Below are 230686 nucleotides of genomic sequence, written 5' to 3' on the forward strand. Positions count from 1 at the left end.
AGTTCAGTTCGGACGCGTTGGACGCGATCGCGGAGCAGGCGATCATTCGGGGTACGGGTGCGCGGGGGTTGCGGGCGATCATTGAGGAGGTGTTGTTGTCGGTGATGTACGAGGTCCCCAGCCGCGAAGACGTCGGCCAGGTGATCATCACCCGCGAGGCCGTGCTGGAGCACGTCAACCCCACGATCGTCCCCCGCACCAACCCCGGCAGCGAGCGCCAGGAGAAGAGCGCCTGATCCCCTGCGGGCCGGCCGTCGGTCCGCCCCGTGGGTAGCGCCGTTCTGTGCTTTCGGTCGCGCTCGCTTTCCTCCGCCGCGACGCGGATCGGCCTACGGCAATCGGCGTCGACGGCTCCGAACGCTCGGCGCCTCGCCGCTCCGTAGTCAGGCGTCCACCGGTCCGCCGAGCAGTAGGGTGATCCGCGCCCCCGCTGGGGACTCCGCGGTGAGTGAGCCTCCCGTCGTCTCAGCGGCCCGGCGGGCGATGTCCAGGCCCAGTCCGCTGGAGCCCGCGCCGCTGGTGCCGCGTTCGGTCGCCGACTCCGGCAGCCCCGGCCCCTCGTCCTCGACGACCAGGATCGCGCCGCCGCCGTCCGCGTCCCGCCGCTCCCGCAGGCGCACAGCGAACCCGGTCCCGTCCGGAGTGTGCGCGAACACGTTCCCGAGCAGAGCGTCGACCGCCGGCTCCAGCTCGTCCTCCGGCAGTCCGACCAGCAGCGGATGCTCCGGGAGTTCCACCGTCATCGGGCGCTCCTGGTCCTCGGCCAGCACCGACCAGAACTCCACCCGCTCGCGCACGACCCGCGCCGCGTCGCAGCGGCCACCGTCCCGCGCCGGTCGCCGGGCGTCGTTGATGGTGCGGGTCACCGCGCGCTCCAGCGCGACCACCGAGTTCTCCAGCCGCTCACGCTCGGCGGGGTCACGCAGCGACTCCGCGTCCAGACGCAGCGCGGTCAGCGGTGTGCGCACCCGGTGCGACAGGTCGGCCACCCGCTCCCGTTCCCGCACCAGCAGGTCGGAGATCCTGGTTGCCAGGGTGTTCAGCGTCCCCGCCACCGCGCTGATCTCCGGCGGACCGCCCAGCCGGGCGCGCGCGGTGAGGTCGCCCTCGGCCAGCCGACGGGACGTGAGCGCGAGCTCGTCGATGGAGCGCACGAGGGACCGGGCCAGCCGGTTGGCCACCAGGAGGCTGAACCCGAGCAGCGCGACACCGAGCAGCGCCAGGATCAGCCAGGCACGGTAGACCCCGGCGCGCAACTGCTCCGGGCTGACGTACACCCGGATCACCGAGGTGCCCTCGGCGGCTCCGACGCTGAACAGCACCTCGATGCCGCCGTCGGGAAGCTCGGCGTTCAGGGTGCGGCCGGTGCGGGCCAGCCGCACCGCCGGCGTCTCCTCGGCGGGTTCGCCGATAACCGTGCCGTCCGGCCGGAACACCGTGACGGGGAACGGCTCGCCCGCGTTCGCGCGCTGCACGGCGGTGTTCAGGGCGGCCTTGTCCCCGGTGGCCACGGCGCTGAGCGCCCGCGCCTCGATGGCGGCGGAGCTGACGGCGCGGTCGTGCGCCACCGTGTGCACGAGCAGGGCGAGCGGAACCAGGAAGGCGACCAGCACCAGCGAGGTGGTGGCCCCGACCAGCAGGGTGAGCCGGCCTCTCACCGGCCGCTCTCCGGAGCCGTGTCGGCATCGTCGGCACGCGGGGCGGACAGCTTCACGCCGACGCCGCGGACCGTCTGCAGGTAGCGAGGCCGCTGCGCCGTCTCGCCGAGCTTGCGACGCAACCAGGACAGATGGACGTCCACCGACTTGTCGGCGCCGCCGTAGGGGACCTGCCACACCTCGGTGAGCAGTTCCTTCTTCGAGATGACCTGTCCGGCCCGCGCGGCGAGGTAGTGCAGCAGGTCGAACTCCTTGGGGGAGAGGTCGAGCATCCGGCCGTCCAGCACCGCCTCGCGCGCGCTCGGATCGACCCGCAGCCCGCCGACCCGGACGGCGGAGTCGCCATCGGCCTCCGACCCCAGGCGGCGCAGCACCGCCCGGACCCGGGCGTCCAGCTGTGCCGCGCTGAACGGCTTGACGACGTAGTCGTCGGCGCCCGCGTCGAGCACGCGCACGATCTCGCGTTCGTCGTCGCGGGCGGTGGCCACGATCACCGGCACCCGGGAGACGGCGCGCAGCATCCGCAGCATCTCCACGCCGTCGAGATCGGGGAGCCCGAGGTCGAGCACGACGAGGTCGGGCCGGTTCTCCACGGCTTCGCGCAGTCCGCCCATGGCGGTGCCCGCCGAGGCGACCGCGTGCCCGCGGTCGCCGAGGGCGCGGACCAGCCCGCTGCGGATGGTGGGGTCGTCTTCGATGAGGAGTAGCTGGGGCACTCTTGCACGTTAACCAATGGCCGGCCCCGGAACCCGGACGGTGATGGAGGGATAGTCGCGGGTTAAGGTCGTCTTAGTGTTGCGGTTGACAGAGTTGGGACCATGAAGCGGCAATCCCTCCTGGCCGTGGGCGGTTGGGTCGCGGCGGCGGCCCTCGCGGTGGGCGTGGGCGTCACGGCGGTCAGCCTGCTCGGTACCGGTATCACCTCCGGCGCGGTGCAGCCGGTGTCGCAGGACGACGCGCTGGAGCTGCTGTCCTCCGCGCACGAGAGCCCGTCACCGTCTCCCGGAGTCTCCGCGGGCGCCTCGGTGGAGCCGAGCCCGTCGGCCGGAACCGGCGGCTCCGGCCCGAGCCCCGATACGGCCGAGGCCGAGGTGCTGCAGAGCGTGGCGGGTTCGGTGGCGGCGCGCTGCGTCGGCGACGAGGCGGTGCTGGACTGGTGGGCGCCCGCGCAGGGCTACACCCTCGACGATGTGGACGCGGGACCGGACGACGACGCGTCGGTCGAGTTCGAGAGCGAGCAGGACGCGCCCGACGTGGAGATGAAGGTCGTCTGCGTGGCGGGACAGCCGCGGCTGGGACTGGACGGCGACGACTGAGCACGAACTGCGGGCCGCTGAGCGCGAGCCGCTGAGCGTCCGGAGGCGTCAATGCCCTCGCGCGTAGCGCCATCTGTGTTGGCGGTGGAGGGGAGCGAGGCGGTGAGCGCGAGCAGAGGTGCTGAGCGCGAGCCGCTGAGCGTCCGGAGGCGTCAATGCCCTCGCGCGTAGCGCCATTTGTGTTGGCGGTGGAGGGGAGCGAGGCGGTGAGCGTGACCAGAGGCACGGACGCGTTCGGGCGGTGCCGGCCGCCGCTCAGCCGTCCAGCGCGGTGCGCATCCGCTCGATCTCGACACGCTGCTCGGATAGGACGTCGCTCGCGAGCTGGTTCACCGTGACGTTCTCGCCTTCGGCGATGACCTCCTCGGCCATGGTGATCGCGCCCTCGTGGTGGGTGGTCATCAGCTCCACGAACAGTTCGTCGAACTCGGCGCCTTCCGCCGCCTCCAGCTCCGCCAGCTGCTCCTCCGTGGCCATGCCGGGCATGTCGGAGTGGTCGACCGGGACGCAGTCGCCGCCGTGGTGCGACTCCTCGTCCTGCAGCCCGCAGTAATTCTGGTGGTTGGGGTTCTCCCGGGCGGGGCCGAAGACGTTGGTCTCCAGCCAGCTCTCCATGACCTCGATCTCTGGGCCCTGGGCGGTGGTGATCCGTTCGGCGATCAGCTCTATGTCGCCGCTGTCCACTCGGTCGGGGACGAGTTCGGTCATCTCCAGTGCCTGGTTGTGGTGCTCGATCATCTTGAGCACGTACTCGACGTCTGCCTCGTTGTGCCGCATGCTCGCGGTGGCCGCCGCGAGCTGCTCCTCCGTCGCCGGTGACGCCGACTCTCCGGGGGCGCCGGGCGCCAGGACGGGCGGGCCGTCGGCGGACTCGGACTCGGACTGGGCGCAGCCGGCGGCGCCCGCCAGCAGCACGGCGACTCCCGCCGCGACGAGCCATCGACCCACAGGAGATCCTTCCAGCGCGTGTCCCGGTCCGGCGGCATGGAGAGCCGCCCCAAGGTGACTGTCTACTCAGTGCGGGCGGGCTTTGTCCAGCTCGGGAGGGTCACCTGGGCGTTCGCCGGACGGCTACCCAGCGTATTTCTCGATGTTGACCTGCGAAAATGTCGGCCACCTCGGTTCTTGTGGTTTCTGCCTCTAGGCAAGTTCTGGACGTCCTATGTATTTTCGTGGTGTTTTATGCGCTTTACGGAGTGCATCGGAATAGGAGTCCCCATGCCGATATCCCCCAAGCCGTCCGGAAGACGGACGGCCCTACAGCGTCTGCGGCGCTCTGGCGTCGCCGTGCTCGGAGCGGCCGCCGTGCTGCTGGGCACGGCGTTCACGTCAGCCGCGCAGGCCGACGAGATCCCCGGGGTGGACGAGGTCGTCACCAGCGACAACATCACCCACGTCGCCAACCTGCCGAAGCCGGCCGGTTTCGACACCAACTCCGACCTCGCGTTCACCGGTGACTACGCGATCGGCGGAAACTACAACGGCTTCGTCATCTACGACATCTCCGACCCCACCGAGCCGGAGATCGTCAGCCAGGTGCTGTGCCAGGGCGGCCAGGGCGACGTCTCCGTCAGCGGGGACCTGCTCTACTTCTCGGTCGACTACCCGCGGGCCAACTCCGACTGCGGCAGCCCGGCGAGCACCCCCGCCGACGCCAACGCCTTCGAGGGCATCCGGATCTTCGACATCTCGGACAAGGCCAACCCGCAGTACGTGTCGGCCGTCGACACCGACTGCGGTTCGCACACCAACACCCTGGTGCCGTCGAAGGACGGGGAGAGCGACTACATCTACGTCTCCTCCTACGCCCCCTCGGCCAACTTCCCGAACTGCCAGCCCCCGCACGACAAGATCTCCATCATCGAGGTGCCGCTCGACGACCCGGCCTCGGCCGCGATCGTCAACGAGCCGGTGCTCTTCCCCGACGGCGGCAACGAGGGTCAGGACGGCCTGCTCCGGCCGACCGAGGGCTGCCACGACATCACCGCCTACCCCGAGCGGGACATCGCCGCGGGCGCCTGCATGGGTGACGGCGTGCTGATGGACATCAGCGACCGGGAGAACCCGGTCGTCGTCGAGCAGGTCCAGGACGAGAACTTCGCGTTCTGGCACTCCGCGACGTTCACCGACAACGGCCGGACGGTGCTCTTCACCGACGAGCTCGGCGGCGGCGGCGCGGCCACCTGCAACGACGAGATCGGCCCGCACCGCGGTGCCGACGCGATCTACACCATCAGCGGCAAACTCGGCAAGGGCGACGGCCCCGAGCTGAACTTCGCCAGCTACTACAAGATCCCCCGCGATCAGGCCGACACCGAGAACTGCGTCGCCCACAACGGATCCCTGATCCCGGTCCAGGGTGGCAACTTCTTCGTCCAGTCGTGGTACCAGGGCGGAGTCTCCATCATCGACTTCCGCAACCCCCGCAAGCCGCAGGAGATCGGCTACTTCGAGCGTGGCCCCCTCTCCGACACCAACCTGGTGACGGGCGGTAGCTGGTCCGCGTACTACTACAACGGCTACATCTACTCGTCCGACATCGCGAAGGGCTTCGACGTCCTCAAGGTCGACGACCCCCGCCTGAACCGGGCGGAGAACGTGCGCTACGACGAGTTCAACCCGCAGAGCCAGCCCCGCTACGGACGCTGACGACGCCGGTGAACCGAGCCGGGGACGGCCCACCATGGACAGTGGTGGGCCGTCGCCGTGCCGGGCGCCGCGCGGCCCCCACGGCGGTACGGTCGCGGGGCCGGGCGATCAGACGGTGAACAGGCGCTCGGTGTCGGCGCCGACGAGCTCCAGGACGCGGCCGGTGAAGTAGACGGTGCCCAGGACGAGCACGCGCGTGCCGAGCGAGGCGATGCCCTCCGCGGTGAGCTCCGCCATGGTGATCCGCCGCCACGCCGGGGGCAGCGGACGCTCGAACTTCAGGTGCTCGTCCGGCAGCACCACGGTGGTGACCGGAAACGCGCCCAGTTCCAGGACCGCGCCGTCGACGTCCTTGTGGTCGGGCAGGCAGAGCAGCACGTGGTCGATGTCGGACCACTGCTGGCGGGCGTGGGCGACCGCCGCGCTGATCCCCGCGCGGTCGATCGCGGAGTCGATGACGACCTCCGTCTCCGTGCCCTCGACCCGGTGGTGCGACAGCCGGGCCGGCAGGGTCACGGTCTCCAGCACGGCGCGCAGCCGCAGCGGCGCGGGCGCGCCGCGGTGCAGCGCCGTGAGCAGCCGGGCCGCCGCCAGGCAGCCCAGCTCGGCGGAGAGCCGGGGCAGGCCGCGCGGGAACAGGCTGGCGGGCAGCCCGGTGGACTGCGGCCGGACGCGCTCCGGATCGACCCGGCCGGAGGTCCGCTCGCGCACGGCCCGGCGTGCGATAGCGCCGAGTTCCCCGCGCAGCGGCAGGTGGACGAAGATCTCGGTGGCCGGGCCGGCCACCGAAGCCTTCTCCCACGCGATCTCCTCGACCGTGTCGCCGAGGACGCCGATGTGTTCGGCGAACACGGTGGTCAGCGCGACCACCCGCGGCGCGAACAGCGAGAGCTCGTCGCCGCGGCCGCCCATTCCGGCCTCCAGGACGAGCACGTCGGCGCCCCTGGCGCGGGCCAGCAGCGCTCCGGCGGCGAGGAAGAGGCCGCTGGGCGAGAGGTAGCCGTCCTCCGGGGCGGGCAGGCGCGCGATGGCCGCGGCGAGTTCGTCGGCGAGCTTGGCCAGGGTCCCCTCGTCGACGGCCGCCCCATTGATCCGGAGCCGGTCGCGGTTGCCGCGCAGCCCGGGGCTGGTGACCGTCACGACGTCGAGGCCGGCGGCCGAGAGGTAGGCGGAGGCATAGGTGGCGGCGGTGCCCTTGCCCTTGGAGCCGACGACGCCCAGCACCGGGCGCTCGTCCGCGGCGATTCCGAGCTCCCGCAGCAGGGCGGCACACCGCCCGAGGTCCCGGCGCTGGCCTGGCGCTCGTTGGTTCCACTCGGTGAAGAAGACGTCGGTGTTCACAGTGGCAGCCTTCCCTTTGGGGGTCGGCGGACGCGTAGCGGAGCGACCAGCAACCCCAGGATGATGATGCAGGCGAACAGCAACTGCCAGGGGCTGAACCGGAGGTCGGCGGCCAGCGCCACGAACAGCGCCGTAACCGGCACGATCAGTTCGTTGAGGTGCACCATGAGCAGGGGCAGTACTCGTCGCCGTACCGTGACCACGGTAGCGCGCGGTATTCCCAGTGCGGCACGGGAGGCCGCCCCGATCTGGATGCGGGCGAAGTCCGGGGGCCGGGTGAGGTGGTCGAGGCGGTGGCCGACGATGGACGGCGGGGTGTAGGAGGGCTCCTGGTGGTCGGGGTCGGCGGCCAGCGCCGTGGCGACGGCCCGGTTTCCGGGCCCCCAGGAGAGGTACACCTCCTTGCCGGGTTCGGTGCCGAGGAGCGGGAAGACCTCCTCCGGTAGGCGGACGGTGCCGATCGTGTCCTCGCCGGGAGTGGCCTCCAGGGTCCGGAAGGTGATCGAGGGGGAGCGCAGCGCGGGCACGAGGGCGGCCTCCAGCAGCGCGGCGGGGCGCAGCAGGTTCCACCGCGAGGCGCCGTGGCCGGTGCCGCGCTGGTGCCAGTGGGGCTCCGGCACCAGGAGCGGCCGGCCGTCCCGGGTGCGCGGTAGCGGGCCGACGAGCACCTCGGGGTAGAGCCCGGCCGGGGCGCGCGGCAGGTCCAGCAGCAGGCGGGTCTGGAAGGAGAGCCGGGCGAAGCCGCGGTCGCGGTCGTCGCTGGAGAGCCGCACCCGCAGAGCCGCCGGGATCCCGTCGTTGTTCACGAACGCCCAGCCGCGCACGCCGAGGCGGCGGGCGTCGTCGGGGTGCAGTCCGATCTCGTCCCCCGCCAGGAGGTTGCCGATCACGGCCGGACGCACCGGGATCCGCTGGTGGGGGAACCGCAGCAGGAGGTCGTCGGGCGGCAGGCCGGGTCCGTCGGCGCGCAGGGCGCGGCGGCAGTCGTCGGAGAGGTGGACGGTGGACGCCCACGGCCGGTGGGAGGAGTCCCAGACGTCACGCTCGTCGCCGACCAGCCACGCGGCCACGGAGCGGCCGGTGGCGGCGTGCCGGACGGCGACCAGGGTGAAGTCGGGGAGCCCGAGCGCGGTCATGGCGGTGAAGTGCATCCGGACGGTCGGGATCTGGGCCTGGAACCGGATGGCGGGATCGGCGAGAACGCGGATTTCGCCCGGGTTCGGCGATGGGGGAACGAGTTCGGCCATATTCGCCGGATTTTACGGTGAATCCCTATAGGACCGGACGATTTCCGCCAGAGCCCGCACGATCCGGGCGGCCCTCCGGGGAGCGCCCACCGGATCACGCAACCGGCCGGCGATCTCGACCTGCAGACCGGCTCGGCCGGATGCGGCCACCTCGGTGAGCACGGTGTGCGGCGCCGCGCCCGGAAAGGGATCGTCGACCGTGACCGTGAAGCCGCGCAGCGCGCGCAGCGCGGCGTCGCGCAGCCGGGCGGTCGCCGGATCGCGGCGCAGCGCGGTGCCGAGGCAGACGTCCATGCCGTGGACGTCGCGCATGCCGTGCAGGTCCAGGACCACGGCGCCGTCGGCGAGTTCGGCGCGCAGCGCCGCAGCGAAGGGATCCCGGCGGTCCGCCCAGTCCCGGTCCGGTACCGGGCTCAGCGCGGCGAGCGCCCGCGCGCCGGTCAGCTCGGCCACGAGCAGGGCCAGCCCCCCGGTGCCGAGGTCGGCCAGTTTTGTCCGGCCCTCGCGTGGATGGTTGACCGCATGCGGGGCGGACAGCAGCACCGGCACCCGGCCGCGGACCCGGCGCAGCGCGGTGTGCGCCCCCTGTTCGGAGACGCCCTCGTAGGACGTGTCGGCGAAGGGGGCTTCGAGCGCGGCCCAGCGCTCGGCGAGGTGCCGCTCGTCGGTGGTGCTCATCCGGCTCTGCCTCAGACCTCGGTCCGGTGCCGACCGGACCGCGCGGAGGGGTGAGTAGGCTGGCGGTGTGTGCAGACCAACCCATCGTATGCCGTGAGTGACGTCGGCGCCCATGAGCGCTACTCGCAGGTGGTGGAGGAGATCCGGGCCCGGCGCGTCGAGACCGATATCGACCCGTCGCTCGACCGGATCCGCGCCGCCATGGACCTGCTCGGTGAGCCGCAGCGCAACTACCGGGTCGTCCACATCACCGGCACCAACGGCAAGACCTCGACCGCGCGCATGATCGACGCGCTGCTGCGGGAGCGGCGGCTGCGGGTCGGGCGGTACACCAGCCCGCACCTGGTGACCATGCGGGAGCGCATCGTCCTCGACGGCGAACCCATCTCCGAGGAGGCGTTCGTCGCGACCTACCGTGACGTGCTGCCCTACGTCGAGATGGTGGACGCCCGCGGTGGCGTGCCCATGTCGTTCTTCGAGGTGCTCACCGTCATGGCCTACGCGGCGTTCGCGGACGCGCCGGTGGACGTCGCCGTCGTCGAGGTCGGCATGGGGGGCGCCTGGGACGCCACCAACGTGGTGGACGCCGACGTGGCGGTCGTGACGCCGGTCGCGATCGACCACACCGACTTCCTGCCGGACACGGTCGAGGGGATCGCCGAGGAGAAGGCCGGCATCATCAAGCCGGGGTCGGTCGCCGTGCTCGCGCAACAGCAGGTGGCCGCGGCCGAGGTACTGCTGCGGCGGGCCGCCGAGGTCGGGGCCCGGGTGGCGCGGGAGGGGCTGGAGTTCGGCGTCGTGCACCGCGACGTCGCGGTCGGTGGGCAGCAGCTCACGCTCAAGGGGTTGCGCGGCGGGTACGACGGCGTGTTCCTGCCGCTGTTCGGCGCCCACCAGGCGGGCAACGCGGCGGTGGCGGTCGCCGCCGTCGAGGCGTTCGCCGCGCCGGGCGAGGGGGACGACCAGCTCGACCCCGAACTGGTGCGCGCGGCACTGGCCGGGGTCAGCTCACCGGGCCGTATGGAGGTCGTCCGGCGCAGCCCGACCGTTCTCGTGGACGCCGCGCACAACCCCGCGGGCATGGCCGCGACCGTGGCGGCCGTGCAGGACGCATTCACCTTCAGCCGGCTCGTCGGCGTGGTGTCCGTCATGGCGGACAAGGACGTCGAGGGCGTCCTGGAGCCGCTGGAGCCGCTGCTCACCGAGATCGTCGTGACCCGCAACTCCTCCCCGCGCGCCATGGCGGTGCCGGAGCTGGCGGAGATCGCCGAGGAGATCTTCGGACCCGACCGGGTCCACACGGCCCAACGGCTGGACGACGCCATCGACCAGGCCGTCACGCTCGCCGAGGAGACCGGCGAGTTCGGCGGCGCCGGGGTGCTCGTGACCGGGTCCGTGGTGACCGCCGGAGACGCGCGGCACCTGCTGAAGGGGGCATGAGACATGCGGACGATGTGCGCGGTGGTCCTGGCGTTCGAGGCCGTGGTGATCGCGCTGGCGGTGCCGGTGGCGATCCAGCTGGGCGGTTACTCCCCGGCGGTGGCCGGCGGCACCTGGGGCGGGCTCGCCGCCGTCGCGCTGGTGCTGGCCGCCCTGCAGCGGTTCGCCTGGGCGCGCTACGCCGGATGGGCGTTGCAGGCGGCGTTCGTCGCCAGTGGCGTGCTGGTCCCCGGGCTGTTCGTGCTCGGGGTGGTCTTCGCCGGTCTGTGGGTCGCCGGCTGGCTGCTGGGCCGCCGCACCGACGCGCTCCGGGCGGCGGGCGCGGCGCAGCAGCCAGCCGGCTCCGGCCCGGCCCCGGCCGGCGCCGACGCACGCGGCGACGGCTGACCCTCGCGCGCGGCGCGCGGGGCGGACCCGCACGGTCACGCGCGTGGCCGCCCCGGCGGCCGTTCCGGCCCAGGTGACCGGTGGGGAACCGGTAGGGTTGCGCTCGGCCGGGGTGGCGGTTCCCAGGGCCGGCCACGTTGAAACCACCCGGTTCCCCGATCAACATCCAGGTGTCGAGGAGACAACCACCGTGGAGCGCACTCTTGTCCTGATCAAGCCCGATGGCGTGCGGCGCAACATCATCGGCGAGGTCATCTCCCGCATCGAGCGCAAGGGCCTGAAGATCGTGGCTCTGGACCTGCGCACGCTCGACGCGGAGACCGCGAAGACGCACTACGAGGAGCACGCCGCCCGGCCGTTCTTCGAGTCGCTGGTGGAGTTCATCACCGGCGGGCCGCTCGTCGCCATGGTGGTCGAGGGCGAGCGCGCCGTCGAGGCGTTCCGCGCGCTGGCCGGCGCCACCGACCCGGTGCAGGCCGCCCCGGGCACCATCCGCGGCGACTTCGCGCTGGAGGTCCAGCAGAACATCGTGCACGGCTCGGACTCCACCTACTCGGCGGACCGCGAGATCAAGCTGTTCTTCCCGGACCTCGCCTGATCCGCGGCGGGCCCCGGCCCGCCGCCCGTGCCTCCGGCCGGGGGAGACCCATCGGGTTTCGCCCGGCCGTATTCGTTCTCGCAGCTGACAAAGATTCGGTGTGTTTGCGTAACGGCGTGACTGCCGAGCGTTACGATACGGGTAACTCGGTCCGCTTCCGTGTTGGATCGAGGCCGTAATGACCGCCCTGTGCAGTAAACCGCCCCGTGTACGCCGCACCCGATTGGTGTCGCCGAGGACGTTTCATGACCAACAATCTCGCATTTCTCGGCCGCGACATGGCGGTCGATCTCGGGACCGCCAACACGCTGGTGTACGTGCGGGGGCGTGGAATCGTCCTCAACGAGCCCTCGGTGGTGGCCCTCAACACGTCGACCGGGAAGATCGTGGCGGTCGGCATCGAAGCCAAGCAGATGATCGGCCGCACGCCGAGCAACATCACCGCCGTGCGCCCGCTCAAGGACGGCGTCATCGCCGACTTCGAGATCACCGAGCGCATGCTGCGGTACTTCATCCAGAAGATCCACCGGCGTCGGCACTTCGCCAAACCCCGCATCATCGTCGCGGTGCCGAGCGGCATCACGTCCGTGGAGCACCGCGCGGTCAAGGAGGCCGGCTACCAGGCCGGCGCGCGCCGCGTCTACATCATCGAGGAGCCCATGGCCGCCGCGATCGGCGCCGGGCTCCCGGTGCACGAACCCACCGGCAACATGGTCGTCGACATCGGCGGCGGCACCACCGAGGTCGCGGTCATCTCCATGGGAGGCATCGTCACCTCCCAGTCGATCCGGGTCGGCGGTGACGAGCTCGACCAGGCGATCATGACCTTCATCAAGAAGGAGTTCTCCCTGATGATCGGGGAGCGCACCGCCGAGGAGATCAAGGTCGCCGTCGGCTCCGCCTACCCCACCTCCGCCGAGGAGCCGCACGCCGAGGTGCGCGGCCGCGACCTCATCAGCGGACTTCCCAAGACCGTGGTCATGTCGGCCGCCGATGTCCGCCAGGCCATCGAGGAGCCGGTCACCGCCATCATCGACGCCGTACGCACCACCCTGGACAAGTGCCCGCCCGAGCTGTCGGGCGACATCATGGACCGCGGCATCGCCGTGACCGGCGGCGGGGGCCTGCTGCGCGGACTCGACGAACGGCTCCGGCACGAGACCGGCATGCCCATCCACGTCGCGGAGAACGCCCTCGACTCCGTCGCCATCGGATCGGGGACCTGCGTGGAGAACTACGAACGTCTCAGCCAGGTGCTGATCCCGGAGCGGCGCCGCTGATGTCGGCGGCATCCGGTCCCGCGGCGCAGGAGGGAGCCTGACCATGCTGCGCGACTCCGTCCGCTCGCGGTTCGTCCTGGGCGTCCTGCTGGCGCTCTCGCTGGTCCTGCTGGTGCTGGACGAGCGCGACGACGGCAACCCACTGTCCGGCGCCGTCCGCGCCGCCGGGACCGCGGTGTTCGAGCCGGTCTCCGCGGCCGTCACCGCCGCCGTCCGGCCGGTCGGCGACGGCTACCGCGCCCTGCTGGCGGCACCCGGAGCCCAGCGCCGCATCGAGGAACTGGAGGCGCGCAACGCCGAGCTGACCCGGGAGCTGGAGCGCGTCGACGCCGACGACGCCCGGTCGCGGGAGCTGGCCGACCTGCTGCACCTCGCCGGGCTCGGCAGGTACGAGGTCGTGGCGGCGCACGCCGTCACCCAGATGACCGCTCAGGGCTTCGTCGACACCGTCACCCTGGACGTCGGCCGCCGGGACGGCGTCACCGCCGACATGACGGTCGTCAGCGGCGAGGGCCTGGTGGGCCGCGTCGTGCGCGCCGGCGAGCGCACTTCCACGGTCCGGCTCATCACCGACGGCGCCTCCTCGGTCGGCGCGCGGCTGGAAGGGTCCAAGGAGATCGGGGTCATCAGCGGCGGCACGCACGGCGCCACCGAGACGGCGCCGCTGCGCTTCGAACTGCTCGACGGCACGGCGACCGTCCGCAAGGGCGAGCGCATCGTCACCCTCGGCTCGCACGGCGGCGCCCCGTACGTGCCCGGCGTGCCGATCGGCACCGTGCGGGAGGTCGAGGACACCCCCGGCGCGCTCACCCGTACCGCCAAGGTGGTGCCCGCCGTGGACCTCAGCCGGCTGGACGTGGTCGGCGTGGTCGTGGCGCCGCCCGCCACGGATCCGCGCGACTCCGTCCTGCCGCCCAAGCCCGACCCGCGGCAGCACGAGCAGCGGCACGACGGCCGGACCGACCGCGGCCGCAAGACCACGCCGGAGCGCGAAGGAGCGGATGAACCGGATCCGGCCGACCCCCGGCGCCCCGAGGGCGCGGTGGCGCGCGGCAAGGCGAGCACGAGCAACGGGCAGGTGGCTCCCGCCCCGCCGGACGATCCGGCGCCCGCCCCGGCCGGCGGAGGCGGCCAGGGCGGCGCGCACGCCGGTGGAGCGCCGAGCCGGCCGCCCGCACAGGCCGACCCGCCCGAGCCGCGGCAGCCGGCCGAACCGGCGGACACCGGCGGCGCCGCACCGGCCGCGGCCGGGCCCGCCGACCGGGCCGGACCGCCGTACCCGGAGCGCACATGATGGCGCCCGCCGACCGGCCACGCCCCGCCCGTTCGCGGCCCCGAGGGGCCCGGAACGCGCCGTCGCGCGGGGCCCGGCACGCAGTCCCCCGCCTCCCCGTGGCGGCGGGGGCGTCCACGGAGGAAGCCCGATGATGCGAAGGACGCTGGCCGCGCTGCTGGTGGTGGCGGCCGTGCTGATCCAGACGGTGCTGGTCAACCGGCTGCCCGTGCCGTGGGGCGCCGGGCCCGACCTCGTGGTGCTGACCGTGGTCGCGGTCGCGATGCGCACGACGGCGGTCACCGGCGCGGTCGCCGGGTTCCTGGGCGGCCTGGCCGTCGACACCCTGCCACCCGCCGACCACGAACTCGGCCGCTACGCCATGGTGCTGAGCCTGGCCGGCTACCTCGCCGGTGCGCTGCGCGACCCGCTCGCCCGGGTCGGCGGGCTCTGGCCGTTCGGGGTCGCCGCGCTGGCCGCGACCGGCGTCTCCCTCGGGTTCGCCGCCATCGGCGCCGTCCTCGGCGATCCGCGGGTGACCCTGACCGGCGTGCTCGGCGTGCTGCCGCCGCACCTGATCCTGACCATGGTGGCGAGCCCGTTCGTGCTGTACCCGGTCTTCTGGCTGCTGCGCCGGACCGACCGGGACGATTTCACGGCGGTCGGCGCCACCCTGTGGGCGAACGGGGGCCTCATCAGATGAGGAAGTACCGCCGGACCGCGCTCGCCGAGCCGCCCCGGCGCCCGGGCCGGCGCGGGCTGATCATGGCGCAGGTCCTGGTGCTCAGCCTGCTGGCGGTGCTCACCGGCCGGCTGTGGTACCTCCAGGTGCCGATGGGCGACCACTACCAGCGGCTCGCCGCGGCCAACCACAGTCAGGACCTGATCGTGCCCGCCACCCGGGGCCACATCCTGGACGGAGCGGGCCGTCCCCTCGTCCGCAACCGCACCGAGCTCGTGGTCTCCGCCGACTACCACGCGCTGGCGCGGCAGGAGGACGGCGGCGAGGCGGTGCTGCGCGGGGTCGCTGAGGTGCTCGGCGCGCCCTACGAGGAGCTGCGGCAGCGGACCCGGCTGTGCGGGCCCGGCGTCAGCCGGCCGTGCTGGCCGGGCTCGCCCTACCAGCCCGTCACGCTGGCCGAGGGCGTCGAACCGCGGCTGGCCCTGCAGATCATGGAGCGCCAGGAGGAGTTCCCCGGCATCTCCGCCCAGCAGACCGCGGTCCGTGAACACCCCGGCGGGGCGAGCGCGGTCCAGGTGCTCGGCTACCTGCAGCCCGCCACCGAGGAGGAGCTCGCCGAGCGCGAGGAACTGCGCGCGCAGTTCACCGGCGTCACCCAGGTCGGCCGCGACGGGCTGGAGGCGTCCTACGACGAGCGGCTGCGCGGAGTGGCCGGCGTCCGCACGCTCGCCGTCGACAGCCGGGGCAACGTCACCGGCCTGGTCACCGAGCGCGACGCCGAGCCCGGCCAGCACCTCGTCACCAGCCTCGACGCCCGGGTGCAGCGGGTGGTCGAGGAGGCGCTGAAGCGCGGGATCGAGCGTTCCCGGGGCGCCGGCTACCCCGCCGACTCCGCCGCCAGCGTCGTCATGGACGTGCGCACCGGCCGGGTGATCGCCATGGCCAGCGTGCCCACCTACGATCCGGAGGTCTGGGACGGCGGCATCGACCAGAAGACCTACGACCGGCTGCTCAGCAAGGACGCCGGCGAGCCGCTCATCTCGCGGGTGCTCCAGGGCCAGTACCCGCCGGCCTCGACCTTCAAGGTGTCCTCGCTCGCGGCCGCGGTGCAGAACGGCTCCCCGCTGCGCGGCAGCTACGCCTGCCCCAGCTCCATCAACGTGGGCGACCGCGCGTTCCACAACTACGAGAGCAGGCCGCACGGCAGCCTCAGCCTGCACCAGGCCATCGTCGTCTCCTGCAACACCGTCTTCTACCAGCTCGCCTACGACATGTGGCGGCAGGACGGCGGCATGCGGCCGGTCGAGAACCCGCGCGACGCCATGTCGGCCATGGCGAAGGGATTCGGCTTCGGCCGGCCCACCGGCATCGACCTGCCGAACGAGTCCGTCGGCCGCATCCCCGACCGCGACTGGAAGCGGGAGTACTGGGAGAGCACCCGCGAGGAGAACTGCCGGCGCGGCGAGTCGGGGTACCCCGAGGTCGCCCGCGAGGACCCGGGGCACGCCGCCTACCTGCAGGCGGTGGCCAAGGAACAGTGCGTCGACGGCTACGTGTGGCGGGCCGGTGACGCCGCCAACTTCGCCATCGGCCAGGGCGACGTGCTCGTCACCCCGCTCCAGCTCGCCCGCGCCTACGCGGCCATCGCCAACGGCGGCACGCTGTACGCCCCCCGCGTGGGCAAGGCGTTCATCTCGGCCGACGGCCAGCAGGTCGAGGAGATCCCGCCGCAGCCCACCGGTCGGCTGCCGGTCGACGAGGAGACGCTGGCCTACCTGCGCGACGCCCTGGCCGACGTGCCCAAGGAGGGCACCGCCGCCGGGGCCTTCCACGGGTTCCCGCAGGACCGGGTGTCCATTGCCGGCAAGACCGGTTCGGCCACGGTGACCGGCAAGCGGGAGTCCGCCTGGTTCGCCTCCTACGCGCCGGCCGACGACCCGCAGCTCGCCGTGGTGGTGTTCATCTCCCAGGGCGGCACCGGCGGTGCCGCCGCGGCGCCGGTCGCCCGCGAGATCTACGACGGCATCTACGGGTTCGAGCCGCCCGCCGACCTTCCCGAAGCACAGCAGGCCGCCGGCCAGCAGCAGCCGGCCCCACGCCCCGGCGAGGAACGCGAGGGCCGCCCACGCCGGGCGCCGCGTCCGGCGCTGCCGGGTGGGGTACCGCCGAGCGAGCTCCCGGTGGTCCGGCCGGACGGCACGGTGGCGCCCCCCGAGGGCTACGAGTAGCGGAGGAGCGAGAACCCCGCGTGTCCGTCCCCGCGGCGCCCCGGTCCGGCGCCGCCCAACCGGAACTGGTCGAACGCCATGTCGTTGCATCCGAGTACGCGCGTCCCGTCGCGATCGTGGCGGGGGCGCGCCGGCAGGCTGGTGGCCGCCGAGGTGCGCCGCCGGCTCGACCTGCCGCTGGTGTCCGCCGTCGCCGGCCTGTGCGTCATCGGCCTGCTGCTGGTCTGGGCCTCCACGGTCGACGACGGCGATCCCGTCGCCTCCCTGGGTTTCGTCCGGCGGCATCTCATGCACCTCGCGATCGGTGCCGTGGTCTGCGCCGCCGTGGCCGCCGTGGACTACCGCGTGCCGCGGGCGTACGCGCCGGTCATCTTCGTGCTGGCCGCGGTCGGGCTGGCGCTGGTGCTCACTCCGCTCGGTGCGGTGATCAACGGGTCACGGTCCTGGATCGTGATCGGCGGTTTCCAGGCCCAGCCCGGCGAGGTCGCCAAGATCGCGCTGATCCTGGGCGTGGCGATGCTGCTCGGCGAACCGCGCGACGGCGAGCACGCGCCCACCACTCGCGACGTGCTGGGCAGCCTGGCGGCGCTGGCGGTGCCGATGGGGCTCATCCTGCTGCAGCCGGACCTCGGAACCGCCATGGTGCTCGGCGCGATCTACCTGGGGATGCTGGCGCTGTCCGGAGCCCCGATCCGGTGGGTGCTGGGGCTGATCGGCTGCGGGCTGCTCGGTGTACTGGCGGTCTGGTGGTTCGGGCTGCTCAAGGACTATCAGCTCGCCCGTTTCGCGACCTTCGTCGATCCCACGGCCGACCCGCAGGGCGCCGGGTACAACGCCAACCAGGCGCTCATCGCCATCGGCTCCGGCGGACTCAGCGGCAGCGGCCTGTTCCGCGGCGAGCAGACCGCCGGCCGCTTCGTCCCCGAACAGCACACCGACTTCATTTTCACCGTCGCCGGTGAGGAACTCGGCTTCTTCGGCAGCGCGCTGATCATCGGGCTGATCGGCGTCGTCATCTGGCGCACCCTGCGGATCGCGGCCGGGTGCGACGAGCCCTACGGCCGCCTGGTGTGCGTCGGCGTCGCGTCCTGGCTGACCTTTCAGAGCTTCATCAACATCGGGATGACGCTCGGCATCATGCCCATCACCGGCCTGCCGCTGCCGTTCGTCTCCTACGGCGGTACCGCGAGCATCGCGCACCTGACCGCCATCGGCCTGGTGCTCGGCATCTACGGACGGTACCGGGCGTTCCGCTGACGCACCCCCGGGCGGGCGCCGGAACGCGGGCGCCCGCCCGGGCGCGGGTGGGACCGAACCTCCGCGCGGCCCCGTAGGCTGGGAAGCCGACCACGAGAACAACGACTGCGACGGCACCGACGCGGTGGTCCGGCACCGCGGTGACCGGGCAACGCAGTCGGCCGAGCCGTCATCTCCGCGGAGGCGTCCCACCATGCCGATCGAGTCCGTCTTCCCACGACTGGAGGCGCTGCTGCCGCAGGTGCAGAAGCCGATTCAGTACGTGGGCGGTGAGCTGAACTCCGTCGTCAAGGAGTGGGACGAGACGGAGGTGCGCTGGGCGCTGATGTACCCGGACGCCTACGAGGTCGGCGTGCCGAACCAGGGGATCCAGATCCTGTACGAGGTGCTGAACGAGCGCGACGGCGTGCTCGCCGAGCGCTGCTACGCGGTGTGGCCCGACCTGGAACGGCTCATGCGCGAGCACGGAGTGCCGCACTTCACCGTGGACGCGCACCGGCCGCTCGGCGCGTTCGACGTCATGGGCGTCAGCTTCGCCAGCGAGATGGGCTACACCAACATGCTCACCGCGCTGGACCTCGCGGGCGTCCCGCTGCACGCGGCCGACCGCCGCGAGGAGGACCCCATCGTGCTGGCGGGCGGCCACTCCGCCTTCAACCCCGAGCCCATCGCCGACTTCCTCGACGCCGCGGTGCTCGGCGACGGCGAGGAGATCGCGCTGGCCATCACCGAGGTCATCCGCGAGTGGAAGCGTGAGGGCCGCCCCGGCGGGCGCGACGGGGTCCTGCTGCGGCTGGCGGCCACCGGCGGGGTGTACATCCCCCGGTTCTACGACGTCGAGTACCTGCCCGACGGCCGAATCGGACGGTACCGGCCCAACCGGCCGGGCGTGCCGTGGAGCGTGCACAAGCACACCGTCATGGACCTCGACAAGTGGCCCTACCCGAAGAACCCGATCGTGCCGCTCGCCGAGTCGGTGCACGAGCGCTTCAGCGTCGAGATCTTCCGCGGCTGCACGCGCGGCTGCCGCTTCTGCCAGGCCGGCATGATCACCCGGCCGGTGCGCGAGCGCAGCAAGGCCGTCGTCGCCGACATGGTAGAGCAGGGCGTGCGGTCGTCCGGCTTCCAGGAGGTCGGCCTGCTCTCGCTGTCCAGCGCCGACCACAGCGAGATCGGCGAGATCACCAAGGGGCTCGCCGACCGCTACGAGGGCACCAACACCGGGCTGTCGCTGCCCTCGACCCGCGTCGACGCGTTCAACATCGACCTGGCGAACGAACTCACCCGCAACGGGCGTCGCTCCGGGCTCACCTTCGCGCCCGAGGGCGGCAGCGAACGCATGCGCCGGGTCATCAACAAGATGGTGACCGAGGCCGACCTCATCCGCACCGTCACCGCCGCCTACGCGGCCGGGTGGCGCCAGGTCAAGCTGTACTTCATGTGCGGGCTGCCCACCGAGACCGACGAGGACGTGCTGGCCATCGCCGACCTCGCCCGCGAGGTGATCCGGGCCGGGCGCGAGGTCACCGGGCGCAAGGACATCCGGTGCACGGTCTCCATCGGCGGGTTCGTTCCCAAGCCGCAGACCCCCTTCCAGTGGGCCGGCCAGACCCCGCACGAGGTGGTCGACGCCCGGCTGCACACCCTGCGCGACGTGCTCCGCCGCGATCGCGCCTACGGCCGGTCGGTGGGGCTGCGCTACCACGAGGGGCGGCCCTCGATCATCGAAGGACTCCTCTCCCGCGGCGACCGCCGGGTCGGCCGGGTCATCGAGGAGGTCTGGCGGGCCGGCGGGCGGTTCGATGGCTGGAGCGAGCACTTCTCCTACGAACGCTGGACCGAGTCCGCCGCTCGGGCGCTCGCCGGCGAACCGGTGGACCTGGACTGGTACACGGTGCGCGAGCGGGAACGGGACGAAGTGCTGCCCTGGGATCACCTCGACGCCGGGCTGGACCGTGACTGGCTGTGGCAGGACTGGCAGGACGCGCTGCACGGCGAGGAGTCGGTGGAGGTCGACGACTGCCGCTGGAACCCGTGCTACGACTGCGGGGTCTGCCCCACCATGGGGACCGAGATCCAGATCGGGCCCACCGACCGGTCCAAGCTACTGCCGCTGACCGTCGTCTGACCGGATGGGGAGCGGGCGCCAGCCCGAGCGGCTGCGGAGCGAGAAAAGGGCCCGAACGGGCCCCGGAACGAATCGAGGTACGGCCCGGCGCCCCGCTCGCGCCGGGCCGTACGTGTACTAGACGAGCGACCCCGCACGGTGGTTGGCACGGAATTGCGATTTGCCCAGAAATTTTTTCGGGCCGTCCGTCCTTGCACTTCAATGAGGGGTCGACCTCGCCCGACGGCGGCCCGGCGGCCCGCCGGACCGGGGGCTGTGGCCGACACAACTGCACCGGGGCTTTTCAACCGTCACCGGGGTGGGAACAGCACAGTGGTGTGTGATGCGTCACGGAGCGCGGTGGGGTCCGCTCGACCGTCGACCCGCCGCCCGGCGTCCCGACCAGGCCAGCCGGCCCGGGGCGATGGCGCGAGGCAACCGGAGCGCACCGTACGCTAATGAGGACGTGCATCTCCCGGCCCGGCCCGCTCCGGACCACCGGACACGGCGGCCGGGAGACATCGACGAAAGGAGCAGCACTGCCCCCCGCACCAGAGGGCACCATCTCGCCCTCCACCGGAACCCAGGGCCACCGACTGCGCGTGCGTTACGCCAAGCGCGGCCGGATGCGGTTCGCGAGTCATCGCGACATCGCCCGCGCGCTGGAGCGCGCGCTGCGCCGGGCCCGGATACCGGTCGCCTTCTCGGCGGGGTTCACGCCTCACCCCAAGATCTCCTACACCGGAGCGGCCCCCACGGGGGTGGCCAGTGAGGCGGAGTACTTCGAACTCACGCTGACCGAGCCGTCCGAACCCGAACAGGTGCGTGTTCGGCTCGACGCCGCGATGCCCACCGGCATCGACGTCGTCGAGGTCGTGACGGCCGCGGCGGGCGGTCTCGCCGACCGCCTGGAGGCATCGGAGTGGCGGGTCGAGCTGCCGGGAGTCGCCCCCGACGACGCCCGGGCAGCGGTGGCCGCGTTCCTAGCGGCCGGCACCGTCGAGGTGGAGCGGCTCACCAAGAAGGGACGCCGCCGCTTCGACACCCGCGGGGCCGTGCTCCGTCTGTACGTGGACGGGACCGGCACAGCGGAGCAGGACGAGACATATGTCATACTTCGAATGGTCGTCCGGCACACGACACCTGCCGTTCGGCCAGACGACGTGGTGAGCGGCCTCCGTCAGGTGGCCGGCCTCGCGCCGCCGGCATCACCGTTGATGACCAGGCTGGCGCAGGGGCCGCTGGACGGGGCCTCCGGCGAGATCGCCGACCCGTTCGCGGCGGACGGCGCGTCCGCCCGCGACAGCGGACGGCACGACTCCGGCACCGGGGCGCCGCATACCGCCGCCCCCGCCGGGACGACGCAGGACCCACCACCGACGTCGTCAGCGCCCACGCGGAGCTCGGCACATGGCTGACCTCCGACGGGGAACGTGGGCGCGATCCAAGGACTTTGTCCCGGTACCGCCGACCGCGCTACCGGGGCCGACACAGTGACGACAGTTCTCGCGCGCCGCGGCCGCTGCGAACGCGCCGCGCCCGAGAACTCTGACGGGAGACCGCCCGGATGCTCGAAAACGAGCCCAACAGCGGTGCCGAGGGCACCGTGGGACGTACAACAGAAACGACTGACAGCGCCGAGACGACACGGTCCGGCGTGACCGCGGGCGCCGACGACGGCGCGCCCGGCACGGAAAAGCCGAAGACGGCGCGACGCCGCCGGAGCGTGGCGACCCGCCCGGCCGGGCCGCCGCCGGAGCCCGAGCCGATCGCCCCCGTGGCGGCGAGCCGCACCACGAGCGCGGCCGAGGCCACGGTGGAGGCGGTGCCGGCCGAGGACGCACCCGCCACCGAGCCGAGCGCCGCGAGCGGCGGCGCGGAGCCCGAGGAGACGACCGCGCCGCGGACCCGCACCCGCCGCCGGACACGGGCCACCCGGCCCGCGGGCGAACCGGAACCGGCCGCCGGGAAGGCCGAAGCGGCGGCGTCCGATACCGAGGAGACCGGCGATCCGGCCACCGGAGTGGCCTCCGTCGCCTTCCAGCCGCCCATGGTGGTCTTCCAGCCGCCGGTGCCGCAGGGCCCGGCCAACGGGGTGCACCCCGTCGGCCCCACCGACACGCCCGACACCGAGGAGACCGCCGAGGCGGCGGAGTCCGCGGACTACTTCCAGGACGACCACGCCGACGGCGACGACGGTGACGACGACGAGGGCCGCCCGTCCCGCCGGCGCCGCCGCAGGGGCGGCCGCGGGCGCGGCCGGTCGCGGACCGGAGAGGACGGCTCGGCCGACACCGCATCCGACACCGACGTCACCGCCACCGGCCGGCCGGTGGACACCGGGGCCGGGGAAGACACCGCGCGCACCCGTCGCGCCGAGCCGGCCGCGGACGAGGACGCCGCCGACTCCGCCGGTACCGAGCAGGAGCCCGCCGACGAGGACCGGCCGGACGAGGCCGGGGGCACCAGCCGCCGCCGTCGGCGCCGCCGCCGCAGGGGCGGCGGCGAGACGGCCGAGGAGACGCCGAGCCCCGACGACCCGCCCAACACGGTGGTCCGGGTGCGCGAGCCGCGCAGCGCCGCGCCGATCGAGGACGAGGTGCAGGCCGTCCGCGGTTCCACCCGCCTGGAGGCCAAGAAGCAGCGCCGCCGCGAGGGCCGCGAGCAGGGCCGCCGCCGCGCGCCGATCATCACCGAGTCGGAGTTTCTCGCCCGCCGCGAGTCGGTCAAGCGCGACCTCGTCATCCGGCGCACCGGGGAGCGCACCCAGATCGCGGTGCTCGAAGACGACGTGCTGGTCGAGCACTACGTCGACCGGGTCACCCACAAGTCCTACGTGGGCAACGTCTACCTGGGGCGGGTGCAGAACGTGCTGCCCTCCATGGAGGCGGCGTTCGTCGACATCGGCAAGGGCCGCAACGCCGTGCTCTACGCCGGAGAGGTCAACTGGGACGCCTCCGGCCTGGAGGGCCAGCCCAAGCGCATCGAGTCGGCGCTGAAGTCGGGGCAGTCGGTGCTGGTGCAGGTCACCAAGGACCCGCTCGGCCACAAGGGCGCCCGTCTCACCAGCCAGATCAGCCTGCCCGGCCGCTACCTGGTGTACGTCCCCGATGGCACCATGACCGGCATCAGCCGCAAGCTCCCGGACAAGGAGCGCGCCCGGCTCAAGCAGATCCTCAAGAAGGTCATGCCGGAGAACGCCGGTGTGATCGTGCGGACCGCCGCCGAAGGCGCCAGCGAGGAGGAGCTGGAGCGCGACATCTCGCGGCTGGCCGCGCAGTGGGAGTCCATCAAGCGCAAGTCGAAGTCGGCGACCGCCCCGGCGCTGCTGTACAGCGAGCCCGACCTCACCGTGCGCGTGGTGCGCGACGTCTTCAACGAGGACTTCTCCAGCCTGGTCGTCTCGGGCGACGAGGCGTGGCGCACGGTCGAGGAGTACGTGAACTACGTCGCCCCGCACCTGGCCGAGCGGCTGTCGCACTGGGCCAAGGAGCGCGACGTCTTCGACGCCTACCGGGTGGACGAGCAGATCGCCAAGGCGCTGGAGCGCAAGGTGTGGCTGCCCAGCGGCGGGTCGCTGATCATCGACCGCACCGAGGCCATGACCGTCGTGGACGTCAACACCGGCAAGTTCACCGGCCAGGGCGGCAACCTGGAGGAGACGGTCACCAAGAACAACCTGGAGGCGGCCGAGGAGATCGTCCGCCAGCTGCGGCTGCGCGACATCGGCGGCATCATCGTCATCGACTTCATCGACATGGTGCTGGAGAGCAACCGCGATCTCGTGCTGCGGCGCATGCTGGAGTGCCTGTCGCGTGACCGCACCAAGCACCAGGTCGCGGAGGTCACCTCGCTGGGGCTGGTGCAGATGACCCGTAAGCGGGTCGGGCAGGGGCTGCTGGAGGCGTTCTCCACCACCTGCGACTGCTGCAACGGCCGGGGCCTCATCCTGTCCACCGAACCGGTGGAGGCCAAGGCGGCGACCGGCGGAAACGGCTCCTCGGGCGGCCGCAAGAAGAAGGGCAAGGGCGGCACCGCCGAGAAGGCCGCCGCCGAGAAGCCGGTGGCCGAGGCCGCCGAAGAGCCGGCCGAGTCCGCCGCCGAGGCGGAGCCGACCACCGAGCAGCCGGCGGAGAAGGCGGAGAAGGCCGGGAAGCCGGAGAAGAAGACCGCGCGCCGGTCGTCCCGCCGGGTCAAGCGCGACAAGGCCGCCGAGACCCCGGCCGCCCCGGAGGAGGGCGCCCCTGAGGCGGCGCCCGCCGCGGTGCCGGAGCCGGCCGCCCAAGAGCCGGCCGAGCCCGCCGCCGAGGCCCCCGCGAACGCCGATTCCGACACCGCCGCCGAGCCCGCCGAGCGCCCACGGCGCCGGCGCACCCGGCGGACCAAGACGGCCACCGCGGCCGCGGAGACCGCGGTGGTCGAGGCGGGCAGCACCCCGTGACGTCGTCCGGTCGGGCCGGGCCGCCCGGTCCGACCGGTATGGACGGTGCTTGACGTGCTCGCCCCCAACGGGCGGATGGTAATCTAAAGGCTGGTGCGTCGGCGCGCCCCAATCGTTCGCGCGCCCGAGACCTACTTTCGATTCCCACGCCCCCGTTGCGGAGGCGAGTGGGTTGAGACCGCGGTCGATTTAGAGCGCATTTTTTCTGAAGCGAGCAGGAAGTGAGTTTCCCGGTGTACGCAGTCGTGCGGGCGGGCGGCCGACAGGAGAAGGTGTCTGTCGATGACGTCTTGAACATCGACAAGGTGGCCGACGAGGTCGGCGCCACGCTGACGTGGCAGCCGCTGCTGGTCGTCGATGAGGGCAAGGTCATCAGCGACGCCGCCGAGCTCGGCGGCTACCAGGTCACCGCCGAGGTCCTGGGCGAGGCCAAGGGCCCGAAGATCAACATCCTCAAGTACAAGAACAAGACCGGTTACAAGAAGCGCCTGGGGCACCGGCAGAAGTACACCCGCGTGCGCGTCACCGGCATCGCCGCGAAGTAGCAGGAGGAGCGCGAGATGGCACACAAGAAGGGCGCGTCGTCCAGCCGGAACGGCCGCGACTCCAACGCCAAGCGGCTCGGCGTCAAGCGCTTCGGCGGGCAGAGCGTCAAGGCCGGCGAGATCCTGGTCCGCCAGCGTGGCACGCACTTCCACCCGGGCGACAACGTGGGCCGCGGTGGCGACGACACCCTGTTCGCGCTCGTCGCGGGTCAGGTGCAGTTCGGTACCCGGCGCGGCCGCAAGGCCGTGAACATCGTCCCGACCCCGGCCCCCGCGGAATAGGGCCGGCGCGACGCGACGTCACCGACTGAAGAGCGCGTAGGGCGGGCCAGCACGACTGGCCCGCCCTACGCGCGTTCGCACTCCGGCCGCCCCGTGTCAGGGCACCCGGACACCACGCAACGGAAACGAACGACCGAACCGCGGGAACCGAGCGGATCGGAAGACCCCAGGGAGAGCCATGCCGGACTTCGTCGACGAAGCGGTCTTGCACATCAAGGCCGGTGACGGCGGGCACGGCTGTGCCTCCGTGCACCGGGAGAAGTTCAAGCCGCTGGGCGGACCCGACGGCGGCAACGGGGGCAGCGGCGGCGACGTCGTCCTGGAGGTCGACCCCAACACGTCCACCCTGCTGGAGTACCAGCGCCGGCCGCACCGCAAGGCGGGCAACGGCGCGCCGGGGCAGGGGCACCACCGCGCCGGTGCCAACGGCGACGAACTGGTGCTCCCGGTACCCGACGGCACCGTGGTCACCACGCCCGACGGTGAGCTCATCGCCGACCTGGTGGGGCCCGGCACGCGGCTGGTCGCGGCCAGGGGCGGCAGCGGCGGCCTGGGCAATGCCGCGCTCGCCTCGCCGCGGCGCAAGGCGCCCGGCTTCGCGCTCAAAGGCGAGCCGGGCGAGCAGCTCGACATCCGGCTGGAGATCAAGACGATCGCCGACGTCGGCCTGGTGGGCTTCCCCAGCGCCGGAAAGTCGTCGCTGGTCGCCGCGCTGTCGGCCGCCCGGCCCAAGATCGCCGACTACCCGTTCACCACCCTGGTGCCCAACCTCGGCGTGGTCGAGGCGGGGACGACCCAGTACGTGGTCGCCGACGTGCCGGGGCTCATCCCCGGCGCGAGCGAGGGCCGGGGGCTCGGCCTGGCGTTCCTCCGGCACGTCGAGCGGTGCTCCACACTGGTGCACGTGCTCGACTGCGCCACCTACGAGCAGGGCCGGGACCCGGTCACCGACCTGGAGGTCATCGAGGCCGAGCTGGCCGCCTACGGCGAGCTGACCGACGTCGACCTCAGCGACCGGCCCCGGCTGGTGGTGCTCAACAAGGCGGACGTCCCCGACGCCCGCGAACTCGCCGAGCTCGTCACGCCGATCCTGCGCGAGCGCGGGCTGCAGGTGCACACGATTTCGGCGGCGACCCGTGAGGGGCTCCGGGAGCTGTCCTTCGCCATGGCCGAGCAGGTGGCCGCGGCGCGCGCGGCCCGCCCGGTGCCCGAGCCCACCCGCATCGTGCTGCGGCCCCGCGAAATCGGAGAGGTGCCGTTCGAGGTCGTGCCGCTCGGCGACAACACGTTCCGGGTCCGCGGCGACCGCCCCGCACGCTGGGTGCGCCAGACCGACTTCGCCAACGACGAGGCGGTCGGCTACCTCGCCGACCGGCTCAACCGCCTCGGCATCGAGGAGGCGCTCGCCAAGGCGGGCGCGGTCACCGGTGCCGAGGTGTACATCGGGGACGAGGACGACTCCGTGGTCTTCGACTGGGACCCGACCATCGACGCCGAACGCGCCCCGATCGGCCCGCGCGGCACCGACTCCCGGCTGGGCTGACGTCGCGCGGGGACCTCGCACGGTGTGCCGGCCGGACGGCCGGCACACCGCAGGCTCGGCCGAGCAGAGGTGAACACGCAGATGGGAACGGAACGTGCGGACCACGCACACTGACCGGCAACGGTCTCACGACGGGACGGCGGCGGCCGCGCCGCGGCCCGCGGAGCGGCGCGCCGACATCACGGCGGCGCGCCGGGTGGTCGTCAAGGTCGGGTCGTCGTCGCTGACGACCCCCGACGGCCACATCGAGGGCGAACGCATCCGGCAACTCGCCGACGTCCTGGCCGAGCGCCGGGCCGGCGGGATCGAAGTCGTCCTGGTGTCCTCCGGGGCGGTCGCGGCGGGCATGACCCCGCTCGGCCTGAACCGGCGCCCGCGCGACCTCGCCACCCAGCAGGCGGCGGCGAGCGTCGGCCAGGGGCTGCTGGTGGCCCACTACAGCGCCGCGCTCGCGCGGCACGGCCTGACCGCGGCGCAGGTGCTGCTCACCGCCGACGACCTGATGCGCCGGACCCAGTACCGCAACGCCCAGCGCACCCTCGGCCGGTTGCTGGAGATCGGCGCGCTGCCGATCGTGAACGAGAACGACACGGTGGCCACGGACGAGATCCGGTTCGGCGACAACGACCGGCTGGCCGCCCTCGTGGCCCACCTGCTGCGCGCCGAGGCGCTGGTGCTGCTCTCCGACGTCGACGCGCTGTACGACGGCGACCCGAGCCGTCCCGAGGCGCGCCGCATCCCCGTGGTGCGCGGCCCGGCCGACCTGGACGGTGTCGACATCGGCACCGCCGGACGCCGTGGGGTCGGCACCGGCGGGATGGTGACCAAGGTGGACTCCGCCCGGATCGCCACCGAGGCGGGGGTCCCCACCGTGCTGACGTCGGCCGCGAACGTTCGGGCCGCTCTGGCCGGCGAGCCGGTCGGCACCTACTTCACCCCGAGCCGGCGGCGCCGCCCGTCGACCCGGCAGCTGTGGCTGGCGCACGCCACGGCCGGCCGCGGCAGCGTGGTGCTCGACCCGGGCGCGGTCCGCGCCGTGGTGCGCGAGCACGCCTCGCTGCTCCCCGCCGGCGTGGTGCAGGTGGAGGGCGAGTTCGCGGCGGGCGACCCGGTCGACCTGCGCGACGAGGACGGGGTGATCGTGGCGCGCGGGCTGGTCAACTACGACTCCGTGGAGATCCCCGACCTCATGGGCCGTTCGACCCGCTGGCTCGCCCGCGAGCTGGGGCCGGAGTACGAGCGTGAGATCGTGCACCGGGACGACCTGGTCCTGCTGCCCCGGCCGCACCGCTAGCCCAGGCGCGCCGCGCTCCCTCCCGGAACGAGGGCCCGATCGTGCGGCGCGCCGCACTTCCGGTCCGCCGCCCCGGCGCCGGGACCGGCCGGACGCGTAGGCTCAGGAAACGGCGGCGAAGGCACCGGCCGGCCGCTGACGCCGCCGACGAACGAGAGTGGAGAAGACACGATGAGTGACATCGAGCGGGAGGTCCGCGCCGTCGCGGAGCGCGCCAGGGAGGCCGCCGCGGGCCTCGCCCCGCTCAGCAGGGCGGCCAAGGACGAGGCGCTGCAGGCGATGGCCGACGCCCTGGTCAAGCACGCCGACCGGATCGTCGAGGCCAACGCCGAGGATGTCGAGCGCGCCCGGGCCGCCGGGCAGAGCGCGGCGATGATCGACCGCCTGACGCTCACCGCCCCCCGGATCGAGTCGATCGCCGACGCCGTGCGGGAGATCGTCGACCTTCCGGACCCGGTCGGCGAGGTGCTGCGCGGTTCCACCCTGCCCAACGGCCTGGAACTGCGGCAGCTCCGGGTCCCGCTGGGCGTGATCGGCATCATCTACGAGGGGCGGCCGAACGTGACCGTGGACGCGGCCGCGCTCTGCCTGAAGAGCGGGAACGCCGCGCTGCTGCGCGGCTCCTCCTCGGCCTACGCGTCCAATACCCGCATCGTGGAGGTGCTGCGCGGCGCGCTGGAGGGCACCGAGGTCCCGGTGGACGCGGTCCAGCTGGTGCCGGGCGTCGAACGCGACTCCGTCCACCACCTGATGCGGGCGCGCGGGCTGGTCGATGTGCTGATCCCGCGCGGTGGCGCGTCGCTGATCCAGACCGTCGTGCGGGAGTCCGCCGTGCCGGTCATCGAGACCGGGGTGGGCAACTGCCACGTCTACGTCGACGCGCACGCCGACCTGGACAAGGCGCTGGCGATCACCGTCAACAGCAAGGCGCAGCGGGTGTCGGTGTGCAACGCGGCCGAGACCCTTCTCGTGCACGCCCGGGTCGCCGAGCGCTTCCTGCCCCGGGTCCTCGGCGCCCTGCACGACGCCGGAGTGACGGTGCACGGCGACGACCGGGTCCGCGCCTTCGACGACGCGGTGGTGCCGGCCACCGAGGCCGACTGGACCACCGAGTACCTGTCCCACGACATCGCGGTACGGATCGTCGACTCCCTGGACGAGGCGGTGGCGCACATCCGGGAGTACTCCTCGGCGCACACCGAGGCCATCGTGACCGACTCCCAGGCGGCGGCGCGCCGCTTCGTGGCGCGGGTCGACTCGGCCGCGGTGATGGTGAACGCCTCGACCCGCTTCACCGACGGCGGCGAGTTCGGTTTCGGCGCCGAGATCGGCATCTCCACCCAGAAGCTGCACGCCCGCGGCCCGATGGGACTGCCCGAGATGACCTCGACCAAGTACGTGGTCACCGGCGACGGGCACGTCCGGGAGTAGCGGTCAGGGGAGTGCGTGCGCGGCGGGCCGGAACCGGCCCGCCGCGCACGTGTGTGGGGCGCCGGTTCCGCGGGCCGAGCGGCGGGTGCGGCGCGCGCATGGTCACCGTGGGTGCCGCGTTGGCCGCGATTCGGTGAACTCCTGGCACGGCCGGTGCCGCTTCCAGCAATCTGGGAAGCCCGGGCCAGAAGGAGAAGGCACGTGAAGCTGCGCATGCTCGGATCGACCTCGCAGGGCGGGGGCTGCCCCACGCTGTACGAGACCGACTCCGGTGAGATCGTCGTTCAGGGGCGCCGGCTCACCGACCCCGAGGCCCTGGCCCAGATCCGCGACGTCCTCGACGGCGAGGAGTTCGTCGTGGTGCCCAGGGAGCTGCTGGTCCGCTTCGCGCCGTGCCGCGCCGCCGGCCGCCGGATCTCGCGGACCGTGCGGTGGCGGGGGAGAACCACCGCGCTGCGCCGTGCGTTCAGCTGGGCCGCGCAGCACAGCGCCGGGACGCGCCCGGCTCGGTGGCCCGCCGGGCGGGGGACCGGGCCGGCGCGCGTGGCGTGCCCGGAGCCGGGCGGGGCGCGGGTGCTGCCGGCTCCGCCGCGACCGTTCCCCGTCCTGCGCGGCGACGCCGGGCAGCGGGCCCCGGGCGGCGCACCGTGACGGCATCCGTGGCGGGCCGATGAGCACCGACTACCAGACGGCACGGGAGACGCTCGGGGCCCGGCTGCGGGAGCTCCGGCTGGCGGCCGGGCTGAGCGGGCGTGGGCTCGCGGAGCTGCTGGGCTGGTCGCCCAGCAAGATCAGCAAGCTGGAGCACGGGCGGCAGACCGCCGTGGGCGGCGACGTCCAGGCGTGGACCCGCGCGTGCGGCGCGGCCGAGGTCGCCGACGAGCTGCTCGTGCAGTTGCGCACGCTGGAGACCCACTACACGAGCTGGCGGCGGCAGCTGGCCACCGGCACCCAGGCCCGGCAGCGAGCCTTTCACGAGCTGGAGAAGCGCAGCCGCGCGGTGCGCAACTTCGAGTCCGCGTGCGTGCCCGGCCTGCTGCAGACGCCGGACTACGCCCGGCACATCCTGCGGCGCACGGTGGAACTGCACGGCACGCCGAACGACGTCGAGGAGGGGGTCCGCGCCCGGCTGCGCCGCCAGCGGCTGCTCGCCGAACCGCACCGCAGGTTCGAGTTCCTGCTGTGGGAGCCGGCGCTGCGGCTGCTCATCTGCCCCGCCGAGACCATGGCCGGCCAGCTCGACCGGATCGCCGGCCTCATCGGTGCGGGGCATGTCCGGATCGGCATCGTGCCGACGAACATCGAGGTGACGGCGGTGCCCACGCACGGCTTCTGGCTCTTCGACGACGAGCTGGTCCTGGTCGAGACGATCGGCGCCGAGCTTCGGCTGGCCGACGCCGACGCCATCACGCCCTACCGGAGGGTCTTCACCGAGCTCGGACGGGTGGCCGCCCACGGCCACGCGGCGCGGCGGGTCCTGGCCCGGATCCGCCGGGAACTGCCGTGAGCGCGTTCCCGCCGGGACGCCGCCCGGGCGGTGGCGTGCGGCCTCGGGCGGCTCTCGGAGAAATTTCGAGAAATCCGGCTGAGCGCCGAAAACGCGGCTTCTAGCGTTGACCTGTGCGTTTCCGTGGCGAGGTGACGGTGATGGTGACGTTTCCCGAGGTCGGCGACGGCCGAGAACGACTGCTCCAGGAGATCCGGGAACGCTACCCCGACTGGCGGATCGTCCGCGCGGACGGCCGTCTCGTGGCCACCCACCGCACCGAGCGGCCGGACCCGGAGCGGGAGCGCGCGCTGGTGGTGACCCGAGTCATGGCCGACCACCCGGAGCAGCTGGCCGCCCGGCTGTACGTGCAGGAGGCGCTGCGGGCCGGGCTGCGCCGTGGCGGCCACCGGCCCTCCCGCGCGTGAGCGGGCGCCGCAGGGGCGGCGCCTCCGGCGTGACCGGGGAGTCGGGGGCTTACCGGCCGGCCCGGCCGACCGTCGCGTCGTGGCCGTCCGGGGCGGCCTGCGGGCTCCCGGCCCGGTGCGCGCGGCCGGTGTGCACCAGGATCAGGCCGATCCCCGCGATCAGGACGTTGCGCACGGCGGGGTCGGTGCCGTTCCACTCCGCGGACTGCCACATCTGGAACCACTCTCCACCGACGGCGAGGAAGCCGCCGCCGAAGAGCAGGATCTGCAACACCCAGCCGAGCGAGGCCAGCCGGCGCGCCGACTCCGGCCGGCGGAACCACACGGCCAGCGCCGCGGTCAGCACCAGCGCGATGGCCGCCTCCCAGGCGACGATCCCCACGAACACCACGGTGACCGCGGCGGGGTGCGTGATGGCCCGCCACGCGGCGGGGGGCTGGTCGAACGTGGTGTCCATGGCCAGGACATGCCGCACGTAGGCCGTGTTGGCGTCCGGATCGGTGATGTTGCCCAGCACCACCAGCGCCATGTACAGGGCGGTGACCGCGGTCAGCGCGGCGATCGCGGTGTCGGTGCCCCCGAGCCTGGCCAGTAGACGCATGGCCCGACCCTACGCCCCACCGCGCGGCGCCCACGAGGGGGGAGCGGCGGGCCGGAGCAGCGCCGCGGACCCACGGACGCCGGCCGCTCAGGTTCCGCTGCCGTCCTGGCCGCGGCCGGCGTTGCGCACCCGGTGCGCGACCGAGTCGAACAGCTTGCCGCCCGCGCTGGCCGCGCTGCCCGCGACGTCGCGCAGCGTGCCGAACAGCGGGTCGGAGGTGCGTTCCCAGGACTCGCGGTAGGAGTTGGCGGCGTTGCGCGCCTCCTCGGCGATCGAGGTGTTGCCGTCGGTGTCGCGCCGCGGGTAGTCGCCGTTCAGGATGCGCTGGTAGGAGCCGTCCTTGACCCAGCGGTCGAGTTCGGCGAGCCGGACCACCGCGAAGGGGTGGGTGTGGCCCATGAGGTTGAGCAGTTTGAGCAGGCTGTCCCGGGCGTCGCCGCCCCGGTCGTACTCCGCGGCCTGCTCCAGGAAGGCGTCGGAGTTCATCTCGGCGAGCCGCGACCCGCCGGCCAGCTTCATCAGCGCCCGCTTGGCCGCGTCGGGGTCCTGACCGGCGAGCAGACCGGCGCGGTCACAGGACAGCTCGGACTTGCGGTACCACTCCTCCAGCGCGGTGACGATCGCGCGCAGGCCGATGTAGCCGAGCGGGATCCAGGCCACCCGGGTGGCGAGCCGGATCAGCGCGAGCAGCATCGTCCGGTACACGGCGTGGCCGGACAGGATGTGCCCCACCTCGTGGCCGACGACGAAACGCTGCTCCTCGGCGGTGAGCAGGTCGAACAGGCCGGTGGTCATGACGATGAACGGCTTGTTGCTGCCGATGGCCATGGCGTTGGGCTGCGGGTTGAGCTGGATGTACAGCTCGGGAACCTCGTCGAGGTCGAGCACGTAGGCGGCGTCGCGCACGTAGTCGTACACATCGGGGAACTGCCGCTCACTCACCCGGACCGAGCTGGACAGGTACATCAGGCGCAGCGCCCGCTCGTTGAACAGGCCGGACAGGCGCTTGAACACCTCGTCGAAACCCCGCAGCGACCGCAGGGCGACCAGCGCGCCGCGGTCGGCCGGGTGCTCGTAGGCACGGGAACTGATGTCGGCGAGGCGGACGCGGGTGCGATCGGGCGTGTTGGACATGTCGGCATGCTATGCGTCGGGCATCCCGGCGCGCCACGGTTTCGGGCATCAAGATATGACGCGTTTCCCGGCGGAGTGGTGGGTAGGTCGGGGAATAACCGGTGCGATGGCCCGAGTTAGTCTCGGCGTTGGACAAGCAACCCGACATCGGGTCGGAAACCGAGCGAAAGCAAAGCCGTGCCGAACGAATCGACCAGTCCTCTCGACGCGCTCGTGCCGGGCCGGCCGCGGCCGCGGCGGGTGGGCATCATGGGGGGCACCTTCGACCCGATCCACCACGGACACCTGGTCGCGGGGAGCGAGGTGGCCCATCTCTTCCACCTGGACGAGGTGGTGTTCGTGCCGACGGGGCAGCCCTGGCAGAAGGACTGCTCCAAGGTCACTCCCGCCGAGCACCGGTACCTCATGACCGTCATCGCCACCGCGGAGAACCCCCAGTTCCGGGTCAGCCGGATCGAGGTGGACCGTGCCGGTCCCACCTACACGATCGACACCCTGCGCGAGATGCGGTCGATCTATGGTCCGGACGTCGAACTCTTCTTCATCACCGGAGCCGACGCGCTGGGCGCTATCCTGAGCTGGCGCAACGTGGATGAACTCTTCGAACTCGCGCATTTCGTAGGCTGTAACCGTCCAGGTCATCGGCTCACCGATACCGGGCTGCCCGACGGCAAGGTCAGTCTCGTGGAGATCCCGGCGTTGGCCATCTCCTCGACCGAGTGTCGGGAACGCGTCCGCAAGGGCGAGCCCATCTGGTACCTGGTGCCCGATGGCATCGTCCGTTACATCAACAAGACCGGGCTCTACCTCGACGACGGAATGGCCTTCGGCGCCGACTGAGCGCTGCCGGACCCATCCGCCGGCGGGGCAGGACCCCAGGGAGGCAGCTGCTACATCGTGACCGCCACGGACAGGGCCGTCGAGCTGGTGAACATCGCCGCTGAGGCGGCGGCCGACAAACTCGCGCAGGAGATCGTCGCCTACGACGTCAGTGAGCAACTCGTGATCACTGACGCCTTCGTGCTGTGCTCCGCGCCCAACGACCGCCAGGTGCGGTCGGTCGTCGACGAGATCGAGGAGCGGCTTCGCGCCGCCGGTGCCAAGCCGGTCCGCCGCGAGGGCGAACGCGACGGGCGCTGGGTGCTGCTCGACTACGTGGACCTCGTCGTGCACGTTCAGCACGAGGAGGAGCGTGGCTTCTACGGGCTGGAGCGGTTGTGGAAGGACTGCCCGGTGATCCCGCTCCCCGAAGACGCCAGGGGCCTCGCGCGCGCGGCGAGCTCCGGCGAACTCTGAGCCGTCCACCGGCCCCGCCCGGCCGTCCGCCCCGCCGGAACGACCCGTGCGGGCGGGCGATGCCGCCCTGCCCCCACGGGCGGCCGCGGCCGCGCGCCCGGGACGGCTCCCGACCGTCGATCCGCAGTGGTCAGGAGTGAACCTGTGACCCAACCCCGCCGCGTGGTCTGCTGGCGCCATGGGCAGACCGACTGGAACGCCGAGAAGCGGTTCCAGGGCCATACCGACATCCCCCTCAACGACACGGGCCGGGCCCAGGCCGAGCACGCCGCGCGGCTGCTCAGCGCCCTGCGCCCGGACGCCATCGTCGCCTCCGACCTGCGCCGCGCCGCCGACACCGCCGCCGCGCTGTCCCGCCGCACCGGCCTTCCCGTGGAGCACGACAAGGGCCTCCGGGAGCGCTCCGGCGGACTGTGGGAAGGTCTCACCGGCGCCGAGATCCGCGAACGCTGGCCCGAGGAGCACGCCCGCTGGGAGATCCCGGAGGGCGAGGACCTGGCCGCCGTGGCCGAGCGCGTCGCCGAGGCCGTCCTGCGCCACCTGGCCGCCGTCCCCGAGGGCGGCGTCCTGGTGGTCGCCAGCCACGGCGCGGCCCTGCGCGCCGGCATCGCCCACTTGCTGGGCCTGCCAGCCGAACACCGCGACGCCCTGGGCCCGCTGGACAACTGCGCCTGGTCCGTCCTGGGCCCCCGCCGCCACGACGGGGACGGCTGGCGGCTGCTGGAGCACAACGCCGGCACCCTGCCGGCCGAGCCCCAGCTCAGCGACGACCGCTGAGCGGCGGCGCGGCAACCGTTTCGACTAACCGCCGCGACTCCGCTATTGTTCTGGGAGTCGGCCGGGGAAACCCGGGCCGTCTCCCACCAGGGGCTATAGCTCAGTTGGTAGAGCGCTTGCATGGCATGCAAGAGGTCAGGGGTTCGAATCCCCTTAGCTCCACATAAGTTGAGCGCATCGAAACGCGCCCCGTCTGATGGCGGGGCACGTTTCGTTTTCGCGCGCGGGCCGGTCGGCGCGTCGGTGGCGACGTGGGCGAGGAGGCCGGCGACGGGCTCATCCGGGTGCGGGTGCGGTACGCGTACCGGTCGCCTCGCTTGTCGCCGACCAGGGCGCCGGACCTGATCGCCGTCGCCGCGGGTTCACGGTGCGGCCCCCTTCAGGAACTGGTTCACCGCCGTATCGGTCAGCTCGTCCAACCGGCCACCGTCGATCAGGCCGGTGTTGACCAAGGTGGCCAGGCCGTTGATCGCGTGACGGATGCTCTCACCGAGGCGCCTGAATCCCGCCTCCGCCAGAGCGTCCAGCAGGTCCCGGCGTTCAGGGAAGTGCCGGCGCGGGGCCGCGTGGCTGACGCCTACTTCTCTGGCGAGGTCGCGCAGCGAGAGCCGTCCCACGCCGCGCGTGCGCAGACTGTGCTCCCTGGGGATGAGAGGCGCCCCCGCGCCCGCTAGACGCTCGGCCAAGACCCGCGACGCGAAGGTCGCGCGGCGCTTGTGGGAGGAGTCGGAGAGGCTCACCGGCACGACCTTCCCTCTCGGGAGCGGCCAGTCCAGCGAAGCCGCGGGGTGGTGACCGGGATGCGAGAAGTACACCTCCGACCAGGCGGGCCGCCGGTCCGGTGGGAGGTTCAGCTTCCGAGGACATGCGCCGCGGGCCGGTGCGGGTCGTACGCGCTCCAGCCTGGATTTCCGGTGCCGGCGAACGTGACCCACGCGGTGTGCGTGCGGGTCGCGAGGCCGGCCGGGGCGGGGTCGGGCCCGAGCAGGCCCGTGTCACCGTGCAGCCACGGCTTATCGGCGATGTCGAAGACGAAGGGCAGCTCGACGGTGTGAGCGGCGCCCAGTTGTCCGTTCAGGGCCGTCGAGCGATACCCGAACGAGTAGACGTGTGTGCGGCCGCCGGAGATCTGTGCGTGGGCTTGCGCCATGCGGGCCGTCCCGGCCCCGAACAGGGCCTCCCCGAGTACGGCAGAGCGCAACCGGCCCGGTGTCGCGTTCGGTTCTGCCGCGCGGTGCGCGGTGATCGCGGCCGTTGGGTCCGCGTGCACCCGGGCGGCGATGGCGAGCACGTCTGCTTCTGTGGAGGACTCCAGGTCGCCCTGCGGCACGAGGTAGAGGTGTCCCTCTTCGGTGTTGGTGCCGATGAGCAGGTCGACGTCGCGGGCCGGGCCGGCTGCGAGACCGTCGGCGGGCTGGACCGGGAGGACCAGGCTGAACGGGCTGAGGCCGGCCAGCGGGTCCGTCGCGGTGCTGGTGCGCAGGTCGAGCCCGGCCAGTGCGGGCAGGATCTCCAGGAAGCGCTCGTCCGGGATCGCGGCGAACGCTTCGGCGGTCGGTTCGACGCCCAGCGCGGCGGCCACCGTGCTGGTGACCCGTTGCGCCTGTTCCGGGGTGAAGGCGCCGGTGCCGCTGCCACTCTGGATGATCGCCCGCCGGAACAGGCCGTTGGCCTCCGGCGTCGCGAGGAGCGCTCCGACGAGCGTGGCGCCTGCGGACTGGCCGAAGATCGTGACGTTGTCCGGGTCGCCGCCGAACGCCGCGATGGTGGCGCGTACCCAGCCGAGCGCGGCGAGCACGTCGAGCATCCCGCGGTTGGCCGGAGCGCCTTTCAGGTCGAGGAAACCGGGAACACCGAGGCGGTAGTTCACCGTCACGAGGACGATGCCGTCGCGGGCGAACGCGCTGCCGTCGTAGAGCGCGGCGCGGTTCGAGCCGGTGACGAATCCGCCGCCGTGCACGAAGACCATGACGGGGCGGCTGCCGCCGTCGGCTGCGGGCGTGCGGACGTCGACGGTCAGGTACTCCTCACCCCGGACCCAGCCCGGCCCGAAGTAGGGGGCCATGTCGAGCCGGCCGAAGTCGCGGACCGGTTGGGGCGCTGTGGGGGAGGGGCGCGTGCCGTCGCGGACGCCGGACCAGCCCGGGTGCGGCGCAGGCGAGGTGAAACGGCGGGCACCGATCGGTGCCGCCGCATAGGGGATGGCGCGGTAGAACTCGCCGAAGTCGTCGCGGACGCCGCGCACGGCGCCGGCCGAGGTTCGGACGATCGGGTCCGCGTACTGGCTCACGGGAAACGTTTCCTTTCCGGGGGGTTCAGGAGATGCGGGAGAAGGCCGCCCACTCCTTGATCGCGAACTTCGACCCGTTGCGCTCGACTTCGGCGGCGCCTCGGCCGGCGAAGTGCGCGGGGAAGACGAGCGCGTTGTTCTCGGCGGCGTGACCGAGCAGCTTGTGACGGGTGGTCCGGGACTCGGCCGGGTCCTCGCAGAAGCAGGAATTGGTCCCCGGCTCCACGATCTGCAGCGGGCTGTGCACCAGGTCCCCGACGAACAGGGCCCGGTCGCCGCCGGACTCCAGGGTGAGCACGGACGATCCGGGCGTGTGCCCGGGAGCGAGATCGAGCCGCAGGTTCCTGTCGATCCGGTAGGAGCCCTCCCACAGGTGCGTCAGCCCCGCCTGGTGAACCGGCGTGACGCTGTCCTCGAAGACGTTCTGGTTCCCGCGGCCCAGCACCGTCTCGTGCTCGTTGGCCGGGTCCCAGAATTCGAAGTCCCGCCGCGTCATCAGGTATGTGGCGTTCGGGAAGGTCGGCACCCAGGTACGGCCGTCGAGGCGGGTGTTCCAGCCGACGTGGTCGATGTGCAGGTGTGTGTTGATCACGATGTCGACGTCCTCGGGCGCCACCCCGGCAGCGGCGAGATTGTCGAGGTAGCCGGTGTCCCGGCGGCTCCACACCTGTGCGTAGGGCCGGTCCTTGTGGTTGCCCACGCCGGTGTCGACGAGGATCGTGCGGCCCTCGCTCCGCAGTAGCCAGGACTGGATCGCCGAGTGGCACTCGTCCGTCTCCGGGTTCCAGAAATCGGGCGCCAGCCAGCCGCGGTGCTCCTCCCACGAGCCGTCGGGACTGCCCGGGAAGAACCGGCCCGGGGTCATCTCGACCGAGCCGTAGTACTCCTTGATGCGGGTGACGGTGACTTCACCCAGGGTGATCTGGTCCATGTGGTCCGTCCTCGATTCGGGTGAGACCGAGCCTGGACACGTGGGCGCGCATGAACCACTCCCGCGTTGTCCTACCACTCGCAGGGTGTGGCGGGGGCCGGGCCGTGACCCGCATACTGGCGGCATGGACGGACCTGGCCCACTCGGCGACTTCCTGCAGGCCCGACGGGCGCGGCTACGACCGGAAGACGTCGGCCTGCGCGACTTCGGCCCCCGGAGGCGGGTCGCCGGGCTCCGGCGCGAGGAACTGGCCCAGCTGGCGGGCGTCAGCGTCTCCTACTACACGCGGCTGGAGCAGGGCCTGTCCCGCGGGGCCTCGGCCGAGGTGCTCGACGCGATCGCCCGCGCGCTGCTGCTCGACGACCACGAACGCGAGCACCTCACCCGGCTCGCCGACGCCGCCCGCCGCACTCCCCGCGCGCGCCGTCCTCGGCCCGAGAAGCTCGCCGACGAGACGCGAGACCTCCTGCGCGCCGTGGACGGCGTCCCGGCGCTGGTGCTCGGCCGGCGTACGGACGTGCTGGCGTGGAACACCCTCGGGCACGCGCTGCTGGCCGGGCACCTGGACTTCCACAGCCCGGACGACCTGACGGGGCGGCCGAACATGAGCCGGCTGCTGTTCCTCGATCCGCACTGCCGGGAGCTGTACACGGACTGGAAGCGCAAGGCCCGCGCGGTGGTCGGCAACCTGCGCATCGCCGTCGGCAGGCATCCGGAGGACCCGCTGCTCGCGGAGCTGATCGGCGAACTGACGATGAAATGCCCGGAGTTCGTCGCGCTCTGGGGCGACCACCGCGTGGCACCCTGCGACGCCGCGTCCTACGAACTGCACCATCCCGTCGTCGGCACGGTGACCGTGACTCAGCAGACCTTGTCGATCGCCCGCTCACCGGACCAGGTACTGGTCGTATGCACGACCCCCACCGGCTCCCCCTCCGAGGAAGCCCTTGCACTACTCCGACAGACGAGCAGCGGCCAGGCGCCGTACGCGGAGAACGTCGATGCGCTCGGGCGGACCCCGGCCGCGTCGTCACCGTCCCGGACTTCGCTGCCAGGTGCCCGCGGGCCGGTCCCGGGCGGCGACCCTCGGGTGGACGCGTGACGAAGGCCGGGTGGAGCGCCGTGGGCCGAGGCACCCCTCCAGGTCAGGTAAAGTTGAGGATGCCGCGAGGGGCTATAGCTCAGTTGGTAGAGCGCTTGCATGGCATGCAAGAGGTCAGGGGTTCGAATCCCCTTAGCTCCACAGACACTTTGGACACGTCACACCGGATCGAGCCGGTTTCGATACTCGGACCGTTCGATCGGTGCTTGACCAGGGTGAAAACGCCCAACAACGAATGTCCTTCCCTGCCGCTGGTCGCGTGCGGCGGACGTCCGCCTCTGCCGAGTCCAGTGCGTTGCTTGGTCCAATAACGACATTCCGTGTCGTACCAGGATTCTGGCGACCTCGGGCCGCGTCCTTGCGATGCGGGTGGCCAGCCGGGCCGATTGGGCGAACGCGGCGGCGGGGTCGGCCTCCTCGCGCAGCGATCAGGCGTCAAGACCGTGGTCCTGACGCGCAACCCGCTCAACGACGCCAATATCGCGACCGCGCGCGCCACCATCGCCTCGTACTTCAGCGGTCCCGTCGCCTTCGCCGACGACCTCGACAACTACTGATCCGGCGGGTCCGGCGGTCACATCAGCTTGTCCAGCGTCAGCGGCAGGTCACGGACGCGCCTGCCGGTGGCGTTGAAGATCGCGTTCGCCACGGCCGCGCCGGCTCCGGTGATGCCGAGTTCGCCGATACCGCGTGCGCCCACGGGCGCGTACGGGTCGGGGATGTCGGTCCAGATCACGTCGATCTCGGGTACGTCCAGGTGCACGGGCACGTGGTACTCGGCGAGTCCGGCGTTGAGGATGCGGCCGTAGCGCTCGTCGAACTGGGTCTCCTCCATCAGCGCGAGCCCGAGTCCCATGATGATCCCGCCGCGGATCTGGCTCGCGGCGGTCCGGGCGTTGAGGACGCGTCCACAGTCGATCGAACCGAGGAAGCGGCTGACGCGCGTCTCGCCGGTGATCGCGTTGACGCGAACCTCGCAGAACATCGCGCCGAACGAGTGCATCGACAGGTTCGTCATTTCGAGCGGCGGGGGAGCGGCGGCCTCGACGGAGATCTCGTCGCGCCCGGCACGGGAGAGGATGGCGGCGTAGCTCTCGTGCCGCCCGGGCTCGCCGAGCCGGGCCAGGCCGCCGTTCATGGCGCCGATCTCGTTCGCGTCGAGTCCGGCGAGCGGCGAGTCGTCGCCGACGAGCTTGAGCAACTCGGCCACGAGGGCGTGCTGGGCGGCGACCACGGCCGCGCCGATCGACGCGCTCTGCTGTGATCCGGCGGCCGGCACCAGCCCGGGCATCGCGGAGTCGCCGAACGCGAACGACACCCGGTCCGGCGGCAATCCCAGCCGCTCGGCGATGATCCGTGTCTGTGCGGTGCCGGTTCCCATGCCCATGTCGTGCGCGGCGACCTCCACGCGGGCACGGCCCGTGGCGGTGAGCGTGATCCGCGCCGCTCCGCCGGGCATCCGGAGGTAGGGGTGCGACGCGGTCGCGCAGCCCATGCCCACCAGCCATTCGCCGTCGCGGACCGCGCCGGGCGCAGGGTTCCGTCTCGCCCACCCGAACCGCTCGGCGCCCGCGCGCCAGGCTTCGACGATGTGGCGTGAGGAGAACGGCCGGCCGTCGGTCGGGCCGCTACGGGGTTCGTTGCGGACGCGCAGCTCGACGGGGTCCATGCCCAGTTTCACCGCGAGTTCGTCCACCGCGCATTCGAGGGCGTAGACGCCGACGGCGCCTCCCGGTGCGCGCATGCTGCCGTTGGCGAGCATGTCGAGGTAGGCCATCCGCAGGTCCAGCTTGAAGCTGCCCGCCGCGTAGTGGCTGTGCGTCGCCAGCATGAACGGTTCCGGCCACGCGTTGTTCCGGGTCGTCGCGTGCGTACCGGTGTGGATGAGCGCCGTGAACCGTCCGTCGGCGTCGGCGCCGATGGCCACGCGCTGTTCGGTGCGGGCGCGGCCGCCGATCAGGCGGTACACGCCTTCGCGGGAGAGCACGATCCGTACCGGACGGCCCGCGAGCCTCGCGGCCGCCGCCGCGAGCACCTGGTGCTGGCCCAGGAGTTTCCCGCCGAAGCCGCCGCCCACGTAGGGGGACGTGACATGCACCTGCGACTCTTCGATCCCGAGGATGTAGGCCAGTGACCACGCGGTGTGCGACACCACTTGGGACGCGTCGTGCACCACGAGTTCGTCCCCGTACCAAGCCACGGTCGCGGCGTGCGGCTCGATGGCGTTGTGGTTGTGCGGCGGCGTGCGGTACGTGGCGTCCACCGCGACGGCCGACGCCGTCAGCGCCTCCTCCGCGTCGCCGATCTCCAGATGCAGCGGACCGTGGAAATGACCCGGATCCGTGCCGGCGGCCTTCGCCTGCGCGAAGGCCGTGACGGCGCGCTCGGTCTCGTATGCGGCGGTGACCAGCGTGGCCGCGTGGTCGGCCTGTTCCTGTGTCCCGGCCAGGACGACGGCGATCGGCTGCCCGTTCCAGTGGACGCGCTCGTCCTGCATGATCGGCAGGGTGTCGGCGCCCGCCGCCTTCTCACTGGTTTCGAACAACGGCATCGGCCGCATGCGCGGCGCGTTCCGGTGGGTCATGACGAGGACCACGCCCGGTGCGGCCTCCGCGGCGGCCGTGTCGAGCGTGGTGATCCGCCCCTTGGCGATCGTGCTGAAGACGAGCGCGGCGTAGACCATGCCGTCGAGCGGGAACTCGGCGGCGAAGGGCGCAGCGCCCCGCACCTTCTGCGGGCCGTCGATGCGCGGCATCGGCGCACCGACCCGCTCGTGGCCGTCCCGGGCCAGCGGGTCGGGTATCGCGTGGGGCCCCCACTCCTCCGGCCCCAGCGCGAGGGGGCTCGGTACGGTCGGTTCGTTGGTCACGTTTCCGTCCCTCATGCTGCTCGTGTCCCGTTCCCCGCGAGCTCGCCGAGCACAGCGGTGATGGCGCGTTTCGCGAGTTCCACCTTGAACGCGTTGCCGTTCAGCGGTTTCGCGTCGGCGAGCTCGGCCTCGGCCGCGTCGCGGAACGCCTGCATCGTGGCGGGTCCGCCCGTGAGCGCGTGCTCCGCCGTTCGGGCGCGCCACGGCTTGTGGGCGACGCCGCCGAGTGCCAGCCGTACCTCCGAGACGCGCCCGTCCTCGATACCGAGCACCGCGGCGACCGAGACGAGAGCGAACGCGTAACTCGCCCGGTCACGGACCTTGCGGTACGTGGAGCGGATCCCCGGTGCCGGTGCGGGGACCTCGACCGCGGTGATCAGTTCGCCGTGTTCGAGAACCGTGTCGATGTCCGGACGGTCCCCCGGCAGCCGGTGGAGTTCGGTCAGCGGCACCGTCCGCGCGCCTGTGGCGCTCTGGAGGTGCACCCGGGCATCGAGGGCGGCGAGCGCCACGCACATGTCCGACGGATGGACGGCGACGCAGGCGGACGACGCTCCCAGGATCGCGTGCGAGCGGTTGAACCCGTGCACCGCGTCACAGCCCTGGCCGGGACTCCGCTTGTTGCAGCGGAATCCGGCGCCGTCATAGAAGTAGGGGCAGCGCGTCCGCTGGAGGATATTGCCTCCGACGGTCGCCATGTTGCGGATCTGCGCGGACGCACCGGCGAGGATCGCGCGGGAGAGCACCGGGTACCGGGTGCGGACGGCGCGATGCTCGGCGACCGCGGTGTTGCGCGCCGCCGCGCCGATCAGCAGACCGCCCGCGCGCTCCTCGATGGCCGCTGACAGGCCGGTCACGTCGACCAGTGTGTTCGGGCGCTCGACGGTCTCGCGCATCAGATCGACCAGGTTGGTGCCGCCGCCGAGGTACTTCGCGCCGGCCGCCGCGCCGAGCCGGACGGCGTCGGCCGCGTCGCCGGCGCGGGTGTAGGCGAAGGGATTCATCGGGGCGTCTCCTCGTAGGTCTCGGCGATCGCGGCGACGATGCCGTTGTGCGCGCCGCACCGGCACAGGTTGCCGCTCATCCGCTCGCGCAGCTCGTCGCGACTGAGCGCGATCTGCTCGGCCGTGAGCTCGGCGGTGATGTAGCTCGGCACCCCGCGTTCCAGCTCGGCCGCCATGCCCACCGCCGAGCAGATCTGGCCGGGCGTGCAGTAGCCGCACTGCAGGCCGTCGTGCTCGATGAACGCCCGCTGCAGCGGATGCGGGCCGTGCTCATCGGCCAGTCCCTCGATGGTCACGACGTCCCGCCCGGCGTACTGCGCGGCCAGCGCCAAGCAGGACACGATGCGTTCGCCGTCCACCAGCACCGTGCAGGCGCCGCACGCTCCCTGGTCGCAGCCCTTCTTCGTACCGTGCAGTTCGAGCCGCTCCCGCAATAGGTCGAGTAGGGAGACGCGCGGGTCGTCCGGGGGGTCGACCGCCGTTCCGTTGATCCGTATCGATTGGGCGCTGTCGGTCACGGGAACTCCTTCGAGGGGGATGGCGCGGTCGGCACGGGGCCGGGCAGTGGCTCGTCCGGGGGCGCGGGCGCGGCGCGGAGCCCAGCTAACTGGAACAGTGATCCGATTATATGGATCCGTGTTCCACTTCGCAATGGGGTGAGTACCGCCGCCGTAGCTCGCGGCGCCCGGTGGTCCCGCTGCGTGCCGTCCGTCCGCCCGGCGGGCCGACCGTGCCCTTCACCGTGCGCCCGGCCCCGGCCCGGTGGCCTATCATCGGTCGAACAGGACTTTCGGCCGTGTGCGCCGCATATGGTTCGGTGAGCCACCAGGGGAGCGCTGTGGGGCGAGAACGGATCGAGCCCGGTGGCCGGCCCGCCGCCGCGGCGGCGGGCGGCGCGGCAGGGGGGCGGGAGACGTCCGCCCGGCCGCTGCGGGCCGACGCGCGGCGCAACGTCGACGCGCTGCTCACAGCGGCGAAGGCGGTGTTCGCCACCTCGGGAGTGGACGCCCCGGTACGCGAGATCGCGGCGAAGGCCGGCGTCGGCCTCGGCACCCTGTACCGCCACTTCCCCCACCGCTCCGACCTCATCACCGCCGTCTTCCGCCACGAGGTGGACGCCTGCGCCGACGAGGCCCCCGTCCTCGCGGCCGAGTACGGACCGGGCGAGGCGCTGGAGCGGTGGCTCTACCGGTACGCCGACTTCATCGCCACCAAGCGCGGTCTCGCCGCCGCCCTGTACTCGGGCGACCCGGCCTTCGACGCCCTGCCCGCCTACTTCGACGCCCGTTTCCGGCCCGCCCTCGGATCGCTGCTCGCGTCCGCGGCGGCGGCCGGGGAGATCCGCGGCGACCTTGAGGCCATGGAACTTCTGCAGGCGGTCGCCAACCTGTGCCTGCCCACGGACGCCGACCGCCCCGGCCACCCGCGGCGCGTGATCGCCCTGCTCATCGACGGACTCCGCTACGGCGCGGGGGACCGGCGGCACAGCGGGCACCGGCGGTAACGCGGACCCGCCCGCGCGGGCGTCCCGGGCCGGGCACGCGAGACCGACGTTCCCGGCCGGGGGTGGGGACGGCACGCGCCGGATGGGTAGGGCACCAGCTACCAGGACCGGCCGTGACGCACCGCAGGAGGCACACCATGTCGCTGACGTTCGGGGGAGGCCCGCTGGCGGGCGACGCGCCCACCACCGTGAACTACCGGATCGACGGCCCGGCCCACGACCTGTTCATGCATCCGTTCCCGCGCCGGGTCCGCGCCGAGGTGGGCGGGCAGACCGTGCTCGACACGGAGCAGGGGCACCTGCTGCACGAGACCGGCCTGACGCCGGTGCTCTACGTGCCGTGGGAGGACATCAAACGGTCGACGCTCACCCGCACCGACCACACCACGCACTGCCCCTTCAAGGGCGACGCCGCCTACTGGACGCTGTCGGTGGGCAGCCACACCGCGGAGAACGCCGTGTGGGCCTACCCGGAACCGAAGCCCGCGGCGTCGTGGCTGCGTGGGCTGGCGGCCATGTACTGGGACGCCGCCGACGCCTGGTACGACGAAGAGGAGCGGGTGCACGGGCACCTGCGGGACCCTTTCCACCGGGTGGACACCCGGCAGTCCAGCCGGCTGGTGCGGGTGTCCCTCGGCGACGAGACGATCGCGGCCACCGGGAACACCAAGGTGCTGTCCGAGACCGGGCTGCCCAACCGTTACTACCTGCCGCCCGAGGACGTCCGGCGCGACCTGCTGGTCCCGAGCCGGACCCGGGCCTACTGCCCGTACAAGGGCCTGGCGACGTACTGGAACGTGCGGGTCGGCGATCGCGAGGTCGCCGACGCGGTGTGGAGTTACCAGCACCCCCTGAAGGACGCGCAGGACGTGCGCGGCTACTACTGCTTCCTGCACGACGACCTGACCACCAAGGTCGAGCACCAGCCGGAACCGGTGTCGCCGCACCACCCGCTCGGCTGAACTCCGGACGCGCGGGCGGCCGCCCGGCGGTGCGCGCGGCGCAGCCGCCTGTGCACGACGTGTCCCGGCGGTCGGTGCGGAGCGGTACTGTCACATGCGTGGCAGAGCTTCCCCAGGTCGATGTCCTGCTGGCCGCCGCCGTGCGCGCGCTCGGCGGTGCCCGCCGATCCGGGCAGGTCCAGATGGCCGAGGCCGTCTGCGCGGCCATCGACTCCCAGGAGCACCTCGTGGTGCAGGCCGGCACCGGGACCGGCAAGTCGCTGGCCTATCTGGTGCCCGCCGTCCGGTACGCGATGGCCAACGACACCACCGTGGTCGTCTCCACCGCCACCCTCGCGCTGCAGCGGCAGCTCATCGAGCGCGACCTGCCCCGCCTGGCCGCCGCCCTGGCACCGCTGCTGCCGCGCGAGCCCACCTTCGCCATCCTCAAGGGCCGCCGCAACTACCTGTGCCGGCACCGGCTCCAGACGGCCTCGGACTCCGACACCGAGGAGACCGAGCTGTTCGACCCGCGCGCGCTGTCGTCGCTGGGCCGCCAGGTCAAGCGCCTGCACGAGTGGGCCGAGGAGACCATCACCGGCGACCGCGACGAGCTCGTGCCGGGAGTCAGCGACCTCGCGTGGCGGCAGGTGTCGGTGGCGGCCAACGAGTGCATCGGCGCGGCGGCCTGCCCGTTCGGCGGAGAATGCTTCGCCGAGCAGGCCCGTACCGAGGCGGGGGCGGTCGACGTCGTCGTCACCAACCACGCCCTGCTGGCCATCGACGCCATGCAGGGCTACCACATCCTGCCGGAGCACCGGGTGCTCATGGTCGACGAGGCGCACGAACTCGTCGACCGCGTCACCTCGGTCGCCACCGGGGCACTGTCCGAGCGGTCGGTGAGCACCGCGGCCAAGCGCGCCGCGCGGGTCTGCGACACCGGACTCACCGAACGGCTCACCGAGGCGGCCGAGGGGCTGGGACTGCTGCTCACCGATGGCGAGCCGGGCCGCCTCGACCACCTGCCCGACGCTCTCGCCGCCGCGGTCGCGGCGGTCCGCGACGCCGCGCACGCCTGTGTGTCCGGCCTCGCGCCCGAGGACAAGAACGACCCCGAGGCGGCCGCCGCCCGCAAGCGCGCCCAGGCGGCGCTGGGAGAGGTGCACGACACCGCGGTGCGGCTGCTGGAGTCCTTCGAGCCGCCGCTGCGCGAGCGCCGTGACGTCGTGTGGGTGACCAAGACCCCGCAGCAGCCGCCCGGGTTGCACGTGGCGCCGCTCGCGGTGGGCGGACTGCTGCGGGAGAAGCTTTTCGGCGACCGCACCACGGTCCTGACGTCGGCCACGCTGGCGCTGGGCGGCTCGTTCGGCGCGCTCGCCGTGCAATGGGGGCTCGGCCGGGAGCGCGGCGACGACTCCGCGCCGCCGGCCGACGCCGCCTCCGGCACCCCTGCCGCCGGGGACGGGGCCGCCGATCCGGCCGCCGCGGACCGGCCCGCCGCACGCGACGACACCGGCGCGGACACGAGCGCGGCCGGTGAACCGCGCTGGCGCGCCCTCGACGTCGGTTCCCCGTTCGACCACGCCCGCAGCGGCATCCTCTACGTGGCCCGGCATCTGCCCCCGCCGGGGCGCGACGGTCTCGACCAGCGCTACCTCGACGAGATCGCCGGCCTGATCGAGGCGGCCGGCGGGCGGGCGCTCGGCCTGTTCTCCTCCATGCGCGCCGCCGGCCAGGCCGCCGAGGCGCTCCGGGACCGGCTCGACTTCCCCATCCTGTGCCAGGGCGACGACTCCACCGGCCGCCTGGTCGAGGAGTTCGCCGCCGACGAGCGGTGCTGCCTGTTCGGCACCCTCTCCCTGTGGCAGGGGGTCGACGTCCCCGGGCCGTCCCTGCAGCTCGTCATCGTGGACCGCATCCCGTTTCCCCGGCCCGACGACCCGCTGTCCTCGGCCCGGCAGCGCGCGGTCGGCGCCCAGGGCGGCAACGGGTTCATGGCCGTGGCCGCCACGCACGCGGCGCTGCTGCTCGCGCAGGGCACCGGCCGGCTCCTGCGGTCGATGTCGGACCGGGGCGTGGTGGCGGTGCTGGACCCGCGGCTGGCCACGGCGCGCTACGGGGCGTTCCTGCGCGCGTCGCTGCCACCGTACTGGGGGACCACCGACCCGGAGGTCGCCCGCGCCGCGCTGCGCCGCCTGGACGCCGCCGCGCGGGAGCCGGTGGAGAGCGGCGCGTGAGGCCGGCCGGTCAGCGGCGCAGCCGGTAGCCGAAGAGCCGGACCGCGTAGCCGGGGGATTCGTCGTCGGAGGGCTGGATGTACCACCGGTCGTCGTGATCGCCGATGGAGAGTTCGTTCCACATGAGGTCGATGAGCTTGAGGCGGGCGACGACGGAGGCGTTGGGGTCGAGCACGATGGCGTAGGCGTGATCGGTGAGCCGCTGAGTCACCATGCCCACCGGCTGGCTGTCCCAGATGGCGGGCACCGGGGCGTGCCCGATATCGACCCCGCACAGCCGCAGCTGCTCGATCTCCTCGTCGAGCGCCTCGGCGGCGAGGGCGTCGTCCAGCTTGAGCGCGTCCTCCAGTTCGTCGCGATCGGTGTCGTCGCGCAGATAAGCGTGGTAGGTGCGCTGCCCGCAGACGCCGCACATGCACCGCACCACACAACGGGCGACCCCGTAGGCGGACTGGGCCTCGCCGACCCCGCGCCGGGCGCTCACCTCGCGGATCGCGCCGCATTCGCAGCACAGGGCGGTCAGCTCCTGTTTCATCCCTGAGTTCCCCCTCCCACGCCGAGTATGCGATGCCGACCCCGCGTTAGGGAACCGGTTGGGTGAAGGAGTTCCTACAAACTGTCGTCATCAACGGCCAAAAAACGGCGTCCCCAGACCGGCGGGCGGCCGGGCCGCGGCGGGCGCTGCACCGGCCCCGGCGCGCCGCCCGGTGCGCCCGGGCCCGGCCACGCCGCGCGTCACGCCGAGCCGCCGGCGTCCGCGCCGCCGCCCGTCGGCCGGGGCTCCGCCTCCACGGTCACCGGGGCCGTGGACTCCTGGTACGCGCCGGTCCGCACCCCAACGGCCGGCCCGCCAGCGGATTTCGCGCTGTCCGGATCCTGGACCTTCAGCAGCGGATGCTCTTCGACCTGGTACCTGCGGATATAGAGGCTGATGAACGTCTGCAGGCTCGCCCCGACCGGCAGCGCGAGGAGCGCGCCCGGCACGTCCAGGATGGCGGCTCCGGCCAGCACCGAGCCGAACGCCACCGCCGGGTGCATGTCGAGCGTCCGCGCCGTGATGCGCGGCTGCAGCACGTAGTTCTCGAACTGCTGGTACACCGTGATGAACACCAGGATCCACAGCGCCTGCCACGGCCCTTCCAGGAGAGCGACCAGCACCGGCACCGCACCGCCGATGTAGGTGCCGACCGTGGGGATGAACTGCGAGAGCACCCCGATCCACAGCGCGAGCGCGAAAGCGAACGGGACGTCCAGCAGCGCCAGGACCAGGTAGTGCGCCGCGCCGCACACCAGCGCCAGCAGCGCCCGGGAGTAGAGGTACCCGCCGGTCTTGTCGATCGCGATCTCCCAGGCGCGCAGCACCTCGCGCTGGGTGCGCGGCGGCAGCACCGAGCAGATGGCACGGCGGAACCGCGGGCCGTCGGCGCACAGGTAGAAGGTGAACAGCAGGACCGCCAGCGAGTTGAAGAGCACCGCCAGGATGGTGCTGCCGGCGCCGAGCACGTTGCCGAAGACGCTCGACGCGTACTGCTCGACCAGTCCGCTGACGCTGGAGATCTCGCTGAGCAGGTTGGTGGGGGAGAAGTCGGTGTTGAAGGTGGCGTTGACCCACCGCAGCACCGCCCGGGTCATGGCGGGCAGTTCGTCGACGAACGCCAGGACCTGCCCGACCAGCATCGAGCCGAGCACGGTGAAGAACGCGCCGACGAGGGCCAGCACCGCCAGGATGACCGCCCCGGTCGCCAGCCCGCGCGGCCAGCGGTGCGCGTGCAGCCAGTTCACCGCCGGCTCCAGCGCCAGTGCCAGGAACAGCGAGACCAGGAGCAGCACCAGAAGGCTCTGCAACTGGACGAACAGCCACCACGCGATGCCGAAGGCGACGATGGTCCACAGGGCGAGTGCCATGGCCTTGGGCAGCCACGGGGGCATGCCGCTCTTGGGCGCGTTCGGCGGTCCGGCCGGTGCTGCGGCCTTGGGGGCGCTCATGGGCGCTGCGTCTTCCTTCTGCCTCGGAGTTCGGCGTCGGGGCCCGCGCACCCGGGGGAGCGCCGCGGCGCGCCGTCCGGACCGGCCACCGGAAGGTGGCCGGCACCGGGGCGGCCGCGGAGCGTACGCTCTCCCTAGTCGTCCAGTGAGAGGCCGCGCTTGTTGCGAGCCGTCCATTCGCGCATGCGTTTTGGGTATCCGACGATCTGCACATCGTAGGCCGGGAGTGCCAGATCACGGGCGACCTTGCGGATGACACCCGGTGAACCCACCCGGCGCCGGATCCACTCACCGTCGGTGGCCACCGCGACGGCGGTGGTGCCGGTGGCGAAGGTCTCGGGTTCGACGTAGAACTCGACCCCGACCCGGCTCTTGGCGAACTCGATGAGCGAGGCGATGTCGGAATCCTCTGCCGGCCGGTCGAAGCGGCTCTTACCGCCGCGCCGCGCTCTGCGAAGTCCGAACCGGTCCCACCATCCCATGCCCACAGCTCCCTGAGCGGATCGGAACGTCCCCATGAGTGGGAGACGCCTGTGACGCCCCCGGTCCGTCCCGAGTCTAACCGCCCCGCCGCACGGGACTTTTCGCGATCCCGGTCCGTTCCGGTAGCCGCGCTGCTACGTTCGGTGTCGCCGCAGGTGAAGGGGGACGTTCATGACGCTGTGGGCATGGGTCGGGGAGACCGCCGAAAGACTCCGGTCCGACGGCCACCTGGTGCTGGCCGACACGGTCGCCGGCATGCCACAGCTCGCCGCCGCGGGCGACGTGGCGCGGCTGAAGGCGGAGCTGCCGTCGGCCCTGCGCGCCGCGCGGGAGGTCACCGGTGCGCCCTGGCTGGCGAGCTACCTGCGGTACTGGCCGCTCGCCGCCCGGGTGCGCCACGGCCGCGAGGGCGCGGGCGCGCTCGCCGACGCCGAGGCACTGCTGCGCGCCGCGCACCCCGCCGGCGCCGGCCACACGGCGGAGCACTGCTGCGCCGCCGCCTGCGCCGCGGAGAACGTGCTCGGGTGCTACGCCAACATTGACGGCCCCGGCCACGTGGTGGACCGCGCCGCGCTGCTCACCGACCTGCGGACGCAGGTCCAGCCGGGGCAGCCCGCCTTCGAGTCGCTCGCCCTGGCGCACGCCGACATGCTCGTGGACGATGAGCGGCCCGACGAGGCCGTGCGCCACCTCGACGAGCAGGCGGCGCGGGTCCGGGCCGCCGGCGCCGAGGTCGGGCTGCACTACGGGTTCGGCTACGTGCGCGCGCTGCGGCACCAGGACCGGTACGGCGACGCGCTGGCGGTCCTGGACCACCTCGCGCGCAACGGGCTGCCGCGCTGGCCGCGCGGCGTGCCCCGGGCCGACGCCGACCGGCGGATCCGGTTCGAACGCGCCCGGCTGCTGGCCTGGCTGGCTCGTACGGGCGCGGGGGCCGCGCAGGACGCCGTCGCGGCGCTGCCCGACGTCCGCGAGGCCGACGCGCACCCGCACCTGCGCCTGGCCTGGACCGAGGCGGCCGAGCACCTGGTGGAGCACGGAGCCGTGCGCAACGACTGGCGGCTCGGCGTCACCCTCACCACCTGGGCCCGCCACCTGGAGCGGGTCGGCGCGCACCGGCCGTGCCTGGAGCTGTCCCTGAGCGCCACCCGCCTGGCCGCCGCCCGCGGCGCCCGCTGGGTGGCCCACGGCGCGCTGCGCCGGGCCCAGCGCGCGCTGGGCGCGATCCGCCGCGGCGACGACCTGCGTGAGGATCTGGCGGAGGCGCGGGGCTACGTCGAACGGATCCCCGCGGCCGAGCCGCCGGTACCCGCCGAGCACCTGCTCGGCCACCTCCGCGACGAGGAACCCGACCGCGTCGACCCGGAGCGGCAGGCCGACCTGGTGCTGGCCGCCCTGGCCCATCTCCCCGAGGACACCGCCCTCCTCAACGCTCTCGGCCAGGTGGGCCGGACGCTGATGCTCACCGACGTCGCCGTCGGCCCCCAGTGGGAACAGGTCCGCCGGGCCCCCGGCGACCAGACCGCCGCCCTCGCCCTGCTGGAGTCGCTGCTGCACGACGACGACACGGCGGGCGTGCGCACGCTGATCCGCACCCTCTCCGGCGCCGTGGCGGAGCAGCGCGCGCCGGTGTGACACCGGGCCGCCCGCGCCTTGCGCCGGGCGGGAACGGCGCGGCGCCGTCAGCCGGCAGCCGCGCAAGAACGGAGCGAGAACGGAGACGGCGGCGGACGATCGGCCGATGCGGCCGGTTTCAACCGGCGGCGGGCGCCGCGGCGAGCAGCGCGCCGGCCGGGTAACGGAGCGCGGCGGCCGGGAGCTCGCCGGGGCGCCCACTGGCCAGCACGCGCAGCGTCCCGGTGTGCGGCGCGTCCGGCCGGGCCGTGGTGCCGAGCCTGCGCAGCGTCTGCGCGGCGACCGCGGCGGCGGCGGTGAACATGACGGGACGGTGGCCGAGCGCCGCGGCGATCCGCCCGCCGACCAGGTCGTAGTGGGTGCAGCCCAGCACCACGCCGCGCACCTCCGCAGGCGTCAGCCGGGCGGCGCGGGCCACGGCCGCGTCGACGGCCGCCTCATCCGCCGCTTCGATCGCGTCGGCCAGGCCGTCGCACGGCACCGGAGTGACCGGCACGCCCCTGGCGAACCGGTCGATGAGGTCGCGCTGGTACGGGCTGCCGGTCGTGGCGGGGGTGGCCCAGATGGCGACCGGTCCGCCGCGGTCGGCGGCCGGTTTCACCGCCGGAACGGTGCCGATCACCGGGACGCCGGGTTCGAGCTCGGCGCGCAGCGCGGACAGCGCGTGCACCGAAGCGGTGTTGCAGGCGACCACGACGGCGTCCGGCCGCTCGGCCAGCGCCGCCCGCGCACCGGCGAGCGCGCGGTCGACGATCTCCTCGGCCGTGCGCGGACCCCACGGCATGTGGTCGGGGTCCATGGACAGGACGAGATCGGCGTCCGGCCGGGCCTGCCGAAGCGCGGCGGCGGTGGAGAGCAGCCCGATTCCGGAGTCGACGAGAACGATGCGCACGTCAGCCGATGATATGCCCGGCCCGGCCTCCGCCGGACGGCCGTCAGCCCCCGGGGCGGACGGTGCGTTCGGGGACGCCTCCCGCTCCCGGCGAGACGGTGGACCCCGGGACGGAGCCGACGAGGTAGGCGGGGCTCCCGGAACACGACCCGCACGGTGGGCGGACGTGTCCCCCAGGCGTCTTCGGGCCGGACGCGTCCGTGCGCGGGTTCCGAACGCCCTCGGCGACCGTCGCGGAGCACTCCCGGGGCTCGGCGTCGGGGAACCAGGGCGGTGGCGGGCCGCGACTCGGGCGTGCGGTTCAGCGCCGTTCCCCGAGGGCCGCGATCACAACGGTGGCCCCGAACCTCAGGACGGGCTTACCAAGGCGGGCGGCCACCGCCCGGTCGTGTTCGGGCCGGTCGGTCAGGCGTTCCGCCGCCGGGTGCCACGGCCGGCCCGGTCGCCGTGCGGCGCCACCCGGATCCGCTGCCTGCCGTCCCGGACACGGTGGGTCGCCGGGCGTCCGGTGCCCGGACCGGCAGAAGGGGATCAAGCGCAGCTCCCGCCCCGCACCCGTATTACGCCTCCCGGCAGGCGCATGCCGCCGGCGCGCAGCGGGGTCTTCTTGGCCGTCGGCTCCTCCGGTACCGGAGGCGTCATACAGGTCCGGGGCGGCACGCGTCGATTCCGTCGATTCCACACCGAGGCGAGGTTTTCGAACACGCCCCGGCCCGCCGGGTCGGCGAACCCCGAACCCGAGCATCCCGTGCGGGAGCGGTTCGCAGCCCGCCACGAATGCGCGCGGTTCCGCCCCGACGGCTCGGCCGGGGCGCCCCCCGGCGTGGAACGCGCTCACGGGGTACGGGCGAGACGTCGGCGTGCCGCCGATCGCCGCCAGCGGGGACCGGGGCGGCAGCGCGTGGCCGCCTCCAGCGCCGCGCCCGCCTCCGGCGCCGCCGCGATGGCCGACCCCGGCCGAACCGGGGCCTCGCCGGACGCCTACCAGTGAGTAGGAATAGGCTGCGCTGCATGCCGTGTCGGCTGTCCCGCAGCGCGGCCGGTTACGTACGATGTCGCCTTGTGGCCAAGCAGGTGAACATGACCCGTCCGACCGCCCAACGGGACCTTGCCGATCACGTCGAGGCCGTCCAGCGCCTGCGACGCGACTACGCCCGGCTGCCCGCCGACGCTCCCGTCCGGCTCGCCAAGCCGACCTCCAACCTGTTCCGGTTCGGCCGGTCCGCTCCGGCGGCCCGGCTGGACGTGCGCGCGTTCTCCTCCGTGCTGGCCGTGGACCCCGACGCCCGGGAGGCCGAGGTCGGCGGCATGACCACCTACGAGGACCTTGTCGCCGCAACGCTGCCGCACGGCCTCATGCCGCTCGTGGTCCCGCAGTTGCGCACCATCACCCTCGGCGGCGCCGTCACCGGTCTCGGTATCGAATCCTCCTCGTTCCGCAACGGCCTGCCGCACGAGTCCGTGACCGAGATCGAGATCCTCACCGGCTCCGGCGACGTCGTCACGGCCCGGCGCGACAACGAGCACCGCGACCTCTTCCACGGCTTCCCCAACTCCTACGGCACCCTGGGCTACAGCCTGCGGCTGCGGATCGAACTGGAGCCCGTCAAGCCCTACGTGCACCTGCGCCACCTGCGGTTCGACTCCGCCGAGGCGGCCATGGACGCGCTCGGCCGGATCTGCGCGGACGCCGCGCACGACGGACTGCCGGTGGACTTCGTCGACGGCGTGGCCTTCGCGCGCGACGAGCTGTACCTCACCCTCGCCCGCTTCACCGACCACGCACCCTGGCGGAGCGACTACACGGGCGCCGGCATCTACTACCGCTCCATCCCCCGCCACTCCGGCACCGGCCCCGGTGACTACCTGACCGTCCACGACTACCTGTGGCGGTGGGACACCGACTGGTTCTGGTGCTCCCGGGCCTTCGGTGTGCAGCACCCCGTGCTGCGCCGGATGTGGCCGCGCTCGCTGAAGCGCTCCGACGTCTACCGCCGTCTGGTCGCCCTGGACCGCCGCACCGACTTCAGCCGCCTGCTGGCGCACTACCGCGGGCGGCCGCAGTCCGAACCGGTGATCCAGGACATCGAGGTGCCCGTCGACCGCGGCGCGGACTTCCTCGACTTCTTCCACACCGAGATCGGGATGACCCCGGTGTGGATGTGCCCGCTGCGGCTGCGCGAGAAGCCGGCGCCCGGCGCGGAGGACCGGCACGTCTGGCCGCTCTACCCGCTGCAACAGGACCGGCTCTACGTCAACTTCGGCTTCTGGGGCATGGTCCCCATGCGGCCCGGGCAGCGCGGACCGCTGCACAACCGCCTGATCGAGGCCGAGGTCACCCGCCTCGGTGGGCACAAGTCGCTGTACTCCGACGCGTTCTACACCGAGGACGAGTTCTGGCGGCTGTACAACGGCGACGCCTACCGGAGCCTGAAGCGGACCTACGACCCCCAGGGGCGGCTGCTCGATCTCCACGCCAAGTGCGTGGGCAACAGGTGACACGCCGGCCCCCGCGAGGGGAGGGGGCGACGTGCGGCGAGAAGGGAAGGCTATGCGGCTTGCGGAGATCTTCGAACGTGTGGTCGGGCCGAACGCCCCCGTGCGGTTCCGGGCCTATGACGGCAGTGTCGCGGGGGATCCGGAGAGCGACGTCACGCTGATCGTGCGGACGCCGGTCGCCATCAACTACCTGGCGCAGGCGCCCGGCGCTCTCGGCCTGACCCGCGCCTACGTCTCCGGCCACATCGACCTCGAAGGCGACATGTACACGGCGCTGAAGCGCATGTCGGAGGTCGCCTTCGAAGAGGGGCGGCGCCTGACGCCGCTCCAGATGGCCGGTCTGGTCAAGGACGTCGGCTGGGTGAAGCTGGTCAACCGGGTGCCGCCGCCCCCGCAGGAGATGCGCCGCTCGACCCTGCTGGAACGCGGCGGCCTCCGGCACTCCAAGGGGCGCGACGCCGAAGCGATCCACCACCACTACGACGTCTCCAACGCGTTCTACGAACTGGTCCTTGGCCCGTCCATGACCTACACCTGCGCCGTCTACCCGACGGAACAGGCCACCCTGGAGCAGGCCCAGGCCCACAAGTACGAACTCGTCTCCCGCAAGCTCGGCCTGCGGGAGGGCATGCGGCTGCTCGACGTGGGGTGCGGCTGGGGCGGGATGGTCATGCACGCCGCCCGGGAGCACGGCGTGAAGGCGCTCGGAGTGACCCTGTCCAAGGAACAGGCGGAGTGGGCGCAGAAGCGCATCGCCCAGGAGGGGCTCGGCGGCCTCGCCGAGGTGCGGCACATGGACTACCGCGACGTGCCCGACGGGGTGTACGACCGGATCAGCTCGATCGGTCTCACCGAGCACATCGGCAAGAAGAACGTCCCCGGCTACTTCGCGTCGCTGTACGCCAAACTGCGCCCCGGCGGCCGGCTGCTGAACCACTGCATCACCCGCCCGCGCAACGACCTGCCGCCCATGAACCCGCGCGGGGTGATCAACCGCTACGTGTTCCCCGACGGAGAGCTGGAGGGGCCCGGCTGGCTGCAGAGCGCCATGAACGACGCGGGCTTCGAGATCCGGCACCAGGAGAACCTGCGGGAGCACTACGCCCGCACCCTGCGGCACTGGTGCGACAACCTCGACCGCAACTGGGACGCCGCCGTCCAGGAGGTCGGCGAGGGGACCGCCCGCGTGTGGCGGCTGTACATGGCGGGCTGCATCCTGGGGTTCGAGAAGAACGTCGTGCAGCTGCACCAGATCCTCGGCGTCAAGCTCGACGGCACCGAGGCGCACATGCCGCTGCGCCCGGATTTCGAGCCCGACGCCCCCTAGGCGGCGCGCCGCCGCGACGCGGCCCGGGCCGGCCGGCGCATCCGGCCGGCCCCAGCGGGCATCATGGGGACATGGCCCCGACTGACGACGCCCATGACCGCGCCAACGCGGTGAAGCACCTCGCGATCGCCCTCATCGACGCCTACGTGCGCCGGGAGCCCGCGGATCTCGCCGCGGCGGTCAAGGGCATCACCGACGCCGACGCCGTGGCGGCCGCCACGTCCGAGCTCAAGGTGTACGCCTCGTTCCTCACCCGCCGCGTGCAGGAGACCGGCGTGGTGTGGAAGCCCGCCGACGCGCGGGAGGCCGTGGCCCGGGCCGTCGCCGACCTGCTGGAGCCCGAACTGGAGTTCGCCGTCATCAACACGTGGGAGGCCTACTCCGTCGGCGAGGAGGAGATCGCCCAGCGCTTCACCCGCGGCGACCCGCTGGTCTTCCTGCACATGCTCGCGGCCTTCTCCGCCGCCATCGGGCGCGCCGTGTACAGCCCGGCCGAACTCGTCTCCACGCTGCGCATCGCCTCGGGCATCTCCGAATAACCGGCGGCGCTACCCGCCGCTCGTCGCGGTGGCGCTTGCCCGGAGCCCCGGCGGACACGCCGGGCTCGCGCTCCGTCACCCCGCCGCTGCGCACCGTCGTTGCACGTCACAGCCGGTTCGGCCACGATGACCGTGTGCCGTGACGTGTCGCTTACTGTTGTTTACTTCACAGCGGTCCTTATTTTGCGTAGGTTTCTTGCAAGTTCCCAGGGGCGTGCGGAGACGGCCGCAACGGGGGTGCCCCGCGGCAACACGGACGGGAGATCGTCAATGGGCCGAAAGCATGTCCTGCCGGTCGTCGCGCTGGGGGTGAGCGTGGCGCTCACCGCCACCGCCTGCGGCACCGGCGGCCCCTCGGGCCAGAGCCTGGACGTCTGGATCATGGAGGGCACCCACCCCGACGCGAGCGCCTTCTTCGACGAGGTCGCCGCCGACTTCCAGGCCGAGACCGGCGTCCAGGTCAACGTCGAGTTCGTGCCCTGGGGGGACGCCCACGACAAGTTCGTCACGGCGATGGCCGGCGGCACCCTGCCCGACGTCGCCGAGGTCGGCACCACCTGGACCCCCGAGTTCGCCGACGCCGGTGCGCTGGTCGACGTCACCGACCTCGCCGGCAGCACCGACGACTACGTCCCCGAACTGCTGGAGGCCGGCACCATCGACGGCCGGCTGTACGGGATCCCGTGGTTCGCCGGTGTGCGCACGGTGGTCTACCGCACCGACGTCTTCGAGGAACTGGGGCTGGAGGAGCCCACCAACTGGGACGAACTGCGCGAGGCCGCCGCCACCATCGAGGAGGAGCGCGACGACATCGCCGCCTTCCCCGTGCCCGGCGGCGCCATGTTCTCCCTGCTGCCGTTCGTCTGGGGCGCGGGGGGCGACATCGCCGTGCGGGGCGACGACGGCACCTGGCAGGCCGAGATCGACAGCCCCGAGTCGCGGGAGGGCATCGCGTTCTTCACCGACCTCGCCCTGGAGGACGGGTTCTCCACGAGCGGGGCCACCACCTGGCTGGAGACCGACATGCAGGACGCCTTCATCCGGGGCGACAGCGCCATGATGATCGCCGGGAGCTGGGCGCCCGAAGCCATCACGCAGACCGACCCGGAACTCGAAGGCCGTGTCGGCGCCTTCCCCATCCCCGGCCGCGACGGCGGGTACAGCCCGTCCTTCCTCGGCGGCTCGCACCTGTCGGTGTTCAGCGACACCGAGGACGAGGACCTCGCCTGGCAGTACGTCCAGTTGCTGACCAGCGACGACTACGCCCGGCGCTGGACCGAGGAGACCAGTTACTTCCCCGGCCGGCAGTCCCAGCTCGAACCGTTCTCCGAGTCCGAGGACCCGCTGGTGCGCCCGTTCGCCGTCCAGATGAGCGAGGCCGGCCACGGTGTCCCGGTCAGCCCCGCCTGGGGCCAGATCGAGGGGCAGCGGGTCCTGCAGACGATGGTCCAGGCGATCCTGTCCGGCGAGGCCTCCGTGGAGGACGCCTCGGCCACCGCCGCCGAGACCATCGAGGAGACCCTCAACGGCGGGGGCGCCTGACCCGTGAGCGAACCCGTTCTCGTCCGCCCGGCCGCCGGCACTGCGCCGGCGGCCGGGCCTCCGGCACCGGCCCGCCCGCGACGGCGCCGCCGGCCGCCGTTGCGCCCGTGGCTGCTGCTCGCGCCCGCTCTGGCGGTGATCGGTGTCCTGCTGCTCTACCCGCTCGGGCGGGTCGTCTGGCTGTCCTTCCAGGACTACGGCCTGCGGAACGTGGTCAGTGGCGAGCCCAACTACAACGGGATCGACAACTACGTCAGCCTGCTCACCGACCCCTACCTGTGGCGCGTCGTCCTGCCCAACACCGTCGTCTTCGCCGTGGTGGCCGTCGGCGGGACCGTGGTGCTGGGCACCCTGGTGGCGCTGCTGCTGCGCTCGCTCGGCCCCTGGTGGCGCACGATCGTCATCAGTTGCGTGATGCTCGCGTGGGCCATGCCCGCGGTGACGGGCACCTACGTCTGGATCTGGATCTTCGACGTGGACCGCGGGCTGGTCCGCCAACTGCTGCAGGCGGTCGGCCTCGTGGGGCCGGAAGGCGTCAACTGGTTCACGGAGCGGCTGAGCTTCTACGCCATCGTGACGCTCAACATCATCCACCACGGCTTCCCGTTCGTGGCCGTGACCGTGCTCGCCGGGCTGCTGACGATCCCGCGCGAGCTCACCGAGGCGGCGATGCTGGACGGCGCGAACGCCTGGCAGCGGTTCTGGCGGGTCACGGTGCCCACGATCCGGCCGGTCTTCGCCGTGGTCACCATCCTGTCCACCATCTGGGACTTCAAGGTGTTCGCGCAGGTGTACCTGATGCCCGGTGGGGGCGGCACCAACCCCGAGGTGCTCAACCTCGGCGTCTGGTCCTACGTGCGCTCCTTCGCCCAGCAGAGCTACGGCCTCGGCTCGGCCGTGGCCGTGCTGCTCACCTTCATGCTGCTCGCCATCACCATCGGCTACCTGCGGGTCGTGTTCCGCGACGAGGAGCTGCGTTGAGGACCATGACGATGACCACGACTTCGACGAGCGCCGCGCCCGCGGGCGCCGTCCGCCGTGGGCGGCGCCCGGTGCGGCGGATCGTCCGCCAGGCCGGCAAAGGGGCGGCGGTCGCCGTCCTTCTCGCCTTCACCCTGTTCCCGGCCTACACCATGCTGTCCACCGCCCTCGCGCCACGGGCCACCTCGGGCACCGACGCGCTGCTGCCCACCGAGCTGACGCTCCGGCACTTCGACAACGTGCTCACCCGCGCAGGCTTCCTTACCTACCTCGGCAACTCGGTGGTGGTCGCGCTCATCACCGTGCTGGGCAGCAGCCTGCTCGCGCTGTTCGCCGCGGTCGCGGTGGCCCGCTTCCGGTTCCGGCTGCGCACCACCGTGCTCGTCCTGATCCTGGTCGTGCAGATGGTGCCGCTGGAGGCGCTGGTCATCTCGCTGTTCCTGCTGGCGCGCGACCTGCAGATGCTCAACTCGCTGCTGGGCCTCGGCGTCGTCTATATCGCGCTGTCGCTGCCGTTCGCGGTGTGGATGCTGCGCGGGTTCGTGGCCGCGGTGCCCAGGGAGGTCGAGGAGGCCGCCTACATCGACGGCGCCTCCTGGAACCGGATGTTCTGGTCGGTGCTCTTCCCACTGGTGGCGCCCGGCCTGGTGGCCACCGGCATCTTCTCCTTCATCACCGCGTGGAACGAGTTCGTGCTCGCCCTCACCTTCATGAACAGCAGCGACAACTACACGGTCGCGGTGGGCCTGCGCCAGTTCTTCGGGCAGTACACCACCGACTGGGGCGCGGTCATGGCGGCCTCCACGATCATCACCCTGCCGGTGATGGTCTTCTTCCTGTTCGTCCAGCGGGGCCTCGTCTCCGGGCTGGTCGCCGGGGCGGTGAAGGGATGAGCCCGGCCGGCCCGCACCGCGACCCGGCGCTGCTGCGCATGGCGCACGCCGTGCTCATGCCGGGGTTCGAGTCCGTTCCCGGCTATGGAGGGGGCGCCCGCACGCCCGATTGGCTGGCCCGCGCCATCGACGCCGGGCTCGGCGCGGTCTGCTGCTTCGCCCCCAACCTCGCCGCCGACCCTGCCGCGCTCACCCGCGAGCTGCACGGGCGCCGCGCGGACCTGCTGGTGACCAGCGACGAGGAGGGCGGCCGGGTCACCCGGCTGCACGCCGCCGCCGGCTCGCCCTACCCCGGCCACGGCGAGCTCGGCACCGCGGACGACGTCGACCGCACCCGGTCCGTCGCCGAGGCGATGGGGCGGGAATTGCGCGACGTCGGCATCGACGCGGCGCTCGCCCCGGTCCTGGACGTCAACGTCGACCCGCGCAACCCGGTGATCGGCGACCGCGCCTTCGGGGCCGACGCCGCACTCGTGGCGCGGCACGGCGTGGCCTTCGCCCAGGGGCTGGCGGCGGCCGGGACGCTGGCCGCCGGCAAGCACTTCCCCGGGCACGGCGACACCGCGGTCGACTCCCACACGGCACTCCCGGTCATCGACGTCGACCTGCCCACCCTGCACCGCCGGGAACTGGTCCCGTTCGGCGCCGCGGTCGATGCGGGCGTCCCCATGGTGATGTCCGGCCACATCGTGATCCCGGCGCTCGACGACGCGCCGGCCAGCCTCTCCCCACGTTGCTACGCGCTGCTGCGCACCGAGCTGGGGTTCACCGGGGCCGCCGTCACCGACGCCCTCGACATGCGCGCGGTCACCGGGTTCCTGGCCGCACCCGGGACGGTCGCGGGGGTGGCGCGCGGCGCGGTGGCCGCCCTGCGGGCGGGGGCCGACCTGCTCTGCCTGGGGAACCCGTACAACGGGCCGGAGAAGGACGAGGAGATCTTCCGTGCCGCCCTGGAGGCGGTGCTGACCGCGGTCGCCGACGGCACCGTGCCACCGGGCCGCCTGGCGGAGGCGGCCGACCGGGTCGCGCGGCTGCCGGCGGCGGTTCCGCACCGCGGAGGCGGCCACTGACCGTCCACGCCCCGTCCAGCGCTTGACCACCGCACCGGTGTCGTGGATCGTTGCAGCGACAACCGGGTTCCGCCAGGTTCGCGGACCGGCAGGGGCTGCGCCGGGCAGGACGCCGCCGCGCCGCGTGCACCACCCGCACGGAGCCCGCCCGGCCGTGGGGAGGGCGCGAGCGTGGAATTGGACGGTCATCCCATCGAACCGGACTACCCCTGGCCGAAGAGCCCGACGAACGTCCTCATCCGGTGCAACGTCTGCATGAGCCTGCGCCACTTCGCGGACCGCCACGCCGGCCACCTCGACGACTACAGCCCCGGCCCGCACTGCAAGACCTGCGGCAAGCGGATCGAGTTCCGGTGCACCGCGTGCGACACCCCGTGGCAGCCGCTGTCCTGACCGGCGCCCGGGGCTACTCGGCCCGGGTCAGCGTGGTGGATCCGGGCATCGACGCGGACTCGCTGACCCCGATCTCCGACACCTGCCAGGTCTCCCCGGCGATGTCGATGGTGTCGCCGAGCTTGAGGGTGTGCGAGGTCGCCTCGCCCTCCCCCTCGCGGGAGCTGATCACCACGGACGGCTCGTCGCCGTCCTCGTATCCGGTGATCTGCAGCGAGGTGGTCCGGTCGTCCCCGGAATCGACGGTGAAGGGCACCCCTTCGGTGAGCTGGATGCGGTCGTTGTTCTGTCCCAGCACCGGTGCCGGGCTGCTCGTGGCCGCGTCGTCGCTCTGCCCGCCCCCGCCGCACGCCGCGGCGCCGAAGGTCATGCCCAGGCCGAGGGCGGTGATGGCGGCGAGGCGGCCGATCCGGCGGACGCGATCGAAGACGGTCATCTCTCCAGGTCTCCCAGTGCTTCGTACGCCGACGTCGAAGGACGCCGGCGGGGCCGCGCCGCCGGTGCGGCCCCGCCGGAGAGCGGGGCGCGAGGGGGCACGCGGCGGCACACGGTGGCCGGGCGCCGGCCACGCGCCGGTATTCTCCCACCGGCCGGAGCCCGGTCGGCGCCGTGTCCCCGCGAGCGCCGGGGGCCGACGCGTCGATGGGCGCGTGCCGGGCGCGCTAACCTTGAGGCTCAGACACCCGGCCGGGGGCGACGGCGCTGACCAGGTCGGCGGCAAGCTCGTCCGAGGGCCCCGCGGACGGACGGCGCGCCGGTGCGTGTTCTTCGAGACGCGGCCGTGATCCCGGACGCGAGGAACGCGGCACAGGCGGTCGGACCGGCCGCGACGTGCCCGCGCGTGAACCGTAGAGGATAGTAACCAGCGATGACAGCGGTAGGCGGAGACCAGGTCGCGGGCGACACGTACGACGCCCGCGCGCTCCAGGACAAGTGGCAGGCCCGGTGGGCGAAGGAGAACACCTTCGCGGCCAGCGAGGACCCGGCCGACGACCGTCCTCGCCGCTACGTGCTCGACATGTTCCCCTATCCGTCGGGTGACCTTCACATGGGGCACGCCGAGGCGTTCGCCATGGGCGACGTCGTGGCGCGCTACCGGTTCCAGCTCGGCGAGAACGTCCTGCACCCCATCGGGTGGGACTCCTTCGGCCTGCCGGCCGAGAACGCCGCCATCAAGCGCGACTCCCATCCGGCGGAGTGGACCTACGCCAACATCGAGACGCAGGCGGAGTCGTTCAAGCGTTACGGCACCGCGCTGGACTGGTCGCGGCGGCTGCACACCAGCGACCCCGAGTACTACCGCTGGAACCAGTGGCTCTTCCTGCGCTTCTACGAACGGGACCTGGCCTACCGCAAGGACGGGCTGGTCAACTGGTGCCCCAACGACCAGACGGTGCTCGCCAACGAGCAGGTCGTCCAGGGGCGCTGCGAGCGCTGCGGCACCGAGGTGGTGCGGCGCAGCCTCAACCAGTGGTACTTCCGCATCACCGAGTACGCCGACCGGCTGCTCGACGACATGGCCGGGCTCGAAGGCAAATGGCCCGAGCGGGTGCTGCTCATGCAGCGCAACTGGATCGGCCGGTCGCGGGGCGCCGACGTTCGGTTCCACATCGAGGGGCGCGACGAGCCAGTCACGGTCTTCACCACCCGGCCGGACACCCTGTACGGGGCCACCTTCTTCGTGGTCGCCGCCGACGCCGCACTGGCCGACGAGCTGTGCACGCCGGAGCACCGCGCCGAGTTCGAGGCCTACCGCGACAGCGTGGCCAAGCTCAGCGACATCGAGCGCCAGTCCACCGAGCGCACCAAGACCGGTGTCTTCCTCGGCCGGTACGCCACCAACCCGGTGAACGGGGAGCGGATCCCGGTCTGGGCCGCCGACTACGTCCTGGCCGACTACGGGCACGGCGCCATCATGGCGGTCCCCGCGCACGACCAGCGCGACCTCGACTTCGCCAAGGCGTTCGACCTGCCGGTGCGCGTGGTCGTCGAGACCGGCGAGGAGGACCCGAACATCACCGGGGTGGCCACGCCCGGCGAGGGGCGCCTGGTCAACTCCGGCCCGCTGGACGGGCTGACCAAGACCGAGGCCATCCCGCGGATCATCGAGATCCTGGCCGAGCGCGGCACCGGCGCCGCCGCCGTGAACTACCGGCTGCGCGACTGGCTGCTGTCGCGCCAGCGGTTCTGGGGCACCCCGATCCCGATCGTCCACTGCCCCGACTGCGGCGAGGTGCCGGTCCCCGACGACCAGCTGCCGGTGCGGCTGCCCGAGAACCTCCGGGGCGCCGACCTCGCGCCCAAGGGCGTCTCGCCGCTGGCGGCGGCCAGCGACTGGGTCAACGTCGACTGCCCGCGGTGCGGCGGCGCCGCCCGGCGCGACACCGACACCATGGACACCTTCGTCGACTCCTCCTGGTACTACCTGCGGTACTGCTCGCCGCACGCCGACACCGCGCCGTTCGACGCGGACAAGGTGCGGCGGTGGGGGCCGATCGACCAGTACGTGGGCGGGGTCGAGCACGCCATCCTGCACCTGCTGTACAGCCGGTTCTTCACCAAGGTGCTCTACGACATGGGCATGGTGGACTTCACCGAGCCCTTCACCCGGCTGCTCAACCAGGGCCAGGTCATCAACCAGGGCAAGGCCATGTCGAAGTCGCTGGGCAACGGCGTCGACCTGGGCGAGGAGATCGACCTCTACGGCGTCGACGCCGTGCGGCTGACCGTGGTGTTCGCCGGCCCGCCCGAGGACGACATCGACTGGGCCGACGTCTCGCCCGCGGCCTCGCTGCGGTTCCTGAACCGCGCCTACCGGCTGATGACGCAGGCCGGCGCCGCCTCGGCGCCCGGGACCGACCCCGCCACCGGTGACCTCGCGCTGCGCAAGGTCACCCACCAGACGCTGGACAAGGTCACCGCGGCCATCGAAGCGCAGCGCTTCAACGTCGCCATCGCCCGCGTCATGGAACTGGTCACCGCGGCCCGGCGCGCCATCGACTCCGGCCCGGGCGCCGCCGACCCGGCCGTACGCGAGGCCGCCGAGGTCGTGGCGATCACCCTGTCGCTGTTCGCGCCCTACGTGGCCGAGGAGGGCTGGGAACGGCTCGGGCACAGCGGGTCGGTGGCCATCGGCAACTGGCGGACCCCCGACCCCGCGCTGCTCGTCCAGGAATCGGTGACCTGCGTGGTGCAGGTGGCCAGCAAGGTCCGGGACAAGCTTCAGGTGCCGCCGGACATCAGCGCCGAGGAGCTGGAGCGCCTGGCGCTGGCCTCGGAGAAGGTTCAGGGGTTCATCGGCGACCGGACGATCCGCAAGGTCGTCGTCCGCGAGCCCAAGCTGGTCAACATCGTGGTGGCCTGAGCGCCGGTGCGCGGGGCCGGGACCGGTACGGTCCCGGCCCTTCGGCGCTCCGGTCCCGGAGAACGGCGAGGAACATATGACCCAGACGTTCGGGGAATGGCGGCTGGACCGGCGCGCGCGGATCGCGGTCGCGGCCGGCGGGGTCGTCGTGCTCTCCGCGGCCGCGATCACGGCCGGAGTCCTGTGGGGCGCCCGTGGTCCGGCCACCGGCGCCGGGCCGGACGACGCCTACGCCACCGCGCCCGCGTGTGAGGTGGTCGCGGACGAGCTGCTCGCGTCGGTGGCCCCGTCCGCCACCCTGGAGGCCGCGGAGCGGGGACCGCTCGTCGACGCCGGCGGCAACTCCTGCGTGTGGACGTCGGTGGACCACGCCGCGGCCGACGGCGTGCCGCCGCGTTCGGTCCAGATCGCCTTCCAGGCGCACTTCACCGACAAGGCCGGCGACATCACGGGAGCACAGGCGGCCGCCACCCGGCTGGCGGAGCTGGCGCCGGTGAACGAACTGGACGGGGCGGCCCCGGTGCCGGCCTTGGGCGAGGACGCGCTGGTGTGGCACTCCACGGCCGACGCCGACGCCGCCGAACTGGCCTTCCGCCGCGACAACCTGGTGGTGCGCGTCTGGTACGGCGGCGCGGACCTGGTCTTCGACGACGCCCGGGCCGGAGCCGTGGCGGTGGCGGAGGGCGTGGCCGCCGCCATCTGACCGCGCGGGGCGGCCCGGACCCCGGTCGCGTCGCGGTGCGCCCGTCACCGGTTCGTTACGGCCTCGTGGGAACGTACCGCACCCGGGGGACGTCCTACCGGGCGTGAACCTGTGACCGTCCGTGACAGCGCACCCGTGCGGAGCGGCGGTTCCGGCGGTCCGCCCGCACCCGTCCGGGCGGGCCGGCGGCCCTTCCCGGACGTGCGCCCGGCACGCCTGTGACCTCTGCTACGGGTGCGGCGGGCACGGTGTCAATCAGGTAACCGACGCCCGTTTTGGGGCGAGATGAGATGTGCGGACTAGTAACGTAGCTCTGCTGGTCAGCCTGAAGTTTGCTTGGCAGGAAAGGGGACTCGCTGATGGCCCAGCCACCTTACGGTGGTCCTCCTCCGGGGCCACCTGGGGGACCGTCCGGACCGTCGGGGCCGTACGGCGGACCGCCGACCGGGCCGCAGCCCGGTCAGCCGACCGGACCCCAGGGACCTTACGGTCCGCCACAGCCCGGCCCCTATGGTCCCCCTGGGTACGGTCCGCAGCCGGGTCCGGGCATGCCGGGCCCGGGTGCCCCCTACGGAGAGAACCCCTACCTCGGTCAGACCCCTCCGAAGAGCAACCGCGGCTGCGCGGTCGGCGCGATCGTCGGCGTCGTCGTGCTGGTGGTGCTGCTCATCGCCGGAGGCATCGGCGCCTACCTGTGGCTGGGCAGCGGTGAGGACTACACCGCGACCCCCGACTGCTCGGTCGCGGAGAACGAGGCGCTGAACGCCCTGCTGCCCGGGTACCAGACGCAGGCCGCGCAGGCCATCGACACCGGCGGCCAGGACTGGTGGGACGGCTACCAGTGCTCCTGGATCACCTCCAGCGACTCCTCCGGCATGCCGGCGACCGCCTCGATGCTGCTGATGCGCAACCAGAACCGGCCCGGCACCACGGGGGCGGAGGAGACCGCCTCCGACCTCGCCACCCAGTCCGAGGGGTACACCACCACCCCCGTCGAGAATCTCGGCGACGAGGCCGCCTCCTGGTACGACACCGAGTACGAGCTCGGCTGCGTCGGCGTCCGGCTGTCGAACATCTTCCTGTCGACCTGCTACGACGCCGCGACCGACTACTCCTACTCGTCGTCGATCTCGGAATCCGAGGCGATCGCGGGCGCCGAGCAGCTGGCGCGCGCCACCGTCGCGCAGATCGAGGGCACCCGGAGCTGACCCGGCGGCGGGCGGTCGTCGGACCACCCGCGCCCTGACGGCGAACCGGTGCGATGGCGCCCTCCCCCCTAGGGGGAGGGCGCCATCGCCGTTCCCGGGCACCGGCGCCGGGCCGCGTACGGCGGGCGCGGCCCGGTCACCACACGGTGCCGAGGAACTCTTCGAGGGCGGGCGCCGCGTCCGGCGCGAATGGGCGCTCGGCGTCGAGCGCGGTGGCGCCGGGGGAGTCGTCGTACCGGCGGAACACGTGGTCGGCTCCGGGCAGGTCCACGCGTTCGCCGTCGGGGAGCCCGGTCATCAGCCGGTCGACCTCCGCCGCGGTGACCTGGGCGTCGGCCGTGCCCCACAGCACGAGCGTGCGGGTGCCGTCGGGGAGGTCGCGCGCCAGGTCCACCGGGTCCATGGCGTCGATCCGGCGCAGGAACGCCGAGGTGGCCGGCCCGAACAGCGGAGCGAGTTCCGGCGCGAGATCGTCGGGCAGCGGCCGGCCGGCGCGCAGCCGGGCGATGGCGAGCCGGGTGTCGGACAGCACGGTGGTGGCCGCGGCGGCGTCGAGTGCGCCGGAACCCTCGCCGTCGCGTACCTGCTCGGTGACCTGCCGGTCCAGCAGGTCCAGGTAGCGGGCGCCCACGGGGGCGGCGAGAACGAGCGCGGCGGGAGGGGGACCGGAGACCACCTGTGGCGCGCGCAGGGCGAACAGGCTGCCCTCGCTGTGCCCGAGGACCAGGATCCGCTCGGGATCCACCTCCGGCTGGTCCAGGAGTTCGGCGTATGCGGCGGCCATCTGGTCCTCGAAGACGTCGTAGCCGACGGGCTCGGCCGCCTCACGGCCGCCGAGGCCGGTCTCGCCGGACCCGAGCTTGTCGTACCGCAGGGAGGCGACACCGGCCGCGGCGAGCACCCGGGCGAAGTTGGCGTTGGTGTCGGCGTCCGGCCGTGCGGGGCTGTTGCCGTCGCGGTCGGTGGGGCCGCTGCCCGAGATGATGAGTGCGCCCGGCACCGGTCCGCTCGTTCCCGGTGGCAGGGCGACGGTGCCGTGCACGGTGTCACCGGCGCCGTCGAAGGTGACGGAGCGTTCCACGGGGGTGGTGCCGGGGGAGGCGGAGGGAGCCGTGGCCGGCGGCTCGGGGGCGGCGGGCGGGCCGCAGGCGGTGGCCAGCACCAGGGCGCCGCCGGTCAGGAGGGCGCAGCCGCCGCGCACGGCGGCACGGAGGGGCGAGGAGGACATGCCCTTACCGTAGAGCCCGGCCGGTGCCGGTCCGTCCCGGTGTGACGGGTATGGCGGTGGCGGTCCGCTCGGTCACCGTTGGATCCCGATTCCATCGCGTGACGGTGACAGGGCCCGTGATCGGGGTAAAGATCACGGGCCCGTTTCGAACCGAGGCGAAGTCGTTACACCTTGCGCAGCACGGCGACGACCTTGCCGAGGATGGTGGCCTCGTCGCCGCTGATGGGCTCGTAGTCGGGGTTGCGCGGCAGCAGCCAGACGTGGTCGCCGTCCCGCCGGAAGGTCTTCACCGTGGCCTCGTCGCCGAGCAGCGCCGCGACGATGTCGCCGTTGTTGGCTTCGGGCTGCTGGCGGACCACGACCAGGTCACCGTCGGTGATGGCGGCCTCGATCATCGAGTCGCCGACGACGGTGAGCATGAACAGCCGCCCCTCGCCCACGAGCTGCTTGGGCAGCGTGAGGACGTCCTCGACGGCCTCCTCCGCGAGGATCGGGCCGCCCGCGGCGATCCGGCCGATGACCGGGACGTCGGTCGCGCGGCCGGGCTCGGCGGAGTGATCCTCGTCGAGTTCGTCCCAGGACCGCACCGGCGGCTGTCCCGGAATGCGAATTTCGACCGCTCGTGGGCGATTCTGGTCGCGGTGGAGATAGCCCTTGCGTTGCAACACCTTCAATTGGTGCGCGACACTGGAGGGGCTGGACAACCCCACCGCATCACCGATCTCGCGGATGGACGGTGGGTATCCGCGTTGCCGCACGTAGCGGTGGATGACGTTCAGGACGCTCTGCTGGCGGGCCGTGAGTTTCGGAGCCGAGTCCGACGGTGCCACAGGCTCCTGCGCGGCTCTGGTCCGCGTGGACGAGGATCGGAGCCCGGTGACGGCCTTCCCACTGGCGTGCGGTTCCTGCGCTCCGTGGTTTTCCTCCGGCACGGCCGGCCTCCTCGGCGGTCGGTGTTCTCGGTGTGGGTTGTCGGCGGCTGGCGTCGGTGACGGCGTAACGAGGGAGTCTCGAAGCGATGTCGCATCGACGGCAGTGTCGGCATACCGCGGTGAAACATGTCCAACATTAGTGTGCGGACAAGGCAATATCAAACAAACGTTCGAGATGGTGCTGAAAAAATCAGCGAGATGCGGTATTAGTCGAACGTCAGTTCTAGTCGAACGGGCGTTCGAAGGTGGGGAGCATGTCCGAACCCGCAATACCGCTCTCAATGGGCCGGCCCGGGAGGGGGCCGGTGGCGCGCGCCGTCCGGCCGGCGCCGGTGCCAGAATCGATCGCCACTGCGGATCCGCCGACCCGTATCGAGGTCGGCGACCGGTCCGCCGGGATCTTCGAAGGGCGAGGAGAAGACGTGAGTATTGAGAGCAGCGGCGGTACGGCCGTCGTGGTCCCCCAGGCTCTCGCTGGACTTCCCGACCTCCATTCCTCCGTCCCACCGGGACGCGGCACCCGTCTCACCCGGCGGGGCCGGGTGGTCCTGCTCTCGGCGCTCGGTCTCGTCGGCACAGCCGGATTCTCGCTCCTGGTACTGACAACCGTGGCGCTCGGCGCCTCCACGGCCGGCGCCTCCGACTCTCTGATGCTGCGGCCCGCGCCCGACACCGTGGTGGTCCACGACGGCGACACGCTGTGGGAGATCGCCGAGCGGACCCGCCCCGGCGACGATCCGCGCCGCACCGTGCTGGAGATCGTCGAGCTCAACCGGCTCTCCGACCTCGCGCTGGAGCCGGGGCAGGAGCTCGTGCTTCCCAAGCCCTGACCGGTGCCCGGCGCGGGCCGGTGCGGACATCCGGCGCGGCCGGTGTGTCCGCCCCGGTCCGCGCCGCCGCGTCTGGCAGCCTGTGCTCCGTTCCCCGTGGCGCGTCCCGTGCGATGAGTGGCGTTGCGCACTCCGGCCGCCTCCGATGGGTCCCGTGGCGTCCCGAACCGCCGGAAACACCGGCGGTTCCGGCGCTTTCGGGCTCCGGCGGCGCCGTCCCCCCGCCGGTGCGGCGACTTGCGGCCCGGGTGCGGCGCCCGTAAGTTGACCACAACATCTAGTGCCTGCTGAGGAACAAGTCGCCTAGAGATTGTGCTTTAGTAGGTATCAGACCTTTTCGGGGCGTCGCCCTGGAGAGCCGTGGAACACCAGACGCCGACACGGACACCGCCCCTCGGGAGCGCGTTCCGTGCGGGTGCGGGAGGCATCGGCGATGCGGATGTGGGGGGAGGCGTGCCGGCATGCACTGTCCGTTCTGCCGCCATCCTGACACCCGGGTGATCGACAGCCGGTCCACCGACGACGGCGCCGCGATCCGCCGCCGCCGGTCCTGCCCGGCCTGCGGCCGCCGCTTCACCACCCAGGAGACCGTGCTGCTCATGGTGGCCAAGCGGTCCGGGGTCACCGAGCCGTTCTCCCGGGGCAAGATCATCGCCGGGGTGCGGCGCGCCTGCCAGGGGCGGCCGGTCACCGAGGACGCGCTCGCCAAGCTCGGCCAGCAGGTCGAGGAGGAGATCCGCGGGCGCGGGCTCGCCGAGGTGCCGGCCCACGAGATCGGGCTCGCCATTCTGGGCCCGCTGCGCGAACTCGACGAGGTGACCTACCTCCACTTCGCGTCGGTGTACCGCGGGTTCGAGTCCCTGACGGACTTCGAGAACGAGATCGCGATGCTGCGGGCCGATCGGGCCAGAGCCGGTGCCACCCGGCAGGCCGGAAAACCGGCGGCGGAGTAACCGGACCACGCGGTCACGCGCCCCGCGCACGGGGACCGCGCCGGCCGCCGGAAGCCCGGGCCGGCCGGCGCGGCAATTGGGTATGTGCCATATATCAGGGGGAGTGGAGAATGACGGAGACCACGAGCGGCTCGTCGACGCGCAAGGGCAGGGGGCAGCCCCAGCGCAAGGGGCTGAAGATCCAGCGTGTCTTCACCACGCCGGGCACCCACCCCTATGACGAGGTCGAGTGGGAGCGCCGTGACGTCGTCATGACCAACTGGCGGGACGGGTCGGTCAACTTCGAGCAGCGCGGCGTGGAGTTCCCGGCCGCCTGGTCGATGAACGCCACCCAGATCGTCGCCAGCAAGTACTTCCGTGGCGCCCTCGGCACCCCCGAGCGCGAGTGGAGCCTCAAGCAGCTCGTCGACCGCGTGGCCGGCATGTACACCAGGACCGGGCGCGAGCACGGCTACTTCGCCGGTGACGAGGACGCCGAGATCTTCGACCACGAGCTGAAGTACGCGCTCGTGCATCAGCTGTTCAGCTTCAACTCGCCCGTGTGGTTCAACGTCGGCACCGCCTCCAGCCAGCAGGTGTCCGCCTGCTTCATCCTGTCCGTGGACGACACCATGGAGTCGATCCTGGACTGGTACAAGGAGGAGGGGATCATCTTCAAGGGCGGCTCCGGCGCCGGCGTGAACCTCTCCCGGCTGCGCTCCAGCAAGGAGCTGCTCTCCTCCGGCGGCACCGCCTCGGGCCCGGTCTCCTTCATGCGCGGCGCCGACGCCTCGGCCGGCACCATCAAGTCCGGCGGGGCCACCCGCCGTGCCGCCAAGATGGTCGTGCTCGACGTCGACCACCCCGACATCGAGGAGTTCATCGAGACCAAGGCCCGGGAGGAGCACAAGATCCGCGCGCTGCGCGACGCCGGGTTCGACGTCGACCTCGGCGGCGCCGACATCGTCAGCGTGCAGTACCAGAACGCCAACAACTCCGTCCGGGTGTCCGACGCCTTCATGCGCGCCGTCGACACCGGATCCGACTTCGGGCTCACCTCCCGCACCACCGGCGAGGTCATCGCCACCGTCGACGCCCGGAAGCTGTTCCACAGCATGGCCCGGGCCGCCTGGGAGTGCGCCGACCCCGGCCTGCAGTACGACGACACCATCAACGACTGGCACACCACTCCCGAGAGCGGCCGCATCTCGGCGAGCAACCCCTGCTCGGAGTACGTCCACCTGGACAATTCCTCCTGCAACCTGGCGTCCATCAACCTGCTGAAGTTCCTGCGGGACGACGACACCTTCGACATCGAGAAGTTCGTCCGGCTCACCGAGCTGATCATCACGGCGATGGACATCTCCATCACCTTCGCCGACTTCCCCACGGAGAAGATCGGCGAGACCTCCCGTGCCTTCCGCCAGCTCGGCATCGGCTACGCCAACCTCGGCGCGCTGCTGATGGCCACCGGACACGCCTACGACTCCGACGGCGGCCGGGCGCTCGCCGCGGCCATCACCTCCCTGATGACCGGGACCGCCTACCGGCGCAGCGCGGAGCTCGCCGGGGTCGTGGGCCCCTACGACGGTTACGCCAAGAACGCCGACGCCCACAAGCGCGTCATGCGCAAGCACGCCGCCGCCAACGACGACCTGCGCACCATCGGCCGGATGGACCGCGACATCGCCGCCGCGGCCACCCGCGCGTGGCAGGACTGCCTGAAGACCGGCGAGAAGAACGGCTGGCGCAACGCCCAGGCCAGCCTGCTCGCCCCCACCGGCACCATCGGCTTCATGATGGACTGCGACACCACCGGCATCGAGCCGGACTTCTCGCTGGTCAAGTACAAGAAGCTGGTCGGCGGCGGCTCCATGCAGATCGTCAACCAGGCGATCCCGCGGGCGCTGAAGAACCTCGGCTACCAGCAGGAGCGGATCGAGGCCATCGTCGAGTACATCGCGGAGAACGGCCATGTGGTGGACGCTCCCGGGCTGCGGCCGGAGCACTACGAGGTGTTCGACTGCGCCATGGGCAAGCGCTACATCAAGCCCATGGGGCACGTCGAGATGATGGCGGCGGTGCAGCCGTTCCTCTCGGGTGCCATCTCCAAGACGGTGAACGTCCCCGAAGAGGCGACCGTCGAGGACTTCGAGCACATCTACTTCCAGGGCTGGAAGCTCGGCCTGAAGGCGCTCGCCGTCTACCGGGACAACTGCAAGGTCGGCCAGCCGCTGTCCACCGCCAAGACCGAGGAGAAGACGGAGGAGAAGGCCGCCCCGGAGCCCAAGGTCGTCGAGGTCAACCGCCCGGTCCGCCGTCGGCTGCCGAAGAAGCGGCCCAGCCAGACCATCTCCTTCACGGTGGGCGGCGCCGAGGGCTACATCACCGCCGGCTCCTACCCCGACGACGGCCTCGGCGAGGTCTTCATGAAGCTCGGCAAGCAGGGCTCGACCCTGGCCGGCGTCATGGACGCGTTCTCGATCGCCATCTCCATCGCCCTGCAGTACGGGGTGCCGCTGGAGACCTACGTCGAGAAGTTCACCAACATGCGGTTCGACCCGGCCGGCATGACCGACGACCCGGACATCCGCATGGCCCAGTCGGTGGTCGACTACATCTTCCGCCGCCTGGCTCTGGACTACCTCCCCTACGAGGAGCGCGCCGCCCTGGGCGTCCTGTCCGCCGAGGAGCGCGCCGCCCAGGTCGCCGGCGAGGACCCGGCCCAGGTCGCCGCCCAGGTGGAGTCCTACGCCCAGTCCGCCCCGGTCGGCCAGGAGGACGCCGACTCCGAGCCCGCCTCCCGCGAGGAGACCCGCACGGCGCACACCACCACCGAGCTGCTGGAGCTGAAGCAGGGCTTCACCGCGGACGCGCCGCTCTGTGTCACCTGCGGCACCAAGATGCGGCCGTCGGGTAGCTGCTACGTGTGCGAGGGATGCGGATCCACGAGCGGGTGCAGCTGAGAACCCGTGGGCCCGTCGTTGACACGGCGGTCCTGACGGTCAGGTGAGCAGAACATGTGGGGAGTCGGCAGCGGCCGGCTTCCCACACGCCGTTTCCGGAGCCGCGTACGCGGCGTGCGCGGCGCACGTGCCGGCACCGTCCGAAGCCGGATCGCGAAGCCGCAAGGCGTGATCGCGCGGCTCACGCGGTACCGGACCGAGGGGGGACGCGGGGAACGCGCCGTCGCCGGTAATGGATGGTTATCTTCTCGCCACCTGCCGGACCGTAACCCTGTGGGACGATGCCAGGACTCCTGAGCAGGCACACCGGAACCCGGCCGCGCCTGCCCGCGTCGGAGTCATCGTCTTCCTCGTCCCAAGGAGTAGGTGCCCATGTCCTTCGCGCAGTCCGTGCGTGGGGCCGCCGGAGCGATCGCCCAGGGCGGCGATCCTCGGGAGGCGGTGTCCAACGCGATCAGCCAGACCACGGAGGGATTCGGGCTCGACCCGGGTGACTTCCTCGCCGCCCGTGAGCAGGGCGCCTCGGTGGGCACCCGGATCGAGCAGCAGACCACCTCGCTGAACAACGCCGGCGAGGTGCTCAACCGCAGCAAGGTGGAGGTCGGCTCCCACGGCCCGGTGCACGTCATCTCGCCGATGGTCATCCCGCGTGGCCGGACCCTCGCCGCCATGCTGCCGGTCATCGTGCTGGCCATCGCCGGGCTCGTCGGAGCGCTGTTCACCGCCCCGGTGCCCTACGCCACCCTGCTGTTCTTCGGGCCGCACTACTGGATCGTCGTGGCCGGGATGGCCGCCTTCATGTGGTGGCGGCAGGGCATGGTGATGGTCCCGGACGGCTGCCAGGCGCTGATCACCAAGTTCGGCAAGCTGGAGCAGATCGTCGGCCCGGGCCGGGTCACCCTGCTCAACCCCTGGAAGCGGGTCTCCTACATCGTCAACACGACCCGCGAGTACCCGTTCAACGCGCCCATCCGCGAGGCGCCCACGAAGAGCGGCGTCAAGGCGTCGGTCGACCTGTTCCTGCAGTTCCGCATCGAGAACCCCGAGGCGTTCATCTTCGTCCTCGGCGCCGTCCAGGGGTTCCAGGACAAGCTGAACAACGCGATCAGCGAGACCACCCGCAGCCTCATCTACGAGCAGCAGGCGTCCGACATCTATGACCTCGTCGGCGAGAACACCGCCCGGCTGCTCGAACAGCTCAACCAGCAGTTCCTGCCGGCCGTGCGGCTGACCAACGCCAACATCACGCACGCCGAGCCGTCCAGCCAGGAATACCGGATGGACCTCGCGGCGCCCGAGATGGTGCGGGTGGCCAAGGAGGCGTACACCTACGAGTACGAACTCCAGCTGCGCAAGGAGCAGAACGAGGGCGACCTCAACAAGGAGCTCGCCTCGCTGAACGAGACGCTCTCGGCGATCCAGGCCGACATCGCGCAGTACCAGGCCCAGATGGACACCGCTCTGGAGCGGGAGACCAACCGGGCCCGGGCGCTCGCCCGCCAGCGGTTCGTCGAGGCCGAGAGCACCGCGAATGCCAACGCCGCGCTGCTGCAGGCCCAGGCGCTGGACATCCGCGCCGTCAGCGCCGCCGAGGCACCGGAGATCCTCAACTACCGCTTCCAGCAGGACCTGCTGGACAAGCTGGAGTCCGTCGCCGGCAGCCTCCCGCAGGTGGTGCAGATCGGCGACGGCTCGACCTCCAGCGTCGACTTCCTCCAGGTGGCCCGCCAGATCATCGGCGGCGCCGACGAGGAGCTGTTCTCCGAATCGGACATGGCCGCCATCCGCACGCGCCTGGCCGAGATCTCCGACCGCATCGCCTCCCGCGAGGCGGAGATCGCGGAACTGCTCGCCGAGGAGCAGGCCACCGTGGAGGCGCCCGATCCCGAGCAGGCAACCGACGTGCCCGGCGCCGACCGGGTGGAGGAGATCCGCCAGTCGGTCTCCGACGGCGTCATCGGTGAGCGGCTGGGCGGCATCCCCGGCGCCGCGCCGGAGCAGGAAGGACAGTGATGACGAATTCGGCAGCGAACGCGCGCGGCTCCTCCAGCATCAAGGAGTCGCTGGCCTCGTGGGGCGACATCGCCCGCCTGCTGCGCGGCGGTGACCAGGGCCAGCTCGTCCCGGTCGTGATCCCGCGTGACGGCCGCGGGCTGAAGTGGCTGGTGCTCGTCTGGGTCGGGCTGTGGCTGCTCGGCGTGGCCCTGATCGGGGCGTCGATCGGACTCGCCGGCTTCATGGTCGTCGGTGCGCTGGTGCTCGCCCTGGTCGGCCTGCTGCTCGCCGGACTGTGGTGGTGGCGATCGGCCATCGTGGAGATCGAGCAGGGCACCACCGGCGTGCTCACCAAGTTCGGCGCCGTCGTCGGTGTCCTGGAACCGGGCCGGCACTACCTGTGGCACCCCTGGGCGCGGGTGGACTTCGTGGTGGACACCTCCACCGAGATCCCCTACACCGCTCCCGTGCAGGCGTGCCCGACCCGGGAGAACGTGCCGCTGAAGTCCATCGAGTTCTTCCTGAAGTTCCGCATCACCGACGCCGTCGCCTTCGTCCGGACCATCGGAGCGAGCAACTTCGACCTCGTGCTGTCCAACGCCGTGCAGGACGCCATCCGCCAGCGCAGCCGCCAGGTGCGGACCGAGGGCGCCTACGACCTGCGGGGCTCCGACGTCGCCGACATGCAGGACCTGCTCAACCGGCAGCTCAGCCGGTACGGCGTGCGGATCATGGGGTGCAACATCCCCGACGTCCAGCTGCCCAACCAGTACCAGCAGCACCTCGCCACCCGCGAGCGGGTGGCCAAGGAACTGGTCGCCTACGAGCAGGAGTGGGAGCTCACCCGCAAGCGGCGGATCGACACGCTGCTCATGGACATCGAGCGCTCCAAGAAGACGCGCGACGCCAAGATCGTCGAGGTCAACGCGGCCCTCAACAAGGCGCGCAAGGACGTCGCGCAGATGCTGGAGGAGCAGGAGACCGAGGCGCAGCGGGTGCGCTACGAGATCGAGACGCGCGGCCGGTCGGACCTCGTCGCCGCCCAGAACGAGGCGAAGGCGCAGCGCCGGCTCGCCACCTCCTACCGTGACAACCGCGCCGTGCTCCGGTACGAGCTGGCCCGGCGGCGGCTCGACGTCGGCGCCCGGCTGGCCGAGAACGCCCCCCAGCCGGTCGTGGTGCGCACCGAGGGCGGGGCGGGTGACTCCTCGGCGCTGTCCACGCTGGTGCTGGCCCAGCTGCTCCCCGAACTCGGCGGCCGGCGGTCCGGCCGGTCGGAGGTGACCCGGGGCGCCGACGTGTTCCAGCAGGTGCAGGCCACGGACGCGTTCCAGCAGGCCCAGGGCGCGGTCGCCGCGGCGGCCGAGCGCCAGCAGCAGATGCAGCAGCAGTACCAGCAGGAGCAGGGCGAGGCCATGCGCCAGCAGTTCGAGCAGGGCGAGGGGTACGGACGGCAGCGGTCGAAGAAGCGCCGCTGACCCGGCTCCACGCACACGATGAGGGGGCGCTCCCGTCCGGGAGCGCCCCCTCGCGGTGTCGTGGTGGCCCGGCCGGGCCGGGGATCAGGCGGCGTGCGCCAGCCTGCGGTACCCGCAGTCGATGTCGACGCCGTGCCGCGCCGCGATCTCCACGAGGTCCTCGATCTCACCGGCCTGGGCGGCCACGAGGTCCTGGTCGCCGACGTCCCGGGCGCGCCGCAGCGACTCCAGCGCGTCGTAGATGCGAAGGTGCAGCGTCGTCATGAATTCGTTCATAGCGTCCCTCGTCTGGCCGCGGGTGCGTCACTGGTCTCGCGTTCAGATCTATCCGGGGGAGGTTAAAGCAACGGTGAGACACGGTTGGACATCGGTGTGACGACCGGTGACATCAACCACCCCCGACGAGGGAACCGGATTACCCCGCGCGGCGCAAGGGCCGCCGGGGGCATGTCGCGGTGTCCGGCGGGGCCGCACGCGATCGCCGGGCGCGGCATCCAGGGGGAGCGGTCAGTACTCGCTCCAGGAGTACCAGTCGCCGGTGATGTGCTCGTACACCACGCCGCCGTGCCCGGGAACGAACACGTCGGTGGGCAGCGGCTCACCGCTGTGCGCCAGCCCGGACGTCCCGAGCAGCCCGGCCCCCTGCACGGTGAACCGCGCGACGCCGTCGTGCACCGAGACCGCCTGCAGCGGGTAGAGGCCGGCCCACGTCCCGTTCATCGGGATGGTCGTCGACCGGTTCGCGGTGTCGCGGACGTTCAGCAGCGCCCGCTCGGACAGATCGAGGCGGGTCTGCAGGGGGACGTCGGTCACCGACAGCACGATGGCCAGCGCCGCGATGAGCGGGGCGGTGATCCAGCGCAGCCAGTAGAAACGGATCATCGGCCGCGCGATCGTCAGGGCGATTCCGAGCCGTAGCGCCCCCATCGCGGCGAGCAGCGCGCCGCCGCCCACGCCGATGAGGAAACTCGGCAGGTGGCCGCCGGGCACGCTGTCCTCGTACAGCAGGACGAGACCGGCCAGCGCGCACACCGGCAGGTAGAGCCGGCCCGGCGGCCGGGACGCCCACGAGATGAGCCGCTGGCCCAGCGTGGGCTTGTGGGCGATCTCGATGAGCTTCGCGACCGAGTCCTCACCGGCGGGCGACGTCCCTGCGGACGAGGGATTTCCACCGGGTGGAGGAGTGGCGGACATGGCGGGCGGCCCCCAAGGGAATCGTGGTGAGCAGGTGTGGGCGGCGGCCGGGCACGTCACGGCCGGGCCCGGTGCGCGGTGACCGCCGTGAGCGACGGCCGGACCATCCTCAGGATAGAGGAGGGGGGAGGGCTGCTCGGGCCGCTTCGCCGAAGCCGCGGGCGTTTCCCGAAGGGTGATCGGGACCCGGCCCGCGCCGGCCCCGGGGAGGTCCGGATCGCTGATCGGGGTACGCCCTGTTCGGTCGTCGTGAGCGGTCAGTGACCGTTCGACCGGGGCACCTGATCGGCCGGTCGCGCCGGATCACCGCATGGCACGCGCGGTCCCGCCGGCAGCCGCCCGCCCGAGCCGCTGGGCGCATCAGGGACGGGACATGGTCGTCCAACGGCCGTGGAGTGCGGCGGGAAGGGGCGCGGGTTCGGCGCCCCCGGCCGTGGGGTGCCCTTCGCCATGCCGCAGCCGGTTCAGCCGACCCCATCAACGATCTAGGCTTGGGAAGGTGCCAGCGAAGTCCTCCGTCATCCCGCCCACCTACGCGCTCGAACGAGAACTCGCCGCCGCGGGCGCGACCCTCGTCGCCGGAGTCGACGAGGTGGGACGCGGCGCCTGGGCCGGCCCCGTCGTCTGCTGCGCGGCGGTCACCGACGGCTCAGAACCGCCGGAGGGCCTCACCGACTCCAAGAAGCTCACCCCGGCCCGCCGCGTGGCCATGGGCGACCTGGTCCGGCCGTGGGTGCGCGACCACGCGTTCGGCCACGCCACCCCGGCCGAGATCGACGAGTTCGGCATGACCGAGGCGCTGCGCCGTGCCGCCTCCCGGGCGCTGGCGGGCCTGGCGGTCCGGCCCGACCGCGTCATCCTCGACGGCAAGCACGACTATCTCGGCGCCCCCTGGGCGGTGCGCACCCAGATCCAGGCCGACCTCACCTGCGTGACGGTCGCCGCGGCGTCCGTGCTGGCGAAGGTGTACCGGGACACGCTCATGGCGGAGCTGGACGCCGAGTTCCCCGGTTACGGGTTCGCCGGGGCGGCCGGGTACCCGTCGCCGCTGCACCGCGCGACCCTCGCCGAGCACGGCCCGACCCCGCACCACCGGATGTCGTGGGCCTACCTCGACGACCTCCCCAAGTGGCGCCACCTGCGCCGCCCGCGGCCCGGCCCCGACGGGCAGCTCAGCCTGCTCTGAGGCGTGCCGGGCTTCCGCGCGGTGCGGTCGGGGCGCCGGCGGTGCCGGGAAGCCGATGTGGTCGCCGGCGATCGCGGCTCGGTGACGAGCCGAACCGCGCGACCGCGCCGCTGACCCGGTCCGGTTCCCCGGCGATGACGCGCTCCGCGTGGTCGCGGCGGGGACGTTGTGCGGGGCGCTCCGGTGGGCGGCCACCTGCCGGAGCCGGGGCCGGAAGCTCTCCGCGATGGCGGCGGCGAAGATCTCGCGGCCCGATGGGACGAGGTCCGGGTACGCCACGGGTCCGTCGGGCCCGTCGCCGGATTCCCGGGCCGTGTCGTCGCGGACCTTCGGCAGCGCGGGGAACGCACCGGCCGCCGCCCCTTTGGGCCGGGCGTGCACCCGGCTCGCGCTTTCGCGAGACGCGGGCCGGAGGCGGCCACGCCCGCAGCCGCTGCCGTGTCGCAGCTCGCCCTCGCGCGCCTTGCGTTACCCTCCGTGCTGGACACGGAGCGCACAGGGACCAGGTGCGCCGTTCGGCCGGTCCGGCCGGGTCGGCGCGGCGGCGAGGACCGTTCGCCCGCCCCCTGTCCACGACCGGCCGCGAACGGCAGTATGGGCGGCAGGGGCGGCGGGCGCCGCCGGGCAGCGTGCGCGGCCCGGCGACGCGCCACCCGAAGCGGGCGATCCGGCCGATCGGCGGGGGCCGCGCACGGGTGCGCTATACAAGGGTGGCGACGACCGACCGGCCGACACGGCCGGAGCATCCGCGGGTCGCGGGGTGAACAGGGGCGAAGGGGGCAGCGATGCCGCGTGAGGACCGACCCCGGGCCACGGGTCAGCCGGTGGCGGTGTCGCCGGTCCGGCGGCTGCGGTCCCTCTACGACCGGTACCCGCCGCGTTCCCGGCTGTTCGCCGGACTGGTGGCGGTCACGGTCGCCGCCGTGGCCGCGTTCATCGCCGGTCTGCCCGTGCTGCTCGCCGTCACCGTCACCGTGCTGGTGCTCGCGCTGTTCGCGGCGCTGATGCGCTCCGCCGAGGCGGTGGCCACCGCGCTGGTGTGCGTCGGCTGGCTCGTGGTCGCCTACCCGCTGTTCCAGATCCCGCTGGCCGGCGAGCCCGTCGTGCTGGTGCTGCCGCTCCTCCCACCGCTCGTCACGCTGGCCGCCGGGCGGATCCGGGGCTTCCCGGTCTGGCACACCACACTGCTGGCGCTCCTGGTCGGGCTGATCACCGGCATGGCCGTGGCGCTGGCCAGCATGCTCACCGACGCGGTGCCGCCCGCCCTCGGCATCGCCTGCACGGTCGCGGGCGCGGGCGCCGCGCTGCTGTGGCGGGCCGTCGCCGCGCGCCGGCTGCGCCGTGAACTTCGCGGGGTCGGTGCCGACGTGGCCGGACCGCACGCCGGGGGGCCGCCGGCCGCCCGACGGCGGGAACGCCAGGCCGCGGGCGCGGCCGGAGACCGGCGGCACGACGTCCGCGATGGCGAGCCGGTGCCGCCGATCCCGGTGGACGAGGCACTGGCCGAGCTGGAGGGCATGATCGGCCTGGACCCGGTCAAGCAGCAGGTCCGCGCCATCGCGGCGTCCATCGAGGCGGCGCGGCTGCGCGCCGACGCCGGTTACGCGGTGGACAAGCCGCTGCGCCACCTGGTGTTCTCCGGACCGCCCGGCACCGGCAAGACGAGCGTGGCGCGGACGCTCGCCACCATCTTCCATTCATTCGGCCTGCTGCCCTCCCCGCACGTGGTGGAGGCCCAGCGCGCGGACCTGGTCGGGGAGTACCTCGGCGCCACCGCCATCAAGACGAACGAACTCGTGGACCGGGCGCTGGGCGGCGTGCTCTTCATCGACGAGGCGTACTCGCTGGTCAACGATGGAGACGGCCAGCCGGACAGGTTCGGCAACGAGGCCGTGCAGACCCTGCTCAAGCGGGCCGAGGACGACCGCGACCGGCTGGTCATCATCCTGGCCGGCTACGAGGCCGAGATGGACCGGTTCCTCGCCTCCAACCCCGGCCTGGCCTCGCGCTTCGCCACCCGGATCACGTTCCCGAGCTACCGGCCGGATGAGCTGCAGCGCATCGCCGAGCACCTGTTCGGCCAGCGCGGCGACCTGCTGGACGCCGAGGCGCCACCGGTGCTGCGGGCCCGCTTCGAGGAGGCGGCGCGGCGCAACGTGGTGGACGAGCTGGGCAACGGCCGCTTCGTGCGCTCGCTGGTGGAGAAGGCGGCCGAGGCCCGCGATGTCCGGGTCGTGACCACGGGAGAGGCCGGACACCAGCCGGCCGCCGAGGACCTGGTCACCGTGCGGGCCGGCGACATCGCCACCGCCTATCACCAGCTCACCGAACGGCTGCCGGGCTTCGCCAAGACGCCCGACCTGGCCGAGGCGCTCGCCGAGCTTGACGGCATGATCGGCCTGGAGCCGGTCAAACGGCAGGTGCGCTCGATCGCCGCGCAGCTCCAGGTGTCCCGCCTCCGGGAGGGGCAGGGACTGCGCACCCAGCACCCGATGCGGCACTTCGTGTTCGTCGGCCCGCCCGGCACCGGCAAGACCACGGTCGCGCGGATCCTCGGCCGGGTGTTCGCCGCACTCGGCCTGCTCACGAGGGCCGAGGTGCAGGAGGCGTCCCGGGTCGATCTGGTGGGGGAGCACCTCGGCGCCACCGCGGTCAAGACGAACAAGCTGATCGACCGGGCGCTCGGCGGTGTGCTGTTCGTCGACGAGGCGTACTCGCTCGCCAACCCGGGCTACAGCGGGGGCGACGCGTTCGGCGCGGAGGCCATTCAGACCCTGCTGAAGCGCGCCGAGGACGACCGGTCCCGTCTGGTCGTCGTGCTCGCGGGCTACCCGGCCGAAATGGACCGGTTCCTGGCCAGCAACGCGGGACTGTCCTCGCGGTTCAACGTCCGCGTGGCCTTCCCCAGTTACTCTGCGGACGAGCTCACCCGGATCGCCGAGACCGTGGCCGCCCAGACCGGCGACACCTTCGACGAGGACGCCCGCGCCGACCTGGAGCAGATCTTCGGGTACGTGTGCGCCGCGGGCTGGATCGACGAGCTCGGCAACGGGCGGTTCGCGCGCTCGCTGTTCGAGAAGGCGTGCTCCTACCGCGACCTGCGGGTCGCGGAGGACCTCGGCGAGGCCGCCACCGCCGACGACCTCACCCGCGTCACGAGCGCGGATCTGCGGCAGGCGTACGCGGAGATCACCCAGGCGTGAGGGCGGGCGCCGCGGGACGCCCCTGGCGGGGAGCGCGGTGGGGTTCGGAGCGGCCGGGCCGGCCGTACCCCCTACGGGACAAGTCCGGGTGAATGGCCGGAAAACGCCGCCTGGTGCGCCGTTCCCTGGAACTCCGCCCTGCTAGGGTCCGCTGCATGAGTGGTTCCACCGCCCCCATCACCCAGGCGGTCATCCTGGCCGGCGGCCAGGCGACCCGCCTGCGTCCCTACACCGACACCCGCCCCAAGGCGATGGTCGAGGTCGCGGACCGGCCCATCATCGACTACCAGCTGGAGTGGCTGGCGCGGCACGGGGTCGAGCACGTCGTGGTGTCGTGCGGCTACAAGGCCGAGGTGCTGCGCGACCACCTGGCAGGCCGGACGGACGGACCGGAGATCACCCTTCTGGTCGAGGACGAGCCGCTCGGGCGCGGCGGAGCACTGCGGTTCGCCGCCTCGGGCCTGCGGGCCGCCGACCGGCCGTACTTCGCCCTCAACGGCGACGTGCTCACCTGGTTCCCCCTGGACGAGTTCACCGCCTACCACCGGGAGAAGGGCGGCCTGGTCACGCTGGCCCTGGCGCAGTACCGCACCACGTGGGGGATCGTCGACGTCACCGACGACGGGCTCATCGAGGGCTTCACGCAGAGCCCGCTGCTCCCGTTCTGGATCAACGCGGGGGTGTACCTCTTCGAGCCGGGCGTGACCCCGCTGCTGCCCGAGAAGGGCGACCACGAGTCGAGCACCTTCCCACGGCTCGCGCGGGAGGGACGGCTCTTCGGCTACCGCATCGACGGATTCTGGCGCGGCGTCGACACGGTGAAGGACGTCAAGGAGGCCGGCGAGCAGGTCTCCGCCCTGTTCGGCGGCGCCCCGGTCGCCTGAGCCGTCCGGTCCCGCCGAGCGCCCGGCCGGCGTCCGGACCTCGTCCGGCTCCTTCTCGTCATCCCGCGCGGGGCGGTGCGGACCCGGCCGCCCGGACCCGCCGCCCGCGCGGCCCGGGACACGGGCCGTTGCGCGCGGCACGGACGGCCGCCTCCGCCCGGGTCTCCGTCGGCTACACGTCGTCCAGCCGGTTCACCAGGTCGGTCTCGTCCTCGGCCTCGTCCAGGATGTCCAGGAGCGTCTCCAGGACCGCGGTCCGGGTGTGCCCCCGGTCCAGCAGGCGCTGCGCGGCCTCCCACAGGTTGGCCGGGTCGCCCTTCCACAGGCGTTCGGCCAGGCGCTCATGGGCGGCCAGCGCCTCCGCGGCCTCGGGGGCGTCGATCGCGCTGGCCGCGGACGGCCGGTCGTCGGCCGCGGAGTGCTTGCCGCGGTGGTCGTCGGGGATGTCGTAGTCCTCGAAGTGGTCGAGGCGCAGCAGCGCGCGCCGGCCCTCCGGGGTCGTGGGGTCGAAGCGGCCGCCGTCGTCGGCGAGCAGGTCGCTGGTGAGCAGCGGGAACGCGAACATGCGGCGGGGGAGCGCCGACAGGTCGCCGTCGGGAAGGAGCCGGCGGACGACCTCGCGGCGCAGACCGAAGGAGGTCGCCGGGTCGCGGTAGGCCGTGCCGAACGAGGTCGTCGACTCCCACACCGCGTCCAGCGTGGCGCGCACCGCCTCCTCCGGAAGGGCGTCGCGCGGTCCGGCCCACCGGATCCACGCGGCCAGCACGTGCGGCATCGCCTCCTGCTCGGCCGGCAGCAGCACCACCCGGCGCGGCAGCCAGCTCAGCAGGAACGTCTCCACCTTGCGCGGGCTGACCCGCAGCGGCCGGCCCGCGTCGATGTCGCAGCCGTAGTCGATGATGTGGTCGACGCAGCGGCTCGCGGCGTAGCTGTCGGAGAGCTCGGCCGCGGCGTCGGAGGCCAGGAACCGCGCGGCCAGCACGGCGCGGCGGTCCCGGCTCCACGCCGGTGCGGCGCTCTCGCTTCTCCCGGGAGGGGGCAGCGCGCGGACCCGGGCCCGCAGCAGCGCGTCGTAGGCGGCCAGTGAGCCGGCGGGCGCGTCCGCCCGGTCCGCCGGCTCCGCGCGGGACGTGCCGTCGCCGGTGGGCAGCGCGCGCTCGGTGCGCTCCAGCGCCGCCGACAGCAGCGCCCGCGCCCGTCCCGGGGACACCTCGGTCAGCGTGGCCATGGGGTCGTCGGCGGCCTTGCGGCGGCAGTGCTCCAGCAGCCGGGTCACCTTGCTGGTGACCCAGGCGTCCCGGACCATCCCGCCCGCGTTGTGGTCGACGACCGCGATCAGCGCGTGGCCGGCCGCGTCGTCGGGTCCCGGATCCGTCGCATAGCGGAAGGTGCAGATGACGTCGTCGGTGTCGCCGAATCGGGTGCCGGAGACGTAGCACTCGACCGGCCGCACCTCGCCGAGTTTCGTCGCCCACCCCGGATGCGCGACATCACGCCGCATGAGCCGGAGCAGCCCTGACTTGGCGAGCACGCGCTGCCGGCGGGATGGGCCGAGTGCGGCGACCCCGGCGAGCAGCGCCAGCGCGGCCGGGCTCGCGTCCGCCGTCGCGTAGCGGACCAGGCCCTCGCCGAGCAGCCGCCCGACGTCGATGCCCGGTACCCGCCGCCCCCACCACGCGCCGAGCAACTCGCTGACGACGAGTTCGGCGTCGAGTGGATGCCGCATGGCCAGCATGGCCCGGGCGGCTCGCAGCATCTCGGCGAAGACGTCGTCCGGCGGCGGCGTGGCGCCGGGTTTTCGGGTAAGCGGCGGAACGGACACCTGATGAGCCTATGGCACTCTTCCGCGCGCTCAACGCCGCTTCGGCGGGTGTTTCGGCGCCGGCGCGCGGCGGTGGTGCGGCGGATCGGCCGTCGCCCGGCCGGACGGTGGGCAAAGGCCGGTCACGGAGCCGGACGACTCAGCCGGTACGGCCGCCGCCGGCGGCCGGGCGGGGCGCCGGGGCCCGCCCGCAGGCGGCGGTGGGCCGGGAGTTCACCGCGGCGTGCAGCCGCTCCCGGGCGACCCGCTCGACCAGCCCCGGCGTGACGTCGTACCCGAGGTGCGCCGCGCATCGCCAGGTGTCGGCGACGCAGCGCCGCACGTGCGGGTGCGGCAGCGCGGCGAACTCCAGGTGCAGCCGGTCGGCGAGCTGTTCCAGATCTCCTTGGCGGGTGTGGACCATCGGCTCTCAGTGCCTCTCGATGGCGGCGGGCGTGACAGGACGCGGGTTCCCGTGCGGCACGGCGGGCCGGTGGCGGTCGCCGGTGCGGAACCGGCGGCGCGACACCGCGGCCACCCTCCATCCCATAACGCGGCGGAGCCCCGTCAATCCCCGAGCGCACCGCTCTTGCCCGGGCTTTGGCGGGCCGTTGACCCGGGCCGGGGGCGGCCATGCGGTCGCCGCGGGTCAGTCGCCCGATGGGGCCGCGGTGTAGAAGGCGGCCGTGCGCCGCGCCCGCGCGCGGGCGTCGGCGGGATCGGTGCCGCCCGCGATGTCCGCCTCGCCCCACCGCTCGCTGCTGAGCGCCATGAAGCGCACCCCCTCCTCGGTGGCCGCCCAGTCCTCTTCACGTGGGACCTCCAGCCCGCGCAGGTGGACGCCCAGGGCCCTGAGGCCGATGTCCCAGCCCACCCCGGCCGCTCCGGGGCCGTACTCGGTCCAGTGCTCGTTATCGGGAGCGATGTGGGTGAGTTCGAGCCGGGTCCGCTCGCCGGACACCGGGGTCAGCCGGACCTCGATCCGGCTCACGTCGCCGCCGAACTCCCAGGTGGCCTCGAAACCGTTCGGCGGATCGCAGCGCTCGATCGTGCCGCTCGCGTTGCCTTCGAGGTGGTAGCGGCCGCCGAGGCGCAGGTCGCCGGAGACGGGCAGGAACCAGCGCCGGAGCCGGCCGGGGTCGGTACAGGCCGTCCAGACGTCGTCGATATCGGCGTCGTAGGTCCGGGCGATGGCCACGGTGCGGCCGGGACCCGTCTCCAGGGCCCGGGTGCCGACCTGCCGGTGGGCGGCGGCGATCTGCTCGGTCTCATCGGTCATGTCGTCATTCCTCTCGGTGGTGCGCGTTCCCGGGGCCCTCGCCCGGCCGGCCGGTCTCCGCCCCGGATCCGGCGGCGCGGCGCTCCCGCCGTCCCCTCGCCAGCTCGGTGGCCAGGGCGTCCAGCCGCTGCGACCAGAACCGCCGGAACGGCTCCAGCCACTCGTCGACCTCGCGCAGCGGCGCGGAGTCCACGGCGTACAGGCGGCGGGTGCCGTCAGCGCGAACGGAGGCGAAGCCGTGCTCGCGCAGAACCCGCAGGTGCTGCGACACCGCGGGCTGGGAGATCCCGAACTCCCGCCGGATGACCGAGGCGATGGAGCCGGAGGTCTGCTCGCCTTCGGCGAGCAGTTCCAGGATCCGGCGCCGCGCCGGATCCGCGAGAACGTCGAATGCGTGCACGTTCCACTTGTACATTTGCCACTTATATAAGTCAAGTCGAATAAAGCGAGGTAGGACGGTCGGCCCGGGTCGCGGCCGGGTCCGGCGCGAACGGCGTGGGACCATGGCGTCATGACACCGACGTTGCACTTGACCGGTGACGCGGACGCCGACTCGCTGCTCAGCGAGGATCCGCTCGCCCTGCTCGCCGGCATGCTGCTGGACCAGCAGGTCCCGATGGAACGGGCGTTCGCGGGTCCGGCCGAGATCGCCCGCCGGCTGGGCCGCGACCGCCTCGACGCGCGGCAGATCGCGGAGTACGACCCCGACGGGTTCGCCGAACTGCTCTCCCGCACGCCGGCCGTGCACCGCTATCCCTCGGCCATGGCCGGGCGGCTGCAGGAACTGTGCCGGCACCTCGTCGCCCACTACGGCGGCGACGCCGCCGCGCTGTGGCGCGACGCCCCCACGGGGCGGGAGCTGCTGCGCCGTCTCCAGGCGCTGCCCGGGTACGGCAGGCAGAAGAGCCAGATCTTCGTGGCGTTGCTCGGCAAGCAGCTCGATGTCCGCCCCGAGGGCTGGCGGGCGGCGGCGGGCGACTACGGCGAGGAGGGCAGCCTGCGCTCGGTGGCCGACGTCCGCGACCCGGAGTCGCTGGCCGGTGTGCGGGCGTTCAAGCAGCGCCAGAAGGCGGCGGCGAAGGCGGCCCGGGCGGCCCGCGGCTGACCCGGCGGCTCCGCCCGGCCGGAGAATCGGGCGTCGTGCAACCCGTCCGGCCGGTGCCCGAATCCCAGGTGCGCGCCGGTCGAAGCGGCCCGCAGAGAGATAGCGGCCGACCGAAACCGGCTCTCCCAGCCCCGATCCCAGGCGCGGGACGTATCATTTACTGTCTGCTATGACCGCTGACTTTCCGCTGCGGAGCGGCCGGCGCGAGCCCGGCACGATCCCGACGGCGTGGCCTATGCTGGGCCACGGCGATCGCCGGGACGGCCGCTGCCCAGGACGGGTCTCGACACCGACCGCGTCGCACGGGAGTCTGAGTCAAGGGGAGTGAGTACCGCGGTCGCAGGTGCGGCCCCTCACAGCTGCGGGGCGCGGCCTGCTCCCGGGATGAGAAGCGATGTTCGTTATGCTGCTGGCGCTCGCGTGAGCGGGCCCCCGCGCACGGGGGAAAGGACCCCGGAGGTGTCAACGGTGAGCACCGAGACGTCCGTTCCGTTCCCGCGCGTGTCCGGACTCGGTCCCGCGGATTCGGCGTTGTTGGAGACCCTTCTCAAGGAAGCCCCCATCGGCTTCGCCTTCTTCGACACCGAGGCCCGCTTCCAGCGGGTCAACCGGACGCTGTCCACCATCTACGGCCGCGGCGAGGCCGACTGCGAGGGGCACACGCCGAGCGACGTCCTCGCGCCCGCCGAGGCGGCCGCCCACGAGGCCGCCATCGCCGCCGTCCTGTCCGGCGAGGCGGTCGTGACCGGCGACCACCAGTTCGTGGCCGCCTGCCAGAGCGACTCCACCACGCATCCGCGCTGGGCGATGTCGTGGTTTCCCACCCACGGCGTCGACGGGGCCGTCAACGGGGTCGCGCACATCGCGGTTGATCTCAGCGACAGACACAAGGTGGAGGTGGCGTTGCGGCGCAGCGAGGAACGCTACCGGTCACTGCTGCGGGCCAGTAACCAGATCATCTGGGCGGCGGGGCCCGACGGCCACATCAACGAGGACTGCGCCGAGTGGCGCTCGGTCACCGGCCAGAGCCGTGAGGAGTACCTCGGCCGTGGCTGGCTGGACGCCGTCCACCCCGACGACCGCGAACGCGTGGAGCGTGCCTGGGACGACGCGGTGGCCGACAGCACGGTCTTCGACGCCACCTTCCGGGTGCGGACCCGGTCCGGCGACTTCCGGCACTACCAGTCGCGCGCGGTCCCCATCATGCGCGACGGTGAGCTGGTCGAGTGGGTCGGCGCCAACACCGACGTCACCACCCAGCGCGAGGCCGACGAGATGCGGCACCGCCTCACCCAGCAGCTGGGCGAGGCCGCGCTGCGCACCGTCCGGCTGCAGAAGGCCACCTCCGACCTCGCCGAGGCGCTGACGGTCAACGAGGTCGTCCGGGCCATGGCCGAGATCGGTCAGTCGGCGGTCGGCGTGGACCGCACGGCCGTGGCGCTCCTGGACCGCGAGCGGCTGCGCCTGCGGGTGCTCAACCCCGAGGGCGTCCCCGACATCGCCGGGGTGCGGACCCGTGAGTCGGGCCTGGACTATCCCAACGCCATGACCATGGCGGTGCGCGAGCGCAAGCCGTTCATCGCCGGCAGCCCACTGGAGATGCGGGCGCTGCTGGACGACCACCCCGACGTCGTCACGTTCCTGGAGCACACCGACGAACGCGCCTGGGTGGCGCTGCCGCTGCTCAGCGCCGGCCTGCCCATCGGCGCGCTGCGGTTCGCCTTCAACCGGCCGCGCGACATCTCCGAGGAGGAGAAGGTCTTCCTGGAGGCGCTCGCGGGTCAGTGCGCGCTCGCCCTGGAGCGGGCCACCCTGTTCGAGCGCGAGCACCGCACCGCCGAGTCGCTGCAGAAGAGCCTGCTGCCCGAAGCCCTTCCCGACGTGCGCGGCATCCGCATGCGGGCCTTCTACCGCTCGGGCACCCAGCACGTCCAGGTGGGCGGCGACTGGTACGACGCCTTCCCGCTGCCGGACGGCCGGGTCGCCGGTGTGCTCGGCGACGTCATGGGCAAGGGCATCAAGGCCGCCACCGGCATGAGCCGGGTGCGCAACGCGCTGCGCGCCCTCGCCTTCAGCATGCCCGAACCCGCCGACGTGCTGACCGGCCTGGACCGCATGTTCGAGGCCACCGAGCGCGAAGAGCAGATCACCACCCTGGCCTACTTCGTCCTGGAGCCCGAAACCGGGCACGGCTATCTGGGCAACGCCGGTCACCTTCCGCCCCTGCTGGTGGCCCCCGACGCCGCCCCGCGGCTGGTGGAGACCGAGCCCGCGACCCCGCTCGGCATGACCTCACCGAGAGAACACCACAAGTTTTTCGTCCCGCCCGGTAACACCGTGGTGCTCTACTCCGATGGACTAGTTGAGAACCGTAAGCGGGCGGTCGCGTCGGGCCTCGAAGAACTCGTCAGTGTCGCGTCCCAGGCGCCAGCGGAGGTGGTGGGCGATCCACAGAAAATGCTGGAGTACCTTGTTGAGGGCATGCTCGCAGGGTATGAGCAGGACGACGACGTAACACTGCTCGCCGTCCACGTACCGGCGACTGAGGCCGAGCCGGACAACTAGACCGTACGAAGAACTCTCCCGTCTTGCCTATCGTGGAAGACGAGGACCCGACGGTGGGGTTGGAACCGTGTAGCCGCGGTGAGAATCCTACTGGGCGGACGTGCCAGAATGCTAGGGAGGGCGCGTGCGCTCAACGAAAAACAGTGCGCCCCGCCTACGCGGGGACGATCTCGGGCTTGAGTGGGGAATGCGTGACACTCCTCGTTCCGCCCCTTCCGACCGTCGAGTCCAGCAATCTCGCCACACGTCCGTTCGAGAGGTGTTTGTGTCACCTGCCAGTTCGACCCGCTCAAAGCAGCCGGAGTCGCTGCACGAGCCCGTCATCCAGCAGCTGATCGAGCGTGGGCGGTCCCAGGGGTACCTTGAGCCCGAGGACGTGCGCCGTGCCTTCGAAGAGGCCGACATCCCGATGTCGCAGGCCCAGGCCGTGCTCCGCAGCCTGACCAAGGAGGGCGTGACCCTCGTGGTCGGTGCGGCGGAGTCCGCGCCCGCGCGGCGGAAGTCGACGCGCCGCAAGGCGGCCGCCCCGAAGAAGACCGCCACGACCCGGGTGAAGCGGGCGGCGGCGGCACAGGAGCAGCCCGACACGGTCACCGCGGTGGTCGACGCCGGAGGCGCCACCAGGACCGCCGCTCCCAAGAAGCGCGCCGCGGCAGCGGACGAGAGCGGTGAGGGCGCCAAGCGCACCGCCAAGGCCGGGGCCAAGAACGCACCCGCCAAACGCGCCGCGGTGAAGAAGGCGGCGGCCAAGCCGGCCGAGAAGGCCAAGGACGAAGAGGTCAACCTCGACGCCGAGGACGTCGAGGAGGACATCGACCTGGAGGCCACCGACGACGACTTCGAGGACACCGGCGCCGAGCTGGAACTCGTCGAGGACACCGACGACGGTCCCGAGGTGGTCGAGGGCCCGGTCACGGGATCCGGCCTCAAGCCGGAGAAGGCCGGCATCCCCGAGAAGGCCGCGGCCAACACCTCCGAGGACGAGGCGTTCGTCCTCTACGACGATGACGACGACGCTCCCGCCGCCCAGGTGGTCGCCGCGGGCGCGACGGCCGACCCGGTCAAGGACTACCTCAAGCAGATCGGCAAGGTCCCGCTGCTCAACGCCGAGCAGGAGGTGGAGCTCGCCAAGCGCATCGAGGCCGGTCTGTTCGCCGAGGAGAAGCTCGCCGAGGAGGCCGGTTCGCTCTCCGTGGAGTTCCGCGAGGAGCTCGAATGGATCGCCGAGGACGGCAGCCGTGCCAAGAAGCACCTGCTGGAGGCGAACCTGCGGCTCGTGGTGTCGCTGGCCAAGCGCTACACCGGCCGCGGCATGCTCTTCCTCGACCTCATCCAGGAGGGCAACCTCGGCCTGATCCGCGCGGTCGAGAAGTTCGACTACACCAAGGGCTACAAGTTCTCCACCTACGCCACCTGGTGGATCCGTCAGGCCATCACCCGGGCGATGGCCGACCAGGCGCGCACCATCCGCATCCCGGTGCACATGGTCGAGGTCATCAACAAGCTCGCCCGCGTGCAGCGGCAGATGCTGCAGGATCTCGGCCGGGAGCCCACCCCGGAGGAGCTGGCCAAGGAACTCGACATGACCCCCGAGAAGGTCGTCGAGGTCCAGAAGTACGGCCGCGAGCCGATCTCGCTGCACACCCCGCTCGGCGAGGACGGCGACAGCGAGTTCGGTGACCTCATCGAGGACTCCGAGGCGATCCAGCCGGGCGAAGCCGTGAGCTTCACGCTGCTTCAGGAGCAACTGCACTCGGTCCTGGACACGCTCTCGGAGCGCGAGGCCGGCGTGGTGTCCATGCGGTTCGGCCTGACCGACGGCCAGCCCAAGACGCTGGACGAGATCGGCAAGGTCTACGGAGTCACCCGGGAGCGCATACGCCAGATAGAAAGCAAGACGATGTCCAAACTGCGGCATCCGTCACGCTCCCAGGTGCTCCGCGACTACCTGGACTGACCGGACCAACCGGCCACGGCACGGTCTGGTGGCCGGGTGATGCGGTACGGTGACGGGCCGGTCTCTCCGACAAGGGACCGGCCCGTCCGTGTGCGGCACCCGGGGGTGCGGGCCACGGGTGTGGCGATGCCCGCGGGGGTTCCGCATCTCCGGGAGTCGCGATGAATCCCCTTCATCCGACAGCAATGATGATGCCGCCGGGCATGTATGGCGGAGATAAAACGCCGAGACCTGTTCGTTACGCGGCGGCCACGACGTCCAGCACGTGCGGCCGGCCGGTCCGGGCCGGCGCGGTCAGCTCCACGTGGTGCCCCAGCTCCGTGAGGATGCCGGCGAGTTCCCGCGGAGTCGCCGGCGCGGCACCGGCGGCCAGCAGCGCGTGGGCGATCTCCCCGCGGGTGGCCTTGGCCATGTGACTCACCACGGAGCGGGTGCGCGTCCCGTCCGCATGCCGCGTCTCCCGCAGCACCCGGACGGTCACGGTACGCGCCGCCGTCGCCGCGTCCGGACGGAACGCCGCGGCGTAGGCGGCCGACCGGCAGTCCACGACGAGCCGCCCCTCGGCCCGTTTGGCGATCGCCTGCGACGCCTCCGCCCGCCAGAAGGCGCCCAGCGCGCCCAGCGGCGGCAGTTTCACACCCATGGACAGCCGGTACGGCGGCAGCGGGTCCGTCACCCGGACGGCGCCCCACAGACCGGAGAAGACCAGCACCGAGTCGCGCACCGCGTCGGCCGTCCGCCCCGCCAGCAGCTCCGGCAGCCGCAGCGCGTGGTAGAGCACCCCGGTGTACAGGTCAGCGGCCCGCATGGTCGGCGCGGTGCGCACCACCCGGTTCCGTTCGACGGCTTCCCCCTGCGTCGCCGACAGCCCGAGCACAGCGCGAGCCTCGGGAACCGGCCGCGCGACGACGTCGGCCAGCGCCGCGAGCACCCGCTCCCGTGCGGGATTGAGCTCGGCCAGGCTGAGCGCCCCGAGATCGAGCGGAGGGCCGTCTCCGGAACCGGACTTTCCCTCAGATGGCGGGAGCAGGATGAGCATGCGGTCCTTTCAGGGACTGGGCGGCGGCGGCAGCCACCTGGTGGGTTGCCCGGTAACCCCGGCGACGGTTTCGAAGTCCCGGTCCTGGTGGAGCAACACCAGTCCGTCGATTTGAGCGGTCACCGCGACTAGCAAGGTCGACCGGGCCAGCGCTACGGTGCTCGCCGCGGGCGGTCAGCAACCGCTGGACCTCCCATGCTCGCTCAAAATGACGGTCATCGATCGGGGCGGCAGGAAGCATGAGGTTGAGTTGCCCGACCAAGAGCTCGCTGGTCCGCTATGGAGCGCGCGCTGTGCAGAACTTCGAGTTCCGTGATCGGACTGACTGCGACGGTTCCCAGCTTGATGAGCTCCTCCCAACCTGAGTGATCGCCCGGCTTGAGCAAGATCCGGTGGAGAGCGCTCGTGTCGATGAGGTACTCGGCCGGGCTCACCGTCGGTACTTTCGTTTGTCCTGGAGGTAGTCCAGATCCATGCCTCCTCTCGCAGCCAACTCCTGCATCTCTACGAGCGCTTTAGCTCGTTCGAGGCGAAGCACGGCCTCACGGAGGGCGGTGTTCACCGTGTCCTTCTCAGTGGAGGTCCCTAGGGCCTCCGACGCTTTGGCCAGCGCCTCTTCATCGACGTCGATCAGGATCTTCGCCATTCGCTCGCCCCTTCTGGCGGCGCCGCTGGCTGTACGGATGTACGCGTTCCCTGCTCTCTATATACACGCACCCTGGGAGTCCGGCTGGAGAACTCGTGGAACAGACGTCGGCGGGGGCCTCCCACTTCGGAGGCCACCGCCGCAAGTCTTTGAGTTCGGGACCGCGTCTAGCGTTCCTCGGTCGAGCTCGACGCCGGCGTCGAGTGCAGCCGGTTGGTCTCGTCCTGGATCTCCGAGGCGATCTTGCGGAGCGAGTCGTCGTGCTTACGCATGTGGTGCGCGCAGAACAGCAGTTCGCCACCGGAGTTGAGAACCACTCGGACGTACGCCTGGGCACCGCAACGGTCGCAACGGTCTGCAGCCGTCAGCGGCTGGGTGGGGGCAAGAGTTCCAGTCACTTCGCCTTCCTCAGTACTCGGCGTCAGTCACTCAGAACAACATCTAACCTGACGGAGACCTTCCCAACCAGCTCCGCTGTACGCCGACAGCGGAATCGGCCGGGTTTGTGACCTACTTCATCGCCGCGGCGAGTTGTCCGGGTGGAGTCATACCCGGCGACACGCTCCGCTACGCGGATCCCGCTGAGTGCCGCTACCCTGCAATTCGAACTACTGTGCCTATAGCACACGGGATCCGGGCGCGCCGGGCCGACCTCGACCGATGGCGGGCGCGCTCGCGTCCCGCCCAGCCCCGTCCGTCCGCGCCGGCTCCCCGTCACGCCGGCGCGCCGCAGCCCTCGATTCGCAGGAGAGTCCACGTGACCGCCCTCACCGCAGCCGTCCACGATCCCGAGGATTATTCCGCACGGCACCTTTCGGTTCTGGAAGGACTTGAGGCGGTCCGCAAGCGGCCCGGTATGTACATCGGGTCCACCGACAGCCGCGGACTCACCCACTGCATGTGGGAGATCATCGACAACGCGGTGGACGAGGCCCTGGGCGGGTTCTGCACCCGGATCGACGTCGTCCTGCACGCCGACGGGTCGGTCGAGGTGCGCGACAACGGGCGCGGCATCCCGGTCGACGTCGAACCCAAGTCGGGCCTCTCCGGTGTCGAGCTGGTCATGACCAAGCTGCATGCCGGCGGCAAGTTCGGCAGCGGGTCCTATACCGCCTCCGGCGGGCTGCACGGGGTCGGCGCCTCGGTCGTCAACGCGCTCTCGGCGCGGCTCGACGTCGAAGTGGACCGTGAGGGGCACACCCACGAGATGAGCTTCCGCCGCGGTATCCCCGGCGTCTTCGACACCCCGGGACCCGACGCCGCGTTCACCCCCCGCTCTGGGCTCTCCCAGATCCGGCGGGTGGCGAAGAAGGTCACGGGTACGCGGGTGCGGTTCTGGGCCGACCGCCAGATCTTCCTCAAGGACGCCGACATCACCCGCGAGGCGCTTCTCGACCGCGCCCGCCAGACCGCGTTCCTCATTCCCGGCCTGACCATCGCCGTCCGCGACGAGCGGACCGAGGGCGAGCCGGCGTATGAGGAGGAGTTCCGGTTCGACGGCGGCATCAGCGAGTTCTGCGGCTACCTCGCCGCCGACAACCCGCTCAGCGACGTGCTGCGGATCCAGGGCACCGGCCAGTTCACCGAGACGGTTCCGGTGCTCGACGAGAACGGCCACATGACCCCGACCGACGTCGAGCGGCAGCTGGAGGTCGACGTCGCGCTGCGCTGGGGGAGCGGATACGACAGTACGGTCCGTTCGTTCGTCAACGTGATCGCCACCCCCAAGGGCGGCACCCACATCGCCGGCTTCGAACGCGCACTCGTGCGCGTGGTGAACGACCAGCTCCGCAGCACCAAGCTGCTGCGGGCCAGCGAGGACCCCGTCATCAAGGAGGACGTGCTGGAGGGCCTCACGGCGGTGGTCACCGTGCGGCTGCCCGAGCCGCAGTTCGAGGGCCAGACCAAGGAGATCCTCGGCACCTCCGCGGCCAGCCGGATCGTCTCCCAGGTGGTCGGCAAGGAGCTTCGGCACTTCCTCACCTCCACGAAGCGGGCCGAGAAGCAGCAGGCGCGCACCGTGCTGGAGAAGATCGTCAACGCGGCGCGGGCCCGGCTCGCCGCCCGCCAGCAGCGTGAGAACCAGCGGCGCAAGAACGCGCTGGAGAACTCCGCGCTGCCGGCCAAGCTGGTCGACTGCCGCAGCGAGGGCATGGACCGCAGCGAGCTGTTCATCGTCGAGGGCGACTCCGCGCTGGGCACCGCCAAGCTGGCGCGCGATTCGGAGTTCCAGGCGCTGCTGCCCATCCGCGGCAAGATCCTCAACGTGCAGAAGTCGTCGGTGGCCGACATGCTGAAGAACGCCGAGTGCGCGGCCATCCTGCAGGTCATCGGCGCCGGCTCCGGGCGCACCTTCGACCTGGAGGCCGCGCGCTACGGCCGGGTGATCCTCATGGCCGACGCCGATGTCGACGGCGCGCACATCCGCTGCCTGCTGCTGACGCTCTTCTACCGCTACATGCGCCCGATGCTGGAGGCCGGCCGGGTCTACGCTGCGGTGCCGCCGCTGCACCGCATCGAGCTGACCAACGTCCGCAAGAAGCGCGGCGCCCGCCCCGAGGACCGCTACATCTACACCTACTCCGACTCCGAACTGCACCGGAAGCTGACGGAACTGGAGCGCAAGGGGCTGAGCTGGAAGGAACCGGTGCAGCGGTACAAGGGGCTGGGCGAGATGGACGCCGACCAGCTCGCCGAGACCACCATGGACCCCCGTCACCGCATGCTGCGCCGGATCCGGGTCGAGCACGCCGAGGAGGCGGCCGCGGTGTTCGACCTGCTCATGGGGAACGAGGTCGCGCCGCGTCGCGAGTTCATCGCCAAGGGCGCGCGGGAACTCGACATGTCCCGCATCGACGCCTGAGCACGGTCCCGGTGCCCGGGGCGGGCGGCCGCGACGCGGTCACCCGCCCCGCACCGGCGGCGGTGCCCACTTCCCGGTGGCGAGGAAGTGCTCCAGCGCGGCCGTGTACGGCGCGAGGTCCATGCCCTGCGCGGCCACCCACGCGTCGTCGTAGTAGCTGTGCCGGTACCGCTCGCCGCCGTCGCAGATCAGCGTGACCACGCTGCCGCGCCGGCCGTCGCGCAGCATCCGGGCGATCAGCTGCCAGACGCCCCACAGGTTCGTGCCGGTGGAGCCGCCGGCGCACAACCCGGTGACCTCGTTGAGGTGCCGCATGGCGGCGACGCTGGCCGCATCGGGCACCGGGATCATCAGGTCGATGACGCCCGGCAGGAAGCTCGGCTCCATCCGGGGCCGCCCGATGCCCTCGATCCGGGACGGCATTCCGGTGCTGTAGTCGGCCGCTCCGGTGGCCCAGCCGGGGAAGAACGCGGAGTTCTCCGGGTCGACCACGGCCAGCCGGGTGGGGTGCCGGCGGTAGCGCAGGTAGCGCCCGATGGTGGCCGAGGTGCCGCCGGTCCCGGCGCCCATGACGATCCACTCCGGCACCGGGAAGCGCTCCTGCGCGAGCTGGCTGAAGATCGACTCGGCGATGTTGTTGTTGCCCCGCCAGTCCGTGGCGCGCTCCGCGTAGGTGAACTGGTCCATGTAGTGGCCGCCGGTCTCGGCGGCCAGCCGCTCGGCCTCGCCGTACATCTCGGCGGGGATGTCGACGAAATGGCACCGGCCGCCGTACCGCTCGATGAGCGCGATCTTCTCCGGGCTGGTCCGGCGCGGCACCACCGTGACGAAGTCCAGGCCGAGCAGCTGCGCGAAGTACGCCTCGGACACGGCGGTCGACCCTGAGCTGGCCTCCACGATGGTGGTGCCCTCGGTGACCCAGCCGTTGGCCAGCGCGTAGAGGAACAGCGACCTGGCGAGCCGGTGCTTGAGGCTGCCCGTGGGGTGCACCGACTCGTCCTTGAGGTAGAGGTCGATGCCCCAGTCGGCGGGGAGCGGGAACACGTGCAGGTGGGTGTCCGCCGAGCGGTTGGCGTCGGCGATGACGCGGCGGACCGCCTCGTCCACCCACGCGCGCGTCCGCGAGCAGGACCGGTCGAGCCAGTCGCGTTCGGGTGGCTCCTGTGCTGGCACTGCCATGGTCGACAAGATTACCCGGCCCGGTGCCGTCCGGGCCCGGGCTTACCGAGAAGTGCGCTGAGCGGGCGATTCCCCGTGCCGTGCGTGCCGCCCCGGCGTGCCGCCCAGGTGCCGGACACGTGGCCGCATGGCCGGAGGCGCGCCGGATCCGAACGCGCGCGGCCGTCCCGGACGGCGGCCGGGGTGCGGCCACCACGCAGCACGGCATCTCGGGGGCCCGGCCGGGCGCGGGGGAAGGTGAGGGAGCGGCGCGCTGCCCGTACGGCCAGGTGCCGGCGGGAACCATCGGCAGGCGCCCCGGTCTTCCGGCGGGGGAGCGGTGCAGCGGGCCGCTCGGACACGCGGCGGGCCGCCGACCCGAGATTCGGGGCGGCGGCCCGGGTGCCGTGCCGGCCGGACGGGGAGCCGGACGGTGGGTCAGTCGAGGGACCCGCCCGACATGACCGCGTGCATCCGGCGGTGCGGCGCGGCCTCCTGCTCGCGGTTCTGGCGTTCCAGCGACCGCGCCAGCGCGATGTGCGCCCACGCGTCGCAGGGGTCGAGCTCGATCAGCCGGCGGAAGGTCCGCTCCGCCTTGCCGAGCTGGGCGGAATGGAAGTAGGCGCGTCCGAGGAGCTCCAGGATCGAGCGGCTGTTGGGTTCGGTCTCGGCCAGCGGGGCGAGGATGCGGGCGGCGCCGATGGGGTCGCCCAGCTCGAAGTGCTGCTGGCCGCGGGCAAAGATCTCGTAGGTCGTCTCCGCCATGCGCGCTCCCTTCTTCGCGAAGGTCAACAGCCGGACGGCGCGCCGCATTCCCGTCTCCGTTTGGGCCCGCCCCGGGCGGCGCCGGGTTTCCCGGAGTTTCGGTCCCCGCAAGAACGGCGGGGAGCACGCCGCCCCGTACCGCCCCGCGCTCCTCATCCTCCGCGCCCCGTTACCCGCCCTCCGGGCACCGCGTCCCGGCCGTGCGGCACGCCCCGCGGATCACTCGTCGACCGGCGTCACCCGGCCGGTGTCCACGTCGTAGATCGCTCCACCGACCGCAAGGTCGGCCGGCAGCAGCGGGTGGTGCCGGATCCGCTCCAGGTCGTGCAGCAGAGTGGCCCGCTGGTCCTGCACCGTGTGGAACTCCAGGCTGCGGGTGTCCACGCCGTAGGTGTCGGCGATGGCACGGTGCACCTCGTCGTCGCTGGCGACCGAGGCCATCTTGCACCGGGTGTGCGGCAGCACCAGGACCCGCTGCACGCCGAGCAGGTAGACCGCCAGCACCAGGGTGCGCAGCGTGTCGTCGGTGACGCGGGCACCGGCGTTACGCAGGATCTTGGCGTCGCCCGGCCGCAGGCCGAGCATGTCCAGCGGCTCGATCCGCGAGTCCATGCACGTCACCAGAGCGAGCCCGCGCGCGGCGACGGCGGCCAGACCGCCCAGCCGGAACCGCTGTGCGTACTCCTCGTTCGCGGCGAACACGTCGTCGAATGCGCCATGCGCCATGGCCCCCACCACTCCTTTCATGTCATGTCGGATCGGACAGCGGGTGACATCGTAGGCGGCCGTGCGGATCGCCGGCCGCCCGGCCCCGCCCGGCCCGCCGCCCCGCGTCGCGCAGGCGGCGAGAGCCGGGCGGCCGGGTCACCCGCCGAAGGCGACGGGAGCGCCGCTCCCGGTCTCCGCGGTGCTCGTCTGGCCGGTGCCCACCGCCGTGATGGCCCGCGGCAGCGCCTCGCCCGAGCCGTCGCGGCGGCCGTCCGGGTCGGGCAGCCGCACGGGACCCCCGTCGGCGCGGGAGGCGCGGGCGGGCGCGCGGCCGACCCAGGCGAACAGCAGCACGTCCTCGCCCTTGAGGAACCGGTGACAGCGCACCCCGCCGGTCGCCCGGCCCTTGGCCGGATAGACCTCGAATGGGGTGAGCTTGGCCGCGCCGGTCTGCGTCTCGGGCAGCGCGGCGGAGCTGCCGGCCACGGTCAGGACCAGCGAGTCCTCAGGCGCGGTCACCGCACCGAACCACAGCGCCGAGGCGCCCTCGGACAGCCGGATGCCGGCGACCCCCCCGGCCGAGCGGCCCTGTGGCCGGACGCCGCCGGCCGGGAACCGGAGCAGCTGGGCGTCGGAGGTGACGAAGACGAGGTCCTCCTCGCCGGTGACGAGCTGGGTGGCGCCGACGAGGCGGTCGCCCTCGCGCAGGGCGATGATCTCGAACTCGTCCTTGTTCTGCGGGTAGTCCCCGCCCACCCGCTTGACGACGCCCTGCCGGGTGCCGACGACCAGCCCCGCTCCGTCACCGGTGGGCGAGGCCAGGGAGATGACCCGCTCGCCGTCGGCGAGCTCGACGAACTCCGACACGGGCAGCCCGGCCTGCAGCGGCGGCCCGTCCGGACTCTCGTCGGGGAGTTCGGGCAGCTCCAGCACCGGCAGCCGGATCAGCCGGCCGAGGTCGGTCACCAGCCCCACCTCGCCGCGCACGGTCGCCGGGACCGTGGCCGCGGTGGCGTCGTGCCGGGTGCGCGGGCCGTCGTACATACGGGGAGGACGCGCACCGGTGCTGCGGCCGAGCATCCCGGTGGAGCTGAGCAGCACGTGGCACGGGTCGTCGCCGACCTCCAGGGGCACCGACGCGGTCCGAGTGACGCCCGAGCTCTCCATGAGGACGGTGCGGCGCGGGGTCGCGTACTCCTTGGCGATCTCCGCCAGCTCGCGGGAGACGACCTTGCGGAGCTTGCTGTCGGACTCCAGGATCGCGGTCAGTTCGGCGATCTCCGCCGTGAGCTGGTCGCGCTCGGACTCCAGCTCCAGCCGGTCGTACTTGGTGAGGCGGCGCAGCGGCGTGTCGAGGATGTAGCGCGCCTGCGTGTCCGACAGTTCGAACGTGGTCATCAGCCGCTGGCGCGCCTGCGCGGTGTCCTCGGAGTCGCGGATGAGGGCGATGACCTCGTCGATGTTGAGCAGTGCCACGAGCAGGCCGGCCACCAGGTGCAGCCGCTCCTGACGCTTGGCGCGCCGGAACTCGCAGCGGCGCCGCACCACGTCCAGGCGGTGGGCGACGTACACCGAGAGCAGCTCGCGCAGCCCGAGGGTCTGCGGCTGGCCGTCGACCAGCGCGACGTTGTTGATGCCGAAGGACTCCTCCATCGGCGTGAGCCGGTACAGCTCCTCCAGCACGGCCTCGGGGTTGAAGCCGTTCTTGAGCTCGATCACCAACCGCAGGCCCTGGTTGCGGTCGGTGAGGTCCTTCAGATCGGCGATGCCCTGGAGCTTCTTCGCCTGCACGAGCTCCTTGATGCGGCTGACGACCTTCTCGGGGCCGACGTTGTAGGGCAGCTCCGTGACGACCAGCCCGGTGCGGCGCGGGGTCACCTTGTCGATGGTGACGGTGGCCCGGGTGCGGAAGGTCCCGCGCCCCTTGACGTAGGCGTCACGGATTCCGTCGAGGCCGACGATCGTGCCGCCGGTCGGCAGGTCCGGGCCCGGGACGAACTCCATGAGGTCGTCCAGGGTGGCGTCGGGGTGCGCGATGAGGTGCCGCGCGGCGGCGATGACCTCGCCGAGGTTGTGCGGGGCCATGTTGGTGGCCATGCCGACCGCGATGCCCGAGGTGCCGTTGACCAGCAGGTTCGGGAACGCCGCCGGCAGGACCTCCGGTTCGGTCTCCTGGCCGTCGTAGTTGGGCCGGAAGTCCACGACGTTCTCGTCGATGGAGGCGACCATGAGCTGGGCGGCGGCGTTCAGCCGGGCCTCGGTGTACCGCATGGCGGCCGGGGCGTCGTCGCCACCGAGGGAGCCGAAGTTGCCGTGTCCGTCCACCAGGGGGACGCGCATGGCGAAGGGCTGGCTGAGCCGCACCAGGGCGTCGTAGATGGGGCTGTCGCCGTGGGGGTGCAGCTTACCCATGACCTCGCCGACCACGCGGGCGCACTTGACGTGCGCGCGGTCGGGCCGCAGGCCCATCTCGCTCATCTGGTAGAGGATGCGGCGCTGGACGGGCTTCAAGCCGTCACGCGCGTCCGGCAGCGCACGCTGATAGATCACCGAGTAGGCGTACTCCAGGAAGCTGCCGCGCATTTCCTCGGAGACGTCGATGTCGATGATGTTCTCAGTGAGTTCCTCGGGTGGTTGGGACGTTGTACGGGCCATGCCCGTCATTCTGGCCTGAGCACGGTGCCACCGCGAACCAGCGCGGGCCCGACGCGCCGTCGCGCGGGGCCGTCCCGGAGGGGACCGCGGCTGGTGCGCGCGGCCCGGGCCGGCCCGCCGCCGGGGCTCCGTCCGGTGGCCGGGAGTGAGGCGTCTCATGTGGTCGGCGGGGCCGCCCGGTCCCGCCGGGTGTCCACGCTCCGTGACCGGTGGGCGGGTGGTTCCGGGTGCGTCATGACCGACGGTAAGTGGGACCTGGTGTCCCGCCTTTGGCGTTTGGTGAGATCAAACACGGTGAAACCAGGAATTAATAGTGGCGATTCGTGCCAGCCCCGGCACGGATTCCCCGTCGACCAGTGGAAATACGCAGCGTAACCAGAGGTGCGGGTCGGATATGGGGCGGCAAATGGTACACCTCGTCGCCCCATCGTCAAGGTGAGATCGAGGACGCCCGCTAACCTTTGGGGTGTTCCGTCCAACCGATCAGGCTTCACCCCGCCCATGCCCACTCCGGTGGTGAGAAAGGTGCGCCCCCGGTCCGACCGCCGATAACGTCGCTTATGCTGCTGCCCTTCATCGTCGCGATCCACGCCATCGTCGCGGTCCTCGTGCCGCCGCTGATCCGAGCCACGGGCTCCCGCGCGTTCCTCGTGGCGAGCCTGCCGCTGGCACTGGCCGCGGTCTGGGCGCTGGTCCAGGCCCCCTCCGTACTCGCCGGGCGCCCGGTCACGGCCTCCGTGTCCTGGGTGCCGGCCCTCGACATCACCCTCGACTTCCGGCTGGACGCGCTCGCGCTCGCCATGGTGCTGCTCGTCAGCGGGGTCGGGTCGGTCATCTTCTGCTACAGCGCCGCCTACTTCCGGTCCGACGAGCGCGCCCTGGGACGGCTGGCCGCCGTCCTGGTGATCTTCGCCGGCTCCATGCTCGGCGTCGTCACCACCGACAACCTGTTCGCGCTCTACGTCTTCTGGGAACTGACCTCCGTCTCCTCGTTCCTGCTCGTCGGCCACGACGACCGCAAGGAGAACGCCCGCCGGGCGGCCACCCAGGCCCTCGTCACCACGGCCGGATTCGGCCTGCTCATGCTGATCGGGTTCGTCATCCTCGGCCAGATCGGCGGCAGTTACCGGATCTCCGAACTCGTGGCCCATCCGCCGACCGACAGCCCGTGGCTGCCGCTCGCCCTGGTGCTCATCCTCGCCGGCGCGTTCGCCAAATCCGCCCAGGTGCCGCTGCACCACTGGCTGCCCGGAGCCATGGTGGCGCCCACACCGGTGAGCGGCTACCTGCACGCCGCGGCCATGGTCAAAGGCGGCGTCTACCTGGTCGCGCGGCTCGCGCCCGGGTTCGCCGACGTCGACCCATGGCGGGCGCTGGTGCTCGGCTTCGGGCTGGCCACCATGGTGGTCGGCGGCTGGCGCGCCCTCCGTCAGGACGATCTCAAGCTGCTGCTCGCCTACGGCACCGTCAGCCAGCTCGGCTTCCTGACGCTGCTCGCCGGTGCCGGCACCCCGACGGCGGCCACCGCCCTGATCGGAGTGCTGCTGGCGCACGGGCTCTTCAAGTCCACGCTCTTCCTCACCGTCGGCGTGATCGACCACCAGACCGGCACCCGGCTCATCAGCCAGCTCAGCGGGCTCGGGCGGCGCATGCCGGTGCTCGCCGTGGCCGCCGCCACGGCGGCCGCGTCCATGGCCGGCCTGCCGCCGCTGCTCGGTTTCGTCGGCAAGGAGGCGGCGTTCGAGGCGTTCCTTCCGGGCCACGACCCGGCGCTCGGGCCGGTCACCTCGGCCGCGGTGCTCGCCGGCCTGGTGGCGGCCTCGGCGCTCACCTTCGCCTACAGCGCACGCTTCATCTGGGGCGCCTTCGCCGACAAGTACACGGTGTCCGAGCGCCGGTTCCGCCCGCCGAGCCGGGCCTTCGTCGCCGCGCCGGTACTGCTGTCCGCTGCCGGGCTCGTCCTGGGCGTGCTCCCCGCCCTGGTCGACCCCGTCGCGCAGGCCTACGCCGCGCCGTTCCTGGCCGGCGGGCACGGCGGCGAGGGCTACCACCTGGCGCTATGGCATGGCTTCAGCGTGCCGCTCGCGCTGTCCGCGCTGGTGGCCGTCGCCGGGTCGCTGCTGTTCTGGCGGCGCCGGTGGGTGGCCAGGGTGCAGAACGCCATGCCGCGCTGGCCGGACGCCGAGCTCGGCTACCACCTGTTCGTGCACTCCGTGTACTCCACGGCGCTCAGCGTCACCCGGCGCACCCAGAGCGGTTCGCTGCCGGTCTACCTCGGCATCATCCTGGCGACGCTGCTCGCCCTGCCTGGTGTGCGGCTCGTCGTGGCGCTGGCCGAGGGCGAGGTCGCGGTGCCCGCGGGCGGCCCCACGTTCCGCTGGTGGGACAACCCGCTGGAGATCGTGGTGGCCCTCATCATCGTGGTGACCGCGATCGCCACGGTGCGCGAGCACCGGCGCTTCCCGGCGCTCATCCTCATCAGCGCCCTCGGCTTCGGGATCGCGGGGCTGTTCGTGCTGCACGGCGCCCCCGACCTCGCGCTCACGCTGGTGCTCGTCGAGACCCTCACCACCATCATCCTCGTCTTCGTGCTGCGGCGGCTGCCCGCCACCTTCAACGTGCGCCCCAACGGCTGGGGCAAGCGGGGCACCCTCGCGCTGTGCGTGGCGGCGGGGAGCTTCGTCGCGACGTCGCTGTGGCTGATGACCGCGGCGCGCACCTCCGCCCCCATCTCCCGCCAGTTCGCCGAGCACGCCGAGGAGGCGGGCGGGCACAACCTGGTCAACGTGATCCTCGCCGACTTCCGCGCGCTGGACACCTTCGGCGAGATCGTCGTCCTGGCGACGTCGGCCGTCGCGGTCGCCTCGCTGGTGCTGCTCAACCGCCGCGACCGCGCCGCCGACACCGGCATGGCCGATGAACTCACCGCCGGACGGCCCGGCCCGGCGCGCGAGCCGGCCGGCGCCTCCACCGCCGGTCCCCGCGCCGAAGCGGGCGGTGCGCACGATCCGTCCCGTCCCGAGGAAGGAGGATGACCATGGCCGTCAACGGTTCCCCGTCCGGACGCACCGGACCGCCCGAGGGGTGGGAGGCGCCGCGGGAGCGCTGGCTCAGCACGGTCGTGCGGCCGGCGTTCGGCCCGCGTTCGGTGCTGCTGGAGGTCGTCGCGCGGCTGCTCATCCCGGCGATCCTGACGTTCTCGGTGTTCCTGCTGGTCTCGGGGCACGACCGCCCGGGCGGCGGCTTCGCCGGCGGGCTCGTCGCGAGCATGGCCTACGTGCTGCGCTACGTGGCCGGCGGCCGGCACGAGCTCGCCGCCGGGCTGCCGCTGCGGCCCAACAGCCTGCTGGCGATCGGGATGCTGCTCGCCTGCGGCACGGCGGTCGCGCCGCTGCTCGTGGGCGGGCCCGTCATGGACACCGCCCAGTTCACGTTCACCCTCCCCGTCTTCGGGGAGGTCAAGCTGCTCAGCGCGCTCATCTTCGAAACGGGGGTCTTCCTCATCGTCGTCGGTCTCGTGCTGTCCGTCGTGGCCGCCCTCGGCGCGCGGATGGAGGCGGAGGAACAGGAGGCCCGCGAGGAGCGGGCCGGGCGGCGCCCCAGAGGCGGCGCCACCGCGGACGGAGGAGGCGCGTGAGCACTCCCAGCTTCATCCTCGTGATCGCCGTCGCCGTGCTGTACTCCGGCGGCTTCTACCTGCTGCTGCAGCGGTCGCTCATGCGGGTCGTCTTCGGCATCCTCATGCTCGGCCACGCCGCCAACATGTCGCTGCTGCTCACCGACGAGGCCATCACCCTGCCGCCGCTGCTCGGCGGCGCGTCGGGGGAGATGTCCGACCCGTTGCCGCACGCCATGGCGCTGACCGCCATCGTCATCACCTTCGGGGTCACCACGTTCCTGCTGGCGCTCGCCTACCGGGTGTGGCTGGGCGACGAGAACGACGAGGTGCCCGACGACCTTGAGGACCGCCGCATCCGCCGCCTGACGGAGCCGGAGGACTCCTCGTGAACGTGCTGCTCGCCATCCCGCTGGTGGTGCCGCTGCTCGGCGCGGCGGTCACGCTGCTGCTGCGTGCCGCACCACGCGCCCAGCGCATCACCAGCACCCTCACCCTGGCCGGTGTGGTGGCCGGCGCCGCACTGCTGGTGGCGCGGACCGCCGACGGCGATGTGGTGGCCAGCCAGGCCGGTGGCTGGGCCGCGCCGCTCGGGATCACCCTGGTGGCCGATCCGCTGGCCGCACTGCTGCTCCTGGTCTCCTCGGTGGTGCTGCTGATCGTGCTGCTGTACGCGATCGGCCAGGACATCGGCGGGCTGAGCCGCGCGACGCCGCAGGTGTTCCACCCCGTCTACCTGGTGCTCACCGCGGGCGTCTGCCTGAGCTTCATCGCCGGGGACCTGTTCAACCTGTTCGTCGGCTTCGAGATCATGCTGACCGCGAGCTACACGCTCATCACCCAGGCGCCGACCCGCGCGCGCGTGCGGGCCAGCATGATCTACACGGTGGTCAGCCTGACCTCCTCGATCCTGTTCCTGACCGGGATCGCGCTGGTGTACGCGCTCACCGGCACCGTGAACATGGCCGACATCGCCGAGAAGCTGGGGGCGGCGCCGCCAGCGCTGCGGATGGTGCTGGCGCTGCTGTTCTTCGTGGTGTTCGGGATCAAGGCCGCGATCGTGCCCATGCACTTCTGGCTCCCGGACAGCTACCCGGTGGCGCTCACCCGCATCTCGGCGATCTTCGCCGCGCTGCTCACCAAGGTCGCGGTGTACGCCATCATCCGCACCCAGACCCTGCTGTTCGTACGGGACGACATCTCGGCGGTCATGCTCTGGGTGGCGATCGCCACCATGGTCGTGGGCATCCTCGGCGCACTCGTGCAGGACGACATCAACCGGGTGATGTCCTTCGCGCTGGTCAGTCACATCGGGTTCATGATCTTCGGGCTGGCACTGAACACCGTCGCCGGTATCGCCGGGGTGGTCATCTACCTGGTGCACCACATCGTGGTGCAGGCGACGCTGTTCCTGGTCAACGGGCTGGTGCGCCAGTACGTCGGCCACACCTCGTTGCGCGCGATCCGCGGGCTCACCACGGTCTCGCCCGCGCTGGCGCTGTTCTTCTTCCTTCCGGCGCTCAGCCTGGCCGGACTGCCCCCGATGTCGGGGTTCGTGGCCAAGGTCGCGCTCTTCGAGGCGGGGGTGGCGGCCGGCGGATGGCTGGTGTACCTCGGTATCGCCGCCGGTGTGCTCACCAGCCTGCTCACCCTGATGGCGATCTTCCGCATCTGGACGCGGGCGTTCTGGGGGACACCGCTGCCCGACATGGTCGAGGCGAAGGCGCAGTTGCGGCGCGGCGGCAACCTCGGCGGCCTGCGGTTCATGACCGCCATGACCGGGGTCATGGTCGCCGTCGGGCTGGTGGTGGCGGCCGCGGCCGGTCCGCTCGCCGATCTCAGCTTCGTGGCGGCCCACGACCTTCTCGACGGCCGCGCCTACGTCCAGGCGGTACTGGGAGGAGGTGCCCGATGACCACTGTCACCCCGTCCGCGGGCGCCGGGGCCGGCAGTTCCAGCGCGGTCCCGGCGGAACGCACCTGGCCGCGGCGGCTGCTCGGGCGGCTGCCCACCGTGCTCTGGCTGACGGCCATGTGGGTGATCCTGTGGGGCGACCCCAGTCCCGGGACCATCATCGCCGGTGCGGTGGTGGGCTCGGCCTGTTACTCGGTCGCGAAGCTCCCGCACATCCCGGTGCGGCTCGGCTTCCGCCCGCTGGCCGTGCTGCGCCTGGCGGCCGCCATCGGCTACGACCTGTTCTCCTCCAGCGCCCAGGTGGCCGTCCACGTGCTGTGGCGGCCGCGCCGCACCCGCGGCGCGATCGTCGCGGTGCCGATGCGCACCGACTCCGACTTCCTGCTCGCCATGGTCAGCGGCGGGCTCTCCCTCGTCACCGGCAGCATGGTCATCGAGCTCAACCGTGACCAGGGTGTCATCTACGTGCACGGCATCCCCATCGACTCGCCCGAGGCGGTCGAGCGGCTGCGCCGCCAGGTGCGCCGGACCGAGGAACTGTTCGTGCGGGCGTTCGGCACCGCCGAAGACCTCGCCGAGTTCGGGCGGTCCGCCGAGCCGGCCGCGCCGGCGAACGCCGTCCCCGCCCGGGAAGGAGACTCATGACCCTGATGTCCGGCGTCTACGTCGCGACCTTCACCATGCTGGGGTTCAGCGTGCTCTTCACGCTGTACCGGCTGGTGCGGGGCCCCTCGGTCCTGGACCGGATCGTGTGCCTGAACGCCCTGTCGGTGCTCCTGGTCAGCGCCATCGCGGTCGAGGCGGCCGTGCGCGGCGACACCACCTACGTGGGACTGATGGTCACCATCGCCCTGCTGGGGTTCGTCGGCACGCTGACCGGCGCCCGGTTCGCGGAGAGGCGGGCGCATGACCGCGGCTGACGTCCTGACCGCCGTGCTGCTCCCGCTCGGCGCGCTGTTCACGCTCGTCGGCACCATCGGGCTGGTGCGATTCCCCACCCTGCTGGGACGCATGCACGCGGCCGCCAAGCCGGACACCGTCGGGCTGGTCCTGCTGCTCGCGGGCGCGGCCTGCCAGCTCCCCGACCTCCGATCGGCCGCGCCGCTGGGGCTGGTGGCGCTCTTCCAGTTCGTCACCGTCCCGGTGCTGACCCAGACCCTCGGGCGGGTGGCCTACAGCCGCGGCGAGACGGACGGCGAGCGCCTGGTGGTCGACGAACTCGCCGAGGCCCTGGACCGTTCCGGCGAGCCCGACCGGTAGCCGGTGGAGTCGAGCGAGGCCTGTGGACGGCCCGCGCGGCGTCGCCCGGCTCTGGTAGCAAGGAGGGCATGGTTACCTCCGCTCCACCCGGGGCCGCCGGTCCCGAGATCGATTCCGCACTGCGCGAGCAGGCCGAACGCCATCTCCGCGCCCTCGCCGGGGACGGCGCGCGGCTGCGCGCCGACCAGTGGCGCGCCATCCACGCCCTGGTGGCCGAGCGCCGGCGCGCGCTCGTGGTGCAGCGCACCGGGTGGGGCAAGTCGGCGGTCTACTTCGTGGCCACCGCGCTGCGGCGGGCCCAGGGGGCCGGGCCCACGGTCATCATCTCGCCGCTGCTCGCCCTGATGCGCAACCAGATCTCGGCCGCCGAACGCGCCGGCATCCGCGCCCGCACCATCAACAGCGCCAACCTCGACGCCTGGGAACGGGTCTACGCCGACATCGCCGCCGGTGAGGTCGACGTGCTGCTGGTCAGCCCCGAGCGGCTCAACAACCCCGACTTCCGCGACCGGGTGCTGCCCGAACTCGCCGCGGGCGCCGGACTCGTCGTCATCGACGAGGCGCACTGCGTCTCGGACTGGGGGCACGACTTCCGGCCCGACTACCGGCGGATCCGCACCCTGCTCGGCGAACTGCCCGCGGGCATCCCGGTGCTGGCCACCACCGCCACCGCCAACGAGCGGGTCACCCGCGACGTCGCCGAGCAGCTGGAGGTGGGCGACGGCGCCGAGACCCTCGTGCTGCGCGGCTCCCTCGACCGCGAGAGCCTGCACATGGCGGTCGTCGAGCTGCCCGGCAGCACCGCCCGGCTGAGCTGGCTCGCGGAGCACCTCGGCCGCCTGCCGGGCTCCGGCATCATCTACACCCTCACCGTGGCCGCGGCGGCCGAGACCGCCGAATTCCTGGCCTCACGGGGATACGAGGTGCGGGCCTACAGCGGGCAGACCGACCCCGAGGAGCGCCAGCGCGCCGAGGACGACCTGATCGCCAACCGGACGAAGGCGCTGGTGGCCACGAGCGCGCTCGGCATGGGGTTCGACAAGCCCGACCTCGGCTTCGTCGTGCACCTGGGGGCGCCGCAGTCGCCCATCTCCTACTACCAGCAGGTCGGCCGGGCCGGGCGCGGCGTCGAGCACGCCGAGGTCGTGCTGCTGCCCGGGCGCGAGGACCGGGAGATCTGGCGGTACTTCGCCAGCGTCTCCTTCCCGCCCGAGGAGACGGTGCGCCGTACCCTGGACGCGCTCGCCCAGGCCGGTGAGCCGGTGTCCGTGCCGCGCCTGGAGGCCCAGGTGGACCTGGCGCGCGGGCGGCTGGAGCAGATGCTCAAGGTGCTCGACGTCGACGGCGCGGTGCGCCGGGTGCGCGGTGGGTGGGCGGCCACCGGCGAACCGTGGCGGTACGACTCCGAGCGGTACGCCGCGGTCGCCCGGGCCCGCGAGGCCGAGCAGCGGGCCATGCTCGACTACATCGCCACGTCCGGCTGCCGGATGGAGTTCCTGCGCCGCCAGCTCGACGACGCCGGCGCGGGGCCGTGCGGCCGGTGCGACAACTGCGCCGGACCTCGGTGGACCGCCGAGGTCGACCCGGAGCAGCAGGCGGCCGCCGCCGCGCATCTCGACCGCCCCGGGATCGCCGTGCCGGCGCGGCGGCAGTGGCCCACGGGCATGCGCGAGCTCGGGGTCGACGCCTCCGGGGCCATCCGTCCCGAGCTGCGGGCGGAAGAGGGGCGGGCGCTCGCCCGGTTCACCGATATCGGCTGGGGCGCCACGCTGCGCCGGCTGCTCGCCGAGGAGGCGCCGGACCAGCCGGTCGGCGACCAGGTGTTCCAGGCGGTGGTGAACGTGCTCGCCGCCTGGCCGTGGAGCGCCCGGCCGGCCGGGGTGGTCGCGATGCCGTCCCGCACCCGGCCCCGGATGATCGGCGACCTCGCGGCCCGGCTCGCCCAGGTGGGCCGGCTGGCGCCGCTGGGCGCGCTCGACTACGCGCACCCTGACGGCCCGGGGCCGCGGCGGCACAACAGCGCGCAGCGGCTGGCGTCGCTGTGGCACGCCTTCGCCGTCTCCACCGAGCTGCGGGCCGGGCTCGCCCGGCTGGACGGGCCGGTGCTCCTCCTCGACGACCACGTCGACACCGGATGGACGCTCACCGTGGCCGCGCGGCTGCTCCGCGAGGCCGGCGCTCCGGCGGTGCTGCCGCTGGCCCTGGCCGCGAGAGCCTGAGGCCGGGCCGCGCACGCCGACGCGCCGCCCAGGTCGTCCTGGGCGGCGCGTCGGCGGAACGGTGGCGGCGCTAGTCGAGGTCGGGCCGTGCGCCCGGCTGGTGCAGCGCGCGGGCGGCCAGCCGGTGCGCGTTCGACAGCGCGTCCTTGGGGTGGTGGCCGGCCAGCCACGGCGGCAGGAAGCCCGCGATGAAGGCGTCGCCCGCGCCGATCGACCCCGGCGAGGGCTCCACCGGCTCGGCCGGGACCACGACGATGTCGTCGCGCGTCTTGGAGGCCCACAGCGCGCCGGCGTCGCCGAGCTTGATCACCACGTTGGGGTACCAGGCGGTCAGCACCCGGGCGGCGGCCTCGGCCTCGTCGCGGCCGGTGAGCACGGCGGCCTGCTCGGTGTTGGCGAACAGCAGCCGGGCGCCGTTCGTCCAGTCCAGGAACGACTCCGCGCCGGCCCGCTCCAGCGGGGCGTGCGAGCCGCAGTCGACGGAGATCGACATGCCGGTCTCGCGCGCCATGCGCAGCGCCACGCGGGCGGCGCGCCGGGAGCCCTCGTTGATCAAGGTGTAGCCGGACATGTGCAGGTGGCCGTCCGGCCCGAACACGTCACGGGGCAGATCCTCGGGCTGCAGCGCGGCGTTGGCACCGGGGTCGCTCAGCATCGTCCGGTCGCCGCGGTGCGTGATCATGACCACGCAGGTGCCGGTGGGGCGCTCGGGATCCATCACCATGCGGGCGTCGATCCCGAACCCCATGAGTTCCATCTCGCGGGTCCGGCCGGTGATGTCGGAGCCGCGCCGGCCCACCAGGGCGGTGTCGGTGCCTTCGAGCGCCAGCCACGCCGCGACGTTGGCGCCGGAGCCCCCGCCGTACATGATCACCGAAGCCGGGGTGTCACTGCCGCGAGCCAGCGGGTGGAAAGCCCGCGCGACTGCGTCGGTCATGAGATCGCCGATCACGACCACTCGCGTCATTTCGTCACCACCTTGCCGACCCTCTTCCTGCTCGCGACCCGGGAATGTGCCACCTGACGTTAACAGGTTCAGGGGTGGCCGCGGGTAACGAAGTGACAGAGGCGCCATGCCGCATCGGCCGCCGCTGCGGGCACCCGATGACCGGGTGAACAGAGGGGGCGGCGCCGTGGTACCCGTCATCCGCCCGGTTTTCTCGTTTACCCTCAAACCGTGCAGCACTACCCGAACCACTGGGAGGCCGACGTCGTCCTCACCGACGGCGGAACCGCGCATTTGCGGCCCATCACGCCTGAGGACTCCGGCCTGCTCCAGGAGTTCCACTCGCGGCTGTCGGCCGAGACCATCTACTTCCGGTTCTTCGCGCCCTACCCCAAGCTCTCCAGCCGGGATGTGAAACGCTTCACCACGGTCGACTACGAGGACCGGGTGGCGCTCATCGCGACCATCGGCGGCCACATGGTGGCCGTCGTCCGGTACGACAAGGTGAGCGCGGACGAGGCCGAGGTCGCCTTCGTGGTCGAGGACGCGCACCAGGGCCGCGGCCTGGCCTCGGTGCTGCTGGAGCACATCGGCGCGGCAGCCCGCGAACGCGGCGTGCGGCGGTTCATCGCCGACGTGCTGCCGGAGAACCGGCGCATGATCAACGTCTTCCGCGAGGCCGGATACACGGCACAGCAGACCTTCGACGAAGGTGTGATCCGGCTCACCCTCGACCTGGAGCTGACCGACGTGGCCCAGGAGGTCATGCGGGCGCGGGAACAGCGCGCCGAGTCGCGCTCCATCGCCCGGCTGCTCTTCCCGGAGTCGGTCGCCGTCATCGGCGCCAGCCGCACCGCGCACACCATCGGCCAGACCGCGCTGCGCAACCTCATCGCCGGCGACTTCCAGGGCCCGGTCTTCCCGGTGCACCCGGAGGCCAAGGCCGTGGCGGGCGTGCGCGCCTACCCCACCGTGCTCGACATCCCCGACCCCGTCGACCTCGCCATCGTCGCGGTGCGCGCCGACATGGTGACCGACGTCGTCGCCCAGTGCGCCCGCAAGGGCGTGCACGGGCTGGTGGTGGTCAGCTCCGGTTTCGGCGAGTCGGGCCCGGAGGGGCGCGCCCGCCAGGACGAACTCGTCATCACGGCCCGGGCCGCCGGAATGCGCGTGGTGGGGCCGAACTGCCTCGGGATCGCCAACACCGACCCGGCGGTGTCGCTGAACGCCACCCTGTCACCGGACGTCCCCCCGCGCGGGCCCATCGGGTTCTTCTCCCAGTCCGGGGCGCTCGGCCGGGCGATCCTGCAGCGCGTCGCCCAGCGCGGCATGGGCCTGTCCACGTTCGTCTCGGCCGGCAACCGCGCCGACGTCTCGGGCAACGACCTCATCCAGTACTGGGAGGAGGACCCCGCCACCGAGGTGGTGCTGCAGTACCTGGAGTCGCTCGGCAATCCGCGCAAGTTCACCCGGCTCGCCCGCCGCCTCGCCCAGCACAAGCCGGTGGTGGCGGTGCGCAGCGGCGGCTCCTCCCAGGGCGTGCCCTCCGGGCACGCGGCCGACGCGCTCGCCCTGCCGGACTTCGCGGTCACCTCGCTGTTCCAGCAGGCCGGCGTCGTGCGGGTGGACGACATCACCCAGATGTTCGACGTCGCCCAGCTGTTCGCCTACCAGCCCCTGCCGGCCGGCCCACGGGTCGGCATCATCGGCAACTCCGACTCCCTCGGGCTGCTGGTCAAGGACTCGTGCGCGCGGTCCGGCCTCAAGCCGCACGACCCGGTCGACCTCGGGCCCACCGCCACCGCCGAGGAGTTCGGCGCCGCCCTGGACGCCGCGCTCGGCGACGACGCGGTGGACTCGGTCGTCGTGGTGTTCATCCCGGCGCTGACCCCCATCTCCAGCGACGTCGCCGAGGTGATGCGGGCCAAGGCCGCCACGGCGGGCAAGCCGATCATCACCACCTACCTCGGTTACCAGGGGCTGCCCGAGGAACTGCGGCAGACCGGGCCGGACGGGGCCACCGCGCGCGGGTCGATCCCCTCCTACCCGGCGCCCGAGGACGCGGTGCGCGCCCTCGCGCACGCCACCCGCTACGCCCTGTGGCGCGAACGCGATCCGGGCCGGCACCCGGAGCTGTCCGGCATCGACCGCGCCGGCGCCCGCAGGCTCATCACCCGCACGCTCGCCGAGGCCGAGGAGGCCGGAACGGCCGCGCACTCCGTCTGGTTCACCAGCGAGCCGGTCTCCAACGAGGAGGCCGCGGTGCCCGCGGACACCGCCCGCGACCTCCTCGCCTGCTACGGCGTCGACGTGTGGCCCGACATCGCCGTGGACTCCGCCGACGCCGCGGTGGCGGCGGCGGAGCGGCTCGGCTACCCGGTGGTGGTCAAGGCCAACGCCCCGGACCTGCGACTGCGCGCAGGCGGTAGCGGCATCCGGGCCGACCTGCGGTCCCCGGACGACGTACGCGGCGCCTACACAGCGCTGCACGACCGGCTCGGCGACGAGGCGATGCTCGTGGTGCAGCACATGGCGATCCCCGGCGTGCCCACGGTCGTCCGCGCGGGGGAGAACCCGTCCTTCGGCTCGGTCGTCGCTTTCGGCCTCGCCGACGTCACCGCCGAACTCCTCGACGACCGCGCCTACCGCCTGGCGCCCCTCACCGACGCCGACGCCGCCGACCTGGTGCGCGCCGTCCGCTCCTCGGCCCTGCTCTTCGGACTGCCGGCCGGAGCCACCTCACTGGCCGACCAGCCCAACGTGGAGGCACTGGAGGAACTGCTCGTCCGGGTCTCCCGCCTGGTGGACGCCCTGCCGGAGGTGGCGCACGTCGACCTCGACCCGGTGATCGTCAACGCCACCGGCGCCCACGTCCTGGGCGCCCGCGTCTGGCTCCGGGAGGCCCCAGAACTCCGGCCGGACCACGGGCCGCGGCGGCTGCGGGTGCCGTACTGAAGACCGCGAGTCCGCCTCTCACTCTGGATGCCGGCGCGCTGCCCGTTTCCACGGGTACTCCAGCCGGTCATCGGGGCGAAAGAGGAGTCGGTCTCCGCTCGCTTGCGATCAGTGCGGCCGATCGGGGGCGGTCACTCTGCTGGTGTTTCGGCGGCCGTCCACCAAGGGGTGTCCCCCCCGCCAAAGCCGAACGGCGCCAGTCGGGCGACCGGCCGGCCCTCATGGACGATGATGAAGACCACGCCACGTTGAACGCACTGCATGATGTCGTCGGTGCAGGCGGCGAGGTAACTCGAAGTGATAGTGATCGGCACGTCACACATTGTGCTCTCTCCGGGGCCACTCCGGCTCCATCGGCGTCGGCCCGCGTTGGCTCGGCGAGCGGCAAGGGGCCGTCTCAATAGTGGGCGGCCTCGGGGGCCGGAACCGTACGCCTTGCCCCCGAGTGACTCCACCGCCTCGCGCTCACGCCGGGTAAGGCGCGACCTCGCGCGCCGTCCGGAGCGCGCCCGCCCACCAGGACAGCTGGTCCAGCAGCGTCTTGGCGTACCCGGCGGCCCCGGAGTCGAGGGGACGGCCGTCCTGCCACCCCGTGAAGTAGTTCGGGAACGCGAGACCGTCGCGAATCGTCACCGCGTGCAACTCGGTCAGCACGTTCTCCAGGTGCAGGACGGCGTGGCGGCCCCCCGCCGCGCCGCCGTAGCTGACGAACGCGACCGGCTTGGCCGTCCACTGCGTGAAGTGCCAGTCGATGGCCGCCTTCAGCGACGCCGGATAGCTGTGGTTGTACTCCGGCGTGACGATGACGAACGCGTCCGCGCCCTCCAGCGCCGACGTCAGCGCCGCCATCCCGGCCGGACGGGGGTAACCATCGCCCGCGTACTTCGGTGATTCCGCAGGCAGGGCCAGCGGGATCTCCACCTCGGCCAGGTCCACGACCTCGACGTCGAATCCCCCGTGAGCGTGAGCCTGATCAGCGACCCACGAGGCCACGACGGGACCGAACCGGCCGTCCCGGACACTTCCCACGATGATCACCAGCTTGTGCTTGTTCTCCATGCCCACCACGGTCCCGCGGGTCCCGGCGGGGCAGCCAGACCGCGCCCAGGCTGGCCCTGAGAGGGCCACCCTGAGCAGGTCGCGGCCGGCAGGCGGCGACGTAGGCTACGCCGCATGGGAACGCCGTTGGGTGACTTCATCCGAGCCAAGCGCGACAGCATCCAGCCCGAATCGCTCGGACTGCGGGATCACGGTCGACGCCGTTCGCCCGGTCTCCGGCGGACGGATGTGGCCACGCGGGCCGGCGTCAGCGTCGAGTACCTGACCCGCATCGAGCAGGGCCGGGACCGCAGCCCCTCGGTGGCGGTGGTGAACGCGCTGGCCGACGCCCTCAGCCTCGATTCCGCCGAGCGCGCCCACCTGCGCTACCTCGCGAAGATCACCGGTGGCGAGTGCGTCCACGGCGCGCGGCCGGCACCGGCCCGTCGCGACGTCCGTCCCGCGGTCCTGGAGACGCTGCGCCTGCTCGAACCGGGGATCGCGCTGGTCACCAACCGGCTTGGCGACGTCCTCGCCCACACCGGGGGATTCGCGTCGATGATGGAGGCGAGCGGGTTACTGGAGACCGACGCGCCGAACCTGACGCGGTACCTGTTCACCGACCCCCGCGCCCGGACGTTCTTCGCCGACTGGGACGCCGTGGCCGACGAACAGGTCTTCGACCTGTGGCTGGGGCCCTCCGTGGAGAACGCCGAGTGGTTCCGGGCGGAACTCGAACCCGTCGCGGGCGCGGACTTCACGCGGCGCTTCGACCGGCACGTGGTGCCCCAGCGCGGCGTACTCCGGATCGACCACCCGGCCGCCCAGGAACTGCGGTTCCATCGGGAGACGTTCGAACTCGCCACGGACGCCCAGCAGCTGGTCGTCTTCCTCCCTGCGGACGAGCGCACGGCCCACAGCGTCGAGCGATTCCGCCTCCGCCCTCCCGGCAGGCTGCGCGCGGTCACGTGATGCCGGGGGCGGGGTCACACCGGCTCGGGCTGGCGCTCCGGTTCGGCGGGCGGCAGCGGGCCCGGGCCGGGCGGCTCGGGTTCCGGGTGCGGGGGCTCGGGGGGAACCGGCGTCGGACCGGGCGGGACCGGTTCGGGCTCGGGCATCGGCGGCCCCGGGGGCGGCGGGGTCGGTATCGGTGGAACTCTGGCAGTCATATCGAGCCCCTACCCGTGGACGGCGGGCGTTATCCGTGAGCCCCCCTCCGCCCACGGCGGCATGGTGCGTGCCCCCGGCGTGAGGGGGCAGGATGGGGCCATGAGGAAAACGCGTGCTGTGTCCACCGACTGGCGCTCGGAGATCGAGCGCAGTGGGTACTATCCCGGGCTCGTGGCCGACGCCGTGGCCACCACCCTCGGCGGCGAGTCCGCCGAAGCCTTCGTGGTGCACCACGAGGCCACCTTCGACCCGGGGATGGAAGTGCGGCGGCACATCACCGTCCTGCTGCTCACCCCCACCCGGCTCATCGTCTGCCACACCGACGAGCACCCGCCCACCGAGCCGAGCGACCACCCGCACGCCTCCACCACCACCGACTCCATCAAGCTGGGCAACATCCAGTCGGTCGCGCTGACCCGCGTGGTGCCCGACCCCGCCAGCTATGTTCCCGGCACGCCGCCGAGTGAGGTGGTCCTCAGCATCAGCCTCGCCGTCAACTGGGGCGCCATCGCGCACATCGACCTGGAACCCGCGGCCTGCGCCGACGAGTCCTGTGAGCTCGACCACGGCTACACCGGCGCGATCACCGCCGAGCCGCTCACCCTGCGGGTCAGCCAGGCCGCCGACGGCGCCGAGATCGTGGCCAACATGCTGGATTTCGCCCAGGCGCTCTCCGAGGCCACCAGCCGATGACCGAGCGGCGGTCCCCCTCCGGGACCGCTGCCGTCCGGCCGTCCGCCGCCGCACGTCGAGGAGGGATCCGACCCGTGACCGCAGGTCCCCCGCACGACCACCCCGCGGACCCCACCATGGACGGGACGTTCGAGGCGCCGCGCTACGGCGCCGCCTCACTCGCGGATCTGGCCCCCTCGGTGCTGGCGTCGCTCGGTGTCGCCGGCGAGCCCGACGTCCTCGGGCTGCCGCCCGTTCGGCGGGCCTGCGTGCTGCTGGTCGACGGCATGGGGTGGCAGGCGCTGCTGGCGAACCGCGCGCACGCGCCGTTCCTGTCCGGCCTGCTCGACGGCGCGACGGTCATGACGGCGGGTTTCCCCACCACGACCGCCACCAGCCTCACCACGCTGGGTACCGGATGCCCGCCCGGCGGGCACGGCATCTTCGGGTACCAGGTCGGCCTGCCCGGCCGCGACCGGGTGATGAACTCGCTGCGCTGGGACCCGGAGGTGCGGCCGGAGACCTGGCAGCCGCGGCGCACGGTGTACCAGCGAGCCGAGGCGGCGGGGGTGCGGACCGCCTACGTGGCCGACGGCGCGTTCGAGGGCTCCGGCTTCACCCGCGCCTCGGCCCGCGGCGGGCGCTACGTTCCGGCTGACGGTCCTGACGCCCTGGCCGAGGCCGTGGCGTCCGTCTTGCGGGACGCCGACCGCTCCTACGCCTTCGTGTACCACCCCGACCTCGACACCGCCGGGCACGTGTTCGGGATCGACTCGCTGCAGTGGCGGAACGAGCTGGAACGGGTGGACCGGCTCGCCGAGACGATCGCCGGGGCGCTGCCGGCCGACGGCGTCTGCTACGTGACGGCCGACCACGGCATGGTCGACGTCGGCCCGGACGGCCGCGTCGACGTCGAGGCCGACCCGGCCCTGACGTCGGGCGTCCGGCTGCTCGCCGGGGAGGCCCGGGTCCGCCAGGTCCACGCGCTGCCGGGCGCGCATGCGGACGTGCTCGCCGCATGGCGGGAGCGGCTGACCGGCCGGGCGGCGGTGGTCGACCGGGACGAGGCGATCGCACGCGGCTGGTTCGGCCCGGTGACGCCCGACCTGGCTCCCCGTATCGGCGATGTGCTGGCGCTCGCGTACGGCGACACGGCGCTGGTCGCGCCGCGGGCGGAGCCGAGCGAGAGCCGACTGGTGGGGCAGCACGGGTCGCTCACGCCGGAGGAGGTGCGGGTGCCGCTGCTGAGGGTGCTTCCGGGGGCCTGACCGGCTACCGGCCGACGGCGCCGTGCTTCACGCCGGTGATGAATGAGTGCCACTCGGCGTGTCTGAATGTCAGCATCCCGCCATTCGGGTCCTTTGAGTCTCGCAGAGCGTGAATCGTGCTCGTCGCAGCCACCTCCACACAATGACTCTGCTTGCCGCTGTAACTGGACTTGCGCCAGGACGAGCGCTCCATGTTCGCTCCTCAGAACTGTGTGGACTGTGCTGTCTTCAGTGCGGAGAGGAAGGCGCGCCATTCCGGGTCGGGGAAGTACAGCGTACCTAGAGCGGGATTCTTTGAGTCTCTCATCAGTCGGTCACGCTGGATTTCGGCGATCTCCACGCATTCGCCGGTGTTCGAGCTGTAGGACGACTTGCGCCAGCGCAGCAATGGGTTCTGCATCAGGTGTCTCCGTCAGTTGTGGTTCGAGATGGCTCGCTCGATGAGCGTCAACGACTGTGACGGGCTTGCGGCCCGATCGGTGAGACCAGCGAAGATGTTCGCGAAGTGCTCAGTGTCAGAGCGTTCTTCGAGGTACAGGGCGCCCAACGCGTACTCCACGTACACGACGTCTTCGTAGGCGATGGTCTGGTGAGGAGAGCCGTCGAAGCCGACGATCAGGAACGACCCAGCACCGGCCGGGTGTTCTCCGGCGGAGAACGGCAGTACCTGGAAGGTGACATTGGGGAGTTCGCAGCGCTGTCTAAGGTGTTCGAGCTGCGAGCGCATCACCGTTGGGCCGCCCACTTCGCGGTACAGGGCAGCTTCATTGAGGACGACGTGGAGTTGCGGCGGTTTGTTGCTCAGCAAACGCTCCTGGCGAGCCATTCGCAGCGCGACGTGCTGCTTTGCTTCGTCATCAGATGACACATCGACCGCCGCCCGGGCGAGCGCGAAGGCGTAGTCCTCGGTCTGGAGTAGACCGTGGATGAGTTCGGTCTGGTAGGCGCGCAGCGTGCTCGCTTCGGTCTCCAGCCCCACATAGGCGTCGAACCATGCTGGCGTCGCCTTGTGCGTCTGCCACCAACCACGCTGACGAGCCGCGTGGGCGAGCTCGAAGACCGCTTCACACTCTGCCTCTGACGCCCCGTAGAGCTTCATGAGGAGTTGAGCGGTTCCGGGCTGGATGCGCGTAGTCGCACTCTCGACCTTGCTGAGCGTCGCGGCATGCATCCCGGCGTGCTTGGCAGCACGCGCGGCCGTGATGCGCGCCACCTCTCGACGTTGGCGCAGCACCCGGGCCAACGTGCGGCGCGCGACCGTGGGGCTGGCCTCGGCCACCCGACACCTCCTGACGCAGACGTGAACGTCCTCAGTTTCGCTGATCCAGTGCACAACGCCAACTTTTCGCAACTTGCCAATCATGATGTTTCCAAGATTGACCTTGCCATCGCAAAGGTTGCCATGCACACTAGCAGTAGTGGATGTGACCGGATCGCTACGCACCGTGTTTGTGTGCATTGGGTTGCAGACGCCATGAAAACGGCCCTGCCGGGTGGTCGCGCACCTGGCAGGGCCTCCGCCCTCGACCTGGATTAGGCAGGTGAAGGACTCATGTCCAACGGTATCGCTGCGGACATCTCGCTCCAGCGTCCACCACTCCCACGCCGCCACTCCAAGCGGTTCGCCGGTCACCCCGATAACGTCAAACCCGCCCGCGCCTGGCTCGCCGCCCTGCTCGCCGACAGCGCCATCCCCCGCCAGACCGCCGCCGACGCCGTCCTCCTCCTCAGCGAGCTGGCGACGAACGCCATCAAGCACACCCCCAGCGGCCACGCCAACGGCACCTTCCGCGTCCACCTCCACCACGCGCCCGGGCGCCTCCGGGTAGAAGTCCACGACGACGGCACCGGCCACGACCCCTACCGCCTCCGCGTCGTCACCGACCCCGACGCCGAGAACGGCCGCGGCCTCCTCCTCGTCCACCACATCGCCGACGCCTGGGGGTCTCTCCCGCCCGGCATCGGCCCCGGCAGCTACTTCGAACTCGCCTGGCGGGGCTGATCAACTGACGAGGTGGCCCGCTGACCCGTCGGAGGGGGCTGGTCAGCGGGCCGTCGCGTCCGGGGCGTAGCAGGCGACGAGCCGGGCGAGGTGGCGGCCCGCCGTGTGCAGCGGCTCCTCGCTGCGCGCCACCTGGGCGGACAGTTCGGCGCCCTCCAGGGTGCTCACCACGGTGCCGGCCAGCTCGCGTGCGGTGTCGGGTGCGAAGCCGCAGGAGACCAGCTTGCCGGCCACCAGGTCCTGCCAGTGCTCGATCGCCTGGGCGCAGGCGAGCTGGATGTCGGGGGTGCGGCCGATGGTCTCCAGGGCGGTGGCGGTCACCGGGCATCCGTCGGTCCAGTCGGAGTCGCGCAGTCCCGCGGCGAGTTCCCGGGTGCAGGCGACGAGCCCCTTGCCGGGATCGTCCTCGCTGTCCAGCGCGGACCGGAGCAGCTCCGCGAATTCCTGGTCGCCGTGCCTGATGGCGGCGGCGGCCAGTTCCTGCTTGCCGCCGGGGAAGAAGTGGTAGACCGACCCGAGCGTCGCGCGGGACTCACGGGCGATCTGCTTGATGCCGGTGCCCTCGTACCCCTGGCGTTGCAGCAGGCGTGCGGTGACCTCGACGATCCGGGCCCGGGTGTCGCCGGCGGCGTGCTGTTCCGTGCGTGCCATGCGGCAAGTCTACTGAGTAGAGCGTTCGTTCTAGAGTGTGCTAGCTTCCCTCTGAGTAGAACGATCTTTCTAGTCGTGAAGGTGGGCAACCATGAGCAACCAGGCAGTGACCGTCATCGGACTCGGCCCGATGGGGCGGGCGATGGCACGGACGTTCCTCGACAACGGACACGCCGTGACCGTGTGGAACCGGACCCCGAGCCGGGCGGACGAGCTGGTCGCCGACGGGGCCGTGCGGGCCGCGACCGTCCGGGACGCGCTCGCCGCCAACGAGCTGGTCGTGCTGAGCCTGACCGGCCACGACGCGATGTACGCCATCCTCGAACCGGCCGCCGACGCCCTCGCGGGCCGGGTGCTCGTCAACCTCAGCTCCGACACCCCGGAACGCTCCCGCGCGGCGGCCGCATGGGCGACCGGGCTCGGTGCGCGTTACCTCACCGGAGGAGTGCAGGCCTCTCCCTCAGGTATCGGCAAGCCGGGGTCGGCCACCTTCTACAGCGGTCCCGAGGAGGACTTCCAGGCGCACCGCGGCACGCTGGCGGTGCTCACCGGAACCGACTACGTGGGCGCCGATCCCGGGGCGGCGGCGCTGTACTACCAGCTCCAGATGGACATGTTCTGGACCAGCATGCTGAGCTTCCTGCACGCGCTCGCGGTCGCCGATGCCAACGGCATCTCGGCACGCGAGTTCCTGCCGCACGCGACGGCCACGGCCGCCTCCGTCCCGGGGTTCCTCGCCTTCTACGCGCCGCGCGTGGACGCGGGCGACCACACCGGCGACGTCGACCGCCTGGCCATGGGGACCGCGAGCGTCGAGCATGTCCGGCACACGGCCGCCGACGCCGGCGTCGACACCACCCTGCCCGACGCGGTCCTGACCGCCTTCCGCCGGGCCATGGAGGCCGGCCACGCGGCGGACAGCTTCACCAGTGTGATCGAGGTGTTCCGCGAGGGGGCGTCGCGATAGGGCGCCTGACGTCGTCAGCGGCGGCAGGACCGGGATCTCTGGCCCGGTCCGGCCGCCCGACCTCGGCATGCCCACCAGCGCCGCACCTCGCCGACCCGAGCCCGGCTGGGCCACCACCGCGCCAACAGCGGCGGCGACCCAGCCGACACGGTGGGAGGACACGCGCTGGGCGGCTATGCGAGCCCCCCGGATAGCACGCTCATCGCGGCACCAGAGCGTGTCGGCTTCTGCCACCCAGCCGTAAAGGATCGTTGGATGCCCGACTGGCGAGCGAGGAACGGCCGTGCCTCATGACCTCGGTGATCGCTTACCCGGCTCGGCCGGTCAGGGTGGTTCGGATTCGAGACGGCGCTGTAGTTCGCTGAGGGTCTCGCGTGCGAGTTCGAGCCCGTCCGGGTCGAGGCCCTTGGTGGTGCGCAGGGCCAGTCGGGTGTAGGCCGCCTCCATCCTGTGCAGCGCGGCGCGGCCGGTCGGGGTGAGTTCGAGCAGTTCGGCCCGCTGGTGCGCGGGGTCGGGCCGATAGCGGGCGAGTCCGTCCTCGACGAGAAGGTCCGCGACGCGCTGGACGCTCTGGCGCGTGTGGTCGAGTCGGCAGCGCGGTCCTGCTGGCCCCGACGTGGCCCGGAGCCCTGCTGGCCAAGAACGGACCGAACCCAGCGGTGCCATCGGGAACCCGGCACGTCCCCTTGCTGTTCGGCGGGTACTCCGCAGCCACGCTGGACCGCATGGTTCGGTGGGGCGACGGCTACATCGGCGGTTCACTGCCAACGGCCATGACAGCGCCCAGCTTCGACGCGGCGAAACGAGCCTGGCAAGAGGCAGGCCGCCAAGGCATCGCCACCAACGTGGTGCTCGGCACCACTCGGTAAACGATCAAGGAGTCCATCACCGCCTACACCGAACTCGGTGTCGACGAGATCATCTTCGTACCCGCCACGGACGACCCCGACGAGATCACACGGCTCGCCGACATCATCCCCTGAACGGAGTCGACCAGGCCCCGGAACAACCCGTGCGTGAGATGTGCGCCAGCCCGAGCACCGCCTCGCGGCCACCACGACGGGCCGCGCTGTCGGGGTCCCCGTCGGCCCATCGACGCGGGACCGTCACCGGCCGCGCAGACCGTAGGCTGGCCGCGTGCAGACAGGCGACGAAGTACCCGATTTCGAGCTCCCCGACCAGGACGGCGTCCCGCGCCGCCTCAGCGACCTGCTCGCCGACGGTCCCGTGGTGCTGTTCTTCTACCCGGCCGCGATGACCCGGGGGTGCACGGCCGAGGCGTGCCACTTCCGGGATCTCGGCACCGAGTTCGCCGAACTGGGCGCGCAGCGTGTCGGCATCAGTGCCGACGAGGTGACCGACCAGCGCCGGTTCGCCGACACCAACGAGTTCGACTACCCGCTGCTCTCCGACCCCGACGGCGCCGTCGCCACCCGCTTCGGCGTCCGCCGGGGCGGGCTCCTCTCCGGCCTGGCCCCGACCCGGCGGCAGACGTTCGTGATCGGCACCGACCGCCGCGTACTGCACGTCGTCCGCAGCGAGGTCCGGATGCAGGTCCACGCCGACGAGGCCCTGCGGGCGCTCCGCGCGGCGCGCGGGTAAGCGCCCGGAAGCGCCCGCCGGTTCCGGGCGCCGCGCGGCCTCGGCACTACAATCACCTCCGCCGTCCAGCGCGCCCGCGCGCCGCACCGGAAGGGGTCCGATCCATGGCGGAGGCCACCGAACCGCTGGTCCGCGCGAGCGCCGAGCGCGGCGTCGCCATCCTCACCCTGGACTCGCCGCACAACCGCAACGCCCTGTCGGCGCGGCTACGCACCGAGCTGGCGGAGCGGCTGGCCGAGGCCGTCGCCGACGACGACGTTCGCGCGGTGCTGCTCACCGGCACCGGTCCGGCGTTCTGCGCCGGTGCCGACCTGAAGGAAGTGGCGGCCGAACGTGCCGGACGGCCGGTGGACCCCGCGGCGCCCGGAATGGCCGAGCTGTTCGCCGCGATCATGGACGCGCCCAAGCCGGTCGTCGCCAAGCTGAACGGCCCGGCCCGCGCCGGCGGGATCGGGCTGGTCGCCGCGGCGGACATCGCCGTCGCGCCCGCCTCGGCCACGTTCGCGTTCACCGAGGTGCGCATTGGCGTGGTCCCCGCCATCATCTCCGTCCCGGTCGCGGCCCGCATGCATGACCGGCAGCTCGCCCGCTACTTCCTCACCGGCGAGACCTTCGACGCCGCCGCGGCCGCCGGGGCGGGGCTGGTGACGGTGACCGTGGCCGACCCCGACGTCGACGCGGTCACGGACGGCATCCTGGACGGCATCCGGCAGGCCGCCCCGGACGCGCTCGCCGGAACCAAGGCGCTGCTCCGGGCCGCGGACCGCCGGGACCTCGCGTCGGCGTTCGCCGAGATGGCGGAGGTGTCTCGCACGTACTTCGCCGGCGACGACGCCGCCGAGGGGCGGGCGGCGTTCTTCGAGAAGCGGCCACCCCGGTGGGCGCTCTGAGGCACCGGGGCCCGTGGCGCGCCCGGGGCGCACCGACCACAATGGAGACGTGAGTTACTCCGGTGATACGCGGGTCGGCGGACCCGCCGACGTTCGTGAACTGTCCGAGTTGACCATCAGCAAGCTCGCCGTCGGCCCCATGGACAACAACGCCTACCTGCTGCGCTGCCGCGCCACGGGGGAAGGCGTGCTGATCGACGCCGCGGCCGAAGCCGACCGGCTCCTGGAGCTCGTGGACGGTCAGGGCCTGGCCCGGGTGATCACCACGCACCGCCACCGGGACCACTGGCAGGCGCTCGCCGAGGTGGCCGGCGCGACGGGCGCGCGCACGGTGGCGCACCCGGAGGACGCCGCCGAACTCCCCGTGTCCGTGGACGAGCCGGTGCGGCACGGCGACCGGATCCCCGTCGGGGCGTGCGCCCTTGAGGTCATCCACCTGCGCGGCCACACACCGGGCTCCATCGCCCTGCGCTACGACGAGCCCGGCGGACGCACCCACCTGTTCACCGGCGACAGCCTGTTCCCGGGCGGGGTCGGCAAGACGCGTGACGCCGCCGCGTTCCGTTCGCTCATCGACGACGTCGAACAGCGGGTCTTCGGCGTGCTGGCGGACGACACCTGGGTCTACCCCGGACACGGCAAGGACACGACCCTCGGCACCGAGCGGCCGCACCTGGGGGAGTGGCGGCAGCGCGGATGGTGACGGAGCCCGCCGGATCCGGCCGCGGCGAAGCGGCCGGCGCGGGCGGACTGTGCCTGACCGTCCTCGGCAGCGCGAGCCCCTACCCACGCCCCGGCAACCCGTGCTCCGGATACCTGGTGACGGCCGGGGACACCCGGCTGTGGCTGGACGCGGGCAGCGGCACGCTCGCCGCACTCCAGCGGTACTGCGGACTCGCGGAACTGACCGGGATCTGGCTGTCCCACTTGCACGCCGACCACGCGGCCGACCTGCTCACCGCCTTCTACGCCCTGGCCTTCGCCGACGTGCGGCGGGACGCCCCGGTCCCGCTGTACGCCCCGCCGGGTATCGGCGAGCGGCTCCGGCACTTCCTGTCCAACTCCGGCATCGCGCGCCTGGAGGCCGCCTTCGAGCTGCACGAACTGTATGACGGGCACCGGGCGCGGCTCGGCGCGCTGACGCTCGACTCCGGCGCGGTGCGGCACGGCATGGACGCCTACGCGGTCCGGGTGTCCGATGGCCGCGCCGCGCTCACCTACTCGGGGGACACCGGGCCCTGCGACGAACTCGTGGACCTGGCGCGCGGCACGGACCTGCTGCTCTGCGAGGCGGACAGCGACGGCCCGCCCGAGGGGGAGCCCGCCGTCCACCTCACCCCGGAGCAGGCGGGCGCGACGGCCGCCCGCGCCGGTGCGCGGCGGCTCGTCATCACGCACGTCGGCCCGTTCCAGACGCCCGAGGACGCCTGCCGCCGTGCGAGCGCCGTCTTCCGGGGACCGGTGGAGTACGCGGCGCCGGGCCGGCGGTTCACCGTCGCGGGGGACGCGGTCGCACGGTCCTGACGGCGCTTCGGGAGGCTGCCGCGGCGCCGGTCGGCGCCCTCTTCACCCGTCGTCGTCCAGACCGAGCTCCGCGTCCGCGGCGTGGTCGGGATGGCCGCGCGGCGGGCGGCTGCCTCCCGGATGCCGTGCTCGGCCTGCCGCCACGTCTGCCATCCAAGGGCGCGGCGCGCATGGCCGTCCCGGACCGAGGTGACGCGACCAGGTGGGCGCACCGGGACTTCTGGCGGGCGGCCCGATCCGGCCAGGCGTTCGTCCCGGAAAGCCGCCGCCAGCGGGTAAGGATGGCGCATCGCACATCCTGGGGGTGGTGGCGTGGACGGCCCGCTGGGACTCTTGATTCTGGTCGGCCTCGGCGTGACGGTCTACTTCGCCGATGACCTCTTCAAGATGCTGGACGATGACAGTCCGCCGATCTTTCTGACAGGACTCTTCGGGCTGGGCGCCGGCGTCATGCTGGTGCTCATCCTCATCGGCGAAATCTTCGGGGGCTTGGACGGTCCCGATACGTGGGGCAATTTAGGGGGAATCCTCACGATCTGTGTCATCGGTGTGGGCGTCTGTCTCTGGTACCGGATTTCCGACGATGGGCGGCCGAAGCCACCGGGAAATGGTGGCGGCGAAGGGACCGGATACCACCCCCGCTCCTCCGACGGCGGCGGTTGGTCCGGTGACGGGGGCGACGGCGGTGATGGCGGTGGCGGAGACGGCGGCGGCTGACCGGCGCCGGGTATCTGGTGGGCCCCTCCCATCGACGGCGACATTCCGCTAGCGGTCGCCGTCCACCCGGCCGCGTACGGCGAAGGCCGTGCACAGGCCGAGGAGACCGTCACGATCGACAGGATGGCCGGCTGCACTGACGGTCCATCTCCGTTGGGAGGATGACGACCGGAAGGCGCTCCCGCCGGCTGATGACGGCAAACCCTACGAGCCGGAGCATCACGGGCAGCCGATCCGCGCCGCGGCGTCGGCGGGCACCGGCCAGGGGCGCTCGTGGGGGAGCAGCGCGGCGGCGGCCGTGTGCTCGCCCGCACGTCGCAGCTCGCGGATCCGTGCCGCCAGCGGGGTGACGTCGGTGAGGCCGACGATCCATTCGTCGGCGTAGCGGCGTACCGCCTCGCCGGACAGGCCCACTTGGACCGACCGGTGCTCCAGCGGGGCCCCGGACAGGTCGCGTTCGGGATCCCACTGCACCCGCACTGGGGACTCCTGCAACCGGCGGCGCCACTGTTCGCGATCCGGGAACAGCGCGCGGTCGTGGTGGCTCGGGCAGGCGTGCCGGAGCGCCCAGGTGAAGCCCTCAGCGGTGATGCGGACCGCGAGCACCCGTTCCTGGCCGGGCTTGGTCGCGTAGCCGCACCGGTACATCATCCAGGTGTACGACGGTTTGATCCAGGTCATCCGTTCCCTGCGGAACGGCGGCACGAATGTGCCGGCCGCGAGGGCCGCGTCGGCGATGGCCGCCGGGTACGCCTGGTACACCACGAGCGTGGCGTCGTCGTGGTCGGCGTACACGGCACGAGACGGGCGGCCCGGGTGGCGTTCGGGAATCGAGGTGGACACACCCCGATTCTGCTGGGGCCGTCAACCGATTTCGTCATAGGCTTTCGGATTCGTCCCGTTCGTGGACCGCCTGTTCCTCCGCGCTGTAGCCGCCCCGGTCGTAGCCGGTGTCCTCGGCCACCGACTCCGGCTCCTCGTCCGGGGCGGCGCCCTCGTCGGGGGCCACCAGCCGGCCGGTGTGGTCCTCCTCCGCGCGGTACGGTTCCTCCTCCGGCTCCTCCCGGGACAGCGCGACGTCGAGCGGCTCGCCGGACTCCCGCTCGGTGCCCGTGGTACCGAACTCGTCCATGGCGACCGGGCCGTCGCCGGGCAGTGCGGTGTCCTCCGTGCTGTCCTCCTGCGCCGGGAGACCGGCGTCCTCCCAGTCGGCGGCGTCCGGGTTCACGGGGTCGGCATGGTGCTCAGGCGTGTTCTCGCTCATACCTGCCACCTACCACGTCACCGGCGGCCCAATCCGCGGAGCGGGCCGGGCCGCGCGGAGCGGGGGCGGCGCCGCTAACCGGCCGCGTGCAGCCAGCGCACTGGGGCGCCCTCGCCGGCGTGCCGGAACGGGTCGAGCTCCTCGTCCCACGCCCGGCCGGTCAGCCGGTCGAGCTCCTCGGCAAGGTCGGCCCCTTGTTCGCGTGCCCGGCGCATGGCCTCGTGCAGCCGGCCCTCCGGGACGAGGACTTCGCCGCAGGCGCTCATCACCGATGTGAAGACCCCGAGGGTGGGGGTGTAGCTGTAGCGCACCCCGTCGCACCCCGGGGTGGCCTCCTCGGTGATCTCGAATCGCAGCCGCTGCCAGCCCCGCAACGCCGAGGCGATCGCACCGGACGTTCCCGGCGCGCCCTGCCAGTTCAGCTCGGCGCGGTAGGTTCCCGGGGCGGCGGGTTGCGCCTCCCAGTCAAGTTTCACAGGCACGCCAACCACACCCGCGACCGCCCACTCGACATGTGGGCACAGCGCCGCAGGCGCGGAGTGGACGTACAAGACGCCACGTGCGGACACCGAACCTCCTGATACGAACGAGTGCGCTTCCCCGACGCCCTCGTACCCACAGAGGAGATGTCCGAAGTTGGGTAGTCTCCTCGGCCCATTGTGCCCCATGGGCCTCACCAGCACCAGGTTTCTCGGTGGCCGGAACCGGCGGATCCCACCCCGTCCACCGAGGAGAACGGCTAGCGTAACGATCCGTGTGCGGCGGGTGCTGCGAGTGTACTTGGGGGTATGTGTGGGCGACCAGCCCGATGGCACGACATCCACCGCGGACCTGGTCCGGCGCGCGGTGGCCGATGACGGCACCGCGTGGGAGGAGTTGCTGGAGCGCTACTCCACCCTCGTGTGGGCGGTCGTGCGGTCCTACCGGCTGTCGTCGCACGACGCCCAGGACGCCGCGCAGACCGTCTGGTGCGCGCTGTCGGAGCAGCTGCCGCGGCTGCGCCACCCCGAACGGGTCGGATCGTGGCTCGCCGCCACCGCGCACAACGAGTGCCGACGGCAGCTGCGCACCGGCCGCCGCACCGAGCCGTACGCGCCCGGGACCATCGACCTGCCCGACCACCGCAGTCCGGAGGCGGTCCACCTCGCCCGCGAGGGCGTGCAGGCGGTGCGCCGGGCGCTGGACGTCGTGGGGTCGCCGGACCGGCTCGTCGCCGAGCTGTACCTCGACCGGCCGGAACTCGGCCCGGAACAGATCGCCGAGCTGGCCGGTGTGCCGCGCGCCGAACTCCCCGTGATCCGCCGCCGGGCCTTTCGCCGCCTGCGGCGCCTCGTCCTCGACCAGACCGAACCCGCCGACCTGCGCCGCGATGCCGGCTGCGCAGCACAGAGAAGGGACCGCCGATGAGCCTGGACGAGCAGCCCGGAGAGGACGAGCGCTTCGTGGCGGCGCTGCGCGGGGGTGCGCCACTGCTGGACCCGGTGCCGGAGCCGATCCGTGCGGCCGCCCGCGCCGCCTACGCGATGCGCCGGCCCGACGCGATCCTCGCCGGTGTCCGCGAGGACTCCGCCGATTTCCCCCCGGTGGGGCTGCGCGACGCCGGACTCGACCCCGGCCTGCGCTTCCTGACCTTCGAGGCGGCCGGATGGGTGATCCGGCTGGAGATCACCGCCCACGACGGCCTGCGCGACATCACCGGCCGGGTGAGCCCGCCCGGGTGCGTGGACGTGGAGATCCGCCAGCCGCACGGCCGCTACCGCGAGCCGGTGGACGCCACCGGGGCGTTCGTCGCGCGGGACGTCGAACGCGGGCCGGTGAGCCTGCTCTGCCACCGGACCGGAGCGCGTCCGGTCGCGACCGACTGGATCGCCATCTGACACGGCAGGGAAGGCCCCGGCGCCCGACGGACCGAGGTCGCGTGCCGCCGCCCACCGCCGTGAACTACGCCGGCCCGCCCTAGAGATATGGGGTGAGTGCGCCCGATAGGCCCCGATCGCAGGTCACGGCCGCCGCAACGATCCACTGTCCGTTTCCGGATAGCCATTCCCAACGGCCTGGTCTGGGTGTTATCACTTTCCGTGACGTTTTCGGTGCGGCCTGCTGGAGGCTCTTTCGGTCGTGCCGTTATTCGGCGTGGCCGTCGGAACGGCCGGGAGCGGAAAGGCGGGCGCATGACCGAGTGGGCGTTCGACGGGCCGGGTGATCCCGTGGTGCTGGTCGCCCGCGACCCCGAACAGGCGCGGGGGCAGGCGCTCCGGGTCCTGGACGGCGGGGCGGACCCCGCCGACCGCTCCACCGCGCTTCGGGTCCTCGGCCTCGCGCTCCACGAACTGGGGGACACCACGGCCGCGCACCGGGCGCTGCGCCGGGCGGCGGCCGTCGCCGCGCGCGCGGGTCTGCCCGGCCTGGCCGAACGCGCCCGCGCCACCCGCATGGGGCTGCGCGCCCGCCGCGGCACCGGTAGCCGGGCCGCACGGCCGTATACCGGGCGGGAGGCCGCCACCCTGGCCGCGCTCAACCACGGGGTGGCCGCCGCGCAGCGCGGACGGTTCGACACGGCGGCCGACGCCTTCACCGACGCGGTCCGCAACCTGCGCCGCGGTGGTGACGAGCGGCTGCTGGCGGGCGTGCTCAGCAACCGGGGGGCTCGCCCTCGGCTACGGCGGCCGATTCTCCGAGGCGGCCGACGACCTCGCCCGCGCCCGGGGACTCGCCGAGCGCCACCACCTCCACGTGCTGGGCGGCGTCACCCTGCAGAACCAGGGCTGCATCGCGGTGCTGCGCGGCGACGTCGCACCGGCCATGCGGCTGTTCGACCGGGCCGAGGCGCTGCTGCCCGGCCACCGCAGGGTCGCCCTCCACCTGGACCGGGTGGACGCGCTGCTCGCGGCGGGCCTGTACCGCGACGCCGAGGCGCTGCTCCGGTCGCTGCCGTGGTCCGCCGTCGCCCGACACCGCGACGCCGAGTTCGCCTCCGCGCACCTGCTGCGCGCCAAGCTGCTCCTGCTGCGCGGCGAACGCGAGCGCGCGGCCGGCCACGCCCGCCGGGTCCGGGCCGCCTTCCCGGTGGGATCGACATGGGCGGAGCTGGCCGGCCAGGTCGAGTGGTCGGCCCGGTTCACCCCCGCCCGGCGCGGACCGGGACGGCGCCGCGACCGGGCCCCGGCCGCCGGGTCCGGGCTGCGGGGCGGCACGACCGCACCGCCCCGGCCCGGCGCCGACACTCTGAGCCGCTCGGCCGCTCGCCCGGCCGCGCCGATCAGGCTGCCCGACTGGGCGGGACCGCTGCCCCCGACCGAAGAGGTGGCCCGGCTGCTGGCGCGCAACATCCCGGCGACGCCGCTCGGCCCGCCCGGCCTCGCCGCGCCGCGTCCCGCGCACGCCGCCGCGCTGCGGGCCGCGGCGGTGGGCGACCACCCGGCGGCGTACCGGGAGCTGCGGCGCGGGCTCGCCCAGGCACGCCGGGAACCGGGCGGGGCGTCCCACGTGGAGCTGCTGGCGCACGCGCGACCGCGGGACGTCGAGCTTCCGCGGCTGGGCGCCGAACTCGCGATCGCCGACGGCGACCCGGCGGCGGCGCTGGAGTGGATCGAACGCGAGCGCGCCCGCGTGCCGCCGCCGCGCCCATGCCCGGACCACGACTGGGGGCGGCTGCTCGACCGCTACCGCGTGGCCGAAGCGCGCGCACGGGAGGCGGGCGCCGACCCCGCCGAAGCGCACCGCCTCGCCGCCCGGTTCCGGCTGGACCAGTGGCACCCCGGGTGCGCCGACCGCCGCTCCCTGCGCCCCGCGAGCCGTCCCGTCCTGCCGGTGCTCGCCCGGGAACTGGGGCGCCGCGCGTTCGTCTGCTACGCGGAACTGCCGCGCGGGCCGGTCGCGTTCTCCCTCGTCGACGGCCGGGTCACGGCGCACCGGCTACCGGCGGACCCCGCCATCGCCGACGGCGTCGCCAAGCTGCTGCACGCGGCCCGCCGGCACGCGGTCGCCCCCGGGCCGACCGAACAGCGGCACCTCGGCGAGCAGGCCGCCGCGCTGGAACGGCTCCTGGTCGACCCGGTGGCCGCGGCCGTCGGCGACCGGGAGCTGGTCGTCGCGGCGCCCGGCGCGGCGGGGTCGGTGCCCTGGGGCCTGCTCCCGCGCCTGCGCGGACGTCCCGTCAGCGTCGTCACGTCCGGCCGGGGGTGGCTGCGGTGCCGGGACCGCGGCAGGCGAGCCCCCGCCCCCGGGCGCCGGGGTCACCGGGTGCTGCTGGCCGCCGGCCCCGATTTGGCCTGGGCCGACAGCGAGATCGGCGCGCTGCGCGAGCGGCACCCCCGCGCCACCGTTCTCACCGCAGCCGCCGCGCTGACCGGGCCCGTGCTGCGCGAACTCCAGCGCGCCGACCTGGCGCACCTCACCGCGCACGGGTCCTTCCCCGCGGCCGCACCCATGCGCTCCGGCCTCGCACTCGTGGACGGCCCCCTGCTCGCCTACGACCTGGAACGGATCCGCCGGCTCCCCGCCGTCACGGTGCTCTCCTCCTGCGGCGTCGGTCAGTCCGGCGCCGCCCCGACCGGGACGCCGCTGGGGCTGACCGCCACCCTGCTGGCCCTGGGCGCCGGGACGGTCGTCGCCAGCGTGCTTCCCGTCCGCGACCGGGAGACCACCGAAGCGATGCCGCGGCTGCACGACGCGCTGCTGGCCGGACGGCCGATCGCCCGGGCGGTGGCCGACCATCTCGCCGACAGCGGGTTCTGCTGCTTCGGCGCGGGCTGAATCGGGCCGCATCCGCCCTCCCGGGACTCGCTGCCGTCAACGGCCCGCGCTCGTAGCGGGCGACGCGCAGAGACGACGAGCGGCCGGAGCACGGCCACGCGATCGGCTTACGGAGAGGTCAGCGCCGTGCGCCCCGGCCGAGCGCGGATCCGGTACGGAGCCACTAGTGTTCCGAGTCGTTGATTCGATGAAGATGGGCGGTGACGGTCCCGAAGATCTCTTCGGCGGTCTTCACCCCTACGAACGGCCCGGGATCCGGATTCCAGCCGTCGATCCATGACCGCGGGCGGCGGTCCGGCCGACCGGGCGGCCATCATCCGTGTCATCGGTGTCGGCCAAGTGCGTTCCACCGTCGGGTGGCGGCTTTTCCAGCGTCGCCCGGACCCCGCCCCCGGCTTCATCGCCGGCGACCTCGCCGGGCCGACCCGGCCGCCCCTTGCCGGAGAGAGCGTCCAGGCCGCCGTCGATACAGCGGTCGCGCCATGTGCGCACCGTCCGCGGCCGGATATCCGCCTCCCGGGCGGCCCGCGCATCGGATCCGCCCATCGCAGCAGCGCGGGGCGATACGCGCACCGCGCCAAGACCCGCGCCGATGTCCGCCGTCGTGCGATCCACTCACGTGCGCGACAGTCGTCGTCCCTGATCGTCACCGGCCGTCTCGAGAGGTCGGGATTTGCCATGCGGGCATCGCATCCCGAGCACCGTCGAATTAACGACTCAGGACACTAGCCGCTTGAGGAGTCGATGTGCGTCAGAGGGGAATTCGGTACGTCCGGCTGTACGCCATCACGGCAGCCGCGCACACCGGTGCGAGCGTCAACGTGGGTACGGGTACGACGGGGGCCGACCGCGAGGGCGGCGTCACCGGGTTCTCAGCGTTCGGCCGCCCCGGAACCACGATTCGTTGCGAGCGGCACCGACATCCCCGTGCCCGGCGGACGGGGTCGGTACCGTACCGGTATGGGCGATACCGATGACGGCACCATGAGCGCCGGCGCCGCGGGCGCGGCTCACGGCGGCGGACCGCGCGTATTCACGGTGGCCGAGGCCCACGCCCTGATCCCGGAGGTCCGCGCGCACGCCGCCCAGATCGTCACCGTGCGCGCCGACCTCGCCGAACTGGCCGCCGACCTGCGCATCGCCGGGGAATCGCCGCTCGGCGGCATGCCCGAGCTCAAGGCGCTGGAGGCCCGCCTCAGTGAACTCTGCTCCTGGTTTGCGGCCACCGGGCTGGAGCTGAAGGGCATCGTGCCGGTCCTCGTGGACTTCCCGGCCGAGCTGAACGGCGTCTCGGTCCGCCTGTGCTGGGTGGAAGGTGAGCGGGAACTCGCCTGGTACCACCGCAGCGACCTGGGATTCGTCGCGCGCCGGCCGCTGCCGCCCACGGAACGGGAGGCGTAGGGCCGCGGTCTGAGGGCACGCGGTGCCGAAGAAGCCGAACTCCGCGCTGCGCAAGGTGGGTGCGGGTGCGGTTCCCCGACGGCACGGTGGTCGCCGCGGCCGTCCCAGGGGAGGGACACCGCTCATGGGGCGCCCGGGCATGGGGAGGTGGCGGCGCCGGAGCGGGTTCACCCCTCTCCTGAGGACCCGGGCCCGAGGTCACGGCGGTCCCGGTCGCGCATCCGGCGGCGTTCCTCGCGGGCGCGGATCTGGTCCTCCCAGTTCTCGGGGCGGTCACCGCCGCCCAGGGCGTTGGCGACCGTGAAGATCAGCATGAAGCCGAGCGGCCACAGCGGCCAGAACGGAAGCAACTGGCCGGCGATGACGCTGGTGACGCCCCAGATGCCGACGAGGATCACGGTGAGCCCGGCCAGCCCGCGCCAGGGCTCCAGCCGGTTCTGCCGGCCCGGGCCGGACGGGGCACGGCCGAGGTCGGTGAGGGCGACGCTCTCCTCCGGCGCCGGTGCGGGTTCCGGCAGGTCGGCGGTCAGCGCCCGGAGCTCTCCCATGGTCTTGGACCGCATCGCGTGGTGCAGCCGGTCGTCGTATTCGGAGAGATCGAGACGGCCCTCCGCCAGGGCGTCGGCGAGGCGGGCGGCCACCGCGTCGCGGTCGGCGTCCGACGCGCGGAGCTGGTCTTGGGGAACTCGTCCGTCGTCCATGCCGGCCCTACCTTCGCCATGGGGTCGGGGGCAGCCCTGAATCGTGTCAACCGCTTTCACTGTATGTCCCCGGTACGTGCCCATGCCCGTCGCGGGGCGCGTGCCGCGGCCGAAGTCAGCCACGTCGCCCGGAACGCTCGTCCGGCCAGATGACCGCCGCGAGCAGGATCGCGGCCCAGATCCCCAGGGGGACCAGCGGCCAGAACGGCAGCAGCACCCCGCCGACCACGCTCGTCACCGCCCAGATTCCGGTCATGATGACGGCGCCGCCCAGCCACCACCGCCACTCGTCGGCCCACTCACGGCGCGGGGGCTCGGCCTCCGGCCGCTGAGCCGGCACGGTCAGGTGCGGCGGCAGCTGGATGGCGGGCTCGGGAAGATCGGCGGTCAGCGGTTCGAGGTCGCCCATGACCACCGCGGACATGGCGAGATCAAGCCGCCGGGAGTACTCGGCGAGGTCGAGGCGGCCCTCGATCAGTGCGGCCGCGAGGCGCTCGGCGGCGTCGTCGCGATCGGCGTCGGACGCGCGCATACGGCTCCGCGGAAGGCGTTCGTCGTCCACCGCCCACCCCCTCCGCCAGGCTGATGGGGCATTTCACGATACGCCGTGGTCAGCCGCCTGAAAAGTGGACGACGGCGGCGTGTCGGGCCTCAGGCGGCGGAAGTTCCGGGAGGGGCGAACGAGCCGGGGCGGAGAGGGCGTCAGCCCGCGGAGTCGCCGTCCTTCCCGCCCGCGCCGTTCTTGCGGTCGCGCTTACCGTCCTCATCGGGCCAGAACAGCCCGGCGATGATGACCGCCGCCCAGATGCCGAGCGGGATCAGCGGCCAGAACCGCTGGGGGCTGCCCTCGCTGAGGCTGGTCACCGCCCAGATCCCGATCATGACGACGGCACCGCCCAGCCAGTACCGCCACTCGTCGAACCACTCCCGCCAGGACGAACCGGCGTGGCCGGCCGAGCGCTCGACGGCGGCTTCCGGCGGCTGTTCGGGGAGGTCGGCGGTGAGGGGGCGCAACTGTCCGACGGTCCGGGCGCTCATGGCGGCGGTCAGGCGCTTCTCGTGCTCCGCGAGGTCGAGGCGGCCCTCGGAGAGCGCCGTCGCGAGCCGCTCGGCGACGGCCTCCCGGTCGCGGTCGGACGCACGCATGCCGTCGGCCCCTCCGTGCGGCGTGATGTCGCCGGACACGGTCCCGTCTCCTCCCTGTCGCGCCGCGCGTTCTACCCGGCCGCTCTGTGGCGGGTGCCGACCGGCGCGGCCGGCGGTCGGTGCCACGTCCAGCCTAGGAGATCCGCAGCCGCCGGAACCTCCTTCCGGTGGCCGATTGCGGCTACGCCTTTGGGTGTACTCCCGCCCTCTCGGCGGTGCCGGTTCCGCCGTTCCCCGGCGGTTCACGCCGCCGGTCCTCTAGCGTGGTCGCGGCGCGCCCGCCAGGCGCGCCGGTTTCCGGTGGGCGGCCGCGGCGCGGCGGTGCGCCCACCGGCGGTCCCGCCGCCACGGCCCCGCTCTGAGCGGGCGTGGCCACCGGCCTGCCCGCCCCGTCGCCGCCGCGCTCGGTCACCGGCGAGCGGAGCCATGGGAGACGGGAAGCATGACGTCTCCGCCGGTGCCCCGGACCCGACGGCCGGGTGACGGTGTCAGAACGCGCCGAGACGCCCGGCCAGGAACCGGTCCAGTTCCCGCGCACCCGCGTAGTGGTGGGCGTCGATGCCGAGCCGCTTGGCCGCCAGCACGTTCTCCTCGCGGTCGTCGACGAACAGCGTGTGCTCCGCCGGAGTACCGAGGTCGGCCAGCACGTGCCGGTAGACCGCCGGATCGGGTTTGCAGATCCCGAGCTCACAGCTGAAGAACAGCCGGTCGAACGGCTCCAGAACGGGGGCGGCGCGCAGCGCGCCGGCGAGGTCGTGCGGGGCGTTGGACAGCAGGGCCAGCCGCACTCCGGCGGTGGCGAGCCGACGCAGCGTCGCCGCGCTGTCGCGGCAGATGCCCAGCCACGCGGCCACGTCGGCGGCCCAGAGCCGCTGGACGTGGGCCGGATCCCAGTCGGCGCCGAGGCGGTCGGCCACCCGTTGCCAGTACCCGCTCGCGGTGCCGCCCGCGTCGTAGCCGGGACGTTCGGCCCAGTAGGCGCTCCAGAAGTCGGCCGCCGGTACCCCGCCGAGCCGTTCCAGCCGGTCCCGCGCCTCGGCGGACGGCGGCTCGGAGATGACCTGGCCGTAGTCGAAGACCACCGCTGCGACGCGGCCCGCGGAGTCGTGCTCGACGGTCATGTGTGACAACCCCCTGCTCGGTGCGCTTCACCGCGATTCGAACCCCCGCCATGTTCGCAGCAGGGGGCCGCCGCGCGGAAGGGGCCGCCGGTCGGCGGCCCCTTCCGGTGCTACTTCTGCTCGTACACCGGCGTGATGACGCCGCGCGCCAGGGTGTGGCTGAACAGGTTGAAGCCGAGGAACGCCGGGCTCGCGCCGTCGTCGATGCCCAGCGACTCCACGTCCACGGCGTGCACCGCGAAGAAGTACCGGTGCGGACCGTGCCCGGGCGGCGGCGCGGCGCCGATGTAGCGCTTGCCCCCCGCGTCGTTGCGCAGCGTCACGGCCTGCGCGGGCAGCCCCTTGCGGTCCGCACCCCCGGCTCCGGCCGGCAGTTCGGTCACGTCGGCCGGGATGTCGCACACCACCCAGTGCCAGAAGCCGCTCCCGGTCGGCGCGTCCGGGTCGAAGCAGGTGACCGCGAAGCTGCGCGTCTGCGCGGGGAAGCCGCTCCACGAGAGCTGTGGGGAAATGTCGGAGCCCCCGGCGCCCATCAGCCCGCTGACCTGGGCCGTGGGGAGCGTCCGGCCGTCGGCGACGTCGGAGCTGGTGACGGTGAACGACGGCACGTCCGGCAGAAAGTCATACGGAGATGGCGGCTGCGCCACGGATGCCTCCCGATTCGGTGAGTGGGTTCGGCTCTCGGTTCTACCCCAGGATTATCCTGCGACGCCCACCGGTTCCGCCTGGGACACCGCACCCCCGAAGGCCGCAGGCCGCGACCCCGGATCGCCGCGGGGCGGGCGGCGCACGGGCGGGGCCCGCCCGGTGTGGACGAGGTGGGAGGAGCACTGATCGCCGGTGAACGTCGTGCCCGGCTTCGCGTACGTGCGCACGGTGCGCTATGTCGCGATGCCCACCGCCGTCGGCTGCGCCCGCCGCGAGGCGGTGCAGTGCCTCAGAGACTGGGGGATGGCGCACCTGATCGAGACCACCGAGCTGCTGGTCTCGGAGCTGGTCACGAACGCGGTCAACGCCACCGGCGGCATCACGACCCGCACCCCGCGCTACACCGAGCTGCGGCGGCTGCGCAGCGTCGTCTTGCAACTGCGGGTCGAAGACGACGCGCTTCGGGTGTCGGTGTGGGACTCCGACCCCGGCCCGCCGATGCTGCGCCGGCCTGGCCCGGACGCCGAGGGCGGGCGCGGGCTGTACCTGGTCGACATGATCAGCCGCCGATGGGGCCACTACCGACCGGCCGGCACCGGCAAGGTGGTGTGGTGCGAACTCGCGCTGGACGCCGCATGAGCGGCGAGCCACCGAACGTCCGGAGCCGTCGACGCCCTTGCCGTAGGCCCCTTGGCGTTGGCGGTGGAGGGGAGTGAGGTGGCGAGCGCGAGGTGGTGGTGTGGTGAGCCACCGAACGTCCGGAGGCGTCGGCGCTGTGCGCCGTAGGCCGGTTGTGCCGGCGGTGGAGGGGAGTGAGGTGGGGAGCGCGGGGTGGTGGTGTGGTGAGCCGCCGAATGTCCGGAGGCGTCGGCGCTGTGCGCCGTAGGCCGGTTGTGCCGGCGGTGGAGGTGAGGTAGGCGGCGAGCGCGGAAGGAAGCCCTCTCCGGCGTGCGCACCCCCAGGCGAACGCGGGAAGGTGCTCAGCCGGTGGCCACCCGCTGGAACGCCTCCGCCGAGCGCCCCTCGGCGAGTCCGGCACGCGCCGCGTTGGCCGCCAGGCCGGTGCGCAGCCGGCGGATGAGGCCCGGCAGGTCGTCGATCTGGCTGGCATGCCGGGCGAGGGCGGCGAACTTGCGGTCCAGCGTCGCCGTGACGTCATGCCAGTGGTTCGGCGCGGGAGATCCGACCAGCCACACTTCCCGGACCGTCCACGCGGCCAGCCCCTCCTCGGTGAGCAGTTCGGGATGCGCGTGCGGGTTGCGGGCGTCGGGGTAGACGGCGCTCAGCGCGGCCTCGCCGGTGGCCAGATGGTCGGGGTGGCTCACCGCGATGCGTTCCCAGTTGCGCTCGGGGCTGGGCAGCACCACGAGCTGCGGGCGCACCTGCCGGATGACCCGGGTGATGTCGCGGCGCAACTCCAGTGACGGGGTCAGGCGGCCGTCGGGGTAGCCGAGGAAGCGCACGTCGGCCACGCCGACCTCGGCCGCGGCCGCTCGCTGCTCGGCCTGGCGGCGCAGCGCCATGTCGGCACCGTCGCCGTCGCGGTCGTCGCCCCCGGCGTCGCCGTCGGTGGTCAGCAGATAGGTCACCTCGACGCCGGTGTCGGTCCACGCCGCCACCGTCCCGGCGCAGGCGAAGTCGATGTCGTCGGGATGCGCCGCGACCACCAGCGCCCGCCCCAGCTCACCGTCCGCCAGCATCGCGCCCCTCCGTCCAGGTGTCGTCCCATGCTAGGCGCCCGCCCTCGCGCGGGCCCGGGCGCCGGGCGCTTCGCGGGACCGCCTGGCGGGTATGCGGCCAGCGCGTGCCCGGCGCCGCGGGCGCCGACGGCGCGGACGTTCCCGGCCTCCGTGGCGCGGGAACGGAACGAGGGAGGAGACGCATGACCGACCACCCGGCCACCGCACCTCGCAGACTCCGCTCACAGGACTGGTTCGACAATCCGGACGAGCCCGGGCACACCGTCCTGTTCCTGGAACGCTTCCTCAACTACGGGCTGAGCCGCGAGGAGCTGCAGTCCGGCAAGCCCGTCATCGGCATCGCGCAGACGGGCTCCGACCTGTCGCCGTGCAACCGGCACCACCTGGAGCTCGCGCGCCGGGTCCGCGAGGGCATCCGCGAGGCCGGTGGGATCGCGATGGAGTTCCCCGTCCACCCCATCCAGGAGACCTGCCGCCGTCCTACGGCGGCTCTGGACCGCAACCTCGCCTACCTCGGCCTGGTGGAGGTGCTGCACGGCTACCCCCTCGACGGCGTGGTGCTGACCACCGGCTGCGACAAGACCACGCCCGCCTGCCTGATGGCCGCGGCGACCGTGGACCTGCCCGCCATCGTGCTCTCGGGCGGCCCGATGCTCAACGGATGGTTCCGCGGTGAGCGCACCGGCTCGGGGAGCATCCTGTGGCGGGCTCGCGAGCGGTACGCCGAGGGCGCGATCGATGAGGAGGAGTACCGTGAGCTCGTCTCCTCGGCCGCCCCCTCGATCGGGCACTGCAACACCATGGGCACCGCCTCCACGATGAACGCGCTCGCCGAGGCGCTGGGCATGAGCCTGCCCGGATGCGCGGCCATCCCGGCGCCCTACCGCGAGCGCGCCCAGATGGCCTACGACACCGGGCGCCGCATCGTGGACATGGTGCGTGCCGACCTGAAGCCGTCGGACGTCCTCACGCGTGAGGCGTTCGAGAACGCGATCGTGGTCAACTCCGCCATCGGCGGCTCGACCAACGCGCCGATCCACGTCAACGCCATCGCGCGGCACGCCGGGGTGGACCTGACGATGGACGACTGGCAGCGGATCGGGCGCGACGTCCCGTTGCTGGTGAACATGCAACCGGCCGGGACGTACCTGGGCGAGGAGTTCCACCGCGCCGGCGGGGTTCCGGCCGTGCTGCACGAGCTCGTGCGGGGTGGGCTGCTGCACGCCGGCGCCCGTACCGTGAACGGCGCGACGATCGGCGGCAACTGCGAGCGCCGGCCCAGCCTGGACCACGACGTCATCCGGCCGCTGGCCGCCGCGACCGGAGGGCCCGCGGGGTTCCTCGTACTGCGCGGCAACCTGTTCGACTCGGCGATCCTGAAGACCAGCGTGATCTCGCCGGAGTTCCGGGACCGGTACCTGTCCGACCCGGCGGATCCGGAGGCGTTCGAGGGCCGCGCCGCCGTCTTCGACGGACCGGAGGACTACACCGCGCGTATCGACGATCCCGGCCTGGGCGTCGACGCCGACAGCATCCTCGTCATGCGCGGGACCGGCCCCATCGGGTACCCGGGGGCCGCGGAGGTGGTCAACATGCGTCCGCCCGCGGCCCTGCTGCGGCGCGGCGTTCGCGCGCTGCCGTGCATCGGGGACGGGCGGCAGTCCGGCACCTCCGCGTCGCCCTCGATCCTGAACGCGGCACCGGAGGCGGCGGCCGGCGGCGGGCTGGCGCTGGTGCGCACGGGGGACCGCATCCGGGTCGACCTGCGGCGCGGACGGGTGGACCTGCTGGTGACCGATGACGAGCTCGCGCGCCGCCGGGCGGACCTGGCCGCGGCGGGCGGCTACGCCTACCCGGAGAGCCAGACTCCGTGGCAGGAGATCCAGCGGGGGATGGTCGGGCAGCTCGACGGGGGCATGGTGCTGGAGTCCGCGCTGCGCTACCAGCGGGTGGCCCACACCCGCGGGCTGCCTCGCTACAACCACTGACCGGTTCTATTCCATATTCCCTAGCGGTAAAGTTCGGAAATCCGGACGTGCGGCCGGAGCCCTGTGCGACTACGTTGTCACCCGAGGTGACGACGCGCGGGGCTCCGGCCACGCCCGGCCACCGAGGACCGAAGGAGTACGGCAGGATGACGCAGCGGCCCCCCGCCCCCCAGTCCCGGCGGACGTTCCTCCGGATGTCGGGAATCGCGGGCATCACCGCCGCCTCGGCCGGCGCGCTCGCCGCCGCGGGCTGCGGGTCCAACACCGGGCGCCCCGGCGCGCAGGGCGACGAACTCGTGCACTGGTACCACCAGTACGGCGAGGACGGGGTCCAGCAGGCCGTCGAGCGCTACGCCGCCGAGTTCGACGGCGCGCAGGTCCGCGTCCAGTGGACCCCCGGCAACTACGACACCAAGCTGCAGGCGGCACTGCAGGGCAGCGGCCCACCGGACGTCTTCGAGTACCAGACCAAGGTGGACCTGGTGCGGGCCGGACTGCTGGAGCCGCTGGACGACGTCATCGCCGGCGCCCGGGACGACTTCACCGAGGCGGCGCTCGCCTCGCACACCGTCGACGGCACCGTCTACGGCATCCCGCAGGCCGTGGACACCCAGATCCTCGTCTACCGCCGCAGCCTGCTCGACGGCGCCGGCCTGGAGCCGCCCGCCTCCTTCGACGCCCTCCTGGACGCCGCCCGGGCGCTGACCGACGGCGACCGCAAGGGGCTGTTCGTCGGCAACGACGGCGGCGTCACCACGCTGGCCCCGCTCGCGCTGTTCTCCGTCGGGCTGCGCCTCGTCACCGATGACCGGCGGCCCGGGTTCGCCGAACCCGAGGCGGCCAGGGCCTACCGTGGGCTGCGCGAACTCTTCGAGAGCGACGCCCTGCTGCTCGGCGCGCCCACCGACTGGTCCGACCCGGCGGCCTTCACCCAGGAGCTCACCGCGATGCAGTGGACCGGGTTGTGGGCGCTCCCGCAGATCGAGGAGGCGTTCCCCGGCGACTATGGCGTGCTGCCGTGGCCGAAGCTCACCGACGCCGGGGCCGACTCGGTGCCGGTGGGCGCCTTCGGCGCTATGGCCTACGCGGAGGGCGGCAAGGTCGACCTCGCCAAGGAGTACATCCGCTGGCTGTGGGTGGAGCGCACCGACCTCCAGGAGGACTTCAACCTCGGTTACGGCTTCCACATCCCGCCGCGCCGCAGCATCGCCGATCGGGCCGACGCGCTGGCCGAGGGGCCGGCCGCCGACGTCGTCCGCTACGTCGACGAGTTGGGGCGCACCTCCAGCCCACCGGAGTGGACCCCCGCCATGGACAGCGCTCTCAAGGACGCACTGACCGGCGTCGTCCGCGGCGGAGCCGACCCGGACCGGGAACTGCGCGTTGCCGCCGAGACCGTCCAGGACGAGCTGGACCGGCTCTACGGATAGCGCGATCACACCGCCGCCCGGCGGCGGTCGCGGAAGGAGGACGCACAGGGTGGGAGACGCCCGTTGAGCGAGCGCACGGCCCCGGCGCGCCGGCGGACCCGGACCGGCGCCGCGCCGCTGGACCGGCCGGCGGTCGCGTTCTGGATCTTCGCCGGCCCGTTCGTGGCCGGGCTCGTGCTGTTCACCGTGATCCCGGTGCTGTGGAGCGTCTACCTGAGCTTCTTCGACGCCCGCAACACCGTCACGCCCACGACCTTCGTCGGGCTGCGCAACTACGCCGACATGCTCACCTCGCCGGCGTTCCTCGACAGCCTTCTCACCTTCACGGTGTTCGCGGCGTGCACGGTGCCGCTGATGTTCGCGGGATCGCTCACGCTCGCGCTGCTGGTGCACCGGGCCCGCTGGGCGCAGCCCTTCCTGCGGTCGGTGTACTTCCTGCCCGCCGCCTGCTCCTACGTGGCCGCGTCGCTGATCTGGAAACTGTCGGTGTTCAACGGCGTCCGGTTCGGGCTGGCCAACACGGTGCTGGGCTGGTTCGGGGCCGAGCCGGTGGCGTGGCTGTCGGTGACCGACCCGCCGTGGTACTGGCTGGCCCTGGTCACGGTGCGGCTCTGGCTGCAGGTGGGCTTCTACATGCTCATCTTCCTGGCCGGGCTGCAGCGCGTCCCGCGCGAACTGTACGAGGCGGCGTGGGTGGACGGCGCGGCCACCGGCTGGAGCACGTTCCGGCACGTCACGCTGCCCCAGCTGCACACCACCTCGGTGGCGGTGCTGCTGCTCAACCTCATCGCCGCCTACCAGGCGTTCGACGAGTTCTACAACCTGCTGGGCACGGACGGCTACTACCCCCCGTACGCGCGCCCGCCGCTGGTGTACCTGTACTTCACCGCCCTCGGCTCCGGCCAGGACTTCGGGCGCGGCAGCGCGGGGGCGGTCGTCCTGGCGCTGCTCATCTCGCTGGTCACCCTGGCCCAGGGACGGTTCCTCGGGTTCGGCCGGGACAGGGGGAGCGCACCGTGACGTCGCGGACCGTCCCACGGCGGCGACCGGCCGCCCGCCCGCCCGGCCGGGAAGACCGGCAGGCCCGGCGCGCCCGGCGGGGTCGCCGCGTGCGCGCCGCGTTCGGCACCGCTGCGCTGTACACCGCGCTGGCCGGGGCCGCGCTGCTGTTCCTGCTGCCCTACTACCTGATCGTCCGCAACGGGCTGGCCACCCAGGAGGAGATCACCGCGCCGGACTGGACGCCGCTGCCGGCCGATCCGCGGTGGGAGAACCTCACGGCGCTGCTCGCCCCGGGATCCCCCATGCGCACCGGCCTGGCCAACAGCCTGGTGGTCGCCCTCCTGCAGACCGGTGGACAGCTCCTGGTCTGCTCGACGGCGGGCTACGCGCTGGCCCGCATCCCCTACCGGTACGCGGGCGTGGTCTTCGGCACCGTGCTGGCCACCCTGATGATCCCGGCGGCCGTCACCTTCGTCCCCACGTTCGTGATGGTGTCCTCGCTCGGATGGGTATCGTCGCTGCGCGGCCTGATCATCCCGGGGCTGTTCAGCGGGTTCACCGCGTTCCTGTTCCGGCAGTACTTCCTCACGTTCCCACGGGAGCTGGAGGACGCCGCGCGGGTCGACGGGCTCGGCTACTGGGGGACCTACTGGCGGGTGGTCGTGCCCAACACGCTGCCGTTCTTCGCGGCCATCGGCGTGATCACCTTCATCGGGAGCTGGAACGCCTTCCTGTGGCCGCTGGTCATCGCGCAGGACTCCGCGTCCTGGACGGTGCAGATCGTGCTGTCCACCTACGTCACCGCCCAGACCATCGACCTGCCGGAGCTCTTCATGGCGGCGGCGGTCTCGGTGCTGCCGCTGCTGCTGGTGTTCCTGTTCCTGCAGCGCTACATCGTGCGCGGCGCGGTGGAGAGCGGAATCAAGGGGTGAGCGCCCGGGCCGGGGCGGTCCACGGTCACCGTGGCGGCACGGCGGGCGCCATCGCCCCGGCGCGGCGGCGCACGGTTCAGACGCGCAGCACCGTCACGCCCGCCGCCTGGATGGCGGTGACCACGTCGTCGGGGGCGTCGGTGTCGGTCACGAGCGTGTCGATCCGGCCGACCGGCCCGACATAGCCCATGGTCACCCGGCCGAGCTTCGCGGAGTCGGCCGCCAGCACCACCCGGCGGGCCGAGCGCATGGCGGCGCGCTTGACCGCGACGTCGCCGAGGTCGTGGGCCGTGATGCCGTCGGCCACGGACAGGCCGCAGCAGCTCAGCACCGCGGTGTCGAAGCGCATGGCGTCCAGTGACGCCTCCGCGAGCGGGCCGGTGAACGACAGCTCGCCCGGCCGCACCTCGCCGCCCGCCATCAGGATGCGCGCCTGCCGCCCGGAACTGAGCGCCTGGGCCGCCTGCAGCGACAGCGGCATGGCGGTGATCAGCCGCCCGCCGAGCACCCGGGCGACCTCGGCCGCGGTGGTGCCGCCGTCGACCGCCACCGCCTGGCCGTCGGCGACGAGGTCCCCGACGGCCGCGGCGATCCGCTTCTTGGCGGCCGTGGCCTGGCGGGCACGGACGGCGTAGGGCGGCTCCTGCCCACGGGGCAGCAGGCTGACCGCGCCGCCGTGCACGCGGCGCAGCACCCCCTGGGCCGCGAGGCGGTCGAGGTCGCGCCGGATCGTCATCTCCGAGTGCCCGGTGAGCCGTGCCAGGTCGGCGACGTGCACCTCTCCCGCGTCGCGCAACTGCCGCACGATCGCGTCCATCCGCTCAGGACCGTCCATGCCGCTATTCAAACACATATATTGTTCGTTTTGCTGATGTTCGCACCGGATCAGTGTTCGAACGATGTCGTCGGCGGCTTAGGGCGTTCGTGGGCCGGCCGTGGGGTGTCTCCGGCCGTGCTCGCCTGCTCGCCGTCCTGCGCCGCCGGTGGGGTGCGGCCGTCGGCGCCGGGCGCGGACGGCTCCAGGTGTTCGTCCGGGATCACCCGTGGTACGCCCCGCAGCGCGAAGAGCGCCGTCAGGGCGATCACGGCCAGCAGCACGGCGGCGACCGTCATCGTGGTCCCGATGCCGGCCAGGAACGCCTCCCGGGCGGCGGTGGCCGCCGCCCGCGCCGGCTCCGGAGGCAGGGACGCCGCGGCGTCCAGCGCCGCCGCGAGCGAGTCCTCCGCCGCCCGCCGCGTCTCCTCCGGCATGTCCTCCGGGAGCCGCACCGTGCCACGGTAGGCACTGTTCAGAACGCTGCCGAGCACCGCGATGCCCAGGGCGCCGCCGACCTCCATCCCGGTCTCGGAGATCGCCGCCGCGGCACCGGCCCGCTTTCGCGGCGCCACGGCCAGGACGGTGTCGTTGGTGACCGAGAACGCCAGGCCGGTGCCCATGCCGAACACCAGCAGCGCCGGGATCAGCAGCAGGTAGTCCGGCTGCGCGCCGAGCCGGGAGTACAGCAGGAATCCGGCCGTGCAGAGCCCCAGCCCCACCGCCACCGCGCGGGCGCGCCCCCACGAGGCGATCAGCGGTGCCGCCGCCATGCCGCCGACGACGCCGGCGAGCGCGCCCGGAAGCGACATCAGGCCCGCGTGCAGCGGCGACCAGCCCAGGACCAGCTGGAAGTACTGGGCCATGAGCAGGGACATCGCCAGATTGGCGAACATGGCCACCACCGCGCAGCCGATCGAGCCCGCGAACGCGCGCCGGCGGAACAGCCGGACGTCGATCAGCGGCTCGGCCAGCCGCGTCTGCCGCCGGACGAAGACCACCAGCGAGGTGACACCGACCACCAGCGCCGCCGCCGCGTCCGGGCCGGGGGCGCCGTGGGCCGCCTCCTTCACCGCGTAGATGACCCCGATGACGCCGGCGATGGACAGCGGCACGCTGAGCAGGTCCAGCCGCCCGGGCGCGGGGTTGCGCGATTCGGGCAGCACGAACGCGCCCGCGGCGACGACGAGCACCACCACGGGCACGTTGACCAGGAAGACCGACCCCCACCAGAAATGGTCCAGGAGCACCCCGCCCAGCACCGGACCGAGCGCGAAGCCGGCCGCGCTGGCGCCGCTCCAGATCCCGACCGCCGCGGTCCGCTCCTGCGGGTCGGTGAAGGCGTCCCGGATGATCGACAGGGTCGAGGGCATGACGGTCGCCCCGGCCACCCCGAGCAGCGCCCGCGCCGCGATCAGGGCCTCCGCGGTGGGCGCGTAGGCGGTGACCACGGACGCGACCCCGAAGAGGGACGTTCCGGCGAGGAGCAGCCGTTTGCGGCCGATCCGGTCGCCGACATTGCCCATCGTCACCAGCAGCCCGCCGAGCGCGAAGCCGTAGATGTCGGCGATCCACAGGAGCTGGGTGGCGGACGGGCGCAGGTCGGCGGTCAACGCGGGTACCGCCAGGTGCAGCACGGTGAGGTCGAGGGCGAGGAGCAACGCGGCAAGGCAGGCGATGGCGAGCGTCGCCCACGCGCGCGCCCTGCTGATCGGAGAACTTTCCATGCGGCCAACCCTGCGCGGGTGCGCTGACCGCCGGCGCACCGGACGCTGACGGCGGCCCGTCAGCCGGGCGGGGAGTACGGACCAACGTCCCACGGCGCCACCACGACACCGTGGTACCCGTCCGGCCGATGCGGTCCCGGCGCCGCGACGGCGGGGGCCGGTTGAACGGCCGGCGCGGTACGACACGGCGAGCCGACCGAGGCGGCGTGAGCCCGGATCGAGCCGTCGCGGCCGAGAGGCCGTACCGGTCAGGGGTCTCGTTCCACAGCTCGCTCGGGACGGCCGCCACGGACATCCCGTGGACTCGGTGCCGTGTCCGGGCCGCCGTCACGCCGCGCGTTGCGCCGTGAGCCCGGCCAGCAGCGCGAGCGCTCGCGTGCGTGGTACCGCCGCCGCCTGCCGGTACGCCCGCTCATAGCCGGGCGTGCCGAGCCGGTCCCGCGCGGTGGCGGCGACGCGGGCGACGTCGGGGTCGGCCGCCCGGGTGGTGCCGCGCAGGACGCGGGCGGTGCCGAGCAGCCGCGCCGCCCGGGTGGGGTCGCCGTCCAGCAGGGCGAGCCCGGCCAGCGCCTCGACCGCCGTGGGGGCGACCAGCAGGGCGCTCGGGCCGCTGAGCGGGCCGTCCCCGGCCAGGGTGGCCAGGGCCCGGGCGTGGTGATGGCGGGCCGGCTCCGCGTCCCGCTCGGTCTCCGCGAGCCGCCCCAGGGCGATGTGGAGGCGGGCCCGGGCCTCCTCGGCGCTGAACCAGCCCGTGGGGCAGTGCCGCAGTCCGGTCTCGTACTGCGCCCGCGCCCCGGCGAGATCGCCCCGCTGCCGTGCGACCTCGCCGAGGCCCAGATGGGCCAGCGCGAGCTGCTCCGGGCTGCCCGCGCGGCGGGCGAGCGCCGCCGCCCGGTCGCAGTCGGCCTGTGCTCCGGCGAGGTCACCGCTGCGGACTCGCCCGTCGGCGCGGCCGCACAGCACGTCGGCCATGTCCTCGGCGGCGTCGAGCGCACCGAACAGGCCGAGCGCTTCGTCCGCCATGGCGGTGGCCGCGCGCCACTCGCCCCGCCAGGCCGCGAGGGTGCCGAGCTCGGAGAGCGCCACCGCCATGCCCCACCGCTCGCCGACGGACCGGAACCCGTCCAGGCCGGCGGTGAAACCCCGTTCGCTGCCCGCCACGTCCCCTTCGACGAGCCGCCGGTACCCCAGCCCGGTGTGCATGAGCGCCCGGACCCACGGGTCGGGGCCGGCGGCGAGGCTCTCCAACGGGAACGTCCACGGGGCGCGCTCGCCCGGTACACCGGCGAACCGGCCCCACAGCACGAGGAGGAACGGGTGACGCAGCGGTCCCGCGAGGCCGCTCGCCAGCCGCTCTGCCTCCGCGAGGCGGCCCGGGACCAGGCCGGACGGGGCCGTGGCGGCGACGAGGGCGCCGAGCACGTACTCCTCCTCCAGCCCCGGCGGCGGCTCCGCTCCCACCGACTCCAGCAGGTCGCGGGCCACGGCCCCGCCCTCCACCCGGCGGCCGCGCAGCCACCAGTAGGCGGACAGCCCGGACAGCATCCGCAGCGCGAGTTCCTTCTCACCCGCCCGCACGGCCCAGCGCAGGGCGGTGAGCAGGTTGTCGTGGTCGGCGTCGAGCCGGCGCAGCCAGTCCAGCTGCCCGGCCTCCCGGAGCCGGGGAGCCGCGGCCAGCACCCGGCCGAGATAGTGGCCGGCGTGCGCGCGACGGGCGGGTGCGCCCTCGTCCGTCTCGGCGAGCCGCTCCGCGCAGAAGGCGCGGACCGTGGCGAGCATGCGGAACCGTGGCGTGTCCTCGCCCGTGGTCTCCAGCAGCGACTTGTCCACCAGTCCGCTGAGCACGTCGAGCGCCTCGGCCTCAGGAACGCCGCAGACCTGCGCCGCCGCCTCGACGGTGATCCCGTCGGCGAAGACCGTGAGGCGGCGCGCCAGCCGCCGCTCGGCGTCGTCCAGCAGGTCCCAGCTCCACTCCACCACCGCCCGCAGGGTGCGATGCCGCGGTTCCGCCGTGCGGCTGCCCCGCGAGAGCAGCCGGAACCGGTCGTCCAGCCGGGCCGCCACCTCGGCGACCGGGAGCGCCCGCAGCCGCGCCGCGGCCAGTTCGATCGCGAGCGGCAGGCCGTCCAGCGACCGGCAGACGTGCAGCACGTCTTCGGCCGTCCGGCCGTCCACCGCGAATCCGGGCCGCACGGCGGCGGCCCGGTCGGCGAACAGCCGCACGGCCGGGTAGCGGAGGGCGTCGGCGGCCGGGGTACCGGGCGGCGGGAGCGCCAGCGGCGGCACCGGGCACAGAGTCTCGCCGGTGATGCCGAGCGGCTCGCGGCTCGTCGCGAGCACGCGCAGCCCGGGACACGCGTCGAGCAGCCGCGCGGTGAGCGCCGCGGCGGCCTCGATGACGTGTTCGCAGTTGTCCAGGACGAGCAGCAGGTGCCGGTCGGCGAGCGCCGCGACCAGCCGCCCGGCGAGGTCGGGTGGCGGCGCCGCCGCGCCGGGCACCGGCGGGGGCAGCAGCGCGGTGTCGCGCAGGCCGAGGGACCGGGCGATCGCCTGCGGTAGCGCGGCCGCCGACTCCACCCGGCCGAGCTCGACGAACCGGACGGTACCCGGGAGGCGGGCGGCCGCCTCGACGGCCAGCCGGGTCTTTCCGGAGCCTCCCGGGCCCGTCAGAGTGACCAGGCGCGCCGAGTCGAGCAGCGCGACGACGCGGTCGAGTTCGGTGCCGCGTCCGACGAAGCTCGTGAGCTGGGCGGGCAGCCCGGCACGCCGCGGCTCCGGCGGTGCGGGGGCGGCCGGCGGCTCGGACCGCAGCACGGCGAGCTGCGCGGCCGCGAGCTCGGCGGACGGTTCGATGCCGAGCTCCTCCACCAGCCTGCGGCGGGCGTCATCGAACGCGGCGAGCGCGTCCCTCCGCCGCCCGCAGGCGTGCAGGGCGTGGATGAGCTGGGCGGACAGCCGTTCCCGGAGGGGGTGCGCGGCCACCAGCTCACGGAGCTCCGCCACCAGCGCGGCGTCCGGCCGCACGGCGAGGTCGGCCGCCACCCGGTCCTCGACCGCGGCGAGGCGCAGTTCGGTGAGGCGCTCGGCCTGCGCGCGCAGGGCCGGGGAGCCGGCCAGGTCGGGCGGCCCGGTCAAGTCGGCGAGCGCGGGCCCGCGCCACAGGGCGAGCGCCTCGCGCAGCAGATCGGCCGCACGCGGCAGGTCGCCGCGGGCCAGCGCCCGCCGTCCGTTCTCGGCGGCACGCTCGAATCGGTGCGCGTCGACGTCCTCGGGCGCCACGGCGATCCGGTATCCGCCCGGCAGCCGTTCCACGAGGTCGCGGCCGTCGCCGCCCGGCCGCAGCGCCCGGCGCAGCCGCGAGATCTGGGACTGCAGGGCGTTGGCCGCACCGGCGGGCGGCTCCGTCCCGTACAGCCCGTCCAGCAGGCGGTCGTCCCCGACGGTCCGGCCGGCGTCGAGCAGCAGCAGCGCGAGCAGCGCCCGCACCCGGGGACCCCCGACGGCGACCGGACTCCCGTCGGCCAGCCGCACGTCGACCGGGCCCAGAATGCCGAACCGCATGGCTCCGAGTATCGCCGACGCGGGACGCGGCCCGGCACGGTGCGCGGTCACGCCGTCCGCGAGCGCCGCTCGATCGCCGCGCTCACCGTCGGCGGTCGGCCCGACGGCGCGGTCGTCACCGTCGGCGGCATCGTGTCGGCCATGGCGCGCAAGGTCACCCGGAAGGGCGGTACCTGGGCCATCGCCACCGTCGACGACCACGCCGGATCCATCCAGTGCATGGTCTTCCCCTCGACCCGCCGGCTCTTGCCCACCCGGCTCGCCGAGGACGAGATCGTCCTGGTCAAGGGGCGCCTCGACCGCCGGGAGGACGTGCCCCGGCTCACCGTGACCGAGCTCATCGTCCCCGAGCCGGGACCGGCCGGCGGTGGCCCCGTGCGGCTGGAGATCGCGGAGGCCGCCGTGACACCGGAGTCGGTACGCCGGATGAAGGAGATCTTCCAGGCGCATCCGGGCGGCACCGAGATCCACCTGCGGGTGCGGGGCAGGCGGCGCACCGTCGTCTACCGGCTGGGGTTCCTGGTCGATCCGCGCCCGGAGTCCCGGGCCGACCGCAAGGCCGCCGTCGCGCTGACCCGGCCGGCCGCCGGGTGACGGAGCGCGACGGCCGGCCCGGCCACGGCAGGGAACGGGATGGATCAATACTGCTCCCGCCGCCGTTACAGGTGACAGGGGTCCCGTCCGCGGTGCGGGGGCGGTGAGGCGGATCCCAGTGGGGGAAATTCGATGGTGAAGGCCGCGATGGGCCGCGGGGTGGTCGCCGCGGGTGTGCTGGTGTTCTTCCTGGCCGCGGTGTCTCTGTACCTGACGGGGAACGTGCAGATTCACCGGAGCGAGGACTACGCGTCCGGGCTGCTGTGGTCGTTCTGGCTGCCGGTCGCGGTGGGCCTGCTGCTGATCAGGGTGGCGCCATGGCGGGCGCCGGACGGCCTCGGGCCGGCCGGCATGCTGCGCGGGCGGCGGGTATGGCGCGAGACGTGGGCGCTGCTCGGCTGCGTCGCCGCGTTCCTGCTGGGAGACGTGCTGCTCTACGACGCCTACGACCTGGTCGACCCGCAGCTGGGGGCGCTGGCGTACCACACCTCGAAGGTGCTGTTCCTGCTCTTCCTCCCCCTCATGCTGACCGGCCCGTCCGGTGTCATGGGCACGACCACCCGGCCCGACGTCCTGCAGCAGGGCATCCGGGTCCCGTGGGGTTGGCGCTGGGCCGGGATCCTGGCCGTGGTCGGCTACCTCTACATCGCGGTGCTGCTGCCCTGGACGACGCCCGTCCCGTCCCCGGGGACGCTGCCGAACACCTACGCGATGTTCGCCCGGCTGGCGCTGGCCCTGGGGACGGCGGCGCTGCTGGAGGAGGTGTTCTTCCGGGCGCTGCTGCAGACCCGCCTGGAGCGCCTGATGGGCCGCTGGCCCGGCATCGTCACGGCCGCGGGCGTCTACGCGCTGGCCAGCCTGGTCGGCACCAACCCCTACCCCACGTGGGAGACCGACCTGGCCATGGCCATCGTGGTCCAGGGCGTGGCCGGGGTGCTCTACGGCTATCTGTGGGCCCGTTACCGCAACCTGTGGCTGAACTTCCTGCTGCACGGTTGCGTCAGCATCGTGGCGGTGATCTACCCCGTGATCTACAACCTGCTCGTCTTCGGCGGGTGACCCCGGCCCGGCGGAAGCGGGCCAGGGCCGCCCCTCACCCCGGGAGGACGGCGTGCAGCGGGAAGCGCGCGCCGACGGCGAACACCGTGCCGACCAGCAGGACGGTGCCGGCCAGCAGCGCCACGTCCCGCGCCCCCACCCGCAGGTAGGCCAGCCGGATCCGCCGGCCGTCGGAGTGCTCCGTCGCGTAGGTGAAGCCCCGGGTCTCCAGCGCCTCGACCGTGGTGCGGGTGCGCTTGGCGGTGTTCAGCATCAGGGGGTAGAAGGCCGCCACGACCGTCGAGGCGGTGCGCGCCGCCACCCGCCACCCGAGCAGACCCGCCGAGGGCAGCGGTGCCGAGCGGAGCCGGTGCCCGTCCACCACGGTGTGGAACTCCTCCATCAGGATCGGCAGCATCCGGTAGCCGTAGCTCACCCCGAAGCTCACCATGGCGGGCGCGTGCAGGCTGAGCAGCGCGTCGGAGAGCTTCTCCGGGTCGAGCGAGACGAACGCCGCCATGCTCGCCAGGCTGACGGTGCCCAGTTTGAGGGTCAGCTCGGTCATGGCGAGCACCGTGGCGAGGTCGCCGCCGAAGAAGACCGAGGCGACGAGCACGTAGCCGCTCTCCAGCACGAAACCGATGACGAACAGCCCGAGGATGAGCGGACCGACCCGGCTGAGCACCACGGCGACGGAGCAGAGGAGGAAGAGCCCGGCCAGGACGGTGATGTTGTGGGTCAGCCACGGCACCACCGCGAAGATCAGGTACCAGCCGATGACGACGCGCGCGTCCATCCGGGCCAGCAGCCCGCCACGGGTGGCGTAGGCGGTCCGCAGCAGTTCCAGCTTGACCCACTCCACCGAGAGCCGGTCGCGTTCTTTGCGCTCCATCAGGCGTCTCCTCCACGTGGATCGTCGGCCGCCACGACCGCGGCCGGACCCCGCGCCGGCGCGTCCGTCCCGGACAGCCGCGCGACGAGCTCCGCGACCGAGAGCGGGGGCGGCGCCAGTCCGACCGCGGCACCGAGCTGGGCGACCTGCGGCGGCACCAGCCGGGCCCGGTCCAGCAGCGGCCGGTCCGCGAACAGCGACGCGGGGTCGGTGTCGGCCACGATCCGGCCGCCGTCCAGCACGAGCACCCGCTCCGCCCACTCGGCCACCAGGTGCATGTCGTGCGTCGCCACCACCACGCAGCGGATCGTGCCGGCCAGCGCCGCGAGCATCGCGATCACGGCGTCGCGGCTGCCGACGTCCAGGCTGGAGGTGGGTTCGTCCAGCAGCAGCAGGGCGGGCCGCATCGCCAGGCCGATGGCGAGGGTGGCGCGGCGCTGCTGGCCGCCCGAGAGCGTGCGGCCGTCCCGGCCGGCCAGCTCGGCCAGCCGGACCCGCTCCAGCACCGTCTCGACCAGCTCGTCGGTGTCGGGCCGCCCGCGGCCGTGCGGGAACATCGCGACGTCCTCCCGCACGCTGTCCTTGAGGAACATGTGCTCGGGGCGCTGGTAGAGGTAGCACACCTTGTCGGCGAGCCGGGCCGGCCGCGTCCGGCGGGTGTCGGTGCCGTCGACGAGCACGGTGCCCGAGCGCGGCACCTTCAGGCCGGTGAGCAGCCGCAGCAGGGTGGACTTTCCGGCCCCGTTCCCGCCGACCAGGGCCACGCGCTCGCCCTCCGCCAGGGAGAGCGTCACGTCGTCCAGCACGATGGACAGCTCGCCGCCCACCTCCCGGTAGCCGTGCGTCACCTGGCGGAGCTCGGCGACCGGGGGCGGGACGGTGCCGCCCCGCTCGCGGGGCGGACGCACGGACACGGCGGTCCCCGAGTGCCGGCCGGCCGGTGACGGCGTGGCCGTTCCGGAGTCCGGGACGGCCACGCGGCGGGTCCGCAGCGCCTCCGCCGCCTCCGGGACCGTCAGCGGAACCGGACCGGCGCACTCCAGGGCGCGCGCGGCCTGGACGACCTGCGGCGCCGGGATACCGTGCCGGTCCAGCTCCTCCGTGCGGGCCAGCGCGGCCCGGGTGGGCAGGTGCCACACCGGGGCGCCGTCGGCCATGAGCAGCACCGACGACGCGTAGCGCGCGACGTACTCGGCGTGGTGTTCGATGACGATCACCGTCGTGCCGCGGGTGCGGTTGAGGTCGGCGAGCCGCTCGTACACCTCCGCCGCGTGGGCGGGATCGAGTTCGGCCACCGGCTCGTCGACCACCAGCACCTCCGGGCGCAGCGCGAGCACGCCGGCCAGCGCGACCAGGTGCTGCTGTCCCCCGGAGAGCTGCCAGACGAACCGGTCGGCCAGGTGCTCGACGCCCAGCGCGGCCATGGCCTCATCGGTACGCTCACGGTGGTCGGCGTGCCCGAAGTTGACCGGGGCGAAGGAGACCTCGTCCCGGACGGTGGGACGCACCAACTGGTTGCCGAAGTCCTGGTAGACGTAGCCGACGAGGTGGGAGAGCGCGGCCACCGACAGGTCGCGGGTGTCATGGCCGAGGACGCGCACCGTGCCGTCGAAGCTCCCCGCCCAGAAGTGCGGGACGAGGCCGTTGAACGCCTTGCACAGCGTCGTCTTGCCGGACCCGTTGCCGCCGACCACCGCGGTGAAGTCCCCGCGCTCGATCCGCAGGTCCACCTCCCGCAGACTGTCCCGCGTGCCGCCGGGGTACCGGAAGGACAGCCCGGTCGCCTCGATCGCCGGTCCGGGGACGGCGCTCACCGCGCCTCCCGCCGCTGCCCGGCCGCGTCCTGCGCGGCACGCTCCCGGCGGGACCGGACCACGGCGCGGGCGGCGACGACGGCCCCCACGAGCACGAGCAGCGCGGCGGCCACCCCCACCCACAGGAACCGTTGGCCGTACTGGTCGATGAAGCCCGGATCCCCCACGCCGAAGTTGTCCACGATCTCGGAGGCGAACGCCGCGATCATCGAGACGAAGGACAGGAAGATCGCCAGCAGGGCGAACATCGCGGCACCGCGCTGCGCCAGCGCGGGCGGGTTCGCCGCATCGCGCGGCGCCATGCCGAGCAGCGGCTCGATCCTGCCGTGCAGGCGCGGGGCCAGCACCATGGCGGGGATCGCGCCGAAGAGCACCCCGCTGATCAGCAGGTCGGTGGTGAAGCCGATTCCCTCCAGGAGCAGGATCGACTGGGGCAGGCCCTCCACGTACTCGGCGTCGGCGACGCCCACCCACACCTTGCCGATGTCCACGATGGCGGACAGCATCTTGTCCACGACGACGGTGACCACGGCGGCCAGGGCGATCTGCGGCCGGCGGCGCGGATCGCGCACCAGGCAGCCGCCGATGTAGAGGCCGAGGAACATCTGGAGGTATCCCTCGATCTCCCCGATGCCGGAGAAGTCGCCCATGAGCAGGTCGACGAAGACGATCTCGCCGAGCGGGGCGCCCAGCGCCGCGTACAGCGGGTTGAACAGCGACACCATGACGACCGGCACGAACGCCAGGTAGGAGACCGACAGCTCGACCGGGCCGACCGTGATCTCGGGAAGCACCTCGGTCACGATGTTGGCCAGGCCGAACAGGGTCATGGACAGGACGAAGACCATCAGCTTCTGGCTGGAGGACGACTCGCCCGGCCGTGACGCGGGACGCGCCGGCGTGCCGGGCAGCGGGCTGGACTGCGACATGGGGGGCCTTTCGGGGTGCTGGGGATCAGGCGGGCAGGGTGGGGGGCGGGGCGCCCCACAGGTCGAGGAGGTCGGACATCTCGTCGATGACGTGGGTGGGGCGCTGCTCGGCGGGGCCGATGCGGGATGCCGCGATCTCCTCGTCGGTGGCGGAGCCGCCGCGGACGATCACGACGGTGCCGATCCCGCCGCGGCGGGCGGCGGCCGCGTCCCGCCATGGTTTGTCGCCGACGAACCAGCAGCCGGCGGGCGGTACGCCGAGGGCGGTGATGGCGGTGGTCACGGTGGCGGGGTCGGGTTTGCGGCGCCCGAGTTCGTCGGAGTAGACGTGCACGCCGATCCGGTCGGTGAGGCCGTGGCGGTCGAGCCGCTCGCGGACGGCGCGGCCGCACAGCGTGTTGGAGACGACCGCGACCGGGACGCCGTGGTCCGCGCAGAAGGCCAGCACCTCCGCGACCCCGGGCCGCGGTTCGGCGTGGCTCTTGGACCGGGCGTACCCCAGCGTCAGCCTGGCCGACTCCGCGTGCAGCAGCGCCCGGACCTCCGGTGCCCAGTCGCGGCCGACGAGGTCGCACCAGAACTCGCGCGGGGAGATCTCCGGCACGACGGGATTCCCGGCGTGCGCCTGTTTCCAGTCCCGGTAGCGCTCGCGCCCCGTGGCGATCGCGTCGGCGACCTCTTCGGCGGAGAACGCGTGCCCGGCGCGGCGCAGCAGCGCGGCGACCTCGCCGGCGAACGCGCGGCGCGCATCCGGGGCGGGGGTGGAGGTGGAGATGACGCCGCCGTGGTCGAGCAGCAGCGCCGCCGGCAGCGGGCGCGCGGGCACGGCGGGGGTGGACCGCGGGCCCGGAGGCGGTGCCGCCGGCCGCTCCACGGGCACGCTCGCCCGCAGCGGGCCGACCAGCCCCTCGGGCGTGTCGAAGACGGCGTCGGCGCGCACCGAGACGGCGTAGGGCGGGTTGTCGGTGTGGTGGTGCCGGGTGAGGATCGCCGCGGCGACGCCGGCCCGGCGGCCGGCCACCACGTCACGGTCCTGGGTGTCGCCGACGTACCAGCACCGCTCCGCGACGGTGCCCAGCGCGCGGGCCGCCAGCCGGATCATCTCCGGGTGCGGCTTGCGGATGCCGACCTCGTCGGAGTACACCTGCACGCCGAAGAAGCCGGAGAGACCGGCGGCGTCGAGCAGGTCGCGGTGCGCCCGTCCGGAGTGGGCGTTGGAGACCATGCCCACCCGCACGCCGAGTTCCGCCGCGGCGGCCAGCAGGTCCCGCACACCGGGGCGCACCTCGTGGTCGGACAGGATCGGCGACATCTCCGCCAGCAGCGCCCCGGCGCTGCCCGCGAGCACTTCGCGGGCGGCTTCGTCCAGATCGGAGGCCAGGAAGTCGGTCCAGATCGTCCGGTGGTCGAGCTCCGTGGGGGCCAGGCGGCGCCCCGCGGAGTTCTTCCAGTCCTTGAGCGCGGCCAGGCCGGCGTCGAGAGAGGCGAGCAGGGTGCCGGTGTCCACGGTGTGCCCGGCACGGGCCAGGACGCCTTGCAGGCGGGCGGCCATCTCGGCGCGCCCGCCGGGGCGCTTGCGGGTCTGGAAGACCACACCGCCGAAGTCGAGGAGCAGTGCGTCGGGGCGGTGCCGGAGTGCGGAACGGAGGTCGTCCAAAGGGGCTCCCTGGGGTGCGTCGTCGTCGGGCACCGACGCTAGGCACGGCCGACGGCGGCCCGTGAACGTTCGGGTGGAACGTAGGCGAACGAGTCTGGAACGTTCCAGGAGTCGGTGGGCCGGGGCGGCCGGCCGGCCCGGCCACGGCACAATGGCACCGTGAAGCCCCCGCCGACCGACCGGACGAACGGCCGCGCCGCCCCGGCCGCGCGCCGCAGACGCCCCACGATCGTCGACGTCGCCGCCGCGGCCGGCGTCTCCAAGTCCCTGGTCTCCCTGGCGCTGCGCGGCGACGACGGGGTCAACGCCGCCACCCGCGCCCGCATCCTCGCGGTCGCCGACGAACTCGGCTACCGGTCCAACGTGCTGGCCCGCGGCCTCGTCCAGGGGCGCACCATGATCCTCGGCGTGCTGCTGACGGACCTGGCGAACCCGTACCACACCGAGGTCGTCGCCGGGGTGGAGGACACCGCCGACGCCAACGGCTTCACCGTGCTGCTCGCCCACGGGCGGCGCGACCGGCGCAGGCTGGAGCAGCAGCTCGACGCGTTGCTCCAGCTCAACGTCGACGGCGTCGTGGTGATCAGTTCGTGGCTGGAGCCGCAGGCGCTCACCGACGCCGCGCGGCGCGCGCCCGTGGTCGTGGTGGGGCGGCCGCCCCGGCAGCCGGCCGGCGTGGACACCGTCGCCAACGACGACGCGGCCGGAGCCGCGGCGGCCGTGGACCATCTGGCCCGGCTCGGCCACGAACGCATCGCGCACCTCGCCGGGACCGCCCGCCCGGCGTCCCGCGCCCGCAGCGACGGCTACCGCGCGACCATGCGGCGCCTCGGCCTCACCCACCACACGGCGGTGGTCGAGATCGGGGACGCCTCCCGGCACCGCGCACAGGCCGCCGCCGAACTGCTCTCCGGCGGCACCCCCACCGCGGTCTTCGCCGTCAACGACATGGCGGCGCTCGCCGTCCTCGACCAGGCGCACGCCATGGGGATCGCGGTTCCGGAACGGCTGTCCGTCACGGGGTACGACAACACCGTGCTCGCCGAGACCGTCCGCCCGCGCCTCACGAGCGTGGACCAGCCCCGCACGGTCATGGGCCGCCTGGCGGTCGACATGCTCCTGGAGCGGTTCTCCGGCCGCACCGCCGATCGCCGCGAGGTCCTCGCCCCCGATCTCGTCATCCGGGACTCCACCGCGTCCGCGCCGCGGCGGTAGGGCGAGCCGGGGCCGCCGGGCCGTACCGGCCGCGGGCCGCTGCCGGACCGGGCCGCTACCCCGCCGTCGCGGTGACGGGTGCGCCGGGCGCAGTGACGGCGGCGGGCCGGTCGGGGTGCCGCGCGTCCATGGCGACGAGTCCGGCGTGCGGGCGCGCGCCCGCGATCGGGATGTCGGCGAGCACCCCCTCGGGCAGGTCGAACGCCGCCACCAGGATCGGCGCCCGCTCGGCCAGCGAAGCCACGAGCTCCTCGATCGTGTCCCGGAGCCCGGCGGCCTGGCCGGTGGTCAGCCGGCCCTCGGTCAGCAGGTCGCCGTCGTGCTCGGCGATCCGTTCCAGCGCGAACAGCCGGTACACGTCGAGCAGCGGCCCACGGGCACCCGGGGCGGCCGTGGTGGCGGCGGCGAGCACCGCCTCGGCGGCGCGGCGCTCGGCGAACGCCGCGACGGCCCGCAGCGCGTACGGGGCCGCGGCGTTCCAGCGGCGCAGCGGGTCACCGGATGGCGCCTGCCGCAGCCGCCGCCGCGCCCGGTCCAGTTCCAGGCGCTCGACCGCGGCGAGCAGGCCGGCCAGCACGGCCGGGTCGGTGAGACGGCCGCCGGGGGTCTCGCCGAACGCGGGGACGTCGTGGTCGAGGAGAAGCTCGGCGCCCGCCTTGACCCAGACGGCCAGGTTGTCGCCCTCGGCGGTGATGAGGCCCTCGACGTCGGCGCACAGGGGGGACAGCCGGTTGGCGGGGAACAGCGCGCGTGCCCCGCACCGCTCCCGGCACTCCACGATGATCCGCCGCGCGTTCCAGGTCGTCCAGCCCTTGGTGACCGCCACCAGCCGGTCGAGCCGTTCGCGCTCCCGTGCCCCGGCCGGACGGTCGGCGAACAGCCGCACGGTGTCGCGGTGCAGCAGCGTCATGGCGTACCCGGTGGCGATCGCGCTCACCAGCGGCCCGTGGTGGCTGCGGTGCGCGAACACCGGCACCCGCGCCCCGCCGCGCGGGCCGCTGATGTGCCGGTGGAGCCCGTAGCGGACCGCGATGGCCAGCGCCGCACGGGCACCCGCCACCCCGGACGCGCTCATGCACAGCTTCCCCGTGGTGACCCGGTCGATGGCGCGCAGGAACCGCCTGCGCCGGTTGCCCACGGAGCTGATCGGCACGCCGTCCGGACCCGGCCGCCCGTGCTCGCCGGTCAGCATCGCGTGGCGGGGCAGCCGGACGTGGTCGAACGACGTGAGGCAGTGGTCGACGGGGCTGCCGTGCTTTCCGGCCAGGGGGAGCACGGTCACTCCGGGCAGTGGTCCCGACTCGTCGGTCAGTGGGGTCAGGAAGAGGAAGACGCCGTGGTCGTCCCCGCCGGCGATCAGCCGCGCCGCGACGAGCCCGGACTTCGGCCCGCCGTACTCGCCGGTGTTCGGCATGAACTTGCGCGCCCCCGGATCGGGAGTGTGCAGCACGAAGCGGTCGCACGCTGGATCGTAGGTGGCGGTGGTGCGCAGTGCCCCCGCGTCGTTGCCGTGGTCGAGTTCGGTGCACAGGAAGGTGCCGATCCGCCGCATCGCCAGGTGGTCGGCCAGCTCCCGATCCGGGTGTGCGTCGTGGTCGAGCAGACTGCCCAGGAACAGGTTGTAGTGGATGCCGGCGATGGTGGTCAGGCCGCCGTCCAGCGGCGCGGTCCACTCGTGCAGGCTGGCGAGCCGGGTGGGGTCGGCGGCGAGGTCGGCGGCGGAGTCCAGGGCGTCGTTGATGAGCCGGAGCCGCTGGTAGGCGAGGGTGACACGGTCCGCGCCGTCCGGGACCGTCCCCGCCCGGAACGGCCCGGTCGCCAGGAGGTCCCGCCACGGACGGTGCACTCGGTCGTACTCGGCCGGACCGCCGAAGAGCGCGTGGTGCAGACCCGTGACGGCGTCGCCCGGCCGTGCCGGGCCGGGTCCTCTGCTCGGCTCCTCCCCGCCTCTTGCCTCGTCCATGTGGCCATGGTCCACCGCGTGGCGGGACGCGTCGCTCAACGGGAGCTCCTTCACATTAGGGGGTCGCTGTACGCATTCAAATGGTCACGGAGCGCACCCGTAAGGTGAAGGCGGCAATGCGTTATGTGGGGATGGTCACGTAACGCAGTGGAACGTGTGCGTTCCGTACCCGTTCGTGTGGGCCGGTCACCGCGATGGGCGGGACCTCGGGGGCGGGCCGGACGGGAAGTCGCGGCGGACCGGGCCCGGCGACCGCAGGCCGGGGGAGTCGCCGAACGGGTGGATGCTGGGGAGCGCGACGCTGGACGGCCACGTCACCTCCGAATCCAGCGGCACGACGGTCCGGTACCGCTCGGCCATGTCGCGCAGTGCCCGCGGCAGCAGCCGGCGCAGCGCGTCGTCCGGCACGTCCGGGTCCAGAATCCGCGCTCCGCGCAGCATCCGCGACCGCAGCGCGGCCACGATGCGGGGCGCCTGCACCGGATACCTGCCGGCCGGCGTCCGGGCGAGCTCCTGCGCGCTGTACAGGATCTCGCCGAGCGCCGTGCGCATCGCGAACGCACGGGTCCACTGCCGGAACTCCGCGGAGAACTCCCCGGAGGCGATGTAGCGCCCCTCCGGCGAACGCGGCGAGAAGGCGCCGGCCACGGCCTCCTCGAACCGGGCGCGGGTCCGGGCGTCCGCCCCCAGGACGTGGCAGGCGCGGCCGATCTCGAATGCGAGCGTCTGCGGGCGCGCCAGCCCCCAATCGATCGCGACGAGCGGCGCCCCTCCGTAGGCGGCGGGGTCGGCGGGCACGAACATGTTCTCGCCGTGCAGGTCCCCGTGCCGCAGCCCCACCGGAGCCGGCCGGTTCGCGCCCCACAGGCCGCCGGCGAACCGGCGCAGCTCCGCCACGGGGAACAGCGACGCGTACAGCCCGAGCGGTGCGGGGACCCCCTCGTCGGCGCACCGCATGAGCTCCCTCAGGACCGTGTCGTGGATGACGAGCAGCTCCTGCGCGGCGTGCTCGCGCAGCTCCGGGGCGTCCGGGCCCGGATAACCGTGCACCGTCTCCAGCGAAGGGTCGAGGACCACCGCGCCGATCCGCGCGGCGAGCCCCACCACGTCGCGGACCTGCCCGGCGGACGGCTGCCGGTTCGGATCGCCGCGCAGCGCCGCGTTGAGCGGGTGGCCGTGCACCCGGCCGATGGTGAAGCTGTCGGTCTCGCGGTCGTAGGCGTTCAGCGGCGGGGTCGGGACGCCCTGGGACCACGCGGCCTCGTGGACGTCGTCGATGTTGACGAAGATCCGCGGGTCCAGGACCGACGCCCGGTGCTTGGCCGTGCGCCGTGGCACGCTGACCACCATGTCGTGCCACGGCAGGTCCAGGTAGTACACGTTGCTGAACCCGCCACGTGCGTCGGCGGCCGGGCGGGTGCCCACGGCGTCGAGAAGGTGCTGGTGCACCACCACGCGTTCGCCCGGCTGCGCGACCCGGGTGTAGGGCTTGCCGCGGTACCAGCTCGGGCGTCTGAGCGGGGGAACGGCCGGGGGCGGGAGCGGCACGTCGCCCACCGGCGTGACCCGGTGCGACGGCGCCTTCGGGAAGGCGCGCTGCACGACGGACTCGACGGCGGCCGCGGCGTGGAACACGACGGCCTGTGCGCCGGCCCCGGCCGCGTCGGCGTCGTGGGGCAGGAACAGCACCGGGTCGGCACCCGGCGGCAGCAGAGCGGCGGTGGCGGGCTCGTCGCGGACCCGGACGACGCGGAGCCGCCGCGGCCGGGTCGCGAGGCAGTCCGGCGGCAGGTACAGCAGTCCCTGCAGCCAGCCGTCACCGGCGCGCTCGCGCGCCACGGTCAGCACCCGGTCCCGGGGCAGCGAGCCGCGTAGCGCGTCGAGTGGCCCCGCGCCGTCGGCGGGCGTCCGCTCCCGGATGGCCGCGTCGATCCGGTGCAGGTGGCGCGCGGCCCGCGCCAGGCGCATCCGGGCGTGCAGCCGGTGCTCCAGGCCCCGGCTCGCGGACTCGCCGTCCACGGTCAGCGCCTCCGTCACGTCGAGCAGCGCGCTCGGCGGCACCCGCTCCAGCGCGGAGCTGCCGGTGACCGTGCCGGCGTCCGGACGCCCGACGCGCACGGCGACGACGGGCGGGTCCGTGCCGGCGAAGCGGGGGAGGGCGCTGACCCGGTCCACCGCGTCCCGCAGGACGGCCGCGGCGCGCGCGGCGGGCGCGCGTGGCGACGGCGGTACCAGGACGGGGAAGGCGTCGGGGTCGTCGGCCGTGGCGTCTCGCAGCCGGTGCGCCGCCGCCACGAGGGTCCGCTCGACCGTGTCGGGGTCGGCGCGCAGCAGCGCGTCGTCGGGGACGACGATGACGACGCCCGCGGCGGCGGCCGTCTCCGCGGCGGGGTGCCCGCCGTCCAGCAGCAGGCCGACTCCGGACCCGGCGGCCCCCGCGGCCGCGGCCCCCGGGAAGCGGAGGGCGGTGCGGGCCGGCAGGAACTCCGGGTCATCGGGATCGGCCACGTGGCGGTCGAACCGGGCGAGGTCCACGGCCGGCTCCACCTCGTCGAAGCCGCCCACGTCCACCCCGTCCCGGGCGGCGACCTCCCGGTGGGCGGCGACGGCGCGCAGTACCCGTTCGCCCAGCTCGGATCGCCCGAGCGGCGGATGGCCGGTCAGCACGGACAGCTGGTCCAGCCGCCGGCCGAGGTCGTCGAGCGTTCTCCCGGCCGTCTGGCCGGGCGGGAACCGCTCCGCCGCGATGGCGTCCGCGGTGCGCAGCGTGTCGACGTAGGCGGTGTGCGCGACCTGCTGCATCAGGTGGACGTCCAGCTCGTCGTCGGTGACGGCCGAGGGCGCGACCGGGCCACGGGCGAGCAGTTCCCGTACGCGGGCCCGGTACACCTCCGGCCCGCCGCCCGAGACCAGCGGCTCTCCGGCGTCGCGCATCCAGAGGTAGACGGAGCGGGCGGCGTCGCTGACCGGGCAGGCGCACGTGGCGTACTCCCAGCCCGACGCGCGCAGCCCGGCCGCGCCGCCGGAGCCGGCGGGGCCGATGCTCAGGTGCTTGCCGGTGAGATTCTGGTGGGTGAGCGCCGTCGGCCGGACGGGAAGCCCTGACAGGCGCTGCCAGACGAGCGGCAGCACCTCCTCGGGCGGGTGCCCGAGCTCCGCGGCGAGTCCGGGATAGCGGTGGGCGAGGTGCGCCACCGCGCGCTCGGTGGTCATGAACTGGGCCTGGACCGTCGCGACCGAATGGCACTCGGGGCGGTCGGGCTGCTGCCGCAGCCGCCGTCCCCGGGCGTCGCGCAGCGGAGGCGCGTTGTGCTTCGGCAGCCCGGCGCACCCCACCGAGGCGATCCGCCCGTGGATCTCGGCGAGCGGGTCGCGCGCCTCCTCCCACGTCACCCGGAACGGCAGCGTGGCGAGCGTGCCGCCGACCTGTTCCCAGCACCGCCCCAGCGTGTCCATCCGCGCCGGCGCGGCCACGCCCAGCTCCTGCACCCCGACGGCCACCACACCGGGCGGGAACGCCGTCACGTCGAACTGCGGCCGGCGCCGCCGCGCCCGCAGCCGCCACACCCGGGGCGGCCCGTCCCCGGAGTCGGCCTTGACCCGGAAATAGTTGACGTAGTTGTTGCTCACGACCCACGGCCGGGTGACCTCACCGTCCCCGGCCGCGTCCGCCGTCACCGTGGTCCTCCTGCCGTCGGGTCCCCGGACGGCGCCCGCCCCGATGCGGCGGCCCGGCACCTCGCGTCCTCCGGTCCGCAGATGGTACCGAGAACCCTCCGCAGGATCGCGATGACCGCCCCCCGCGGGCGCAGCGTCACACGGCCTCGTCCGGCGTGGTGGGAGGGGGCGACCCCGCCGGCCGGAAGCGTCGTGGACCGTGTCCGCGATGCCGGGCGGGTACTCCTCGCGCGGCATGCGGCGGGGGAGCCGCTCGCCCTCAAGGGGCGGTGCGCCGTCAGCCCGCGTCGAGGTCGCGCAGCAGCCGGCGGACCCGCTCCGGCTCCTCGTGCAGGGCGAGGTGGCCCGCGTCGGGAAACGTGTGCACCGTGCGGCCCAGCAGCCGCCGGGCCGGGCCGGTCAGACGGGCGGGCGGGTAGAACCGGTCGTGGGCGCCGGTGGCGACCCGCACGGGCGTGCCGCTCCAGCGCGCCACCACGGGCGCGGGAAGCGGGCCGGGGGCGAGGCCGGTGCGGCTGTGCCGTGCCACCAGCGCGAGCCAGCGCGCGGCGGAGCGGGCGTCCGCCCGGTTGCCGGACGTGCCGCTCATGAAGGCGACCAGCCGGGCGCTCGGGTGCTCTCCCGGCCGCAGCAGCCAGGGCACGGTCACGCGCATCAGCGCCGGGCTGAGCACCGCCGCGGTCAGCCCGGCCGGGTTGAGGAGCAGCAGCCCGGCGGCCAACGGCGACGGGGACGCCGCCAAGGCCACCGCCGCGCCGAGCGAGTGCCCGAGAACCAGCACCGGACGGTCGGTGAGGCGGGGAAGGACGTCCTCCAGCCACGCCCCGTAGGCCATCGTCCGGTCGCCTCCCGGCCGCCGATCGTCGCTGAGCCCGGGCTGCCCGGGCAGATCCACCAGGTGGACCGGGCGGTCGGCGGCCAGCACGCGCGCGACGGGGACGGTGGTGGCGGCGTTGAAGTTGGTCCCGGGAAGGATCAGGACGGGTGTGCCCGGCCCGCCCGGCGCGTGGAAGACGGCGGTGTGGCCGAGACGAGGGGACTCCAGGGTGCGGGCGCGCAGCTCCGGCCAGGCCGCGAGCGCCTGGCGGCACCACGCGCGCACCGCGTGCCGGCCGGCCGGTGAGCGGTAGATCCCGTGGCCGCCGGAGAGGGGCATCGACACGTCCGATCACATTGGGGGTGGAGGCGCCGGCCCGGCCGGCCGCCGGTTCAGGCGGCGCGGCGCAGGCGGCGGGCACGGGCGTTCAGGATGATGGCGGCGAGCGTGCCCGCCGTCAGCGAGGCGAGCAGGACGCCGGCCTTGGCGTGCGCCAGCGTCTGCGGAGCCTGCGCGAAGGACAGGTCGGCGATGAGCAGCGACACGGTGAAACCGATCCCGGCCAATAGCGCCAGACCGGCGATGTCGATCCAGCGCAGCGTCGGGTTGAGCTCCGCCGCGGTCACCCTGGTGGCGATCCACGACCCGCCGAGGATGCCGGCGAGCTTGCCGACGACCAGCCCGGCCGCGATCCCCAGGGCGGCGGGGTCCCCCAGCACCGGGCCGGCACCCTCGAAGGCGACGCCCGCCGAGAGGAACGCGAAGACGGGCAGCGCGACACCGGCGGAGAACGGCCGCAGCAGGTGCTCGACGCGGTGGCTCGGCGACGCGGTCTCGCCGGGAGCGGTGGACGTGCGCATGAGCAGGCCCATGGCGACCCCGGCGATGGTGGCGTGCACGCCACCGGCGTGCACGAGCGTCCAGATGACCGCCGCGAGCGGCAGGTAGACCGCCCAGTTGGGGATCCGGGAGGCGTTCAGCGCGGCCCCGAGGCCCCGGCCGCGCTGCAGGTGGCCGAACACCGCCAAACCCGCCAGCGCGCCCACCAGCGGCGCCAGGGCGATGTGGTCGGTGTAGAACACCGCGATCACCAGCACCGCCCCGAGGTCGTCCACGATGGCGAGGGTGAGCAGGAAGGTGCGCAGCGCCGGCGGCAGCCCGCGGCCGGCGATCGCCAGAACCGCCAGGGCGAAGGCGATGTCGGTCGCCATGGGGATGCCCCATCCGCCCAGCGTCTCGGGGCTGCCGAGGTTGACGGCGGCGTAGATGGCGGCGGGGACCACCATGCCGCAGACCGCCGCCACGATGGGCAGCATCGCCCGGCGCGGGTCGCGCAGTTCGCCGTGCACGAACTCCTGCTTCAGTTCGCTGCCGACGATGAAGAAGAAGACCGCCAGCAGGCCGTCGGCCGCCCACGAGCCCAGGGAGAGGTGCAGGTGCAGCGCCTCCGGCCCGAAGGAGAGGTCCCGCAACGTCTCGTAAGAGGAGGCGGCGGGGGAGTTGGCCCAGACCAGCGCGGCCGCGGCGGCGGCGAGCAGCAGCAGGCCGCCGACGGTGTCACCGCGGAGCGCGTCGGCGATCCGGCCGATGGCGGTGGACGGCGAAGTGGCGGACGAGGTCGGCACGGCGGGTGCTCCCGGGACGATCGGCACGGATACGGACAACGCCGACCAGACTTCCCGGCACACCAGGCGCGCGTGGCGCCGTTCCCCATACTGGCCGTCCCGGCGCCGGATGTCCAAATCGGGGCCCCGACGGGCCCGGGGAGCGGCCGGTGGTCGGCCCCCGCCCGGTCCCGTACCGAAACACGCCCCGGCTACTCGGAACCGATGACGGCCAGGACGCCCAGGAGCGACTCGCGGCCGGTAGCACGGCGAATACGGCGGCCTCGCGGCGCCGGTCCGCGGCCGGCAGGACCCGCAGCGGACGGGTGGAGATCTCCAGCCGCCGCTCGGTCGTGCCCGCGATCACGACCCGGCCGTCCCGCCGCTGGGCGTGCCCGGTGTCCAGCAGCCGCTCGCCGGGGAGCGGCACCCACTCGCGGTAGGAGCAGCTCGCCGAGAACACCATGTCGTCGCTGGAGTGCGTGGTGTCGGCAGGTGGGACGGCACCTCGACCCGGTACCACACGCACACCCGCCCCGGCAGTGGACCGATCAGCGTCCCCTGCGACGCCGGTCCGGCCGTGCCGCTGAAGACGACCGGCGCCGGAGCCCGGCCCGTGCCGATGGCGAGCCGGCCGGCCGTCGCCCGCGCGGGCCGGACGATACCCGGCCGATGTCGCCGTGCCCGCATCGCTCTGCCCCACAGCACCACCCCGAGGGCCGCCGCGACGATCGCGAGCACCTGCAGCGTCACGAACACGTTCCCCATCTCCGGCACCGTCACCACACGTCGGACCCGGTGGCCCGGGCTCACCTCAGGGGTGGTCCCGGTCGGCGTTAAGAGACGACGGGGGAAATGTTCGGATGGCGCTAAGCGGGAACCCGGGCGGGCGTTCGCGAACGTTCGCGCGGAGCGCCCGCCCTTCCGTTCATCGGGGAACGGCCGCCGCCACCTCGGCGCCGGTGGTTCGCCCGGCCGGGCGCTGTACCGCCGGTTCGCCCGCACGGTCGCCCGGCACGCGGCCGTTCCGGAGCCGGGTCACACCGCGTAGCCGTACTGTGCCGGCCACCGCGGCTCGGCGCCCAGTTCGCGGGCGGCGCGGTGCGGCCAGTAGGGGTCGCGGAGGAGTTCCCGGCCGAGCAGGACGGCGTCCGCCTGGCCCGTGGCGACGATCTCCTCGGCCTGGCGCGGGTCGGTGATCAGGCCCACGGCGCCGGTGGGGATGCCGGCCTCGGCGCGGGCCCGGGCCGCGAAGGGAACCTGGTAGCCCGGCCCGGTCGGGATCCGGGCGCCGGGCAGCAGGCCGCCGGTGGAGGTGTCCAGCAGGTCGACCCCGTGGGCCTGGAGCTCCTTGGCGAGGCGCACGGTGTCCTCACCGGTCCAGCCGTTCCGGTCGTCGTCGGGGTCCTCGGTGACCCAGTCCGTGGCCGAGGTGCGGAAGAGGACCGGCAGCTCCTCGGGCCACACGGCCCGCACGGCGTCGACGACCTCCAGCGGGAAGCGCAGCCGGTTCTCGAAGCCGCCGCCGTAGGCGTCCGTGCGGCGGTTGGTGGCGGGGGAGAGGAACGAGTGGAGCAGGTAGCCGTGGGCACCGTGCACTTCCACGACGTCGAAGCCCGCGGCGCGGGCGCGCCGGGCGGAGTCGGCGAAGGCCCGCACGAGCCGGCCGATCTCCTCGGTCGTGAGTTCGGTGGGCGTCGGATGGTCCGGGGTGAAGGGCTCCGCGGTGGGGCCGACGGGCCGCCAGCCGCCGTCGGCCTCGGCGACGGGACCGCCGCCGAGCCAGGGCCGGTCCACGGACGCCTTGCGCCCGGCGTGCGCGAGCTGGATGGCGGGCACCGCGCCATGGGCGCGGATCGCCGCGGTGACACGGGCGAACGCCTGCTGCTGGCGGTCGTTCCACAGGCCGAGGTCCCAGGGGCTGATGCGGCCCTCGGGGAGTACGCCGGTGGCCTCGGCCATCACCAGGCCCGCGCCGCCGGCGGCCCGGTCGGCCAGGTGGGCGAGGTGGAAGTCTGTCGGCGCGCCGGTCTCCGGGCCGTCGGGGGCCGCGGAGTACATGCACATGGGGGACATCCAGACGCGGTTGGGGATCTGCACCGACCGCAGGGTCAGCGGGGTGAACAGGGCGCTCACGGGAGAGTCTCCTCCGGAGTCGGGGACAGAGCGGCACGGGCGGCCACCAGGCCGTTACGACACGCGTCATAGTACGACGACTTTCATACTATGGGTGGGGTTCGTGCCCTGCGGGATCGGTCACAGTGGCGTCCGCGTGACTCCGTGCCGCACCCGCCGCGGAGATCACACCCGCGTGCGCTCCGGGACGTCGGCGCCGGTGCCGGCCACGTGCCTGCGCGCGCACAGCCACCCCACGACGAGAGCGGGCACGATGACGCCGATCGAGGCCACCGTGTACGTCCCCACCGGATAGTCCCACGCCATCACCACGAGGACCCCGGCCACGAACAGCAGCGTGGCGATCGAGGTGTAGGGCGACCCCGGCATGCGGAAGGCGGGCCGGGCCACCCTGCCCTCGCGCGCGAGACGGTACAGCCGCAACTGGCAGAGCACGATCACCGCCCAGACGGTCAGGGTGCCCAGGGCCGACACGTGCAGGCCGATCTCGAACGCGCGCCGGGGAACGACGAAGTTCAGCCCCACTCCCACCAGCGTCACCGAGGCGGTGAGCAGGATCCCGCCCACCGGGACACCCGACCGGGTCATCCGGGCGGTGAACCTCGGCGCCTCGCCGCACATCGCCATCGACCGCAGGATGCGCCCGGTGGAGTACAGGCCGGCGTTCAGGCTGGACAGCGCGGCGGTCAGGACGACGAAGTTCATGATGTCGGCGGCGTAGGGAATACCGGCCCGTGAGAAGAACGTGACGAACGGGCTCTCGGTGGCGGTGTAGGCGGTGTGCGGGAGCAGCAGGGCCAGCAGCAGCACCGAGCCCACGTAGAAGACGACGATGCGCGCGACGACGCCGTTGATGGCCCGCGGCATCACCTTCTCGGGGTTCGGGGTCTCGCCCGCCGCGATGCCGACGAGCTCCACGCTGGCGTAGGCGAAGGCGACACCGGCGACCACGACCACGACGGACAGCAGGCCGTGCGGCAGCAGCCCGCCGTGCTCGGCGACCAGCGCCGGCCCGGGCGGCCGCCCGTCGACCGGGAAGCGCATGGCCAGGAAGACCCCGCCGATCAGCAGGAACGCCGACAGCGCGAGCACCTTGACCATCGCGAACCAGAACTCCAGCTCGCCGAACACCCGCACCGACAGCAGGTTGACGAGGAGCACCACGGCGAGCGCGCCGAGGGCGAGCACCCACTGCGGCACCGAGGTGAAGAACCCCCAGTAGTGGATGTAGGTGGCGGCCGCGGTCACGTCGACGACGGACGTCAGCGCCCACAGCATCCAGTACATCCACCCCGCCACGAACGCCGTGCGCTCCCCGTAGAACTCGCGCGCGTAGGACACGAACGCCCCCGAACTCGGCCGGTGCAGCACCAACTCGCCCAGGGCGCGCAGGATCAGGAACACGAAGAACCCGGTGACGGCGTAGACGAGGACGAGCGCCGGGCCCGCGGTGGCCAGCCGACCGCCCGCTCCGAGGAAGAGCCCGGTGCCGATCGCGCCGCCCAGGGCGATCATCCGGACCTGGCGGGTCCCGAGGAGCTTGCGGTAGTCGCCGTCGCCCTCCCGCCGGGCGCGCTGCGAACTCTCCGGGCCGGTTCCGTCGGCGAGTTCGCCGCTGGAGGTGTTTCCGCCGCTCATAGGCATCGCGCTTTCTCTCGGTGGCGCCCTGCCGGGCGGCCGGTGCGGTCGGGCGTCGCGGAGTCCCCCTCGGCGCCCGGCCGGGCGGCCGTCCGGGCACGACGGCCCCCGCCCGTGCGCATGTCCCCCGGGGCCGGGTTCCGCCTGCGGAGCGCGACCTCGCGCGGGCACGCCGCCCCGGCCCCGCCGAACTCCCCCGGACTCCCCCTACGCGTCCGGGAGCCGGGACGCACGCCCCGGCTCCGGTACCTCTAGCCGAACTCTTACCCCGTACGGCGCGTCCCGCACGAACTGCGGTTTTGGGGGAATGCTCAGACTTTTCCCAGGAACTTCTGCGTCTCTTCACGGAGGGGTCGGGTTGTGTTCTCCCCGTCGTCACCGATGACGGAGGGAGACCGCATGGCGACACTTCGGCAGATCGTTTCCGAACCGGCGGCCCGCGAGCCACGGGCCTCGCGCACCGGGCCGGGCGCCCGGCTGCGGGCGCCCGGCAGGCTGCACGCGTTCAACCGCTACGAGCTCAAGTACCTCGTCCCCGTCACCCAGGAGGCCGAAATCCGGGCCGAACTGGCCGCGCGCATGCACACGGACCGCAACGCCGGCCCCGACGGCTACACCGTGTGGAGCCTCTACTACGACACCCAGGGCCTGCGCTTCTACTGGGAGAAGATCGAAGGCCTGAAGTTCCGGCGGAAGCTGCGCATCCGCCGGTACGGAGACCTCGGCACCGGCGCCGACGACTGCCCGGTGTCGGTGGAGATCAAGCAGCGGGTCAACCGCGTCACCCAGAAGCGGCGGGTGCTGCTGCCCTACGACCTGGCGCGCGACCTGTGCGACCGGCGGGTCCGCATCGAGCACCCCGGCGCGGACCAGGGGTTCGTGGACGAGGTGCTGGACTTGGTCCACCGGCTGGAGCTGCGTCCCACCGCCATGACCGGCTACCGCCGTGTTCCCTACGTCGGCACGGAGGCCGACCTGGGGCTGCGGGTGACCCTGGACCACCGGGTGCGCGGCCGCGACCGTGACTTCGATCTGCGCGCCGAGAGCGAGAGCCGCTACATCATCAGCCCGCACTTCGTCGTGATGGAGGTCAAGGCGAACGAGCGCGCCCCCTACTGGGTGACCGACATGGCCGCCCGGTTCGGGCTGCAGGTCCAGCGCATCTCCAAGTACTGCCAGAGCGTCGAGGCCTTCGGCAAGGCGCCCCGATCGGTCTTCCACGTCCCCGCCGAGGACGTGACCGAAGAGGCCCGCCCGCCCCTCCACACGCCGGGACCGGCCTGAGACCGCCGCCCCGACCCCGTCCTCTTCCACCCGTGAGCACGAAAAGGCAGTCCGACCAGACATGAATCTCGATTTCGGCATCTCGGACCTCTCCGGCACGTTCAGCGTGACGGACGTGGTCCTGGCGCTGTCGCTGGCCTTCCTGACCAGCCTCGTCGTGGCCTGGACCTACCGGGCGACCCACCGCAACATCTCCTACAGCCAGAGCTACGTGCACACGCTGATCGTCCTGGGCATGCTCATCGCCCTGATCATGCTGGTCGTCGGCTCGAACATCGCCCGGGCGTTCGCCCTGGTGGGCGCGCTGTCGGTGGTGCGGTTCCGCAACGCGATCAAGGAGACCCGCGACGTCGGGTTCATCTTCCTCGTCATGGGCGTCGGCATGGCGTGCGGCACGCGGTTCTACACCTTGGCGGTCATCGCGACCGTGGCCATCTGCGCCGTCATCCTCCTCATGCACCGCTTCAACTGGTTCGCGCTCAACGTCGTCCGGCAGGTCGTCAAGGTCCAGGTCCCCGCCGACGGAAGCGACCACACGGCAGCGGTCGGCGACGTGCTCATCGCCACGACCGAGGAGTCCGAGCTCATCAGCACCGAGTCGGTGCGCGGCGGCTCCCTGCTGGAGCTGACCTACACGGCACGGCTGAAGAAGGGGGTCACGCCGCACGACCTCGTCGAGCGGCTGCGCTCCCGCACAGCCGGGCAGAAGGCGACCGTGCTCACCGGCTACGACCAGACGGACCTGTGACCACCATGGCAGACGGCACCGCCGACCCCGCGCGGCCGTCGAGGAGACGGCTGCGGCACCGCGTCCCCGTCCGTCTCCGCCGGCACTGGCGGACGGCCGCCGCCACCTGCGTGGCGCTGCTGGCCCTCGTCGTCGTCTTCGGAGAGGCCCGGGTCCGCCCCTACATCACCTCCGAGCTGATCTCCGACGAGACCGTCACCCAGAACATCGCGGGCGAGGGCGACCTCTTCGACGACGGTCCGCACGCCATCGAGGTCACGTTCGATGAGACCGAGTACGCCGACATGATGAGCACCTTCCGCACCGAGGGGGAGAAGGAGTTCATCCGGGCCGACATCACCATCGACGGCACCGCGATCAACGACGTGGGGCTGCGGCTCAAGGGCAACTCCACCCTGATGAGCCTGCGCGGCGGCGACTTCCCCGGCGTACCGGATGGCGGCGGAGCTCAAGCCCGGGATCCGGCCGCGTCGGCCGCGCCCGAAACCGGCGCGGCGCCGCCGGACCCGCCGCAGGACGGCGCGGCCGACGACTCGGCGGACGGTGCGCGACCGAACGGCGGCCCCGGCGGCGGCATGATCCAGCTATCCGAGGACGAGCCCGAGAACCTCCCGTGGCTGATCAGCTTCGAGGAGTTCGTGGAGGGCCGCGCCTACCAGGGGCACACCGAGATCACCCTGCGCCCGGCCACGAGCGTCTCCGGCACCGCGCTGAACGAGGCGCTGGCGCTGGAGCTGACCGCGGCCGACGGGCAGACCACGCAGGACTACACGTTCACCACGTTCGGCGTGAACGGCGGCGACCCCGTAGCCCGGCTGCTCCTTGACGTGCCGGACGCCGCCTGGGCGAACGACCGCGGGGACGGAGTGCTCTACAAGGCCCGGGCGGGTGGCACGTTCGACCACCTCGGCGACGACCCCACCGACTACGAGGAGTCCTTCGACCAGATCAACGCCGAGCACACCTACGACCTGCAGCCGGTGATGTCGCTGCTGGAGTTCGTCGCCGAGTCGGACGACGCGACCTTCGCCCGGGAGCTCGACGCCCGGCTGGACGTGGACGCCTTCGCCCGCTATCTGGCCCTGCAGGACCTGATGTCCAACTTCGACGCCATGCACGGGCCGGGGAACAACTACTACCTCTGGTACGACGCGAAACGGGGGCGCTTCACGGTGGTGTCGTGGGACCTCAACCTGGCGTTCGCCGGCATGGGCGGGATGCCGGGCGGGGGAGGCATGCCGCCGGACGGCGAGCCGCAGGGGATGCAGCCCCCCGAGGGCATGGAGTTCCCTGAGGGCATGGAGCTCCCCGAGGGGATGGAACCTCCCGAGGGCATGGAGCCACCGGACGGTGCGGAGGGCGGCGGCCCAGGGATGGGCGGCAGCGGTGCCCTGCGCGAGCGCTTCCTCGCCGCCGACGGCTTCCTGGAGCTGTACGAGCGGTCCTATGCCGAGCTGTACGCCGAACTCGTCGCGAGCGGAACCGCCGCGGAACTGGTGGACGCGATCGCCGACCGCGCGGCGGACGTCGGCGACGACGGGGTCAACGAGGCCAGGGCCGAGCTGGCCGAGCAAGTCACGGCCGTCTCCGACACCCCGCCGGACCCGCAGGACGCCCCATTCGGCGGGGCGGGAGCCGACGGCGAGTAGCCGGTGTCCCCACCGTTCGCCTGGTGCCGGCCGCCGGCACCAGGCGAACGGACGAGGTACCTCCCCCGGTCGCCCTCGTCCTCTCGTTGTCCTGCCCCGCTAACGAGTTCGGGCCTTCGGGTTCGGCGTCGGCGGCTCCGGACACTCGGGGGCCGGCCGCCGGGTGTTTCTGGTCGTGCTCGTCACTCCGCGGGCAGGACGACCCGGAACGTGCTGCCCGCCCCCGGTCGCGAGTCGGCCGAGATGCGTCCGTGGTGGGCCGCCACCAGCGACGCGCTGACGGACAGTCCCAGCCCGGTCCCGCCCCGGGTACGCGACTCGTCGACCCGGTAGAAGCGGTCGAACACCCGGCCCAGCTCCTTCTCGGGGATTCCCGGTCCCTCGTCGCGTACCGTCAGCACCGCCACCCGGGACACTCCCTCGGGCAGTTCGCCGACGCCGACCGCGTCCACGGGCTGCTCTGCGGCCGCGCTGTGCACCGTGACCTCGACCGGGGTGCCCGCCGGGGTGTGCGTCAGCGCGTTGCCGACCAGGTTGTCCAGCACCTGCCGCAGCCGGTCGGCGTCTCCGAGCACCCGCACCCGGTCCGGGGCGCGCAGGGTCACGGCAGAGCCGGGGAAGCGCGCCCGGGCATCGGCGGTGACGTGCTCGGCGATCCGGCGCAGATCCACGTCCGCGTACTCCACGTGCGGCGCCTCGTCGAAGCGGGCCAGCATCAGCAAGTCCTCCACCAGCCCCGCCATGCGGGCCGCCTCGGACTCGATGCGGGAGAACCAGCGGTCGGCGTGCGCGTTCTCGGCGACGAGCCCCTGGGCGCGTCCCTGCCGGTACAGCTCGGCGAAGCCGCGGATGGACGAGAGCGGGGTGCGCAGCTCGTGAGAGGCATCGGCGACGAACCGCCGGGTCGCGGCGGCGGAGCGGTCGCGCTCGTACAGCGCCCGCAGCAGTTCGCCGAGCATCACGTTCAGAGCCGCACCCAGCCGGCCACTCTCGGTGCCGGGATCCTGGTCGGCGATCCGCCGCTCCAGGTCGCCGGCCGCGATGGCCTGCGCGGTCATCTCGATCTCGTGCAGCGGCCGGAGCTGCATCCGCACCGTCATCACGGCCGCGATCCCCAGCGCGGCCAGGACCGCCAGGCCGACGCCCACCTCGATGACGACCAGCTGAGTGAGCGTGCCGTGCACCTCCGCCAGCGACTGCGCGGTCACCAGCACGGTGCCGTCCCCGCCGTCGGAGGCGATGATCCGCCATCGGCTCTCGCCGGTGCCCGGCACGGTGAAGGGCTCGCCCTCGCGGGCGAGCAGGTCGTCGATGGCGAGTCCCGCGACGTCGGGCAGCGGGTCGTCGGGCTCGGTACGCCCGACCACGTCGAGCACCCGGCCGTCGGCTCCCACCCGCAGCAGGCGCAAGTCGGTGGGGAACGGCGGCGGACGATGCTCTCCCGGGCCGCCGGGCGGCGGGGCGCCCCGGTGCGGTGCATCGGCGAGGTCATGCAGGCGGGAGTCCACCTCGTCCATCAGGGAACGGTGCAGCAGCACCGTGGCCACGCCGCCGAAAGCGAGCAGCGCGACCGCGGTCAGGCACAGCACCGCCAGCGGGAGCCGTCGGGCAAGGCTCCTGGACCGCCACCGGCGGCCGGCCGCGCTCACGAACGGTCCGCCGCGTTCAGCCGGAGCGTGTACCCCACGCCCCAGACGGTGTGGATCAGCGGCGGGTAACGGGTATCGATCTTGCGCCGCAGGTAGCTGATGTAAGTCTCCACCACCCGGGTATCACCGGACTCCCCGCCCCACACCCGGTCCAGGATCTGCGTCTTGCTGACGATCCGGCCGGCGTTGATCATCAGGTAGCGCAGCAGCGCCAGCTCGGTGCGGGAGAGCCGGATCGGCACGCCGCCGCGCCGCGCCTCGTGGGCGTCCTCGGACAATTCCAGGTCCGCGTACCGGAGTGAGGTCTCCTCCTGCGCGCGGCCGGACGTCCCGGTGCGACGCAGGACGGCCTGCAGCCGCAGCAGCACCTCCTCCAGGCTGAACGGCTTGGTCACGTAGTCGTCCGCGCCCGCTCGCAGCCCCCGGACGCGGTCCTCGACGGATCCGCGCGCGGTCAGCAGCAGCACCGGCAGACCGGGGTGCAGCGTGCGCAGTTCGGCGATGAGGTCCAGCCCGCTGCGGCCCGGCAGCATGACGTCCACGAGCGCGATGTCGGGCCCTGGGGACGCGGCGGCCGCGGCCAGCGCGGCGTCCGCGTCGGCCGCCCCGCGCACCGTGTGGCCGCTGAGCTCCAGGGACGCGGTCAGGAGTTCCAGGATGTTCGGGTCGTCCTCGACGAGGAGGATGCGAGCGGCGGTGCTCGTGTTCCCCGGACCTCGCTGCTGCATGTCCCTCCCCGTTCCACGGTCGCCCGCGCCGCGGACACCCTCTCGGCGGCCCGGGCACGATAGTCCGCGGAAGTAAGAAAGGTCTGAGAAACCGCGCCGGCGGCCGCTCTTGACACCCCGGTGGGCGCGGAATAGCGTTTCGGGCAAATTTCCGAAACATAAAGGCGGCGGGTCCTCCGAACCGGATTGTGAGCGCTAACAACGCTCTCTTGATCCTTTCGTGCGGCCGCCGCCGGTGAGTTCTCCTTCGCACTCCTTCGCAGCCCCGGCCGCTTCGATCCACGCAGCGATCCATCCCCCACGCGTCGAGGAACACCATGACCGCTCCGCGAAGAAGACACGGCGTCGCCGCCCTCGCGGCCGTCGCCGTCCTGAGCTCCACGACCCTGGCACCGGCGGAGGCGGCGACCGCTCTGCCCACCGAGTTCCAGTGGTCCTCCAGCGACGTGCTGATCAGCCCGCAGCCGGACGCCCAGCACGACATCGTGTCCATCAAGGACCCCACGGTCGTCCACCACGACGGACGCTGGCACGTGTTCGCCACCACGGCCGACACCGCCGGCTCCTGGAGCCTGACCTACACCGCTTTCGAGACCTGGGAGGAGGCGGCCACCGCGCCGCAGCGTCACCTGGACACCACCCCCATCGGGCCGGGCTACCGCGCGGCACCGCAGGTGTTCTACTTCGCCCCGCAGCAGACGTGGTACCTGGTCTTCCAGAGCCCCATGCCGACCTACTCCACCACCACCGACATCAGCGACCCGGACAGCTGGTCCGCCCCGCGCACCTTCCAGGACGAGGTGCCGCCCATCGTGGAGGAGAACCGCGGGGACGGCACCTGGCTGGACTTCTGGGTCATCTGCGACACCGCGAACTGCTACCTGTTCTCCTCCGACGACAACGGCCACCTGTACCGGGCCCGGACCAGCGTCGCGGACTTCCCCGAAGGCTTCACCGACACCCGGATCGCCCTGGAGGACAGCAGGTTCGCGCTCTTCGAGGCCAGCAACGTCTACCAGGTGGCGGACTCCGGCGAGTACCTGCTGCTCGTGGAGGCCATCGGCGCCACCGGCCGCCGCTACTTCCGGTCCTGGACCTCCGACGCCATCGACGGCGCGTGGACACCGCTCGCCGCCACCGAGAACGCCCCCTTCGCCGGTGCCGCCAACGTCACCTTCCCGGGCGGGCGGTGGACCGAGGACATCAGCCACGGCGAGATGGTGCGCGCCGGCATCGACCAGACCATGCGCATCGACCCCTGCGGCCTGCGCTACCTCTACCAGGGCATGGATCCGGCCTCCAGCGGCGACTACTCCCAGCTCCCGTGGCGGCTGGGCCTGCTCACCCAGACCGGCTCCGGCTGCTGAGCCCCCACCGGGCCGCCCCAACGCCCGCGCGGTGCGGACCGCGGCGGGCGGCCGGCGGCACGACGTCGCGTCCCCGGCCGCGTCGCGGCCGGGGACGGCGAAGCGGAGCCGGTCCGGGTCACAGCTCCGCGAGCTTGCCCAGCAGCACGGACCGCTGCCGCTCGTTGCCGGCGAGGTCGGCCGCACGCCGCAGCTCCGCCCGCGCCTCGTCGCAGCGGCCGAGCCGGGCGAGCAGCTCGCCGCGGACACTGGGCAGCAGATACCAGTCGCGGAGCCGTTCCGCGTCCAGCTGCTCGTCGACGATGCGCAGCGCCGCCTCCGGTCCCGCCGCCATCGACACCGCGACGGCGCGGTTCAGCGTGACGACGGGGTTGCGGGTGAGCTGCTCCAGCGCGGCGTACAGCGTGACGATCCCGTCCCAGTCGGTCTCCTCGACGCTCGCCGCCCGCGCGTGGCAGGCCGCGATCGCCGCCTGCAGCCCGTATGGTCCCCGCCCGCGTCCCAGCGCGTCCGCCCGGGAGAGCGCGGCCAGCCCCCGCGTGATCTGGCCGCGATCCCACCGGCTGCGGTCCTGGTCGGCGAGCAGAACGGGGCTGCCGTCCGGGCCCAGCCGCGCCGCGAAGCGCGACGCCTGCAGCTCCATGAGCGCGACGAGGGCGTGCGCCTCCGGCTCCCGCGGCGTCAGCGCCGCGACCATCCGTCCCAGCCGCAGCGCCTCGGCCGCGAGCTCCGCGCGGATCCACCGGTCCCCGGACGTCGCGGCGTAGCCCTCGGTGAACACGAGGTAGACGACCGCGAGCACCCCGGCCAGCCGCCCGCGCCACTCGTGCGGCTCGGGCACCTCGAACGGCACCCGGGCCGCGGTGAGCGTCCGTTTGGCGCGCACGATGCGCTGCTGCATCGTCGGCACCGACACGAGGAACATCCGCGCGATCTCCTCGCTGGTGAGACCGCCGACCACCCGCAGCGTGAGCGCCACCTGCGCCTCGCGTGCCAGCACCGGATGGCAGGCGGCGAAGACGAGCTTGAGCACGTCGTCGCCGATCGGCTCCCACTCGTCCTCCGCCGCGGACTCCAGGTCGCGCGCGATGGCACCGTACCGCTCGTCGAGGCGTTCCCGGCGCCGCCAGCCGTCGATCGCCTTGCGCTTGGCGACGGCCGTGAGCCAGGCGCCCGCGTTCCGCGGGACGCCCGTCTCCGGCCACTGCGCGAGCGCGTCGGCGAGCGCGTCCTGGGCGAGGTCCTCGGCCAGGCCCACGTCGCCCACCATGCGCGCCACGGTCGCGACGACCCGCGCGCCCTCGATCCGCCAGACCGCCTCGACCTTGCGGCGCACGTCGTCGGTCACTACCACTGCTGCGGAAGCTCCTCGCGCCAGCCCTTCTCCTTCTGGATGTACTCGTTCTCGGAGAAGTCGGCGAAGTCGCTCTCGTCCGTGATGCGGCGCACCTCCACCTTGGAACAGGGGCCGATCGGGACCCGCTTGGCCCACTCGACGGCCTCCTCCTTGCTGGCCACCTGGAGGATCCAGAAGCCGTTGAACAGCTCGTGCGTCTCGCCGTACGGGCCGTCGGTGACGATCGGCTCCTCTTCGGTGAACTCGACGACCGCGCCCTCCTCCGCGTCGGCCAGTCCGTCACCGGCGAGCAGGACGCCGGCATTGATCATCGCCTCGTTGAAGGCGCCCATCGCGTTGATGATCTCCTCGAACGACACCTTCTTGGCGGCCTGAAGGGCCTCGTCGGTGGTCCGCATGATGAGCATGTACTTCACGGTCGTTCTCCCTCGTGGAACGGCGCCGTGGTCGGCGCCTCTCGACTGGACGTCGAACGACAGGCGCCGCGATCGACAGCCCGACGGAACTTTTTTCTGAAAAAGACGATATGCCAGCGTACGGGCGTGGCGACGGCCGCCACGGCCGCCTGCCGCCGTGGACGTTCCTTGGCCGCCTACCAGCCGAGCAGCAGGATTCCCGTACCGGGGTGAGCGGTCGCGCAGTACTGCCGCCCTGCCTCGACCGCGTCACCGGTGACCGTATAGGAGCGAGGCCCGGACGCTTCCGCGATCGCCGCCTCGGCGAAGGCGTGCAGCACCGGGTCGGTGGACGCGCCCATCGCGCGCACGGACCTGGCGAAGGCCAGATCCGTCCCGCCACCGGGTTGGATGGGACCCACCACGAGGCCGTCCTGACCGGCCTCGTCGATCGCCTGGCAGGCGCCACGGCCCTGAAGCCGTTGTTCTTCCAGTGGCCGGAGCAGCTCAGCCCGGGCGGGAGCGTCCAGGGGGTACGGCTCGGCATCGGATCCCGGCGCCGACCGCGTGTGCAGGATCAGCAGCGGTGTTCCCAGCCCGAAGAGAAGGATCAACAGCGCCGCCGACACGCCCGGCCAGCGCCGGACGGCCGGGACCACCGGGCGCGGCGGACGGCCGAGCATCCCCCGGCCCTTGGAGACCATGACCGCCAGCGGGCAGCACACCAGCAGAAGCGGGACCAGGTTGAACACACTGGTGTTCACGGCGGACACCCACCGCTCCGCCCCGGGAATCACATCGGCCCAGCAGCTCACCAGCCCCACCGGGGTGTCGAAGCAGGCACCGATCCTGGTCCCGACGTGGATGGCGGGAAGTGCGAGCGGCGCGATGAGGTAGAGGGTGACCGCGGTCGCGCACACCACCCGGCCGCTCGCCCCGCGACCGCCCAGCAGCCAGGCCAGCGCCACTGTGGCAACGACCGCCGCGACCATTCCGAGCACGAGCGGGTCCATCCGGCCGCCCACGCGCGCGTCCACGTCCACGGCGACGATGAAGCCGGCCGCCGTCGCCACCGCCGCGATCACCGGGCCCCACGGCGGGCACAGCGTCCTGCCCTGGGACTCGGCGTCCGAACCGCCGCCAACAGGCGGTTTCGGCCTCCAGGCGAGCCAGGCCGTGAGCGGGAAGGCGATCCCCAGGCCCAGGGCGGCCATCGGCAGCTGCCAGTTGACACCCAGCGACGTGAACGTCCAGGAGATGAGCGACCACCAGCCGGGATAGACCGCATGGGCGGCCGTCGTGAAGAACCACACGACCAGCACGGTCGCGATGACCGGAGCGTTCGATGCCGCACAAGCCCACAGCGGCCAGACGCGACGCGACGCGCCGATCCAGCAGGATGCGGCGAACGAGATCGACCCCATGGCCATCGCGCACGATCCCCACAGGAGTCCTGCCATGAGCAGGGCCGATCCCGGGGCGGTGATCAGCATGCTGCCCCAGGTGATCACGTGTAGCTGGGGCATCATGAACTGCCCGAGGAGGATCCCACCGGTCAGGGCGAGTGACATCCGCCCCACAGGGAGCGGGCGCCGGCCGAGGGCGCGCGTCCGTGTGGTCGACCGCCAGACGACCGTGGTGAGGATGACCGAGAGCAGCGCGCCGAAGACCAGGCCGGGGATCTGCACGCCGGTCGAGGAGCCGGCCATCAGCAGGAAGGCACTGTAGGACAGACCGACCGCGCATCCGGCGTAGGCCACATCAAGGTAGCCGCCTCGCAGCAGCAGCGAGGGGTCCTCGACCACCGCGCGGCGGTTCGCAGGCCGTGGGTGTGGACTGCCGAGGGAGCGCCACGCGCGCTCCAGCGGCCGGGTCCGCCGCACAGGCCGGCCGAACAACGTCAGCAAGCAGTGCCGGATCCGTGGATCCCTGGCCGCCCGCGCGTCCGCGTAGAACTCACGAACCTGGAGCACACGCGCGCGGGCGTACGTGAGCACGGCCAAGGCGGCGGCGAGGGGAAGACCGAAGGACAGCGCGGCCGGCTCAAGGAACAGCAGTGGCAGGAGCAGCAGCGCAACGGCCACGAACCCCCACCACATCCCGATGGTGAGGTAAGTGATGTCGATGTCGCGGTTGCGGACGTGGGCCGCCTCGTGGTGGATGATCGCAGCGGTATGTCCGGACGATTCGCCATTGGGTCGGGCGTCCACCGCGAGGAGGGAGCGGTCGATGGCGATCCAGTAGCGGCCCCAGGCGCCGAACGCCCTGGCACCTCCCGCGGTCCCGGCGGTGATCAGCAGCCTGACCCGCGAGCGAGAGGCCCCCAAGGCGGCGTGCAGCTGCTCCGTGGCCCGGCGTCGCAGGACGCCGTCGACGTCCCGCAGGGGCGCGAGGCGCCGCAATAGCAGGGACGGATGGGCGGTGTAGATGGCGACGCCGATGAGAACAGGAGCCGAGCAGGCCAGAAGTGTCACGAGGTTGGCGATGCGGAGAGCCCGGTCGCCGCAGGACCTGAACTCGTAGAGCAGCGTGCGTGCGGCGGTCTCGCCCACTCCGGCGCGCGCGGCATCGGCGCATGCCTGTATGCCGGGCAGTGCCCAGCCCCCGAAAAAGGCGACGACAACCGTCATTACAGTCAGTGACGCACCGAACGTCGCCACCATCAGCAAGAGGAACCGGGTCGCGGTCGCGGAGGGCAGCCGGAACGGGGCGGAATACAGATCGTCCGACTCGGTCGGGATATCGGCCGGGGTCGCCATGACGCCGCCTCCGCAATTCACCGGCGTCTTTCAGCGTCGGCCCGGGTTGTCGCGATGGCCGGGAGGCCGGCCGCCCCGGCCATAGAAGCCGTCCCGGAACGCGGCGTCGTGGGGAGACTCTTGCGGAGCGCACCGGTGGACGACACGGTGGGCCAGGGGGTCCACGGTGTGCATGGAGAACCTCCATACCAAGGGGCCGAGGCCGCCATAATAGAATTTTCGGCGCAGGAGCCGCCGGGATTTCCGGGAATCCGCCGCAACCCCGGCTGAGATCCGCTCAATGATCTTTCATGGCACGATCACGATCAGAGCGTCATGGAAGCGCCGCGGTAATATCCGCGTGCGGAAAGCACGTGCGGGCCGGGGCGCACGCCTCGGCCCGCACCGGAATTTCGGCCGATTGAAAAAGGTGCACGAAGTTCACCTGTGCGCCTCTCGCGCATTCGAACCGTAGCGTTGCCCAGCGTTGCGCGGCCTCGCACTCGACGGCGCTGGAAGCCGGGATGCGGCCCCGGCCATGAGGAAATGGGGACGCGGCGCCCCGTCCAGCGACGGCCGTCACGTCCACGGCACCCTGCCGTCCCTCGAAGAGCGCGACCGTGCGGACATGGGAAACGGGCTCCCGGAGGAGCCCGCTGCAAAGGTGATCTCCCGGATGTCTCCCATCCGGGCCGGATCGTCTCGGCCGAAGCTCCAGAGGAGCCTTCCGACCTGCTGTGTTGTTGGTGGGCGATACTGGGATTGAACCAGTGACCTCTACCGTGTCAAGGTAGCGCTCTCCCACTGAGCTAATCGCCCGAGTCCGGTACTCGGAGGTGGAGACGGGATTTGAACCCGTGTCGACGGCTTTGCAGGCCGCTGCCTCGCCTCTCGGCCACTCCACCGGATTCACGCCGGAGCGGCCGCGGCCCCTCCGTATCTCCGAGCGGACGACGGGATTCGAACCCGCGACCCTCACCTTGGCAAGGTGATGCTCTACCAGCTGAGCCACGTCCGCGTGCCCTCCGGCTCGACCCCCTGGGGTTCGTGCCGTCGTGCAGTAAGAACTGTAGCGGAATCTCTGCGGACGGCAAATCGAATGCGGCGCTGCGCAGGGCGGCACCGGCGTCCCGAGGGGCGGTGACGGGGAACCCGGCCGGCCGGCGATATACAAGGAGACGTGCGACGACGGGAGGCGGCCGGCCGGGGCCGTGGCGGGGAGCGGGGTCCGCGTGCGCGCGGGCCGGTGCCGTGGCAGGAGGCGCGGGCGGCGGCCCGGTGGCTGGGCGGCCGTGCGGGCGCCGCGGTGCCGTCGCGGGAGCCGCTGGCCGGTGCCCTGGGGGCCACGCTCGCCGAGGACCTGCTCGCGCTGGTCGGCATCCCCTCCTACGATGCCGCGGCGATGGACGGCTACGCGGTGGCGGGCGCCGGGCCGTGGGCCGTCGTGGGGCGGGTGCTGGCCGGGGAGGGACCGAGCGCCCCGCTGGGCTCCGGGCAGGCCGTGGAGATCGCCACGGGGGCCGTGGTGCCCGAGGGGACGCTCGCCGTTCTGCCGTACGAGGCGGCCCACCGCGGCGGCGGCACCGTGGCGGGCGAGGTGCAGCCGGGACGGCATGTCCGCCGGTGCGGCGAGGACACCGAAGCGGGCGCGGCGGTACTGGCCGCCGGGACCGTCGTGACGCCCACCGTCCTGGGACTGGCCGCGAGTCTCGGCCACGACGCGCTCACGGTGCGCCGGCCCCGGGTCACGGTGCTGGTCACCGGGGACGAGGTCACCGCCTCCGGCGTCCCCGGGCCCGGCGTGGTGCGGGACGCGATCGGGCCGATGCTGCCCGGGCTGGCCGCGTGGGCCGGCGCCCGGGTGGACCGCATCGACCGGGCGGCCGACAGCGCCGCGGAGCTCGTCGCGGCCCTCGACGCCGCGGTCTCGCGGCCCGAGACCGGGGTGGTCGTGGTCTGCGGCGCCTCCTCGCGCGGGCCGGCGGACCATCTCCGCGCGGCGCTGGACGAGCTGACGGCCACCGTGCTCGTGGACAGTGTCGCCTGCCGCCCCGGCCACCCGCAGCTTCTCGCGCACACCGGCCGTCCCGAACGCCCGGGGACGGTGATCGCCGGGCTTCCCGGCAACCCCAACGCCGCGCTGGTGGCCGGGCTGACGCTGCTGGTTCCGCTGCTGGCCGCGCTCGCGGGCCGGCCGGACCCGGCGGCGGGCGGCCCGGGCGCCCCCCGCCGGATACCGCTCGACGGCGGGGTCCGGCCGCACGCCGTGGACACCCGGCTGGTCCCGGTCCGTGTCGGCGCGGACGGCCGACGGGCGGAACCGGTGGGGCACGACCGTCCCGGGACGCTGCGCGGCGCCGCCGGTGCCGACGCCTTCGCCGTCATCCCGCCCGGCTGGGCCGGGCCCGACGCGGAACTGCTGTGGCTGCCGCGCTGACGTCGTTCGACACGCCGCACCGTTCACCCGGGTGAACGGTGCACCGGTCGTTACCATCGCGGCATGACGACCACGGCCTCCGCCACCGGCCCCGAGGGGGCGGCCTTCCTGCTCACCCAGCTGGGATCGCACGCCGCGGCGCGGTTCGCCGAGCGGGTCTCGCGGACCGGCGTCAGCCTGCGGCAGGCCGGACTGCTGCGCTGGATCGGCGGCAACCCGGGGCGCAGCCAGCGGGAGCTGGCCGAGCAGTTCGGGGTGCGCCCGAGCCGGGTGGTGGTGCTGGTGGACGAACTGGAGCAACAGGGCCTGGTGCGCCGCGCGGTGCCGCCGGGCGACCGGCGGACCCGGCTCGTCACGCTGACCGACCATGGGCACCGGACGCTGCGCGCGGTGGCGGCGGCGTTCCGGCGGCACGAACAGGAGGTCCTCGACCCGCTGTCCCCGGAGGAGCGGGCCACGTTGACCGGGCTGCTGGAACGCCTCGCCGCCCATCAGGGGCTCGTTCGCTGAGCACCCGGAGGCGCCGGTCCGCCCCCTCCTGCCGCGCGGTGTGGACGGCCCGGCCCGGCCGGGCCACCGGATCGACGCCGCCCGCCCCGCGACCCGGCCGAAACGGCGGCGGACCGGGGGCGCCACACTGAGTAAACTGCGGGACGATTCCCACACCCGCCCGTGCCACCGCGCCCGCCGCGGCCGGCCCACGGCGATCGACGGCATCTGACAGCGACCGACGGCGTTCAATAAGGAAGTCTTCGACCATGGCCTCATCCCGGCTCTCCAAGGGGCTGCTGACCACCCGGGTGCAACGCCCCGTGCCCCTGCGCGAAAGGGTGTACGAGGCGCTGCTCGAACTCATCACCCGCCGGCAGCTCCCCCCGGGGCAGCACCTCGTGGAGAACGAGCTCGCCGACCAGCTCGGGGTGTCCCGGCAGCCGGTGCGTGAGGCGCTGCAGCGGTTGAGCAACGAGGGGTGGGTGGATCTGCGGCCGGGGTACGGGGCGTTCGTGCACCAGCCGACCGAGAGCGAGGCCGACCAGTTGCTCGCGGTGCGCGGCCTGCTGGAGACGGAGTCCGCCCGGCTCGCCGCCCGCAACGCCGACGCCGCGGGGATCGCCGGGCTCCGCGAGGAGTGGCGCCGCGGGGTCGAGGCGCTGGATCGGGCCGACGCCGACGACATGGTCGACGCCAACGCCGACCTGCACCGCCGCATCACCGAACTGTCGGGCAACACGGTGCTCGCCGAACTCGCCGGGCAGGTGGCGCGTCGCGTCCGCTGGTACCACACGCTGGTGGTGCGTCAGCGCGGCCGTGAGGCGTGGGACGAGCACGCGGCCATCATCGACGCCATCGAGGCCGGTGACGAGGAGCGCGCGGCCGAGCTGATGCGCGGGCACACCGACGCCACCCGCCGCAGCTACCACGACCAGGCCACGGCCGCCGAGAGCTGAGGCGCCCGCGGGTCAGTCGCCGGCCGCTCCGTCGCCCGTACGGGAGTCCCGGCCCGGCCGGCCGCCCACCCGGCGCAGCAGCAGGCCGGCCTGTACCGCCGCGTACAGCACGATCACCGTCGCGATCGCACTTGTCAGGTGGATGCCGCCGGTGAACGCCACCCGGGCCGCGTCCACGAGCGCGGCGGCGGTGTCCGGCGCCAGCCCCTGCGCGGCGGTGACCGCGCCGCCCAGGGTCTCGCGGGCGGCGTCCAGCGCCGGCCCGGCGACTCCGTCCGGTGCCGCGATCCGGGCCTGGTAACTGGCGGTGAGCACGCTGCCGAGCACGGCGACCCCGAGCGCGCCGCCCAGTTCATAGGCGGTCTCGGAGATGGCCCCCGCGGCCCCCGCCCGCTCTGGTGGCGCGGCGGCCATGATGGCGTCGTTGGTCAGGGTGTCGGAGAGCCCCACACCGGCGCTGATCGCCGCGAAGCCGACCACGACCGGCAGGACGCCGCCCGACAGCGGCAGCTGGGTGAAGACCGCGAACCCGGCGGCGGCCAGCGTGAGCCCGGCGAAGATCGCCGTGCCCATGCTCACCCGCCGTGCCAGTGCGACCGCGACGAAGTGCGCCGCCACCGAGAGCGCGGCGCCGGGCAGCAGCACCATCCCGGCGCGCAGCGGGCTCATCCCCAGCACCAGCTGCAGGTACTGGGTGAGGAAGAACAGCGCCGAGACCATCGCGAAGACCACCATCAGGTTGGTGGCCACCGCGACGCTGAACGCCCGTACGCGGAACAGCCGGACGTCGATCAGCGGATCGGGCAGCCGGAGCTGCCGGCGGATGAAGACGTACCCCGCCACCGCACCGAAGGCCGCCGCCGCCGCGGCGACGACCGGCGAGCCGCCCTCGGCGAGCCGCTTGACCGCGTAGACGACCGGCAGGACGGCCAGCAGCGACAGCGCGGCACTGGGCAGGTCGTAGCGCCCGGGCGCCGGGTCACGGGACTCGCGCACCAGCAGCGGGATGAGGAGCAGGATCAGCGCCATCACCGGGAGGTTGATGAGGAAGACCGACCCCCAGTAGAAGCGTTCCAGCAGCCAGCCGCCGACGAGCGGGCCGAGCGCGGATCCGGCCGAGAACATCGACGCCCACAGCGCGATGGCCAGCAGCCGCTGCCGCCGGTCCAGGAACGTGTTGCGGATCAGCGAGATGGTGGACGGCATCAGCGTCGCGCCGGCGAGACCGAGCAGCGCGCGCGCCGCGATGAGGATCTCCGCCGTGGGGGACAGGGCGGCGAGCAGCGAGGCCGCGCCGAACCCGGCCGAGCCCAGGAGCAGCAGCCGGCGCCGTCCGATGCGGTCGCCGAGCGTCCCCATGGTGACGAGCAGGCCGGCGAGCACGAACGAGTAGATGTCGACGATCCACAGCAACTGGGTGCCGGTGGGCGCCAGGTCCTCGCTGAGGTGCGGGACCGCGAAGCCGAGCACGGTCATGTCGACCGAGATGAGCATGACCGGGAGGGTCAGCACCGCGAGCGCCGACCACTCGCGCGGTCCCGCGGTGGGCGGGGCGGAGGTGGGCGTCGTCACGGGCCGGGCGGCGGAGTTCATTCTTCCTCTCGATACCGGGTGGCGTGGTGATAGGGAGATGGGATGACCAGGAACGGCGGGTGAATACCGGCGATTGCCCGGTATGTACCGTCCGGACGGTACAGTACAGTCCGGACGGTAAAGTGGTCAACAATGAGCACCTCGACCACGCGCGACCGCATCCTCGACGCACTGCAGGAGATCCTGATCCACGACGGGAGCTCCGCCGTCACGCTTGAGGCCGTGGCCGCCGCCGCGGGGGTCTCCAAGGGCGGGCTCCTTTACCACTTCCCGTCGAAGGCCGACATGCTCACCGGCCTGGTCCGCCGGCTCGCCGACCAGGCCGCCGACGAGTTCCGCCAGGCCCGTGCCGAAGGCGTGGTCCGCACCTTCCTGCGGGTCTCCGTCCCCACCTCGTCGGAGGAGACCGCCCTCTACGGCTCGATGATCGCGGCGCTGCGCGGCAACGAGGACGTCCCGCCCGAGGCGTGGGAGCTGATGCAGTGGGTGTTCACCGAGTGGGGCACTCTGCTGCACGAGGAGGTGGGGGACCCCGTGCTCGCCGAGACCATCCGCCTCGTCGGCGACGGCCTCTACCTCAGCGCGCTGTCCGGCCTGCCGATGCCCGAGCCGCGGCTGCTGGAGCGGCTCACCGACCACCTCATCGCCCGGGCCGACGAGCACCGCCGCGACCGCTGAGCGGTGTGGCCCGGCCTCCTGCCGGTGCCGGACCCGGTGGGAGCGGTGCTGTCGCCGGCGAACAAGCGGAGGTCATTCTGCGAAGTGGCGGGCGGACGGGATCACGGAGCGTTACGCTGCCCGGCGGACGCGGCGGAACTGGTGGTCGAGATCGTCTCCCGGAGCAGCAGGGACACCGACCGCAAGAAGAAACTGTGGGGGTACGCGCACGCTCCCGTGCCGCTCTACCTGCTCATCGACGCGTGGGACGAGGAGGGGCCCTCGGTCACGCTCTACGAACAGCCCGGTAACGGCCGGTACGACCACGCGACGACCGTGGACTTCGGCGCCAAGATCGCCCTGCCGGAACCCTTCGACGTCGAACTCGACACCTCCCGGTTCCCCGGCCCCGACCAGTGGCCGGCCTGAGAGACGTTCCGCCGGTCGCGCGGAGCGCGGGGCGCCGATCGACGCTCGGGGACCGCCCAGGGGCGGGCACTATCGTGGGTTCATGACTTCCAACGACGAGCGAGCGCAGAGCGAAGGCGGTCAGCCGCCCGGGAGCGCCCCCGGGCGGGAAACGAGCGGTGGCGCCGAGCCGGGGAGGTCCGGCAGGGACGGCGCCCCCGTGCAGTCGGTGGACCGGGCCATCACGGTGCTGGAGATCCTGGCCCAGAACGGCGAGGCCGGAGTCACCGAGATCGCGGCCGAACTCGGGGTGCACAAGTCGACCGCCTTCCGCCTCGTGGGAGCGCTGGAACGGCGCGGGCTGGTGGAGCAGCCCGGACTGCGGGGCAAGTACCAGCTCGGCTTCGGCGTCGTCCGGCTGGCCGGTGCCATGACCGCCGGTCTGGACCTCACCCAGCAGAGCCGCCGGGTCTGCGAGGACCTCGCCGCCGACCTCGGTGAGACGGTGAACATCGCCATCCCCAGTGGTGACGCCGTGGTCAACATCGACCAGGTGCGCGGGGTGTCGGCCGTGGTCAGCCAGAACTGGATCGGCCGCCAGAACCCGCTGCACGCCACCTCCAGCGGCAAGGTGCTGCTGGCCTACATGGACCCCGCCCAGCAGCGCCGGGTGCTGCGCGGCCCCCTGGAGGCGGCCACCCCCCGGACCGTCACCGACGCCGAGGCGCTCCGCCGCCAGCTCGACGAGATCCTGCGCCGTGGCTACGGCACCGCCGCGGAGGAGCTCGAAGTGGGCCTGAACGCCGTGGCGGCGCCGATCCGCGGGGTCAACGGCGACGTGATCGCCGCGGTCAGCGCCTCCGGGCCCTCCTACCGGATGGAGGTGGACCGGCTGGACGACATCGGAGCGGCGGTGCTCAAGGCCGCGGAGGAGATCTCCACCCGCATGGGGCACATGCCGGTCTCCTGAAGCCGGTCCAGGCGGACCGCCCGGCCGGACGGGGCGCGCCCCGCGGCGGCCGTCTCAGCCGCGGAGCCGCGCGGCGACGATCCGCAGCGCCTGTGCCGTCACCGTCTCGATCGGCGGCGCGATGTCGATCCGCTCGCCGGCCTCGTCGGGCCGCAGCGGCTCCAGCGTCGCGGCCTGCGATGCCAGCAGTCCCGCCGGCATGAAGTGCCCCTTGCGGGCCCGCATCCGTTCGGCGATGAGCTCGGTCGGCGCGTCCAGGTGCAGGAAGTACACCGACGGCGCCCCGGTGCGCAGGATGTCCCGGTAGTCGCGACGCAGGGCGGAGCACGCCATGACGGTGGACTCGCCGCGCCGTTCGTGTTCGGCGATCCACGTGGCCAGCGCCGTCAGCCACGGCCGCCGGTCGGCGTCCGTCAGCGGCACGCCCGCGGACATCTTGGCGATGTTGGCCTCGGGGTGGAAGGAGTCCGCCTCCGCGAACGGCAGACCGAGCCGCTCGGCGACCTGACCGGCGACGGTGCTCTTGCCGCTGCCGGACACGCCCATGAAGACGAAGTGCATACGCTGGCCTTTCCGCGACGGAGGACGGACGTGACCGCCCGCGCGCTCCGGAACAATAGTGTTACCAATGGCCCCGTCCGGCGCGCCGACCGGACCGCGGCGGCGAACGGGCGGAGGCGCCTTCATGGCGGGTGGACGGGAAGAGGGACCATGACGACCGCGCACCGCACCCTGCACAACCGGGTCCTGGCGGCGCTGGGGCCGGCGATCACGGCCGGTGAGTACCTGCCCGGCCACGTCTTCACCCTGGAACGGCTGGAGCGCGACTTCGGCGTCTCGCGGACCGTCGCCCGCGAAGCCGTCCGGGTGCTGGAGTCCATGCACCTGGTGGTGAGCCGGCCGCGCACCGGCGTGCGGGTCACCCCGCCGGAGCAGTGGAGCGTGTACGACCCACAGCTGATCCGGTGGCGGCTGGCCGGGCCGGGCCGCGGCGCGCAGCTCCGTTCGCTGACCGAGCTGCGCGCCGCCGTCGAGCCGCCCGCCGCGGCCGCCGCCGCGCGCCGCGCCGCCCCCGAGCACCGGGCACGGCTCATGGAGCTCAACCGGCGCATGGCCGCCACCGGCGCGGCCGGCGACCTCGACGCCTTCCTGCGGCTGGACATCGAGTTCCACCGGCTGATCCTGGAACTGTCCGGCAACGAGATGTTCCGCGGGCTGGCCGGGGTCGTGGCCGAGGTGCTGGCCGGGCGGACCGAGTACGACCTGATGCCGCAGCATCCGCGCCCCGAGGCGCTGCGGCTGCACGCGCACGTCGCCTCGGCCGTGCACGACGGGCTGCCCGAGGTCGCCCAGGCCGCCATGCGCGCCATCGTCGACGAGGTGGTCGCCGCCCTGGAACACGCCGATCCGGAGGACCGAACGGATCCGCGGGACGACCCGCGCGCGGTGGCCGGCACTACAGGACCAGGCTGAGCAGGAACGCGAAGGCGAACCCGACCAGGCCGATGAGCGTCTCCATCACCGTCCAGGTGCGCAGCGTGGTGGCGGTGTCCATGCCCAGGAACCGGCCGACCAGCCAGAACCCGGAGTCGTTGACGTGCGACAGCACGGTGGAACCGCACGCGATCGCGATGACGATCAGCGCCAGGTCCATGGACGACAGTCCCGAGGTGCTCTCCACCATCGGGGCGACGAGCGCCGCGGTGGTGGTCAGCGCCACGGTGGCCGAACCCTGGGCGACCCGCAGGGCGGTCGCGATCACGAACGCCGCGACGATGACCGGCAGGCCGATCGAGGCCAGGCTGCCCGCCAGGGCCTCGCCGATGCCGCTGGCGCGCAGCACCCCGCCGAACATGCCGCCGGCGCCGGTGACGAGGATGATCGCGCACACCGGGCCGAGCGCGCCGTCGACGATCCGCTCCACCTGCGCCCGCGAGTGCCGCCCCGCGCCGAGCACGACGATGGCGACCAGCACGGTGATCAGCAGCGCCACCGGCGTCTGGCCGACCATCACCAGGGTCTGCACCCACCACGCGTCCTCCGGCGCCGCGCCCGTGGTGATCAGGCTGGAGATGCCGGTGTTGCCGAAGATCAGTACCAGGGGCAGCAGCAGGATCGCCAGCACCGTTGCGAAGTGCGGCGGCCGGGCCGGCGCCTCGGTGCCGGGCCCGCCGGCGATCTCGGCGGGCACCTGGATCTCGAACCGCCGGCCGGCGTAGCGCGAGTACAGGTAGCTGGCCAGGTACCAGGTGGGCAGGGCCAGAACGGTGCCGACGATCAGGGTGGTGCCCAGGTTGGCGCCGAGCAGGTCGGCCGCGGCGACGGGGCCCGGGTGCGGCGGGACGAAGGCGTGCATGACCGCGAACGCGCCCGCGGCGGGCAGCGCGTACAGCAGGACCGAACCGCCCAGCCGGCGGGCCACGCTGAACACGATCGGCAGCATGACGACCAGGCCGGCGTCGAAGAAGATGGGGAAGCCGAACAGCAGCGACGCGACCCCGAGGGCCAGCGGCGCGCGCCGTTCGCCGAACCTGCGCACCAGGGTCTCGGCGAGCACGGCGGCTCCGCCGGTGGTCTCCAGCAGGCGGCCGATCATCACGCCGAGTCCCACGAGCAGTGCGACGTTGGCGAGGGTGCTGCCGAACCCGTCGAGCAGCGTGGGGACGATGTCGGCCAGCGGTATCCGGGTGGCGAGTGCCACCAGCAGGCTCACCAGGACCAGCGACACGAAGGCGTGCAGCCGCGCCCAGATGATCAGCACGAGCAGGAGGCCGACGGCGCCCGCGGCTATGAGCAGCAGCGGGGCGGTTCCGTAGGCGGGCTCGATGGTGGTTTCCAACGGTGCCTCCGAAGGGGTGTCTCGTGGTGGGGTGACGCCACCGCATCGGTGAGGTGCGGAGCGCCGCCGAGACGTTTCGGGCAATGGTAATACCATTTGTGAGCCCATGTGAGGGGGGTGTGCGAAGTTGTGATCCACCGGCGCCGGAGCGCCGCCCGAAGCACCGGGCGCGCGGGCGGGCCGCCGACGGAAGAGGGGCGGCGCACACCCGCGTGCACCGCCCCGTGGAACCGCCGAACGTCCGGAGGCCGCCTAGCCGACGGCCTCCTCCAGCTTCGGGACCATGACGTCCAGCGCGACGGGGATGGACAGCACCGTGCTCGCGCGCAGCGGGGCGAACTCCTCGTTGGTGAGCGGTACGTAGCCGCCGTTCCGCACCACCGGCAGCCGCTGGAACACCGCGTTGTTCTCCAGGTCGTCGCGCAGGTCCTCGGCGTAGAAGTTGACGAGCGCCACGTCGGCGTCGACCACCTCCAGCTCCTCGAACCCGACTCGGACCGAGAACTCCGACCCCGCCAGCCCGGTCGCCCGCTCCGACATGGTCAGCCCCAGCTCCTCCAGCAGCGCCGCGGTGACGTCGTCCGGGGTGCGCATGACGCTCAGCGCCCCGGCCTCGTGGGCCTGGCTGAACGTGTACGTCCGGCCGGCGAAGCGCGGGTGCTCCCGCACCGCCTCCGACAACCGCGTCTCCAGGTCCGCCACCAGCTCGGCCGCCTCCTCCGGCCGCCCCAGCGCGGCGCCGCCGGAGGTCGCGATCCGCTGCCAGGAGTCCCGCAACGGCCCCTCCTAGTAGGCGAGGGTGGGGGCGATCTGGTCGAGCCGCTCGTACTGGCCGTCGATCGTGTACAGCCCGGTGGCCAGAATGACGTCCGGTTCGGCCGCGGCGACCTGCTCGATCGGGATCGCGCCGTCGGCGTCGGGGCGCAGGATGGCGGGATCGCCGCCGGACAGCGCCTTCTCCTGCCATGGCGCGATCCCGGAGTCGGTGCCCCAGAACGCCGCCATGGCGACGGGGGTGACGCCGAGGGCGAGCGCGAGGTCGGTGTCGGCGGGGCTGAGGGTGACCACCCGTTCCGGCGGGGCGGCCAGCTCGACGGTCCCGAGCGCGTGCTCGACGGTGATGGCCGCCGGTCCGGAGCCGCCGTCCTGCTGCGCGCCGCCGGGCGCGCAGGCGGCGGTGGCCAGCAGCGGCAGCACGGCCAGTGCGCCGAGGGCGGATGTGGCGCGTCGCGTCCTGGTGTCCATGGTTCTCGGCACTCCTCGAATGGCCGGCAAGATGGTTTTTAGGTGAGCCTTACCTTAGCGAGTGTTGGTGCGGTGTCACCGGACGGTCCCCGTCACCGCGTCCGCCGATGGGGACATCCCGCAGTGCCGGGTCGGGGACGGACCCGGGACGGGTCAGGGGCCGTGCCCCCTCGACCCGGGCCATGTGGTGGCCCAAGATGGGGGGCACCCGGGACGGGCGGTCGGCCCGGCTCCCGTGCCGGAAGTGGTGCCGGCCCCCCTCCACGGGTGGCGGCAGCCACCGCGACGCGGCCGGCCCTGATCGGGGAGACTGGGCGCGTCGAACGGGACGGACGAGAGAGCTGGACGGATGCGAAGGCTGATCAACCAGATACGCCCGTACGCGTGGGGGTCGCCCACGTCCATCCCGCGGCTGCTCGGCCGGGTTCCCGACGGCCGGCCACAGGCGGAGCTGTGGCTGGGCGCGCACCCGGGCGCCCCGAGTTCGCTGGTCACCGAGGACGGCCCCGTGCGCGTCGCCGACGCCATCACCGGCGACCCCAAGGAGACGCTGGGGGAGCGCACCCTGCGCCATTTCGGCGAGCGGCTGCCCTTCCTGCTCAAGGTGCTCGCCGCCGATGAGCCGCTGTCCCTGCAGGCGCACCCCGACGCCCGCCGCGCCGCCGCCGGTCACGCCGCGGAGGAGGCCGCCGGCATCCCGGTGGACGCGCCGCACCGCAACTACCGTGACCCCTACCACAAGCCGGAGCTGGTGCTCGCGCTGCAGCCCTTCGAGGCGCTGTGCGGGTTCCGCGAGCCGGCCGAAGCGCTCGCCGACCTGCACGGCCTGACCGCCCCGCTCGCCGGTGTCCTGCGCGCCGACCTGTCGGCCGCCGACCCCGAGACCGCGCTGCGGCGGGCGATGACCCGGCTGCTCACGCTGGCGCCCGCCGACCGGGCCGGGCTGGTGGGCGCGCTGGTCGCCGAACTCACCGCGCGCGCGCACGACGGCCCGGGGCGGCGGCACGCCGCCACCGTCGCCGAACTGGCCGCGCGCTACCCGGGCGACCCCGGCGCCGTGGCGGCCCTGCTGCTCAACCGGATCACCCTGGGGCCCGGCGAGGCGCTGTTCCTGCCCGCCGGCAACGTGCACGCCTACCTGCGCGGCACCGCCATTGAGGTCATGGCCAGCTCCGACAACGTCCTGCGCGCCGGGCTGACCGCCAAGCACGTCGACGTCGCGGAGCTGCTCGCGGTGGTGGACTTCAACGTGCTCCCCATCCCCTACGCCACGCCCGAGCGGGTCGACGGCCGCCTGGAGTACCAGCCGGGGGTCGCCGACTTCGCGCTCTCGGTGATCCGGCCGCACGAGGAGCCGGCGCGGCTGCCCGGCGGACTGCCCGCCATCGTCCTCGTGCTCGACGGCACCGCGCGGCTGCGCACCGAGGCCGGCGAGCGACTGACGCTCGCCCACGGGGAGTCGGCCTTCGTCCCGGCGGCCGACGGCCCGGTGGCGATCGAAGGCGCGGCGCTCCTGGTGGCGGCCACGGTCGGCGGTTCGGTCTGACGCGCGTGGCGCCGCCGCTCTCCGGAGCGTGGCATCATCAGGCGCCGTGACGAACAGTGCCGAGCCGCCCGTTCGCCGGCGGCGCCCGCGGGCGCGCGCCGTCCTCGCGGTGCTCACCGTGCTGGTCCTGCTCTGCTGGGCCGCCAACAGCTCCCGGCTGCACGGCCCCGGCGAGGGGCGGCCGACGACGCTCGCGCACCGCGGACTCGGCCAGACGTTCGACCTGGCGGGGATCGAGAACGACACCTGCACCGCGGAGCGGATCCACCCGCCCGAGCACGCCTACCTGGAGAACACGATCGCCGGCATGCGCGCCGCCTTCGACGCCGGGGCCGACGTGGTGGAGCTGGACGTGCACATCACCCGGGACGACCGGTTCGCGGTGTTCCACGACTGGGAGGTCGACTGCCGCACCGACGGCCGGGGCACCACCCGCGATCACACGATGGCCGAGCTGCGCCGGCTCGACATCGGCTACGGCTACACCGCCGACGACGGGGCCACGCACCCCTTCCGCGGCACCGGTGCCGGCCTGATGCCCTCGCTGGACGAGGTCTTCGCCGAGTTCCCCGACGAGGAGCTGCTCATCCACGTCAAGAGCGACGACCCGGCCGAGGGCGAACTCCTCGCCGAGCACCTGGCCCGGCTGCCCGGGGACCGGCTGGCCGCGGTCACCGTCTACGGCGGCGACGCGCCGATCGCGGCCCTGCGCCGCGAGCTGCCGGGCCTGCGCACCATGTCCAAGGCGACGTTGCGCGACTGCCTCGTGCGGTACGCGGCGGTGGGCTGGAGCGGGTACGTGCCTGCGGCGTGCGCCGGAACCCAGTTGCACGTCCCCGAGAAGATCGGCCCGTGGCTGTGGGGGTGGCCGCACCTCTTCGTCTCCCGGATGGCCGAGGCCGGGACCCGGGTCGTTCTCGTGGGCGGATCCGGCGACTGGTCGGCGGGGTTCGACGGCCCGCAGGACCTGGAGCGGGTGCCCGAGGGATTCACCGGCACCGTATGGACCAACCGCGCCGACGTGGTCGCGCCGCTGGTCGCCGAACGCGGCCGCTGACCGCCGGGCCTCCGCTCAGCGGCACGCCGGGTCCCGGCGGCGCCGCTACGCTGGGGACCTCTGTCCTATTTCGTGAAAGGTGTGACCAATGGCGCTGCAGCGTCCCGAAGTCGACCCCATCGACGGTCCCCCGCCGGCCGATCTGGCGGTCACCGACCTCACCATCGGCGAGGGGGCGCAGGCCGGGCACGGCAGCCAGGTCTCCGTGCACTACGTCGGCGTGGCCCACTCCACCGGCGAGGAGTTCGACGCCTCGTGGAACCGGGGCCAGCCGCTGCGCTTCCAGCTCGGCGCGGGCCGGGTCATCGCCGGCTGGGACCAGGGCGTGCTCGGGATGCGGGTGGGCGGCCGGCGCCGGCTCGTGATCCCGCCGCACCTCGGCTACGGTGCCGCGGGTGCCGGCGGCGGCGCGATCAAGCCGAACGAGACGCTCATCTTCGTGGTGGACCTGGTCGGCGTGGCCTGACCCGAGCGCCCCATGGGGCCCCGGCCCGGGCGCAGCGCCGGACCGGGGCCCGCACTCACTCCGCGCGGCTGCCGTCCGCCCGCGCCACCACGATCTCCACGCCCCGGTCCGCGAACGGGGCCAGCGCCGCGGGGTCGGCCGACTCGTCGGTGACGAGCACCCACCGCGCCGGAAGCCGCGCCCAGGAATTGAACGGGCGGCGCCCGAGCTTCTCCGAATGCGCCAGCACGTACACCCGGTCCGCGCGGCCCATCATGAGTTCCTTGAGCCGGGTCTGCTGCAGGTCGGCCTCGCAGATCCCGTTCTCGGCGGTCACCCCGTCGGCGCCGAGGAACACGCGGTCGAAGGTCATGCGCTCCAGCGCGGCCTCGGCGAGCGGGCCGACGAACCCCTGGCTGAGGTGGCGCAGCGTGCCACCGAGGCACTCCACGTGCACCGACTCCGAGCCCGCGAGCCGCTCCAGCGCGGTCAGGCCGGTGGTGGCCACCGTCAGCCGCGGCACGTCACGGAGTTCGTGCGCGAGTGCGCCGACGCTGGTCCCGGCGTCCAGCAGGATCGTCTCCCCGGAACTCACCTGCGCGGCCGCCCACCGCGCCATGGCGCGCTTGGCCGCGAACGCCTCGTGCGTCCGCTGGCGCAGCGACGGCTCGGGGTGCGCCATCAGTGCCATCGCGCCGCCGTAGGTGCGGGCCACCCGGCCCTCCTCGGTCAGCCGGGCGAGGTCGCGGCGGATGGTCGAGGCGGTCACATCGAACGTGGCGGCGAGTTCCTCGACGCTCGCCAGGCCGCTCGTCATCGCGAGCCGGACGATCTCGTCCCGCCGGTCCCGCGTCCGCATCGCCGCCATCTGCGTCCCTCCGGATGTGCTGCCGTGCCGAGTCGGCCGTGTCGTGCCTGTCGTCTCCGTCGCTGCGTGACCCTACCGCCGTCCGGGCGCCGCCGTGGCCGTCTCGGGCGCCCGCGCCCCGGCCGGATCCGGCAGCCGCCGCTCGCCCGCGCCCCACCGGGGGCGGACCGGGCGGCGGCCGGTCGAGCCGCGCCCTCCGGAGTTATTGCGCGTTGTGCGCGTCCGGTTGGCCGTACCGCGCCGCCGGCCGGGCTGGTCGGCGAGGGTGACTTCGAGTGACGCCGCTGTCTCAAGCTGCGCATCCGCCCGGGTGGCAGGGGGTGTCGTGGTCGTCAGGATGTCACAGAGTGCGTTGATCGCGCCAGATTACTTGCGCGGAACGTGCAGAGGTGTCAGAGTGACCCGGGTAACACCCGGTTCGGCGCGAGCCGTGCGGACGATACGGCGCCGACGTCCTCCGCACGCACCGTCCACCCCATCTCCTCCCCCTCCGATCCCTCTGAGTTCGAGAGGCCGACGATGACCCGACACGGACGCGGCCCGGACATGTCCCGCCGCGCGCTCCTGAGACTGGGCGCCCTCGCCGGCGCCGGTGCGGCGCTCGGCCCGCTCACCGCGGGCTGCGCCGGACCCACCGGCCTCCCCGGCCCCGGGACCCTGACCCTCGCGCTGAACCGCTCGCTGGTCAGCCTCGACAACAAGCTGAACCAGTTCGACGCCGCGGTCACCGTGCAGCGGGCGGTGCGGCAGGCGCTGACCAGGGTCGGCCCGGACCTGACGGTCGAGCCGGTGCTCGCCGAGTCGTTCGAGGCCACGACGCCGACCACCTGGACCGTCCGGCTGCGCGAAGGCGCGTGCTATTCCGACGGATCGCCCGTCACCCCCGATGACGTCGCCACGGCCCTGGAGATGTACCAGCAGGTCAACGGCTCCTTCGTCGCCAGCTTCTTCCCCGAGTTCCCGGCCGTGACCGCCGAGGACGAGCGGACCTTCACCCTGGAGACCGAGCGGCCGGTACCCTCGCTCGACTTCCTCATGGCCAACATCCTGGTGACACCGGCCGCCGGCAACAGGCCCGAGGAACTGCAGGACGGCGTCGGCTCCGGCCCCTACGTCGTCTCCGCCGCCAACCGGGGCACCGGCGAGTACACCCTCGTGCGCAACGACGCCTACTGGGGCACCCCGCCGCGCGCGCACACCGTGCGGGTGCGGTTCGTGCCGGAGGAGGCCAGCCGCGTGGTCTCCATCCGCAGCGGCGAGGTCGACGTGATCGACTCCATCACCCCCGACTCCGCCGACCAGCTCGTCGGCCTGCCCGGCGTCCGCATGGAGCGCGCGCAGAGCACCCGCATCAACCAGCTCTTCTACAACTTCCGCAAGCCGGCCGGCCACCCGCTGTCCGACCCCCGGGTCCGCGAGGCCCTCACGTACGCCATCGACGGCCGCGCCCTCGCCGAGGACGTCCTGGTCGGCTCCGTCACCCCGGCCGAGGGACCCGTGCCCACCGGACTGCGCGGCGCGGTCCCCACCGGCGCCTACGTCTACGATCCGGCGCAGGCCCGGCAGCGGCTGGACGCGCTCGGCGTCGACGACCTCTCCCTCACCATCATCTGGGAGAGCGGGGAGTTCGCCGGCGACACCTTCGTGATGGAGGCCGTGCACGGCATGCTCACCGACATCGGTGTGCGAGTGACGCTGCGGCAGTTCGAACCCGGCGGCGACATCCTCTCCTGGCGGCAGGGCCGCGCCGGCGACTGGGACGTCCTCGGCAACGGATTCTCCAGCCCCACCGGGCTCGCCGAGAGCATGCTGCAGGGCATGTTCGCGGGCACCGCCGAGAAGGAGGAGACCCGCGACACCTACCAGGGGTACGTGTTCCCCGACGTCACGGAGCTGATCGAGCGCGCCACCGTCGAACCCGACGCCCAACGGCGCGGCGAACTGCTCGCCGGCGCCCAGCAGGCCGTCTGGGACACCTGGCCGTGCCTGTGGGCGTTCGTCCCCAACGTCGTCCTCGCCCACCAGACCCGGATCCGCGACATCCTGCTCGCCCCCACCAACTCCTACGACCTCGCCGCCGTGCGAGTGGAGGGCTGACCCGTGGCGCTGTACCTCCTGCGACGCGTCGGGCAGAGCCTGCTCACGGTCCTTCTGACGGTCTGCACCGTCTTCGTCCTCATCCGCCTCGCACCCGGCGACCCCGCCACCGCCTACGCCGGCCCGCTCGCCACCAGCGAGGACCTGGCCCGGATCCGGGAGCAGATGGGCCTGGACCGCCCGATCCCCGAACAGTTCCTGCTCTTCCTGCGCGGAATCGCCACCGGCGACCTCGGCACCAGCTACTCGTTCCAGGCGCCCGCGCTGGACGTCGTGCTGGACCGGCTGCCGTTCACGATCACGCTCGCGATCGCCGCCATCGTGCTCACCACCGTGGTGGCCGTCCCGCTGGGTGTGTGGATGGCGCGCCGGGCCGACACCACACGGGAGCTGGGCGCCAACATCGTGACGGTCGCCGGGCAGTCCATGCCCGACTTCTGGTCCGGCATCATGCTGCTCACCGTCTTCGCGGTGCTCGTCCCCGTGCTGCCCGCGTCGGGGTTCGCCACCTGGGGCGGCCTCGTGCTGCCCGCGACCACCATCGCGATCCTGCAGATCGCGCTGATCTCCCGGCTGGTCCGCCGCGAGATGGCGGCCAACCTGAGCGCCCCTTACCTGACCGTCGCCCGTTCCCGCGGGGTCTCCGAGCGCGCGCTGGTGTGGCGGTACGCGATGTCCAACTCCGCCATCCCGGTGCTGACCGCGCTGGGCACCCGGTTCGCGTCCATGCTCAACGGCGTCGTCGTGGTGGAGGTGGTGTTCGCCTGGCCCGGTGTCGGCTCCCTGGTGGTGCGCGCGCTGGAGACGCGCGACTACCCGCTGATCCAGGCCACCGTGCTGGTCACGGCCGCGCTGGCCGTGCTCGTCCAGCTCCTCGTCGATCTCGCCTACCCGCTGTTCGACCCGCGGGTCCGTCTCGGGAAGAAGGTGGCCGCGTGAGCACCCCCCGCCCGGCGCCAGGCTCCGCCGCCGTGTCCGCACCGCCCGGCGCGCCGGAGGACGCGCGCCCCAGCGCCGTCACCTCACGGCTGCTCGCCCGCTCGGGCGCCACCCGGCGCCGCCGCGGTGCGCGCGTCAAACTGTGGGTCGGCCTGGTGTGCACCCTGCTCGTCGTCCTGCCGGTCGCGTTCGCCCGGGTGCTGCCGCTACCCGATCCCACCCGCCAGGACCTCTCCCAGCGGCGGCTCCCGCCGCTCACCGACGGGCACCTGTTCGGCACCGACCAGCTCGGCCGCGACCTGCTGTCCAACGTGCTGCACGGCGGGCAGATGTCGCTGACCATCGGCGTGCTGGCGGTGCTCGTCAGCGGGGTGATCGGCCTGGTCGCGGGGGCGGCGGCCGGCTACTACGGCGGCTGGGTCGACTCGGTGGTCTCCCGGCTGCTGGAGGCGCAGCTCTCGCTGCCGCTGCTCATGATGCTGCTGCTCGTCGTCGCGCTGTTCGGGCCGTCGATCCCCGTCATCACCTGCGTCATCGCGGTCGCCCAGTGGCCCGAGGTGGCGAGGCTGACCCGGTCGCTCGTCCTCGTCGAGCGCGAGAAGCCCTACGTGGCCGCCGCCCGCGTCCTCGGGCTGCGGCGGGTGGAGATCCTCGCCCGGCACGTCCTGCCCAACGTGGTGCGCCAGGCCACCATCGTGGTCTTCCTGCTGCTCGCCCAGGCCGTGCTGCTGGAGAGCGCGCTCTCCTACCTCGGCGCCGGCCCGCAGCGGCCCTTCGCCACCTGGGGCCGCATCGTCTCCGACGGCCAGGACTACATCACCACCTCCTGGTGGCTGGTCACGCTGCCCGGCCTGGTGATCGTCCTGCTCGTCGTCGGTGTCAACCTGCTGGGCGACGGTCTGCGCGACCGCACCCGGCGGCAGTCCCCGGCACGGCAGCGGGGACCGTCCCCCTCGTGGCGGAGAACCCGGAAGGGAGCGGCATCATGACCTCGGCGGCACCCGCCCAGCAGCACGCACGGCCCGCGGACACCGCGGTCCCGCTGCTGGACGTCTCGGAGCTGCAGATCGAGTTGATCACCGACGCCGGCGTGGTACGCGCGGTCGACGGTGTCAGCTTCCGGATCGGGCGCGGCGAGACGGTCACCATCATCGGCGAGTCCGGATCGGGCAAGTCCACGACCGCCATGGGGGTGCTCGGCCTGCTGCCGGCCGACCTCGCGGTGCTCTCGGGCGCCGTCCGGTTCGGCGGCACCGACGTGGTGGCGGACCCCGACGCGATCCGCGCCGTGCGCGGACGCACGGTGTCGCTCATCCCACAGGACCCGATGACCGCGCTCAGCCCGGTGCACACGATCGGCCGCCAGCTCACCGAGGCCGTCCGGCTGCGCCGCCCCGGGCTCTCCCGCGCCGCCGCCCGCGAGCGCGCCGTCGAACTGCTCGACCAGGTCCGCATCCCGCGGCCGGCCGCCCAGCTCGCCACCTACCCGCACCAGCTCTCCGGCGGCATGCTGCAGCGCGTGCTCATCGGGATCGCCCTCGCCGGGGAGCCGGAGCTGCTCGTGGCCGACGAGCCGACCAGCGCGCTCGACGTCACGGTCCAGGCCGGGATCCTCGACATCCTCCTGGAGCTCCAGGAGCGCACCCGGATCGGCATCCTGATGATCACGCACGACCTGGGGGTCGCCCGGCTCGTCTCGGACCGCATCCACGTGATGCGCGACGGGCGGTTCGTGGAGTCCGGCGAGGTCGAGGCGATCGTGGACGCGCCAACGCACGACTACACCCGCATGCTGCTGTCCGCGGTGCCCAGGCTGGGGCCGTGGGACGAGGAGCCGGCGGCCGGCGGCCCCGGCGCACCGGCCGGGGGCACGACACCAGGAGGCAGGCGATGAACAGCGCAGCGCGGCCGGTGCACACCGGCCAGGGCGGCACCGGCGAGAGCGCGGCCGGGACGTCCGCGACGCCCGGCTTCCTGGAGGTCTCCGGGCTGGTCGTGGAGTACCCGGTCCGGGGCGGAGTCGTGCGCGCCGTGGACGACGTCGGGTTCACCGTCCCGCGCGGCGGCACCCTGGCGATCGTGGGGGAGTCGGGCTGCGGCAAGTCCACCATCGCCCGCTCCATCGTGCGGCTGCTGCGGCCCACCGCCGGCCGGATCGTCGTGGACGGCACCGACATCGCGACGCTGCCCGAACGGCGGCTGCGCCCGATCCGGTCCCGCGTCCAGATGGTGTTCCAGGACCCCTACGCCTCGCTCGACCCGCACCTGAGCGCGCAGGAGATCGTCGCCGAGCCGCTGCGCAAGCGGGGCGTGCGCTCCGCCGCCGAGCGGCGTGCGGAGGCCGCCCGGCTCATCGACCGGGTGGGTTTGCCGTCGACCGCGCTGGACCGGCGGCCCGCCGAGTTCTCCGGCGGGCAGCGCCAGCGCATCGGCATCGCGCGCGCCCTGGCCAGCAGACCGGACCTGCTGGTCTGCGACGAGGCGACCAGCGCCCTCGACGTCTCCGTGCAGGCGCAGGTCCTGGACCTGCTGCAGGAGATCCAGCGCGAGACCCGGCTGACCTACGTGTTCATCTCCCACAACCTCGGCGTGGTGCGCCAGATCAGCCAGCAGGTGGTGGTCATGCGCGCCGGGCGGATCGTGGAGTCCGGCGCGACCGCCGACGTGCTCGCCGCGCCCCGGCACGACTACACCCGCCGGCTGCGCCGCGCCGCCCTGGACCCGGCGGTGATCCGCGGCCGCAAACCGCGTGCGCTGGTCGCCGCGGCGGCGCCCTCCGCCTGACCGGCCGATCCCGGCCACCCCCGACCGAACCCCCGGTGGCGGGCGGCCCGCACCGGGGCGTCCGCCCCCCGACCCGAGGAGACCGAGATGTCCACCGCCGACGCGCTGCCCACCGACGGGGTGCTCCGCCCTCGCGGCGACGACCCCGGCCGGGCCGACGCCTACCTGCCCGCGCCCGCCGTGCAGAACCACGCCGCGAACCTGGCCGAACTGCCCGGCGGCGACCTCGGCTGCGTGTGGTTCGGCGGCACCCAGGAGGGCGTCTCCGACATCGGGGTGTGGTTCTCCCGGCTGCCGCGCGGTGCCGACAGGTGGACGGAGCCGGTGGCGCTGTCCGGCGACCGCACCCGCTCCGAACAGAATCCGGTGCTGTTCGCGGCCCCCACCGGCGAACTGTGGCTGCTGTGGACCGCCCAGCGCGCCGGTGACCAGGACACCTCCGAGGTGCGCCGCCGGATCTCCGCCGACGGCGGCCGCACCTGGGGGCCGCCCGCCACCCTCTTCCCGGCCCGCCCGACCGGCGGAGTCTTCGTGCGCCAGCCCGTCACGGTGCTCGGCTCCGGGCGCTGGCTGCTTCCCATCTTCCACTGCGTGTCCGTGCCCGGAAGCAAATGGGTCGGCGACCGCGACACCAGCGCGGTGCTCCTCTCCGACGACCAGGGCCGCACCTGGCACGAGCGGGAGGTACCGGACAGCACCGGATGCGTGCACATGAACGTCCAGGCCCTGGCCGACGGCACCCTGCTCGCGCTGTTCCGCAGCCGGTGGGCGGATTCCGTGCACGTCGCACGCTCCACCGACGACGGCGAGACCTGGAGCGCCCCGGTGCCCACCGTGCTGCCGAACAACAACTCCTCGATCCAGTTCGTCCGGCTGCGCGACGACCGCCTGGCGCTGGTGTACAACCACAGCAGCGCCGCCGACGCCACCGAGCGGCGGCTCTCGCTGTACGACGAGATCGACGACGACGGCCTGGCGCCGGTCACCCCCGCCGCCGCGCCGTCCCCGGCCGCCCCGGCCGTCCTGGCCGGCGCGGACCGCCCGGCGGGCGCGGAGCGGACCGCGTTCTGGGGCGCCCCACGGGCGCCCATGACCCTGGCGGTCTCCGCCGACGGCGGCGCCACGTGGCCGCTCCGGCACGACCTGGAGGTCGGCGACGGCTACTGCCTGACCAACAACTCGCGGGACGGGCTGAACCGGGAGTTCTCCTACCCGACCATCCGGCAGAGCCCCGACGGCGGCCTGGACATCGCCTTCACCTACTACCGGCAGGCGATCAAGCACGTCCGGCTGAGCCCGGAGTGGCTGGCCGCCCGCACCGCGGAGGCCGGCGCGTGACGGCAGGGGAGAGCTGCACGCACCGGGGCGGCGAAAGCGCGGCCGCCCGGGAGACCGCCCCGCACGCCGTCGTCACCGGCGCGAGCTCGGGCATCGGCCGCGCCGTCACCGAGCGGCTGCTCGGCGCCGGCTGGCGGGTGACCGCCCTGAGCCGCCGCCCGGTCGAACCGGCCGGGACGGCACTGCACTGGGTCGAGGCCGACCTCGCCGACCTGGACGCCATCCCCGCCGCCGTCGCCGGGGTCACCCGGGCCGACGCGGTGGTGCACGCCGCCGGCCTGCAGCGTTCGGCCCGCCTCGGCGCCCTGTCGACGGCGGACGGCACGGCCATGTGGCGGGTGCACGTCGCGGCCACCGAGGTGCTCGTCGGCACGCTGATCGACCGCGTTCCGGACGGCGGCCGCGTCGTCCTGGTCGGCAGCCGCACCATGACCGGCGTCCCGGGCAAGAGCCAGTACGCCGCCACGAAGGCGGCTCTCGCGGCCCTGGCCCGCTCCTGGGCCGCTGAACTGGTCACCCGCCGCGTCACCGTCAACGTCGTCGCCCCCGGCCCCACCGACACCCCGATGCTCCAGGACCCGGCCCGTGCCACCACCCCGCCCCGAGTGCCACCGATGGGCCGCCTCATCGACCCGGCGGAGGTCGCGGGCACGGTTGCCTTCCTCCTCGGCCCGGACGCGCGCAGCATCACCGGCCAGACACTGGTGGTGTGCGCGGGGGCGTCGCTGGGCTGAGGGCGCTGCGGTTCGGGGCAGGGACGGACGATCAGGCGGTGCGGCGGTGTCGCTCTCCCGCGCCGTCACCGCCGTCGCGCGGTGCGGACGTTAGGCTGATCGCTTCCAGCAGGGGGCGGACCGCTGCCGTTGAACGTGGCGACGAGCCGCCGGGCCTGCCCGAAGTGCTCGCTCGCGGTGACCGGTGTTCCGTTGCCTCCTAGACTCCCTGCCGCGATGCCCCGGCCGAACCCCATCGGGGTCGGGCATGCCCCAGATACTATTCCTACCGAATTTGTCGCCATCGTCACGCTTGTGACATCTTGTTCCCGCATGGGGTGATCGCCTACCTTCGCACCAGGTCAAGAGCGCCAGCGCGAAGATCCGGCTTGCTGGACGGCAACCTTCTGCACAGCGGGGTGCCCCCGGAGTGATGACCTGGCTGCGGAGACGCGGCAAGCGTGCACGGTCGCGGGACGAGAGGTCCGGCGGCCCCGTCCCCGACGGACGCTTGTGCCGGCCCGCGGCCGTACCGGCAGGACGAGACGAAGGCGGGAACAGTGAGCAGCGGGGCGCGGAGTGCGGGGGAGCCGGCGGGGGCCGATGTCGTCGCGGAGCTGGCGGGGGTCGGGAGCGAACTCGCGGCGGCGCGGCGAGTGAAGCCGGAGTTCGTGGCGGAGACGCAGCGCGCCTACGACGCGCTCTTCGCCGCCGACGGGCCGCTGGCGCCGGCGGTGCGGCGCGGGCTGGCCGCGCTGGTCGCGCGGTGGCACGGAGCCGACGACGTCGTCGCCCACCACACCGCCCGCGGAGCCGACGCGGCACTGTACGCCGACGAGCTCCCCGCCGATCCCGCGCTGCGGGCGGCGGCCGAGCACCTGGATCTCATCACCGTCTCACCGGCGCTGGCCCGGCGGGAGGACGTCGACCGGCTGGCCGCCGCCGGCTGGGGCCCCGACGCCGTGGTCGCGATCTCCCAGGTCGCCGCTTACACCGCTTTCCAGGTCCGCCTCGTCGAAGGACTGCGGCTGCTGCAGGGCGCGCCCACCGCCCACGGTGTGGCTCCGGCGCGCACCACCCGCGGGCGCGGGCGGACCAAAAGTCTCGCCGAAATCGCGTCCAACGGCGCGAAGCGGCCCACCGCCTACACCCAGGAACTACTCGCCTGGACCGCCTGGGTCCCGCCGGTGGCGGCCGACGACCTGACGGACGAGCAACGGGAGGCGTTCGCCGGGAAGACCAACGACGGCTACTTCCGGCTGCTCTCCCGCCTGCCGAAACTGCTGCGGGCCCGCACCGCCGTCGACAAGGCGGTGTTCTACACCCGCGAGGGGCTGCCCCGCGCCGAACGCGAGCTCGCGGCCACCGTCACCAGCAAGGTGAACGACTGCGTCTACTGCGCCTCCGTGCACTCCCGCAAGGCGTCGCAGCTGTCCCACCGGACCGACGACGTGCAGCGGGTCCTCGACGCCGTCCTCGACCGCGACCCTGACTGGCGCGCCACCGATCTCGCCCCGCTCGCCGCCGGCCAGGACGCGCGGTGGAGCGCCGTCGCCGCGTTCGCCGCGGCGCTGTCCACCACACCGGCCTCGGCCACCCCGGACCACATCGCGGAACTGCGCGGCCACGGGCTCACCGACGTCGAGCTCGTCGACCTTGTCGGCTCCGTCGCCTTCTTCTCGTGGGCCAACCGGCTCATGCTCACCCTCGGCGAACCGTTCTGGCCCGGGACCGAGCCGGCCGCCGCCTGACCCCGGCGGCCGTGCGCCCGCGCCTGGCGGGGCCGGCCACGGCCGGCCCCGCCCGTTGCCCCCTCCTCCTCCGAACACGCAAGGACGTCCCCATGCCCCCGACCACGTCGCGCGCCCGCGTGGCCGCCGCGGCGAGCCTCGCCGCCCTCACCCTCCTCACCGCCTGCGGCGAGGTCGTCCCCGAGGACGGGACCGCCGCGTCGTCCGGCCCCGTCACCGTGGTCGACGACATGGACCGCGAGGTGACCATCGACGGCCCCGTCGAGCGGGCCGTCGTGCTGAACAGCTACGCCAACGAGTTCGTCCGCGCCATCGGAGCCGGGGACGCCGTGGTCGGCGTCGACCGGATGTCGGCCGACCGCCTGCCCTACCTGGACATCTCCGAGGACGAGATCGTCAGCGAGGACCTGTCCGAGATCAACTACGAGGCCGTGGCCGAGCTCGACCCGGACGTCCTCATCCTGCCGCGCAACGGCGCCTGGCAGGAGGCGGCCGGCCAGCTGGAGTCCTTCGGCATCCCCGTGGTCGTCGCCACGGCCTGGGACTTCGACGTCTTCCACGACACCGTGACGCTCCTCGGCGAGATCTTCGGCGAGGCCGAGGGCGCCGAGCAGGTCGCCGGGTTCTACGACGAGATCTTCGCCCTCGTCTCCGAGCGCGTCGAGGGCACCGAGCCGGTCGGCGTCTACTGGGAGACCGAGCAGCCCTACCTCACCGCCCTGCCCGGCTCCGGGTTCGACCAGATCATCACCGCCGCCGGTGGCCGCAACGTCTTCGGCGACGTCGAGGCCGGCGGCGACGAGCAGTCCGAGACCACCGTCGACCCCGCCGCGGTCGTCGAGCGCGACCCCGGGCTCATCGTGCACGAGTTCGGCCCCGCCGCCGAGCCCACCGGCCAGGACCGGTTCGACGACATCCGCGATGACCTGCGCGGCCGGCCCGGCTGGGACGCCATCAGCGCCCAGCGGGACGGCGAGATCTATGTCAGCAACGGCTGGGCCACCAGCGGGCTGTCCAAGGCCCTCGGCGCGCTCTACCTCGCCACCTGGCTGCACCCCGAGCAGTTCGAGGACGTGGACCCCGACGACTACCTGCGGCGGTGGGTCGAGGACTTCCAGCGCACCGAGTTCGCCGGCGCGGACGCCTACATCCAGAAGGTGGCGTGAGGCCGATGTCGCTCGCCACCGGAAGTCCCCCCGAAAGCGCCCCCGCCGCCGCCCGCCCCGCCGCGCGCAGGCCCGGATCGATGCGCGGCCTCACCCTCGTCGCCGGGGCCGCGGTCTCACTGCTGGCCATCGGCTGGTGCGTGACCGTCGGCACCTCCGGAGCGACCCTGGCCGACGTCTGGCACGCCGTCCGGCTCTCCGTGTTCGGCGGCGTGCTCACCACGGAGTTCGAGCAGACCTTCACCATCATCACCGGCCTGCGGCTGCCACGGGCGCTGCTGGCCTTCGCCGCCGGCGCCGCGCTGTCGCTGGCCGGGGTCGTCATGCAGGGCCTGCTGCGCAACCCGCTGGTCAGCCCGTTCACGCTCGGCGTGTCCCCAGCGGCGGCCTTCGGCGCGTCCCTCGCCATCCTCGCCACCGGCGGAGCGGCCGGCTCGGCGTCGTGGCTGGTGGTGGGCAGCGCCCTCGCCACCGCGCTCGCGGTGTCGGCCCTCGTGCTCGGACTCGCCTCCGCCAGGTCGATGTCCACCGCCACCCTGCTGCTGCTCGGCATCGCGCTGACCCAGTTGTTCGAGGCCATGACCTCGGCCCTGCAGTTCGTGGCGAACGAGAACACCCTGCAGGCGATCGTGCGGTGGACGTTCGGGTCGGTCAACGACGCCACCTGGCGTGAGGTGCAGATCGTCGGGCTGGTCGCGCTCCTGCTGCTGCCGGTGCTGCTGTGGTTCGCCAAGGACCTCAACGCGGTGGCCTTCGCCGGGGACGACGCCGCCCGTAGCCTCGGCGTCAACGTCACCGCGCTGCGGGTCGGCCTCATCGTGGTGGCGGTGCTGCTCGCGTCCGTGGTGGTCTCCTTCTGCGGCGTGATCGGCTTCGTCGGGCTCGTCGGGCCGCACATCGCGCGGCTCGTGATCGGCGCCGACCACCGCTACCTCCTCCCGTTCTCCTTCCTCACCGGCGGCCTGCTGCTCCTGGTCGCCGACACCATCGGCCGCACCGTCCTCGCGCCGTCGGTCATCCCGGTCGGCATCGTGGTCGCCTTCATCGGCGCCCCGGTGTTCATCAACCTCATCCTCACCCGAAGGGCGGCCACGCGATGAGCCTCGAAGTCGCGGGCGTGGAGTTCGGCTACCGCCGGCACCCCGTCCTGGAGGGGATCGACCTCACCGTGGCCGAGGGCGCGTTCTGCGCGCTGCTCGGCCCCAACGGATCGGGCAAGTCGACCCTGACCAAGATCCTCGCCCGCATCCTCCGGCCGGGCGCCGGGACCGTCCGCCACGCCGGCCGGGACCTGCTCCGCATGCCGCGCCGCGAGCACGCCAGGATCGTGTCCTACGTGCCACAGTCCAGCGAGGCGCCCTTCGAACTGACCGTGCGCGAGGCCGTGCTGCTCGGCCGCACCCCGCACATCGGGCTGCTGCCCACCACCCACGACTGGGACGTCGTGGAGGCAGCGATCGACCAGCTCGGACTCGCCGACCTGCGTGAACGGCACTTGTCGGAGCTGTCCGGCGGGCAGGCGCAGCGGGTGCTCATCGCCCGCGCCCTGGCGCAGGAGCCGCGGGTGCTGCTGCTCGACGAACCCACCTCGGCGCTCGACCTGCGCTACCAGATCGAGACGCTGCGGATCGTGCGCGAGGTCACCCGGGAGCGCGGCGTCACCGCGCTCATCGCGATCCACGACCTCAACCACGCCGCGCACTTCTGCGACCAGGCGGTGCTGCTGCACGGCGGCCGGATCGTCGCCGACGGCCCTCCGGCCGAGGCGTTCGACGCCGCCACGCTCGGCCGCGTCTACGGCCTGGAAGTGCGGGTGGAGCGCACCGGTGACACGGTCGACGTGCGGCCGGCGGAACTGGACGGCACGTCCGGCGCGGACCGCCCCGAACCCCTGCCCCGGCCATGACCGCCACGGAGACGTTCGACGTCGTCGTGGTCGGCGCCGGGCCGCGCGGGGTCTCGGTGGTCGAGCGCCTGGCCGCCCGTTCCGAACCGGGCGAGGCGCCGGTGCGCGCCGCGCTCATCGACGCCGTGGAGATCGGGGCGGGCGCCACCTGGCGCACCGACCAGTCGGCCCTGCTGCTGAACAACACCTACAGCGCGCACACCACGATCTACACCGACGACTCCACCCCCATGTCCGGCCCCGTGACGCCCGGCCCGGACCTCACGGCGTGGGCGGCCGACCCGGAGGTCCCGCCCGGCCGGCCGGAGTGGGCGGCCCGCGAGATCGCCGAACTGCGGCCGTGGTCCTACCCCACGCGGCGGCTGCAGGGCGTGTACTACCGCGAGCAGCTCGCACGCGTGGTCGCCACCGGCCGGGTCGACGTCGCGGAGTTCCTCGGCCGGGCGGTCGACCTGACCGCGGGCCCCGACGGTGGCCGCACGGTGCGGCTGGCCGACGGCCGCACCGTGCACGGCGCCGTCGTGGTGCTCGCCCAGGGCATGGTGCAGGCCGTCCGCTCGCCACGCGTCCAGGAACTGGTGGACGCGGCCGAGCGCGACGGACTGGCGTACGTGGAGCCGGGCATGCCCGCCGAACGCGACTGGGACGTGGTCCCCGCCGGGGAGACCGTGCTGGTCGCGGGGCTCGGCGCCAACTTCTTCGACGTGGTCGCCCTGCTCACCGAGGGCCGCGGCGGGCGCTTCGAACCCGCCGGCGACCCCGAGTTCCCCGCCCGGCTGCGCTACCTGCCCGGCGGAGACGAACCGCGGCTGGTGGCCGGCTCACGCCGCGGCCTGCCGTACCGGGCCAAGGCCGCCTACCCCGACGGCTTCCCGCCGCGCTACCGGCCCCGGCTGGCCACCCGCGACTGGTTCGCCGAGGTCGCCCGGACCCCGTTCCAGGACTTCCGCACCGCCGTGTGGCCGCAGCTCGCCCGGGAACTGGCGTGGGCGCACCTGGCCACACTGCTCGACCACCACCCCGGCGCGCTCGTGCCCGGTGTCACGGCCGGGGTGCTGCTGGACCGGCTCGCCGCGGCCCCCGCGGACCGGATCGACGAGGTCGTCGCGGCGGCCGTCACCGGCCCGCGCTGGCACCTCGCGGTCGAGCGGCTGGACCGCCCCGGCCCGCGCGGCCCGTTCGGGGCGGAGGAGTGGGATCGCTGGGTCGCCCACCACGTCGACGAGGAACTGCGGGCGATTCACGATCCGCTCCGCAGCCCCCGCAACGCCGTGAACCGTGCCATGGCGGCGCTGCGCGGGCAGGTCCAGGCGCTGGTGCGCGCGGGTGCGATCGACGGCCGCAGCGTGGCCGCCGACGTCGCCGGGTGGTTCACCCCGCTCGGCCTGGCGCTCGCCTCGGGCCCGCCGCCGCGCCGCACCGCCGAGGTGCTGTCGCTCGTGGACGCCGGCCTGCTCACCTTCCTGGGAGAGGGCGCCACCTTCGGCCACGCCGACGGCGCCTTCGTCGGCGGCTCGCCCGTGGTCCGCCGCCCACCGGTGCGGGCCCGCGCGTTCGTCGAGACCCGGATGTCCAAGGGCCGCATCCCGGAGACGGACGACCCGCTGCTGCGCACACTGCTGGACGACGGCCGGGCCCGGCTGCACTCCTGGCCCAACGCCGACGGCACCCGCACGCCGGGCGGCACGCTGGACGTCACCACCGACGGCTTCCATCTCCTCGACGCCGAGGGGCGGGCCGACGATCGCGTCGTGGTCCTGGGCATCCCCGCCGAGGGCGTCCAGCCGGGCTCCGCCATCGGCGCCACCCCGGGTGTGCCGTCCCCGCTACTGGCCGGCGCGGACCGTGCGGCCGCGCACGTTCGCGCGGTCCGGGAGGCGACGGCGTCCGCCGGGGCGGCGCGCGGGTAGTGGCCGCCGCGTCGGCTCTCGTGGGCGATGGACTTCGGGATCCGCGGAACCGGGCGACACGGGGACGCGAGCGGCCGGCCGCCGAGCGGACCGCCCGCGTGCGCGCGGCAGGAATACGGCGACGGCTGGACGAGTGGTTCCTTTGTGGTTTGCGCCGGTGTGGTGGCGTGCCGGATCGGCGCGGTCATGGCCAGGATCGGCCGGCCGGCCCTGACCGCGGCCCCGCTCGAAGGTCCGGCCCGCCGTGGCACTCCAGGCCGAGCCGGCCTTCGAGAGTGTCGTTGACCGGCTCGATCGACTGCCGCACCGCTGTGAGCGGGTGTTCGCCGGGGCGGGGCCTGTCCCGCTCGAAGAGAGGGCCGCAGCAAGCGTGATCCCCCGCGCGAGGCGTCCAGCCTGGACCCGCTGGGAGGCGAAGCCCTGGCCGGCGATCAGGACCGGTCCGGGCGGCCAGGTGCGGTTCTGCTTCCCGCGTGGCCGCCAGGGCCGCGCGCTCGCCGGTCTTCGGGCCGGCCGGGCGCCACATGACGGGCAGGCGGTGCAGGGCGCGCGCCGGGAGCAGGCGCGGTCCCCGGTAGAGGCGCGAGCGGGGGTCGGCAGTAAGCCGTGTGCGCCCCCGTCCGGCCGGGCCGGAGGGTTTCCACCGTGGGGCGAAAGCGACCGCACTGCACGGGGGCGGTGGTCCACACGGTGCCGTGCCGGAAGCCGGTGCCGGTGGCGGCCGGCCGGGTCGTCTTGTTGACCGGGGGCGGCGGCTCGGAGTCGGTGAGCCGTGGCGGGCGGGGCGTGCGCCGCTTCATTTCCGGTCCGTCGTCGGTCTTCACGTGGAGTGCGGTCGAGAGGGGGTCCAGGTCTTGCGTCACAACTCGATCTCGGACGCCCTGTCCGCATGCCCGGACACCCACCAAACATCGCAACAACTCGGCTAGTGGAGACGGAAAGGCCCGCTTCCCCGGCCGGGGAAGCGAGCCCGCGTCGACTCGGGAGCGTGAACGGGGAGCCGTCAGCGCTCGTCCAGGCCGGTGACGAATCGCCGCGCCGCGCGCCGCGCCGCGTAGCGGTCCCTGCGGTTGTGGATCTTGGCGTACACCTGCCGCTCCCGGGAACAGCAGCGCACACCGCACTCCGCGCAGCAGGTGGGGGCGGCCAGCAGCATGGCCGGTTCCCACCGGCAGCGGGTGCCGGAGTCCTCCCGTGCCGGGCTCGGCGGCAGATCGCAGGGGCCGAATCGGTGGTCGTGGACCGGCCGTGGGCCGTGCTCCATGTAGCGGACCCACAGGGGCTTGGTCTTGTCCGTGCGGGACATCTCGTTCCTTCCGGAACCCGCCGCCCGCGACTCCCGGTCCTTCCGGGCGGGCGGCTAGGGCAACCGCCGCACGGCGCCACCTCCTTCCTTCTTTCTTCCTTCTTTCACGGCACCGGTCAGGCGGTCCCGTACTCGTGTTGCGGGCCCCGGTGGGCGCACCATGGCGGCCACGCCATCGGTGGTCCCGGCAGGTACGGCGGTTCCGGACGCGGCCCCTCGGGAGTGGAAAGCCTCACAGGATATCGATGCGCGCCGATCGCGCACAAGGGGCGCACCGGGTCCGGCCGGGCGGACCGTTCCACGGGCGGCACGCCGTGTCGCGGTCCCCCGCCCGGACCGCCCGGACTGCCCGGACCGTCGGCCGGAACAGCGCCAGCGCCCGAGCCCCGCGCCCGCCGCCGCGACCAGCGGCGCGCCCGGGCCATGCGCGCCCAGGATCACTTGGACAGCGCCGCGACGAACGGCGACGCGTACGTCGGCAGCGTCATCGAGCCGAGTGTCAGCGCCGCGTCGGCGGCAGGGATTCCGTGATCCGCCCAGGCGCGGCGCCTCTGAGCCGGCCGCCCCGTCCGTCCGTCGGGACGGGGCGAACCCGGCCGCCGTCGCCGCCCCGGCGAGCGCCATGGCCGCGAACGTGGCCGACCACTCCACGGTGCCGCCCGGACCAGGTGTCCACGGCCCCTGCGATCGCGACCGCCGAGGGGCGCTCGCGTCGCGCGTCCGGCCGGATTCGCGAACGGCCCCGGTCAGGGCGCCTCGGCGGCGACCCGGGCGTCCAGTACCTCCTCGGCGGCGCGCAGCCCGCTGGTCACCGCCCCCTCCAGGGCACCGTTGGCGGGGTAGGCGGCCGTCTCGGTCGCCGCCCAGTGGATCCGGCCGCAGGAGCGGCGCAGCAGCGGGCCGTACTCGGTAAGGAAGCCGGGCGGGGTGGGGGACTGGTACGCCCGGCTGTACCGTTCGGGGCCGACCGGGGACTGGGTGACGGCGACCGGGGCGGCCGCCAGCGGCCCGAACGCGCGTTCCAGGTTCTCCAGCAGCAGGCCGCGGTGGCGCGCGGGGGCGTCGAGGACGCTCTGGTCGGCGCCCAGCGGGTCGGCCGCACCGAAGGTGTAGGTGTGCGCGACCAGCCGTCCGTAGCCGGCGTCGGCGGGGGTGTCGTCGAAGGTCCAGGCGGGGATGCCGTCCTCGAAGACGGCCTCGCCGGACAGCCCGAAGTTGCGCCAGAACGGCCGCCAGTAGACGATCTCGGTCCGGACGATCTCCGCCTGCGGCCACTGCTGGTGCATCCGCCGCCGGCTGGCGGGGAGCCGTGGGGAGAACGTCACGCGCTGGGCGTCCGCGGGGGAGATCGCCATGATGACCCGGTCGGCGGTGAGCGCACCCCACGAGCCCGAGAGGCGCACGCGGTCGTTCCCCTGTTCCACGCCCGCGACGTGGCACCCGGTGCGCACGGCCGTGGCCGCGGCCAGCCGGTTGAGCAGTTCCGCCGGATCCAGCCGGAGCGGCTCCTGGTCATCGAGCGGCACCGCCCCCATATGAGCGAGCAGCCAGAGCATGCTGATGCGGTCGGCGGGTAGCCCCGCGTCGAAGGTCAGCCGCTCCTCCACCAGCTCCCGCAGGTCCGGGTCGGCCGTGTGGGCCCGCAACCAGGTGCGCACCGTCTGGGCGTCCAGTTCCTCCGCGCGGTCGGAGCGCCATGGCTCCGTGGGGTCGACGGCGGCGGCGAGCCGGGCGAGCCGGTCCAGCAGCCACTCGTTGCGCAGCCGGGTCCACCACGAGGCGTCGGCCGGGACATTCAGCGTGCTCACGGAGCTCGCCCCGGCCTCGTCGACGCGCAGGTCGTCGAGCGGACTCTCGGATCCGTCCGTTTCCACAGAGATCTCCAGTTCCTCGGCGAGCGCCAGCACGCCCCGGTCGTCGTGCCGGACGAACATCCGCCCCGGCGCGGTGCCCGCGCCCGCGGGCATCCGGACCCGCCCGCCCGCGTGCGATCCGCCCTCCAGGACGGCCACCGGCTCCACACCCCGCGAGCGCAGGCACCGCGCCGCCGCCAGTCCGGACAGCCCGGCCCCCACGATCGCGACCGCCACGTGCTCCATGAACGCCTTCCTCGTCGATCGGTTCCTTGCCGGGGACAACGGCCCAGCCGGTGCCGGAGTGCCGTGCGGCGCGGGGGTGCGCGAACCCGCTGGTGCGCGCGTCCCGCTCGATCCGGGCCCGGGTGCCCACGGCCGGTAAGGTGTGCTGGCGCGTCGCCGTCCACCACCGGGCCGGACGGGCGCCGCTCCGCCGCGTCGCAGGAAGGATCCGATCACCGATGGCTGTTCGCTTGCTGGCGCGGACGTTGCGCGGCCTGGAGGGAGTGGCGGCCGGGGAGGTCGAGGAGCAGGGGTACGGCAGGGTGGAGCGGCGCCGGCACCGCGAGGTGTGGTTCACCGCGCAGCGCCCCGGCCCTGGGCTGCTGGAGCTGCGCACCGTCGACGACGTGTTCCTGCTGGTGGGCGTCGCGGACGGTGTCGGGCACACCAAGGCCGATCTCGCGCGCTTCGCCGAGCTGGCCCGCTCCGCTTCGTTGCGGGACCTTCCGGCGGCGCGTGCCGCCTGCGGGGGCGCCGCAACCGTCTCCGGAGTGGACGTCGCCGCGTCGTTCCTGGGACGGCGGAACTACAACAGATACGACATCGAGGACGCCGTGGGCCGGGAGGCGGCCGACGCGCTGGGGCTGCCGTACCACTCCCGGCGGGAAGGTACCGCGCCGCCGGACGGCGGCCTCTCCTTCCGGGTGACGGTGGAGGGCGCCCAGGCGGTGCTGGCCGTGCGCATCGCCGCGCGCCCGCTGCACCGCCGCGCCTACAAGGAGGCGTCGACCCCCGGCACCACGCATCCGCCGCTGGCCGCCGCCATGGCGCGGCTGGCCGGCATCGAACCGGGGATGCGGGTGGTCGACCCGTGCTGCGGAACCGGGACGATCCCGATCGAGGCGTGCGAGGTGGCCCCCGGCGCCCGGGTGCTCGGCATGGACGTCGACCCGCGGCTGCCGGTGTCCGCCCGGGCCAACGCCGCCGCGGCGGACGCACCGGGCGCGGGCACGATCGCCTGGGGCGTCGCCGACGCCGGCCGGATGCCGCTCGCCACCGCCGTTGTCGACCGGGTGATCAGCAACCCGCCGTGGGGACGCCAGGTGGGGGCGCACGCGGCGCTGGCCGGGCACCCGGAGCGCTTCTACCGTGAGCTCCGGCGAGTGCTCGCGCCCGGCGGGTCGGCGGTCCTGCTGCTCCACGACGCCGACGAGCAGATCCGCCACGCCGGGAAGGCGGGGTTCGAGCCGGGCGAGGCCGTGGAGGTCGGTCTCTTCGGTACCCGCCCGTCGATCGTCACCCTCACCCACTGAGCCACCTCCCGCGGCGCTCCCCGTGACGGGCGCCGGCCGCGGAGCCGTCCGTCCGCGTGCCCCGGCGATTTCCGGGGTTTTCCGGCGATTGCGCCTTTCGCCGGTCTCCCGGCCGCGACATAAGTCAGGCGCTTGACTTAAACCAGCCGGTGGATTTAACTGGTCCGCAATCCCGAGCGCGAGGAGGTCCCCCGGTGAACCAGAGTGACGGTGAGCAGGTGCTGAGCTACCCGCTGCCCCGCCCGGCGGCCCTGGAGCCGCCCGCCGAATGGGCGGAGCTGCGGCAGCGGTGCCCGGTCGCCCACGTCAGGCTGCCCAGCGGTGACGGCGCCACACTGCTCACCCGCTACGCCGACGTCAAGCAGGTGCTGGCCGACCCGCGGGCCACCCGGCGGCTGGACGCCGACGACGCGGCCCGGCTCGCAGAGTCGTCCGAGCTCTTCAGCAGCGAGATGGCGATGGCCATCCCCGACAGCGGCGAGGAGCACCAGCGGTGGCGTCGTATGATCAGCAAATGGTTCACGGCCAAGCGGATGGTCGCGCTTCGGCCGTCGATCGAAGCCATGGCGGAGCGACTGATCGACGAGATGGTGGAGCGCGGGCATCCGGTGGACATCAAGGCCGCCCTGGGCTTCCCGCTCCCCGTGTGGGTCATCTGCGACATGCTCGGCGTCCCGGCCGACGACCGTGACAGGTTCTCCTACTGGTCCGACACCATGCTCAACCTGAGCCGGTACTCCCAGGCCGAGATCGCGGCGGCGCAGGCCGAGTTCGTCGCGTACATGCGGGCGCACATCACGGCCAGGCGCGCCGAGCCGGGCGACGACCTGCTCAGCCACCTCATCGCCGACTCCGACTCCGACGGCGGCCGGCTCTCCGAAGCCACCCTGGTCGCCACCGGGCAGGGCCTGCTCGTCGCCGGACACGAGACCACCGCCAACATGATCGGCAAGATGGTGGCCATGCTGCTCGCCGACCGGTCACGCTGGGAGCGGTTGCTGGCCGACCATTCGCTGGTCCGTTCGGCGGTGGAGGAGGTGCTGCGGTTCGACGCCGACCTGGGCTTCTCGCTGCCGCGCTACCTTCACGAGGACGTGGAGGTCGGCGGCACCGTGCTCCCGCGCGGCACCACCACGCTGTGCGACATGGCGGCGGCCAACCGCGACGAGAGCGCCTTCGAGGGCGCCGCAGAGCTGGACCTGACGCGCAGCCCCAACCCGCACCTGGCGTTCGGCGCCGGGCCGCACTCGTGCCTCGGGCAGCCGCTGGCGCGCACCGAACTGCAGGTCGTGCTGGAAGTGCTGCTGCGCCGGCTGCCCAGCCTCGAACTGGCCGTCCCGGCCGGGGACCTGCGCCGTGTCGAAGGGCTCGTCGTGGGCGGGCTGCAGGAGGTTCCAGTGCGATGGTGATCAGCAATGGCGGGTAGGACGGTGCGCGCCGGGCGGTCCAGCGCGACCCGGGAGCAGATCCTCGCCGCCGCGGAGCGGCTGTTCGCGGAGCACGGTGTGCTCGCGGTGTCCAACCGCCAGGTCAGCGAGGCCGCGGGGCAGGGCAACAACTTCGCGGTCGGCTACCACTTCGGCACCAAGGAGGACCTGGTGCGGGAGATCGTGCGCCGGCACTCCGAGCAGGTGGTCGAGAGCCGCCGCCGGATGCTGGCCGAGGTGAGCGGCTCCGGCGAGCTGCGCGACTGGGTGGCGTGCCTGGTGCGGCCGCTCACCGAGCACCTGGCCACGCTGGGCGTCCCCAGCTGGTTCGCGCGGTTCAGCGCCCAGGTCATGACCGAGCCGGCCTTCCGCGAGATCGTGATCGAGCAGTCCCGGAACGAACCGTCGATGCAGCCGCTCCGCGACGGGCTGCGTCGCTGCGTCCCGGCGCTGCCGGTGGAGGTGGCCGCCGAACGCGCCGACATGGCCCGGCATCTCATGATGCACACCTGCGCCGAGCGGGAGCGCGCCCTGGCCGAGGGCGCACCCACCCACCGGGGCACGTGGGACGACACCGCGACCGGCCTGATCGACGCGATCACCGGCCTGTTGCTGGCGCCGGTCACGCCGGTGCCGGAGCAGGACGGTGCCGGGTAGCCGCCCGCGACGATCCCGGCGGCGGCCGGCCACGCCCGTGACCGGCCGCCGCCCGGGTCAGAACAGGGTGCGCACCGCGTCCACGACGCGCCGCCCGGAGTCGAGCACCGGGATCAGCGGCCACTTGTCGAACACCGTGCACGGGTGGGACAGGCCCAGTTCGACGATGTCGCCGACCACGGGAGCGTGCGCGGCCGAAGCGCTGATGTCCAGGAACCCGTGGTGGTCGTTGAGTTCGGCCACGCGCACGCCCCCGTCCAGCGGGATCCGGCGCTCCCCGCGCAGCAGGGCGCGCGGCACGGGCAGGTCGATGTCGAAGGACACGTCCCGCTTGCCGACCCCCAGCAGCGCCCGGCCCGGTTCCGGCCGGGACAGCACCCGGGCGTAGCAGCTCAGCGCCGGGCGCAGCGGATCGGCCACGGCGGAGGAGCGCAGCGGCGACGCGCGTTCCATGAACAGGTCGTCGTGGGTGACGTAGCACCCGGAGCGGACGACGCGCCGCAGGGGCACCGACAGCGAGGGAGGATCGGACAGCGCGTCGGCCACCAGATCCGGGTAGCCGCTGCCGCCCGCGGTGACGATCACCTCGGGCACCTCGGCGAACAGGCCCTCGGCGTCGGCGCGCACGGTGAAGTCGAGCAGCCGGTCCAGCCAGCCGCGGACCCGGGCCGGTGAGTCGTCGTCGCGGCGCTGCGGGAAGACGCCCTCGAACGCCTCCACCCCGGCCAGGACCAGGTGCGCGCTGTCGCGCACGAGCCGGGCCAGATCGAGCGCGCGGTCGATGTCCCGCACACCGGCCCGGCGCCCCTGCACGCCGAGCTCCACCAGCACCGGCAGCGGCCGGTGCGCCCCGGCCAGGGCCGCCTCGGCGAGACGGACGCCCTCGGCGGAGTCCACCAGGCACACGGGATGGAATCCGGGGTCGCCGAGGGCGCCGGCGAGCCAGGCGAGCTGGCCGCCGTCCACGACCTCGTTGACGATCAGCACCCGCCCGACCCCGAAGGAACGCATCGTGCGCGCCTGCGCGACCGTCGCCGCCGACAGCGCCCAGGCGCCGCGCGCGAGCTGCGCGGACCACAGGTGCGGGGACATGGTGGTCTTGGCGTGCGGGGCGAGGTCGAGGCCCCGCTCGGCACACCAGCGGGCGAAGCGGTCCAGGTTGTGCCGGAGCGCGTCGGCGTCCAGGGTCACGGCGGGGAGCCACAGATCGCGCAGGTGCAGCCCGGCCCGGCGGACGTCGGCCACCGAGGTGGGGCTCACCGGCAGGGACCGCGCCTCGACCGGGGCGGCGTCCAGCCCGGCCAGCGACTCCGCGGGCAGCCCCGTGCCGGCGGCCGGGCCGGAGATCCACGTCGTGGTGTCGGTCAACGGGCACCCCCGGTGGCCGTCCGCTCCGGGCGCGGGAACGGCTCATCGAAGTCCTCGGGCCGCTCCAGGCGCCGCACCGAGGTCCGGACCCGCGCCTGCCGGTCGGCTTCGGCCCGCTGCTGCGCGGCGCTGAGCGGCACCCAGACCGGCGGGGGTTCCGCCGCCCTCGGCGGCAGTCGCCGGCCGGCGACGTAGGTGGCGGTGTTGGTGAGGCGCAGCGGCGCCTCGCGTACGCCGCCGTGCACGTCCACGGCCGGGAACGCGCCCGCTTCCGCCTCGAACACCGCGATGTCGGCGTCCGAGCCGACGGCCAGGGTCCCCGAGGACAGTCCGAGAGCGCGGGCGGGGCGCACGGTGACGGCCGCGACCGTGTCGGCCAGGCTCAGACCGGCGGCCATCGCCTTGCCCATGACGGTCGGCAGGTCGTACGCCGGCCCGTACACCGACCGGAGGTGCAGGTCGGTGGAGACGATGGGCGTGATGCCGGCCGCCAGCTCGGCTTCGAGCACGTCGAAGGCGAAGGCGCCCGAGCCGTGCCCGAGGTCGAACAGCACGCCCGCGTCGCGCAGACGCAGGAGCGTGTCGGTGGCGCGCCCGTCGGCGACCAGGCCGGTGCCCACCCCGGTCGCGCAGTGGGTGAGGATGTCGCCCTCCTTGAGCAGCGGCGCGACGTCGGCGAGGTCGGGCGGGCCGTAGCCGATGTGCACCATGAGGGGCTTGGCCAGGCGGTCGGCGAGCAGCCGCGCCCGGCGCAGCGGTTCCAGGCCGTGCGGGCCGACGGTGTGCCGGTCGATGCGTGCCTTGACCCCGCGCACCAGGTCGGCGTGCTCGGCGGCCACCGCCGCGGAGGTGTCCACGTCGAGGTTCTCCAGGACGTGGTGTTCCCCGGTCCGGCCGACCAGGCCGGTACCGGCGACGTTGAGCATCGCGTGGATCCGCAGCGGGGAGGGCGCGGCGACGTTACGGTGCAGCGCCGCCAGTGTGTAGGCGCCCGCCGATCCGGCGTCGACCCAGGTCGTGACCCCGGTCCGCCAGGCCACCGGTTCCGGGTCGAGCCCCCAGTAGCCGGCGCCGTGCCCGACGTGCGTGTGCGTGTCGATGAGCCCGGGGAGCACCAGGTGGCCGGAGACGTCGAGGGCGCGCGCCGCCTGCGAGCGCGGCAGGCCGGCCGCCACGGCGGCGACCTTCCCGTCCCGCACGGCGACGTCGGCCGGCCCGTCGCGGCCCGACGCGGGATCGATGACACGGCCGCCGTGGAGCAACAGGTCCCACACACCAACCACCCTTGTCGCGCTATGTGTGCCCGAGTTGACGTAATGTCAGCACTGGTGGAATGAGAACACTCCCGGGTGGCACGGGTCAATGCGACCGGGCGCGGGCGGCGGCACGACGTCCACGGCGGCGGAATCGAGGTCCGGTGCACGGCGACGAACGACCGGTGGTGATCGACGGCGGCGACCGGTCCTGCGTGCGGCTGCTCCTCGAACTGCGCGGGCGCGTGGCGCCGCTGGCGCCGGGGACTGTGGTGCACCTGATCGCCACCGACCCGGCGGCCCCGCTGGACGTGCCCGCCTGGTGCCATCTGACCGGTCACGCCTATCTCGGCCCGGTCGCGCACGACGGCCGCCCCGCCTACCGGCTACGGACCGCGGCGCGACCACGCCGGACCCGGCCCGGAGCCCCCTGGCACCCCGCCGAGTGACGGGCCGTGACCGCTTCGTGGAGGAGGGCCTGCCACTGGGGCGCCGAGCTCCTGCTCATCACCACCACGGACGGAACCGTATGCCCGCTCTCCCCGACCGACCGCAAGGAGCTGGACGATCGCACGCGAGCGGTGCACCTGTTCCACTCGGCCGCGGGGTTCGGCATGACAACGCGGTTGGCCGTCCGTCAGGATCGGTCCCCGGCAGCGCGGTGCCGGGAGTCCGGGCACGTTGTGACGTCGACTGTGGGATGCCTCCGGCGCGGCGCCTGATGGCGGTGCCCGGTGCGCCGTGGCTCCCCCCGGGGGGCCGGTGGATGAGCGGTGTGCTCGGTGGCCATGCCGACGGGCACCGGTTTCCCTCCGGGTTCGGGGGAAGGGCCGTGGCCGTCGGCCGCCCGGTTCGCGGAGGAATACGGTGGTCTTACGTGAGACTCGGGCGATCGAGGCATGACCGGCGGTCCGCCGCATCCTGCTCCGTGTCGCGGCTTAACCTCTTTTCCGTGGAGCTGAGGAACAGTGAGCCCGTAAGGGCGGGTTGTGCGAGGCCATCGCCGACCCCGGACGGGCGTCCGGTCCAGGACCGGGCACGTGCCGTGGAGCTGAAGCCGTCGATCGACGGCCTCGGCGTTCCTTCAGGTGCCGCGCCGTCGCGGCGCTGGCGCGGGCCGTCCCATGCGTCCGTTCGCCTGTCCTACGCCCACGGCCGCCGCACCGTCCGGGCCACCGAACCACGCCCCGGCGGCCCGGCCGTCACCGCCTGATTCCGCCCGCTGTCCCGAGGAACGGAGCCCTGTGCCGTGACGACCTCCCTGACCGCCGCCCATCCCGCACAGCGGCGGATCCTGACCGTCCTGGTCACCGCACAGATCCTCAGCGGCGCGGGACTGGCCGCCGGCATCACCGTGGGCGCGCTGCTCGCTCAGGACATGCTCGGCGGCGCGGGGCTGGCCGGGCTGCCCAGCGCGCTGTTCACCATCGGATCCGCCGCCGCGGCGGCCCTGATCGGACGCGCCTCCCAGCGCAGGGGACGCCGCACCGGTCTGGCCGCCGGATACGCGGCGGGCGCGGCGGGTGCCCTGGGCGTGGTCGCCGCGGCCGCGGCCGGCAGCGTCGGCCTGCTCTTCGCGTCGCTGCTCGTCTACGGCGCGGGCAGCGCCACCAACCTCCAGGCCCGCTACGCCGGGGCCGACCTGGCCGCACCCCAGCGGCGCGGCCAGGCCCTGAGCACCGTCCTGGTGGCCACCACCCTGGGCGCGGTCGTCGGCCCCAATCTGGTCACCCCGCTCGGTGGCCTCGCCCGGATCCTCGGCATCCCGCCGCTGGCCGGCCCCTTCCTGCTGGCCGCCGCGGCCTACGCCTCCGCCGCGCTCGTCCTGGGCGTGCTGCTGCGGCCCGACCCGCTCACCACCGCCCGCTCGCTCTCCGCGGCCGTCCCGGACTCCGCCACGCCGACGGCGGGCCGCACCGGGAGCGCACACCCGCGGATGCTCGTCCTGGGCGGCACCGTCATGGTCCTGGCCCAGCTCGTCATGGTCGCCATCATGACGATGACCCCGATCCACATGTCGCAGCACGGACACTCCGTGGGAGCGGCCGGACTCGTCATCGCCGTCCATGTCGGGGCGATGTACCTGCCCTCCCCGCTCAGCGGGTACCTGGTCGACCGGGTCGGGAGCCTGCCGGTGGCCGCCGCCTCGGGATTGACCTTCCTGGCCGCCGGGCTGCTGGGCGCGCTGGCCCCGCCCGGCTCGGTGGCGCTGCTCGCGCTGGCGCTGGCGCTGCTGGGCCTGGGATGGAGCTTCGGCCTGGTGGCCGGCACCGCGATCGTCACCGACGCCGTCCCACTGGCCGCCCGCGCCCGCATCCAGGGGCTGGTGGACATGGCCGTCGCCGTGGCCGGAGCCGGTGGCGGCCTGGCCTCGGGCATGGTCGTGGCGGCGGGAAGCCACGCCCTGCTGTCGGCGATCGGCGGGGTGCTCGCCCTGCTGGTCCTCCCCGCGATCCTGTGGTCCGCGCGCCCGACGCGACGGCGGTGAGCCGCCGCCCCTTCCGGCGGGTGCGTCGACGGCCGGTGGCGCGGCCACCGGCAGGGCGGCGCGCACATCGGGGGCGATCGAGACCGTCCGGCGGCCGACCGGGTCGGCCGGCAACCCCGGGACGAGCCCGGTGGCGGCCGGGTCCGACGGCGGATCCCGCCACCGCCGGCGACACGCCACCAGGCCGCCCGGGACCGCCCCCGGGTCAGACCCGGGTGTCCTGCCGCTCCGGGGCCGGGGCCGGGGCGCGGCCGGCCCGCCGCGCCAGCAGCATCCGCACCAGCGGGACGAGGAGCACCGCGATCAGCAGCAACAACAACGTGCCCGAGATGGGCCGCGTCGCGAAACCGGCGACGTCACCGTCGAAGAGCAGCATGGAGCGGCGCAGCGAGCTCTCCAGCAGTGAGCCCAGGACGAACGCCAGCACCAGCGGCCCCGGCTCGAACCCGGTCTTCTTCATGAGGTAGCCGAGCAGGCCGAAGGCGATCACCAGGCCGATGTCGAAGATGCTGTTGCGGACCGTGTAGACCCCCACCAGCGTGATCAGCACCGTGATCGGCGCGAGGATCGTCGGCCGCACCCGCAGGATGCGCACGAACAGGCCGACCAGGGGGATGCTCATGATCAGCAGCAGGATGTTGCCGATGTACATCGAGTTGATCACCCCCCAGAACAGCTCCGGCTCCTCGGAGACCAGCTGCGGCCCGGGCGGCACCCCCTGGATGAGCAGTGCGCCGAAGATGATCGCCATCGTGGCGTTGGCGGGGATGCCCAGGGTGAGCAGCGGGATGAACGACGAGGTGGCCGCGGCGTTGTTGGCGGTCTCCGGAGCCGCCACACCCTCCACCGCGCCGGTGCCGAAGCGCTCCGGCGTGCGCGACCTGCGCTTCTCCAGGGCGTAGGCCGCCATCGACGACAGCGTGGCCCCGCCTCCGGGCAGCACCCCCAGAACGAAGCCGATGACCGAGCCCCGGCCGATGGCCCCGGACGAGCGGCGCAGGTCGGCGCGCGAGGGCCAGGTGTTGGAGACCTTGAGCGGGCCGCTCGGTGCCCGGTGCCGCTCCTCCAGGCTGTGCAGGATCTCCCCGAGGCCGAACAGGCCCATGGCGATCGGCACGAAGTCCAGCCCGTCGGCCAGGGCGAGGGTGTCGAAGGTGAAGCGTTCGGCACCGGTGAAGGTGTCCCGGCCGACGGTCGCCAGCAGCAGGCCGACCCCGGCGGCGACGAGCGCCTTGACCCGGCCGCCGTTGCCGACGGTCGCCACCAGCAGGATGCCCAGCAGCGCCAGGACGGTGTACTCGGGCGGACCGAAACCCAGGGCGAAACCCGCCACCAGCGGTGCCACCACGGACAGGGCCACGATCGAGACCGTGCCGCCCACGAAGGAGCCGATGGCGGCGATCCCCAGGGCCGTGCCCGCGCGGCCCTCACGCGCCATCGCGTGGCCGTCGAAGACCGTCACCACCGAGGACGCCTCCCCGGGCAGCCGGAGCAGGACCGAGGTGATGGTCCCCCCGTACTGGGCTCCGTAGAAGATGCCCGCGAGCATGATGATCGCCGTGACCGGCTCGATCCCGAAGGTGAGCGGCAGCAGGATCGCGATCGTGGCGGCCGGCCCGAGTCCGGGCAGCACGCCCACCAGCATGCCGATCACCACGCCGATCAGGCAGTAGAGCAGGTTGACCGGTTCGAGGACCACGCCGAACCCGTCGAGCATGGAAGTCAGGGTGTCCATGGTCGTTTCCTAGAAGAGGTGGGGGATCGGCACGGACAGCAGGCCGACGAAGACCGTGTAGAAGGCGACCACGATGGCGATCGAGATCACGGCGGACGATCGCCAGGACTCACCGCCGAGGAAGCGCAGCCACACGAAGGCCAGCAGCACCGTGGGGATCTCGAAGCCGATGACCCCGATCACGGACACGAAGGCCACCATGGTGGCCAGAGCCGCCGCGACCTTCCACGAGGCCCGGGAGAAGGCCTCGGCGTCGGCGGTGCGCCGCGCCGAGAACAGCAGTACTCCGCCCAGGAGGGTGATCGCGAGGCTGATGACCAGTGGCCAGGCGCCGGCGCCGAACTCGGCGGGCGTGCCCGGTCCGAGGGCGAGGGAGCCGAACGCTCCCGCGATCCCCAGGGCGACGACCACGAGGGCGACCACCGCGTTGGCCGCGGTGCCGAGCGGGGCGGGAGTCTCCCCGGCGGCCTCCGTGCCGGGACCGGTGCCCTCTGGCCGTGAGGTGGGGGCGGTCTCCACGGTGCCGGCCGGTTCCGCGGGGTGTCCGCCGTGCGGCCCCCTCATTCCTGCGCGCCCATGTCGATCTGGTACTCCTCCACGATTTCGCGGTACTCCTCAAGGGAGGAGGTCCACTCCTCGGCCACCTGCTCCGGCGCGACCTCGTGCGGGGTGAGCAGATTCTCTTCGTTGAACGAGACGTAGGACTCGTCGGAGAACACGTTCTCGAAGGCCGACCGGAGCCGTTCCACCACCTCGGCGGGGGTTTCGGCGGGTGCCACCACGGCGCGGTACTGGGCGACCCGCACCTGGTATCCCTCCTCGATCGCGGTCGGCACGTCGGCCATGTACTCGTTGCGCTCCTCGGAGAAGGTGACCAGCGGTGTCACGTCGCCCGACTCGATCTGGGGCATCGCCTCGCCGAGCTGGACGGCGCCGACATCGACCTGTCCGCCCAGGACGGCGGTCATGGTGGGGGAGCCGCCGTCGAACGGGACGGCCGTGGCGGAGACCTCGGCCTGCTGGAAGAGGAGTTCCTGCGCGAGCTGGCTGCCGGTGCCCACCCCGGTCGTGCCGAACTTCAGCCCGTCGCCGGCGCTGATGACGTCGTCGAGGGTGTCGTACTCGGAGGATTCCGCGGTCACCAGGACGTAGTCGTCGCGGGAAAGGCCGGTGATCACCTCGAAGTCGGCGAGGTCGACGGCCTCCTCCTCGGACACCGCCAGCGGTGTGATGGCGAACAGCGAGGCGTTGGTGACGAGCAGCTCGTAGCCGTCGGGCGCCTCGGCGGCGAGCTGGTTGGCGGCCAGGGCGCCGTTGGCGCCGGGGGTGTTCACGACCGGCATCGCCACGCCGAGTTCGTCCTGGGCGGCATCGGCCAGGGCGCGGGCGATCAGGTCCGTGCTGCCGCCCGGCTCCGCGCCCACCGACAGCGTGATCGGACCCGCGGGATACTCGCCGTCCTGAGCACCGGAGAGATTCCCGCCGCAGGCCGCCACGGAGAGGGTGAGCCCTGCGGCGAGCAACGGGGTCGCGCGCCGTAGGGCACGCCTCCGGTTCGGTACTTCGGCCATGCTTCCTCCGCTGCGGTGGTGCGCCGGTGGGGGTGACGAAAGCTGTGAAGACGGTCACCTTGCTGGGTGAGTGGCAGCATAGAAAGGTGCGGTCATGCATGTCCAAGGCCAAATGAGTATGACTTGATACCGTCTGGGAATCATGTTGTCGATTGGGCAGTTGGTCGGGTTTGCCGCTGCCGCTGCCGCTGCCGCTGCCGCCACGACTCGGACCGGAGGCGCATCCGGCACCCGGCTCCGGGATCGAAGGGTGTCCACCAGGTTCGGCACCCGGAGCGCTCGGGCGGGCGGTGCGAGTCCGGCTCCGCACGCGAGCACGTGCCCCTCGCCGGTGCACGGCCGCCGGGGGCACCCCCGGCCGCTTCCCGATGTGCCGCTCCGCGCGCAGGCGCGCCGGCCGCGGGCATGAAAAAGGTCTCCCGGACATCTCCCGTTGCGAACCGGTCGCGCCGGGGAGGTGTCTGAGAGACCCTGATCTGCTGTGTTACTGGTGGGCGATACTGGGATTGAACCAGTGACCTCTACCGTGTCAAGGTAGCGCTCTCCCACTGAGCTAATCGCCCGCGTTGCGGCTTGGAGGCGGAGACGGGAATCGAACCCGTGTACAGGGATTTGCAGTCCCTTGCCTAAGCCACTCGGCCACTCCGCCACGAGTCACCGTTGAGGTGCGAGTGGCACCTTGCGGCTTCTCCGAGCGGACGACGGGATTCGAACCCGCGAC

General features: G+C 73.1%; 196 protein-coding genes, 8 tRNA genes, 4 pseudogenes and 1 riboswitch (1 of these 209 cut by a window edge). Of the genes and pseudogenes, 118 read left to right on the forward strand and 90 right to left on the reverse strand.

Annotated elements, in window-relative coordinates; translation table 11 throughout:
* Positions 1-236, forward strand: a pseudogene (locus tag ACFQRF_RS19940) (ATP-dependent Clp protease ATP-binding subunit ClpX); the annotation flags it as partial.
* A 147-nt stretch (positions 237-383) separates the two neighbouring features.
* Here ACFQRF_RS19940 and ACFQRF_RS19945 read toward each other — a convergent pair.
* Complete coding sequence (locus ACFQRF_RS19945) at positions 384-1658, reverse strand: sensor histidine kinase (protein WP_379872658.1); 1275 nt, start codon at positions 1656-1658, stop codon at positions 384-386.
* Positions 1655-2374 (reverse strand): response regulator transcription factor, encoded by a 720-nt coding sequence (locus ACFQRF_RS19950; protein ID WP_379872659.1) that lies wholly within the window; start codon positions 2372-2374, stop codon positions 1655-1657. The genes ACFQRF_RS19945 and ACFQRF_RS19950 overlap by 4 nt, the downstream gene beginning before the upstream one ends.
* Positions 2375-2476: 102 nt before the next feature.
* Here ACFQRF_RS19950 and ACFQRF_RS19955 point away from each other — a divergent pair, with 102 nt between their 5' ends.
* Positions 2477-2974 carry a hypothetical protein gene (locus ACFQRF_RS19955; protein WP_379872660.1) on the forward strand — a complete coding sequence of 166 codons (498 nt, stop codon included), beginning with the start codon at positions 2477-2479 and terminating at the stop codon, positions 2972-2974.
* Between the two features lie 255 nt (positions 2975-3229).
* Here the strand turns inward: ACFQRF_RS19955 and ACFQRF_RS19960 are convergent, their stop codons facing one another.
* The gene (locus ACFQRF_RS19960) at positions 3230-3922 is read right to left on the reverse strand and encodes a DUF305 domain-containing protein (protein WP_379872661.1); all 693 of its coding nucleotides are present in this window, start codon (positions 3920-3922) and stop codon (positions 3230-3232) included.
* Between the two features lie 270 nt (positions 3923-4192).
* On the opposite strand from ACFQRF_RS19960, the gene ACFQRF_RS19965 reads away from it, so the two are divergent.
* Positions 4193-5623: an LVIVD repeat-containing protein gene (locus ACFQRF_RS19965; protein ID WP_379872662.1), complete on the forward strand. Its 1431-nt coding sequence runs from the start codon at positions 4193-4195 to the stop codon at positions 5621-5623.
* A 108-nt stretch (positions 5624-5731) separates the two neighbouring features.
* Here ACFQRF_RS19965 and ACFQRF_RS19970 read toward each other — a convergent pair whose 3' ends face one another.
* Genes ACFQRF_RS19970 through ACFQRF_RS19980 form a run of 3 tightly spaced genes read right to left on the reverse strand, consistent with a single transcriptional unit; the run spans position 5732 to position 8889 of the window.
* Positions 5732-6964: a hypothetical protein gene (locus tag ACFQRF_RS19970; protein ID WP_379872663.1), complete on the reverse strand. Its 1233-nt coding sequence runs from the start codon at positions 6962-6964 to the stop codon at positions 5732-5734.
* Complete coding sequence (locus ACFQRF_RS19975; RefSeq protein ID WP_379872664.1) at positions 6961-8211, reverse strand: hypothetical protein; 1251 nt, start codon at positions 8209-8211, stop codon at positions 6961-6963. Before ACFQRF_RS19975 ends, ACFQRF_RS19970 begins: the two co-directional genes overlap by 4 nt.
* A gap of 12 nt (positions 8212-8223) precedes the next feature.
* Complete coding sequence (locus tag ACFQRF_RS19980) at positions 8224-8889, reverse strand: N-formylglutamate amidohydrolase (RefSeq protein WP_379872665.1); 666 nt, start codon at positions 8887-8889, stop codon at positions 8224-8226.
* Positions 8890-8982: 93 nt separating this feature from the next.
* Here ACFQRF_RS19980 and ACFQRF_RS19985 point away from each other — a divergent pair, with 93 nt between their 5' ends.
* The 19 genes and pseudogenes from ACFQRF_RS19985 (at position 8983) to ACFQRF_RS20075 (ending at position 31591) form a co-directional block, all read left to right on the forward strand.
* Positions 8983-10329, forward strand: coding sequence for a bifunctional folylpolyglutamate synthase/dihydrofolate synthase (locus ACFQRF_RS19985; RefSeq protein WP_379872847.1), 1347 nt, complete (start codon positions 8983-8985; stop codon positions 10327-10329).
* Positions 10330-10332: 3 nt separating this feature from the next.
* Positions 10333-10716: a DUF4233 domain-containing protein gene (locus ACFQRF_RS19990; RefSeq protein ID WP_379872666.1), complete on the forward strand. Its 384-nt coding sequence runs from the start codon at positions 10333-10335 to the stop codon at positions 10714-10716.
* 190 nt (positions 10717-10906) lie between these two features.
* Entirely contained in the window at positions 10907-11314 is a 408-nt protein-coding gene (ndk, locus tag ACFQRF_RS19995; RefSeq protein ID WP_379872667.1) for a nucleoside-diphosphate kinase, read from the forward strand.
* A gap of 245 nt (positions 11315-11559) precedes the next feature.
* On the forward strand, positions 11560-12594 hold the full coding sequence (locus tag ACFQRF_RS20000; RefSeq protein WP_379872668.1) for a rod shape-determining protein: 1035 nt from the start codon (positions 11560-11562) through the stop codon (positions 12592-12594).
* Between the two features lie 43 nt (positions 12595-12637).
* Positions 12638-13522 (forward strand): annotated as a pseudogene (gene mreC / locus ACFQRF_RS20005) (rod shape-determining protein MreC); the annotation flags it as partial.
* Positions 13523-14018: 496 nt separating this feature from the next.
* Positions 14019-14570, forward strand: coding sequence for a rod shape-determining protein MreD (gene mreD / locus ACFQRF_RS20010; RefSeq protein WP_379872669.1), 552 nt, complete (start codon positions 14019-14021; stop codon positions 14568-14570).
* Positions 14567-16777: a penicillin-binding protein 2 gene (mrdA, locus tag ACFQRF_RS20015; protein WP_379872670.1), complete on the forward strand. Its 2211-nt coding sequence runs from the start codon at positions 14567-14569 to the stop codon at positions 16775-16777. The genes mreD and mrdA overlap by 4 nt, the downstream gene beginning before the upstream one ends.
* A gap of 78 nt (positions 16778-16855) precedes the next feature.
* On the forward strand, positions 16856-18034 hold the full coding sequence (gene rodA, locus ACFQRF_RS20020) for a rod shape-determining protein RodA (RefSeq protein WP_379872671.1): 1179 nt from the start codon (positions 16856-16858) through the stop codon (positions 18032-18034).
* Between the two features lie 193 nt (positions 18035-18227).
* Entirely contained in the window at positions 18228-20162 is a 1935-nt protein-coding gene (locus tag ACFQRF_RS20025) for a TIGR03960 family B12-binding radical SAM protein (protein WP_379872672.1), read from the forward strand.
* 605 nt (positions 20163-20767) lie between these two features.
* A complete protein-coding gene (locus ACFQRF_RS20030) occupies positions 20768-21559 on the forward strand; it encodes a TIGR03936 family radical SAM-associated protein (RefSeq protein ID WP_379872848.1) in 792 nt (263 codons plus the stop codon).
* A gap of 149 nt (positions 21560-21708) precedes the next feature.
* Positions 21709-24582 carry an Rne/Rng family ribonuclease gene (locus ACFQRF_RS20035; RefSeq protein WP_379872673.1) on the forward strand — a complete coding sequence of 958 codons (2874 nt, stop codon included), beginning with the start codon at positions 21709-21711 and terminating at the stop codon, positions 24580-24582.
* Positions 24583-24815: 233 nt separating this feature from the next.
* Positions 24816-25127 (forward strand): 50S ribosomal protein L21, encoded by a 312-nt coding sequence (rplU, locus tag ACFQRF_RS20040; RefSeq protein ID WP_379872674.1) that lies wholly within the window; start codon positions 24816-24818, stop codon positions 25125-25127.
* 15 nt (positions 25128-25142) lie between these two features.
* Positions 25143-25409: a 50S ribosomal protein L27 gene (rpmA, locus tag ACFQRF_RS20045; protein WP_379872675.1), complete on the forward strand. Its 267-nt coding sequence runs from the start codon at positions 25143-25145 to the stop codon at positions 25407-25409.
* Positions 25410-25587: 178 nt separating this feature from the next.
* Positions 25588-26952 carry a GTPase ObgE gene (gene obgE / locus ACFQRF_RS20050; RefSeq protein WP_379872676.1) on the forward strand — a complete coding sequence of 455 codons (1365 nt, stop codon included), beginning with the start codon at positions 25588-25590 and terminating at the stop codon, positions 26950-26952.
* A gap of 178 nt (positions 26953-27130) precedes the next feature.
* A complete protein-coding gene (gene proB, locus ACFQRF_RS20055; protein WP_379872849.1) occupies positions 27131-28246 on the forward strand; it encodes a glutamate 5-kinase in 1116 nt (371 codons plus the stop codon).
* Between the two features lie 171 nt (positions 28247-28417).
* Positions 28418-29677 carry a glutamate-5-semialdehyde dehydrogenase gene (locus tag ACFQRF_RS20060; RefSeq protein WP_379872677.1) on the forward strand — a complete coding sequence of 420 codons (1260 nt, stop codon included), beginning with the start codon at positions 28418-28420 and terminating at the stop codon, positions 29675-29677.
* A gap of 201 nt (positions 29678-29878) precedes the next feature.
* Positions 29879-30070, forward strand: a pseudogene (locus tag ACFQRF_RS20065) (hypothetical protein); the annotation flags it as partial.
* Positions 30071-30347: 277 nt separating this feature from the next.
* A complete protein-coding gene (locus ACFQRF_RS20070; protein WP_379872678.1) occupies positions 30348-31184 on the forward strand; it encodes a helix-turn-helix domain-containing protein in 837 nt (278 codons plus the stop codon).
* Positions 31185-31297: 113 nt separating this feature from the next.
* Positions 31298-31591 (forward strand): hypothetical protein, encoded by a 294-nt coding sequence (locus tag ACFQRF_RS20075; RefSeq protein ID WP_379872679.1) that lies wholly within the window; start codon positions 31298-31300, stop codon positions 31589-31591.
* A 49-nt stretch (positions 31592-31640) separates the two neighbouring features.
* On the opposite strand, the gene ACFQRF_RS20080 is transcribed toward ACFQRF_RS20075, so the two are convergent.
* Positions 31641-32192, reverse strand: coding sequence for a DUF2165 domain-containing protein (locus ACFQRF_RS20080; RefSeq protein WP_379872680.1), 552 nt, complete (start codon positions 32190-32192; stop codon positions 31641-31643).
* Between the two features lie 87 nt (positions 32193-32279).
* The gene (locus ACFQRF_RS20085) at positions 32280-33326 is read right to left on the reverse strand and encodes a M48 family metallopeptidase (RefSeq protein WP_379872681.1); all 1047 of its coding nucleotides are present in this window, start codon (positions 33324-33326) and stop codon (positions 32280-32282) included.
* A gap of 177 nt (positions 33327-33503) precedes the next feature.
* On the opposite strand from ACFQRF_RS20085, the gene nadD reads away from it, so the two are divergent.
* From nadD to ACFQRF_RS20105, 4 genes are all read left to right on the forward strand, one after another.
* Positions 33504-34166, forward strand: coding sequence for a nicotinate-nucleotide adenylyltransferase (gene nadD, locus ACFQRF_RS20090; RefSeq protein WP_379872682.1), 663 nt, complete (start codon positions 33504-33506; stop codon positions 34164-34166).
* A 57-nt stretch (positions 34167-34223) separates the two neighbouring features.
* Positions 34224-34622: a ribosome silencing factor gene (gene rsfS / locus ACFQRF_RS20095; protein ID WP_379872683.1), complete on the forward strand. Its 399-nt coding sequence runs from the start codon at positions 34224-34226 to the stop codon at positions 34620-34622.
* A gap of 144 nt (positions 34623-34766) precedes the next feature.
* Positions 34767-35399 carry a histidine phosphatase family protein gene (locus ACFQRF_RS20100; RefSeq protein WP_379872684.1) on the forward strand — a complete coding sequence of 211 codons (633 nt, stop codon included), beginning with the start codon at positions 34767-34769 and terminating at the stop codon, positions 35397-35399.
* 89 nt (positions 35400-35488) lie between these two features.
* Positions 35489-35561 (forward strand) — tRNA-Ala (locus ACFQRF_RS20105).
* A 200-nt stretch (positions 35562-35761) separates the two neighbouring features.
* On the opposite strand, the gene ACFQRF_RS20110 is transcribed toward ACFQRF_RS20105, so the two are convergent.
* The 3 genes from ACFQRF_RS20110 to ACFQRF_RS20120 all read right to left on the reverse strand — a co-directional run bounded on the left by ACFQRF_RS20110 (position 35762) and on the right by ACFQRF_RS20120 (position 38620).
* Complete coding sequence (locus tag ACFQRF_RS20110; protein ID WP_379872685.1) at positions 35762-36139, reverse strand: TetR/AcrR family transcriptional regulator; 378 nt, start codon at positions 36137-36139, stop codon at positions 35762-35764.
* Positions 36140-36249: 110 nt separating this feature from the next.
* Complete coding sequence (locus ACFQRF_RS20115; protein WP_379872686.1) at positions 36250-37689, reverse strand: carboxylesterase/lipase family protein; 1440 nt, start codon at positions 37687-37689, stop codon at positions 36250-36252.
* A 25-nt stretch (positions 37690-37714) separates the two neighbouring features.
* Positions 37715-38620, reverse strand: coding sequence for an MBL fold metallo-hydrolase (locus ACFQRF_RS20120; RefSeq protein WP_379872687.1), 906 nt, complete (start codon positions 38618-38620; stop codon positions 37715-37717).
* Between the two features lie 124 nt (positions 38621-38744).
* Between ACFQRF_RS20120 and ACFQRF_RS20125 the strand changes: the two genes are divergently transcribed.
* The 3 genes from ACFQRF_RS20125 (at position 38745) to ACFQRF_RS20135 (ending at position 40279) form a co-directional block, all read left to right on the forward strand.
* Positions 38745-39722, forward strand: coding sequence for a helix-turn-helix domain-containing protein (locus ACFQRF_RS20125; RefSeq protein WP_379872688.1), 978 nt, complete (start codon positions 38745-38747; stop codon positions 39720-39722).
* Between the two features lie 68 nt (positions 39723-39790).
* Positions 39791-39863, forward strand: a tRNA-Ala gene (locus ACFQRF_RS20130).
* A 179-nt stretch (positions 39864-40042) separates the two neighbouring features.
* Positions 40043-40279, forward strand: coding sequence for a hypothetical protein (locus ACFQRF_RS20135; RefSeq protein ID WP_379872689.1), 237 nt, complete (start codon positions 40043-40045; stop codon positions 40277-40279).
* A gap of 17 nt (positions 40280-40296) precedes the next feature.
* Here ACFQRF_RS20135 and ACFQRF_RS20140 read toward each other — a convergent pair whose 3' ends face one another.
* Genes ACFQRF_RS20140 through ACFQRF_RS20150 form a run of 3 tightly spaced genes read right to left on the reverse strand, consistent with a single transcriptional unit; the run spans position 40297 to position 44113 of the window.
* Entirely contained in the window at positions 40297-42591 is a 2295-nt protein-coding gene (locus tag ACFQRF_RS20140) for a xanthine dehydrogenase family protein molybdopterin-binding subunit (protein ID WP_379872690.1), read from the reverse strand.
* Between the two features lie 11 nt (positions 42592-42602).
* On the reverse strand, positions 42603-43595 hold the full coding sequence (locus ACFQRF_RS20145) for an FAD binding domain-containing protein (protein WP_379872691.1): 993 nt from the start codon (positions 43593-43595) through the stop codon (positions 42603-42605).
* A complete protein-coding gene (locus ACFQRF_RS20150; RefSeq protein WP_379872692.1) occupies positions 43592-44113 on the reverse strand; it encodes a 2Fe-2S iron-sulfur cluster-binding protein in 522 nt (173 codons plus the stop codon). Before ACFQRF_RS20150 ends, ACFQRF_RS20145 begins: the two co-directional genes overlap by 4 nt.
* Before the next feature lie 320 nt (positions 44114-44433).
* Here ACFQRF_RS20150 and ACFQRF_RS20155 point away from each other — a divergent pair, with 320 nt between their 5' ends.
* The 3 genes from ACFQRF_RS20155 to ACFQRF_RS20165 all read left to right on the forward strand — a co-directional run bounded on the left by ACFQRF_RS20155 (position 44434) and on the right by ACFQRF_RS20165 (position 48277).
* On the forward strand, positions 44434-45099 hold the full coding sequence (locus ACFQRF_RS20155; RefSeq protein WP_379872693.1) for a TetR/AcrR family transcriptional regulator: 666 nt from the start codon (positions 44434-44436) through the stop codon (positions 45097-45099).
* Positions 45100-45236: 137 nt separating this feature from the next.
* The gene (locus ACFQRF_RS20160; RefSeq protein WP_379872694.1) at positions 45237-46061 is read left to right on the forward strand and encodes a DUF427 domain-containing protein; all 825 of its coding nucleotides are present in this window, start codon (positions 45237-45239) and stop codon (positions 46059-46061) included.
* 98 nt (positions 46062-46159) lie between these two features.
* Entirely contained in the window at positions 46160-48277 is a 2118-nt protein-coding gene (locus ACFQRF_RS20165; protein ID WP_379872695.1) for an ATP-dependent DNA helicase, read from the forward strand.
* A 10-nt stretch (positions 48278-48287) separates the two neighbouring features.
* Here the strand turns inward: ACFQRF_RS20165 and ACFQRF_RS20170 are convergent, their stop codons facing one another.
* The 3 genes from ACFQRF_RS20170 to ACFQRF_RS20180 all read right to left on the reverse strand — a co-directional run bounded on the left by ACFQRF_RS20170 (position 48288) and on the right by ACFQRF_RS20180 (position 50745).
* Positions 48288-48812, reverse strand: a complete 525-nt coding sequence (locus ACFQRF_RS20170; RefSeq protein ID WP_379872696.1) for a DUF6315 family protein — start codon at positions 48810-48812, stop codon at positions 48288-48290.
* Positions 48813-49012: 200 nt separating this feature from the next.
* On the reverse strand, positions 49013-50263 hold the full coding sequence (locus ACFQRF_RS20175; RefSeq protein ID WP_379872697.1) for an AI-2E family transporter: 1251 nt from the start codon (positions 50261-50263) through the stop codon (positions 49013-49015).
* Positions 50264-50397: 134 nt separating this feature from the next.
* Complete coding sequence (locus ACFQRF_RS20180; protein WP_379872698.1) at positions 50398-50745, reverse strand: hypothetical protein; 348 nt, start codon at positions 50743-50745, stop codon at positions 50398-50400.
* A gap of 172 nt (positions 50746-50917) precedes the next feature.
* Between ACFQRF_RS20180 and ACFQRF_RS20185 the strand changes: the two genes are divergently transcribed.
* Positions 50918-52381, forward strand: a complete 1464-nt coding sequence (locus tag ACFQRF_RS20185; protein WP_379872699.1) for a hypothetical protein — start codon at positions 50918-50920, stop codon at positions 52379-52381.
* 118 nt (positions 52382-52499) lie between these two features.
* Here the strand turns inward: ACFQRF_RS20185 and ACFQRF_RS20190 are convergent, their stop codons facing one another.
* Positions 52500-53273, reverse strand: coding sequence for a glutamate racemase (locus tag ACFQRF_RS20190; RefSeq protein WP_379872700.1), 774 nt, complete (start codon positions 53271-53273; stop codon positions 52500-52502).
* Between the two features lie 1080 nt (positions 53274-54353).
* Between ACFQRF_RS20190 and ACFQRF_RS20195 the strand changes: the two genes are divergently transcribed.
* From ACFQRF_RS20195 to ACFQRF_RS20230, 8 genes are all read left to right on the forward strand, one after another.
* Positions 54354-55772: an FAD-binding oxidoreductase gene (locus tag ACFQRF_RS20195; protein ID WP_379872850.1), complete on the forward strand. Its 1419-nt coding sequence runs from the start codon at positions 54354-54356 to the stop codon at positions 55770-55772.
* A gap of 52 nt (positions 55773-55824) precedes the next feature.
* The gene (locus ACFQRF_RS20200; RefSeq protein ID WP_379872701.1) at positions 55825-57099 is read left to right on the forward strand and encodes a class I SAM-dependent methyltransferase; all 1275 of its coding nucleotides are present in this window, start codon (positions 55825-55827) and stop codon (positions 57097-57099) included.
* Between the two features lie 71 nt (positions 57100-57170).
* Positions 57171-57638, forward strand: a complete 468-nt coding sequence (locus tag ACFQRF_RS20205) for a hypothetical protein (protein WP_379872702.1) — start codon at positions 57171-57173, stop codon at positions 57636-57638.
* Positions 57639-57908: 270 nt separating this feature from the next.
* Positions 57909-59180 carry a sugar ABC transporter substrate-binding protein gene (locus ACFQRF_RS20210; protein ID WP_379872703.1) on the forward strand — a complete coding sequence of 424 codons (1272 nt, stop codon included), beginning with the start codon at positions 57909-57911 and terminating at the stop codon, positions 59178-59180.
* A 3-nt stretch (positions 59181-59183) separates the two neighbouring features.
* The gene (locus ACFQRF_RS20215; RefSeq protein WP_379872704.1) at positions 59184-60161 is read left to right on the forward strand and encodes a carbohydrate ABC transporter permease; all 978 of its coding nucleotides are present in this window, start codon (positions 59184-59186) and stop codon (positions 60159-60161) included.
* A gap of 5 nt (positions 60162-60166) precedes the next feature.
* Entirely contained in the window at positions 60167-61054 is an 888-nt protein-coding gene (locus tag ACFQRF_RS20220; RefSeq protein WP_379872705.1) for a carbohydrate ABC transporter permease, read from the forward strand.
* Entirely contained in the window at positions 61051-62124 is a 1074-nt protein-coding gene (locus tag ACFQRF_RS20225; protein ID WP_379872706.1) for a glycoside hydrolase family 3 N-terminal domain-containing protein, read from the forward strand. The genes ACFQRF_RS20220 and ACFQRF_RS20225 overlap by 4 nt, the downstream gene beginning before the upstream one ends.
* 171 nt (positions 62125-62295) lie before the next feature.
* Positions 62296-62517, forward strand: coding sequence for a hypothetical protein (locus ACFQRF_RS20230; protein WP_379872707.1), 222 nt, complete (start codon positions 62296-62298; stop codon positions 62515-62517).
* 13 nt (positions 62518-62530) lie between these two features.
* Here ACFQRF_RS20230 and ACFQRF_RS20235 read toward each other — a convergent pair whose 3' ends face one another.
* The gene (locus tag ACFQRF_RS20235; protein ID WP_379872708.1) at positions 62531-62953 is read right to left on the reverse strand and encodes a DUF6406 domain-containing protein; all 423 of its coding nucleotides are present in this window, start codon (positions 62951-62953) and stop codon (positions 62531-62533) included.
* Positions 62954-63385: 432 nt separating this feature from the next.
* Here ACFQRF_RS20235 and leuS point away from each other — a divergent pair, with 432 nt between their 5' ends.
* From leuS to ACFQRF_RS20250, 3 genes are all read left to right on the forward strand, one after another.
* A complete protein-coding gene (gene leuS, locus ACFQRF_RS20240; RefSeq protein ID WP_379872709.1) occupies positions 63386-65881 on the forward strand; it encodes a leucine--tRNA ligase in 2496 nt (831 codons plus the stop codon).
* A 76-nt stretch (positions 65882-65957) separates the two neighbouring features.
* Entirely contained in the window at positions 65958-66584 is a 627-nt protein-coding gene (locus ACFQRF_RS20245; protein WP_379872710.1) for a hypothetical protein, read from the forward strand.
* Between the two features lie 548 nt (positions 66585-67132).
* A complete protein-coding gene (locus ACFQRF_RS20250; RefSeq protein ID WP_379872711.1) occupies positions 67133-67792 on the forward strand; it encodes a hypothetical protein in 660 nt (219 codons plus the stop codon).
* Positions 67793-67928: 136 nt separating this feature from the next.
* On the opposite strand, the gene ACFQRF_RS20255 is transcribed toward ACFQRF_RS20250, so the two are convergent.
* Positions 67929-69020, reverse strand: coding sequence for an alpha/beta hydrolase family protein (locus tag ACFQRF_RS20255; RefSeq protein WP_379872712.1), 1092 nt, complete (start codon positions 69018-69020; stop codon positions 67929-67931).
* Between the two features lie 164 nt (positions 69021-69184).
* A complete protein-coding gene (gene lexA, locus ACFQRF_RS20260) occupies positions 69185-69850 on the reverse strand; it encodes a transcriptional repressor LexA (protein WP_379872713.1) in 666 nt (221 codons plus the stop codon).
* A 524-nt stretch (positions 69851-70374) separates the two neighbouring features.
* Between lexA and ACFQRF_RS20265 the strand changes: the two genes are divergently transcribed.
* From ACFQRF_RS20265 to ACFQRF_RS20285, 5 genes are all read left to right on the forward strand, one after another.
* A complete protein-coding gene (locus ACFQRF_RS20265) occupies positions 70375-70782 on the forward strand; it encodes a LysM peptidoglycan-binding domain-containing protein (RefSeq protein WP_379872714.1) in 408 nt (135 codons plus the stop codon).
* A 461-nt stretch (positions 70783-71243) separates the two neighbouring features.
* Positions 71244-71735, forward strand: a complete 492-nt coding sequence (gene nrdR / locus ACFQRF_RS20270) for a transcriptional regulator NrdR (protein WP_379872715.1) — start codon at positions 71244-71246, stop codon at positions 71733-71735.
* A 110-nt stretch (positions 71736-71845) separates the two neighbouring features.
* Positions 71846-74680, forward strand: coding sequence for a vitamin B12-dependent ribonucleotide reductase (locus tag ACFQRF_RS20275; RefSeq protein WP_379872716.1), 2835 nt, complete (start codon positions 71846-71848; stop codon positions 74678-74680).
* Between the two features lie 372 nt (positions 74681-75052).
* The gene (locus tag ACFQRF_RS20280) at positions 75053-76693 is read left to right on the forward strand and encodes an SPFH domain-containing protein (protein WP_379872717.1); all 1641 of its coding nucleotides are present in this window, start codon (positions 75053-75055) and stop codon (positions 76691-76693) included.
* On the forward strand, positions 76693-78153 hold the full coding sequence (locus tag ACFQRF_RS20285) for an SPFH domain-containing protein (protein WP_379872718.1): 1461 nt from the start codon (positions 76693-76695) through the stop codon (positions 78151-78153). Before ACFQRF_RS20280 ends, ACFQRF_RS20285 begins: the two co-directional genes overlap by 1 nt.
* Before the next feature lie 84 nt (positions 78154-78237).
* Here ACFQRF_RS20285 and ACFQRF_RS20290 read toward each other — a convergent pair whose 3' ends face one another.
* Together ACFQRF_RS20290 and ACFQRF_RS20295 are read right to left on the reverse strand one after the other, a co-directional pair.
* Entirely contained in the window at positions 78238-78429 is a 192-nt protein-coding gene (locus tag ACFQRF_RS20290) for a hypothetical protein (protein WP_379872719.1), read from the reverse strand.
* Between the two features lie 231 nt (positions 78430-78660).
* Positions 78661-79347 (reverse strand): hypothetical protein, encoded by a 687-nt coding sequence (locus tag ACFQRF_RS20295; protein ID WP_379872720.1) that lies wholly within the window; start codon positions 79345-79347, stop codon positions 78661-78663.
* Between the two features lie 499 nt (positions 79348-79846).
* Between ACFQRF_RS20295 and ACFQRF_RS20300 the strand changes: the two genes are divergently transcribed.
* The 3 genes from ACFQRF_RS20300 (at position 79847) to ACFQRF_RS20310 (ending at position 84620) form a co-directional block, all read left to right on the forward strand.
* Positions 79847-80533, forward strand: a complete 687-nt coding sequence (locus ACFQRF_RS20300; protein ID WP_379872721.1) for a ribonuclease HII — start codon at positions 79847-79849, stop codon at positions 80531-80533.
* A gap of 785 nt (positions 80534-81318) precedes the next feature.
* Entirely contained in the window at positions 81319-83736 is a 2418-nt protein-coding gene (locus tag ACFQRF_RS20305) for an AAA family ATPase (RefSeq protein WP_379872722.1), read from the forward strand.
* 155 nt (positions 83737-83891) lie between these two features.
* Positions 83892-84620 carry a nucleotidyltransferase family protein gene (locus ACFQRF_RS20310; RefSeq protein ID WP_379872723.1) on the forward strand — a complete coding sequence of 243 codons (729 nt, stop codon included), beginning with the start codon at positions 83892-83894 and terminating at the stop codon, positions 84618-84620.
* A 172-nt stretch (positions 84621-84792) separates the two neighbouring features.
* Here ACFQRF_RS20310 and ACFQRF_RS20315 read toward each other — a convergent pair whose 3' ends face one another.
* The 4 genes from ACFQRF_RS20315 to ACFQRF_RS20330 all read right to left on the reverse strand — a co-directional run bounded on the left by ACFQRF_RS20315 (position 84793) and on the right by ACFQRF_RS20330 (position 88115).
* On the reverse strand, positions 84793-86376 hold the full coding sequence (locus tag ACFQRF_RS20315; RefSeq protein WP_379872851.1) for a hypothetical protein: 1584 nt from the start codon (positions 86374-86376) through the stop codon (positions 84793-84795).
* A gap of 205 nt (positions 86377-86581) precedes the next feature.
* The gene (locus ACFQRF_RS20320) at positions 86582-86845 is read right to left on the reverse strand and encodes a hypothetical protein (RefSeq protein ID WP_379872724.1); all 264 of its coding nucleotides are present in this window, start codon (positions 86843-86845) and stop codon (positions 86582-86584) included.
* A 225-nt stretch (positions 86846-87070) separates the two neighbouring features.
* Positions 87071-87700, reverse strand: coding sequence for an SRPBCC family protein (locus ACFQRF_RS20325; RefSeq protein WP_379872725.1), 630 nt, complete (start codon positions 87698-87700; stop codon positions 87071-87073).
* 4 nt (positions 87701-87704) lie between these two features.
* Positions 87705-88115, reverse strand: coding sequence for an ArsR/SmtB family transcription factor (locus ACFQRF_RS20330; protein WP_379872726.1), 411 nt, complete (start codon positions 88113-88115; stop codon positions 87705-87707).
* A gap of 96 nt (positions 88116-88211) precedes the next feature.
* On the opposite strand from ACFQRF_RS20330, the gene ACFQRF_RS20335 reads away from it, so the two are divergent.
* The 3 genes from ACFQRF_RS20335 to ACFQRF_RS20345 all read left to right on the forward strand — a co-directional run bounded on the left by ACFQRF_RS20335 (position 88212) and on the right by ACFQRF_RS20345 (position 93327).
* Positions 88212-88805, forward strand: a complete 594-nt coding sequence (locus ACFQRF_RS20335) for an HhH-GPD-type base excision DNA repair protein (protein ID WP_379872727.1) — start codon at positions 88212-88214, stop codon at positions 88803-88805.
* A 468-nt stretch (positions 88806-89273) separates the two neighbouring features.
* Positions 89274-91370 (forward strand): SpoIIE family protein phosphatase, encoded by a 2097-nt coding sequence (locus ACFQRF_RS20340; protein ID WP_379872728.1) that lies wholly within the window; start codon positions 89274-89276, stop codon positions 91368-91370.
* A gap of 376 nt (positions 91371-91746) precedes the next feature.
* On the forward strand, positions 91747-93327 hold the full coding sequence (locus tag ACFQRF_RS20345) for an RNA polymerase sigma factor (RefSeq protein ID WP_379872852.1): 1581 nt from the start codon (positions 91747-91749) through the stop codon (positions 93325-93327).
* A gap of 238 nt (positions 93328-93565) precedes the next feature.
* Here ACFQRF_RS20345 and yaaA read toward each other — a convergent pair whose 3' ends face one another.
* From yaaA to ACFQRF_RS20365, 4 genes are all read right to left on the reverse strand, one after another.
* Positions 93566-94366, reverse strand: a complete 801-nt coding sequence (yaaA, locus tag ACFQRF_RS20350) for a peroxide stress protein YaaA (protein WP_379872729.1) — start codon at positions 94364-94366, stop codon at positions 93566-93568.
* 215 nt (positions 94367-94581) lie between these two features.
* Positions 94582-94800 carry a PIN domain-containing protein gene (locus tag ACFQRF_RS20355; protein WP_379872730.1) on the reverse strand — a complete coding sequence of 73 codons (219 nt, stop codon included), beginning with the start codon at positions 94798-94800 and terminating at the stop codon, positions 94582-94584.
* A complete protein-coding gene (locus tag ACFQRF_RS20360) occupies positions 94797-95012 on the reverse strand; it encodes a type II toxin-antitoxin system VapB family antitoxin (RefSeq protein WP_379872731.1) in 216 nt (71 codons plus the stop codon). The genes ACFQRF_RS20355 and ACFQRF_RS20360 overlap by 4 nt, the downstream gene beginning before the upstream one ends.
* 167 nt (positions 95013-95179) lie before the next feature.
* A complete protein-coding gene (locus ACFQRF_RS20365; protein WP_379872732.1) occupies positions 95180-95410 on the reverse strand; it encodes a DUF7455 domain-containing protein in 231 nt (76 codons plus the stop codon).
* Positions 95411-95769: 359 nt separating this feature from the next.
* Between ACFQRF_RS20365 and ACFQRF_RS20370 the strand changes: the two genes are divergently transcribed.
* Positions 95770-97875, forward strand: coding sequence for a DNA gyrase/topoisomerase IV subunit B (locus ACFQRF_RS20370; RefSeq protein WP_379872733.1), 2106 nt, complete (start codon positions 95770-95772; stop codon positions 97873-97875).
* 39 nt (positions 97876-97914) lie between these two features.
* Here ACFQRF_RS20370 and cds1 read toward each other — a convergent pair whose 3' ends face one another.
* The 4 genes from cds1 to ACFQRF_RS20390 form a co-directional block, all read right to left on the reverse strand.
* Complete coding sequence (gene cds1 / locus ACFQRF_RS20375; RefSeq protein ID WP_379872734.1) at positions 97915-99054, reverse strand: L-cysteine desulfhydrase Cds1; 1140 nt, start codon at positions 99052-99054, stop codon at positions 97915-97917.
* 417 nt (positions 99055-99471) lie between these two features.
* The gene (locus ACFQRF_RS20380) at positions 99472-99798 is read right to left on the reverse strand and encodes a tetratricopeptide repeat protein (protein ID WP_379872735.1); all 327 of its coding nucleotides are present in this window, start codon (positions 99796-99798) and stop codon (positions 99472-99474) included.
* A 219-nt stretch (positions 99799-100017) separates the two neighbouring features.
* The gene (locus ACFQRF_RS20385; RefSeq protein ID WP_379872736.1) at positions 100018-100524 is read right to left on the reverse strand and encodes a beta-class carbonic anhydrase; all 507 of its coding nucleotides are present in this window, start codon (positions 100522-100524) and stop codon (positions 100018-100020) included.
* Between the two features lie 138 nt (positions 100525-100662).
* Positions 100663-103161, reverse strand: a complete 2499-nt coding sequence (locus ACFQRF_RS20390; protein ID WP_379872737.1) for a DNA gyrase/topoisomerase IV subunit A — start codon at positions 103159-103161, stop codon at positions 100663-100665.
* Between the two features lie 560 nt (positions 103162-103721).
* Between ACFQRF_RS20390 and mbhE the strand changes: the two genes are divergently transcribed.
* From mbhE to ACFQRF_RS20430, 8 genes are all read left to right on the forward strand, one after another.
* Positions 103722-106196: a hydrogen gas-evolving membrane-bound hydrogenase subunit E gene (mbhE, locus tag ACFQRF_RS20395; RefSeq protein ID WP_379872738.1), complete on the forward strand. Its 2475-nt coding sequence runs from the start codon at positions 103722-103724 to the stop codon at positions 106194-106196.
* Positions 106197-106198: 2 nt separating this feature from the next.
* Positions 106199-106798, forward strand: a complete 600-nt coding sequence (locus ACFQRF_RS20400) for an MnhB domain-containing protein (RefSeq protein WP_379872739.1) — start codon at positions 106199-106201, stop codon at positions 106796-106798.
* Complete coding sequence (locus ACFQRF_RS20405; RefSeq protein WP_379872740.1) at positions 106795-107169, forward strand: NADH-quinone oxidoreductase subunit K; 375 nt, start codon at positions 106795-106797, stop codon at positions 107167-107169. Before ACFQRF_RS20400 ends, ACFQRF_RS20405 begins: the two co-directional genes overlap by 4 nt.
* On the forward strand, positions 107166-108692 hold the full coding sequence (locus ACFQRF_RS20410) for a Na+/H+ antiporter subunit D (protein ID WP_379872741.1): 1527 nt from the start codon (positions 107166-107168) through the stop codon (positions 108690-108692). Before ACFQRF_RS20405 ends, ACFQRF_RS20410 begins: the two co-directional genes overlap by 4 nt.
* Complete coding sequence (locus tag ACFQRF_RS20415; RefSeq protein WP_379872742.1) at positions 108689-109336, forward strand: Na+/H+ antiporter subunit E; 648 nt, start codon at positions 108689-108691, stop codon at positions 109334-109336. Before ACFQRF_RS20410 ends, ACFQRF_RS20415 begins: the two co-directional genes overlap by 4 nt.
* The gene (locus tag ACFQRF_RS20420) at positions 109333-109611 is read left to right on the forward strand and encodes an MrpF/PhaF family protein (protein WP_379872743.1); all 279 of its coding nucleotides are present in this window, start codon (positions 109333-109335) and stop codon (positions 109609-109611) included. The genes ACFQRF_RS20415 and ACFQRF_RS20420 overlap by 4 nt, the downstream gene beginning before the upstream one ends.
* On the forward strand, positions 109598-109951 hold the full coding sequence (mnhG, locus tag ACFQRF_RS20425; protein WP_379872744.1) for a monovalent cation/H(+) antiporter subunit G: 354 nt from the start codon (positions 109598-109600) through the stop codon (positions 109949-109951). Before ACFQRF_RS20420 ends, mnhG begins: the two co-directional genes overlap by 14 nt.
* Positions 109952-110019: 68 nt before the next feature.
* The gene (locus ACFQRF_RS20430) at positions 110020-112170 is read left to right on the forward strand and encodes a RecQ family ATP-dependent DNA helicase (protein ID WP_379872745.1); all 2151 of its coding nucleotides are present in this window, start codon (positions 110020-110022) and stop codon (positions 112168-112170) included.
* A gap of 70 nt (positions 112171-112240) precedes the next feature.
* Here the strand turns inward: ACFQRF_RS20430 and ACFQRF_RS20435 are convergent, their stop codons facing one another.
* Entirely contained in the window at positions 112241-113128 is an 888-nt protein-coding gene (locus ACFQRF_RS20435; protein WP_379872853.1) for a carbohydrate kinase family protein, read from the reverse strand.
* A gap of 219 nt (positions 113129-113347) precedes the next feature.
* Here ACFQRF_RS20435 and ACFQRF_RS20440 point away from each other — a divergent pair, with 219 nt between their 5' ends.
* A complete protein-coding gene (locus ACFQRF_RS20440; protein WP_379872746.1) occupies positions 113348-116071 on the forward strand; it encodes a bifunctional acetate--CoA ligase family protein/GNAT family N-acetyltransferase in 2724 nt (907 codons plus the stop codon).
* A 131-nt stretch (positions 116072-116202) separates the two neighbouring features.
* Here ACFQRF_RS20440 and ACFQRF_RS20445 read toward each other — a convergent pair whose 3' ends face one another.
* Entirely contained in the window at positions 116203-116385 is a 183-nt protein-coding gene (locus tag ACFQRF_RS20445) for a hypothetical protein (protein WP_379872747.1), read from the reverse strand.
* Positions 116386-116536: 151 nt separating this feature from the next.
* Complete coding sequence (locus ACFQRF_RS20450; protein WP_379872748.1) at positions 116537-117130, reverse strand: NADPH-dependent FMN reductase; 594 nt, start codon at positions 117128-117130, stop codon at positions 116537-116539.
* Positions 117131-117244: 114 nt separating this feature from the next.
* On the opposite strand from ACFQRF_RS20450, the gene ACFQRF_RS20455 reads away from it, so the two are divergent.
* The 3 genes from ACFQRF_RS20455 to ACFQRF_RS20465 all read left to right on the forward strand — a co-directional run bounded on the left by ACFQRF_RS20455 (position 117245) and on the right by ACFQRF_RS20465 (position 120219).
* Positions 117245-118081: a helix-turn-helix transcriptional regulator gene (locus tag ACFQRF_RS20455; protein ID WP_379872749.1), complete on the forward strand. Its 837-nt coding sequence runs from the start codon at positions 117245-117247 to the stop codon at positions 118079-118081.
* Positions 118082-118396: 315 nt separating this feature from the next.
* Positions 118397-118972, forward strand: a complete 576-nt coding sequence (locus ACFQRF_RS20460; RefSeq protein WP_114398400.1) for a DUF5998 family protein — start codon at positions 118397-118399, stop codon at positions 118970-118972.
* Positions 118973-119088: 116 nt separating this feature from the next.
* Positions 119089-120219 (forward strand): alkaline phosphatase family protein, encoded by a 1131-nt coding sequence (locus ACFQRF_RS20465; RefSeq protein WP_379872854.1) that lies wholly within the window; start codon positions 119089-119091, stop codon positions 120217-120219.
* Positions 120220-120223: 4 nt separating this feature from the next.
* Here the strand turns inward: ACFQRF_RS20465 and ACFQRF_RS20470 are convergent, their stop codons facing one another.
* Genes ACFQRF_RS20470 through ACFQRF_RS20480 form a run of 3 tightly spaced genes read right to left on the reverse strand, consistent with a single transcriptional unit; the run spans position 120224 to position 121498 of the window.
* Positions 120224-120412: a DUF397 domain-containing protein gene (locus ACFQRF_RS20470; protein ID WP_379872750.1), complete on the reverse strand. Its 189-nt coding sequence runs from the start codon at positions 120410-120412 to the stop codon at positions 120224-120226.
* A 9-nt stretch (positions 120413-120421) separates the two neighbouring features.
* A complete protein-coding gene (locus ACFQRF_RS20475; protein WP_379872751.1) occupies positions 120422-120619 on the reverse strand; it encodes a DUF397 domain-containing protein in 198 nt (65 codons plus the stop codon).
* A gap of 12 nt (positions 120620-120631) precedes the next feature.
* Positions 120632-121498, reverse strand: coding sequence for a helix-turn-helix domain-containing protein (locus tag ACFQRF_RS20480; protein ID WP_379872752.1), 867 nt, complete (start codon positions 121496-121498; stop codon positions 120632-120634).
* 273 nt (positions 121499-121771) lie between these two features.
* Here ACFQRF_RS20480 and ACFQRF_RS20485 point away from each other — a divergent pair, with 273 nt between their 5' ends.
* The gene (locus tag ACFQRF_RS20485) at positions 121772-122221 is read left to right on the forward strand and encodes an ATP-binding protein (protein ID WP_379872753.1); all 450 of its coding nucleotides are present in this window, start codon (positions 121772-121774) and stop codon (positions 122219-122221) included.
* Between the two features lie 42 nt (positions 122222-122263).
* Here the strand turns inward: ACFQRF_RS20485 and ACFQRF_RS20490 are convergent, their stop codons facing one another.
* Entirely contained in the window at positions 122264-122872 is a 609-nt protein-coding gene (locus ACFQRF_RS20490; protein ID WP_379872754.1) for a TetR/AcrR family transcriptional regulator, read from the reverse strand.
* 91 nt (positions 122873-122963) lie between these two features.
* Between ACFQRF_RS20490 and ACFQRF_RS20495 the strand changes: the two genes are divergently transcribed.
* On the forward strand, positions 122964-123839 hold the full coding sequence (locus ACFQRF_RS20495; protein ID WP_379872755.1) for an NAD(P)-dependent oxidoreductase: 876 nt from the start codon (positions 122964-122966) through the stop codon (positions 123837-123839).
* A gap of 324 nt (positions 123840-124163) precedes the next feature.
* Here the strand turns inward: ACFQRF_RS20495 and ACFQRF_RS20500 are convergent, their stop codons facing one another.
* Entirely contained in the window at positions 124164-124505 is a 342-nt protein-coding gene (locus ACFQRF_RS20500; protein ID WP_379872756.1) for a MarR family winged helix-turn-helix transcriptional regulator, read from the reverse strand.
* 471 nt (positions 124506-124976) lie between these two features.
* On the opposite strand from ACFQRF_RS20500, the gene ACFQRF_RS20505 reads away from it, so the two are divergent.
* The 5 genes from ACFQRF_RS20505 to ACFQRF_RS20525 all read left to right on the forward strand — a co-directional run bounded on the left by ACFQRF_RS20505 (position 124977) and on the right by ACFQRF_RS20525 (position 128572).
* On the forward strand, positions 124977-125441 hold the full coding sequence (locus tag ACFQRF_RS20505; RefSeq protein WP_379872757.1) for a peroxiredoxin: 465 nt from the start codon (positions 124977-124979) through the stop codon (positions 125439-125441).
* A 104-nt stretch (positions 125442-125545) separates the two neighbouring features.
* Positions 125546-126331 (forward strand): enoyl-CoA hydratase-related protein, encoded by a 786-nt coding sequence (locus ACFQRF_RS20510; RefSeq protein WP_379872758.1) that lies wholly within the window; start codon positions 125546-125548, stop codon positions 126329-126331.
* Positions 126332-126380: 49 nt separating this feature from the next.
* The gene (locus tag ACFQRF_RS20515) at positions 126381-127034 is read left to right on the forward strand and encodes an MBL fold metallo-hydrolase (RefSeq protein WP_379872759.1); all 654 of its coding nucleotides are present in this window, start codon (positions 126381-126383) and stop codon (positions 127032-127034) included.
* Positions 127028-127855, forward strand: a complete 828-nt coding sequence (locus ACFQRF_RS20520; RefSeq protein WP_379872760.1) for an MBL fold metallo-hydrolase — start codon at positions 127028-127030, stop codon at positions 127853-127855. Before ACFQRF_RS20515 ends, ACFQRF_RS20520 begins: the two co-directional genes overlap by 7 nt.
* Before the next feature lie 312 nt (positions 127856-128167).
* The gene (locus ACFQRF_RS20525; RefSeq protein ID WP_379872761.1) at positions 128168-128572 is read left to right on the forward strand and encodes a hypothetical protein; all 405 of its coding nucleotides are present in this window, start codon (positions 128168-128170) and stop codon (positions 128570-128572) included.
* A 219-nt stretch (positions 128573-128791) separates the two neighbouring features.
* Here the strand turns inward: ACFQRF_RS20525 and ACFQRF_RS20530 are convergent, their stop codons facing one another.
* The 3 genes from ACFQRF_RS20530 to ACFQRF_RS20540 all read right to left on the reverse strand — a co-directional run bounded on the left by ACFQRF_RS20530 (position 128792) and on the right by ACFQRF_RS20540 (position 130405).
* Positions 128792-129415: a DUF4291 domain-containing protein gene (locus ACFQRF_RS20530; RefSeq protein WP_379872762.1), complete on the reverse strand. Its 624-nt coding sequence runs from the start codon at positions 129413-129415 to the stop codon at positions 128792-128794.
* Positions 129416-129449: 34 nt separating this feature from the next.
* On the reverse strand, positions 129450-129836 hold the full coding sequence (locus ACFQRF_RS20535) for a DUF5709 domain-containing protein (RefSeq protein WP_379872763.1): 387 nt from the start codon (positions 129834-129836) through the stop codon (positions 129450-129452).
* Positions 129837-129910: 74 nt separating this feature from the next.
* Positions 129911-130405 (reverse strand): DUF3145 domain-containing protein, encoded by a 495-nt coding sequence (locus ACFQRF_RS20540; protein WP_379872764.1) that lies wholly within the window; start codon positions 130403-130405, stop codon positions 129911-129913.
* Positions 130406-130628: 223 nt separating this feature from the next.
* Here ACFQRF_RS20540 and ACFQRF_RS20545 point away from each other — a divergent pair, with 223 nt between their 5' ends.
* The 3 genes from ACFQRF_RS20545 (at position 130629) to ACFQRF_RS20555 (ending at position 134591) form a co-directional block, all read left to right on the forward strand.
* Positions 130629-131243, forward strand: coding sequence for an RNA polymerase sigma factor (locus ACFQRF_RS20545; RefSeq protein WP_379872765.1), 615 nt, complete (start codon positions 130629-130631; stop codon positions 131241-131243).
* Positions 131240-131713 carry a hypothetical protein gene (locus ACFQRF_RS20550; RefSeq protein WP_379872766.1) on the forward strand — a complete coding sequence of 158 codons (474 nt, stop codon included), beginning with the start codon at positions 131240-131242 and terminating at the stop codon, positions 131711-131713. Before ACFQRF_RS20545 ends, ACFQRF_RS20550 begins: the two co-directional genes overlap by 4 nt.
* A gap of 724 nt (positions 131714-132437) precedes the next feature.
* On the forward strand, positions 132438-134591 hold the full coding sequence (locus ACFQRF_RS20555) for a CHAT domain-containing protein (protein WP_379872767.1): 2154 nt from the start codon (positions 132438-132440) through the stop codon (positions 134589-134591).
* A gap of 237 nt (positions 134592-134828) precedes the next feature.
* Here ACFQRF_RS20555 and ACFQRF_RS20560 read toward each other — a convergent pair whose 3' ends face one another.
* A complete protein-coding gene (locus ACFQRF_RS20560) occupies positions 134829-135137 on the reverse strand; it encodes a helix-turn-helix domain-containing protein (protein WP_379872855.1) in 309 nt (102 codons plus the stop codon).
* Positions 135138-135551: 414 nt separating this feature from the next.
* On the opposite strand from ACFQRF_RS20560, the gene ACFQRF_RS20565 reads away from it, so the two are divergent.
* On the forward strand, positions 135552-135992 hold the full coding sequence (locus ACFQRF_RS20565) for a DUF2203 domain-containing protein (RefSeq protein WP_379872768.1): 441 nt from the start codon (positions 135552-135554) through the stop codon (positions 135990-135992).
* Positions 135993-136159: 167 nt separating this feature from the next.
* Here the strand turns inward: ACFQRF_RS20565 and ACFQRF_RS20570 are convergent, their stop codons facing one another.
* The 5 genes from ACFQRF_RS20570 to ACFQRF_RS20590 form a co-directional block, all read right to left on the reverse strand.
* Positions 136160-136693, reverse strand: coding sequence for a DUF1707 SHOCT-like domain-containing protein (locus tag ACFQRF_RS20570; RefSeq protein ID WP_379872769.1), 534 nt, complete (start codon positions 136691-136693; stop codon positions 136160-136162).
* A 115-nt stretch (positions 136694-136808) separates the two neighbouring features.
* Entirely contained in the window at positions 136809-137225 is a 417-nt protein-coding gene (locus ACFQRF_RS20575; protein WP_379872770.1) for a DUF1707 SHOCT-like domain-containing protein, read from the reverse strand.
* A 170-nt stretch (positions 137226-137395) separates the two neighbouring features.
* Positions 137396-137839, reverse strand: coding sequence for a DUF1707 SHOCT-like domain-containing protein (locus ACFQRF_RS20580; RefSeq protein ID WP_379872856.1), 444 nt, complete (start codon positions 137837-137839; stop codon positions 137396-137398).
* 488 nt (positions 137840-138327) lie between these two features.
* Positions 138328-138960 (reverse strand): HAD family hydrolase, encoded by a 633-nt coding sequence (locus tag ACFQRF_RS20585; RefSeq protein ID WP_379872771.1) that lies wholly within the window; start codon positions 138958-138960, stop codon positions 138328-138330.
* 110 nt (positions 138961-139070) lie between these two features.
* Complete coding sequence (locus tag ACFQRF_RS20590) at positions 139071-139607, reverse strand: YbhB/YbcL family Raf kinase inhibitor-like protein (protein WP_379872772.1); 537 nt, start codon at positions 139605-139607, stop codon at positions 139071-139073.
* 193 nt (positions 139608-139800) lie between these two features.
* On the opposite strand from ACFQRF_RS20590, the gene ACFQRF_RS20595 reads away from it, so the two are divergent.
* Positions 139801-140247, forward strand: a complete 447-nt coding sequence (locus ACFQRF_RS20595) for an ATP-binding protein (protein ID WP_379872773.1) — start codon at positions 139801-139803, stop codon at positions 140245-140247.
* A 341-nt stretch (positions 140248-140588) separates the two neighbouring features.
* Here the strand turns inward: ACFQRF_RS20595 and ACFQRF_RS20600 are convergent, their stop codons facing one another.
* Positions 140589-141308, reverse strand: a complete 720-nt coding sequence (locus ACFQRF_RS20600; protein WP_379872774.1) for a PIG-L deacetylase family protein — start codon at positions 141306-141308, stop codon at positions 140589-140591.
* 182 nt (positions 141309-141490) lie between these two features.
* Here ACFQRF_RS20600 and ACFQRF_RS20605 point away from each other — a divergent pair, with 182 nt between their 5' ends.
* The 4 genes from ACFQRF_RS20605 (at position 141491) to ACFQRF_RS20620 (ending at position 146660) form a co-directional block, all read left to right on the forward strand.
* On the forward strand, positions 141491-143296 hold the full coding sequence (locus tag ACFQRF_RS20605; protein WP_379872775.1) for an IlvD/Edd family dehydratase: 1806 nt from the start codon (positions 141491-141493) through the stop codon (positions 143294-143296).
* 146 nt (positions 143297-143442) lie between these two features.
* The gene (locus ACFQRF_RS20610; RefSeq protein ID WP_379872776.1) at positions 143443-144726 is read left to right on the forward strand and encodes an ABC transporter substrate-binding protein; all 1284 of its coding nucleotides are present in this window, start codon (positions 143443-143445) and stop codon (positions 144724-144726) included.
* Positions 144727-144789: 63 nt separating this feature from the next.
* Complete coding sequence (locus ACFQRF_RS20615; protein WP_379872777.1) at positions 144790-145746, forward strand: carbohydrate ABC transporter permease; 957 nt, start codon at positions 144790-144792, stop codon at positions 145744-145746.
* Between the two features lie 311 nt (positions 145747-146057).
* The gene (locus ACFQRF_RS20620) at positions 146058-146660 is read left to right on the forward strand and encodes a carbohydrate ABC transporter permease (RefSeq protein ID WP_379872857.1); all 603 of its coding nucleotides are present in this window, start codon (positions 146058-146060) and stop codon (positions 146658-146660) included.
* Positions 146661-146736: 76 nt separating this feature from the next.
* Here ACFQRF_RS20620 and ACFQRF_RS20625 read toward each other — a convergent pair whose 3' ends face one another.
* The 3 genes from ACFQRF_RS20625 to ACFQRF_RS20635 all read right to left on the reverse strand — a co-directional run bounded on the left by ACFQRF_RS20625 (position 146737) and on the right by ACFQRF_RS20635 (position 152762).
* Positions 146737-147495, reverse strand: a complete 759-nt coding sequence (locus ACFQRF_RS20625; RefSeq protein ID WP_379872778.1) for a DeoR/GlpR family DNA-binding transcription regulator — start codon at positions 147493-147495, stop codon at positions 146737-146739.
* Between the two features lie 50 nt (positions 147496-147545).
* Complete coding sequence (locus tag ACFQRF_RS20630) at positions 147546-149201, reverse strand: MFS transporter (protein ID WP_379872779.1); 1656 nt, start codon at positions 149199-149201, stop codon at positions 147546-147548.
* A gap of 327 nt (positions 149202-149528) precedes the next feature.
* Entirely contained in the window at positions 149529-152762 is a 3234-nt protein-coding gene (locus tag ACFQRF_RS20635) for a BTAD domain-containing putative transcriptional regulator (RefSeq protein WP_379872780.1), read from the reverse strand.
* A 39-nt stretch (positions 152763-152801) separates the two neighbouring features.
* Between ACFQRF_RS20635 and ACFQRF_RS20640 the strand changes: the two genes are divergently transcribed.
* Both ACFQRF_RS20640 and ACFQRF_RS20645 read left to right on the forward strand, forming a co-directional pair.
* Positions 152802-153356, forward strand: a complete 555-nt coding sequence (locus tag ACFQRF_RS20640) for an OB-fold nucleic acid binding domain-containing protein (RefSeq protein WP_379872781.1) — start codon at positions 152802-152804, stop codon at positions 153354-153356.
* Between the two features lie 132 nt (positions 153357-153488).
* Positions 153489-154415 carry a CPBP family intramembrane glutamic endopeptidase gene (locus ACFQRF_RS20645; RefSeq protein ID WP_379872782.1) on the forward strand — a complete coding sequence of 309 codons (927 nt, stop codon included), beginning with the start codon at positions 153489-153491 and terminating at the stop codon, positions 154413-154415.
* 34 nt (positions 154416-154449) lie between these two features.
* On the opposite strand, the gene ACFQRF_RS20650 is transcribed toward ACFQRF_RS20645, so the two are convergent.
* The 4 genes from ACFQRF_RS20650 to ACFQRF_RS20665 are packed head-to-tail and all read right to left on the reverse strand — an operon-like array spanning position 154450 to position 159686.
* Positions 154450-155286 (reverse strand): energy-coupling factor transporter transmembrane component T family protein, encoded by an 837-nt coding sequence (locus ACFQRF_RS20650; RefSeq protein ID WP_379872783.1) that lies wholly within the window; start codon positions 155284-155286, stop codon positions 154450-154452.
* A complete protein-coding gene (locus ACFQRF_RS20655; RefSeq protein WP_379872784.1) occupies positions 155286-157100 on the reverse strand; it encodes an ABC transporter ATP-binding protein in 1815 nt (604 codons plus the stop codon). Before ACFQRF_RS20655 ends, ACFQRF_RS20650 begins: the two co-directional genes overlap by 1 nt.
* A complete protein-coding gene (locus ACFQRF_RS20660; RefSeq protein WP_379872785.1) occupies positions 157097-158029 on the reverse strand; it encodes a DUF8171 family membrane protein in 933 nt (310 codons plus the stop codon). The genes ACFQRF_RS20655 and ACFQRF_RS20660 overlap by 4 nt, the downstream gene beginning before the upstream one ends.
* A 25-nt stretch (positions 158030-158054) precedes the next feature.
* Positions 158055-159686, reverse strand: coding sequence for an HAD family hydrolase (locus ACFQRF_RS20665; RefSeq protein ID WP_379872786.1), 1632 nt, complete (start codon positions 159684-159686; stop codon positions 158055-158057).
* A 159-nt stretch (positions 159687-159845) separates the two neighbouring features.
* On the opposite strand from ACFQRF_RS20665, the gene ACFQRF_RS20670 reads away from it, so the two are divergent.
* Entirely contained in the window at positions 159846-160901 is a 1056-nt protein-coding gene (locus ACFQRF_RS20670) for a LacI family DNA-binding transcriptional regulator (protein ID WP_379872787.1), read from the forward strand.
* Positions 160902-160956: 55 nt separating this feature from the next.
* On the opposite strand, the gene ACFQRF_RS20675 is transcribed toward ACFQRF_RS20670, so the two are convergent.
* From ACFQRF_RS20675 to ACFQRF_RS20700, 6 genes are all read right to left on the reverse strand, one after another.
* Entirely contained in the window at positions 160957-162864 is a 1908-nt protein-coding gene (locus ACFQRF_RS20675) for an acyl-CoA dehydrogenase family protein (protein ID WP_379872788.1), read from the reverse strand.
* 186 nt (positions 162865-163050) lie between these two features.
* A complete protein-coding gene (locus ACFQRF_RS20680; protein WP_379872789.1) occupies positions 163051-166542 on the reverse strand; it encodes a hypothetical protein in 3492 nt (1163 codons plus the stop codon).
* A 277-nt stretch (positions 166543-166819) separates the two neighbouring features.
* Positions 166820-167698 carry an alpha/beta fold hydrolase gene (locus ACFQRF_RS20685; protein ID WP_379872858.1) on the reverse strand — a complete coding sequence of 293 codons (879 nt, stop codon included), beginning with the start codon at positions 167696-167698 and terminating at the stop codon, positions 166820-166822.
* 53 nt (positions 167699-167751) lie between these two features.
* A complete protein-coding gene (nhaA, locus tag ACFQRF_RS20690; RefSeq protein WP_379872790.1) occupies positions 167752-168984 on the reverse strand; it encodes a Na+/H+ antiporter NhaA in 1233 nt (410 codons plus the stop codon).
* A 1017-nt stretch (positions 168985-170001) separates the two neighbouring features.
* Positions 170002-171099, reverse strand: coding sequence for an NADH:flavin oxidoreductase/NADH oxidase (locus ACFQRF_RS20695; RefSeq protein ID WP_379872791.1), 1098 nt, complete (start codon positions 171097-171099; stop codon positions 170002-170004).
* A gap of 165 nt (positions 171100-171264) precedes the next feature.
* A complete protein-coding gene (locus ACFQRF_RS20700; protein ID WP_379872792.1) occupies positions 171265-172737 on the reverse strand; it encodes an amino acid permease in 1473 nt (490 codons plus the stop codon).
* 399 nt (positions 172738-173136) lie between these two features.
* On the opposite strand from ACFQRF_RS20700, the gene ACFQRF_RS20705 reads away from it, so the two are divergent.
* From ACFQRF_RS20705 to ACFQRF_RS20715, 3 genes are all read left to right on the forward strand, one after another.
* The gene (locus ACFQRF_RS20705; RefSeq protein ID WP_379872793.1) at positions 173137-174021 is read left to right on the forward strand and encodes a polyphosphate polymerase domain-containing protein; all 885 of its coding nucleotides are present in this window, start codon (positions 173137-173139) and stop codon (positions 174019-174021) included.
* Between the two features lie 61 nt (positions 174022-174082).
* Positions 174083-174769, forward strand: coding sequence for a DUF4956 domain-containing protein (locus ACFQRF_RS20710; RefSeq protein WP_379872794.1), 687 nt, complete (start codon positions 174083-174085; stop codon positions 174767-174769).
* 5 nt (positions 174770-174774) lie between these two features.
* Positions 174775-176418 (forward strand): CotH kinase family protein, encoded by a 1644-nt coding sequence (locus tag ACFQRF_RS20715; RefSeq protein ID WP_379872859.1) that lies wholly within the window; start codon positions 174775-174777, stop codon positions 176416-176418.
* Positions 176419-176600: 182 nt separating this feature from the next.
* Here ACFQRF_RS20715 and ACFQRF_RS20720 read toward each other — a convergent pair whose 3' ends face one another.
* Both ACFQRF_RS20720 and ACFQRF_RS20725 read right to left on the reverse strand, forming a co-directional pair.
* Positions 176601-178067 carry a sensor histidine kinase gene (locus ACFQRF_RS20720; protein WP_379872795.1) on the reverse strand — a complete coding sequence of 489 codons (1467 nt, stop codon included), beginning with the start codon at positions 178065-178067 and terminating at the stop codon, positions 176601-176603.
* A complete protein-coding gene (locus ACFQRF_RS20725) occupies positions 178064-178795 on the reverse strand; it encodes a response regulator transcription factor (RefSeq protein WP_379872796.1) in 732 nt (243 codons plus the stop codon). Before ACFQRF_RS20725 ends, ACFQRF_RS20720 begins: the two co-directional genes overlap by 4 nt.
* Positions 178796-179112: 317 nt before the next feature.
* Here ACFQRF_RS20725 and ACFQRF_RS20730 point away from each other — a divergent pair, with 317 nt between their 5' ends.
* Entirely contained in the window at positions 179113-180162 is a 1050-nt protein-coding gene (locus tag ACFQRF_RS20730; RefSeq protein WP_379872797.1) for a glycoside hydrolase family 62 protein, read from the forward strand.
* 118 nt (positions 180163-180280) lie between these two features.
* Here the strand turns inward: ACFQRF_RS20730 and ACFQRF_RS20735 are convergent, their stop codons facing one another.
* From ACFQRF_RS20735 to ACFQRF_RS20760, 6 genes are all read right to left on the reverse strand, one after another.
* Positions 180281-181510 (reverse strand): RNA polymerase sigma factor, encoded by a 1230-nt coding sequence (locus ACFQRF_RS20735; protein WP_379872860.1) that lies wholly within the window; start codon positions 181508-181510, stop codon positions 180281-180283.
* The gene (locus ACFQRF_RS20740) at positions 181510-181935 is read right to left on the reverse strand and encodes a YciI family protein (protein WP_379872798.1); all 426 of its coding nucleotides are present in this window, start codon (positions 181933-181935) and stop codon (positions 181510-181512) included. Before ACFQRF_RS20740 ends, ACFQRF_RS20735 begins: the two co-directional genes overlap by 1 nt.
* A 176-nt stretch (positions 181936-182111) precedes the next feature.
* Positions 182112-184673 carry a M48 family metalloprotease gene (locus ACFQRF_RS20745; protein WP_379872799.1) on the reverse strand — a complete coding sequence of 854 codons (2562 nt, stop codon included), beginning with the start codon at positions 184671-184673 and terminating at the stop codon, positions 182112-182114.
* 723 nt (positions 184674-185396) lie between these two features.
* A tRNA-Val gene (locus ACFQRF_RS20750) sits at positions 185397-185471 on the reverse strand.
* Between the two features lie 15 nt (positions 185472-185486).
* A tRNA-Cys gene (locus tag ACFQRF_RS20755) sits at positions 185487-185557 on the reverse strand.
* Positions 185558-185597: 40 nt separating this feature from the next.
* A tRNA-Gly gene (locus tag ACFQRF_RS20760) sits at positions 185598-185670 on the reverse strand.
* Positions 185671-185832: 162 nt separating this feature from the next.
* On the opposite strand from ACFQRF_RS20760, the gene ACFQRF_RS20765 reads away from it, so the two are divergent.
* The 3 genes from ACFQRF_RS20765 (at position 185833) to ACFQRF_RS20775 (ending at position 188537) form a co-directional block, all read left to right on the forward strand.
* Positions 185833-187089: a molybdopterin molybdotransferase MoeA gene (locus ACFQRF_RS20765; protein ID WP_379872800.1), complete on the forward strand. Its 1257-nt coding sequence runs from the start codon at positions 185833-185835 to the stop codon at positions 187087-187089.
* Positions 187090-187152: 63 nt separating this feature from the next.
* The gene (locus ACFQRF_RS20770; RefSeq protein ID WP_379872801.1) at positions 187153-187599 is read left to right on the forward strand and encodes a MarR family winged helix-turn-helix transcriptional regulator; all 447 of its coding nucleotides are present in this window, start codon (positions 187153-187155) and stop codon (positions 187597-187599) included.
* A 248-nt stretch (positions 187600-187847) separates the two neighbouring features.
* Entirely contained in the window at positions 187848-188537 is a 690-nt protein-coding gene (locus ACFQRF_RS20775) for a GntR family transcriptional regulator (protein ID WP_379872802.1), read from the forward strand.
* A 12-nt stretch (positions 188538-188549) separates the two neighbouring features.
* Here ACFQRF_RS20775 and ACFQRF_RS20780 read toward each other — a convergent pair whose 3' ends face one another.
* A complete protein-coding gene (locus ACFQRF_RS20780) occupies positions 188550-190130 on the reverse strand; it encodes an MFS transporter (protein ID WP_379872803.1) in 1581 nt (526 codons plus the stop codon).
* Positions 190131-190262: 132 nt separating this feature from the next.
* On the opposite strand from ACFQRF_RS20780, the gene ACFQRF_RS20785 reads away from it, so the two are divergent.
* From ACFQRF_RS20785 to ACFQRF_RS20795, 3 genes and pseudogenes are all read left to right on the forward strand, one after another.
* Entirely contained in the window at positions 190263-190808 is a 546-nt protein-coding gene (locus ACFQRF_RS20785) for a TetR/AcrR family transcriptional regulator (protein WP_379872804.1), read from the forward strand.
* A 117-nt stretch (positions 190809-190925) separates the two neighbouring features.
* A pseudogene (locus tag ACFQRF_RS20790) lies at positions 190926-191216 on the forward strand (Uma2 family endonuclease); the annotation flags it as partial.
* A 208-nt stretch (positions 191217-191424) separates the two neighbouring features.
* Positions 191425-192165: an IclR family transcriptional regulator gene (locus ACFQRF_RS20795; RefSeq protein ID WP_379872861.1), complete on the forward strand. Its 741-nt coding sequence runs from the start codon at positions 191425-191427 to the stop codon at positions 192163-192165.
* A 54-nt stretch (positions 192166-192219) separates the two neighbouring features.
* Here ACFQRF_RS20795 and ACFQRF_RS20800 read toward each other — a convergent pair whose 3' ends face one another.
* Positions 192220-192726, reverse strand: coding sequence for a gluconokinase (locus tag ACFQRF_RS20800; RefSeq protein WP_379872805.1), 507 nt, complete (start codon positions 192724-192726; stop codon positions 192220-192222).
* Between the two features lie 150 nt (positions 192727-192876).
* On the opposite strand from ACFQRF_RS20800, the gene ACFQRF_RS20805 reads away from it, so the two are divergent.
* The gene (locus ACFQRF_RS20805) at positions 192877-193638 is read left to right on the forward strand and encodes a FadR/GntR family transcriptional regulator (RefSeq protein ID WP_379872806.1); all 762 of its coding nucleotides are present in this window, start codon (positions 192877-192879) and stop codon (positions 193636-193638) included.
* Here the strand turns inward: ACFQRF_RS20805 and ACFQRF_RS20810 are convergent.
* The 3 genes from ACFQRF_RS20810 to ACFQRF_RS20820 form a co-directional block, all read right to left on the reverse strand.
* Complete coding sequence (locus ACFQRF_RS20810; RefSeq protein WP_379872807.1) at positions 193622-195004, reverse strand: GntP family permease; 1383 nt, start codon at positions 195002-195004, stop codon at positions 193622-193624. The genes ACFQRF_RS20805 and ACFQRF_RS20810 overlap by 17 nt on opposite strands.
* Positions 195005-195256: 252 nt before the next feature.
* Entirely contained in the window at positions 195257-195781 is a 525-nt protein-coding gene (locus ACFQRF_RS20815; protein ID WP_379872808.1) for a TroA family protein, read from the reverse strand.
* A gap of 9 nt (positions 195782-195790) precedes the next feature.
* A complete protein-coding gene (locus ACFQRF_RS20820) occupies positions 195791-196249 on the reverse strand; it encodes an ABC transporter substrate-binding protein (RefSeq protein WP_379872809.1) in 459 nt (152 codons plus the stop codon).
* Between the two features lie 349 nt (positions 196250-196598).
* On the opposite strand from ACFQRF_RS20820, the gene manA reads away from it, so the two are divergent.
* From manA to ACFQRF_RS20835, 3 genes are all read left to right on the forward strand, one after another.
* On the forward strand, positions 196599-197795 hold the full coding sequence (gene manA, locus ACFQRF_RS20825; RefSeq protein WP_379872810.1) for a mannose-6-phosphate isomerase, class I: 1197 nt from the start codon (positions 196599-196601) through the stop codon (positions 197793-197795).
* Positions 197796-197841: 46 nt separating this feature from the next.
* The gene (locus ACFQRF_RS20830) at positions 197842-198852 is read left to right on the forward strand and encodes a glycerophosphodiester phosphodiesterase family protein (RefSeq protein WP_379872811.1); all 1011 of its coding nucleotides are present in this window, start codon (positions 197842-197844) and stop codon (positions 198850-198852) included.
* 88 nt (positions 198853-198940) lie between these two features.
* On the forward strand, positions 198941-199318 hold the full coding sequence (locus ACFQRF_RS20835) for an FKBP-type peptidyl-prolyl cis-trans isomerase (RefSeq protein ID WP_379872812.1): 378 nt from the start codon (positions 198941-198943) through the stop codon (positions 199316-199318).
* A gap of 55 nt (positions 199319-199373) precedes the next feature.
* Here the strand turns inward: ACFQRF_RS20835 and ACFQRF_RS20840 are convergent, their stop codons facing one another.
* Positions 199374-200165 carry a DeoR/GlpR family DNA-binding transcription regulator gene (locus ACFQRF_RS20840; RefSeq protein ID WP_379872813.1) on the reverse strand — a complete coding sequence of 264 codons (792 nt, stop codon included), beginning with the start codon at positions 200163-200165 and terminating at the stop codon, positions 199374-199376.
* A 519-nt stretch (positions 200166-200684) separates the two neighbouring features.
* Between ACFQRF_RS20840 and ACFQRF_RS20845 the strand changes: the two genes are divergently transcribed.
* The 12 genes from ACFQRF_RS20845 (at position 200685) to ACFQRF_RS20900 (ending at position 214769) form a co-directional block, all read left to right on the forward strand.
* The gene (locus tag ACFQRF_RS20845) at positions 200685-202262 is read left to right on the forward strand and encodes an ABC transporter substrate-binding protein (RefSeq protein WP_379872814.1); all 1578 of its coding nucleotides are present in this window, start codon (positions 200685-200687) and stop codon (positions 202260-202262) included.
* Positions 202263-202265: 3 nt separating this feature from the next.
* Complete coding sequence (locus ACFQRF_RS20850; protein ID WP_379872815.1) at positions 202266-203201, forward strand: ABC transporter permease; 936 nt, start codon at positions 202266-202268, stop codon at positions 203199-203201.
* A complete protein-coding gene (locus tag ACFQRF_RS20855; protein ID WP_379872816.1) occupies positions 203198-204190 on the forward strand; it encodes an ABC transporter permease in 993 nt (330 codons plus the stop codon). The genes ACFQRF_RS20850 and ACFQRF_RS20855 overlap by 4 nt, the downstream gene beginning before the upstream one ends.
* The gene (locus ACFQRF_RS20860; RefSeq protein WP_379872817.1) at positions 204187-205095 is read left to right on the forward strand and encodes an ABC transporter ATP-binding protein; all 909 of its coding nucleotides are present in this window, start codon (positions 204187-204189) and stop codon (positions 205093-205095) included. The genes ACFQRF_RS20855 and ACFQRF_RS20860 overlap by 4 nt, the downstream gene beginning before the upstream one ends.
* Complete coding sequence (locus tag ACFQRF_RS20865; RefSeq protein WP_379872818.1) at positions 205092-205985, forward strand: ATP-binding cassette domain-containing protein; 894 nt, start codon at positions 205092-205094, stop codon at positions 205983-205985. The genes ACFQRF_RS20860 and ACFQRF_RS20865 overlap by 4 nt, the downstream gene beginning before the upstream one ends.
* An 87-nt stretch (positions 205986-206072) precedes the next feature.
* Complete coding sequence (locus tag ACFQRF_RS20870) at positions 206073-207323, forward strand: sialidase family protein (protein ID WP_379872819.1); 1251 nt, start codon at positions 206073-206075, stop codon at positions 207321-207323.
* Positions 207320-208057 carry an SDR family NAD(P)-dependent oxidoreductase gene (locus tag ACFQRF_RS20875; RefSeq protein ID WP_379872820.1) on the forward strand — a complete coding sequence of 246 codons (738 nt, stop codon included), beginning with the start codon at positions 207320-207322 and terminating at the stop codon, positions 208055-208057. The genes ACFQRF_RS20870 and ACFQRF_RS20875 overlap by 4 nt, the downstream gene beginning before the upstream one ends.
* Before the next feature lie 339 nt (positions 208058-208396).
* Positions 208397-208504: riboswitch (SAM riboswitch) on the forward strand.
* A gap of 92 nt (positions 208505-208596) precedes the next feature.
* On the forward strand, positions 208597-209787 hold the full coding sequence (locus ACFQRF_RS20880) for a CMD domain-containing protein (RefSeq protein ID WP_379872821.1): 1191 nt from the start codon (positions 208597-208599) through the stop codon (positions 209785-209787).
* A gap of 92 nt (positions 209788-209879) precedes the next feature.
* A complete protein-coding gene (locus ACFQRF_RS20885) occupies positions 209880-210953 on the forward strand; it encodes an ABC transporter substrate-binding protein (RefSeq protein WP_379872822.1) in 1074 nt (357 codons plus the stop codon).
* A 5-nt stretch (positions 210954-210958) separates the two neighbouring features.
* Entirely contained in the window at positions 210959-212053 is a 1095-nt protein-coding gene (locus ACFQRF_RS20890) for a FecCD family ABC transporter permease (RefSeq protein WP_379872823.1), read from the forward strand.
* Positions 212050-212859, forward strand: coding sequence for an ABC transporter ATP-binding protein (locus tag ACFQRF_RS20895; RefSeq protein WP_379872824.1), 810 nt, complete (start codon positions 212050-212052; stop codon positions 212857-212859). The genes ACFQRF_RS20890 and ACFQRF_RS20895 overlap by 4 nt, the downstream gene beginning before the upstream one ends.
* Positions 212856-214769 (forward strand): FAD/NAD(P)-binding protein, encoded by a 1914-nt coding sequence (locus ACFQRF_RS20900; protein WP_379872825.1) that lies wholly within the window; start codon positions 212856-212858, stop codon positions 214767-214769. The genes ACFQRF_RS20895 and ACFQRF_RS20900 overlap by 4 nt, the downstream gene beginning before the upstream one ends.
* A gap of 1003 nt (positions 214770-215772) precedes the next feature.
* Here the strand turns inward: ACFQRF_RS20900 and ACFQRF_RS20905 are convergent.
* Both ACFQRF_RS20905 and ACFQRF_RS20910 read right to left on the reverse strand, forming a co-directional pair.
* Positions 215773-216075 carry a hypothetical protein gene (locus ACFQRF_RS20905; RefSeq protein ID WP_379872826.1) on the reverse strand — a complete coding sequence of 101 codons (303 nt, stop codon included), beginning with the start codon at positions 216073-216075 and terminating at the stop codon, positions 215773-215775.
* Between the two features lie 746 nt (positions 216076-216821).
* Positions 216822-218174, reverse strand: coding sequence for a flavin monoamine oxidase family protein (locus ACFQRF_RS20910; RefSeq protein ID WP_379872827.1), 1353 nt, complete (start codon positions 218172-218174; stop codon positions 216822-216824).
* Positions 218175-218392: 218 nt separating this feature from the next.
* Between ACFQRF_RS20910 and ACFQRF_RS20915 the strand changes: the two genes are divergently transcribed.
* The 3 genes from ACFQRF_RS20915 (at position 218393) to ACFQRF_RS20925 (ending at position 221550) form a co-directional block, all read left to right on the forward strand.
* A complete protein-coding gene (locus tag ACFQRF_RS20915) occupies positions 218393-219466 on the forward strand; it encodes a TRM11 family SAM-dependent methyltransferase (protein WP_379872828.1) in 1074 nt (357 codons plus the stop codon).
* Between the two features lie 194 nt (positions 219467-219660).
* Entirely contained in the window at positions 219661-220875 is a 1215-nt protein-coding gene (locus tag ACFQRF_RS20920) for a cytochrome P450 (RefSeq protein WP_379872829.1), read from the forward strand.
* Between the two features lie 6 nt (positions 220876-220881).
* On the forward strand, positions 220882-221550 hold the full coding sequence (locus ACFQRF_RS20925; RefSeq protein ID WP_379872830.1) for a TetR/AcrR family transcriptional regulator: 669 nt from the start codon (positions 220882-220884) through the stop codon (positions 221548-221550).
* Positions 221551-221607: 57 nt separating this feature from the next.
* Here the strand turns inward: ACFQRF_RS20925 and ACFQRF_RS20930 are convergent, their stop codons facing one another.
* Positions 221608-222918 (reverse strand): alanine racemase, encoded by a 1311-nt coding sequence (locus tag ACFQRF_RS20930; RefSeq protein WP_379872831.1) that lies wholly within the window; start codon positions 222916-222918, stop codon positions 221608-221610.
* Positions 222915-224192, reverse strand: a complete 1278-nt coding sequence (locus ACFQRF_RS20935) for an amidohydrolase family protein (RefSeq protein WP_379872832.1) — start codon at positions 224190-224192, stop codon at positions 222915-222917. The genes ACFQRF_RS20930 and ACFQRF_RS20935 overlap by 4 nt, the downstream gene beginning before the upstream one ends.
* Positions 224193-224335: 143 nt before the next feature.
* Here ACFQRF_RS20935 and ACFQRF_RS20940 point away from each other — a divergent pair, with 143 nt between their 5' ends.
* Positions 224336-224620, forward strand: a complete 285-nt coding sequence (locus tag ACFQRF_RS20940) for a sulfurtransferase TusA family protein (protein WP_379872833.1) — start codon at positions 224336-224338, stop codon at positions 224618-224620.
* Positions 224621-225420: 800 nt separating this feature from the next.
* Complete coding sequence (locus ACFQRF_RS20945) at positions 225421-226659, forward strand: MFS transporter (protein ID WP_379872834.1); 1239 nt, start codon at positions 225421-225423, stop codon at positions 226657-226659.
* Positions 226660-226864: 205 nt separating this feature from the next.
* Here the strand turns inward: ACFQRF_RS20945 and ACFQRF_RS20950 are convergent, their stop codons facing one another.
* The 6 genes from ACFQRF_RS20950 to ACFQRF_RS20975 form a co-directional block, all read right to left on the reverse strand.
* Positions 226865-228394 (reverse strand): tripartite tricarboxylate transporter permease, encoded by a 1530-nt coding sequence (locus tag ACFQRF_RS20950; protein WP_379872835.1) that lies wholly within the window; start codon positions 228392-228394, stop codon positions 226865-226867.
* 9 nt (positions 228395-228403) lie between these two features.
* Positions 228404-228913: a tripartite tricarboxylate transporter TctB family protein gene (locus tag ACFQRF_RS20955; RefSeq protein ID WP_379872836.1), complete on the reverse strand. Its 510-nt coding sequence runs from the start codon at positions 228911-228913 to the stop codon at positions 228404-228406.
* A 41-nt stretch (positions 228914-228954) separates the two neighbouring features.
* The gene (locus ACFQRF_RS20960) at positions 228955-229965 is read right to left on the reverse strand and encodes a Bug family tripartite tricarboxylate transporter substrate binding protein (protein WP_379872837.1); all 1011 of its coding nucleotides are present in this window, start codon (positions 229963-229965) and stop codon (positions 228955-228957) included.
* A gap of 488 nt (positions 229966-230453) precedes the next feature.
* A tRNA-Val gene (locus tag ACFQRF_RS20965) sits at positions 230454-230528 on the reverse strand.
* Between the two features lie 11 nt (positions 230529-230539).
* Positions 230540-230614 (reverse strand) — tRNA-Cys (locus ACFQRF_RS20970).
* A gap of 44 nt (positions 230615-230658) precedes the next feature.
* Positions 230659-230686, reverse strand: a tRNA-Gly gene (locus ACFQRF_RS20975); it runs 45 nt beyond the window's last position.

It is taken from the genome of Marinactinospora rubrisoli (genome assembly GCF_042664915.1).
Lineage (GTDB): Bacteria > Actinomycetota > Actinomycetes > Streptosporangiales > Streptosporangiaceae > Marinitenerispora > Marinitenerispora rubrisoli.

Bases quoted from the DNA above. Each gene is read 5' to 3' on its own strand.
- ACFQRF_RS20925 (WP_379872830.1), top strand. From the start codon at position 220,882: ATGGCGGGTAGGACGGTGCGCGCCGGGCGGTCCAGCGCGACCCGGGAG.
- ACFQRF_RS20430 (WP_379872745.1), top strand. From the start codon at position 110,020: ATGGTTACCTCCGCTCCACCCGGGGCCGCCGGTCCCGAGATCGATTCC.
- ACFQRF_RS20725 (WP_379872796.1), bottom strand. From the start codon at position 178,795: ATGCAGCAGCGAGGTCCGGGGAACACGAGCACCGCCGCTCGCATCCTC.
- ACFQRF_RS20030 (WP_379872848.1), top strand. From the start codon at position 20,768: ATGCGGTTCGCGAGTCATCGCGACATCGCCCGCGCGCTGGAGCGCGCG.
- ACFQRF_RS20225 (WP_379872706.1), top strand. From the start codon at position 61,051: ATGAGCCCGGCCGGCCCGCACCGCGACCCGGCGCTGCTGCGCATGGCG.
- ACFQRF_RS19980 (WP_379872665.1), bottom strand. From the start codon at position 8,889: ATGAGCACCACCGACGAGCGGCACCTCGCCGAGCGCTGGGCCGCGCTC.
- ACFQRF_RS20780 (WP_379872803.1), bottom strand. From the start codon at position 190,130: ATGAACTCCGCCGCCCGGCCCGTGACGACGCCCACCTCCGCCCCGCCC.
- ACFQRF_RS20325 (WP_379872725.1), bottom strand. From the start codon at position 87,700: ATGACCGATGAGACCGAGCAGATCGCCGCCGCCCACCGGCAGGTCGGC.
- ACFQRF_RS20745 (WP_379872799.1), bottom strand. From the start codon at position 184,673: ATGGCGACCCCGGCCGATATCCCGACCGAGTCGGACGATCTGTATTCC.
- ACFQRF_RS20060 (WP_379872677.1), top strand. From the start codon at position 28,418: ATGAGTGACATCGAGCGGGAGGTCCGCGCCGTCGCGGAGCGCGCCAGG.
- ACFQRF_RS20915 (WP_379872828.1), top strand. From the start codon at position 218,393: ATGGCTGTTCGCTTGCTGGCGCGGACGTTGCGCGGCCTGGAGGGAGTG.
- mnhG (WP_379872744.1), top strand. From the start codon at position 109,598: ATGACCGCGGCTGACGTCCTGACCGCCGTGCTGCTCCCGCTCGGCGCG.
- ACFQRF_RS20235 (WP_379872708.1), bottom strand. From the start codon at position 62,953: ATGACCGTCTTCGATCGCGTCCGCCGGATCGGCCGCCTCGCCGCCATC.
- ACFQRF_RS20195 (WP_379872850.1), top strand. From the start codon at position 54,354: ATGACCCGTCCGACCGCCCAACGGGACCTTGCCGATCACGTCGAGGCC.
- mrdA (WP_379872670.1), top strand. From the start codon at position 14,567: ATGAGGAAGTACCGCCGGACCGCGCTCGCCGAGCCGCCCCGGCGCCCG.
- ACFQRF_RS20785 (WP_379872804.1), top strand. From the start codon at position 190,263: ATGAGCACCTCGACCACGCGCGACCGCATCCTCGACGCACTGCAGGAG.
- ACFQRF_RS20860 (WP_379872817.1), top strand. From the start codon at position 204,187: ATGACCTCGGCGGCACCCGCCCAGCAGCACGCACGGCCCGCGGACACC.
- ACFQRF_RS20610 (WP_379872776.1), top strand. From the start codon at position 143,443: ATGACGCAGCGGCCCCCCGCCCCCCAGTCCCGGCGGACGTTCCTCCGG.
- ACFQRF_RS20675 (WP_379872788.1), bottom strand. From the start codon at position 162,864: ATGGACGAGGCAAGAGGCGGGGAGGAGCCGAGCAGAGGACCCGGCCCG.
- ACFQRF_RS20565 (WP_379872768.1), top strand. From the start codon at position 135,552: ATGGGCGATACCGATGACGGCACCATGAGCGCCGGCGCCGCGGGCGCG.
- ACFQRF_RS19965 (WP_379872662.1), top strand. From the start codon at position 4,193: ATGCCGATATCCCCCAAGCCGTCCGGAAGACGGACGGCCCTACAGCGT.
- ACFQRF_RS20185 (WP_379872699.1), top strand. From the start codon at position 50,918: ATGACGCTGTGGGCATGGGTCGGGGAGACCGCCGAAAGACTCCGGTCC.
- ACFQRF_RS20335 (WP_379872727.1), top strand. From the start codon at position 88,212: ATGACACCGACGTTGCACTTGACCGGTGACGCGGACGCCGACTCGCTG.
- ACFQRF_RS20575 (WP_379872770.1), bottom strand. From the start codon at position 137,225: ATGCGCGCGTCCGACGCCGATCGCGACGACGCCGCCGAGCGCCTCGCG.
- ACFQRF_RS20330 (WP_379872726.1), bottom strand. From the start codon at position 88,115: ATGTACAAGTGGAACGTGCACGCATTCGACGTTCTCGCGGATCCGGCG.
- ACFQRF_RS20380 (WP_379872735.1), bottom strand. From the start codon at position 99,798: ATGGCGGAGACGACCTACGAGATCTTTGCCCGCGGCCAGCAGCACTTC.
- ACFQRF_RS20245 (WP_379872710.1), top strand. From the start codon at position 65,958: ATGACCCAGACGTTCGGGGAATGGCGGCTGGACCGGCGCGCGCGGATC.
- obgE (WP_379872676.1), top strand. From the start codon at position 25,588: ATGCCGGACTTCGTCGACGAAGCGGTCTTGCACATCAAGGCCGGTGAC.
- ACFQRF_RS20175 (WP_379872697.1), bottom strand. From the start codon at position 50,263: ATGAGCGCCCCCAAGGCCGCAGCACCGGCCGGACCGCCGAACGCGCCC.
- ACFQRF_RS20905 (WP_379872826.1), bottom strand. From the start codon at position 216,075: ATGTCCCGCACGGACAAGACCAAGCCCCTGTGGGTCCGCTACATGGAG.
- ACFQRF_RS20625 (WP_379872778.1), bottom strand. From the start codon at position 147,495: ATGGACGGTCCTGAGCGGATGGACGCGATCGTGCGGCAGTTGCGCGAC.
- ACFQRF_RS20895 (WP_379872824.1), top strand. From the start codon at position 212,050: ATGAGCCTCGAAGTCGCGGGCGTGGAGTTCGGCTACCGCCGGCACCCC.
- yaaA (WP_379872729.1), bottom strand. From the start codon at position 94,366: ATGCTCATCCTGCTCCCGCCATCTGAGGGAAAGTCCGGTTCCGGAGAC.
- ACFQRF_RS20630 (WP_379872779.1), bottom strand. From the start codon at position 149,201: ATGGAAAGTTCTCCGATCAGCAGGGCGCGCGCGTGGGCGACGCTCGCC.
- ACFQRF_RS20290 (WP_379872719.1), bottom strand. From the start codon at position 78,429: ATGAACGAATTCATGACGACGCTGCACCTTCGCATCTACGACGCGCTG.
- cds1 (WP_379872734.1), bottom strand. From the start codon at position 99,054: ATGGCAGTGCCAGCACAGGAGCCACCCGAACGCGACTGGCTCGACCGG.
- ACFQRF_RS20125 (WP_379872688.1), top strand. From the start codon at position 38,745: ATGGACGGACCTGGCCCACTCGGCGACTTCCTGCAGGCCCGACGGGCG.
- ACFQRF_RS20800 (WP_379872805.1), bottom strand. From the start codon at position 192,726: ATGCACTTCGTCTTCATGGGCGTGTCCGGCAGCGGCAAGAGCACCGTC.
- ACFQRF_RS20650 (WP_379872783.1), bottom strand. From the start codon at position 155,286: ATGGAGCGCAAAGAACGCGACCGGCTCTCGGTGGAGTGGGTCAAGCTG.
- ACFQRF_RS20840 (WP_379872813.1), bottom strand. From the start codon at position 200,165: ATGGCGGCGATGCGGACGCGGGACCGGCGGGACGAGATCGTCCGGCTC.
- ACFQRF_RS20025 (WP_379872672.1), top strand. From the start codon at position 18,228: ATGCCGATCGAGTCCGTCTTCCCACGACTGGAGGCGCTGCTGCCGCAG.
- ACFQRF_RS20085 (WP_379872681.1), bottom strand. From the start codon at position 33,326: ATGTCCAACACGCCCGATCGCACCCGCGTCCGCCTCGCCGACATCAGT.
- ACFQRF_RS20510 (WP_379872758.1), top strand. From the start codon at position 125,546: ATGGCGGAGGCCACCGAACCGCTGGTCCGCGCGAGCGCCGAGCGCGGC.
- ACFQRF_RS20950 (WP_379872835.1), bottom strand. From the start codon at position 228,394: ATGGACACCCTGACTTCCATGCTCGACGGGTTCGGCGTGGTCCTCGAA.
- ACFQRF_RS20285 (WP_379872718.1), top strand. From the start codon at position 76,693: ATGACGAATTCGGCAGCGAACGCGCGCGGCTCCTCCAGCATCAAGGAG.
- ACFQRF_RS20210 (WP_379872703.1), top strand. From the start codon at position 57,909: ATGGGCCGAAAGCATGTCCTGCCGGTCGTCGCGCTGGGGGTGAGCGTG.
- ACFQRF_RS20710 (WP_379872794.1), top strand. From the start codon at position 174,083: ATGAATCTCGATTTCGGCATCTCGGACCTCTCCGGCACGTTCAGCGTG.
- ACFQRF_RS19975 (WP_379872664.1), bottom strand. From the start codon at position 8,211: ATGGCCGAACTCGTTCCCCCATCGCCGAACCCGGGCGAAATCCGCGTT.
- rpmA (WP_379872675.1), top strand. From the start codon at position 25,143: ATGGCACACAAGAAGGGCGCGTCGTCCAGCCGGAACGGCCGCGACTCC.
- ACFQRF_RS20890 (WP_379872823.1), top strand. From the start codon at position 210,959: ATGTCGCTCGCCACCGGAAGTCCCCCCGAAAGCGCCCCCGCCGCCGCC.
- manA (WP_379872810.1), top strand. From the start codon at position 196,599: ATGCGAAGGCTGATCAACCAGATACGCCCGTACGCGTGGGGGTCGCCC.
- ACFQRF_RS20250 (WP_379872711.1), top strand. From the start codon at position 67,133: ATGCCGGGCCCGGGTGCCCCCTACGGAGAGAACCCCTACCTCGGTCAG.
- ACFQRF_RS20220 (WP_379872705.1), top strand. From the start codon at position 60,167: ATGACGATGACCACGACTTCGACGAGCGCCGCGCCCGCGGGCGCCGTC.
- ACFQRF_RS20535 (WP_379872763.1), bottom strand. From the start codon at position 129,836: ATGAGCGAGAACACGCCTGAGCACCATGCCGACCCCGTGAACCCGGAC.
- ACFQRF_RS20685 (WP_379872858.1), bottom strand. From the start codon at position 167,698: ATGCCCCTCTCCGGCGGCCACGGGATCTACCGCTCACCGGCCGGCCGG.
- ACFQRF_RS20660 (WP_379872785.1), bottom strand. From the start codon at position 158,029: ATGTCGCAGTCCAGCCCGCTGCCCGGCACGCCGGCGCGTCCCGCGTCA.
- ACFQRF_RS20700 (WP_379872792.1), bottom strand. From the start codon at position 172,737: ATGAGCGGCGGAAACACCTCCAGCGGCGAACTCGCCGACGGAACCGGC.
- mbhE (WP_379872738.1), top strand. From the start codon at position 103,722: ATGCTGCTGCCCTTCATCGTCGCGATCCACGCCATCGTCGCGGTCCTC.
- ACFQRF_RS20605 (WP_379872775.1), top strand. From the start codon at position 141,491: ATGACCGACCACCCGGCCACCGCACCTCGCAGACTCCGCTCACAGGAC.
- ACFQRF_RS20465 (WP_379872854.1), top strand. From the start codon at position 119,089: ATGGACGGGACGTTCGAGGCGCCGCGCTACGGCGCCGCCTCACTCGCG.
- ACFQRF_RS20865 (WP_379872818.1), top strand. From the start codon at position 205,092: ATGAACAGCGCAGCGCGGCCGGTGCACACCGGCCAGGGCGGCACCGGC.
- ACFQRF_RS20910 (WP_379872827.1), bottom strand. From the start codon at position 218,174: ATGGAGCACGTGGCGGTCGCGATCGTGGGGGCCGGGCTGTCCGGACTG.
- ACFQRF_RS20495 (WP_379872755.1), top strand. From the start codon at position 122,964: ATGAGCAACCAGGCAGTGACCGTCATCGGACTCGGCCCGATGGGGCGG.
- ACFQRF_RS20635 (WP_379872780.1), bottom strand. From the start codon at position 152,762: ATGCGGTTCGGCATTCTGGGCCCGGTCGACGTGCGGCTGGCCGACGGG.
- nrdR (WP_379872715.1), top strand. From the start codon at position 71,244: ATGCACTGTCCGTTCTGCCGCCATCCTGACACCCGGGTGATCGACAGC.
- ACFQRF_RS20870 (WP_379872819.1), top strand. From the start codon at position 206,073: ATGTCCACCGCCGACGCGCTGCCCACCGACGGGGTGCTCCGCCCTCGC.
- ACFQRF_RS20000 (WP_379872668.1), top strand. From the start codon at position 11,560: ATGACCAACAATCTCGCATTTCTCGGCCGCGACATGGCGGTCGATCTC.
- ACFQRF_RS20080 (WP_379872680.1), bottom strand. From the start codon at position 32,192: ATGCGTCTACTGGCCAGGCTCGGGGGCACCGACACCGCGATCGCCGCG.
- ACFQRF_RS20035 (WP_379872673.1), top strand. From the start codon at position 21,709: ATGCTCGAAAACGAGCCCAACAGCGGTGCCGAGGGCACCGTGGGACGT.
- ACFQRF_RS20770 (WP_379872801.1), top strand. From the start codon at position 187,153: ATGACGACCACGGCCTCCGCCACCGGCCCCGAGGGGGCGGCCTTCCTG.
- ACFQRF_RS20600 (WP_379872774.1), bottom strand. From the start codon at position 141,308: ATGCTGGCGGACGGTGAGCTGGGGCGGGCGCTGGTGGTCGCGGCGCAT.
- ACFQRF_RS19990 (WP_379872666.1), top strand. From the start codon at position 10,333: ATGCGGACGATGTGCGCGGTGGTCCTGGCGTTCGAGGCCGTGGTGATC.
- ACFQRF_RS20070 (WP_379872678.1), top strand. From the start codon at position 30,348: ATGAGCACCGACTACCAGACGGCACGGGAGACGCTCGGGGCCCGGCTG.
- ACFQRF_RS20960 (WP_379872837.1), bottom strand. From the start codon at position 229,965: ATGGCCGAAGTACCGAACCGGAGGCGTGCCCTACGGCGCGCGACCCCG.
- ACFQRF_RS20705 (WP_379872793.1), top strand. From the start codon at position 173,137: ATGGCGACACTTCGGCAGATCGTTTCCGAACCGGCGGCCCGCGAGCCA.
- ACFQRF_RS20170 (WP_379872696.1), bottom strand. From the start codon at position 48,812: ATGAAACAGGAGCTGACCGCCCTGTGCTGCGAATGCGGCGCGATCCGC.
- ACFQRF_RS20360 (WP_379872731.1), bottom strand. From the start codon at position 95,012: ATGGCGAAGATCCTGATCGACGTCGATGAAGAGGCGCTGGCCAAAGCG.
- ACFQRF_RS20500 (WP_379872756.1), bottom strand. From the start codon at position 124,505: ATGGCACCGCTGGGTTCGGTCCGTTCTTGGCCAGCAGGGCTCCGGGCC.
- ACFQRF_RS20200 (WP_379872701.1), top strand. From the start codon at position 55,825: ATGCGGCTTGCGGAGATCTTCGAACGTGTGGTCGGGCCGAACGCCCCC.
- ACFQRF_RS20490 (WP_379872754.1), bottom strand. From the start codon at position 122,872: ATGGCACGCACGGAACAGCACGCCGCCGGCGACACCCGGGCCCGGATC.
- ACFQRF_RS20415 (WP_379872742.1), top strand. From the start codon at position 108,689: ATGACCACTGTCACCCCGTCCGCGGGCGCCGGGGCCGGCAGTTCCAGC.
- ACFQRF_RS20390 (WP_379872737.1), bottom strand. From the start codon at position 103,161: ATGGCCCGTACAACGTCCCAACCACCCGAGGAACTCACTGAGAACATC.
- ACFQRF_RS20470 (WP_379872750.1), bottom strand. From the start codon at position 120,412: ATGGAGCGCTCGTCCTGGCGCAAGTCCAGTTACAGCGGCAAGCAGAGT.
- ACFQRF_RS20180 (WP_379872698.1), bottom strand. From the start codon at position 50,745: ATGGGATGGTGGGACCGGTTCGGACTTCGCAGAGCGCGGCGCGGCGGT.
- ACFQRF_RS20560 (WP_379872855.1), bottom strand. From the start codon at position 135,137: ATGGGCGGATCCGATGCGCGGGCCGCCCGGGAGGCGGATATCCGGCCG.
- ACFQRF_RS20315 (WP_379872851.1), bottom strand. From the start codon at position 86,376: ATGCTGCGAGCCGCCCGGGCCATGCTGGCCATGCGGCATCCACTCGAC.
- ACFQRF_RS20205 (WP_379872702.1), top strand. From the start codon at position 57,171: ATGGCCCCGACTGACGACGCCCATGACCGCGCCAACGCGGTGAAGCAC.
- ACFQRF_RS20900 (WP_379872825.1), top strand. From the start codon at position 212,856: ATGACCGCCACGGAGACGTTCGACGTCGTCGTGGTCGGCGCCGGGCCG.
- mreD (WP_379872669.1), top strand. From the start codon at position 14,019: ATGATGCGAAGGACGCTGGCCGCGCTGCTGGTGGTGGCGGCCGTGCTG.
- ACFQRF_RS20570 (WP_379872769.1), bottom strand. From the start codon at position 136,693: ATGGACGACGGACGAGTTCCCCAAGACCAGCTCCGCGCGTCGGACGCC.
- ACFQRF_RS20400 (WP_379872739.1), top strand. From the start codon at position 106,199: ATGGCCGTCAACGGTTCCCCGTCCGGACGCACCGGACCGCCCGAGGGG.
- ACFQRF_RS20305 (WP_379872722.1), top strand. From the start codon at position 81,319: ATGCCGCGTGAGGACCGACCCCGGGCCACGGGTCAGCCGGTGGCGGTG.
- ACFQRF_RS20845 (WP_379872814.1), top strand. From the start codon at position 200,685: ATGACCCGACACGGACGCGGCCCGGACATGTCCCGCCGCGCGCTCCTG.
- ACFQRF_RS20145 (WP_379872691.1), bottom strand. From the start codon at position 43,595: ATGAATCCCTTCGCCTACACCCGCGCCGGCGACGCGGCCGACGCCGTC.
- ACFQRF_RS20455 (WP_379872749.1), top strand. From the start codon at position 117,245: ATGGGAACGCCGTTGGGTGACTTCATCCGAGCCAAGCGCGACAGCATC.
- ACFQRF_RS20420 (WP_379872743.1), top strand. From the start codon at position 109,333: ATGACCCTGATGTCCGGCGTCTACGTCGCGACCTTCACCATGCTGGGG.
- ACFQRF_RS20450 (WP_379872748.1), bottom strand. From the start codon at position 117,130: ATGGAGAACAAGCACAAGCTGGTGATCATCGTGGGAAGTGTCCGGGAC.
- ACFQRF_RS20835 (WP_379872812.1), top strand. From the start codon at position 198,941: ATGGCGCTGCAGCGTCCCGAAGTCGACCCCATCGACGGTCCCCCGCCG.
- ACFQRF_RS20475 (WP_379872751.1), bottom strand. From the start codon at position 120,619: ATGCAGAACCCATTGCTGCGCTGGCGCAAGTCGTCCTACAGCTCGAAC.
- ACFQRF_RS20295 (WP_379872720.1), bottom strand. From the start codon at position 79,347: ATGTCCGCCACTCCTCCACCCGGTGGAAATCCCTCGTCCGCAGGGACG.
- ACFQRF_RS20275 (WP_379872716.1), top strand. From the start codon at position 71,846: ATGACGGAGACCACGAGCGGCTCGTCGACGCGCAAGGGCAGGGGGCAG.
- ACFQRF_RS20310 (WP_379872723.1), top strand. From the start codon at position 83,892: ATGAGTGGTTCCACCGCCCCCATCACCCAGGCGGTCATCCTGGCCGGC.
- ACFQRF_RS20120 (WP_379872687.1), bottom strand. From the start codon at position 38,620: ATGGACCAGATCACCCTGGGTGAAGTCACCGTCACCCGCATCAAGGAG.
- ACFQRF_RS20805 (WP_379872806.1), top strand. From the start codon at position 192,877: ATGACGACCGCGCACCGCACCCTGCACAACCGGGTCCTGGCGGCGCTG.
- ACFQRF_RS20280 (WP_379872717.1), top strand. From the start codon at position 75,053: ATGTCCTTCGCGCAGTCCGTGCGTGGGGCCGCCGGAGCGATCGCCCAG.
- ACFQRF_RS20715 (WP_379872859.1), top strand. From the start codon at position 174,775: ATGGCAGACGGCACCGCCGACCCCGCGCGGCCGTCGAGGAGACGGCTG.
- rodA (WP_379872671.1), top strand. From the start codon at position 16,856: ATGTCGTTGCATCCGAGTACGCGCGTCCCGTCGCGATCGTGGCGGGGG.
- ACFQRF_RS20320 (WP_379872724.1), bottom strand. From the start codon at position 86,845: ATGGTCCACACCCGCCAAGGAGATCTGGAACAGCTCGCCGACCGGCTG.
- ACFQRF_RS20645 (WP_379872782.1), top strand. From the start codon at position 153,489: ATGGTGAAGGCCGCGATGGGCCGCGGGGTGGTCGCCGCGGGTGTGCTG.
- ACFQRF_RS20485 (WP_379872753.1), top strand. From the start codon at position 121,772: ATGTCCAACGGTATCGCTGCGGACATCTCGCTCCAGCGTCCACCACTC.
- leuS (WP_379872709.1), top strand. From the start codon at position 63,386: ATGACAGCGGTAGGCGGAGACCAGGTCGCGGGCGACACGTACGACGCC.
- ACFQRF_RS20385 (WP_379872736.1), bottom strand. From the start codon at position 100,524: ATGGCGCATGGCGCATTCGACGACGTGTTCGCCGCGAACGAGGAGTAC.
- ACFQRF_RS20585 (WP_379872771.1), bottom strand. From the start codon at position 138,960: ATGACCGTCGAGCACGACTCCGCGGGCCGCGTCGCAGCGGTGGTCTTC.
- ACFQRF_RS20520 (WP_379872760.1), top strand. From the start codon at position 127,028: ATGGTGACGGAGCCCGCCGGATCCGGCCGCGGCGAAGCGGCCGGCGCG.
- ACFQRF_RS19955 (WP_379872660.1), top strand. From the start codon at position 2,477: ATGAAGCGGCAATCCCTCCTGGCCGTGGGCGGTTGGGTCGCGGCGGCG.
- ACFQRF_RS20580 (WP_379872856.1), bottom strand. From the start codon at position 137,839: ATGCGTGCGTCCGACCGCGACCGGGAGGCCGTCGCCGAGCGGCTCGCG.
- ACFQRF_RS20730 (WP_379872797.1), top strand. From the start codon at position 179,113: ATGACCGCTCCGCGAAGAAGACACGGCGTCGCCGCCCTCGCGGCCGTC.
- ACFQRF_RS20550 (WP_379872766.1), top strand. From the start codon at position 131,240: ATGAGCCTGGACGAGCAGCCCGGAGAGGACGAGCGCTTCGTGGCGGCG.
- ACFQRF_RS20160 (WP_379872694.1), top strand. From the start codon at position 45,237: ATGTCGCTGACGTTCGGGGGAGGCCCGCTGGCGGGCGACGCGCCCACC.
- ACFQRF_RS20775 (WP_379872802.1), top strand. From the start codon at position 187,848: ATGGCCTCATCCCGGCTCTCCAAGGGGCTGCTGACCACCCGGGTGCAA.
- ACFQRF_RS20255 (WP_379872712.1), bottom strand. From the start codon at position 69,020: ATGTCCTCCTCGCCCCTCCGTGCCGCCGTGCGCGGCGGCTGCGCCCTC.
- ACFQRF_RS20885 (WP_379872822.1), top strand. From the start codon at position 209,880: ATGCCCCCGACCACGTCGCGCGCCCGCGTGGCCGCCGCGGCGAGCCTC.
- ACFQRF_RS20820 (WP_379872809.1), bottom strand. From the start codon at position 196,249: ATGGACACCAGGACGCGACGCGCCACATCCGCCCTCGGCGCACTGGCC.